Genomic DNA, 185,330 nt, shown 5'->3' with positions numbered 1-185,330 from the left:
ACCCGCCGCCAGAAGCAGAATATCGTCAATATTCCAGATCGGGCTCCTGTGGGATGACTGAATTCTACAAAATGACCCGAAATTGCCTCAAGTGTGAGAAATCCGCGTCGACCATTCTGATGGCGAATGGTGTTGCATCACTGAAAATGGCTGTGATGTGGGCGATATGCGTATGTGCTGCGCTTTCCTTCGAGCGGTCCGTGCTGACATTCTGCCTGCATCAGCCTGCCATCGTCGCCAGACTGCGTCGTCGGGTTGCGATTGTTGGAACGGGAGCCGTGGCGACGGATCTGGTGAACCGCCTGTGTTCAGATGCAGGTCAGGCTTATTCGCTCTTCGGCCAATTCGACGACACTGCGCAGTACGATGCTGATCGAAAACTCGACGGAACGCTTGATGATCTGATTCACAGAAGTCGTCGGGAGGCGTTGCATGCCATCATTCTGGCGTTTCCTGAGGCAGGTGACGCGGAGACAAGGGTTCGTAATGTAGCGGTGTCCCTGAAGCCCGTGCTTTCGGATATCTACGTTACTCCACATCTTGTCTCTGGTTTTGACCGCGTTCTCCCCTGTGAATTTCTGGGTGAAAATGCGGTCTTTGTGATTCAGAGACGACCGCTTTCCGATGTGCAGCTTCTTGAGAAGACGGTTGTCGACTTTCTTCTGGCCTTCTGTGTTTCCATCTTTCTCCTTCCGTTTCTCATCGGCGTTGCGCTTGCCATAAAGTGCGATTCGAAAGGCCCCGTTTTCTTTCGGCAGCCTCGGATCGGAAAAAACGGCCGGGAATTCATGGTTTACAAGTTTCGGTCCATGCATACCCATATGTCTGATCTCATGGCTGAGCGTCAGACAAGCCGGGACGATCCCCGTGTGACGCGTATCGGAAAGTGGTTACGACGTCTGAGCATCGATGAAGTTCCCCAACTGCTGAATGTTCTCAAGGGTGAGATGTCTCTGGTAGGTCCCAGACCTCATGCGCCTCACACACGTGCGGGAGGATTGTTGCTGGATGATGCTCTGGCCGAATATGTTTTGCGTTATCACGTCAAACCCGGCATCACCGGATGGGCACAGATCAACGGCGCCCGTGGGGAGCTTGTCACGATTGATGATCTGAAAAAAAGAGTGGCCTATGATCTGGATTATATCCGTCGCTGGTCTCTTGTTTTTGATTTCAGGATCATGATTCTGACCATCGTTCGGGAGGTCTTCAGCCGTCATGCATTCTGACATCGCGCTCAAGGAAAAATCAAAACGGTTCTGTGGGCACGATTTTCCCGTCGTGGAGGTCATGGGGCTGGATCTGATGGATATTCCCCGTGAGGATATTGTTGCGTGTCTGACGGAAACCGTTCGGCAGGGTGGGGCGGCGAGGGTCATCAATGCGAACGCCCATTGCGTAACTCTTTCCCAAAAACAACCGTGGCTGCGTGAACTTTTTGATAAGGCTGAAATCGCGTTTTGCGACGGTGCGGGTGTGCAGCTGGCGTCAATGTTTCTGACGGGAAAGAACCTGCACAGGACAACGCCGCCTGAGTGGATCGGCAATATGCTGTCTGCGCTCGGCGATACGGCAAATATTTTCTGGCTGGGTGGAGAGCAGGACGTTGCTGAAAAAGCAGCCGCTGCCTTTGCTGCGAAATATGGCTGTCGCACCGCCGGTGTTCAGCATGGTTTTTTTGATGCCACGCCCGGAAGTCCGGAATCCGAGCGTGTCATCGAAAAAATTGTAGCAGCGAAGCCGTCGGTGCTTTTGCTCAACATGGGAATGCCCCGTCAGGAACGGTGGTTGTGGGACAACTGGGACAGATTGCCCCCGGTGGTGGCCATCACGGCCGGAGCGCTTGTCGATCACGCTGCGGGACGTGTGTCACGCCCTCCGAGATGGGTTGCGAATCTGGGGCTTGAATGGCTAGTCAGACTGAGTCGGGAGCCCACAAGATTATGGCGTCGATATCTACTGGGACTACCCTGTTTTGGCGCATATGTACTATGGTGGCGATTGTGCGCCCTGCTTGGTAAAACAACGGTGTCATCCGCAAGGACTTGAGAACACTGATATAATTTTGTTGGATGTAGGATCCTTCTGGTATGCTTGATCGACCATTGGACTGTACTTTCGAGCAGCCAAGAGCTGAACCTCCTCCGGTTGCCGCAGGAGCCTATGGGCTCATGATGCGCTATTTTTCGATGGGTTGGCGGCATCGCTATCTGTTCAGTGCTGTTGCTCTGGTGATTTTTCTTCTGGGTACGCTGGCGGTTCTGTCGCTGAAGCGATCCTTTATGGCGCCTGCAACCGTGGTCGTGACAACGCATGTTGTTGACCCGATGGCGCAGTCTCCTGATGCGAACAGATCCATCGAAGATGACGAACCTGCGACACAGGCTGCATTGATTGCATCACGAGATGTGGCGGCTCTGGTTCTGAAGGAACTTCCGCCACCGCCGCCACCGGTCTCGCATAACTGGCATCATTTTCTATGTGAACATGGCGTCAAGCTGGGGTGCGTTGCCGGGACAGAGGTGCCGAGCAACAGCGTTGGTGTCATGGACCGTCAGATCGACGCTCTGCTTGCCAGCGTGACGGTTGAGCCGCAGGCAAGATCGCGCATCATTACTGTGAGCGCAAAAGCCAATACGGGCGAACGCGCAGCTGCCGTGGCAAATGCTTTTGTCACCAACTATCAGAAGCTGGCGCTGAATCAGCAACGTAGCGATCTGCAGCGTGAAGCCGAATGGCTGGATGACCGGACTGCGGCGCTTCGTCAGCGTTGGCTGGAAGCTGAGCGGGCTGCCAGCGCCTATAATGTCCAGCATGCGCTTGTAAATACGACGGGCGGCTCTCCTCTTGTCGAGCATCAGATATCTGACATGGCGGTCAGTCTGGGACAGGCCCAGACACGCTACGCTGCGGCTCAGGCACGGGTGGCTACCTTGAAAGCAGCCATCCAGAGTGGTGATCCGCAGACCCTGCTGTCTCTGGGTGAACAGCCTCTTGTGGTGGCTGCCGCCACAGCGCTTATGCAGGAAGAAAGCCAGAGAGCGCAGAAAAGCGCCTCTTTCGGCCCCAATCACCCGGACGTTATTGCCTTTGACAGACAGATTGCCAGTAGCCGGGCGAATCTGTCCGCCGCTACCCGTCGCGCTCTGCTGTCGATCAATGGAGATCTTGCTTCTGCACGGGCCGATGTGGACCAGTTGACGGCAGCCCTTGATCGCCTTCGTGTTCAGTCAGGCCAGCAGAGTGGGGCGCAGGCGGAATATCGTACCCTGGATCAGGAATCACAAAGCGCACGAGGCGTATATGAAGCCTTCCTTGATCGGGCCAAACAACTGACGGATCGCGTTGCCCTGCTTCAGCCGCCTGTCATGTTTGTTTCACATGCAGCTGTCCCGGCGACAGCCACTTTCCCCAATCGTAAGAAGCTGATGATGGGCGTCATCGTCCTTGCTCTCGTTGGTGGTGTTGGTGCGGTTGCGCTACGCATCTTCTTTTCTCCGGGGTTTGCGGATCTGGACGAATTCAGAGGCTTTGGTGGCATGCCTCTTCTGGCTGTTTTCCCGCGGATTCAGACAGGAAAAAAGAAATCACCAGTTGATCTCATGCGGGATCATCCATTCTCTCTGCCCGCCGAAGCTGTGAGACAACTGGGAGCGCAGTTGTCCATGGCCAGTGGGGCTGGGCGCGGTGGCGATACGAGGATTATCGCCATTGCCTCGGCGCTGCCCGGTGATGGAAAGATGACGCTTGCTGCTTGGCTTGCCGCCGCCGGAGAAGAAGCTGGCGAAACCGCTCTTGTTATTGATACGGATTTCAGTCGCCGTGTGGGTCTCGACCGAAGCAGGGCCGGAGGCTCTCTGGGCCTTTCGGATGTGCTGCAGGGGAAAGTGGCAGCGCGGAATGTCATTTCCCGGGATCAGTTCCGGGGGTGTGATGTCATGTCCGCCGGCACCCCGCGGGGGTATATTTTTGACCGGGCTGAGATTGCGCAACTACAGGATCTGTTTCGTGATCTTTCCCGTTCTTATCGTATGATCATTCTTGTTACGCCTCCTTTGGGTGTAACGGCTGGAGGCCTGTCGATGGCCTCGGTTGCGGATCAGACGTTGTTTGTCTGTCGCTGGGGACGCACATCTCGAGAAACAACAGCGGCATGTATTGAACGTCTGCGACTTTATGGAGCCAGACTGTCGGGTTTTGTCGTGACAGGTACTGATAGTGGATCATTCAATCTTCTTTGCGGCGCCCAGTTGACCCGGCAGGAAACCCGACTGATCGCCCATCGGCGTCAGGCGTGAAAGACGTTATCCCGTGAAAATCATTCATGTTGTGAGACAGTTCAGTCCCTCAGTCGGGGGGCTGGAAGATTCTGTTCTGAGCCTTGCTTTTGAACAGAGAGCGATGGGCATTGATGCTCAGGTCATCACACTGAATACAGTGTTTAACAGGGAGGGAGTGCTGCCTCCCCGTGAATCCATACGGGGTATTCCGGTGTCACGGGTGCCCTGGTGTGGATCTACCCGGTATCCGCTGGCTCCCAGCGTAATTGCGCATATCGGAGGAGCAGACCTCATTCATGTACATGCAATTGATTTCTTTTTTGATTTCTTTGCACTGACAAAATTTCTTGTCAGAAAGCCTCTTGTTGTTTCTACGCATGGTGGTTTTTTCCATAGTGGCGCGTATGCCGGGCTCAAGAAGTTGTGGTTTGCAACGCTGACACGAGCCAGTATCAGGGCGTATGCCAAAGTTGTCGCCTGCAGTCAGAATGATGCGGACATTTTTGCGGATGTGGCAAAAGGTCGTCTGATCACCATTGAGAATGGGATCAATCAGTCGAAATTTTCTGATGCGGCTTCAAAGACACCCGTTCGCACACTGATAAGCTTCGGACGGTTTTCGCCGCATAAACGTCTTGATCGTCTGTTTGATCTTCTGGCTGCATTGAAAAAGCAGAATCCGGAATGGAGGTTGATTGTCGCTGGAAGGCCGGCGGAGCAATCCGTTTCAGATCTGGAAAAAATTGCGGAACGCATCGGCGTGCAGAACGCTGTGAAATTTGTTGCAGAGCCGTCCGATGAAGAGTTGCGCGATGCTCTTTCTGCCGCCAGTTGGTTTGCAAGCTTTTCAGATCACGAAGGATTTGGTCTTGCGGCAGTGGAAGCCATGTCGGCTGGTCTTATTCCGGTTCTCAGCGGGATAGCTCCCTTTCGTCGTCTGGTTGGCAAGACAGGTGCGGGGCTGTTGCTGGAAGAAAATGATATGGCGGGTCTGGCTGCGAAAATTGAAACCTGCCAGCGTGATACCGAGGTAATGGCAGTTGGAAGATCTTCTGCTATTGCGGGAGCCCGAAACTACGACTGGAAAGATGTCGCTCGACGTTATGTAAATATTTACAATGAAGTTCTGCATATACCTATGATTTCATCTGAGCGTGTATCCTGAATATGATGGTTAAACGTCGATATATGAATGAAGACAACGGCAGAATAGGTTGTTTTTTTAATACACTATTTTTGTTTATGCCAGCGTGTATGATTCTGTCTGCTCCAGAAGCGCGTGCGCAACTTGCCCAGCAGTATTTTCCAACTGAACTGCCGGGCTACTCAGGGGACGCAACTGGAAATGTTTCTCTGAGAGAAATAGTTCAACATAAACACACGGGTATTCCTGTCGGAGCCTATATCCTCAAACCGACAGCTTCTCAACAGATCGGTTACAGAACAAGTATTTTGGGGGTGCCTCATACATCGAGCGCTTCTCTTATTACTTCGGCAGGATTAGGAGTAAATTCGAACTGGTCCAGGCACGCTGTTGGAGCGTCGATGTTGGTAACAAACCAAGCCTATCCTTCACTCAGTGCTGCCAATTACACAGACTGGTCTGCGGCTGCAGGTGGTATGCTTAATCTTCGCCGTGATACGTTGTCTTTAGGGTATTCTCATTCTCTTAAGCATCTCTCTGCAACTGATCTTGGTAACTTCGGAGTTGGTTATCCTGTGCCTTACAGCACAGACGATGTGCGAATGAGTTATCATAAAAACTGGACACGTTTTGCTCTTATTCCTACAGCGTCATACGATAATTTTTCTTTTGGGCAGAGTCAGGGGGCTTTGCCAGCAGCTTCGCGGAATATGAGCGCACTGAGCCATCAATTGGAAATGCAGGTATTGCAGGGACGCTTCGAGATTTCGAGAGGTAATGCACTCGTGGCGGTTCTGCGAGGATCTGAAGCACAGTTCGCCCCTCGTGCTGGGCAACTTTCCAGTGATTATGTCAGTGGCGGCGGTTTTGTGGGTGTTGATCTTCGTGCTGATCCTGTTCTGCAGTATCGTTTGTTGGCTGGTGGGGAAACACGCCGTTTTACAAGAGGAGGAGGCAGTCCGGTTACAACACCGACAGCAGAGGCGCAGGTATTATGGATGCCGGACAGGCTGAATACCTTGACGTTTTCCGGGCAGCGGGGGTTATTCGATCCGACTTCTGCGTTTTCACGTAATCAGGTGATGTCAACTGCGCAGATTCGTTGGGACCGTGAGTTAAGAAGGGATCTTTTTTTTCATGGAAGCACGGCATATGCACGCACGGACTCCCGATCATCCATTGAGGGAACCCGGTCACGGCAGCAAAATCAGATCAACTTTATGGCCGGTCTGGACTGGCAATTCACACGGGATGTTAAATTGACTCTGAACTACAGCCATACTTCCAGTTATACAAAGCACGGCGTGCCTGCCATTCTGAATAACGGTTTTTCTCATGCCACGTTTACAAATAATTCAATAACATTTGGTGTGGCGTTTGCCCGTTAAGTGACTGGAAACAGCCGGTTTGAAATCTTCTTTTTTCTCTGCAATGGAGTGCGATTACAGAATGTCGATACGTCTCATAAAGCGTTTTGTCGTGGTCGGCATATCTGGCCTGCTTCTGGCTGCATGTTCCCCAACACATGGACTGAAGCCGATCCCTCCCGTGACTGGGGCCTATCATCTTGGAGCGGGGGATCAGATCCGGATTCTGACATATAATGACCCGCAATTAAGTAATTCGTTCTCTGTCAGTGATGCGGGTACGATCGCGTTTCCGTTGTTGGGAACAGTCACGGCGGCGGGCCAGACTCCGGAGAATTTTGCGGCGTCTCTGAGCGGTCAGTTGGGAACGCGGGGTCTATTACATAAACCGAGCGTTTCAGTGGAGGTGACTCAATACAGGCCGGTGTTTGTTCTGGGAGAAGTGCAGAAACCAGGCCAGTATAATTATCTTCCTGGAATGACTATGGAAACAGTCGTCGCTCTTGCTGGAGGATACACGTATCGAGCCATAAAAAATCCGGCGAGTGTGGTTCGAACAGAAGGAACACCGGATGGTCGGCCGATGAAGGGCAAGATTTCGGAAGAGACCTATCTTGCTCCAGGGGATGTCATCACAATCTATGAAAGGTTTTTCTGAAGTCTTTTTCAGAAAAACCCTTTATGGGACTTTCATTGTGTAATGAGTGAGGCGAGGTGACTAAAGAGACGTCGAATGAATGACCCGATGTCTCGCCTTGCTAAAGACCGTGAACAAGCTGATCCAGATCGAACCTCCATGATCCTCATCGTCATGGAGGGCCTTATACTGCATAGAAACGCTTATTCATGAATTTTCGAAAGCGCTTTTAGGACTTCGCGCTGGTCTGAATTTCAGATTCCGTATTAAAGCGCATCTGCCCTCGGAAGTATGTGGGGCTAATTTTCACGAATGGAAGTGATCAGCTACAAGCCATATGACTCCCGCCCAAAATGGCATGCAGAAAGCAGCGCCGATAGCTATGCCTCTAAAGGCTGATGCGCGTGGAGGCTCTTTCAGCGGAGAGCTTGACGGCGTCCGAAACTCGACCGAAGTCTCCTGACGGGCTGTAGGTCCCCATAGTGTCAGTGGGAGTGTGTTTTTGGACGAAATCATGTCTGTGTCGCTGTGTAAAAAGTGATGTCATGTCTAAATAACGAAACATATGTTAATAACGGGTTAAATACGTAAACCGAATTTAACATCGCTCATTCATGGAGCTTCTGCTTTTCAATAGTCCTTTTTGGGAAGCTCTGTGAGCTTAAGCATGTGTGCCTAAAGCGCTCTGTATCAGCAATGTCATGCGGCGGAACCGCAATTCTACATGCCGTACGCAAAACAAGATTTTCTCTCGCTGACAAGGCGGGTAGAGGCAATGAATATAAATAATATCGAAATGAAATGGCCTGCAGGGTGTCTTAACTTTATTTGAAATCCTATGCTTAAAATTATAAATATTTCAAGCATAGGAAATTTAAAAAACACCGGAATATCTGACTGTTTTTTTTGGGTATTTGTGAAAAAAAACGGAATTACATTCCAAGGGCTCTTTTGTAGATATCAAGCAGCGTTTCCTGCTCTTCAATCTCGGAGGGCTCTTTCTTTCTCAGACGCAGGATCTGCTTGATGGTCGCGACATCGAATCCGGCAGATTTTGCTTCGCTGAAAATGTCTTTGATGTCACCAGCCAGAGCTTTGCGTTCTTCCTCCAGACGCTCAACGCGTTCGATGATGCTCCGCAGTCGATCGGCAGCAATGCCACCTACATTTGATTCCGGGTCGGCTGCCTGGCGAGCCCGGCTGGCAGCGGCGTCGTCATCAATATCAAAAGGGACGTCAGACATGATTTCCTCGAGAGTTTCAGTGGATCGAAGCGACTGAATAGCCGCAGATAGCGGCCCTTATATGGTTTGTCAGCAAGGGACGGTAGCCCGTAATTATGGCAGGGCAGGGGGTGTTTCCATATAACTAAATGTTTTAAAAAGAAAAAATAATGCAAGGATGTTCGGGGTAGTCTGAAAATCCTGTCCTGCGGCAGGACTGTGATCCCATGGGAGAGGCGTGCATGGGGTGTCCCGAGGCCTCCGACGGATTGCTTTCGTCGTGATTTGCTGGTCAATCTGGGGCCAATCAGTCCTTGTGACTGAACCTGTGAAGGGCTGGCTTGTTGTTCTCCTGAATGCACGGGAGAACACATCATGGATGGCGGAATATAATGGAGAACGGGATGGCTGAACGCGTGGATGCTACTGGCTCATCCAGCACGATTCAGGCTGAAGGAAAACAGCCTGTTCCGGGAGCTGTCGCCTTTGATTTCGTGATCGTTGGGGCGACTGGCGATCTGACCATGCGCAAGCTCCTTCCCGCTTTCTATGAGTGTTTCCGGCGTGGGCAGATCGAGAAAAGCACGAAAATTATCGGCGTTGCCCGCTCAGGACTGAGCGTCGAGGATTATCGCGCCAAGGCACATGAAGCTCTGAAAGGCTTCGTGGCGGCTGCTTCCTATGATGACGCTACGATCCAGGATTTTCTGGGGCTCGTGCAGTATGTCTCGCTCGATATGTCGGATAAGGATGCGGACTGGACCGGGCTGATCAACCTGCTACCCATTGAAAAAGGCCGCCCACGCGTCTTTTATGTGGCGACAGCGCCGAAGCTCTATGTCCCGACTGCGGACGCGATTGCTCATAACAAGCTGATTACAGAAAGCAGCCGGATCGTTCTGGAAAAGCCTATCGGAACGGATCAGGCTACGGCAGCCGAGATCAACGACGGTGTTGGCCTGTATTTCACGGAAGAGCAGATCTTTCGCATAGACCACTATCTCGGCAAGCAGACCGTGCAGAATATTCTGGCGCTCCGCTTTGCAAACCCCATCCTTGAGCGTGTGTGGAACACCGATTCCATTGCGCATGTGCAGATTACCGCTGCTGAAACGGTCGGAGTGGGGAAGCGGGGACCGTATTATGATAGCGCTGGCGCCCTGCGTGACATGGTGCAGAATCACCTGTTGCAGGTGCTGAGCCTCGTTGCGATGGAGCCGCCCACGGCTTTTTCGGCCATGGATCTCAGAGACGAAAAACTGAAGATTCTGCGGGCTCTGAAACCGATGTCGGATCATGACATCGCGACTGATACGGTGCGGGCGCAGTATGGCGAGGGTCTCGTCGATGGAAAGCAGGTCGCCGGGTATCTTGAAGATCTTGGCGCACCGACGAGCACGACGGAAACCTATCTTGCCATCAGGGCGGAAATCCGGACCGCCCGCTGGGATGGTGTGCCGTTCTACATCCGCACCGGGAAACGGATGGCCCGAAAGGAAACGATAGTCGTCATCCAGTTCCGTCCACAGCCATGGGCAATTTTTGCAGATAAACCTGAGCCCAGTCAGCTTGTGCTGCGTATCCAGCCGGACGAGGGGGTTTCCCTGTCACTGGCCAGCAAGGACCCTGCATCGGAGCAGTATCGTCTGCGGGAATCGGTGCTGGATGTGGATTATGTGAAGGCTTTCAACACCCGTTACCCGGATTCCTATGAAGACCTGCTGATGGCCGCCGTGCGTGGCGATCAGGTTCTGTTTATCCGACGGGACGAGGTTGAGGCATCCTGGCGGTGGATCGAACCGATTCTCCACGGCTGGGAAAAGAACATCCGTCCGCTTGAAACATATCCTGCCGGGACGCAGGGACCGGCCTCGTCAGATCAGTTGCTGGCGCGTGACGGCTTTGTCTGGAAAGAAAATACTTGATGGCACCTCCTGTGACACCGGATTCAGGGAAAGGCCCGCGTCGTTTCACGAGTGGTCCTTTCAAGGGGCGTTCCCTGAAGCAGCATATCCTGCGCCGTCTGATACTGGTTCTGCCGCTCAGTCTGCTAATGATTGTTCTGGCGAAATCAGGCTTCATGGATCGTCTGGTCGACCAGTATACTTTCAAACCAGCAAGCTGGTTTGATGATACGGCGCTGGTAAGGCATCTGCGCCAGACGATTACGCACAACGGCATGACGGGCGATCGTCCTGACTGTCTGCTGTTCATTGTGAATGGAAACAGCCCTCCGACGGCAACAATGATTGACGTGATGGAAAAGCATTCCGGAAATTGTCCGAACCCGGACACGTCCTTGCCGAAACTGTTCAGTCTCCGTGTGGACAGGGTGGCGGCCCGGGTGGAAACGGATCAGGGCACGCCGGGGCAGTTTCACTCTCTTCCATGATTTCCGACGGTAAGCACGGAATCATGGAAAAACAGGCCATTCGTGCCGAAATGTCGCGTTGATCCTTCGGCAGGATAGTCAGGATTTCTGTGGTCACGTGCCGTCAGAAAACGGGAAAAGCAGAGCGAGTCTGAAATGACCCGGCACATGTATATGACATGCCCCTTCCGTGCGTTTTCTGACCTGTCGGTGTGCATTTGCTGAAAGGACCGTCTGCGCTGAGCAGGGTAGACGTAGAGGGGGAGGTAAGGCACATCTCTGGGTGTGAACTGTGTCAGGTCGGGATATCTGGAGAAACCTGTTTGTTTTTTGATGTCCGGGCAAACAAGGATATACCATCATGCGCTTACGTTTTGCCGTTGTCTGCTCGGCAGTTATCTCTGGTCTCTCCTTTGGGATGTCTGTGCCGGCGCATGCAGCGCCGCAATCCGAGACCTCTGCAAAAACCGTTCATTCTGCATCGTTTTTTGCAGGAGACTGGTCCTCCATGGGCACCGTCGTGACATTTGTCGCCAATCGGGCAGCGGGGCCGGCAAGCCGTCTTGTTGTGAAACTGCCGCAGAATCTGCAGAAATCCGGTCAGCCCAGCTTCTCTCTGTCCCAGAAAAGCAATGATGAATGGAGCGGAACCCAGAATAATGTAACGGTCTCTTTCAAGCTCGTTTCAGACAATTTTGGTATCCTGTCGATGGTGGGCGACAAGCCCGACCATCATTTCGAAATGCCTCTGTCCCGGATTTGATAGAGAGGCAGATCGACAGCCCCCGTGACCATCCGATGCCTCGCACGACACCCTCCAGTCGAGGTATCCCCGGGCACCTGTTACGGTCAGTCTGACGTGGGGCTTGCCGCCGGTTGGGAGTTTTTTGCCTCTCAACTGGCTGATTACATACAGACAGCCGGTATTCGAAGACTGGTGGCGTCCCCTCTGGCGCGCTGTCGTATTCCCGCTGAATGGGTGGCGACACGCACGCATTGTGAATTGCGTCTGGATGCGCGTCTCAAAGAGATCAGTTTCGGAAACTGGGAAATGCGCGTCTGGGATAATATTCCCCGGAACGCTCTTGATGAATGGGCGGCTGACCTGCTTGGATTTGTGCCTCCACAGGGGGAGAGCGGTCAGGAGTTGATTGCTCGAGTCACGGCTTTCTGGAACGAGACTAATGCGGGATCGTCCTGTGTAGTCCTCTCGCACGGAGGCCCTCTGCGTGTTCTGGAGGCGCTTGTTTCGGGAAAAAACATCGATCTGGCTGTTGCGGCGATGCCGTTGGGATCGATAAGACCCGTTTTATAAAGGCTTTTTATAAAACGGGATCAAAGGGACGGTTTTTCTTTGTGGCGTTTGGGACTGAGCGGACACATATCATCACAAACTAAAGATTTTTGAATTTTCTATAGAATGGTCTGTGATTTTATCCATTGAGAGACGTCAGCGTGACAAGGACAGCGAGTTCCGCAAGCACGGCCTCTGCTCCAAGAATATCGCCTGTAAAGCCGCCAATTTTTTTCATGCTGAAGCGATGCATCAGAATGATCGTCAGAAGCGCTGCTGCGAAAGGCGCAATGATTTCGTTGGCCGGCAGTAGCAGCAGCGCCAGTAACAGCGGAGTAAGGAGCGCAAGCGCCAAAGAACGGGGCGGAAGAGGAAACAGGGCGCTGGCCAGTCCATCCTGTCGCGCAGGCTTTCCCCGTTTCAGTTCCAGAAGCATGGCCGCCCGCGAGAGACTGCCTGCCAGAATCAGTGATGGGAACAGACAGGATACTGGCAAGGAGGCAATACAGGCGCAGCGGAGCGCAACAGCAGTGCCTAACGCCAAGGCCCCATAGGAGCCGATGCGGCTGTCCCGCATGATTTCCAGACGGCGCTCCGGCGTTCTGCCGCCGACCAATCCGTCCGCACAGTCCGCAAGGCCGTCTTCATGCAGGCCGCCTGTGATGAGCAGTTGCACCATCACGGCGCAGATGGCCGAAACAGCAGGCGGAAGATGTGCGGCAGAGCCAAGCCACATGGCGCACGCTGTCAGGCCGCCGATCAGGCCGCCGGTAAGCGGCCAGACCCAGATTGAGCGGCGAAGATCGACCTCTCCTGCGTGTTTTGCGAGCCATTGCAGAGGCAGGCGGGTGAACAAGCCGAGAGCGGCAAGAAAATCTGCGGCGATACGTCCCGAAACTGATCTGTTGTGATTATCAGCCAATCCCGGCCTCGGCAAAGGTGTGCATGCCGGTATGGCAGGCGAGCGCAGCCCGGAGCAACGGCACAGCAAGGGTGGAGCCGGACGCTTCGCCCAGACGAAGTCCGAAATCCAGAAGAGGCTTTTGTTCCAGAAAGGCCGCCAGACGTGTGTGGCCGGGCTCGGCGGAGCAATGCGCGATCCGGCAGTGCGTCAATCCTTCAGGATGCAGAACATGGAGGGGAGCGACCGCGGCCGTGCAGACGAAACCGTCCAGAAGCACCGGAATACCGTGGACCCGCGCAGCGATGACGGCTCCCATGATGGCGGCGAGTTCATGCCCTCCCAGTCGTCGGGCAACCTGAAGCGGGTCGGTCAGAGAGGCGCGATGGAGTTCCAGCGCTCGATCGATGGCGGAAATTTTTCGCGCCATCGCCTCATCGTCATTGCCCGCGCCCCGTCCGGCCCATTCTTTTCCATCGCCACCGAAGAGCGCTGCCGAAAGTGCGGCTGCGGGTGTGGTGTTGCCGATACCCATTTCACCCAGACAGAGCAGATCGGTTTCCGGGGAAACGGCATTGAAGCCGCGCATGAGCGTGCGCAGAAAGGTTTCGTCGTTCATGGCGGCGGTCTGCGTGAAATCCTCCGTCGGCCGAAGATCTTCCAGCGTTTCTACGGTCAGAGTGGTGTCCGCATACCGGGAAAGCTGGTTGATGGCTGCACCGCCGTTATGGAAATTCTGCACCATCAGGGCGGTCACATCTGACGGCCATGCCGACACGCCCTGCGCCGCGACGCCGTGATTGCCTGCGAAGATGATTGTCTGGACGCGCTCAAGACGGGGCGTGCTTCGCCGTTGCCATGCGCCAAGCCATGACGTCAGTTCCTCCAGCCGTCCGAGACTGCCAGCCGGTTTGGTGAGTGTGGCCTCACGTTCGGCAATCTGGTTTATGGCGAGAGGATCGCTGGATACGGGTTCGCGGCACAGGGCGCGCAGACTGTCCATGTCTGTAAAAGGGGGCGTGCTCATGGACAGAGACATGCCGTTTTCGGAGGGTAAGGGCAATGATTGAACTGGTTCTGGGTGGCGTCCGGTCCGGCAAAAGTCGTTACGCCGAGAGCGTGGTGAAACAATTTCCCGCGCCATGGGTCTATCTGGCCACGGGGCGTGCCTGGGACGCCGAGATGCAGGAGCGTATCGTTCGCCATCAGGCGGATCGTGGAGAAGGCTGGCGTACGATTGAAGAGCCGCTGGAACTCGCAGACGCGCTGGCGGCTGCGGGTGATGCGCCGGTTCTGGTCGACTGTCTGACGCTCTGGCTGACAAATCTTCTGATGGAGGAGCGGGACATTTCGGTTGCGAAAGAGCAGCTTCTGGAGGTGCTTTCCCGTCGCAAGGCGCTGACAGTGCTGGTCGGTAATGAGGTTGGTTTAGGCATTGTGCCGGAGAATGCGCTGGCGCGCCGTTTCAGGGATGAGGCGGGCTGGCTGCATCAGGCAATTGCCGGGCTGGCGCAGAAAGTCGTGTTAAGTGTGGCGGGAATTCCGTGTGTTATCAAAGATATTTCTGGTGAAAAGGATGAGTGAACTTTTGCCCGGTCGTATCGTTGATGGAAGAAGTCAACCTTGGGACATGAAAAAGAATGCTGAATTCCCCTGATACCGTCCGTATTGGTTCATTTGTAGCAAATAATATATAAAAAAGTCATGTTTTTGGGGTTTTATAGCGCTCTGGCTGGAAACGTTTTTTTTACCATCTGACGGGTTGTTTTATCTGTTCCGGCCATGTTCCGTTGAGTTTTCAGCATGTCTGGCCGCTGACGGGAGCTCCGAAACCTGCGTGACACTTAAGACACAGTGCCAACACTTCTTCTCTGGGCACTACACAGATAAAAACAGGCGCTTTATGGACTCTTGCTGAGCCTCCCTACGGAAATGTTTTTGTGTGGAAATGTTTTGTCACGTTTTGTGGCGGAGCAGCTACGCCCTAACAAGGAAAAATTATGTCCCGGCAGACCGTTATGTTGAAAGTCACCCAAATACTTCATTTCGATATCCGCAAGGCTGTCGCAGGAGTGCTTGCGTGCTTTTTGGCTACCGGTTTTGTTGGGAGCGCCTCGGCGCGATCGCCGTATACGCACCAGACAAACCAGCCCCAGAAAGGCAGCGTATTTTCCGATCCTTCGCCGGATGTCTCGAATCCTCCCATGTATGGCGAGGATCAGCAGATCGTGCCGCTTTATCAGTCGATCCCGGGCTTTCTTCAGTCTCCCTACGGACCGCCTTCATTTGGTCCGCCCTATGGCACCACCCATCTTTTTGGTGACTGGGGCGGCGTGCAGCCGTGGCTCCAGAAGCACGGCGTTTACGTTGCCGTAAACGTGTATGAGAGTCTTTCAGGCAATCCCATCGGCGGCAAGAAGCAGACAGTGACGGATGCCGGACAGGTCGGCGTCACTCTGGATATCGACTGGCAGAAGATTCTGAATGCTGGTCACTGGTCTGACAATTTCTGGCTGCACATGCTGGCGGTCAACGGTCACGGAAGAAACCTGAGCGCCGAGTTTGGTGATAATGGCAACCAGGTGCAGCAGATTTACGGTGCGCGTGGTAACGTCGTGGCCCATCTGGTATGGGCTTATTTTGAAAAGTCGATGTACCACAACAAGGTTGATCTGGCGATGGGCTGGATTCCGACAGGGACGTTCTTCAACAACTCTCCCTGGGGCTGCTCATTCATGAATGTGTGGATGTGCGGTAACGTCACGCCGACAAAATACCTGAATGGTGGTCGTGACTGGCCGTCGGGAAACATCGGTACTGTGCTGCGTCTGATGCCGACGAAGCATTTCTACGTCATGGGCGGTCTTTTTGCGGTGTCTCCCCATGCCTATAACGGCGGCATTTCCGGCTGGGCATGGGCGCAGCCAGGGCTTGGAAAACTTTCGACCGAAGTTGAGCTGGGCTGGATTCCGGAGTTCGGAAAAGATCATCTGATCGGCCACTACAAGGTTGGCGCGATGTATGACAATTCAAAATACGATGACCTTTATAGAGATATCTACGGTCATGCCTGGGTGACGTCGGGACAGCCCGCGCGGCGTCAGAGTGGGCAGACCTCCATGTGGGTCATGATCGATCAGATGCTGGTGCGTCATGGTGACGGGCCAATGAATGGCTTTATCATCGGTGGGCAGTACAGCTACGCCTCGGGTCAGACCTCGGCGATGAAAAATCACCTTGTCGGCGTGATCATGGATACTGGTTACTGGTGGAACAGGCCAAAAGACATGGTCGGGTTCGCGTTCCAGTGGGCGCAGTTCAGCCGTTCGGCCATCAGGCAGCAGGAAGCGTCGCAGGCTGCGGGGCTGCCGTTCCAGGGGGCGAATTTCGGCGTGCCTTACGGCATCCAGTCTCATGAAAATATCTATGAATTTTTCTATACGATTCAGGTCGTCCCGGGCATCAGCGTGCAGCCTGATTTTCAGTATATCCAGCGCCCCGGCGGAAGCACGGTCTTCAAGAATGCTGCTGTTTTCAGTTCGGCGTTCAGCTTCACGCTCTGATCTTTTTTGCGACGAAAAGTCTGTTTCGAAAACTTGTCGCCATGAGCGGCGTTATGAAAACAGGGATAATGAGGTCTGCATCCCGATAAAGCAGACCTCGCTTTCTCGTGATCGAAAAAATCTCTGTCTGATGGAACGAATGAGTGTCGCCATTCATTGATCCCATAAGAATAGGGGAAAAAAGATGGCTGATACCTTCCAGACCCAGATCGTTGCTATCCTGCCGAAGCTCCGTGTGCAGGCTCTTGCTCTCACCAGAAATCGTGCCCAGGCGGAAGATCTGGTGCAGGATGCCGTGTGTAACGCACTTGGAGCCCGTGACAGCTTTATTCCCGGAACAAACTTCGCGGCATGGATGCATCGGATCCTGCGGAATCGCTTCATCTCGGATCTGCGCAAGCGCAGAGCAACGACGGATATCGATGATCTTCCGGGCGACATGCTGTCCACCAAGGCGGACCATGAGGATCGTCTGGCGGTAAAGGATCTGAGTTTTGCGCTTGCCCGCCTGCCTGCTGATCAGCGTGAGGCGCTGGTCATGGTTGTGCTGCAGGGTATGAGCTATCAGGAGCTTGCTGAAGCGACCGGTTGCGCGGTGGGAACGGCCAAAAGTCGCGTTTTCCGTGCACGTCGTCAGCTTGAAGCCTGGATGATGGGTGAACTGCCTGAGAGTGATCGTCTGCGTCAGCAGGCAATGGCTCTGCGTCACGAGGTTGAGGAGCGCCGCAAACATTTCGGCAGTCGCCCTGTGGTAACAAATCCTGCGGTCATGTAAGAAACTGGCAGCGCTCCAGGAAATGAAATGTTAAGAGGGGAGGGTTCTGCTGTATGAGTGGCGATAGCTTCCCGACATCATGCTTGGAATCGTCTGAATATCTGCCGGGGTGGTTGTCAATGTCAGCCAGAGACCGAAAGTCCAGTTCTTCCGCCAGGGGCGGAAAGAAAGAGGATGACGCGTTCGATATCTGGCTGAAGCGTGGCCTTCATCAGCTTTTCGATGATGTCGCTAACGAGCCTATTCCTGAAGAACTGCTGCGTCTTCTGGAAGAAGATGAGGACGACCAGTGAGAGCGCTTTGTCTGTTTACATCTCCATGCTGTGCATGGTGGATGTGAATGGACTCGGCTTTTTTACCTTTTTGCCCCGCTCTGTCCTTCGATAGCGGCATGGTCTGGTCCGTGGTTGCCTGCTGATGCAACGGCGTGGAACGTAAAATGGCGGAAGACGGTCATCAGCCCGGCTGGCGATCCTCTCGTTTTCTGATTTCTTTTCTGATTGGCATCGCCGGGCTGTTCGATTCGGTCAGAAGCCGGATGGCTGTTGTCATTATGGGGTCCGTGCTGCCAGTTGCGGCCCTTGGAAGTCTGGTCATCTGGCAGGATTATATCCGCCTGAACGAGGCAGGCGCCCAGCGCGGCAACGTGGCGTTTTCTGAACTCGGAAAATATATCGACAGCGAAACATTTCGTACCGTTGCGATGTTGCAGCAGATCGGTCAGACGGCTGATGATGATTCCCTTCGAAATCTGCTGCTGCTCGCTCAGGCGGCCAGCAAGGGACGCTACTGTCTTCTTGCTGTAGTCGATGAGAAAGGGGCTTTTCTGGATGCGCTGACCGGTTCCGGTCCTGCTGACGCCAATTGTCTGAATGTCGCCCGCAACATTCCTCCCGCCAGAGAGCCCGCCCATCTGTGGATGTATCGGGGACGTCCCTATCTGCGGGTTGTGCAGGATCTTCCGGCTACTGAAAGTGGTGAGATAAACCGGTTTCTGGTGGCGATCCAGTCAGTTGGCTGGGAGCCGGGTCTGTCTGACGATGCTTCTTCCCCCACTGATGAGGCGGAAAAAACATCTTCAAAATCTCTGTCCGCGTGGTTTGTCATGGCGGACGAATCCCTCGTGTCGGTATGTCCCCAATGTGGCTGGGGGGCTCCGACTGACCCGGAGGTCAGTCAGGAGGCGATTGAGGCGCGTCGCCATTCTGACCATAAGCGTATTGCAGAGCGCAGAAATAACCGGTCCTACATTTACGGTCCTGTCGGTCGGTCAGATTTCGCTCTCATCGAAGTCAGACGGCTTCCGGAAGAAAAGCGGGCGATTTTTCTGCTTTTCGTGTGGATCGCAATGGTCGCAATCCTGCTGATTGCGGGTCTGGCCGGGATTATGGTGGCGGGTCGGAGACTTGTTGTTGAACCCCTCAATCAGCTGACCCGTGATGTCGAAAGCTGGCTGAGAAAGGGAAAGTTCGAGAGTGTCGCCGACTCCTCCAGTATGCCGCGGGAATTTCGCAAACTTTCCGGCGCATTTGGAACGGCGACGTGGCGGCTGGCTCATCGTGAAGCTGAACTGGAAGCGGCTCTGGAACACCAGAAACGACTGGTTGCGGAAATCCATCACAGAGTGAAAAACAATCTTCAGATTGTCGGCTCCCTTTTGAGCCTGCAGGCCAACCGGGTGCCGGACAGTGATACCCGTATGGCGCTTCTGGTCGCCCGGAACCGCGTGAGAATTCTCTCGACGTTGCAGCGTCACCTGTATGTTGGCGATGAGCTTGCCGACCTGAGAATGGCTGACTTTCTTCCCATTCTGATACAGCAGATACAGCAGGCTGCGCCGGACGATATTCGCTGTCGTGTGACGATCGAGGGGGATGCGGGTGATGTCACACTCCCGCCCGATCTTGCGACTCCGGTTGTGCTGATTATCGCCGAAGCGTTGTTGAATGCGCTGAATTACGGGTTTCTGGCGGGCCGGACCGGGACTGTCCGTGTTGTCCTTTCCCAAGAGGCTGATGTTCTGACGCTGATGGTGGAAGATGACAGCGACAGCACCGCCGCGTTGCAGGCAGGGCTCGACGAAGGAGGGCTTGGTCTGCAACTGGTTCGGGGATTTGCAAGACAGATTGGCGGAACCCTCCGTATTGAGGAAGGGAACGGGTTGCGTGTTCTTGTGACGTGTCCCGTAAAACAGGGGCGACGGGCGGACGGAGAGAAGGGGCCTCCAATTCCCGGAGTGCGACGCTGACACGTCAGATGCCCTCTGTTTCCTGAGCCGAGTCTTCGGTATAGGGGCGGCATGAGTGAGAGTAAGGCAGCCATAAAGGCCTGGACCAAGACGCAGGCGCGTCTGGGACTGCGTGCGGTGCGTCCGTCCATTGTGCTGGGCATTGTTTCCAGTCTGGCGGGGGCGGCACAATTCTGGTGTGTGGCCAATATTCTGGGGCCGGCACTGACGGATTTTGTGACCCCATCAGGTCATGGCGCAGGAGCCCCTGTGCCGGTGTGGCCTCTGCCTGCTTTTGTTGTCATCGCTCTCCTCCGTATCGCGATCAACTTTCTCAGCGAAAATGCGTCCGCTACGGCGGGTCGACGCGCCCGGAGCCGCCTGCGAAACGAAGTGCTCGGCTCAATCGTCGGGACAGGCCCTGCCGTGCTGCGTCATGCACATAGCGGCGCGCTGGCGGCGCTGGCGGTTGACCGGATCGAAGCGCTGGACGGCTACTTTACCCGCTGGGCGCCGGCTTCCGTACTGTGGGTGGCCTCGCCATTCGTGCTGGCCGTGCTGACGGCGTTCGTGCAGCCACGGGCCGCTCTCATTCTGGCGCTCTGCGGCCTCTTCGTGCCGTTTGCGCAGGCGCTGTTCGGTATCGGGGCCGCGGTGGCCTCCCGCAAACAGTTCCTCGCCATGACGCGGCTTCAGGCCCGCTTTCTCGATCGCATGCGCGGTATCGCCACCATTGTTCTGGCGGGACGGGCGGATGATGAGGCGCAACGTCTTGGACAGGCCGCCGATGATCTGCGCAAACGGACGATGAAAATCCTGCGGGTGGCGTTTCTCTCATCCGCTTCCATAGACTGCGCCATGATCGTTGCGCTGATCCTGATTGCACTGATCGACGGACGGCATGTGCAGGCCGCCATCCATACGACTGACGCCGCGACGTTCCGTTCAATGGTGACGGCCAGCCTCTTTGCGCTGCTGATTGTTCCGGAGTTTTTCGCGCCTCTGCGCGGGCTGGCTCTGGCCTATCAGGATCGTGCGCTCGTGCAGGGTGCCGCCGAAGACATTCTGGCGCTCCCGGCAGAGGTGGCTTCGACGGGCGAGACGCACCAGCTTCGTGTGGCGGCGGATGAAGGTGTGGCGATCGCGTTTGAAAATGTGTCGTTTATCTGGGACGAGGCGCGTGGACGGGCGCTGGACGATGTTTCGTTCTCGGTGGCGGCCGGAGAAACCGTGATCCTTTCCGGCCCATCGGGCGCGGGCAAGTCCACGGTGATGGAACTGCTCCTGGGATTCATTAAGCCGACTGCCGGACGGATTACGTTCAATGGCGTCGATATGCAGACGATCGCCCCCACAAGCCTGATGCGCCTGATCTCGTGGATCGGGCAGCGACCGATCCTGTTTGCGGGATCACTGCGGGAAAACATTCTTTTCGCTCGGCCTGACGCCACGGAGGAGGAACTGGAGCAGGCCATTCGCGCCGCTTCAGTGGACGGTTTCCTTCTCAGTCTGCCGGACGGGATTGAAACCATGATCGGTGAGGGGGGGTTTGGTCTGTCTGGTGGACAGGCGCAGCGGATCGCCATCGCGCGCGCCTATCTGAAGAACGCTCCTGTCCTGCTGCTGGATGAACCGACTGCCTACCTTGATCCGGTGACGGAAGGCGACGTGTTCGAGAGTCTTGAGACGCTGACCCGGAACCGTACGGTGATTCTCGCCAGCCATTCGACGGCGCTGCAGGAATTTCAGGGACAGAGGATCGAGCTGTCCAACGGCCGGATTGCCGGTGCCGGAGGAGAGGCGGCATGAACTGTTCTCCAGCACGTGAAATCGGCATGAGAGGGGACCGTCCATGAGTCGACCATCTTCCCGTGATGTGGCTGCGCGTGAGCGGGCCGACCGTGACGCCCTGATCCGTATCGTCGAGGTCTGGCGTCCGCACGCGGCGCGTCTGACCATGGGGCTGGTGCTCTCGCTGCTGGCGGTTCTTGCCGGACTGGCCCTGATGAGCAGCGCCGGACTGCGTTTCGCCGGGGCGGCGCTCGGCATGGTGCTTGTCACCGCCACATCGCTCCGCGTGCTGGGACTGGGTCGCATCGTTCTGCGCTATTCCGAGCGTCTGTATGCCCATGACGCCATGTTCCGGGCGCTGGCGACATTGCGGGTGTGGTTTTTCCGTTCTCTGTCGCAGGGCGCCGCCGCTGGTCTGGGCTTCCGACGCGCGGGCGATCTGCTGTCCCGACTTGTGTCGGACATCGAGACGCTGGACGGGCTTTACCTCCGCCTTCTGCTGCCGCTGGCCGGAGCCTGCCTGACATTTCCCGTTCTGGTGCTGGTGATCTGCAATGCCAACTCGTTATTGGGTATCCTGATCGGCATCCTCTTTGCATCCTCAGCCTTCATCATGCCGCTCGCTGCGGCTCGGCTGAGTCGCAAGGAAGGGGCTGGTCTGAGCCACGCACAGGCGGCGCTTCGCGTTGGTGTGCTGGATCTTGTCAGCGGCATGCGCGAGATCCGGGCTTTTGGCGCAGGGCCGCGGATCATTGATCAGGTTAACAGCGCGAACAGCCGTCTGCTGGCGCGTCAGGCTCAGCTCTCCCGTCGCATGGCGTTTGTTGGCGCACTGTCCAGTGTCTGCACACAGACAGCCCTGCTTCTGCTGCTGGCCGCCATTGCCGGTATCGGGTTCGATCGTATTCCGGCCGTGCAGGGTGTCGGGTTGATGTTCCTGACCTTCGCCTGTTTCGAGGCTGTGTCAGGTCTTACCCGTGCGGGCATGCTGGCTGGCAACATGGGGGCTGCGGCGCATCGGGTCGTGGCGATCGCCGATGAGCATCCGCGTCCAGTGCAGGCCGTGTCGCCTGCTACAGTGATGCCGACCCACTTTGATATTGCTTTCGAGCATGTTGCGTTTCACTGGCGCGCTGACCGTCCCGACGTGTTCCGTGATTTCTCCCTGACCATCCCGGCGGGCAGCCGGGTTGCGCTGCTGGGGCCGTCGGGCGCGGGGAAATCCACGCTGGCCGCCCTGCTTCTCAAGGCGGCTTTTCCTCAGGAAGGCCAGGTTCTGATTGGTGGCGTCGACATCGCCTCTCTTCCGGACGTCTGGCTGCGCCAGCATATCGCGTGGCTTTCACAGGCGACGCATCTGTTTGATGACACGATCCGCAATAACCTGCTGCTCGGCAGACCCGATGCGGATGAGGAAGCCCTGTGGAGAGCGCTCGACGAAGCGGCTGTCGGTGATTTCGTGCGCACGCTTCCTGACACACTCGATACATGGCTTGGCGAAGGTGGCGTCAAGGTGTCGGGCGGGCAGGGGCGACGCATTGCACTGGCGCGGACGCTGCTGTCGGAAGCCCCTATCCTTGTTCTGGACGAACCGGCAACGGGCCTCGACGCCCAGACCGAGCAGGATTTCTTTCTCACCCTGAACCGTGTCGCACAGGGCAGGACCGTGATCCTGATCGCCCATCGTCTGACCGGGGTGGAGCAGCTCGATCATGTCTGGCGCATCTCCGGTGGGGAAGCGGTTCCGGTGTAAGACGCCGGGTGTTTTCGCCCGGCGGAAAGCCTGCTTCACGCTCTTTTGTTGACCTTCTGCTCTCACGCAGGCACGAGAAACGGACTCGGCCAGTCTGACGTCAGGATGGCTCCGGCCCATCAAACCGCGAGGAGTGGATCATGCGTCGCCTTCTTTCTGTTGTCAGCCTTTGTTCGCTCGCCGCCTGCGCCGATCAGGGACCAGGCCGGCAGTATGTCGTCTTTTTCAGTCAGGGCTCATCGGCGCTCGATGACACTTCGCTCTCGGTAGTGGAAAAAGTCGCTGAAAAGGCCCGACATTATTCCGGCAGGACTGTGGTTGTGGAAGGTTATGCCCGCCAGAACGGCGATCTTTCCACGGAATCACTGCTCGCTGTCCAGCGGGCCAAAGCCGTTTCCCAGCAGCTTATGGCTGATGGTGTTTCTTCCAGACGTATTCGTGAAACAACCCGGCCTCCTTCCAACGCGCAAGGTGTCGTAGGCTCCCGTCGCGTCGAGATAGAACTGCTCGCTCAGTAATTTCGTCTTATGCTGGAAAGGCCCTCCTTGTCGGAAGACGATTACAGAGACAGCGGTTTCGCCCCGGAACTGTCAGGACCCGAAGGAGGACGTGACCGGTTCGTCGGGCTGTCGCCGCGTGAGGTTCTTCACCGTGTTTTCGGCTTTCCGGCCTTTCGCGGCTTGCAGGAGCAGGCCGTCGACCGGGTCATGGCGGGGGAGGACACGCTTGTTCTCATGCCGACCGGTGGCGGAAAGAGCGTCTGTTATCAGGTGCCCGCGCTCTGCCGCCCCGGCATGGGGCTGGTGGTCTCTCCGCTGATCGCGCTGATGGACGATCAGGTGGCGGCGCTTCGTCAGCTTGGCGTCAACGCGGCGGCTCTGCATTCGGAGCTGGACGGCGACGAGGCTTCGCGTATCCGGGGCGACCTGTTTAACGGACGGGTCGATATCCTCTATGTATCGCCGGAGCGGTTGCTGTCTCCCGGCACGCTGGATCGTCTGTCCCGTCAGCAGATCTCTGTCATCGCGATTGATGAGGCCCACTGTATTTCCGCATGGGGCCATGAGTTTCGTCCGGAATATCGCGCGCTCCAGACACTCCCTGAGCATTTTCCGGGCGTGCCGCGTATCGCTCTCACGGCGACGGCGGATCCACGGACCCGTAATGATATCCTCACCGCTCTGGCTATGCCGGAGGCGGAAGTGCTGTCCGCCAGTTTCCATCGCCCGAACCTGATGATTGCCGCGCGCCCCAAAGGCGGTGAGATGCGGCAGCTTGTCGATGCGCTTCAGAAGCATCGCAATGACGCCTGCATTGTCTATTGCGGATCGCGCGCCCGTACGGAGCGGATTGCCGCTTCGCTGCGTGAAAAAGGTTATCCGGCCTGCGCCTTCCACGCGGGGCTGTCGCCGCAGGAAAAGCGCGCCGCCCTGCACCGGTTTCGGTCAGGCGAACCGATTGTCATTGTCGCCACCATCGCGTTCGGTATGGGCATTGATCGTCCCGATGTGCGGACGGTGATCCATCTCGATATGCCCGCGTCGCCGGAAGCCTATTACCAGCAGATCGGCCGTGCCGGACGGGACGGACTGCCGTCCGATGTGCTGCTGCTCTATGGCGGCGAGGATATGAGTCGCGCCCGTTACTGGCTGGACCAGTCCAACGCGCCCGACAGCGAAAAACGCATCATGCGGGGACGGCTGGAGGCGATGATCGCCTTCACGGAAAGCACATCCTGTCGGACCCGTGCGCTGCTGGCCTGTTTTGGCGAAGGCATGACCGAGCCGTGCGGGCATTGCGATAACTGCCGAACACCCGTGCCGACCTTTGACGGCACGCAGGCAGCGCGGATGCTACTGTCCGCCATCTATCGCACCGGCCAGCGTTATGGCGCGCTGCATGTGATCGCGGTTCTGCGCGGCAAGCCGTCGGATAACATTTCGCGGGCGGGTCATGATCGTCTGTCGGTCTGGGGGATTGGCAAGGATAAAACCGAGACGTTCTGGCGCAGTGTGGTGAGGCAGCTGATCGCCCGTGGTGCCCTGATGACCGGCGATGAGCACGGTGGCCTGCGTCTGAATGAAGAGGTCGCGCGCCCGATCCTGCGTGGTGAGGAAGAAGTGCGGCTGAGAGAGGATGCGGTCGAGGCGTCTGCCCGAAACAGCCGGTCCACGGGGCAGGGCGATTCGATCGCCGATCAACTGACCGAGGATGCGCGGGAACGCTTCAACGCTCTCAAGCGTTGGCGGCTGGCTGAGGCGCGGGAGCAGGAGATACCGCCCTATTACATTTTCTCAGATGCGACCCTTTGCGAGATTTCGCTTGAATGTCCCGGCACGCTGGACGAACTCAGCGATGTCAAAGGCGTCGGAAGCTCCAAGCTCACCCGCTATGGGGAGGCGGTTCTGGAAGTGCTTGAAGACCTTGATTCCGGAAGGTGAATACTGTGCCTGATGCCCGTGGAGATGTCGGTGGAGACGGTTCCCGCACGCAGGCGCGTCATCAGGCCATTATCGCTACGGTGAAGCGGCAGGGTTATGCCTCGAACGAGGAACTGGCCCGTCTGTTCGATGTGGCGGTGCAGACCATCCGGCGCGATATCCGCACACTGGACGCCGCAGGAGAGGTGTTGCGTCATCATGGCGGGGCCAGCGCACCGTCTTCGGTGGAAAATATCGCCTATCCCCAAAGACAGATTCGTAATCGCGGTGAAAAGGACGCCATCGGCGAACTGGCCGCTGCTGCGATTCCCGATGGCGCATCCCTATTTGTGAATATCGGCACCACGACGGAAGCGTTCGCCCGGGCGCTGGCGAGTCACAAAGGTCTGCAGGTCATCACGAACAACCTGCATGTCGCCACCCTGCTGGCAGGGAGCGAGGACTGCCGGGTTGTGGTCACTGGTGGGACGGTGCGTGTGCGGGATGGGGGGATTCTGGGGCCGGATTCCCTGACCATGCTCAGCCGGTATCGCGCCGATTATGGCGTAATCGGCATCAGCGGCATCGACGAGGACGGTACTCTTCTGGACTATGACGCCGAGGAGATTCGCGCATCCGAACTTATCCGCGCCAATTCCCGCAAGATCTTTCTGCTGGCGGATCACACCAAATTCGGGCGCAGGCCTCTGATGGATGCGGGCAGCATCGCCGGTGTGACGGCCTTTTTCACGGATCGGATGCCGCCTGCGCCGATCTGCGAGATGCTCGCCGCCCATGATGTTGCGCTCGTGCTTGTAGGTGAAGATGTTCGGAAACGAACAATTTAGGCGTTGAGCCGGTGAGTGATGGAATTGTGGCGACTTTTTGCAGAGTCCTGTCGAGATTTTTCCATTGCCAAAGAGGTTCATGTTCGGATACGAAAATTCCGATACATTTTTCGAACAACAGACGGGACCGATGAAGATGGCTGCAGCCGACGACTCCTCCACCGTATATGATCTGCTTATTGTAGGCGGCGGTGTTAACGGAACAGGCATCGCGCGCGATGCATCGGGTCGCGGGGCGTCCGTGCTGCTGGTCGAGCAGGATGACCTTGCCAGCTACACCTCTTCCGCCAGCACCAAACTGATCCATGGCGGCCTGCGCTATCTGGAATACTACGAATTCCGCCTTGTGCGCGAGGCTCTGATCGAGCGTGACCGGCTGCTCGCCATTGCGCCGCACATCATGTGGCCGCTGCGTTTCGTGCTCCCGCACTCCCCGGAGCAGCGTCCGGTCTGGATGATCCGTCTGGGCCTGTTCCTGTACGATCACCTTGCCCCGAAGATGAAGCTGCCCAAGTCCCGGGCGCTCAATCTGAACACGCATTCCGCCGGCCAGCCGCTTCAGGATCAGTACAAGAAGGGCTTCGTCTATTCCGACGGTTGGGTGCAGGACAGTCGCCTTGTTGTGCTGAACGCGATGGATGCCGCCAATCGTGGCGCGGACATCCGTACCCGCACGCGTCTGGTCTCCGCACGCCGGGTCAATGGCATCTGGGAAGCCGAGATCGAGGATATGCGGAAAGGCGGCACGAAGACGGTGCGCGCCAAGGGTGTTGTGAACGCAGCCGGTCCGTGGGTCGCGCGTCTGCTGTCCAACCAGCTTGATCTGCCGAATTCGAAATCCGTGCGTCTGGTCAAGGGTAGTCACATTGTCGTGCCGCAGATCTTCGACGGTCCGCAGTGCTATATCTTCCAGAACCCCGACAAGCGCATCGTGTTCGCCATTCCTTACGAGCAGCGTTTCACACTGATCGGCACGACGGACGTGACATGGAATGAAGAGCCGGGTCTGGTTCAGATTTCTCCCGAGGAAGTCAAGTATCTTTGCGAGAGCGTGAACCGCTATTTCAAGGAGGACATCAAGCCGGCCGACGTGGTGTGGAGCTATGCCGGTCTGCGTCCGCTTTATGACGACGCCGCAGCCAATGCGTCTGCCGTGACCCGTGATTACGTGCTGGATCTTGATGATACGGACGGTGCTCCGCTGCTTTCCATCTTCGGAGGCAAGATCACAACTTTCCGTAAGCTGGCCGAACACGCGCTTGAAAAGCTTGCGCCGGTTCTGCCTGCCGTGGGAGGCTATTCCTGGACAGCGGATGCGGCATTGCCCGGTGGTGATCTGGGGACGGGAGGCTTTGAAGCGGCGCTCAACCGTTTCCGTGACGCAGCGCCGTTCCTGTCCCTGCCGTTTGCATGGCGTCTGATGCGGACCTACGGCATGCGGGCTTATGATGTTGTCGGAACAGCCAGATCGCTTTCCGATATGGGCGAGGATTTCGGTCAGGGTATGACGGCCAACGAAGTCGACTACCTGATCGCAAACGAATGGGCACGTGCGCCAGAGGATGTGCTATGGCGGCGTACCAAAATCGGTCTCCATATGACCGAAGAGCAGCGTCAGCGTGTGGGCGCGTATATAAAAGAAAAAGTCGGTTAACGACTATCGGAGCACCATGACAGCCCGGAAAAAACTGATCGGCGAGCTGATCGCCGAATGTATTGCGGTTTTCATAATCATCCTGTTCGGGGATTCTGTAGCCGCAATGTACACTCTGTACGACCCCAGCCCGTACAAGACGGCGTACTGGGGCGTCTGTATTGTGTGGGGCCTCGGCGTCACGATCGCTATTTATGCGACGGGCGCTGTTTCCGGCACGCACGCCAATCCGGCGGTGACGGTGGCGCTTGCCGTGTATCGCGGATTTTCATGGGCGAAGGTCGCGCCGTATTGCGCCGCCCAGGTTCTGGGCGGTTTTCTGGGCGCGGTCGTGGTCTACACGATGTTCTCGCCTGTCATCGAGCATTTTGCCATTTCGCATGGTCTGGATCGTATTCACGACGGCGCGGCGGCGGGTGTGTTCTTCACGCATCCGGGCGAGTTCGTCACACCGCTGCATTCCTTCGTGGTTGAAACCATTCTGACCGCCATGCTGGTGTTCGGGATTTTCGCGATTACCTACGAACACAACACCGTGGCGCCGCAGGCGAATTCCGGTGCGCTGATCATCGGTCTTCTTGTGGCCGCCATCGGTGCTTCCGCCGGATATCTCGACGCATGGGCCATCAACCCGGCGCGTGATTTCGGTCCGCGTCTGTTCTGCTACTTTGCTGGCTGGGGGCCGCAGGCGTTGCCGTCTCCGGGAAATTACTGGTGGGTGCCCATTTTAGGCCCGATTTGTGGTGGCGTAATCGGCGCCGGACTTTACCGGACGCTTATCCAGCCTTTCATGCCGAGGCCTGCTGTGGCGGCGTCCTCGATCGAAACTTCTGTCTGACCGTTAAGGAGCTGCCATCATGATCAAACAGGATCGTATTCTGGCAATTGACCAGGGAACCACTTCGACCCGTAGTATTGTCTTTGACATGAACGGGCAGGAAATTTCCGTCGCACGACAGGAATTCCCCCAGTACTACCCGCAGTTGGGATGGGTTGAGCACGATCCTGAAGATATCTGGCGTGATGCAAAAACAACGGCGCAGGAAGCGGTCGAGCGTTCTGGTGGCGTCGACCGCATTGCGGCGATCGGCATTACCAACCAGCGTGAAACCATCGTCGTATGGGACCGCAAGACCGGCAAGGCGATTCACAACGCGATCGTCTGGCAGGATCGGCGGACGGCGGCCCTGTGCGCCGAACTCAAGAAGCAGGGCAAGGAAGAACTGGTTGCCAGCCGCACCGGTCTGCTGCTCGATCCGTATTTCACAGCCACGAAGCTCGCCTGGATTCTCGACAATGTAGAGGGTGCGCGGGCGCGAGCTGAAAAAGGCGAACTGGCCTGCGGCACGATCGACTGTTTCCTGCTGTGGCGTCTGACGGATGGCAAGGTCCATGCGACGGACGTGACCAATGCCTCCCGCACCCTGCTGTTCGACATCCATCGTCAGCAGTGGGATGACGAACTTCTTGCGCTCTTCAACATCCCTGCGGCTCTGCTTCCGGAAGTCAAAGACAGCAGCGGTGTTTTCGGTGAAAGCACGCCTGATCTGTTTGGCCGCGCCGTGCCGATTGCCGGTATTGCAGGCGACCAGCAGGCCGCTGTTGTCGGTCAGACCTGCTTCAAGCCGGGTATGGCCAAGGCGACCTATGGCACGGGCTGCTTCGTTCTGCTGAATACTGGCGAAAAGCCGGTCGTTTCCCAGAACCGGATGCTCACGACCATCGCCTACCGCGTGAAGGGCAAGACAGCCTACGCGCTGGAAGGCTCCATCTTCGTCGCGGGCGCGGCGATCAAGTGGCTGCGTGACGGTCTGCACCTGATCACGCACGCTTCCCAGACCGACGATATGGCGACGCGCATTCCGCACAGCCACGGCGTCTACATGGTGCCGGGCTTTGTCGGCCTTGGCGCACCGCACTGGGACCCGAATGCGCGTGGCCTGATCTGCGGTCTGACTCTTGACGCCACCGAGGCGCACATTGCCCGTGCGGCTCTGGAATCCGTGGCGTATCAGACGCTGGATCTTGTTGCCGCGATGACGCAGGACGGTGGCGGCACGGCCGACACGCTGCGTATCGATGGCGGCATGGCGGCCAATGACTGGTTCTGCCAGTTCCTGTCAGACATGTTGCAGGCGAAGGTCGAGCGTCCCAAGCAGATCGAGACGACGGCTCTGGGTGCCGCGTTCCTCGCGGGCGTCGGCGTCGGTCTGTGGAATGATCTGGAAGAAGTCGCCTCCGAATGGCAGCGCGGTGCGCTGTTCGAGCCACAGATGGAAGCCTCGACCCGCAAGGGCATGATCGACGGTTGGCACGTCGCCGTACGCCGTACGCTCAGTCAGGTCTGACGTTCTTTTACTTTGTGCTGGGGCCTTGTCCGTTTCCTTTGGGACGCGGACGGGGCTCCTGTTTTTGTTTTCCCGTTCTAACTGGTGGCAGTGCACATCAGACTCTGATTGAAAAGACAAATCCTGGGCGGGATGCTTCAGATCATAGTGTGATCAGGTGTGGAACATATAAAGAACACCCATTGCTTTCGGGGACAGATTCTGCCATCAGGGCAGAGATAAACCTCGTGCGATCCTGATCTGAAAGAATGCCTATGTCATCGCGGACCGATTTCAGCCTGCTGCGCGATCGGGCAGGCCTGACGCTGCATCAGGCGGCTGAAGAACTGGGACTGGGGGAACGGACAGTGTACCGTTATGAGAATACCCCTGGCACGGCGAGCCGGACGTCTCTCAATTTCCTGCGCCGCATTGCTGATGAACGTCTCCGGGCAAAAGAAAAAGACAGGGTCGATTTCCGTTTTATCGATCTGTTTGCCGGTATCGGTGGCCTGCGGATCGGCTTTGAGGAGATCGGCGGTCGGTGTGTCTTTACGTCCGAATGGGACAGGTTCTCACGGCAGACCTATGCCCTGAACTATCCGGACAACCACGAAATCAGTGGTGATATCCGTCCGTTTGCGGAGGATCCCTCTCTGATTCCGGAACATGATGTCCTGCTGGCAGGTTTTCCCTGTCAGCCGTTTTCGATCGCCGGAGTTTCCAAGAAAAATTCATTGGGACGACCTCATGGCTTTCTGTGTGATACGCAGGGAACCCTGTTTTTCGATACAGCCAGAATCATCGCCCACCACCGGCCGGCAGCCTTTCTTCTGGAAAATGTCAAAAACCTGGAGCGGCACGATAAGGGGCGTACTTTTGCCACCATCATGCATGTTCTCGAGGAAGAGCTTGGTTATCATGTGCAGACCCGCGTGATCAGTGCTGCATCATGGGTGCCGCAGAAACGAGAGCGTATTTTTATTGTCGGATTCAGGAAGAAAACAGATTTTGATCTGAAATCTCTGGTTGTACCACCGGTAGAAAAAGGCCCGAGACTGGACTCAATCCTTCTGCCGCATGCAGAGGTGGAACCAAAATATACCCTTACGGAACATCTGTGGAACTATCTTCAGAATTACAAGGCCAAACATGCTGCTGCGGGTAACGGTTTCGGCTTCGGACTGTTCGGGCCGGATGATGTCGCACGGACACTCTCCGCCCGTTATTTCAAGGACGGGTCCGAAATCCTGATCCGGCAGGAGGGCAAACGGCCGCGCCGTCTCACACCGCTGGAGTGCGCGCGTCTTATGGGTTTCGATCGTGGTGACAGGCGGTTCCGTATCGGTGTTTCGGACACGCAGGCCTATCGCCAGTTCGGAAATGCGGTTGTGGTGCCGGTTATCGAGTTCCTGGCGAATGCCATGAAGCCCCATATACGCTCGGCCCTGGCGCAGGAGCGCCGGGATAGCGGAGATGGGGCTTCAGGCATGAGACCTGCTCATGATCAGAGCATGGCTGTTGCCTGATATCGTTTCACCGGAACAGCGCAGCCGGATGATGTCCGGCATCCGGGGAAAAGACACAAAACCCGAGATGGTGCTGCGGCAGGGGCTGCATGCTCTTGGTTTCCGGTTCAGGCTGCATGACAGGAAACTGCCCGGAACTCCTGATCTGGTATTTCCGAAATATCATGCTGTCATTCTGGTGCATGGCTGCTTCTGGCATGGACATGACTGTCACCTTTTCCGTCTTCCCGGTAGCCGGACCGAATTCTGGCGGACGAAGATTGACCGGAACAGGGCTGTTGATGTGCGTACGCAGCTTGCTCTGCGTAATGCTGGCTGGCGCGTGGGAACCGTATGGGAATGCGCGATGCGGGGGAAAGGTCGTCTTTCCATGGAAAACATCCTTGAAGCCTGTTCAGCATGGCTGAAATCGGATGCGTCCGAACTTGAAATCAGAGGACAGTAACTGGTGAGACGGGGACAGCTTTCGGATCAGTTTGAAGGGGTCGTGGCAAAAAGACTGACCGAGGTTGAAACCCGTCCGGACAGGTCCAATCAGCACGAACTGAATGGTTCCACCCCTCTAAGAAAGCTTCTGGGGGATGATGACCGTAGGAATATTTCGGCCAGGTTCATATGGCTCGGGGAGGAAGAAGCTGCCATTTCCGTTGATGGCATGCTGAGCTGGTATGACGCCCGCCGGAAACATCCGGTCCGTACCGAATACCGGCTTTATTACCGCTCCAATGAAGTGACCGAAGTTATGGCTCCGGGCGACGTGTTCTTTCTGGCCATGAAGCAGGACGGAAGTGCGCTTCTGATTGTTGTGCCGGCAGACAGCACCGTCCAGAATCAGCTTCTCTGGCTTTTCGGGCTTGATGATCTGTCGGGAACCAGCTTTTCCTTCCAAGAGATTGAAGGGGATCACGACCCGGAACTGGACTTCGCGGCCCGTTACATTCTCGATGAACTGGGGGTGGAGCCCAAAGAACCTGAGGCGGATATTCTTGATACGCTGATTGAGCCGTTTGGCCTCAGATTTCCCACGACACGGGTTTTTTCCGAACTTGCGCGTTCGTCCCTGCCGGATGTTTCAGCACACGATGATCCAGATGGGGCACTGGTTGAATGGATGGAGCGTGAAGAACAGCTGTTCCGCAGACTGGAGCGCCGTGTCGTTGCGGAGAAGATCAATGGAGGCTTCCAGTGTGCCGAGGGAGCGGATGTCGATGGTTTTCTTGCCTTTTCGCTGAGCGTGCAGAACCGGCGTAAAGCCCGCGCAGGCTCCGCACTGGAAAATCATCTTGAGGCGGTATTCCAGGCCAACGGGCTCCGGTATGCACGTGGCGCCGAGACAGAGAACCGTAATAAACCTGATTTTCTGTTCCCCGGAAAAGCGGCTTATACTGACCCGCTTTTTCCGGCCGACAGGCTGACGATGCTGGGCTCGAAATCGACGCTCAAGGATCGCTGGCGACAGGTACTGTCAGAAGCGGTAAGGATCAGGAAAAAGCATCTTCTTACGCTGGAGCCCGGCATCTCGGAAAACCAGACTGACGAGAGGCGGGCGAAGGAATTACAGCTTGTGCTGCCGCAGAGGCTGCATGCCACCTTCAGGCCATCGCAGCAGGCATGGCTTATGAATGTTGGAGAATTTATCAGCCTTGTCAGAGGGCGGCAGGATACATAATGGTTTCATGTCTGCAGAAACCGGATTGATTTTGATGGTTGGTTGATAATCCTGAAAGGCCGGCTACTCATCGAAACAGAAAGCTTCTCAGGTATTTTTAACATTAAAGCATTTACACCGCCTCAGGCGACAATCTTCCCCGACGTGACAACAGCACCATCACAACACCAATCGCTGCCAGACCAAGGCCAAGCGCCGACACCATGAAGTAACCCAGTCCAAGAGACAGAACACTGCCGCCCAAGGCCGCTCCCAGTGCGTTTCCAAGATTGAAAGCACCGATATTCATGGAAGACGCCAGTCCCGGCGCTTCATGCGCGGCCTGCATCGTGCGCATCTGAAGGGCAGGGGTGAGCGAGAAGCAGGCGATACCCCACACGAAGACGCCGATCAGCGCACCGGCAGGCGTTTGTGCCGCGATGGGGAAGACGAGCATGATCAGGCCGAGGATCGGGAAGAAGATGAGCAGCGTTTTTGTCAGGGAGATATCGGCAGCTTTGCCGCCCACGATATTCCCGACACTGAACCCGACACCGATCAGCATCAGCGCGATGGTCACCAGTGTGGGACCGGCATGGGTGACGGTTTCAAGCATCGGAACGATATAGGTATAGAGTTCGAACATCGCGCCCGCAGCGATGACCGTAAGACCCAGCGCCATCAGCACGTTGGGACGGACCATCACCTTCAGTTCAGCGGCTGCGTTCGGGCGGGGACCGGCTTCGGCAAGAGGAAGAAACAGGGCCAGTGCGGTGGCTGCGACCAGACCGAGCAGCGAAATCGCCATGAAAGCCTGACGCCAGCCCAGCGTATCGCCCATCCATGTTGCGGCAGGCACGCCGAGGATGTTCGCAATCGTCAGGCCCATGAACATGCTGGCGACAGCGCTGGCTCGCCTGGAGCGATCGACAAGGCTCGCCGCCTCCACGGCGCCCAGTCCGAAAAACGCGCCATGAGAAAAACTGGTGAGAACACGGGCCAGTAGCAGTTCGGTATAGGTTGAACTGGCGGCTGACGTCAGATTACCCACCGTGTAGAGGATCATCAGCCCGATCAGGGCATATTTGCGCGGATAGCGGGCAAGAAAGAGGGTGATGACCGGAGCGCCCGCCATGACGCCAAAAGCGTAGGCGCTGATCAATCCGCCCGCCTGTGGCACGCTGCTGTGGACACCGTGCGCCAGAACCGGAAGCAGTCCCATGGGGGTGAATTCCGTCACGCCGATGGCGAACGCTCCGAGGGCAAGGGCGATCAGAGCCTTGTTCATTCTGTCATTCCGTTTCTGTTTGATTGCTTCAGATAGCGAATGTCGCCGCGTAACAGAACCCATTCAGAAATTTCACCAGCAGAAGGCCTTGTACCGAGTGGGTGAACAGGGCTTTTTCCGGCTGTCAGTGCGAAAAAATGAAGCATTTATGACACGCTTGAATGGAGATGGGATTCTGATCAGACTGATTTTCAGTCTTGCCGTGCGTGGACAGGAAGAGGGCGGCCCGAATGTTTCACCTCAAAAGAAGAACTTTTCTGTCGCTTGCGGGCGGTGCGGGTCTGATCAGGACGATCGGCGCAGAGGCGGCTCTTCCAGTCAGGCCCCCTCTGCGGTCTCACAAACCGTTCTCGTTCCTGTTCATCACCGATACGCATCTTCAGCCGGAACTGAATGCCGCAGGTGGGTGTCATCAGGCTTTTGCAAAAGCCCGCTCCATTCGGACGGATTTTGTCATTCAGGGCGGTGATCATGTGTTTGACGCGCTGGGTGTGAATGCAGGACGCGCCTCAATGCTGATCGATCTTTACAAAAGAACGGCGCAGGATCTCTCGCTGCCAGTCCATCATACGATCGGGAACCACGACTGCTTCGGGGTGTATACGAAAAGCGGCGTGCAGCCGACTGATCCTTTATACGGCAAGAAGTTTTTTGAAGATAATTTCGGGCAGCTTTACTATTCGTTCGATCACAAGGGCGTCCACATTGTCGTGCTGGACTCGATCGGTATTACAGAAGATCGTGGTTACGAAGGCTGGATCGACGACGCCCAGCTTGGCTGGCTGGCCCATGATCTCGCGGCGCAGCCTGTTGGAACGCCGATCATTGTTGTCACGCATATCCCATTAGTGACTGCCGCCGCCGAGTATGCCGCACCGCAGGCTGTGCCTCCGAAACATCATGTCATGAGCGTGAGAAATGCCTATGACGTGCTGCCGCTGTTCGACAGATACAATATTATCGGTGTTCTGCAGGGGCATACCCACATTCTTGAGCGGATCGAATGGCACGGTGTTCCCTATATCACAGGGGGTGCTGTGAGCGGCAACTGGTGGCATGGAACACGCTATGGAACGCCTGAAGGATTCATGGTTGTTGATGTTGAGAATGGAATCATGAAAACGCGCTATGAAACATACGGATTTCATAGTGTTGATCCCCATGATACCTGAGACTTACGCCTGTGATGCTCTAATTCAGAATCCACCTGTGCTGAAGACCGATATTTCTCATGATCGGTTTGATCGGAGTGTGTGGACTTGGACGGCAGGCGTCAAAGAACTCATCAATGATACGGTAGTGGTCATATTCGATATTGTAGGGCGGTATGCCTCCGGCAGCCATGGCCCCATTCCACCAGCGTTTATTGGCTTCTGCGGCATCAGGCGTGCTGGGTGGGTAGTTCTTTAAAGCCTGTGCGACAGTCTCACAAAATCCGTCATAAGGAAGATGTAGAGCCTCCAGATTGACAGACTGGGCAATAGCCCAGTGTGAGTCGATACAAAAACTCACAAAAAGGATCAGGGCAAGATGGGTAAGGTATGGGCGCATGTTTCAGGGTTTCCTTGCGCCCTGAATGGCACGGGCTGGTAAAGGTATCGTAACCCCTGGCCTCGGTGTACCTTAGGATGTTATCCAGCTTCATCTCCCAGAGCATTGAGCTGATCCAGAATGGACTGATCGCGGATGCGATCATCCCGTATCAACATGACGATCTTTTGCAGGATTGAATCCATCTGCGCGTCGTCGTGGAGCGGCCGATATGAGGGGAGGCTTTTGCGAAGGGATGCCATCTTCCTGTCTTCCACGACCAATTGGCGTTGTTGCGGAAGGACCATGATGTCACCGCTGCCCAGATGAATTCGATAGCGATAACATTTTCCATTTACAAGAGCATGATGTTTTTCAAGGGTAACTGCATTTTCCATACCCAGTTCCAGCAGTAGGGCCTCAAGAAACTGTCTGCGGCCCAGAGCAATATTTCCGAAATGAGGCTCTTTGGGGAGTGTGATGTCTTCAAGACCGCTCTGACGACGCCAGAGAGCGAGATCCGGTATGGAGAAAAGTGTTTCGGGATCGAACGTGATGTTGCTGGTCGTGGTGCTCACCATGAGATCAACGTCCCGCATCACTTCCGAGAAAACGATACGATCGATATCAGCCAGACGGACTGGCGTGCCTGTTTCTCGCAGTTTTTTACTGCCGTCATAGCTCCAGTTCCCCTCATCTTTCAGGATGCAGAACCTGATTCTATCCGTCATGACGTGGGTAAAAACGCCCGACCAGTCGTAATTTTTACTGTCGCCGACACCACCCGTCCGGAACTCGACATAAACGCCGTGAGCAGGCACCTGAAATGTCCAGGGTGCGCTTTCACTGGAGGGCATGTGACCGGTCAGCGTGCGAATACGCCAGCCTCTCTGTCGCCCGATCTGGATTACCTGAGCCTGATTCAGAATGCGCCGTGCGTAGCGGTAGGAAGCGGGAGACGTTTCCCGTTCTGACCGGGTTATTGTGTAAGTCTCCCGCCATGCCTGCCGGATGGGCTGTAAGATCTGCAGATGTGCGAGTGTTGTGCGCCATTGTGCGATGGTCTCTGATTCCGCTGCATGTAGCGGGTGCCACAGGCTCAGAAGTGCATCCGGCGAAAGAGGCGAGATCGTGTTGCCGTTGGGGTCCAGCAGTGTGCCATCCTGTCTGATCATGCAGGTTTGAAGCGGTTTGCCGGGCATGGCTATCAGCCATATCTGTTTCCGCGCCAGCCATCCCAGCACAGGGTGCAGAAGCCAGCGTTCTTCAAAGATCGGCCATGACCAGGTTTGTCCGGTCAGCCATGATCGTTCCAGCCTCTGACGGTGCAGTGTCATGTCGGCGGAAAGCTGCTTTGCATCTGCCCGTGTTCTGCGGAGGATCGCATCGCACCCTGTTTCTTTGCGTATGGCAGCGGGCAGTTTGCTTAAAGTAGAGCCTGTCGCATCTTCATAATGAATTACGCCCTGACCAGATCCTGCGATACTCAGGACAACCGACACTCCGTTGACAAGGTTTTCGCGACGACGGTGCTGCGTATCCAGTCCATGGTCCAGTGCAATGAACTCCTCTGCTTCGACTGTCGTCAGACCGAGAGCTGCGGACGCCTGTGCAAGTATTTTATTGAGGTGAGATAGCATGGTCGCATGGCGGGTTTTTGCGCGCAGATGGGTCAGTCCCCGCAGCGCTTGAGGTGTGCCGATAGCGCCGATGGCGGAAACGAGACGGTTGAAGAACGAAACGTCTTCTTTCTTGATGGCGTCAATACCTTGCGGCAGTAACCAGTCGACATCCGCAGGGTCACGGGCGGCTGTTATCATACAGAGACATGCTGGTCGGATATTATCAAAAATTACTTTTTTTATATTGGGTTTTCTGATGTCTGAATTTTTTGTGCGTACACTGTCCCATGCCCCAAACGCCATGATGCCAGCATCGGGCAATCTGCCATGACGGAAGCTGTAAAACCCAGGGGTTTGCAGGAATGCTTCTGCTGTTTTCCTGATTGATCCGGTCGCCGAATGCACCTGTCTAATCAGCGCTACAAATTGCGGAAGAATGGCAGCCCGATAAAGGGGGGGCAGTCCGAGAGGAGTAGAGCGGTAAGGCTGCGACAGGGAAAGTTGGTAATATCCTTGGAGAAGGTTGCGTGCGAAGTCGAGTTCGCGGTTACCATCCGGTTCTGCAAGCCTTTTGGCGAAAAGCGATAAAGTCTTCCGTGATGGTTGTGGTGTGTCCGGTATCTGGAAGAATTCCAGGCGGGCATCCATGAGATCCGGCGACGTTTTTTGGTTGCGTCGTAACAGGGATTCACGTCCCAACCAGTAGAGTGCGGGAAAGTCGCGAGAGAGGGTTTCCTGGTCCTGTACGGCCTGATCGAACCATTGTTCGTCTGGAAGGCTTGTTCCTGTGCTTTTGAATGAAGCTAAATAGCTCTGCAGACCCGGTTCCGGCACAAAAAGCGCTGCTGGAGCAGGTTTTGTTCTCTGAGCGAGAATACGACGCGCCGCGACCATTTCAGGTGCATGGCGATTTTCCAGACTGGAAAAATTTTCTAGCCACTCAGGAGGTTTCGGAAGGGGACCGATATTTGGCAGGTCAGTCGCCATGCAGGTTTTGAGTGGCGCTTCATCGTTGTTAAGGCTTTTGATGAATGATCGTGGGACTGTGCTGCCGTAATATCTGTTCAGCGTGGCGAGCCGCTGTTCTTTCCAGGCACAATGAATGTTCCAGAAAATATGCCGGTCAATCTGGTGCATTTCCGCCATCCATCTGACCAGTTGGCGTTCAAGGACGCCGACTTCAGCTAATACCATTCGTGCAAGCGCCATATCGGCGTTTAAAAGATCATGCTGCATCATAAATCTGCGCATCCTTTATCTTTATCGGCTTGCAGGCGATTGCAAAAGTCTATTCGTACAGTCTGAGAGCTGGCTGCAGAAGCTCCTCAACCCGTCGTCCGTGTAAAGAAGATGGAATAAGTAAGTTTTATTGTCCATGACCTGTGTCTTGTTACGAAACAGCTTTCTCGTGTGGCGGTTAATCGATGGTCATGGAGCGGCGCAGGTACGCTGTCATTCTGGAAATTTCGCGCTTGTTACTACGAACTGAAATAAAAAACACGCGAGAACAGAGCTCTCGCGTGTTTCTTGTTTTCCAGAAAAAGCGGTTTCTATTCCTGATCGATCGACCGCTTCGGCAACAGGGCAGGAATGAACACCAGCGTCGCCAGAAGCGTGCAGCCCAGAGAAAGCAGCAGAAGACGTCCCATGCTGGCGGTGCCGGGATGATGGGAAAGCGCCAGTGAGCCGAAGGCTGTGCCGGTCGTCAGGGCCGAGAACAGCACGGCGCGCGCGGTCGGCGAGGCGAGGGGATACTGCACGCCCGCCCGCCAGTTCATCACGAAGTAGATGTTGAACGACACCCCTACGCCCAGCAGGAGAGGGAGTGCGATGATATTGGCGAAGTTCAGGGTTTCCGGGACCACTCTGATCAGGATCACGGTCATCAGGGCGGACAACAGCAGGGGAGCCAGAACAAGCCCCATGTCCAGAACCTTGCGCAGGGCGAACAACAGGATGATCGCAATCATGATGATGGCGGAAATGGCGGCCGTCTTGAACGCTCCGACAATGGTTTTCGCGCTTTCGACAATGTCCACGGCTGATCCGGCCATTTCAGGTGAAAGCGGACGGACTGTCTTGACGAAAGTGTGGAGCGCGCCGGGCTTCGACATCAGGCCGCTGGGATGAATCTCCACCAGAGCGCGTCCATCCGGAAGTAGATAATCACGTTTGATGACATCCGGAACATCCTTGAGGGTGACCGGCTGGGCGGACAGCACATCTTTCAGCGTATCGAGCTGCATGGGCAGGAAGCGGACCAGCGCGTCATTGGTCTGCATGGCCAGCTCATCTGGAGCCGTCGCCAGTTTTGCCAGCGCGGCCTGAATACGGCGCAGCGGGTCTGTGGGAGCAAGGTCGTCCAGAATACCTGAAAGCGCTGTAGCAGCGGAGGCCGCGGAAGCCTTCACCGCGGCGGCATCCGGCGCTGCCTGCGTGTTCTGCACGGCCAGACCGGGGATAAGGATCTGTGCGGCATCCTGAATTAACGCCAGCTTCGTATCCTGATCTTCCGGAACATAGGAGCCGAGCCACATGGCGTCATGCACACCCGGCAGCTTTCCGGCCTTGTCGGCCATGGCTTTGGCGGCATCGAGATTGGGAGCGAGATATTCGGCGCTATAGGGTGATGAGACCGGATTGCTCATCAGCAGATGCAGGGTCCGCATGCCTTCGGACTTCGGGTCCTTGGTGTGCAACGGATCTCCGTCGAATTTCAGGCTTGGGATCAGGACAATACCCGCCACCGCGACGACTGCAAAAATGGCGAGCAGAGGCTTGCGCCAGTGGCGGATCATCCGATCAACCGGTTTCATGAAGACATAGCCCGTCCGGGCATGGTCGATCGACGGGCGGAAAAGGCGCAGGAGGGCGGGCAGGAGCAGAATGGTGCACACAAACGCGACCAGCATGCCAATGCCTGCGATCAGTCCCAGTTCCGCAACGCCCAGAAACGCTGTTGGCGTGAAGGCGAGGAAGCCCGCGGCTGTCGCCAGAGCCGCGACCAGAATCTGATGGCCGGTTTCCTCACCGGTCTTGAACAGCGCCTCTTCCAGACCGGCTTCACCGGTCTGTGTGGGCTGCTGTCCGCGCAAACGCACTGAGAACTGGATGGCGAAATCGACGGCGATACCGACAAACAGGATGGCGAACGCCACGGAGATCAGGTTCAACGTGCCGACAGCGACGGCTGCGAAACCTGTGGTCAGGAGCAGACCGGTGATGAGCGTGATCACGATCGGCACAATGACGCGCCAAGTATGAACGGCCAGTGTCAGCCACAGAATGACGAGCGCCAGTGAGCCCAGCAGGCCGGCGACCATGCCGTCGGCGACGGTGGCGAATTCTTCGTCACTGATCTGCACATCGCCTGTCAGATAGACATGGGCATGACCTGTTTTCACGAATTCCAGGTCTTTAGCAGCAGCGCGAATGGCATCGGATGCAGCGCCGCCCGGCTGGAAAGAACCATAATCCAGCTTCGGCTGTGTCATCACGAACTGGTAGCGGCCTGCCAGATCCGTCAGATTTCCAGCCAGAAGCTGCTGCCATGACAGAAACTCGGGATGTCCGTTCGCTGCGGCTTCGAGACTGTTGGCGAAGCCGTTCAGGGGAGCCTGAAAGCCAGCCATATTGGCCTGGCCCCGTTTGACGCCCTCCGCGATCAGCCCGAGGGAGTCAAAAAGACCACGCGCTGACGGGTCGGCTGCCAGAGCGCCAAGGAAAGGCTGGGCGGCAACGGTGTCGTCCAGAACCTTGGCGAGAGCCTTCTGGTCAAGAAACATCAGCCCGTTGCGGTTGAGATAGGCGTTGTCGTCCGGCAGGCGGATATAGTTGAAGTGGTCGTGATCTCCGGACAGTCTGTCGGCCAGAGCGCGCGCCGTGGCGCGTCCTTCTTCAGGCAGGTCGGCCTCGATGACCGCGACCAGAAGATTGTCCTTCTGTGGGAACAGCTTCCCCATCATGTCGGAGCGCTTTTTCCAGGCCAGCTTGTCGGACAGCATCTTGTCCGTGTCGGTGGTCACGCCAAGGTGATTGTAGCTCACCCAGACGGACGTCGCGGCCAGCAGCATGAACAGTGCGACGACGAGAGAAGCGCGCTTGGCGCACAGGACGATAAGTCGGCCGATGAAAAGGGAGATCATGTGAGGTCTTCAGGCCCTTGCCGTTGACAGCGCAAGATTGGCCAGTCCCGATAATCCCGTGACCAGCGCAAGTTGAAGTAAAGGGTTGGTTTGGCTGAACCGGCGACGGGACGCAAGAGGGAACCGGGAAAGTGTCTCCGTTGGCGGAAAAAGATGCCGGTGCTTTACTGCACAGCACGTAGCTTCATTCTGTCGGGAGCATAGAGCGATGTATGGCACTGGTGCGTCGGATTATCTGGAAAGGGCCAGACTTCTTATAAGATCACGTAAAAAGGAAAATCTTTTTTATGCTGCTCTGGAGTTGAGAAACACCTTTCAGAGCCGTGTCGATCTTTACAAGGAAGTGATTGAAAGTTTTGGTTCGGATTATGATTCCTATACCAGGAAAGCGTGCAAGTACGTGCAGGGTTGGAGATTGAAGGATGGAGCGAAGCACGTAAGGAAAGTTCACAGAGAAATTCATTATACAGATGATGTTGTTGGTATAAAATATGAAATAAAAGGAAATGAATTTCTAACCTATTATACTCCGATAACAGAAAGACTGATTTCACATGTAGACTTTCTGAATGCGCTTTCTCACAATGTAAGAATTCCAGATAATCAGGATGACTGGTTTAAAGAAAAATTCGATAAAATTTTCAAAATATATAAGGATATCTATCTATTTTGTAAGGGAGATAATCTGCTTCCCCCAATAGAAGATCCGAAAAATACGGTTTTTGAGATGAATATAGCAACCAATCATCAGGAATTTATGGATTTTCTGGGTGATCTGGTGAAAGATAAAGCAGCAAGTCATCCATGTAATGCGGAAATATTTTTTCCGGAAACGCCACGTGAATGGATCGAAGAAAGCAAACTGTAATCTTGGTTTGTGCGTAAGACCTGATCTGGATTGGCCTGATTACCCAAAAGGATCAGGATCGTAATCCACGCCCACCAGATACAGGCCCTCAGAAGGGGCGGTTGGCCCGCCTGCGCATCGGTCACGCGCTTCCAGCGCCGTCCGCAATCGTTCAGCGTCCCAGCGGCCACAGCCGACGAGTTGCAGCGTGCCGACCAGATTCCTCACCTGATGATGCAGGAAGGAGCGGGCTTCGACATCGAACAGAATCATCTCGCCGTCACGGGTAATATCCAGCCGGTCCAGCGTACGGACGGGACTTTTCGCCTGACAGGCAACCGCCCTGAACGTCGAGAAATCATGCTGGCCGAGCAGAATCTGCGCGGCGGAGTGCATGGCCGGCACATCAAGCGGATGGCGCACATGCCACACCCTGTTGGCTTCGATACCGGGGCGGGACGGGCGGTTCAGAAGTCTGTACCGATAACGGCGACGAACGGCGGAGAAGCGGGCGCTCCATGCTGGGTCCACAGGAGCCGCTGCCAAAATCACGATTGGATGGTCTTTGAGATGGTAGGAAAGGCCGTCTCTCACAGCCCGGGGATTGAGCGGCAGGGAGATTGGAAAATCCAGATGCGCCACCTGTCCCGTGGCATGAACGCGTGCATCCGTACGTCCGGCGGTGATGCTGGGAACCTCGCGTCCTCCCGCCAGCCGGGCGGCGGCTTCTTCCAGTAGTTGCTGAACGGATAGCCCGGTTTTCTGTCTCTGCCAGCCCACCAGACCGGTGCCGTCATACTCGATCTTGACGGCCCAGCGTTGCCGGTCGTCCGGCGCATGACTCTGACGAAAGAACGCCGGAGGAGAGCCGTCACTCATGAGCCGAGATGTGTGCCGACAGCCACAGGTTGCCCGCGCAGAAACGCCTCTGTGTCCATCATGCCGCGTCCGGGGCGCTGAATCCGACAGATACGGAGGGCCGAACCTTCGCCGCACGCCATGGTCAGACGGTCATCCAGAACCGCGCCCGGCGTGCCGAAGCGTTCTGCCTCGACCTCAACGGCGCCAATCTTCAGAGTGACGCCATCCAGCGTCGTAAACGCACCGGGCCAGGGGGTGAGGGCGCGCACCTGCCGGTCGATGGTCTCGGCAGGCTGAGTCCAGTCGATGCGGCCATCTTCCTTCGTCAGGCGGGCGGCATAAGTCACGCCGTCCTCTGGCTGGGGAATGGCGGGAGGACGCGCACGCAGGACATCCACCACCATTTTCGCGCCCAGAGCCGCCAGTTCGTCATGCAGACTGGTGGCTGTCGTCACGGCCGTGATCGGCACGCCAACCGAAGACAGCATGTCGCCCGTGTCCAGACCGACATCCATCTGCATGATCGTTACGCCGCTTTCTCTGTCTCCGGCCAGAATGGCGCTCTGGATCGGAGACGCGCCCCGCCAGCGCGGAAGCAGGCTGGCGTGGATGTTCAGGCAGCCCAGTTCGGGGGCGTCGAGCATCGCTTTCGGCAGGATCAGGCCGTAGGCCGCAACAATGGCGACATCGAACTTCTGCGCGGCGAACCAGCCCAGTTCTTCCTGATTGTTTCGCAGCTTTTCCGGACAGCGCACAGGAATGCCGAGCGTCTCCGCTGCATGATGTACAGGGGAAGGGCGCAGCGCCTTGCCGCGTCCGGCTGGTCTCGGAGGCTGGGTATAGACGACCGCAATCTCATGTCCCGCATCGCGGAGAGCATAGAGCGCCGGAACGGCGAAATCGGGCGTGCCCATAAAGGCCAGACGCATCGGTCTGTTCTCCGCAAGTCAGGTCCGGGCGGAAGGAAGCGTCCGCTCGGAGTGTGAAATCTGTGGCGGGTGGCGTTTAGTGCCTGATGAGTTTCTGCTCTTTCGCCAGACGCCGCATGATCATGTTGCGGCGCAGCGTGGAGAGGTGATCCACGAACAGCACGCCATCCAGATGATCAATCTCGTGCTGGATGCAGGTCGCCAGCAGCCCGTCCACTTCGCGCTCGCAGCGCTCGCCTTCAACGTTCGTCCAGCGAACGCGCACCGCTTCCGGACGGACAACTTCCGCATACTGGTTGGGAAGGGAGAGGCAGCCCTCCTCACGCGGCGTCATGACTTCGCTTTCCGTGAGGATCTCGGGATTGATGAGAACGATCGGCTGGCGGTCTTCGTTATCGCCCAGGTCGACGATGACATAGCGCTGGCTGATCCCGACCTGAGGGGCCGCCAGACCGATGCCGGGCGCGGCATACATGGCTGAGAACATGCCCGGCAGGGTCGCTTTCAGCGTCTCCATATCCTCCGGACGCACGATCCGGGCCTTCTGGCGCAGCACGGCCTGAGGGGCGATCAGAATCTGTGTGGGCGCAGCAGTGGCCCCGGCGAGGGAGAAATCGACGTCGTTCATAGCGCCGGTTTAGCGAGGCCGCCTGTGTTTTTCCAGTCCTCACTGTCGGGAGAATACGCCCCCTCGTTGGAACAGGCTGCTTTCACCAGTTCCGTGGACTGTAAGTGGCGGCATCCTGCGGATCGTACGTCAGCGACATGCGATCCTCGCCCGAGCCTGCATAGCGACAGACGGACAGGGTGCTTTCTACCCGACTGCCTACTGACGCCAGATAGGGAACGGGCATGCAGAGATACCACAGCCTGCCCCGGGAGCCGCCGACGTCGCTGACGGCGAAGGCTTTGGGGGCGGAAACCGGCAGCGTGTCATCGTGGCGCGGCGGATTGTAGTGCAGCGTTATCTGGCCCGTAGCGTCCGGATAATACTGGAGCCCACAGGACCGGATGAAATTGGCCAGAGTGGGCTGACGCAGAAGAGTCGTGTCAGGCTTTTCCTGCGCACAGAGCTGGCGTTTGGATTGCTCATAGTGGGCGCATCCGCTGAGGGCGACGGCGCTTACCAGACAGAGCAGTCCGGCCAGTCGGGAAGGATGAGTGCGCTCACACACGTTCATTGTCTTCCAGCGGAGGTGCGAGCTTGTCACCCACTGCGAGCAGCATGGCGGTCAGCGGGGAAGCGAGAATCAGTCCCGGCGCACCGAATATGCCGCCGAAGAATGTCTGGGAGAGAACGGTCAGACCGGGCGGCATCTGCACGGCCTTGCGCTGGATCAGTGGAGCCATCACGTTGCCTTCGAAGAACTGGACCACTGCGTAGAGCGCGGCCACCATGGCGGTCTCGCGCAGGCCGAGGGAGAGTGCCAGCAGCAGGGCGGGCACAGCACCGAGAATAGCGCCGATATAGGGGATGAAATTACAGAGCGCGGCCAGAAAGCCCAGGCTGACGGCCAGAGGCACGCCGATGATCCACAGGCCCATGCCGGAGAGGATCCCGACGACGGCCATATCCAGCGCCTGTCCGGCGACCCACGCCCACAGGGTGTCCGCTGCGACGAGCATGACTTCCTGTCCCCGTCCGCGCCAGTGACGCGGTACAAGACGGAGGATGCCGTTGGCGTAGAGAGTGGGGGAGGCGGCGAAATACAGTCCGGCGATGACTACGACGGCGAGGGTTCCCAATACGCCGAACGCCGAACCGAGAAATCCTGTCATGGAACCGGCGATCCGCGAACCGAGGGACATCAATCCGCCACTACCGCTTGCACCGCCGCCGTGGCCGCCCAGAGAGGCCGGCAGGTAATTCAGCAGGACCTGTCCCTGTGGCCATGCCGCAAGCCGGTCACGAAGGGCGTAGACCTGCGTGGTCAGGGCGTCGCGCAGCTTGGCGGCCTGCGCGACGATGTCCGAGCCACTTGACCAGCCGATACCTACTATCAGCGTCACCATCAGCACGCAGACGATGGCCAGCGCCGCCCCATAGGGCAGATTTGTCCAGCGTTTCAGACCACGGGCGAGTCCGTGCAGGATCACGGCAAACAATGCGGAAGCAAAGACCACCATGATCACGTCGCCGATCAGCCAGATCGACAGCATGACCGCGGCAAGGGTCAATGTAAGGCGAAGGATGCGGGCAATGCTGTCGAGTGGCGTTTCGCCGGGTGGTGGTGCGTGCTGTTCGTCTTCGAGGATCTGTTCGGAAGCCATGAGAGTCTGGATCACCTGAAAGCTGCGGCCGCCGTTATTGTGGCCTGATACATGGCATAACGCCGCCATCAGGCTTTCGCTCACAAGGGCGGTTAAGATTTTTCAAAAAGCAGGTTGAATGGCTGATTATAAAGGGCACGGCATGTTCATGCGGCAAGGAAACGACGCTGACACGTCTGGCTATCCGGACCTGTCAGCGGCGTCTGGTCAGGAAAGAGTGCGCCTTCCGGACAAAGCCCGTCAGCGGGGCGTGACCCAGCCGTTACCTGTGGAATCACCCAGACTGCCCGAGCCGTTCGGGCCGGAATCCTGATAGGCGGAACCGAATCTCGACAGATCAGCGCCCGTGACGGAGTCCCTTGTGACATGCTGGGCGTGTTCCGGATCGGGACCATGCAGCATGTCCATCGAAGGCGCATCCTGATATCCTGGCGGCAGCTTTCTGTGCCCCTGGACATGCAGGTTTTCATGACGGCCTGTCGGCGCGCCTGCGCTGCTGTCTTCGCGCGTCGGATCACCGGACATCATTTCGGCACCCGACAGGGCATCACTCTGCTGCGCCATCGCCTGTCCGGACAGGGATGCGCTCGTGGCCGCCAGAAGCAGCAGGAGGCCTGCCGTTGGGAAAAAGCCGGTGAGTCTGGGAAAAACACGCATAGATACAGATCTCTCAGGGCTGGGTTGCGGGCGCGTGGCCGGACAGCCCATCATCAATGTCATTTCTATCAGTCTACAATTACCTTCCCCCATCTTACAACCGCAATAGGCCACGGTCAGACGTGCTATCAGCGGTGGGGTGGCGAGTGGGGCGGGAGAAAGGCCAGTGACCGGGGATCTTTTCGACTTTCTCAAAGTGACGGAACCCGGACAGGATGAAAGCCGGGCCGAACGGATTCAACTGGATCCGGGCGCTTTTATTTTCCCCGGCATGGCGCTTTCCCGAGCGCCAGAGCTGCTGGAAGCTGCTCGCCATATCGTCCGGCAGGCGCCGCTCAGACATCTTGTCACACCGGGCGGTCATCGCATGTCCGTCGCCATGACTTCCTTTGGTGACTATGGATGGATTTCGGACCGGTCCGGTTATCGCTACACACAGGTCCGACCGGATAACGGTCAGCCATGGCCAGTCATGCCTGACCTGTTTCGCTCGCTGGTGGAAGAGGCCACCCGTGCGGCAGGCTTTCCGCATCCTCCTCTGCAATCAGGTCTGCTGAATCTGTACCGTCCCGGAACGCGTCTTTCCCTGCATCAGGACAAGGATGAAGAAGATGCGGAGACACCGATTGTTTCCGTCTCTCTGGGAGTGGCTGCGACGTTCCTGTGGGGAGGTCTCGACCGTGCTTCTCCCTTACGCCGGTTTCGGTTGTCGCACGGCGATGTCGTGGTGTGGGGCGGTCCTTCCCGGATGATGTTCCACGGCATCGCCCCGCTGGCTGTGTCGTCACATCCTCTCACGGGAGAATGTCGTCTCAACCTGACGTTCCGCCAGATTACAAGGCGTTCCTGAGAAGCGTGGGCTTGTGGGCTGGGCTTCTGTTTCAGTCGAAGCTGAAATGCGGCTTTTTTCGTGTGTTGATAAAAAGCTGCACTGTGCTGGAGGTGTCAAAGCCGGCTGGAAGAGGGCCCGCTATGCCTGCCGCAGTAATCGGCGCGGGCATGGTGCGGGCCGGGAAACCGCAGTGACTCAGTGTCGTCGCGACGCTGGAGGCAATCTGAGGGTTCTTGTTATAGATGTAATATTCCCCGATGCCTCGGGCTGAAAATATCTGCGAGCGCTGGACCTTCCTGTCGATCCCTTCCAGAGCGTCCTGTGTCTGATCAGCCATGAAAGCCGCCTCCGCATCGCCCGCGAGCGTTATGATCTCAAAGTCGTTCCTGAGGTTTACAAAATCACTCTGCAGACAGACGCGCGCCTCGTCAGAGATGTCCCGCCAGACCACGTTCGCCTTGATCTGATCTGCCTTTGCCCGCGCTTCAACGGCCTGTTTCTGTGCAGTCAGAAGGGCGATCTGGGCGTCCTTGTAAGCCAGCGCCTGACTGGAATGGGCGTGATCCAGTCTGAAAAATATGTATCCCGTGCCGAGGCCGGAACACAGGCTGGCGACAACGGCGATCAGTAGGCTCCAACCAAGGTAACTGTTCTGGCTTCCTTTCTTCGGGAAGGAAAATCTCTCTGTAATGTTTGTTGTCTGCATCGTGCGCCAGTACGTCCCGCGTAATGAAACAGGGAAGGGCTGCTGCCCCATTTGTTAATCAGGCGTTCATAAAGAAGAAGTTTTTGATCTGATAGCGGGATTTTTTTCATGGCGGAAAATTCGCCGATTTCTCCGCCGTCACAGGACGGCGAGATCGTGATAGGCTGGAAGCACTGATTCAACTGGAGTTTTCCATGAACGCCTACGATCATCTGCATCGCCTTTTTGGACGTCTTTCCGCTCTGGAAGATGCGGGAGGCCTCCTCTCATGGGATCGCGATACGATGATGCCGGAAGGGGCTGCCGGTCGCCGTGCGACGGTCATGGCGACTCTCGGCGGTTTGCAGCACGAAATGCTGACCGCGCCCGAGGTGGGGGACTGGCTGGGCACGGCCAATGCGGACGGCGATTTCTGGAAACAGGCCAATCTCAACGAGATGAAACGAATTCATACCCGTGCCATCGCCGTGCCGGGTGATCTGGTCGAAGCGCTATCGAAAGCCGGATCGGAAGCAGAAATGGTCTGGCGCAAAGCCCGTGCCGACAACGATTTTGAAAGTCTGCGGCCCTATTTGCAGACTGTGCTCGATCTGACACGCGAGAGCGCCACGGCGATCGGCGAGGCGCTGTCCCTTTCGCCCTATGACGCGCTGCTTGATGGTTTCGATCCGGGCATGACGCAGAAAGCCATCACGCCGATCTTTGAAACTCTTGCTCACGATCTGCCGCCATTGTTGCAGGAGGTGCTTGAACGGCAGGCCGCTTCGGGGGAGACTCCCTCGGTTGGTACAGCACCTTTTCCGATTGCGGATCAGGAGAAACTCGGCGTGTCCATGATGCGGCAGGTTGGTTTTGACATGACGCGTGGACGGCTGGATGTGAGCGCCCATCCGTTCTGCGGTGGTGCGACGGATGATGTGCGTATCACCACGCGTTATGAAGCAGATGATTTTCTGCCTGCGTTTCTTGGCGTGATTCATGAAACAGGTCATGCGCTTTATGAGCAGGGATTGCCAGCTGACTGGCAGGGGCAGCCGGTCGGGCGGGCGCGAGGAATGACCCTGCATGAAAGCCAATCCCTGCTGATGGAAATGCAGGTCACACGATCCCGCGCCTTTGCGACATTTGCAGCGCCGGTCATGTCTTCTGCATTTGGTGGACAGGGTTCATGGAATTCGGATGATCTCTATCGTCGTATGACACGGGTCAGCCCGGGCTTTATCCGTGTGGATGCGGACGAAGTCACCTATCCGGCGCATATCATCGTCCGGTATGAGCTTGAGGTCGCCATGATCGAAGGGCGGCTGGCGCTGAAGGATCTCCCCGAAGCGTTCAATGCCCGTATCAAGGATATGCTGGGACTGGATGTCCCGGACGATCGACGCGGATGTTTGCAGGACATTCACTGGCCGCTGGGTTTGTGGGGCTATTTCCCCTGCTACGCGCTGGGCGCGCTGACAGCGGCGCAGTTGTTCGCGGCGGCGAAGACGGCGTTGCCGGAAATCGAGAATGAAATCCAGCGTGGTGAGTTCAGTAACCTTCTGGGTTGGCTTCGTACTGCGGTGCATGAAAGCGGCAGTAGTGCTTCGACGCAGGATATCATCAGCGCTGCTACAGGAAAGCCGCTGGGTGCCGAGGGCTATCTGCGGCATGTTCGGGCTCGTTATATCGATGGAGAGCGGTAGGTTTTTATAGGAACGGACGTTTTTGATTTTCTGAGTCGAGCGGCTGTTTTTGGTGAGCGGAATGGTCGCGTGAGAGGGAAACACGCATGAATGTTTCCTTCTCATGAGCAGGAACGTCTCTCATGGCGCGCAGGGAATCTGCCATAGCGCTCGAAAAATACCCCCTGTTTACAAAGAGATGTTTTCCGTCATGCTCAGCCGCCGGTCGTGCTCTGCCAGCTCCGTGGGGAGCATCCATGCCAGCGGGTAAAAGCCCGCGTGAAGGCGCTGCCTTCGCTATAGCCCAGAAGAAATGCTGTTTGTGACACGGAATGTTCGCTATTCCGCAGGTATTTCAGCGCATGCTGGCGGCGCACGTCTTCCACCAGAAGCCGGTGCGTGAAGCCGCTCGCGGCCAGCCGACGCTGAAGGGTCCAGTAGGGACAGCCAAGCCGCTCTGCAACCTGAGTGATGGAAGGATGGCCGTGCGGCAGAAGATCAAGGATGACGCTGCGGACCTGCAACAGAAAATCCTGTTCAAGTGACTGCTTGTGCGCCTGTATCTGGAGCAGTCCATCCTTGATTGCGCTGAACAGGAGCCCGTCTGCGGCTGGCATCGGTGTGGCGAGACTGGCTGATGGAAACAGGATGGAGTTTGTTTCCTGTCCGAAAAGAACCTTACAGCCAAACACCTTTTCATGTTCATTCGTGCAGGACGGCGCCTTGTTGCGAAAATGCACGGCTACAGGTGTCCAGTTCTGGCCGCAGGCGTCCCTGATGATGTTGCACAATACGGCGAGAGTCAGCTCGGCATCCTGACGGTGGTCGTGAAGGAGCGGGTCGCCAACATCATAATCCAGACGGGCAGTCTCACCCTGTCTGGAATGAGTGACGATGCTGTTGTCCTGATGGATCGGAAAGAACGTTGCCAGATTGTCGAGCGCATCGCCCAGAATGGAAGAGGAGAGGGCGGCGTAGCCCAGCATGCCCAGACGGCGGGGCGCGAACTGATGGCCGAACCATAAACCAAAATTTGCCGTTGCCGTTTTGCTTGCCGCGTAATCCAGCGTGCGACAGTAGGCGTCCAGAGAAACCGTCTCGGACGGGGTGCTGCTGAGTCGTCCTTCAAGGCCGCACCGGCTGAACACATCCACGGGCTGCGCCCCGAGACGCGCAATGAAGGCATCCAGTCCATAAACGACGGAGGCCAGAACCGTCGTGGATGAAGCCGGTGAACCGGAACGTCCCTGAGTTGGCAGACGTGTCATTCCGCCACTATCTCCCATGATGGCAGGTCGGACTTCTCCGTCCGACCATCGGATCGCGCAAGAAAAGACAGGGTGAAAGAGCGGCGGCCCTTCTGTCAATTCATTTCTTTTTCGCAACGCATTCGTTGTCGGATGTCATGAGATTGTGCCCGTCTGTCATTATCCGTTCTCCCTTGCGTGCCTACGCTGTTTCCATGAGGCCACCATGCGGATGGCCATGTGTGAGAGTGTGGGAGAGACGTCATGGCCAATCCGTATCTGGCCGGTTTTGAGAGCAAGGCGGATATTCTCGCCGCGTCGGAAGAATTCTGGAATCCCGACAAGACCCGGTTCTGGCAGAGTGTGGATGTGCCGCTCGTAATCGGGAAGCGTGAAGGTTACGTACTGACCGACGTGGACGGGCACGAACTGATCGACGTGCATCTCAACGGCGGCACCTACAATCTCGGTCACCGCAACCCCGATCTCATTGCGGCGCTGACCGACGCCTTGCAGTATTTCGATATCGGCAATCATCATTTCCCGTCTCCTTCCCGGACGGCGCTGGCGATGAAGCTGCTCAAGCTCTCCGGAGAGCCGTTCGAGCGGGTCGCCTATGCCACCAGCGGCAGCGAGGCCATTGATCTGGCCATCAAGAGCGCCCGTTACGCCACAAAACGTCGCCGCATTATCTCCATCCGCAAGGCCTATCACGGACACACCGGCCTCGCCGTCGCGACAGGCGACGAACGGTTCAGCCAGCTTTTCCTTGCGGATCGTCCGGAAGAGTTCGTGCAGGTGCCGTTCAACGATCTGGACGCCATGCAGGCCGCGCTGAAAGCGGAACCCGCGGCGGCCGTCATTATGGAAACCATTCCGGCGACCTACGGTTTTCCCCTTCCGGCTCCGGGTTATCTCGCAGAGATCCGCCGTATGTGCGACGAGGCCGGCACGCTCTATATCGCGGATGAAGTGCAGACCGGACTGATGCGTTCCGGCGCTCTCTGGGCCGTTTCCCGTCAGGATGTGCGCCCCGACATTCTCGTCACCTCCAAGGGACTGGGTGGCGGCATCTACCCCTTCGGTGCGCTGCTGCTGACAAAGCAGGCCAGCGGCTGGCTGGAGCAGGACGGCTTTGCGCACATGTCTACTTTCTCCGGTTCGGAAGTCGGGTGTTACGTGGCGAACGCCGTTCTCGATCTGACGACAAGTCCTGAAACCGTCACCAATGTGCAGGCGATCATTGCGCAGTTTGCAGCAGGCCTTGCGGGTATCCGAAGTCGTCATGCCGACTGGTTCGTGGGTATCCGACAGGAAGGCCTGATCATCGGTCTGGAATTCGCCACGGCGGAAGGGGCGAAGCCTGTCATGCGGGAGCTGTACAAGCGCGGCGTGTGGGCCATCTTCTCCACGCTTGATCCGCGCGTGCTCCAGTTCAAGCCGGGTCTGCTGCTTCAGTCCGGGCAGGTGGATGACATCCTGCAAAGGCTGGAAGACGCCATTTCCGCCAGTTCACCTTTCTGATGGGAGAATGCGCCATGACCGCACGCGCCTGGGAACAGACCTCATGGAACTGGCAGGACAATGTCGCGCCTTTTCTGCCTCTCTATGGAATTGATCCGGAATCCAACTGGTCTCTGCTAAGTTTTTCTGAAAACGCTGTTTACAGGGTCGATACGCCGACGGGTGAGGTTTTTATCCTCAGACTGCATCGTCCTCATTATCGCAGTGTGGATGAAATCCTTTCGGAAATCACCTTCATCGAACATCTGCGAGATGATAACATCCTGAATACACCAGCGATCCTTCCAACGCAGGATGGGACCATGCTGGCTCATGCGGGTGAAGGGGAGCAGCAGCAACATGCTGTGCTATTCGCCTATCAGCCCGGTGGGATGCCGTCGGAAGACGGTCTGCCCGACAAGTTTCATGAACTGGGACGTATCTCCGCGCAGCTACATAATTATACCAGCAGGCACGCCGCGCTCAAAAACCTGAAACGTCCTGTGTGGGATGTTGAAGTGGCTGTCGGCGAGAACGCCATGTGGGGCTGTTGGCGGCATACCCGCAACATGACGGCTGAGCAGACGCAGCTGCTTGATACGGCCGATCGCAGGGTACGTGCTGAACTGGAGCGTTATGGCAGTCCGGACAACCGTTGGGGGCTGCTGCATGGCGACATGAGGCTGACCAATATCCTGCATAGTGGTGACCAGACCAGCATCATTGATTTCGATGATTGTGGTTTCGGCTGGCACATGTACGAATTTGCCTGCGCCTGCACGTTCATGGAATGCAGCAAGGATATCGACGCCATCACCACGTCCTGGCTATGCGGGTATACCCAGATACGTCCTCTGTCCGAGGCTGACATCCAGATTATTCCCGCCCTGTTGATGCTCAGACGTCTGCTGATGGTCGGATGGTTCACGACCCATCAGCATTCTGCGGAAGCTCGTGCGCTGGAACCCGGCTTTCTCGAAGACTCGCTGACCATGGCGCAGAATTATCTCGACGGCACATTCCTGTCCTGTCTGACGCGTGTCACCGAGGAAGCCTGAATCCCGATTTTCTCTGGCCTAATTTGTTTCGTTATCAAAACAGGAATCGTCACTTCCTGTCTTTCAAAGGATGATCGTGATGAAAAATGCCGCAACATCGCCGCCACCTGCCAGCCCGCCATCCAATCTGCAGGGTAATCTTGGCGTCATGTCCATTGTCATGATGGTGGTGGCCGCAGCAGCGCCTCTTACCGTCATGGCGGCCAACAGTCCGCTTATCATAGCCATGGGCAATGGCATTGCAGCGCCACTGGATGCCGCGATCGCTACACTCATCATGTATCTGTTCACGGCTGGCTTCATCTTCATGTCGCGCTACGTGACAAATGCGGGAGCGTTCTACGCTTACATCCAGAAAGGACTGGGGCGACAGGTTGGTCTTGCGTCCGCGACGATGGCGGCGGCGTCCTACAGCTTCATCGTGATCGCTCTGGAAGCCTACATTGGCTACACAGTCAGCGAACTTCTGCACAATGCACTCGGTGTTTCCATTCCGTGGTGGATACTCTCCATCATTGTGGTGATGGTCGTGGGTTTTCTGGGTTACCGACATATCGAGATGAGTTCACGTTTTCTCGGGATCGCGCTTGTTCTGGAAGTGGGCGTTGTTCTGCTGGCTGATCTTGTGATCGTGGCGACAAAGGGTGTCTCTTCCCTGTCGACAGAGCCTTTCACGGTTCACGCCGCTCTTTCCGGTTCGCCCGGTCTTGGCATCATGTTCGCCATCTACTGCTTCATCGGTTTTGAATCGACCGTGATCTTTCGGGAAGAAGCCCGCAATCCGGATGTGACCATTCCACGTGCGACCTATACGGCCGTGTTTGGGGTGGGCATTTTCTACGTCATCTCGATGTGGTGCGAGGTTGCCGGTTTCGGCGTGGATTCTGTCGTTCCCATGGCCAATGAGCACACAGGTGACATGTATCTGCTGCTCATCCGTTCCTATATGGGCAAAGTGAGCGAGGACATCGTCAATGTCCTTCTGATAACAAGCCTTTTCGCCTGCATCCTCGCGCTGCACAATGTCGTGGTGCGGTATCAGTACATCATGTCGCGCTATGGCGTGTTGCCTGCCGGAATTTCCAGCGTGCATACGGAGCACTCATCTCCACATGTTTCGTCGTTCGTGCAGTCCTGCACATCCTTTGTGGGACTTCTCATCCTGCTGATGCTCGGCCTTGATCCCGTGACGCAGATCTATGCCTGGGGCGCTACGGCCGGAACGCTGGGCTACATGGCGATCCTGTCGCTGACCTGCATATCGGTTCTGGTGTTCTTCAACGTCCGCAACAAGGGACTTGGCAGTGTTTGGCATACATTGATTGCGCCCGTCGGGGGACTTGTGGGGCTGCTGGCATGCCTGTGGATTGCAATCGCAAACCTTCCTGCGCTGATCGGCGGGGATAACGCTGGCGTCGCTGCCTGGGGTATCGGTGCTCTGGTGATCGTCACGTTCGCCTGTGGTTATGTTCTCGCAAGCCATATGAAGAGCAGGTATCCCCTGCGTTTTGAAGCGCTGAGGGAACTGGCCTGATCTCTCTGTTAATCTGAGAACGCAGTAGCATTTTGTGTGGGTCTGAAGTGTGGGGAAACCCTGTTTCAGGCCCTGTTGCTGATATGATGTCGAACGTAGCTGGAATGAGACTCTCCACTGGTGTCTTGAGGCAGCCTGTGCGCTTCGTATGACGTCATAATGCCGTGAACCTCCCTGCTGCGCCCGTTGCAGTCAGATCCCTCAAGTCCAGAAACCAGTCGTCTGGATGTGAGAAAACGCGTCGCTGAATTTGGGACCGTTACTCTCACGGGATGGAGCGTCCCTTGAACTGCTCCTTGCCCGTGCCCGACGATCTTCCACAGATGTGTCGAGAGGCATTTTTTGCACTTGGAGCCAATCTCCGGCATAAAGTTCCGCCCACGTCTTGCGTGGGGATCCCTTCAACATCAGCTTCTCTGAAACAGTCGGACCGCAACGGCCCGGCGCTTATCGACAGGAACCGACCATGAGTGTCACGCTCAGCCCTTCCGCATCGCCCCTGACAGCCGCCCCGACGACGGCTGCCAATTGGTCGCCGGAAAGCTGGCGGTCGTTTCCCATCAAGCAGGTGCCGACCTATCCGGACGAAGCTGTCCTGAAGGCGGTCGAGGGACGGATGAAGAGCTATCCGCCTCTCGTGTTCGCGGGGGAGGCGCGCCGTCTGCGTGAACATCTTGCGGACGCGGCTGCGGGCCGTGCGTTCGTGCTGCAGGGTGGAAACTGCGCAGAAAGCTTCTCCGAATTCTCGGCGGACTTCATCCGTGACACGTTCCGCGTGCTGCTGCAGATGGCTGTTGTTCTGACCTTCGGCGCGAAGGTGCCGGTGGTGAAGATCGGACGTATGGCGGGTCAGTACGCCAAGCCACGCTCATCCGATATGGAAACTGTTGGTGATGTTTCGCTGCCGTCCTACCGCGGTGACATCATCAACGGGCCAGCTTTCACGGCTGAAGACCGTATCCCTGATCCGACACGCATGGAGACAGCCTACTTCCAGTCGGCCAGCGTTCTGAACTTGCTGCGCGCCTTCTCTCGCGGTGGTTACGCCAACCTGCACCGGGTCAACCGCTGGAACCTCGGCTTTGTCGAGCGGTCGCCTCTGGCCGAGCGGTACCGTGCTCTGGCTGAGCGCATTGACGAGACGCTGGAATTCATGGCCGCCTGCGGCATCAATTCGACCTCTGCGCCGCAGATCGACGAGACCGAGTTCTACACGTCGCATGAAGCGCTGCTGCTTCAGTATGAGCAGGCCTTCACCCGCATCGATTCCACGTCCGGCGAGTGGTATGACTGCTCGGCGCACTTCCTGTGGATCGGGGATCGCACCCGTCAGCCGGAGGGGGCGCATGTCGAGTTCCTGCGTGGCGTCCGCAATCCGATCGGCATCAAGGTCGGCCCGACGACGCAGATCGAGGCGCTCGAGCAACTGCTTGAGATCCTCAATCCTGCGGATGAGGCCGGGCGTATCACCCTGATTTCCCGTATGGGCGCGACGAAGATTCAGGACCATCTCCCGGGTCTGGTGCAGGCGGTCAAAGGAACCGGTCGCACCGTGACGTGGATGTCCGATCCGATGCACGGCAACACCATTTCCACGGCCAGCAAGGTCAAGACGCGCTCCTTCGAGTCCATTCTGACCGAAGTGCAGGGCTTCTTCGACATCCTGACGGCGGAAGGTGTGGTGCCGGGCGGCGTGCATATGGAAATGACCGGCCAGGACGTCACCGAGTGTGTCGGTGGCGCCCATCAGCTCACGGAGAACGATCTCGGCGCACGTTATGAGACATTCTGCGATCCGCGTCTCAACGCCGAGCAGTCTCTCGAACTGGCGTTCCTGATTGCCGAGGAATTGAACTCGCGCGCCCGCACCTTGCGAAAGAGCGCTTAACCGGAACAAACCAGCGTTTATGGCGGGAGTTCATCTCCCGTCATGAGCTGCGCTCTGTCACTTTTCTGAGCTTTCCTGAGACCCGTGACCTTGTGGTCGGCGGAGGTCTATGCCCAGAATAATACAGTGCATCTGGTCCTGATGCCTAGGAAAGGGCAGCTCGTGGTCTTGAAATCGTCTTCCGCACATCCGAAAGAACCCCGCTCCAAGGTGTCTTCCGGAGTGAGTTCCTCGTTCTGCGTGACCGCGCTTGATGATGCGACGATCAGGGCTCGCACTGACAGTTATTTCAACCGCACCAAGGAAATAGTCTCCAGATTTGGCGACTGCGTGGTGACCTATGCCGTGTTTATCCGCCGGCCGGTCCTCTCGGCCACAGCGGTGGTTGAATGCTGGCTGAAAAATGTTGCGCGTGAGCGTGGCATCGAGATTCTGGTCGAGCCGGTTTTTACGGAAGGCGAGTGGGTGGGGGCGGGCGAGCCACTGCTCTATGTCACGGGCTTCTTTTCACACCTCGCGGATCTTGAGACACTGGTGCTCCAGAAGCTTGGCGCGTGCTGTGTTGCGGCGCATCGAGCCTATCAGATGGCGCTGTCCCTTCCCAAAGCACAGTTCCTTGCGATGGAAGCGCGTCATTGCGCTGGCTATGAGATGCAGGAACTGATGAGCTACGGCGCGTCCGTCGGTAGTCGTGCGGCCCAGAAGGAAGGCGCCGTCGGTTTTATCGGGGGCGCGAACGATGCAACAGCATCCTTTTTTGGTGAAACGCATGGCTTCGGAACCATGCCGCACGCCCTGATCGGTTATGCCGGTTCCACGCTTCGGGCTGCCGAGATGTTTCACGAGGTCTATCCGGATTCGGATCTGACCGTGCTGGTCGATTATTACGGGCGTGAGATCACGGATGGTCTGGCTGTCTGTCGCCACTTCGAGAAACTCGCGCACGCTGGCCGTGTGGGGCTGCGCCTTGATACGCATGGCGGACGCTTCCTTGAGGGGCTGGACCCTCAGGAGTCCTATGCTGTCTTGGACCGTTATGTCCCGGATGCGATCAGGCGTTACCGTTCTGAAGGCGAGTTGCGTAATCTGATCGGGACGGGTGTTTCGGCGGCCGCGATCTGGCGGATGCGTGAAGTGCTTGACGATGCGGGTTTCGAGAAGGTGAAGATTGTCGTGTCGTCAGGTTTCGGCGTGACGAAATGCGCCAGCATGGCGGATGCGAATGCCCCGATTGACGTGGTGGGAACGGGATCTTTTATTCCAAAACTGTGGAATGAAACCTATGCGACGGCGGACATCGTGACGTATGACGGTGTGGAAAGCGTCAAGACGGGCCGTGAATTTCTTCTGCCGTCATTCCGCAAGGCGGAAGAAAGACAGCGCAGGCGGTTGCATCCGGGTTGACCGCCTGTTTTTGGAATCTGCTGTTATATAATGAATTTATGTGAATCACAGGAGCTGTTTCGTTCATGACTGAAGCCGAAGAAAATGGTGAAGACGCGACGGTAGCGGCTCAGGAGACGGGACCGGTTGTGCGTCTTCTCGACCTTTCCGGAGGCGCTGAAGACAATATCATTGAGGACATCAAGGGATTTCTTGATGCGGAGCACGCCAATGCGTTTGCTCGGGCTTACGTGCGCGACAGTATAGAAATCTGCCGTGTGCCGGGCGCTTCTGCGCGAGACACGCTTGAAGCGTGGTTTTCGTTCGGTGAAAATGCGGAAGTGCTGGGAACAGACGATCCCTGGGTGTCTTCAGGTGAACTGAATGATTTCATCGACAGTCCGGCGACAGAAGAAGAACGTGACTGGCGTCTGCTTGATCCGCGCCGTTATGAAGCAGATGATGAGGAGTAATTCTCAAAAGGCCGCCTGAAAACATCCCTGCAAAAATGAGGGGTGAGTAGTAATAAAAGTTTTTGGAGTGTCGCCTTTTGCGAAAAGGCGACCTTCCCTGAAGGATACGTCCTTCCACTCAGCCTGGTGCGGAAAGCGGGTTGGGATGTTCCAGAATATCCAGAACAGCAGCACTGGTTTCTTCAATCGATCGTCTGGTGATGTCGATGATCGGCCAGCTGTGACGTGTGCAGAGGCGTTTCGCCCACAGCAGTTCATTTCTGACTTCTTCCGGATCGATATAGCTCGTTCGTGTCAGTGATGTCCCACCGGCATGCTGCTTGGTTGGCACCATGCTGTTCAGCCGGGTCCGACGGATTTCAAGCAGGGCATCCGGCGCAATCGTCAGGCCGATGACCGGCACGTCCAGCTCAAAGAGTTCCGGAGGAAGGGGGGTGTCAGGCACCAGAGGCACGTTGGCCGCCTTGATGCCCTTATTGGCGAGGTAAAAACATGTGGGCGTCTTGGAGGCGCGGGAGACGCCCACCAGTACGACATCGGCGTCCTTGAGTTCCCGGGTCTGCTGGCCGTCATCATGCTCGATGACGTAGTGCATGGCGTCGATACGGCGGAAGTAGTTCTCGTCCATGATATACTGACCGCCAGGTCCTCCATCGACGGCCTGTGTCCCGGTTGCGCCTTCCAGAAATGTCAGTGTGTTTTTCATGACATCAAGCAGCTGAACACCAGTCCGTTTGCAGCCGTCTTCCAGATCGTTCTGCAATCCTGCGTCGATAAGTGAGGAAAGAACCGGTCCCGGCTCGCTGGCGATGCCGGCAATCACGCGGCGCAGCTGGGTCCGGCTGCGGACTAGGTTCCAGTGGCGGAACTGGAGCTCCGCATCCGGAAAATGCGGTGCACAGGCCTTCGCCTGTGCGTCAAGGGTCTGCCCGGTGCCGCCGGAAACCAGATGAAGGCAGATGCTGCGTTTGGTCATGTTGAAAACCTGTATTTTCAGAAATGGATTTCCGTCTTCCTTCAGGAAAGCAGTCAGACCATTTCATGAGCCTTGATCCGGGTTTTGTGTCCGTATCGCACATAACAAAAACGGGGCGCCCTTTATGGGAGCGCCCCGTCGATGCTGATCTCAGATCAAGCCGTCATCCCTTATATCAGGATGAAGCTTTTTCCTTCTTCATCGCCAGAGCGGCCTGAGCCGCCGCCAGACGGGCCACCGGCACGCGGAACGGAGAGCAGGAGACATAATCCAGTCCGACGCTTTCGAAGAAAGCGATAGAGTCCGGATCGCCGCCATGTTCGCCGCATACGCCCAGCTTCAGGTTGGACTTGGTCTTACGACCGTTCTCCGCACCCATACGCACCAGAGCGCCTACGCCTTCACGGTCGATCGAGACGAACGGGTCTTTCGGCAGCAGGCCGTGATCGACGTAGTAAGGCAGGAACGAGCCGGCATCGTCACGGGACAGACCAAGCGTGGTCTGGGTCAGATCGTTGGTGCCAAACGAGAAGAAGTCCGCCACTTCCGCAATCTGGTCCGCCGTGATCGCTGCGCGGGGCAGCTCGATCATGGTGCCGATGAGGTAATCAAGCGTCGTGCCCTGCTCCTTGAAGACAGCAGCGACTTCGGCTTCTGCCGCCTTGCGGGTCACCTCGAGTTCCGTCTTCACGCCCACAAGCGGGATCATGATTTCAGGAACGATGGCCTGTCCGGTCTCTTTCGAGACGGCGATGGCGGCTTCGATGATGGCGCGAACCTGCATCGCATAGATCTCGGGGTAGGTGATGCCGAGACGGCAGCCACGGTGACCGAGCATCGGGTTGGCTTCCGAGAGGGCCGAGCGACGGGCGCGCAGGGACTCCACGGACTGACCGAGAGCTGTCGCCACTTCCTCAAGTTCTGTCTCGCCATGAGGCAGGAACTCGTGCAGCGGCGGATCGAGCAGACGGATTGTCACAGGCAGACCGCTCATGATGCGGAAGATCTGTGAGAAATCGTCACGCTGGAAAGGCAGCAGTGCGTCAATGGCTTTTTTACGCGTCGGCGGATCGTCCGACATGATCATCTGACGGACGAAACCGATACGGTCCGGACCGAAGAACATGTGCTCCGTGCGGCTCAGGCCAATGCCTTCCGCACCAAAGCGCCGTGCTGTCTCGGCATCTTCCGGTGTCTCGGCGTTGGCGCGAACCCGCAGGCGACGCACTTCATCCGCCCAGCCCATCAGCGTGCTGAAATCGCCTGAGAGAGTCGGGGGGATGGTCGCAACCTTGCCGACATAGACAGCGCCCGTGCCACCATCAAGAGTGATCCAGTCACCGCCCTTCAGCGTGACATTGCCGACCGTCATGGTCTGCGCCTTGTAGTCGACGGTGATCCCGCCAGCGCCGGCTACGCAGACACGACCCATGCCACGCGCCACGACGGCGGCGTGAGAGGTCATGCCACCACGGGTCGTCAGAACGCCACGGGCAGCGTGCATGCCATGCACGTCTTCCGGAGACGTTTCGATACGGACCAGAATGACATCCTCGCCCTTGGCGGCGCGGTCTTCGACTTCTTCAGCCGTGAAGACGATAGCACCGGCTGCGGCGCCCGGAGAGGCCGGGAGGCCACGCGAGAAGAGGTTTCTCTCGGCTTTCGGATCAAGCGTCGGGTGCAGAAGCTGGTCGAGCGAGCCGGGGGGAACGCGCTGGATGGCTTCTTCCTGCGTGATCAGGCCTTCTTGCGCCATGTCGATGGCGATCTTGAGGGCTGCGGCCGCCGTACGCTTACCGGACCGGGTCTGGAGCATGTAGAGCACGTTGCTCTGCACCGTGAACTCAATGTCCTGCATATCGCGGTAGTGCTTCTCAAGGATGTCACGCACACGCATGAGCTCCTTGTAGGCTTCCGGCAGAACCTTCTCCATTGGAGACTGATCGGCTGTCGCGCGTGCGGCTGACATGGGCTGCGGCGTGCGGATGCCCGCGACGACGTCTTCGCCCTGCGCGTTGACCAGATACTCGCCGTAGAAGATGTTTTCGCCTGTGGACGGATCGCGGGTGAAGCACACGCCGGTCGCACAGTCATCACCCATGTTGCCGAAGACCATCGCCTGCACGTTGACGGCGGTGCCCCAGCTTGCGGGAATGTCATGCAGCTTGCGGTAGGTGTGGGCGCGCGGGTTCATCCATGAACCGAAGACGGCGCTGATCGCGCCCCAGAGCTGCTCCTGCGGCTCGTTCGGGAACGGCTTGCCGGTCTCTTTCAGAACCACATCCTTGTAGTCCTTGACGATCTCGCGCCAGTCGGCGGCCTTGATGGCCGTGTCGTCGGTGACGCCCAGACCGTGCTTGGCCTGCTCCAGCAGGTCCTCGAAACGGTGGTGCGGCACGCCCATCACGACGGAACCATACATCTGGATGAAGCGGCGATAGCTGTCCCAGGCGAAGCGCTCGTCCTTGGAGGACGCCGCAAGACCTTCGACCGTCTCGTCATTCAGACCGAGATTGAGAACGGTGTCCATCATGCCCGGCATGGAGACGCGGGCGCCCGAGCGGACCGAGACCAGCAGCGGTGCAGTGGCGTCGCCAAAGACCAGACCAACCGATTTCTCAATGCGATGAAGGGCCGCCGCGACCTGCTCTGCAAGGTCAGCCGGGTAGGCATTACCGTTATCGTAGTATGCCGAGCACACTTCGGTCGTAATGGTAAAACCGGGAGGCACTGGCAGTCCGATGGAAGCCATCTCCGCCAGGTTGGCGCCTTTGCCACCAAGCAGATTGCGCATTCCGGCGCTGCCTTCATTAAGGCCGCCACCGAAGCTGTAAACCCATTTCGTCATGACCAACGCTCTCCGAGCGCGGTGATTCCGGCCATCTGTTCCTTCCCGGGAAAATCAGGCCTGAATACAGTCCGCGGGGAATTTATAGTTATTATTAAGTGCTCCGTTCCCGGGCGACAGCATCATGCCAGCTTGCAGCGGTTTCGGCAATTCGCTTTACAACGAATATTGCGGACGGACAGAGTCTGTTACAGAAATAAGGCAGAGTTTTTTAAACTTCCGGTAATCCGGCCAGTTCCCGCCACCCTTTTTCATCGACTGTATCAATACCCAGTTCCTGCGCTTTCCGGGCTTTGGAGCCTGCTTCCGCACCAAGCACGACAAGGTCGGTCTTTTTTGAAACGCTGTCGGTCACTTTCGCACCCAGACGTTCCGCCGTCGCTTTGGCTTCCGGACGTGTCATGGTGACAAGGGATCCCGTGAAAACAATGACTTTTCCGGATAACGCGCCGCCTGCCTCAACACTTTCTTCTTCCACGGTCACGTAGGTCAGAAGATCGTCCAGCGTCGTCTGGTTATGGGGTTCCGCAAAGAAGCTGACGATCTCGTCGGCGATGGCCGTGCCGATCCCCGTGATTTCTCCCAGTTCCTGCCGTTCCTCGGAGCCGATGAGGCGTGCGGCCTGCATCCGTTCGCGCAGATGCGTGAATGATCCGTAATGTCGGGCCAGAAGTTTGGCGTTGTTTTCTCCGACACGTCGGATGCCCAGCGCATAGATGAAACGGGGCAGGGAGATGGTCCGCCGAGTCTCGATGGCCTGACTCAGCTTGCGTGCCGAGGTCGCGCCCCAGCCTTCCCGTTTCGCAATCTCGGCCTCATGCGAGGCAAGGCGGAAAATGTCGCCGGGCGCTTTCACCATGCCGATTTCATGAAACTCGGTGATGCTTTTTTCGCCCAGACCATCAATGTCAAAGGCCATGCGCGAGACGAAGTGGATCAGACGCTCGACGACCTGAGCCGGACAGGTGAGACCGCCGGTGCAGCGGATGACAGCTTCACCCGGAACACGCTCCACACTCGCGCCACAGGCCGGACAGTGATCCGGCATGGTGAACGGCGCATGTCGCTCGTGGTTTTCCTCGGCGACAACCGCGACGATCTGGGGAATGACATCGCCCGCACGCTGGATCTGCACCAGATCGCCGACGCGGACATCCTTGCGTTCGATCTCGTCCTGATTATGCAGCGTGGCGCGTGAGACGATTACTCCACCGACATTGACGGGCTCAAGATGCGCCACGGGCGTCAGCGCACCCGTGCGTCCGACCTGCACCTCGATGGCCAGAAGCCGGGTGACGGCCTGCTCGGCGGGGAACTTCCATGCCGTCGCCCAGCGCGGCGCGCGTCCAGCGAAACCGAGACGCTCCTGAAGCGCCAGATCGTCAATCTTGTAGACCACGCCGTCGATATCATACGGCAGCGCGCTCCGTTCCTGAGCGATCCTGTCGAAAAATGGCTCCGCTTCCGCGATCCCTTCCAGTCGTGTGGAGAGCGGATTGACGGTGAAGCCCCATGCCCGAAGCTGGTCGAGATAGGCGGAATGCGTTGCCGCAACCGGATGGGATGAAAACCCCATGGCGTAAGCGAATAGGGAAAGCGGGCGACGGGCCGTCACCTTCGGGTCGAGCTGTCGCAGGGAACCCGCTGCGGCGTTGCGCGGGTTGGCGAACAGCTTGTCTCCGGCAGCGTCCTGCGCGGCATTGATGGCGAGGAATTCCTTCTTGCCCAGAAAGACTTCTCCACGGATCTCGATCAGATCGGGCGCTTCACCCTTCAGACGGAGGGGAATGGTTTTCAGTGTCTTCAGATTGGCGGTGACGTCTTCGCCTTCCGTGCCGTCGCCGCGCGTGGTGCCGCGTGCGAACCGTCCGTTTTCATAGGTCAGGCTGATGGAAACACCGTCGATCTTGGGTTCGCCGACAAAGGCGAGGGCGGCTGCCTGCGCTTCGTCAAGTCCGAGAAACCGCACGGCGCGCTTCACGAAGTCCTCGAAATCGACCCGGTCGAACACGTTGTCCAGCGACAACATCGGCGCGAGATGCCGGTGCTTCCTGAAGGCGCTGCTTGGTGCCGCTCCCACCTGAAAACGGGGGCTGTCCATGCGCATCAGTGTGGGAAAGCGAAGCTCAATCTCTTCATTGCGACGGCGCAGGGCATCGAATTCCGCATCCGGGACTTCCGGCGCATCCTTGGCGTGATAGGCCTCGTTCAGGCGGACGATCAGAACCGCCAGACGTTCCAGTTCCTGTTCCGCCTGTGCGGCGTCAAGCTGCTCGACAGGGATATGCGCCGTGTCCATCACCGCTTCTCCAGTAGGCTTTCCGCAGCGGCGCGCGCGGCATCGGTTATGACGTCACCCGCCAGCATCCGGGCGATTTCCTCGCGTCTTTCCACGTCCGGAAGAGGGGCGGCGCTGGTCTGGGTCTGTCCGTTCCGCACCAGCTTGCCAATCCGCAGGTGATGATCGGCCGCCGCCGCAACCTGCGGCGAGTGCGTGACGGTCAGGATCTGCATGTCCCGCGCCAGTCGGTGCAGCCGCTCGCCAATGGCTGCCGCCGTCGCGCCGCCAACACCCGAATCGATTTCGTCAAACACCAGTGTACCGATGGAAGACCGGCCAGCCAGCACCAGACGGATGGCCAGCATCAGCCGGGACAGTTCACCGCCGGACGCGACCTTGCCCAGTGGACCGGGCGGCTGCCCGGGATTGGCGGCGAGCAGGAAGGTCGCCTGTTCCAGTCCGTGAGCGCTCCACTGTTCTTCGGGGAGAGACGTGAGTTCCGCTACAAAACGGGCGCGCTCAAGCTTCAGAGGCTTGAGTTCGCCCATGACAGCGGTCTCGATTTTGCGCGCTGCCTTGACGCGGTGGGCGGACAGATCCTCGGCAGCGGCAATAAACGCTGCTTTTGCCGCTGCTGCTGCGGCTTCCAGTTCGACAAGGCGCGCCGTGCCCGTCTCAAGGGCGTTGAGTCGTTCCGTCAGTCGTTTCAACAGGTCTGGCAGGTCGGAGACTGACGTTTCAAACTTGCGGGCCGCCGCACGAAGAGCGAACAGGCGTTCCTCCACCTGCTCCAGCAGACGGGGATCGGCGTCCTGATCGGCGGCCAGTCGTGTCAACATGCTTTCCGCTTCGGAAAGAGCGACTTCAGCGGCGTCGAGCGCCTTGAGGGCTTCCTGCGCGCCAGCCTGCTGCTGCTCAAACTCCGCATCCGGCTCATCAGTTTCCCGACCCGGCGCGGGCAGGAGTCTGTGCAGGGCGCGGCTGGCGGCGCGGAGAGCGGCGGCTGGTCCGGAGTTGCGTCGGTCCCGAGGAGTCAGTTCCGCAAGCGCCGCTGCGACGGCTTCACTGCGGCGTTCATTACGCTGGAGCGCCTGACGCTGGGCGGCCAGTTCATTTTCTTCATCAGGTTGTGGGGCGAGGGAGGACAACTCATCAATCGTGTGTCGTAGCCACTCTTCCTCGCGTGCGGCGGTCGCGATTTCCCTCTGCGCCACTTCCAGGGTTTCCCGTGCTTCACGCCACGCTTTGTGGCTGGTGGCTACCTTGCGTCGCGTGGCGGCGGGAACGCCGAATGCATCGAGCAGATCACGGTGCGTCGTGGGATCGGCCAGTCCCATCTGTTCATGCTGGCCCTGAATTTCCACCAGCATTCCGGCCACGCGGCGCAGCAGACCGATGCCGATTGGCTGATCATTGACCCATGCCCGTGATCGACCGTCCAGGGTCAGTATACGGCGTAGAATCAGGGATTCGTCGCTCTCGGCGGGAACGCCCTGTTCCGAGAGAATGTTGCGCACGGGATGGTCCGCAGGCACTTCGAAGCTGGCTGTGACACGCGCTTCACGGGCGCCGGACCTGATGAGGCGTGCATTGGCGCGCTCTCCAAGGGCCAGTCCAAGACTGTCTAGCAGAATGGATTTTCCCGCACCGGTTTCACCTGTGAGTGCTGTAAGGCCGGGATGAAAAGACAGATCCAGCGCTTCGATGAGAACGACGTCGCGTATGGAAAGAAAGTTCAGCATAACGAAAGTCCGCTCCGACCTGTCTCCGCACGGAAGCTGGCAACGTAACGGAGTCTGAGGGAGGAAATACGTGAATGTATGCCTGCCTGCCAGTCGGTGAAGGCCCGCATTTCAATGACAGGCACTGTTCACCTCAGCATGTCTGCACGCGGGGCTCAGCGGGCTGAACCGCGTGCTCCTCTTTCGGACGCGGGAACACCCGTCCGGGCAAGGTTGCTCGTCAGTTCAGAACCGTTGCCGCCGTCGTTGAGCTGGCTTGCCGATACGGGCGCGACAGGAGCTTTGGACAGGGAAGGCGGAGCGTCTGCCCGTCCTTCGCCATGTCCGGCGGACTGGGCGGGACTCTGTGTCGGCGGAGCGGGTGCTGTGACCAGTTTGCCCGGAGCCGGGGTCTTGCTGGACAGGAGGTGATAGCTCTTCAGGTCGCTATAGGCGTACCGATACCATCTGCTGTCAGGGTAATTGTAAGCGAGCACGCCGCCTGTCCGCCGCGCCTCATCCGTCAGTCCAAGATCGAGATAAACTTCGATAAGGCGTTCAAGGGCTTCCGGCACATGGTTGGTTGTCTGGAAGTCCTGCACAACGCGCTGGTACCGTCCGAGCGCTGCCTGATAGGCGCGCTGTTCCTGATAATAGCGGCCCACAAGCATTTCCTTGCCTGCGAGATGATCGCGGCAGAGGTCGATCTTCAACTGGGCGTCACGCGCGTATTTCGTCTGCGGGAAACGGGCGATGACGTCCTGCAGGCGTGACATCGCCTCCGCAGTCATCTGCTGGTCGCGGGCAACGTCTCCGATCTGCTCATAATAGCAGAGCGCCAGAAGATAGAAGGCATAGGCGGCGTCGGAGCTGGTCGGATGCAGTTCGATAAAGCGGTCGAGCTGCTGGGCGGCTTCCGGATATTTGTTCTGGAGGTAATAGGCATAGCCCGCCATCAGCTGTGAATTGGCGGTGTAGCCGGAATAGGGGTAGTTCTGCTGGAGCGTTTCGAACTGCTTTGTTGCAGACAGATAACGCTGGGTGCGCAGGGCGTCGATGCCGTTATTATAGAGCTCATCCGCCGAGGAAATTGTGGGAGCGGGTTTCTCGGCTGGCGACGTCTTGAACATCGAGCAACCAGCCAGAAGAAAAAATGTCCCGTAGGCTGCCGCTGAAACCAGTCGCGACGTCACTCTGGGGGGGATGCGCGAGGTTGTCTGCGGCACGTATCAACTCACTGTCTGCGTGTATAATGACTGGCCGGTTATAGCACGGAATACAGCGACGGAAAGGTGTTCAGTCCGTTCTGTGCACGACATTGTTTATTCTGTTGTTTACCTGCACGGACAGGCAACTTTTCAGGCCGCCTGCAGGGCTGCTGAAGCCTGCTTTCCCGTGCCCTTGACCTCGCGCCAGGCGGTGCTGTCGGCGAACAGCGCGCACAGCAACTGATTGTTGAGATGGTGGCCGGATTTATAACCCGTGAAGCTGCCTCGGATATGCGCACCGGCCAGGAAAAGATCTCCCACGGCGTCCAGCATTTTGTGACGGACGAATTCGTCCTTCGCGCGCAGGCCGGTCGGGTTCAGGACTTTTTCCTCATCGACAACGACGGCGTTGTCCAGAGAACCGCCAAGCGCCAGTCCCGCCGCCTGAAGGGCTGCGATTTCACGGTGGTTGGTAAAGGTGCGGGAGAAGGCCAGTTCCCTGCGGAACGAGGTTTCCGTGAATTTCAGGTCAAGTGTCTGACGACCGATGGCGGATGCCGGGAAGTCGATTGTCATTGAGAGAGGCATATCCGTTGCCGATGAAGGACGCAGTTCGGTGAAGGCGTCTCCATCTTCTACACGAATGGTTTTCAGGATCTCGATTTCGCACCGCGACGCCTCAAGCGGTGTCCGTCCGGCGCAATCAATCAGAAACAGAAAGTCTGCCGAAGAACCATCCAGCACCGGCACTTCCGGGCCATTCAGAAAGATGTAAGCGTTATGGATTCCCTTGCCGGAGAGAGCCGACATCAGATGCTCGATGGTGGCGACGCGGTTCCGCTTGTCAGACAGGTCTCCGATGACCGTGCTCAGTCTTGTGTCCACAACATGGTCATAAAGAGCAGGAATGGCTGTTGCGCCGGGAATATCCGTTCGCTGGAAGATAATTCCCGTGTCAGCCGGAGCCGGTTCCATCCGAAGAGTAATTTTGCGCCCTGTATGCAGGCCAGTGCCAACACATTTTATGGGAGAACGAAGGGTATTCTGGCGCACTGCTACGACCGCTTTTGATAGTTTGGAATAAATGCTGAAAGCCTCTGTGGCTGATGAAAAAACCTCATCATCCCTCTCGAGCAGCGCGACGGGGTCGGGACTGAAGCTTTCCATTGACATATCTCTCGGTCTGACTGGGGTTCTTGGAACCTGTATTTTGAAGCTTACAATACGCGGGAGGCATAATGGTTCCAGTCAATGTTTATTGCGTCGTATTACCGGGAGAAAAAAAGATCTTCACCACGCAGGCTCGGTTCATTTCATGAGTGAAAAACAGTGTCGCAGGACAAAAGAAAACCGGGGCTTTGCTGGCCCCGGTTTCTGAACACTCAGAGTCTTGGGAAGGCTTGATCAGGAAGGACGGCGCATGAAGGCCGGAATATCCAGACCGCCATCATCGCTCTGTGAGGGGCGCACGGTTGGGCCTTCCTGCGGCTGTTCGTTGCGCTGAGCGGGCGTAACCTGTGGCGCCGGTTCCTGTTTCGTCTCACGAGGCTCCGCCGCAGGACGACGCAGCACACCGGTCATGAGGCCGAACAGGCTGCTACGTGCAGGAGCAGGCTCCGGAGCACGCGGAGCCGGGGCTGGGCGCGTATTGCTGGTGAACAGTCCGTCTCTTGGGGAAGCAGCACGCGGCGTTGCAGTGGAAGGCGCTGTCTGTCCCGGAGCAGGCTGCTGATGGAAATTGGGCGTCTGGCGCTGCGGCTGACCGGCGGCCACGCCATTCGGATGACCAGCAGGCGGAGCGTTGCGGGCTGCCTGCATACCGCCACCGAACATTGGCGGCTGGCCTCCTGCCTGCTGCGTATTCTGGGCAACGTGCGCAGCAGCGGCAGCCTGTTCTTCCTGCTGCTGTTGTGCCGCGGCCTGTTCTTCGGCTTCCTGCTGCGTCTTGGAGGACGGCATATCGATGCCTGTGGCCACGACGGAAACACGGATCTTGCCGTCCAGATCGGGGTCGATAGCGGAACCGAAGATGATGTTGGCGTCTTCGGCCACTTCCTCGCGGATGCGGTTCGCTGCCTGATCGACCTCGAACAGCGTCAGGTCATCACCACCGGTGATGTTGATCAGCAGTCCGCGTGCGCCAGCCATGGAGGTGTCTTCGAGCAGCGGGTTCGAAATCGCGGCTTCGGCAGCCAGACGGGCACGGTCTTCGCCTTCGGCCTCGCCGGTTCCCATCATGGCTTTACCCATCTCCGCCATGACAGTGCGGATATCGGCAAAGTCGAGGTTCACGAGACCCGGAGCCACCATCAGATCGGTCACGCCACGCACGCCCATATAAAGGACGTTGTCAGCCATCTTGAACGCATCCTTGTAGGTGGTGCGTTCGTTCGCCATCCGGAAAAGATTCTGGTTGGGAATGACAATCAGCGTATCAACATACTGCTGAAGCTCGGTAATGCCCTCTTCCGCCGCTTTCGCACGGCGCGGGCCTTCGAAGCTGAACGGTTTTGTCACCACACCGACTGTCAGAATGCCGCGCTCGCGCGCCATCCGCGCTACGATCGGCGCAGCGCCTGTGCCTGTGCCGCCGCCCATGCCCGCCGTCACGAAGACCATGTGCGAGCCTTCAAGGTGGCGGGAAAGCTCGTCCGCTGCTTCTTCCGCCGCTGCCCGTCCGATTTCTGGTTTTGCGCCTGCGCCCAGTCCCTGCGTCAGATGCGGGCCAAGCTGGATACGACGATCCGCGCGGCTGCTGGAGAGCTGCTGGGCATCCGTGTTGGCCACCACGAATTCCACGCCCTTCAGATCGGCGAGAATCATGTTGTCCACGGCGTTCGTACCACCACCCCCCACACCGATAACCGTGATTTTCGGCGAGAAATCTGCATGGTGCTGCGGGGGAACGGTGAGGTTCAGAGTCATTTACACTTCCTTGGACGAGACCGGCGCTGCTGAGCCGCCATACTACATCGCGCGACTCGGTGGGTGAATCGAAATTTATCCAACACTATAAACATATCGATAACAGCATGTCAGACGCGATCCCGGATGAAAGAGACCAGACGGTTTAAAAAACCTGTCGGACGTTCTTCGCTGAACTCGATATCGCCGAATGGACGCTCTGCGGACGCCGCCCATGTGAGCAGACCCACGGTGGTGGAGAAGCTTGCTGTCGTGCAGGCGTCGGGCAGACCGATGACGTTGTGCGGACGACCGAGCCGGACATGACGGTTCAGAATCCGGGCCGCGACGGACCCGACGCCATCCAGCAGGGAACCGCCGCCGGACAGGATGACGCGCCCGCCAGCAAGGTGTCCCAGACCGGCATTGTCGAGACGATCCCGGACCAGTTCGAAGGTTTCCTCGATTCTGGGACGGATGATATCACCCAGCGCTGCCCGGGGAATGGCCTCGAACATCGGCATGTCCGCGCCCTGCCGCTCGATGCGGATGGTGACGCCGTCATTATCGGCTGAAAGATCGGCATGGCCATGCATCGTCTTGAGACGCTCGGCATTATCCGTGGATGTTCCCAGACCGCGGGCGATATCGCGGGTGACGTGCTCTCCACCGATCCCGATCTGGGCGGTGTGCAGCAGCTGACCTTCCGCAAAAACTGCAAGAGACGTAGTGCCGCCACCCATCTCGATCACGGTGGTGCCAACCATGCGCTGGTCCGCGTTCGTGACCGCCAGACCGGCAGCCAGAGGAGCGGACACCAGAGCGTCGAGCTTCAGTTCCGCACGCCCCAGCAGCGCATCCAGAGTCCGTAGCGCCGTCGATGAGGCGTCGATCACATGCAGGCGGGCGCGGAGTTGCTCGCACAGATGCCCGCGTGGGTCGGTCACGCCATCCGTCTCATCAACCGCAAAGTCCAGCGGCAGCGTGTGGATGACGGCGCGCCCCTCCGACTGCGCCTTCATCCGGCCTTCCGTGACAATTCGACGAATATCGTTGTCCGTGATTTCACGACCGCCGATCGGCCAGTGAACATTGAACAGGAGGCTTTCCGGATGGCCACAGGACAGGTTGACCACAACCTTGTCGAGTGAACGCTCGGCCTCGCGCTCGGCATTGCCGACCACGTGCCGGATAATCGCTTCCGCTGCTTTCAGGTCGACAATCGCGCCGTTTTTGACGCCATTGGAGCGGAGCCAGCCATGGCCCAGCACCCGCAGCTTGCCGTTGGGTTCGCCCTTGCCGATCAGGCAGGTGATCTTGGTCGAGCCAATATCCAGAACGCCGACAAGCCCGCTGCGCCATGCCCGCTGCTCCGGCTTGCCTTCAGCGAGGTTGAGCAGGCTGCCGGACGAGTCCTGCGTATCTCCGTGGTCATGCCCACGGGTGCGCGACGCCTTGCCGGAAAGCAGGGATTTGGAGGAGTGTCCGGAAACGATCAGATCGTTCATGCTGGAAGAGCTCCCCCGTTATTGTGGGCATGTTCGTTATCATCGTGGAAGGATGAGGGGCGTCTGTCGCCCTCGTCCGTGTGTTTCGGCTTTTTCACAGGCGCGGCCCTGGGAACGGGCGTCTCATCGTGGGTGATGGGGGCCTGCGGCTGTCCATTGGGTTTCCCCATATGGTTTTGATCTTCCGGCACAGCGGCGTCGCCCGTAACCGGGGCAGGAGCCGGACGTTCGCGGATGGTCAGACGGTCTGGCAGACGAAGGTCAATGATTTCAACCGGGCGATCCAGCAGGTCAAACCGTTTCTGAAGTTCTTCAAGTCGAGTCAGCGCCTGAGGTTCCGCCGCTTCCGGCAGATAGACCGAGGTTCCGTCTTTCAGCGTCAGCGTCCAGCGCCGCATGTTGATCAGTGTAGCGGCTGTCATGTGCGCTTTCACGTCCGGCGTTTTCGCCAGAGCATCCAGAAGCTCCGCCGCCGCATGATCAGCCCCTTCTCCGACAACAAGCGGCAGTTGCATGAACGCCTGCGCGTCCCTGCTGGTCATGCCCTTGTCCGGAACCGGATTGCCGTCCCGGTCAATGGGCACGAACTGGCCCTTGTGCTGCCAGATGGCGAAAGGAGGGCGCTCCGTGAGATGCACCACGATCAGTCCGGAAAAGCGCCGTCCCACCGTCGCATTCTCGACGAAGGGAAGGTCATTCAGTCGTTCCCGTGCCGCCTTGACGTCGAAGCCCAGCATCGGATCACCGACCGAAATCCCGAGCGCTTCATGGATGGCGTTCTGACTGGTGAGATTCGCCCCCTCGACCCGGATGTTCGTCACCTTGAGCGGGATTTCCGCCTCGATCTTCGCCTTGAGCGGGCCAACAAGTCCCTGCGTGCCGTGCATGGACAGAAATGCCCACGCGCCTGCGCCCAGCACCCCCGTTATGGCCAGAAACTTCAGCTTCCCCTTGTGGCGGCGGAGAAACAGGGCGATCGCCGACGGTCGGTCCGCCTTGTTCGTGTGGCGGAAACGATCGCCGCTCCCTGCTTCGCGGCGTTCCGGAGAAGGCGAAGACGGTCGTTTCATCGGCGTGTGGCGTCCGCCCGGCGAAGGGCGTCCTGCACCAGAAGGTCACAGAGCTCCGAATAGGAAGTGCCGCAATACGCCGCCTGTTCCGGCAGCAGCGATGTCGGCGTCATGCCGGGCTGGGTGTTGACCTCCAGCAGCACGATCTTGCCGTGCCCATCGGCGGACGTGTCGTCATAACGGAAGTCCGAGCGGGACGCTCCGGAGCAGCCGAGCGCCTTGTGCGCCGCGACTGCGAGTTCGCAGGCGCGGGCGAAATCGTCCGGATGGATCTCCGCAGGCAGCGTGTGACGGCTGCCACCCGCGCCGTATTTCGCGGCATAGTCATAAAAATCATGCCCGGACCCGGCGTTGGGCGTGATGTCCGTCACGGTCAGGGCGCGAGGACCGTCCGGGCCGTCATCAAGGACACCGACCGTGATCTCACGACCGGGAATATACTGCTCTACCAGCGCTACGGGGCCATAACGCCATTCCTCGACAACCTGCGCCCGCTGGTTGGTGTTGCGCACGATGGAAACACCGACCGATGATCCTTCGTCGAGCGGCTTCACCACGTAGGGCAGGGGGAGGGGATCTTTCTCAGCCAGTTCGCTGATGGCGACCACACGCCCTTCGGCAACGGGAAGCCCTGCCGTCATGAAAATCTGCCGCGACGCTTCCTTGTCCATGGCGTTGGCCGAAGCCCGGAGACCGGAATGTGTGTAGGGCAGACCGAGCCATTCCAGCACACCCTGAATCGCGCCATCCTCACCAAAGCGGCCATGCAGCGCATTGAACACGGCAACGGGTTTCTGCTCCGTCAGACCGGCAACAACTGCCGCCAGATCACGGGTCACATCCAGCCCCTGCGCGTCGTAGCCTGCTTCTTTCAGGGCCGCGACCACACCTTTGCCGGATGACAGGCTCACCTCGCGCTCCGCTGAAGCGCCCCCCATCAGAACCGTAATCCGCCCCTTGTTCTGCTGTGGCGCGCTCATGCCGCGTCTCCCTTCGTCTCAGGGGCTTTCAGCCCGATGCGCTTGATTTCCCACTGGAGATTGACGCCGGATTTCTCCAGAACCCGCTTGCGGACTTCGTCACCCAGCGCTTCCAGATCCGCCGCCGTCGCGTCGCCGGTGTTGAGCATGAAGTTGCAGTGCTTCTCGCTGATCTGCGCACCACCGATGGTCAGGCCACGGCAACCAGCCCTGTCGACAAGCTGCCATGCCTTCTTGTCGCTGACATCCGGAGACGGATTGCGGAACGTGGAGCCGCCGGTCCGCGCCCGCACCGGTTGCGAGCCTTCTCGGGCAGCGCGTATTTCCGCGATGCGGCTGGAGACGACGCTCTGTTCCGCCGGCTCGCCGCGCAGACGCGCCCGCACCACGACAGCGCCGTCCGGCAGCGCGGAACGACGATAGCCGAACCGCAGCGCGGAGGCTTCAAGATGCAGCAGCGTGCCGTCGCGGGAGACAATCTCGGCCCAGTCAAGCACGGCCGCCATGTCAGACCCGTAAGCGCCTGCATTCATGCGGACCGCACCGCCAATGGAACCGGGGATTCCCGCGAGAAACTCCAGACCGCCAAGACCCTTGCTGGCGGACGTCTCGGCCACCGTCGCATCAAGCGCCGCACCGCCCACGATCAGACCGTTTCCGTCAACTTCGATGCCCGCAAAAGCGCCGCCCAGCCGGATCACCAGACCGGGGATGCCGCCGTCACGGATGATGACGTTTGAGCAGGCCCCAAGCGTCGTCACCGGGATTTCCGGAGAAAGGCGCTGCATGGCTGTGACAAGGTCGTCAGTGTCGGCTGGCTGGAACAGACACTCAGCCGGACCGCCAACGCGAAACCAGCTTCGTGCGCCCAGAGGCTGGTTGACGGACACACGTCCCCGCACATCGCCAAGCGAAGCCGCGATGGTGTCGCCGGCCGTCAGGGGCGAAAAAGCGGGGGTATCGGTCATGCTGCGCCTTTCTGCTTCGCCTGAAGCGCCAGAAGCTCACCCGGCAGCGCGTGCGCCCAGTTGGTGATGGTGCCCGCACCAAGGCAGACGACGTAATCGCCCGGCTTGGCCATGGCGTTGATCATTTCCGCCAGGTGCGCCGGATCGGTCAGCGGCACGACCGAGCGGTGGCCGCGCTCACGTAGACCCTCGACCAGCCTGTCACGGCTGAAGCCTTCGATCGGTTCCTCACCGGCAGCGTAAACGTCGGACACAATGACCGTGTCAGCATCGTTCATGCAGGTGCAGAAATCGTTGAACAGCATCTGCATACGGGAATAACGGTGCGGCTGCATGACGGCGATGACCTGCCGCGCACCGGCCTGCCGGGCGGCCTTCAGAACGGCGGCGATCTCGACCGGATGATGCCCGTAATCGTCGATCACGGTGATGCCGTTCGCTTCGCCGCAGCGGGTGAAGCGACGCTTCACACCACGGAAAGAGGCGAGACCTGAACGGATGGTGGCGTCGTCGATGTCCATCTCGGTGGCGACGGCGATAGCGGCCAGAGCGTTCTGCACGTTGTGGTTGCCCAGCATCGGCAGACGGAACGGACCGGCCTTGCGGGTGCGGCGACGGGTGCGATCAGTAATCTGCACTTCAAAAGTCGCACCGAGCTTGTCGGTGATGACCTTCTCGGCCCGCACGTCGGCCTGCGGCGAGAAGCCGTAGGTAACGACGCGATGATCTGAAAGACGCGGGATCATCTGCTGCACGGCCGGGTGGTCGATGCAGAGAACGGCGAAGCCGTAGAACGGGACATTGGAGACGAACTGGTCATAGCCCGCTTCCATCGCTTCCGCCGTGCCCCAGTGATCGAGATGCTCCGGGTCCATGTTGGTCACAACGGAAATCACGGAGGGCAGACGCAGGAAGGAGCCGTCACTCTCGTCGGCTTCCACCACCATCCACTCGCCCTTGCCCATGCGGGTGTTGGTGCCGTAGGCCTCGATGATGCCGCCGTTGATGACGGTCGGATCAAGCTTGGACGCTTCCAGAACGGCGGCGATCAGGCTGGTCGTGGTCGTCTTGCCGTGCGTGCCGCCGACAGCGACGGACCAGCGCAGGCGCATCAGTTCGGCGAGCATTTCCGCACGACGCACGACCGGAATCAGGCGTGAACGGGCGGCGACCACTTCCGGATTGTCGCGCTTGACGGCTGTGGAAATCACCACGACCTGCGCCTGTCCGAGATTGGCGGCGTCATGGCCGATGGTGACCGAAATGCCGAGAGCCCGGAGGCGCTGGACGTTCGCGCCATCGTTCATGTCCGAACCCTGGACGACATAGCCGAGCATGTGGAGCACTTCGGCGATGCCCGACATGCCGATGCCGCCGATACCGACGAAATGAATGGTACCGATTGTCAGCGGCAGGGCTCTCATGGCTTGGACTCCACGGTCGTGGCAGCGTGTCCCGGAGATGGATGGGAAGACGCAGGGGAAGGGGGAAGGGGCGAGGAATAGCGTCCACCTGACCCGTGATGCAAGGTCGTCTCGACCAGATCAGCCAGACGTTCCGCCGCATCCGGACGGCCCAGCTTTGCGGCGGCGGAAGCGGCGGCGGTGAGAATGCCCGTGTCGGTCAGCATCATGGTCAGCAGAGGCGTCAGGGCATCCACCGTGAAGGTGGGCTGGCGGAAAACCCAGGCGGCTCCGACGCCTTCAAGAGCCTGGGCGTTGGCGGTCTGCTCGTCACTTGCGGCGACTGGCAGTGGCACGAGAATGGAGGGACGTCCCGCCACCTCCAGTTCCGCGACCGACGAGCCACCGGCGCGACCGATCACCAGATGGGCCTGCTGCATGAGTTCGGCCACGTTCGGGAAGAAGGGAGCCAGTGTGGCGGCGATGCCAAAGGATTCGTAGGCTGTGCGTACCCGTTCGAGATCCTCGGCGCGAACCTGCTGCGTGATCTGCAACCGTTCCCGAATGGCGAGCGGAAGCGCCGCCAGAGCGCCGGGAACGATGTCGGAAAAGACGCGCGCCCCCAGCGAGCCACCCCAGATGAGCAGGCGGATGAGATCGCCGGGCGGTGTGTAGCCTTCACCTGCAAGAGCCGCGATGGCGGGGCGCACGGGCATGCCGGTCAGCGCGACATGGGCGCCGGCGGGCAGACCGTGGACCTCGTTGAAAGATGTGCCGATCCCGTCCGCGAACCGGGCGAGAAAGGCGTTGGCCTTGCCCAGAACGGCGTTACCTTCATGCAGGATGATCTTCGGACGTACCGATCCCGGAAGCAGGCGCGCACCGAGCAGGGGCGGGACGGAAGGGTAACCGCCAAACCCGACGACGGCAGCGGGGTGCAGCTTGGCCATGATGCTACGGGCTTCATTCGCACCGCGCAGGAGGGCAAGACCTCCCTTGAGCGCCCGGACCGGACCGCGTCCTGCGACTCCCGCGCCCGGCAGAATGAACTGATCTGCCGTGGCGAAGACGCCGGAGGTGCGTTTGCCTGCACGCGCATCGGTCATCAGGGCGACGCGGTAGCCGCGCCCGACCAGCACATCGGCAAGCGCCTCGGCGGGGAAGAAATGACCGCCGGTGCCGCCTGCCGCAATCACGACGGGACCGGTGGAGGAAATGTTCGCCTGCGTAGTCATGTCGCTGTTTTCCATGTGCCCCGGGTGGTTTCCGTCAGTGAGCGGCTGAGCCTGCTCTGCCCCACACGCTGCCGCGTCAGTGCGAGCACCATGCCGATGGCCAGCGAGATCGAAAGCGCGGAAGAGCCGCCATAGGAAATGAACGGCAGCGTCATGCCCTTGGTCGGAATGAGATGCAGGGTGGAAGCCATGTTGACGAAGGCCTGCAACCCGAACCCGGTGACAAGGCCCGCCGTCGCCATGATGAGAAACGGATCATCTTCCCGCAGCAGTCTCAGAAGCGCGCGGATGACGATGGTCGCGAACACGGCGATGATAAACAGGCAGATCAGCAGGCCGTATTCCTCGCCCGCCACGGCGAACACGAAGTCGGCGTGAGCGTCGGGCAGCAGATCCTTCACCCGGCCTTCACCCGGTCCACGTCCGAGCAGGCCACCATTGCCGAAGGCGCGGAGGGCGGTGTCGATCTGGTAGTGGTCGCCCACATCCGGATGCAGGAAGCGCTCCACGCGGGAATGAACGTGCGGGAACAGGAAGAAGGCCGCGATGCCGGCCGCGATCATGATGCCGACACCGCCCGCAACCAGAATCAGGTTCAGTCCGTCCACGAAAAGCTGGGCCAGAAAAACGGCTGAGACAACGGTGAGCATTCCGATATCCGGCTGGGATTTCAGCAGGATCAGAATGACCGCATAACCTGCCAGAGCCAGCAGCATCCCCGGAAAACGTCGGACTTCATGTCGTTTGGCGAGCAGCCACGCCGTCATTACGGCGAAGCACGGCTTGAGAAATTCGGATGGCTGCACGGACATCATCGGGAGAGCGATCCAGCGTCGCGCGCCCTTGATCTCGATGCCATGCACCAGCGTCATCGCCGTCGCCGCAATGGCGATCGCGCTGCCGATAAAGCCAAGCCGGATCACGCCTTTGCGGGAGAGCATCGACACCGCGATGGTCATGCATCCGGCAAGCGTGAGGAAGAAAACCTGCTTGAAGATGAACATGTTGCGCGATGCGCCGATACGCACGGCCACGGCAGGGCTGGCGGCGAGCATCAGGATATAGCCGAAACCGATCAGGATCCCCACGCAGGCCAGCGTCACATGATCGACGCTGCGCCACCAGCGCCCGAGCGCCGAGTTGTCGATGCGGGAAAACCGGGCCATCAGCCGTGATCCTTCAGCGCGTGCACCAGTTCGGCAAAGCGCAGGCCGCGCGCCTCGAACCCTGGAAACTGGTCAAAACTGGCGCAGGCCGGGGAGAGAAGCACCACCTCGGCGCCTTCCGTTTCGGCGGCCTGACGGGCGGCGGGAACGGCATGTTCCAGATCGCCCACAATCTCGTAAGGCACCTTGTGCGCGGCCAGCGTTTCCGCCAGCATCGGCGCATCCTTACCAATCAGAAAGGCTTTAGCGATCCGCGGGAAATACGGAACGAGGTCAGAGATGCCACCCGCCTTGGCCACGCCCCCCGCAATCCAGACGATCCTGCCGTAGCAGCCAAGCGCACGGGAAGCGGCGTCGGCGTTGGTCGCCTTGCTGTCATCGACATAGGCCACGCCGTTGATATCCGCGACATGCTTCTGACGGTGCGCCAGTCCGGCGAAATCTCCGATCCCGCTGGCCAGACTGTTGGATGCAACGCCCAGTCGCAGCGCCATGGCGAGCGCCGCGCAGGCGTTCTCGGCGTTGTGCGTGCCGGGCAATGTCGCGCCGGGACGGGCGATGACCATGCCGTGGCTGACGACAACTCCGTCATGCAGATGAAAATCGGCCGTCTCTTCATCCTGTCCCGAAATGGTCTCGACGGGGATGTCCCGCGCCTTCAGGCTGGCGGCGATGTCCCGGCACCATGTGTCGCCATTCCCGATGACAGCCAGATCGGAACCGGTCATCCGGTCGAAGATATGCGCCTTGGCGGCGGCATAGCCCGCCATGTCGCCGTGCCGGTCGAGATGGTCCGGCGTCAGGTTCAGCAGGCAGGCCGTATCGAAATGCAGGGTCGCCAGCCGTTCCAGCATGTAGGACGACATTTCCAGCACATACACGCCATTGTCCGGCAGGAGCGGCAGGGACAGCGATGCGGGACCAAGATTGCCTCCCTCGGCAACCGGCCATCCGGCATGATGCAGCAGGTGAGCCAGCAGGGCGGTGGTGGTGGACTTGCCGTTCGTGCCGGTTATGCCGGCGAACCGGGCCTTCGATCCACTCTTGCGAACGGCCTGAAACAGCAGATCGGCGTCGGAGAGGATTGGCACACCGGCCGCTTTCGCCATGGCCGCGACCGGATGCACGGTCGGCAGGATATGCGGGATGCCCGGCGACATGACCAGCGCATCAAATCCGTCCAGACTCTCGAACGGTGCGACGGTGAGTTCGCCGGATGAAGACTTCCATCCCTCAAGAGCCTTCCGTCCGGCCTCGCCATCATCCCATGCCTGCACGGCAGCGCCCATGTTCACCAGCGCCTTTGCGGCGGGCGTGCCATTGCGGCCCAGCCCGAGCACCGCAAAATGGTGGCTAGCGAACAGATCGGCAGGGAATGAGGTTTTGGCGGACAAGGCGTGGTCTCCTCAGCGCAGTTTCAGCGTAGCGAGGCCGAACAGCCCCAGCACGACGGAGACGATCCAGAACCGGACGACAATCTTCGGCTCCTGCCAGCCTTTTTTCTCAAAGTGATGATGCAGCGGGGCCATCAGGAACACGCGGCGTTTGGTGCGTTTGTACCAGAACACCTGAATCACCACGGAGAGCGTCTCGACCACAAACAGACCGCCGACGATGCACAGCACCAGTTCATGTTTGGTGGCGACAGCAACAGCCCCCAGTGCGCCGCCGAGCGACAGCGAGCCGGTATCGCCCATGAACACGGAGGCGGGCGGGGCGTTGAACCAGAGAAAGCCCAGTCCCGCACCAACCAGCGCCGCGCAGAAGATGGCGAGTTCACCTGTTCCCGGAACCGCGTGAAGCTGAAGATAGTCCGCAAAGACATGATTGCCGACCAGATAGGCGATCAGCGCGAACACCAGTGCGGCGATCACCACGGGAACCGTCGCCAGCCCGTCCAGCCCGTCCGTGAAATTCACGGCGTTGCCGAAACCGGCGATCGTCACCATCGCGAAGATCGGGAAGGCGATGCCAAGTGGCAGCAGGAAATCCTTCACGAAGGGAAAGGCCAGCTGGTTGGTCAGTTCGGGCGGCATCATCTGCTGCATCCACCAGCCCGCGATCAGGGAGGTGGCGAATTCGCAGGTGAGACGCGTCTTTTTCGACACGCCATCCGTGTTGCGCCGGGAAAGCTTGAGGTAATCATCCGCGAAACCGATGGCGCCGAAAGAGGCCGTGACAAACAGCACGGCCCAGACAAAGCCATTCTGAAGGTCGGCCCACAGAAGTGTGGACACAAACAGCGCAATCAGGATCAGGATACCGCCCATGGTCGGCGTCCCGGCCTTCTCCAGAATATGGCGCTCGGGACCGAGGGCGCGGATGGGCTGGCCCTCACGCTGGATGCGCTTGAGTTCGCGGATCACCGGATTGCCGAGCAGCAGGGCAATCGCCAGAGCGGTCAGACAGGCTCCGCCAGCGCGGAAGGTGAGATAGCGGAACAGGTTGAGAAACGTCGTGTGACCATGTGCGTGATGGGCGACCAGCAGATACAGCATCAGACGCTCTCCGCTTTCAGCGCATCCACGACAACCTTCATCCGGCTGCCGAAGCTTCCCTTGACCAGCACGGCGTCACCGGGTTGCAGGACAGCCCGCACAAGCGGCGCAAGCGCCGTGGAGTTCTCCTCCCAGCTTCCCCGACGGGAAGAGGGCAGGGCGTCAAACAGGTCTTTCATGTGCGGTCCACAACAGCATACAAGATCGGCCGCGGCGCTGACCGCCGGCTCAAGGGAGAGATGTTCCTCGCGAGCGAAGTCACCCAGTTCGCGGATGTCTCCCAACACGGCAATGCGGCGTTTTGCTGGCAGAAGTGCGAGCACACCAAGGGCGGCTTTGATCGACAGGACGGACGCGTTGTAGCTCTCATCCAGCAGGAGAGCTTCGCCATCGAGAATGGGGGACGCCGCGCCACGCCCCGTGCCGGGTGTGAAACTGGCGAGGGCTTCCGCCGCCCGACTGAGTTCCGAACCGCTGCCATGCAGGGCCGCGACGACCGCCAGAGTGGACAGCGCATTACGGGCGAGATGTTCGCCGGGCGCGCGAATTTCGACGGGAACCGCAGTTCCGGCCACATGGGCGACAAACCGGCTGCCTTCGCCGGAGAGTTCAGGATCGGTGAGGCGCGCTTCACTGGTCTCGGCGAAACCGGAGCGCCAGAGCGTGACACCGGCTGCCTGCGCCATGTCGGTAAAGATCGCCTGTCCTTCCGCATCGTCCGGCACGATGGCGATACCGCCACGTGGAAGGGCCGCGATAATGGAGGCTTTTTCCCGCGCAATGGCGTCGAGGCTGCCCATATGGCCCAGATGCGCCGAGCCGATCGTGGAAATGACGGCGACATCGGGCCGTACCAGTTCAGCCAGCGGGGCGATCTCACCGGGATGGTTCATGCCGATTTCACTGACGCAGAACACGGCGTCCCGTGGCAGTCGGGCAAGCGTCAGCGGCACGCCCCAGTGATTGTTGTAGGAAGCGGCGGAAGCGTGCGTCCTGCCGAGCGCGCCAAGCGCCACCCGCAGCATTTCCTTGGTCGTGGTCTTGCCGACACTTCCCGTCACGGCGATGACATCGCCCGTAAAGCGGGCACGCGCCGCCCGCGCCAGATCCCACAGTCCGACCATCGTGTCGCCGACAATCAGCAGACGCGGATCAGTGGGATCAACGTCTTCCAGTTCGTCCGTGCGATGCACGAGAACGGCTGCAGCACCCTTGTCCAGCGCCATGGCGACATGGGCATGACCGTCCGAATTCTCACCCAGCAGGGCGATGAACAGATCGCCTTTCGCAAGAGTGCGGGTGTCGATCGACACACCGGAAACCGCGATCGCATGGCCATCTTCAGAGCCGAAGCGTCCCTGTGTCGCGGCGGCCAGCTCTTCGCCTGTCCAGAGAATGCTCACAGTTCCGCCGCCAGATCTTTCACCACACTCACATCGTCAAAAGGCTGCACGACGTCGCCGATGATCTGGCCCTGCTCATGTCCCTTGCCCGCGACCAGCAGCACGTCACCCGGCTGAAGCTGGCGCAGCGCCTCCGCGATGGCCGTTCTGCGATCCGCGATCTCGATGACTTCCTTGGGCGCACCGGCCAGAATATCGCGCCGGATGTCTGCCGCGTCCTCGCTGCGGGGGTTATCGTCCGTGACGAACACCACGTCAGCCCGCTGCGTGGCTTCCTGCGCCATGAGAGGCCGCTTGCCCTTGTCACGATCGCCGCCCGCGCCGAAGAGGATCAGCAGACGACCTTTGACATGCGGACGCAGGCTGTCGAGCGCCCGGGCCAGCGCATCCGGCGTATGGGCGTAATCGACATAGACGGAAGCGCCGTTGGGAAGCATGACGGCCTGCTCCATGCGTCCGCGCACACCCCGCAGCGTCGGCAGCAGGGTCAGGGCCTGTTCCATGTCGGTTTTGTCCGGTCCCGCCAGAGCCACGGCGAGCAGGGCGTTATCCACCTGAAAACGACCCGGCAGAGGCAGGGTCACGTCCATTTCCTTCCTGCCGATTTCAAGCCGCAGAAGCTGGTGTCCGTTCGGCAGCGCCTTGTGCGCCACCAGCCGGATCGTGGTGCCCTTGCGCCCGACCAGCCGCAGGTCGAGATCACGGCGGCGCTGGATATCGCGCAGGGCGTCGAGCGTGTCTTCATCCATGTCGGCATTGGCGGCCGCAAGACCGCCGCCGGGGAGAAGTGTGTCGAACAGGCGCAGCTTGGCCGTGCGGTAGGCTTCCAGCGAACCATGATAATCGAGGTGATCGCGGGTCAGGTTGGTAAAACCGGCGGCGGCGATCTTCACCCCGTCCAGACGGCGCTGGTCCAGGCCGTGGGAAGAGGCCTCCATCGCCACATCCGTCACGCCACGTTCCCGAAGAGCGGCGAGCGCTTTCGCCAGCGTCACCGGGTCCGGCGTGGTGAGGGAGGGGATGCGGAATGGTAATTCAACGGGGGAAATCAGCCCCAGCGTCCCGAAGCTCGCGGAAGTGCGGCCCATGCCCTGCCAGATCTGGCGCAGGAAATCGACGGTGCTGGTTTTTCCGTTCGTGCCGGTGACGGCGACGATATGCTCGGGCTGCGGACCGGCGAGGGTCGCGGCCAGAATGGCGAGCGAGCGACGCGGCGTCTTTGTAAAGACGGTCGGCGCCTGCCCCTTTATGGCCTGTTCCCCATCCGGCACGAGAATGGCGGAGGCTCCCGCCGCCAGCGCGTCGGGAATATAGATGCTGCCGTCTTCCTGTGTTCCCGGAAGCGCCACAAACAGGGAGCCGGGCTGAACCTGTCGGCTGTCAGCCGTGACGGACGTGATCTCCGGGTCATTCGTCGCCAGAGCGTCTGATGTCAGGCCGGATTGGGAAAGGAGAGAGGAAAGTTTCATGATCTAGCCCTGTCCGCCTTCCTGTTGAGAACTGTTCTGTCTGTTTGCAGCATGTTTCATGATGTTCGGATCGCCTGCCTTCAGCGATTTCTTTCTCTCCGCTTCCTCAACCCGCTTCTCCTCGGCGGCGTGCCTTGGATCTCCGGGATCATTGCCGGGACCGAGGGGTCTTACACCTCTTGGCGGAGAAGGGCGCATGGGAATGGAGAGCGCCGCGTCGATCTGCGGTTCATGCGCCGTGTCGGGGAACACCTGCAACATCGGTCCAATGCGGGAGATGATCCGGGCGACGGTCGGGGCAGCGTTCCATGCGGCTGTCGTCCAGCCATGTGTCGCAGCGGTTCCTTTGGGGCTGTCCAGCATGACATAGACAGCGTAACGCGGCGCGTTCATCGGAAAAATGCTGGTAAAAGCGGCAATGTTTACATGCTTGAGGTAGCCGCCATGCGGACCGATCTTCTCGGCGGTGCCGGTTTTGCCGCCAACGTAATATCCCGGCACCTCTGCCGTCTTGCCGGTGCCGAGCTTGACGTCCAGACGCAGGATCTTGCGGAGCGTTGCGGAAATTTCGGGCGAAAAGACGCGCTGACCCTCTGGAGTGACAGGGGTGTCCGCTGTTTCGGCTCCCTCTGCGCCTGTAGTCGTGTCCGGCAGTGCGTTTTCGATGTTGGGTCCGCCTGAAATGGACGGTTCGGACGCCATGTCCGATGTGCTTCGGGCGCTGGCGTCCTCGTCCCGCGCAAGAAGGGTCGGCTTGACCAGAATGCCGCCATTCACCGTCGCCGCCGTGCCACGCACGATGGCAAGCGGCGGCTCAGCCACACCATGACCGAAGCCGACCGTCATCACGGTTGAGATGCCCCAGTTCCGGCGCGCCGGGATGATCGGATGTCCTGCTTCCGGCAGCTCGACCGGCACCGGCGCGAAGAACCCCATGCCCCTGAGCCAGTCCTGCTGTCTCTGCGCGCCGACATCCAGCGCGATATGGGCTGCGGCGGGGTTGGACGAGAACGCCATGACTTCCGGCAGTGACAGCCACGGCGAGAAGTGGTCGGTCTTCATATCGGCGATGGTGAAGCGGCCGATGTGAATGGGAATGGAGGAGAAGCGGTCCCAGATATGGGCGACGCCAAGCTGCAGCGCCATGGCTGCCGTCTGGAGCTTGAAGGTGGAGCCGGGCTCATACATGCCCGTCACGGCGCGATTGAAGCGGGCGTCGCCGGGCGCATGGGCGAAATCGTTGGCGTTGTAATCCGGCAGACTGACCATGGCGACGATTTCGCCGCTGTTGACATCCATCACAATGGCGCAGGCCCCGATCGCCTCAAACGTCTGCATCGCGGCAGCGAGTTCTTCACGCGCCACGCCCTGCACACGGACGTCCAGCGACAGTTTCAGCGGGTTCTTGTCACTGATCAGGCGCTTGTCGAAATAACGCTCGACACCGGCAATGCCGTGATCATCAATATCCACGCTGCCAAGGATCTGGGCGGCAACCTGTCCCTGCGGGTAGTGGCGGCGCTCACCGGCCTCGAAGTAAATGCCCGGAATACCGAAATTGTTGATCGCCAGCTCCTGCTGGAGCGTGATGTTGCGCGCCAGATAGACGAACTGTTTCGCCATAGAGAGACGTCTGACCGTCTCCTCCTCATCCATCTGCGGCAGAACGGATTTCAGCTTCTTCGCCACATCCTGCGGATCAATCAGTTCCCGTGGGTTGGCGTAGAGCTGGGCGACCGGCAGCGAAACAGCGAGAACCTGATTGTTGCGGTCCACGATCATGGCGCGCCTGACCTGCGGCATGGTCAGCGTGCTGGTCAGCGTGCTTTTGGGATCGATCTTCGGAATGTCCGGCACCTGCGGACGCAACTGCCGCGCTTCCGGAGCCATGGGCGAGATGATGGTGGCGAACGTGGCCTTTAGCGCCACCGTTCCGAACAGCAGACAGAATCCGGCGGCGACTCCGAGCAGTCGCACATGCATCCGCTCCAGCTGGGCCCGTTCACGCAGATCCGCACTTGTGATCCGGACATCCTGTGGTGGATGTTCGTGATCTGATGAGGGAGACTCAGGTGGCGACGACTGGCGAGGCATGAGGGGCGGCGTATCCTCGAGGGCCCGGAAACATCTGGAAACACGTGTGCCGGAATGAAGGTCTGAAAAAGAGTCCGTGCCGGTCAGACCGGCACGACACTATAGAAACCGAAAACTGTGGCCTTAGTTTGAAACCGGCATCGGTGGGGGCAGTCCACCTCCGATTGCCGAGTGTCCAAGCAGAGAGCCGCTATAGGTTGCGCGGGCTTCCACGTAGCGCGGAGCGGTGGCCGGATGCCATGCTGCGACAGTAACTGGCGAGAGCGCCGTCGTGTGGCGTGGCGTATCATTGGCCGCCACATGTGTCACCGCATGATGTGTAACGTGAGTGACATCACTCAGGTCTGCTGTCTCATGCGTGGCGACATGCCGGCTCACACTGTTATCGGCCACGACGGTGCGGGCGCTGTGGTGAACAGTCGCCGTCTCAGGCTTTTCGCCCAGCGCCAGAGCCAGCGCATCGGTCGATGCCGGGGCGGAAGCAGTCGCATGATGCTGGGGTTTGTGCGTGACAACCGGTGTCGCGTCAGACAGGGCCAGCATCTGGGGTTTCGGGCTCTCACTCGTCAGCCTGCGCGATTCACTCGCCATATGGGCTTCCGTCACGTGCGCTTCATGCATGTGGACCGGAAGAGCCGGTGTTTCAGCCCTGGCCAGAACAACAGGCGCTTTTCTGACTGAGGTTTCCGCCACAACAGAGGCTGCCGGCTTCACAACAGCATCCCGAACACGCTCATGTTCCTGAATAGTGCTGGACGCCATGACGGCGGCGGCAGCCGTGCGGGATTCCGCTGAAGCAGGTGGGGCAACAGGGGTATCGGCACGCGCAACGACGGCGTCATGAACACTCACGGCAGCCGGCAGATGCTGTTTCAGATCCGTCATGCGAACGAACTGCTTCGGCTCCATCGGTTTCAGGCTGGAATCAAACCGGGCGGCGAGGTGAGTCAGGCGGTCGGGCTGGTTGAGCAGCGCCCACTGGGTCTGCAACACGGCGGTCTGCTGACGGATGTGCTGTGTGTCGCCAACGATTCTGGAAATCTGCTGGTCCAGAACGGTAGTCTGATGCTTCTTCGTATAGAGGTACATTCCCGACGAACCGGCCAGCAACGCGCAGAAGAAAGTGAAGGGCCTGAACATCAGACTGTTCCTTTGTCGGAAGATTTTACGGAACCGGCGCCGACATTCGCCTGTGGTTCCGCGTGCACGGTCTGTGAACCCAAATCAGTCATCTGACGATCCGAGCCGGCTCAGGGCGCGAAGCTTGGCGCTCCGGGCCCGTGGATTGCGTCGACATTCCTCATCCGAAGGCTTCATCGCCTTGCGGAACAGGAGGCTGAACGACGCTGCTTTTTTCCCGCGACTCATGGAGCGGGGGTCATGGCGTGAGAGACCGGGTTCCTGACCCGCCGCCGCCGCCATGACGCGTTTGACAATGCGGTCTTCCAGAGAATGGAAAGACACAACGACCAGACGTCCGCCCGGAGAGAGAAGAGCGAGGGCCTGTTCCAGACCGCGCTCGATTTCCCCAAGCTCATCGTTCACGGCAATCCGCAGTCCCTGGAAGCTGCGTGTCGCGGCATCGATTCCCGACTTGTCGGACGGCACGACGGAGCGGATGACCTCGGCCAGCTGAAGCGTCGTCTTCAGTTCCGTGGTCTTGCGGGCTTCTACGACAGTGCGCGCCACGCGGCGTGCATGCCGTTCCTCCCCATAATAATGGAAGATGTCGGCCAGTTCGGCTTCGGAGGCCGTGTTGACGATATCCGCTGCGGAACGACCGGCTTTTCCCATCCGCATGTCCAGCGGACCATCGTGGCGGAAGGAGAAGCCGCGCTCCGCCTCGTCGATCTGAAAGGAGGACACGCCAAGATCCAGCATGACGCCATCAACATGGTCCGTGCCAGCGGCGTGCAGCATGTCCTGCATCGTTCCGAAACCGCCGTGAAGCATCCGCAGGCGTGGCGTGCCGTCCGCAGCGTCACCCCATACACGGGCGAGAGTCTCACCACGCGCAATGGCGTCAGGGTCGCGGTCTATTCCCCAGACACAGCAGTCTGCTGCCGCCAGCACGGCATTTGTATAACCGCCGCCGCCGAAGGTGCCGTCCACATAGACTTCACCGTCCCGGGGGGCGAGGCACTCAAGCACCTCATTCCGCATGACCGGAACATGACCGGGATCGTAGTCCGGGCGGGCGGCAGCAGGAGAGTTCATCGCATTCATGCTGATCCGCCCGTCTCGCCAGTGCGATTGCCCGGCAATGTTACGCGACGGGAACGGAGTCGCGCTTCGGCCCGACGCTGCTCGGCGGCTTTCGGTTCCCAGATCTGGAAGATCCGGCCGAGTCCCATGAAGGCCACGCTGTCGGAAAGGTCGGCATGTTCTCTCAGGAAATCGGGAATGATGATGCGGCCTTCACGATCCGAGTCCATCGGATAGGCGTCCGCGTACAGCGCCGCTGCGAGGTCGTCATGTTCGTCTGAAAACATGTCCAGCCTGTCGAGCGGTTGCGCCAGAGAGGCGAATGCGGCGGACGGCCATGCCTCGATGCAGGGCTGGGTGTGGGAAGGACGCAGAACCATCAGGGCCTCACCTTCCACAGTCTGATTGCGTAGGACCGTGCGAAACCCGGCTGGAATCGAAACACGCCCCTTGGCGTCGATTCGATTCTGGTGTGTGCCGAGAAACACGCTCACCGGGTGAGAAATCCTTCATGCGCAGGGTTGCGGTCCGAGGTTGTTGGGGCCGTTTGGTTGATTCTGGGATACCATGGGATTTTATGGGCCGTCAAATGAATCTGTAATAAAAATTGGCAGAAAACCGCGAAAAAAGACAAGTTTGTCGTACTTCGTTCCTAAAAGGTTTCCAGAAAGCAGGTATCCATTAACGAAGGCGGATGTTCTCGTTATGTTCTTTTAGGGATTTCTTATTCTTGTCTTAAAAATTTCTGCTGCCTCAAAGGCGGCTCTTTTGCCGATTCTTTAAAAAGAGAATCTCGTTTCTTTTATGAGTCGAAGGAGAGGAAAAAAGTGCCAGACGGTCTGTAAGCCGGGTTCTGTCCGTTCTCCGAAGAGACCGTGACGATCATTCCTCTGGGACGTGTCTTGCAACACGCCTCACGCGACCAACCCGGACGGAAGGCGGGAGAACCTTTGGCAGTCAGGCTGCCTACCGTCCCTATTCGGTCTTGCTCCCGGTGGGGTTTGCCCTGCCGCCGCCGTTACCGGAAGCGCGGTGCGCTCTTACCGCACCGTTTCACCCTTACCTCCAGCCTGCAAGCAGGCCCGGAAGGCGGTCTGTTTTCTGTGGCACTTTCCCTGAGGTCACCCTCGCCGGCCGTTAGCCGGCACCGTTCTCCCGTGGAGCCCGGACTTTCCTCCATCACCTGATACAGGCGACAGCGATCGTCCGACCGTCTGGCAGGCGCGGACCCTGCGCGTGCAGAACTGTTCCGTCAAGATACGGCTGGACATATTCTGATGTAACCCACAGCCTGTTCAGATCATGCTGAAGATTGAAATGCTCACGGAACGTCTGTCTTTCGGAAAGATCTCTGGTTTCTTCCCCAGAGATAAACCGGATCTGACCTCCCGTCTTCTGCTGCGGGGACTTCATGCCGCCAGCCAGAGACGTCGCAAACACCGGCAGACTCTCAAAGCGCCGCAGGCGGCCCCGGCCATTCCGCACACGGTATCAGCTGCGTCGCTTGCCTATATAAGGCGTCTCACAAATCGTCCGTCATTTCCCATGCGTCTGTCCGCGCTCCCCCTGAAGCAGGTCATTGACCTGCGTGTGCCGGGCGCCACGGAACTGAGGCCGGCGCGACTCTATCTACCTTATGGAAAGGTGAGGGGCGTTGTCCTGTTTCTCCATGGGGGCGGCTTTGTGCATTGCGGCCTCAATTCCCATCACGGGATATGCTGTCGTCTGGCGCGTGCGTCCGGCGCTGCTGTTCTGTCATTCGATTACAGTCTGGCGCCCGAGCATAAATTTCCGGCGGCGGTCGAGGATGTGTGGGCAGCTTTCAGCTGGCTGGCAGCGGAAGCCTGGCGATGGGGTGGTTCAATCGCCATTGCGGGAGATAGTGCAGGTGGAACATTGGCGGCCGTTCTGTGCCAGAAAGTAAGAGAGGCCCATCGGAGTGACGCAAACCCGTCACCTCCGGCTCCCGTCATGCAGGTACTCTATTATCCGGCCACGCTTGGACGTGAGGAAACGCCCTCTCGTGAGAAGTTCGCTCACGGCTATTTCCTCACGAAAGCCATGATGGAGTGGTACGGGAGTCAGTATGCCTCATCGGAAGATGATCTGCTCAACCCTGACTTTGCTCCGGCATTACAGAAAGACCTGTCCGGACTTCCGCCCGCATGGATCATGACGGCAGAGTGCGATCCGCTCAGGGATGAGGGGGCGCTTTATGCCCAGCATCTCACGCAGGCGGGGAATGTGGTCAGCTACACCTGCGTACGCGGCACGCTCCATGGATTTCTTCTGTTCTATCCCATGATGAGAAAGGCGCGTCGTGTTCTGCGTCAGAGCGGGCACGCGTTGCGGACGGCGTTCAGGGGGCGGGGATAATGGTGAAGGTCGGGGCGGTTTTGCGCGTGCAGTTCTGCGGCTCCCCTTGAAGAATTTGCAGCGAGTGCTTTGCTGCCCTTCATGTTTCAGAGGCGCTTCCTGGACTGGCGTCCACATTCCCGGTTTTGTCCGTTGAGGAGGAAAAGAGCTTTGCAATGAGCGTTTCCTCGCTATTTCCTTCGCTCATACCGGAGAGAGCCTGCGCGTCCTGAGCCGGGGTCTTGCCGGAAGCCGTGTAGAGGGTAAGCGTGGAGGAAGACGAAGTCAGATCGGTTCCAAGATCGCCGTTGACCATTATCGCTCCTTTCACTTTGGAAGCAGCTTTTCCGTCGATCTCAGTGTTTGCGCTGATAGGAACATATCGGTCACCTTCCGGTATCAGAACCGTCGGACCGTTGGATTGGTAGACAGAGGTGGACGATGTTGATGACATGTCCAGTATGGTTGCGGCACCATTTGCATCGGAGGATGTGACCGACATGTTCGACGTCGAGGCGGTCGTGGCTGTCGGTTTGATCAGGCCAAGATCGGCTGAAAGTCTGGTCGCGGCTAAATCGCCTGATAGATCAATATACATAGTTTGGCTCCCATGCATGCTCTGTTAGTAGCTGCAGAAGTGCGGGCAATTTCCTGTGTGCCAATCATTTTTTAGAGCAAAGATATAATGAGTTAAGGCGAACCCTTTCGGGTCATCATGAAACAGGGATCATCTGGAGAGAGCGAAGACCTGTTGACTGAAGGCGTTGTATCCCGATTGCAGGGATGGGGGCGGGCGATGGTTTTGCGTGATGACTTCCGCTCCGTATCCGGATCAGAACGGGAGGCGTTGCGTTCCGGATTGCGGCGTGGCGGCGCAGATCCCGCTCATGCGCCGCGGGTCAGATTCACTGTCACCGTTCAGAGATAGGTACGCATGTGATCCCGCAATTCGTTACACTGCTTGGCATAGGTGGATGCTTTTGAGGCGGTAAAGAAATTGATCAGAAATGCGCCTGCGAGCGAGAGGAATGAGAGGATGGTGAGGATTTCGCCCAGGAGTGGCATCTCGGCGCCATAATGCACGGCTGAATACCACAGCAGCCCAAGTCCGAGGATCGCGCCAAAGATTCCAAAAACACCGGTCGATTTCATCAGGGAATCTTCAATGGCTTCAAAGGCGGATGTTTCCCGCCACAGGTCGAACAGCATGCGGTCAACCTCGCCCACGGCGTCGGCGTGACTGGACTTCTCTTCCGTGGTCCGTTTATGGGGATTCCTGCGGTGGATATCGAGTTCCTGTCGTGCCTTGGCGAAAACGCGACGGCGCTCCTTGATGGCGGGAAGGCTGATATCGACAAAGCTCAGTATGGCGACATTGAGACCGGCTGAAAGCTGAATGACAGCCTGAAAATCGCCCCATGTAGCGCTCATTGATGCTCCTGATTTTCTATTTCTGCAGTCTGTAGCGCCACAGGGAATGCGGAGATAGATGTTGGAAAGCGTAACTGCTATCCCGAAATTAACGGGCGGAAATTGGAAAATATTATAAATAAAAATGTTTGTTTGATTGTTGTTTTTATTAAATATTTCTATGTTATATAAATAAAACTATCTATTTATGGAGAAATTTCTTATGAATAATTGTAAATTAACAGATATGATAATCCATTATATTTTATGTGAGTATTTCTGATGTGATTTTCCTCATGATCCAATTCATTCTTGAGAGGCGTATCTCTCTCAGGATCATCGGATAATGCCTGTCGAATTTATTGGTTATGTCAGCGCTCAGGAGCAGACGGAGGTGGTTGGTCCAAATGGGCCTGTTGTAGATCCCGAGTATATTGCCAGCAGCGCCCTTATACAGGAAAGGGGTGGTTTTGATCGTGCCCTGATCGCGTTCCACTCGACCTCTCCCGACAGTCTGCTGGTCGCACAGCATGCGGCGTCGGCAACAGAACGTCTGGGATTGCTGATAGCCCATCGTCCCGGTTTCGCAGCGCCTACTCTTGCGGCCCGTCAGTTTGCAACGCTGGACCAATTGACCGGTGGGCGGGTCGCCATGCACGTCATTACGGGTGGAAATGACAGGGAATTGCAGGCGGATGGCGATCATCTGACGAAAGCGGAGCGCTACAGCCGCGCTGCTGAGTATATCCGGGTCGTTCGTCAGGAATGGCAGGAGAGCGCTCCTTTTGACCATCATGGCGAGTATTATCAGGTCAGAGGCGCGCATTCGGATGTACGACCGGTCAGAACTGCCGGTATCCCGATTTATTTTGGTGGCGCATCTGAAGAAGCCATTGCTGTCACGGGCCAGTACGCTGACGGCTATGCCTTGTGGGGTGAGCCTCTCAAGGAAGCAAGTGAACTGGTCGGGCGGGTAAAGGATGCGGCCGCCCAACATGGCAGGCAGATCAGATTTTCCGTTTCTTTTCGTCCAATCATAGAAAAAACGGAAGAGCTGGCGTGGGAGCGGGCTGCTTCCATTCAGGCGCTTCTTGAAAGGCGGCAGGAAGAAGAGAAAGGGCCGACAGGCATCGGCCTCGACCGTGCAGGTCGGAAACCTACGTCTGAAAACCTCCCGACGAATGAAGGATCAAGGCGTCTTCAGAAAATTGCGGCCAGAAGCAACCGCCATGATGAACGGCTATGGACGGGTGTTGCTCAGGCGACTGGTGGGCGGTGGAACTCCACATCGCTGGTCGGGACTGCGGATCAGGTCGCGGAAAGCCTGCTCCATTATTACAGGATCGGCATCGAGACTTTTCTGATCCGTGGCTTTGACCCGCTTTCAGACGCCCTGATTTATGGCAGAGAGCTTATTCCCCGCGTAAGGGCGCTCGTTGAGCGTGAAGAACGATGTGGTAGATAATATAAAGTAATATTCAAAAATACAGAATGCCAATCATCGTTTTTCGGAGATAGTTTTTATGGCCCACATTGGGTTGCGTTCCTTTCTGATCGCCTCGCTATCCGGTATTTCTACAGCACATGCCGCAACACCGCATGCTTCGACTGACCATGCAGTGCGTGCGCGCAATCCGCAGGCGACAGCAGCGCCTAAATCTGTTGAAAAACATACGGTAGCTCCAAAGCATGTTACGGGAGGATCGGAAGTCATTACGGTAAGAACAGTTCGGAATGCTCCCCGTCTTGCCCGGCATGTCCCTTTGGGTGCGCTTGGAAACAGATCCGAATTTGACACGCCTTTTTCGGTCAGTTCCGTTTCAGCCGCCAAAATTGAAGCAATGCAGGCATCCGACATCAATGATGTCATGCGTTATGAACCCGGTGTTCAGGCGAATTCCAACGGAACCTCCACGGCGTCAGGCTCAAGTGTCCGCGTGCGCGGACTCAATCTGGACTGGACCAACGGTTACAAAATAGACGGGATGGCGATCCCTTACTGGTATATTGATCTGCCGGTTGCGAATTTTGACACCATTCAGGTTTTCAAGGGAGCATCCGCTTTCATGTATGGTTTTGGATCGCCGGGTGGCGTTCTGGATTACCGTCTGAAAGCTCCGGTGGAAAACAGGAAAGTCACGCTGGAAGCGGGCTACCGTTCAGATGCGGTTTTCCGGCAGATGCTGGATGTCGGCGGCTCGCTTGATTCTGCTCATCGTGTCCAGACACGCCTTACGTTCGCAAGTGAAGTCGGGAATCAGTATAACGCCAGCTTTCTAAGAAATCTTTCGACCTCTTTCACCACAAACGTACGTATAACTGATAAACTGCATTGGCGCTTCAACAGTTTTTATCTGAACACTCTCCAGAAAGGAATGGTCAACACGATCGCGTCCGCAAATGGTGTCGGCGCCATTGAGACTATTAGCGGGCGCTCCGTCTTCGGTGCGAAAGATTCCTGGAAGACGAATGATATGAAGCGGTTCAGCACGGGATTCGACTGGGAATTTGCAAAAAACTGGTCTGCGGCGCTGACATATGGTTATACGCACCTCAATGAACAGTTCCCGTCCAACCAGATTACCTTCACCAGCCCGAATGGAGATTACTACAATCAGGCTTTCGAGCAGAAACGTGTTCTGACCTACCATCAGGTGGATGCCATCACGCAGGGACATTTCATCACCGGACCTGTTCGTCAGGACGTGATCGTGGGAATCACCTGGTTGCGGCAGATGTTCGATGCGGACGCCAATTCAGGCGCTCTTGGCCCTCTTGAATACGGTAACATTCATGATGGGAGGCCGATCATCTCGAACGCGACGAATTTCAATCCCCGTATGTACCGCTACATTGATTACCAGCAGGTCGCCCCATTCTGGAGTGATACGTTCAGTTATGGGAAATGGTCTCTGATGGCGGGAGCCCGTTACACGGATTACATGGAAAACGATTATTCGAAAACGGGTAGCCGGACGGCAGCCCATCGTAATAATCCGGTCACGCCTGTCGTCTCCCTGAGCTATAAAATCACTCCGGAAATCAATGCCTATTTCAGCTGGGTGCAGGCCATGCAGGCTGGAGGCCAGGCGGGGTCGAGCAATGTGAACTACATGCAGGTGTTCGGCCCGATACGAAGCGATCAGTACGAAGCCGGCATCAAGGTGCAGCGTAAAACTTTCAGTGGCACGCTCGCTGTGTTCCGTATGGATACAGGAGCCGCCTATACGAATGCCCAGAATTATTATGTTCAGGATGGCAAGTCCCGTTATCAGGGTGTGGAGGCATCAGCCTCATGGCTCCTGACGCGGGATCTGAACGTTAATGGCAGCCTTGCTTATCTGGACGCCCGATATGTGAAAGCCGCTGTCGGCTATGCTGGTCATAAACTGGAAGCGGTTGCGCCTTTTCAGGCTGCTTTCAATGCCGATTACCGGATACGCCCGGTCAAGGGCCTCAGCGTGAACGCCGGGTTCAATTTTGTCTCACGGAACTGGCTTGATGCCGCCAATACAATCCGTCTTCCATCCTATATCGTGGGGAATGTGGGGGCGTCGTACGCCGTGAATGTCGGGGGGCATCCGATGGTGTTTCGGGCGGCGGTCGAGAATGTTGGCAATGTTCGGTACTGGCTGAGCAGGGGGAACCGGAATCTGTTTCCCGGCGCGCCACGTACTGTGACACTGAGCGCACGTTTCGATCTGTAGCAAGTAGATTGCGGGGAAGGGGAGTGTAAGGGACGGACATCCTTTATGCTCTCATTCGGTGCGAAGAAACATAAAATCTGGGCTGTTTTTATAAAACTCGGCTCCACAGGCGTCTCAAAACGGCAGAAAACCCGGATAGAATGGCTCAGGCCATTCCGTCTCCAGCCGAAATGTTCTAGGACGCTCAAAAGACCATAAGGGGAATAGCCGTTCTGTCAGGGCGCGAGAGCGCTTCATGACGTTCTGATGCTCCTCAATGGTCGCGGTGATGAGGCTCGTAGCAGCCTGATTTTGAGCAGAAAGAGGAAACGCGCCCATGGTGCCTCGCTACACACGACCCGCAATGCTGGCTATCTGGGCCCCCGAAAATCGCTATCGGATCTGGTTCGAAATCGAGGCGCTGGCATGCGAGGCGATGGCTGAACTGGGCGAGATCCCCAAGGAATCCGCCCGCACCATCCGCGAAAAGGGCGACGCCGCAATGGCCGCGTTCTCGCAGGCCGATCTCGACCGTATCGACGCTATCGAAGCCGAGACCCGTCATGATGTGATCGCCTTCCTGACATGGCTCGCGGAAAAGATCGGTCCGGACAGCCGTTTCGTGCATCTCGGCATGACGTCTTCCGACGTGCTCGATACCTGCCTCTCGGTCCAGCTTACGCAGGCGACCGACCTTCTGCTCGCAGACCTCGATACGGTTCTGGCTGCACTGAAGAAGCAGGCTTTCGACCACAAATACACGCTGACCATTGGCCGCAGCCACGGTATCCACGCCGAGCCGACCTCGTTCGGTCTCAAGATGGCCGGGCATTACGCCGAGTTCGACCGCAACAGGAAGCGTCTGGAAACGGCTCGCGCCGAGATCGCCACCTGCGCCATCTCGGGCGCCGTCGGCACGTTTGCGCATCTCGACCCGCGCGTTGAAGCCTATGTCGCCGAAAAGCTGGGTCTCAAGGCGGAACCGGTTTCCACGCAGGTCATTCCCCGTGACCGTCACGCCGCCTATTTCTGTGCGCTGGCCGTCATCGCCAGTGGCATCGAGCGTCTGGCGACGGAAGTGCGTCATCTCCAGCGTTCGGAAGTGCGCGAGGCGGAAGAGTTCTTCCACAAGGGTCAGAAGGGTTCGTCCGCGATGCCGCACAAGCGGAATCCGGTCCTGTCCGAGAACCTGACAGGTCTTGCCCGTCTGGTGCGTGCCGCCGTCATTCCGGCGCTGGAAAACGTGGCGCTGTGGCATGAGCGCGACATCAGCCACTCCTCGGTCGAGCGTAACATCTGCCCGGACGCGACCATCGGTCTCGACTTCGCGCTGGCCCGTCTGGCGGGCATGATGGACAAGTTGCTGGTCTATCCGGACCAGATGGCCGCCAACATCGAAAGTCTCGGCGGCGTCGTTCATTCCGGTGAAGTGCTGCTGGCTCTGGCCCGCGCCGGTGTGCTGCGTGAGGACGCCTACCGCATCGTGCAGCGTTGCGCGATGGAGACGTGGACCAAACTCGGCAAGCCGGGCTTCAGGACCTTCCGCGAGAATCTGGACGCTGATCCGGAAATCGCCGGTCGGATCGCGCCGGAAGTGCTGGACGCCGCCATGGACAGCCGCTCGCATCTGAAAGCCGTCGATGACCGCTACACGCTGATCTTCGGTGAGGCTGGTCCGCAGGCCTGACTGGTCCTGGAACCGTCTTTCCGGAAAGACGGTTCAGTCTTTTATAAAGCATAATGTGGACGGTCGCAGATGGATCTGATCGCGCAGCGTCGGCACATGCTGACAGGTGCCTGCTACAACGATCTGACGCCCGAACTGGTTGAAGCCCGGGCGCGGGCCGTCCATCTTTCTGACCGTTACAACGACAGTTTCGGTCGTCCGCAGGGGGAACGTGAGCAGCTCCTGCGAAGTCTCCTGCATCATGTGGGCAACGGAGCCCATTTCGAACCCCGCTTCCGGTGCGAGTTTGGCTTCAATATTTCCGTCGGTGAAAAATTCTACGCCAACTTCGACTGCATCATTCTTGATGCCGCGACGGTATCCATTGGCGACAACGTGCTGTTTGGTCCCCGGGTCGGTATTTACACGGCGAATCATGCCACTGATCCCGATGAACGCACCGCCGGGGCCTGTTATGCCCGGCCTGTGAAGATTGGAAACCGCGTCTGGATCGGGGCCGGAGTTCATATCAACCCCGGCGTCACGATCGGCGATAACAGCATTATCGGATCAGGAAGTGTTGTGACGAAGGATATTCCTTCCAGCGTCATCGCGGCGGGGGTGCCGTGCAGGGTCATACGATCCATCACTCAGGACGATCGAACGGGTTTTTCGGCTTTTTGAGCGGATTAAGTGCTTTTTTGCCGGTTTTTCGACGAAAATAACATGTATCTAATATAAATGTTTAATTCTGGAGCATGCCTTCAGTGCGGCAGTACCCGCGTGCGTTTCTCCAACCCGACAGTATCATCTCGCTTCGAAGGCTGCTAAGAGGCAGCCGCAGGAGGCCTGTGTTGGGCCGGAAAACTGCGGGTGGGTCTGTTTCAGTCTTCCCGCAAGCCGAGAGTGAGCAAGAACGACCATGGCCCGCCGCCGCCAGCTGTATGAAGGTAAAGCCAAGATCCTGTTTGAAGGGCCGGAACCCGGAACCCTCGTGCAGTATTTCAAGGACGACGCCACGGCAGGGAATGGCGCGAAACATGGCATCATCACCGGCAAGGGTGTCCTGAACAACCGCATCAGCGAATACATCATGCTGCGGTTGCAGGAGATCGGTATTCCGACGCACTTCATCCGCCGGATCAACATGCGGGAGCAGTTGATCCGTGAGGTGGAGATCATTCCACTGGAGATCGTGATCCGGAACATCGCCGCAGGCAGCATCGCCAAGCGTCTGGGTATTCCGGAAGGCACGCGTCTTCCGCGTTCGATCGTCGAGTATTATTACAAGAACGATGCTCTCGGTGATCCGATGGTGGCTGAGGAGCATATCACGGCGTTCGGCTGGGCCAGCCCGCATGATCTGGATGACATGGTCGCCATGTCGCTGCGTGTGAATGATTTCCTTATGGGGCTGTTCGCCGGCGTCGGGATTTCACTGGTCGACTTCAAGCTGGAGTTCGGACGTCTCTGGGAAGGCGAGGAGATGCGCATCATCCTTGCGGATGAGATTTCTCCCGATAACTGCCGCCTGTGGGACTCCAAGACAAACGAGAAGCTCGACAAGGACCGTTTCCGTCGGGATATGGGTCAGGTCGAGGAAGCCTATCAGGAAGTCGCCCGTCGTCTCGGCATTCTGCCCGAGGCCGGGAATGGCGATCTCAAAGGTTCTGAAACAATGCAGTGAACACGCCGTTCAGGGTGTGTTTGAAAGAGTTAAGGCCAGAAGGCCGGAGGGCGGTATGAAGGTTCGCGTGACTGTTTCTCTGAAAGAGGGTGTGCTTGACCCACAGGGGAAGGCCATTGGCCACGCCCTTCATGTTCTGGAATTTCCGGAAGTGAAGGAAGTCCGGGTCGGCAAGGTGATTGAGCTGGATGTCGATGGCTCGGACGCCGCCAAGGTCGAGGCGCGCGCCACCGAGATGGCGAAGCAGCTTCTCGCCAATGAAGTGATTGAGGACTTTGTCGTTGAGGTGGTGAAATGAGCCGCTTTTCCGTTGTTTCGTCCGCTCTTCTCCTCGCTTCCGGTCTGTTCGCCGCCGACGCCGCCATGGCGCAGCGCGTCTCGCCGATGACGGCAGGCAACTTCGGTCGCATCTGCACCCGCCCTGCCGGTGCGTCCGTGTGTGACGCCTATATTTCCGGACTCGCGGACGCCGGAACGCTCTCAAAGATCAATGATCGCAATCAGGGCGATCCGAACGCTCCCGCCGGGTTCTGCATTCCCGCCACGGAAACAAGCGCCGCCATGCGTAACAATGTCATCACCTGGCTGAAAGCGCACAAGGATGTGCTGCAGAAACCGGTGGGTGAGGGCGTGTTCATGGCCCTGCATGATTCCTATCCTTGTGCTGCTTCCTCCAAGCCAGCGGAACAGAAGAAATGAAAGCCGGTATCGTCGTTTTTCCGGGGACCAACCGGGAGCGCGACATGGCGATCGCCCTGAAGGCGGTTACCGGTCACGCTCCGAAAATCCTCTGGCACCGGGACACCGAGCTTCCCGAGCTTGATCTCGTCGTGCTGCCGGGCGGCTTCAGCTATGGCGATTACCTTCGCTGTGGCGCTATGGCCGCGCACTCTCCGATCATGCGGGAAATCCGTGCGTTCGCTGAAAAGGGTGGTCACATCCTGGGCGTCTGCAACGGCTTCCAGATCCTGACGGAAACCGGCCTGCTGCCGGGCGCGCTGCTGCGGAATGCTGGTCTGCGCTTCCTGTCGCAGGATTGCCATCTTCGCGTCGAGAACGCCGAGACGCCGTTTACCCTTCGCTGGAAGAAAGGCGATGTGTTCCGCACGCCGCTCGCCCATGGTGACGGCAACTATGTCGCGGACGCCGAGACGCTGAAGACGCTTCAGGGCGAGAACCGCGTGGCGTTCCGCTACTCTGCGCCGAACGGCACGGTGGACGCCGCTGATCGCGACAGCAACCCGAACGGCAGCCTCGAAGCCATCGCCGGAATCCTGAGCGCCAACTCCCGCATCTGCGGCATGATGCCGCATCCGGAAGACCTCGTTGATCCGCTGATGGGTGGAGAAGACGGTAAGCCCCTGTTCGAAAGTCTGGTGGAGGCGCTGGTCCGATGAGCAGCAAGCAGAAAGCGGTCAACGCCGATCTGGCCCGCGAATTCGGCCTGTCCGCCGAGGAATATGATCGCGTCCTCGCCATCATGGGGCGCACACCGAGCCTGACGGAACTGGGCGTGTTCTCGGTCATGTGGTCCGAGCACTGTTCCTACAAGTCATCCCGCAAGTGGCTGCGCACCCTGCCGACGACGGCGCCGTGGGTCATCCACGGTCCCGGCGAGAACGCCGGTGTGGTCGATATCGGACAGGGACTGGCCGCCATCTTCAAGATGGAGAGCCACAACCACCCGTCCTTCATCGAGCCCTATCAGGGCGCGGCGACGGGCGTCGGCGGCATCCTGCGCGACGTGTTCACGATGGGCGCGCGTCCGGTCGCCAATCTGAACGCCCTGCGTTTCGGTTCGCCGGAAACACCCCGCACACGTCAGATCGTGGACGGTGTGGTGCGTGGCATCGGTGGTTACGGCAACTGCGTCGGTGTTCCGACTGTCGGTGGCGAAGTGAACTTCCACCCGGCCTATGACGGCAACCCGCTGGTCAACGCCATGACGGTCGGCGTCGCCCGTCAGGACAAGATCTTCCTGTCGGCTGCGGCGGGTATCGGTAACCCGGTGGTGTATGTCGGTTCCAAGACCGGTCGCGACGGTATCCACGGTGCCACCATGTCCTCCGCCGAGTTCGACGAGAACGCGCTGGCCAAGCGTCCGACCGTGCAGGTCGGCGACCCGTTCGTCGAAAAGCTGCTGATCGAAGCGTGCCTTGAACTGATGGCGACCGATGCGATCGTGGCCATTCAGGACATGGGCGCTGCCGGTCTGACGTCTTCGTCTGTCGAGATGGCGGGCAAGGGCGGTGTCGGCATCGATCTCGACCTCGACGCTGTTCCGCAGCGCGAGCCGAACATGACGGCTTATGAGATGATGCTCTCCGAGAGTCAGGAGCGCATGCTCATCGTCATCAAGCCGGAACGCACCGAGGTCGCCCGCGCGATCTTCGAGAAGTGGGAACTGGATTTCGCGGTCATCGGTCATCTGACCGACACCGGCAACATCGTCGTGCGCCACAAGGGGCAGGTCGAAGCCGAGATTCCGCTGGACCCGTTGGCGGAGCAGGCTCCGATCTATGATCGTCCGACGGCACCGCTGCCCGCGCCGGAGCCGGTTGGTGACATCCATGATCCGCTCGGTCTGGAGCAGACGCTCATCCGTCTGGTCGGCTGTCCGGATGTCGCGTCCCGCGCATGGATCTGGAACCAGTATGACAGCACGGTCGGCGGACAGACGGTTCGTCGTCCGGGTGGCGCGGATGCGGCCATCGTCAAGGTCGAGGACACGTCCATCGGTCTGGCGCTGACCACGGACTGCACGCCGCGTTACTGCCGCGCCAACCCGAAGAAGGGGGGAGCGCAGGCTGTTGCCGAGGCATGGCGTAACATTACGGCGACAGGCGCACGTCCGCTCGCCGTGACGGACAATCTGAACTTCGGTAATCCCGAAAAGCCTGAGATCATGGCGCAGTTCGTCGGCGCTATCGAAGGTATCGGTGAAGCCTGCCGTGCGCTCGACTTTCCGATCGTGAGCGGTAACGTCTCTCTCTACAACGAGACCCGCAATCCGGACGGCACCACATCGGCCATCCTGCCGACCCCGGCCCTCGGTGGTCTGGGCGTTCTGGACGATGTCACGAAGAACGTCGGTCTCGGCATGCCTGAGAATGGCACGCTGATCCTCGTGGGCGATACGAAAGGCCACCTCGGTCAGTCGCTCTGGCTGCGGGAAATCCTTGGCCGCGAAACGGGTGATTCGCCGGATGTCGATCTGGCCGCCGAGCGTCGCAACGGCGACTTCGTGCGGGAGCAGATTGCAGCAGGTGTGGTGAAAGCCTGTCACGACGTTTCGGATGGCGGCATTCTGATCGCCGCCGCCGAGATGGTCATGGCGACCGGCAATGGCTGCACGCTTGAGCCGCCGCAATCCGGCATGCGTCCGGAGGCGTTCTGGTTCGGCGAGGATCAGGCCCGCTATCTGGTTGCGGTCGAAGGTGATGGCAAAGCGTTCCTTGCCGCGGCGGAAAAGGCTGGCGTTCCGGCACGGGTGGCGGCAGCCATCGGTGGCGACTGTCTGGTTCTTCCCAGCGGGGCAAGAGTGTCTGCGGCGCGTATGAATGTAGCGCATGAAGCGTTCTTCCCCGCCCTGATGGATCGCTAAGCGACGTTTTGGTCCGGTAAACCGGCAGCAAAGGAGAATGGTCATGGCCATGAGTGCGACAGATATCGAGGCCTACATCCTCAAGGCGTTTCCTGACGCAAAAGTGAGCATCGACGATCTGGCGGGTGACGGCGATCATTACGCCTGCACTGTCGTCAGTGAAGCCTTTCGTGGATTGCCACGGGTGAAACAGCACAAGCTGGTCTATAATGCTCTTGAAGGGCATATGGGCGGGACGCTGCACGCGCTTGCACTCAAGACGTCAGCCCCCTGATGACCCCGATTTTCTGAATGAAACCGGGCAGTTTCCGCAGTTGATGCGGGCCTGTCCGGAAACTGGAGTAAGCAGAGATGTCCACCCCTGTCGGTCAGCGCATTCAGGCGCTTGTTGAAGAAAACCCCGTCATGCTGTTCATGAAGGGCACACCGGACTTCCCGCAGTGCGGGTTCTCCGCCCGCGTCGTGCAGGTGCTGAACCACCTCGGCGTGCCGTTCAAGGCCGAGAATGTTCTGGCTGATCCTGAGATGCGCGAAGGCATCAAGATTTTCTCTGACTGGCCCACCATTCCGCAGCTCTACGTCAAGGGCGAGTTCATCGGCGGCTGCGACATCATCATGGAAATGGCCCAGTCTGGCGAGCTGCAGACGCTGCTCAAGGAAAAGGGAATCGCTTCCGCTGCTGCGTGAGGTTTTCCGCCTGCAATATCGGTTCGCCACGATATTGCAGGTTTCTGTTTTTGGTTTGTTCTTTTTGAAAAGTATATATCGTTTCCACATCCCGTGAACGATAGAAATGAAATAGTAATTTACCCCTTTTAGAGACAATCAGCGGGTTGTGAGCGTCACGCAATGACGTATACTCGCATGGAGAAACGAAATCCGGGGATGGAAATGATCAGGACGATACTGCGGAAGCTGACGATTATCACGGCAGGTGTTTCTGCGGTTGTTGCGGTCACTCACGTCAAATCGGCTCATGCCGAGCGTGTCATTTCCGATTACGAAGCCAGCAAGCTGACCCTCGAGTCCCTGACGGCTGTGCCCGTTTATCACCCGGTCGTGCACCATGCAGTAGCACATCGCGCAGCTGCTACTTCATCGCGTGGACGTACTGTTCTGGCGTCCCGTGCACAGTCAGCCCATCCCATGGTTCACCTTGTGTCGTTCCATGTCGTGAAGAAAGCGTCTCATTCTGCCCATGTGCGCAATCGCACCTGACGTTTTCTCTTCGATATGAAGTGGAAAGCCATCTGACAGCGTCGGGTGGCTTTTTGTTTATCAAGAACGACTGATTGAATTTCCCTGATAGGTCATCAGACGATTTGATGAACGGCTTTCCAGTCTGTCTGTTGATCGATCTGTTTTCCTGACAGATTCAGCTCTGCCAGAAAGCGTTCCGAATTCTTCTGGGAGCGCCGGTTTCATCCACGAGAATGACATCGAATACGACCGTGTCGTAAATCCATTCGGGATGCGTGGCGAGAAGGAATTCCGCTGCGTTCATGATCCGATGGCGCTGTCGGTCGCTGATTGCTTCGGCGGCGCGGGCATATGTGGTGCGCTTCTTGACCTCGATAAAGCTCAGCTGTCCGTTTTTGAGCGCAACAAGATCAATTTCACCCAAGGGAGTACGGGCGCGACGCAGGAGAATCCGCCATGCGTGTGAGAGGAGCGCCTGCTCGGCGACGTGCTCAGCCTGCACGCCATTCCGCCAGGCAGTGCGGCCACGTTCAGGCTGCCGAGGCATGATTGCGTGTCTTTGCATTTGCATGCTCCGAAGTCTCGCCCGGTAAGGTAAGAATTTCCTTAAACAGATATTGAAACGGAGAGAGATAATCCTGCCGACCGCTACAACACTTCTGTTCGATGGTTTCCTGGCCAGTCACTGTGCTGTGGCCATGATAGCTGCAGGGCATATCCTTCTGACAAAAAGGGATACGTCTGCGGCGATCGGATGGATAGGAACGGTGCTCGTAGTGCCGTTTTTCGGGGTTTGTCTCTATCTTTTCTTTGGCATCAACCGTGTTCACCGTCTGGCGAGAAAACTGGTGCAGGCCCGCAATCCACAGGAAAGCGGGACAGATCCGGCAGTCAGGTGGAGCAGGGGAGTCACCGGGTCTTTCAGACTGCTCTCGCGCATGGTTGGGCGGATTAGCGGCCGTCCGCTACTCGGGGGCAATCACCTTGAGATCCTGATTGACGGGGACAATGCCTACCCGGTCATGCTGGAGGCGATTCGTCAGGCTGAATCGAGCATCATGCTGTCGTCTTATATTTTCAGGTACGATCAGATTGGAAAAATATTTGTATCAGCCCTGATTGATGCTCATAGACGTGGTGTCGCCGTGCGGATCCTGCTTGACGGCGTAGGTGCGGGATATTTCGTATGTCCTGCGGCGAGAGCGCTGCGGGATGCCGGTGTGCCCTGTGAGCGTTTTCTTCATTCCGTGCTGCCATGGCGCATGCCGTTCATCAATCTCCGCAATCATCGCAAAATTCTGGTCACGGATGGAACGACCGGCTTTCTTGGCGGGCTCAACGTCGGTGATGAGAATTGCGGTAAGACCGACATCAATAAGCGTGTCGGCGATATGCATTTTCGTGTGCGTGGGCCTGTGGTCAGACAACTGGCCGAAGCTTTTGCATGGGACTGGTCGTTCACCTGTGGGGAAGAACTGGCTGGAAAGACATGGTTCCCGCCGCTTGCGGAAGCAGGGGATGAACTGCTTCGGGTGGTGACGGCCGGACCGGACACGGATCTTGAAAAGATCGAATACACGGCTTTGCAGGCCATCACTCTGGCGCGCCACAGTGTGCGGTTGATGACGCCCTATTTTCTTCCCGGCACACGCCTCCAGTCCGAACTCGCTCTGGCCGCATTGCGGGGAGTGCAGGTCGAGATCATCGTTCCCCGGCAGAGCAATCATCGCATCATGGACTGGGCGTGCCGGGCCGATATCCACCCGATGCTGGACGCCGGCTGTCGTGTCTGGCTCAGCGGTCCTCCCTTCAACCACGCCAAACTGATGGTGGTGGATAGGGAATGGGCTTTTGTCGGGAGTTCGAATTTCGACACCAGAAGTCTTCGGCTCAATTTCGAAATCAACGTGGAAAGTTATCAGACCGGTTTTGCGGAGAAGATTGACGACTTCATATGCAGCCACCGGCGCGGTCGTCTGACGCACCATGATCTTGATGAACGCATTCTGCCGGTCAAACTGCGGGATGCCGCGATGCGGCTGTTGTCGCCCTATCTATGAGGGCGCCTGTCTGCGGACACGTTGAATTGGGATTTCAAACGGCGTAGGGAAACGGTGGAACAGTCGATGGTGACCCTGCCGAAAATGGCATAGCAGCGCGATGAACAACAACAGAAGTGTGGTGCGGTGATGACTTCCACTCCCTTGCGTGTCGGGATTGCAGGCCTTTCAGGGCGGATGGGGCAGGGGCTGGTAAGAAGCGCGCTCGAAGCCGGTTGCAAGGTGGTCGGGGGCACGTGCCGTGATCCGCAGGCAAGCGCTCTGACCATGGCCGAACTGACCCGAGACGGCTCGATCACGCTCTGCGCGGATATGGCTCAGCTTGCAGAAATCTCTGATGTGGTGATCGACTTCACGCATGTCTCCACAGTGATTGATCACGCCAAGGCACTGAAGAACGCTGGCGTTGCGTGGATCCTCGGCACGACAGGTCTTTCGGAGAGTGATCAGCGCGCCGTGGATGACGCCGCACAGTCCATTGCCGTGGTGCAGGCGGCGAATTTCTCAGCCGGTGTCACGCTGATGCTCAGACTGGCTCGGGAAATGGGCATGGCGCTTTCAGCAGAACGGTTCGATGCGGAGATTGTCGAGATGCATCACCGTCAGAAAGTCGATGCGCCCTCAGGAACGGCTCTGGCCATTGGGGAAGCGGTGGCGCAGGGGCGTGGTGTGAAGCTGTCCGATGTGCGGGCTCCTGTCCGGGAAGGTCAATGTGGAGCACGCAAGACGGGTGAAATCGGCTTTGCTGCATTGCGCGGAGGGCAGATCGTGGGTGAGCACGAACTGCTGTTCACGTCCGCCACCGAGCAGATCACCCTTGGCCATCGTGCTTTCGACCGCCGGGTTTTTGCGGACGGCGCGGTGCAGGCCGCTGAGTGGGTCAGAGGGAAAATACCCGGTCTTTACAATATGGAAGACGTTCTTGGCCTCTCCTGAGGTCTCGGGACGCCTTTTTTGGATGAGGGTCGGGAGGGTCTTGCAACTTGACCCCGCCGCCTTCATCCGCCAAACGACAAACTCTCATATCGAGATCTTCGCAAAACGCGAAACTTTCACCCTATAGCGAGGCAGTCGGCACAATCATGCTCAAGCAAGGCGAGTTCCTGTTTACCTCGGAATCGGTGTCCGAAGGCCATCCCGACAAAGTGGCGGACCGGATCAGCGATACGGTTCTGGATGCTTATCTGACAGCAGACCCGGAAGCGCGCGTTGCCTGCGAAACGCTGGTGACCACCAACCGCGTCGTTCTTGCCGGTGAAGTCCGCGGTCCGTCGTCCATCACGTCGGAAGGTCTGATCGAGGCCGCTCGTGAAGCGATCCGTGACATCGGTTACGATCAGGCAGGCTTCTCCTGGAAGAATGCTGAAATCAGCAACTACCTGCACGCGCAGTCCGCCGATATTGCCGTCGGCGTCGATAGCGCAGGCGAGAAGGACGAAGGTGCGGGCGATCAGGGCATCATGTTCGGTTTCGCGACCAACGAGACCGAGACGCTGATGCCGGCGCCGCTGTACTACTCCCACAAGATCCTCAAGACGATGCGTGACCTGCGTCGCGCTGGCGATCCGCGTGCGAAAGGCCTCCAGCCGGACGCCAAGAGCCAGGTGACCCTGCGTTACCTCAACGGCAAGCCTGTCGAGGCGACGTCCGTCGTCATCTCGACGCAGCATGACGAAGGCGTGGATCAGAACGTCATCCGCAACGAGCTGCACAACATCGTCAAGGATGTGCTGCCGGAAGGCTGGATGCCCGCCGATAAGGAATTCTACGTCAACCCGACCGGTATCTTCGTGATCGGTGGCCCGGATGGCGACGCCGGTCTGACAGGCCGCAAGATCATCGTCGACACGTACGGCGGTGCCGCCCCTCACGGTGGTGGCGCATTCTCCGGCAAGGATCCGACAAAGGTTGACCGTTCCGCAGCCTATGCCGCCCGCTATCTGGCGAAGAACGTTGTCGCTGCCGGTCTCGCCGACCGCTGCACGCTTCAGCTGTCCTACGCCATCGGCGTGTCGCATCCTCTGTCGGTCTATGTCGACTTCGACGGCACAGGCAAGGATATCGACGAAGCCAAGCTGGTGAAGGTCCTGCGCGAGGTGATGAACCTTTCTCCGCGTGGCATCCGTCAGCACCTGCGTCTGAACCGTCCGATCTACACGGAAACATCCGCGTACGGTCACTTCGGCCGCACGCCGGACGAAGCCCGTGACACGTTCCCGTGGGAGCGCACGGACCTTGTCGACGCGCTGCGTAACGCTTTCAACCGCTGAAAGCAGGACAATGAGTGTGGTGGGTGAAGAGAGTGGCGCGGTTACTCCGCATGAGAGTGAGGAGAAGACCGCTTCCACTCTGAAGCCACCAGCTCAGCGTCTCTATGGGCGTCAGCGCGGCCATCCGCTGCGCGACCGCCAGCAGCGCCTGATTGATGAGGCGCTGCCCCGGATAAGGTTTCCGGAAGATAAGGCCTCCGATCCGAAATCGGCCTTCGATACCCGGCCTGAGCAGGTCTGGCTGGAAGTCGGTTTCGGTGGAGGAGAGCATGTTCTCTCCCAGATCGAAATGCACCCCTCCGTTGGCTACATCGCCTCGGAAGTGTTCGAGAACGGCCTCTGTTCGCTTCTCGCGCCGTTGTTCCCATCCCGCGAGGAGGGAACCTCGCCGGTGCCTCCGCTTCTGCGCCTGTGGAACGATGATGCGCGCCTGCTTTTGCAGAATCTGCCGGAAGCCTCGCTTGACCGGATGTTTCTGATGTTCCCGGACCCGTGGCCGAAAAAACGTCATGCCAAGCGTCGCTTCGTCCATCCCGGCAACCTGCCGTTTGTCGCGCGTGCACTGAAGTCCGGCGCGATCTGGCGTGTGGCCAGTGATGATCCGACCTATCAGGCGTGGGTCGAAGAGGTCATGGGCAATCAGGATTTCTTTGTGACGGCCCCACCGGCGCTTGAGCGTCCGGAAGGCTGGCCTCCGACGCGCTATGAGGCGAAGGCGATCCGGGCTGGACGCCAGCCGATGTACTGGACGTTTGTTCGGAAGTAGGGTCCCGGAAGAACTGCCCCGAGAGCCTTTCGACACAGTCTGGAACAGTAAAAGGCTCTGTAGGTTCCGTCTTTTTTAGGAAGACGGCGTCCTATGAAGCTTTTCGAAAAAGCTTCATCAAAAACTTCTCGTTGTTTTCAGATTTGTCCGCTGGGCAGCATTGCGGCCTGACGTCAGATGGAGACGACAGGCCGTTCTGACCGTTTGTTCCGATAGCGCCGCACTACTACCATCCCTCGTTAGGAGGGCTGTAGCAAGGTTTTGGCTGTCAGTGCGTTTCTGCCGACTTGATCAGATCATAACCCGGCGAACCCGGCGGCGGACCGGGAGGCGGCAGATCGTCCGCCGTCACGGAAAGCAGCTGCTGGGCGTCCGGCCCGATCTGGTGAGCGTTGATCGCTGTTCCATAGACACCCGTAGCGCCCGGTCCAGCTGCGTACAGCATGGCTCCCGGCTTCAGCCATGTCGCGATCTTTGAGGCGTCGCGGGTCGGTATGCGGATGACCGTATGATCCTTCAGGATGGCGCCGATCAGCACCCCCTGAATGTTGTAGAGCGGATGAGTAATTTCGCCATGCACCACAATGTCCGGTCCGGCCACCATTTCAGGAGAATGCTGCGGCATGGCGATGCCGACATCTTCCGACCGGCTGCCGCGCGGACCAGTGAGTGAAAAGGCCTGGATAATGGGAAGAGCTTTCCCTTTCAGACCGGTGCCGCTGATCTTTTCTCCCGGCTTGACGATTCTGGGCAGATCCCATGACAGATCCTGGGAAACGAGAACCTGTACGCCGTCAGAGAGAAGTACGCCGGTCACACCTCCGCCTGCCGAGGGAATATACTGTGCCACAGTGCCGCTGAAGGAGGGGAGCACGGAGAGATCGTAGACCGAAACGGGTCCGCTTCCGGCTGATGATGAAGCTGCCAGAACGGGAGAAACGCTGAATGCCGCGGCGGAAGCGGCAGCGATGACAGCAAGGCGAAACAGGTGGCGCATGACTGGTCCAATCGTTCACTGGCCGTTAGCCAAGGAGCGAACAGGCCGGAAGAGCGCGAAACATAAAGAAGCCCGGATATCGCCACGAGTGACGTATCCGGACAAGCCTTTTCGTATGCGGATCAGTGCCTGAAATGACGCATACCAGTCAGCACCATGGCGATTCCGGCTTTATCGGCGGCTGCAATGACTTCCTCATCGCGGATGGAGCCGCCCGGCTGGATCACGGCGGTAGCGCCAGCGGCCACAATGGTCTCCAGACCGTCTGCGAACGGGAAGAAAGCGTCCGATGCCGCCACGCTGCCACGGGTCAGCGGCTCGGACTGACCGAGTGCTTTCGCAGCTTCAAGGCTTTTGCTGACGGCGATACGCGCGGAATCCACCCGGCTCATCTGGCCCGCACCTACACCGACGGTCGCGCCGTCCTTGGCGTAGACGATGGCGTTCGACTTGACGTGCTTGGCCACACGGAAGGCGAAGATGAGGTCACGCATCTCTTCGGCGGTCGGCGCACGCTTCGTGACAACCTTCAGGGCGCTTTCTTCGATCCGGCCATTGTCGCGTGTCTGGGCGAGGAAGCCGCCTGCAACGGAACGGACGATCACGCCGCCTTCAGTGGGGCTGGGCAGAGCGCCGGTCAGCAGGAGGCGAAGGTTCTTCTTGCTGGCGAGGACGGCCTGCGCCGCTTCGGTCGCATCGGGAGCGACAATGACTTCCGTGAAGATGGTGGAAATCTTCTTCGCCGTCTCTTCGTCCAGCGTGCCGTTCAGAGCCACGATGCCGCCAAAGGCTGAGACCGGATCACAGCGCAGGGCGCTGTCCCATGCGGCGCTGAGGCTGGCGGCCGTCGCCACGCCACATGGATTGGCGTGCTTGACGATAACGACAGCCGGTTCCTTGAACTCGGCGACAGCTTCGAAAGCGGCGTCCGTGTCGTTGAGGTTGTTGTAGGACAGGGACTTGCCCTGCACCTGACGCGCTGTGGCTACGCCGGGGCGATTGCTGCCGTCGGTATAGAAAGCCGCTTTCTGGTGCGGGTTCTCGCCATAACGCAGGACTTCCTGACGCATGCCCGATAGGGTGAAGCGTTCCGGGAAAGTGTCATGGCGCTCCTTGGCGAACCATGCGGCGATAGCGGAATCGTAGGCGGCCGTGCGGGCGTAGGCCGCGCCAGCCAGCGCACGGCGTGCTTCCAGCGTTGTGCCGCCAGCCTGAAGCGCCTCGATGATGGCGCCATACTGGTCCGGGCTGGTCAGCACGGCGACATGACCGTGGTTCTTGGCGGCGGCGCGGATCAGGGCAGGACCGCCGATATCGATGTTCTCGATGCAGTCGTCAGCGGAAGCGCCGGAAGCGACGGTCGCCTCAAACGGATAAAGATTGACGGCGACCAGGTCGATCGGCGCGATCTTGTGTTCTTCCATCTGGGCGACATGGGCGGGAAGGTCGCGACGACCGAGGATCCCGCCATGAATCTGCGGCACCAGCGTCTTGACGCGCCCGTCGAGGATTTCGGGAAAACCGGTATGGTCGGATACTTCGACGACAGGCAGTCCGGCATCGCGCAGGGCTTTTGCGGAACCGCCGGTGGACAGGATTTCTGCTCCCTGAGCAACAAGGGCGCGACCCAATTCGATCAATCCGGTCTTGTCGGAGACGGAGAGAAGGGCGCGCTTTACAGGCAACAGGCTGGTCTGGCTCATCGAAGTCGAGTCTTTCGCGAAGGAGTCCATCAAAACGGCGGTCTGGCAAAACGTCGGTCAGGCGTCGTTGGCGGCGTGCTTAGTGAAGTGGTTGCGATGTGGCAACCGCAACGGGAAAAAGTCCGGGAATGACCCGGACGCGAAAAGATGCTGGTTTTCTGAATCTGCCTGTAGAAACAAAGGTGCAGCGTCCTGCTGTCGGACGCTGCACTCCTGGCTTTATTTTCCGCGGGCTGTGAAGTTTTCCAGCCAGTGGATCGTGTAGTCGCCCTTCTGGAACTCCGGATCCGCAAGGATACGGCGGTGCAGAGGGACGACGGTGTTCACACCTTCGACCACCAGTTCATCCAGCGCCCGGCTCATGCGGGCGATGGCGGCTTCGCGGGTCGGCGCATGGACGATCAGCTTGGCGATCATGCTGTCGTAGTAGGGCGGCACGCGGTAGCCGGCATAGACGGCGCTGTCGATGCGCACGCCGAGTCCACCCGGCGGATGATAGACCGTAATTGTGCCGGGGCTGGGGATGAACGTGTCCGGGTCTTCCGCATTGATACGGCATTCGATGGCATGACCGGAGAACGTGATGTCCTTCTGGCTGTAGCCAAGCGGCTCACCGGCAGCAATGCGGATCTGCTCACGGACGAGGTCCACGTCACAGACCATTTCCGTGACCGGATGCTCGACCTGAAGACGGGTGTTCATCTCGATGAAGCAGAACTGTCCGTCCTGATACAGGAACTCCAGCGTGCCCGCATTGCGGTAGCCCATCTTGGAGAGAGCCGCTGTCGCCGTCGCGCCAATGGCGTCACGCTCTTCCGCGGTGAGGGCAGGGGAGCCGGCCTCTTCCAGCAGTTTCTGGTGACGACGCTGAAGCGAGCAGTCACGCTCACCGAAGTGCACGACGTTACCGTGCGTATCGCCCAGAATCTGCAATTCGATATGGCGTGGCTTGTCGAGATATTTCTCGAGATAGACCGCGTCATTACCGAAGGCCGCGAGGGACTCGGTGCGGGCGACGCTCCATGCCTCGGGAAGTTCCTCGCGTGTCTGGGCGACTTTCATGCCGCGACCACCGCCACCGGCGGCGGCCTTGATCAGGACCGGATAGCCGACACGGTCAGCAACTTCGTAGGCTTCGTCGATGCTGAGCAGTTCGCCGTCCGAACCCGGAACCAGAGGAACGCCAAGGGCTTCCATCGTGGTCTTGGCGCTGATCTTGTCGCCCATGGTGCGGATGTGTTCGGCGGTCGGGCCGATGAAGGCGAGGCCATGCGCTTCGACGGTTTCGGCGAAATCGGCGTTTTCCGACAGGAAGCCGTAACCGGGATGGATGGCTTCCGCTCCTGTGATCGTCGCTGCGGAGAGAATCGCCGCTACATTCAGATAGGAGTCGCGGGCTGCGGGTGGTCCGATGCAGACGGCTTCATCAGCAAGGCGCACATGCATTGCGTCCGCATCGGCGGTTGAATGGACCGCGACCGTGCGGATGCCCATTTCCCGGCAGGCCCGCAGGACGCGCAGTGCGATTTCGCCGCGATTGGCGATGAGAATTTTGGAAAACATCATTCAATAATGACGAGCGGCTGGCCGAATTCAACGGGATCGCCGGAAGCGATGAGGATCTGCCTGATCGTGCCGGCTTTTGGCGCCTTGATCTGGTTGAAGGTCTTCATCGCCTCTATCAGCATCAGGGTCTGCCCGGCTGTCACGGTCTGGCCGTCCGTGACGAACGGCGGAGAAGACGGGTCAGGGCTGAGATAGGCGACCCCGACCATCGGGCTGTTAACGGCGCCCGGGTGTTTGGACAGGTCGGCCGGCGCGGCTGCAACCGGCGACGTGGCGACTGCGGGAGCCGAAATGACGGGGGCCTGCGCCTGAACCGGCGCCGTGGCGACCGTGGAAGCGGCGCGGACAACACGGATACGGCTGTCTTTTTCGGCGACTTCAATCTCGGTCAGTCCGGTGTCCGTCAGGATATCGGCCAGTGCCCGTATGGCATCTGCGTCTACGAGCAGTCGGCTCATTGCGTTTCCTCGTTCAAAAGAATGTCGGTCATTGCCTGAAGTGCGAGCGCGTAGCCCTGTACACCCAGACCACAGATGACGCCCACCGCAGCGCGCGACACATAGGAATGATGTCTGAATGGCTCACGGCGATGGATATTGGAGATATGGACCTCGATCACCGGCAGATCGACAGCCAGCAGCGCATCGAGCAGGGCGATGGAAGTGTGTGTGTAGCCTGCCGGATTGATGATGATGCCCTGAGCGCGTCCCCGACATTCCTGTACCCAGGAAATCAGCTCTCCTTCCCCATTGGTCTGCCGGAAGTCGATGCCGACATCCAGCTTTTCCGCATTCTGCGCGCAGAGCTGCTCGACGTCGTCAAGCGTCGTTCTGCCGTAGACCTCCGGCTGGCGGAGGCCGAGCATGTTCAGGTTGGGACCGTTGAGAACGGAGATGAGGGGACGTTCCATAATTGCGCGCCGTTAGCACGCCCCTTCCTCAACTCCAAGAGTCCGGCGGTCATTTTTTGCATGATATGTTTCGTAATGTAATCTCTTTGTGGAAAATAAATGGCGGAATACTGGTGTAGATTCATCGCTTGCGGGTTTGTCTTGTAAATTACTGTAGTAACTTGTGTGGTTTGCGTTGATTTTACAGAAGTAAAAATTTTTGCAGGAACATTTCATGCCAGTCTGTGGGCATTGTAATTATGACGGATCGATGCCCTGGTCTGTTTATCAGGGTTGAATTTCTCAGAAAAATCAGTTCTACTGTCCGCAGTATCAACAGAAATCTGGTGAATGCGTGCTGTCTTCGCGTGGAAAAAAGGGCTCCGGGCTTTTCGCTATGCTGGCGCTGTCATGGACAGTCGGTGTTGCCGAGGCCAGAGCGGCCACGCAGACGCATGATCCGGCCCTTTCCGTATCGCCCGCTTCTACAAGCTGGGCGGCGTCGGTAAAGGAAGCGCTTGCGAAACGGGCCTCTGGGGCCACGTCGCTGGCACATCATATCCAGCATGGTATGGCGAGCTGGTATGGCGGTCGTTTTGCGCACCGTGGCACAGCGAACGGTGAGCAGTTTGACCCTTCCAAAATGACAGCCGCTCATCCTTCCGCGCCGCTTGGCAGCAAGCTTCTGGTGCGCTCCGAGGAAACCGGGCGACAGATCGTCGTTACAGTCAATGATCGTGGTCCATACAAAGGTGGGCGCGTAATTGATCTGTCCCACGCAGCCGCTGCGCAACTGGGAATGTTGCGCAAGGGTGTTGCGCATGTGGCGGTCAGCCCTCTGACCGAAGAAGAGGCGCTCGAGGTTGCGCAGGCGCCCGAGTAAATCTCCGCCTCATTCTTTTGGATCTGTAGTTCTTTGATGAAAGGCCGGACACGCTCCTATACGTGTCCGGCCTTTTTGTTGAGGTTCTGACCGGGCGTTCCGGCTAGACTCTCAGAATTTCCCGCGTGGTGGATTGCGCCCGGGCTTCCAGTTCAGCGTTAAATTCGGCGCCGAGCAGAACGACCCAGGCGCTGACAAAGAACCACATCATAATGGCGATGACCGCGCCCAGAGGTCCGTAGGTCGAGCCATAGCTCGCGATGTTGGCGACGTAATAGGAAAAGCCGGAAGCCGCGAGAATCCAGATGAATGTCGCGGCGACGGCGCCCGGAATGACCCAGCGCCATTTGGCGTGATGACCGCTCGGACCGACGCGGTAGAGCAGCATGTAGGCGAGGATGATCAGAACGGCCATGATGCTGAGCCCCGCCAGCCGGACGCCCAGTTCGATGGAACCGGGAGGGGGATCAATGCGGAGGATGACCGGCAGGAGCTGAAACAGGATGGGAACGGCGACCATGATCGCCACCCCAAGGCAGATTTCCAGAATCGCGGACAGCGTCAATGCGAGGGCCAGCGCCTGAAACGCGATGAAGCTGCGTGTTTCAGTGGTTCCATAGGCGATGTTCAGGGCCGATAGAATGGATTTGATGCCTGCGGATGCGGACCAGAGCGCGATGGATGTCGAGATGGCCAGATTCATGGTCAGGGAGCTGTGAGGCACCGAGACGAGTTCGTTGACCCTGTTTTCAATGATCGAAAAAGCGGCGGGTGGCAGCAGTTGTCTGATGGAATTCAGCTGTGTGGCGACGCTCTGCACGTCAAAAGCGAGTCCATAAATGGAAATCAGGGTGCTGATGGCGGGAAACAGCGCCAGCGTGGCGTAGAATGCGCACCCTGCGGCAATCAGCGTTGTCGGTCCGGCAATGATGGATGTCACCGTCGATTTGCAGACGGCTTTCCAGTCCGCCTTGGTCAGGGCGAAAGGGGAAGACAGAAGGTGGGGCTTGTCTTTCTGTTCAGCACCGGGATCGCCTGAAGACGTCGCCGTTTCAAGCTGGGGTTCAAGCGGAACATTGGACAGGGAGGAACTCATAGGGTGTCGTCAACCTCAAACTGTGTTCGGTGAAGCCTGCAGCGATCATCGGGGTGCAGGGCGCGCCTGAGTTGAGGAGGCGCTCGGAGAGTGGGTGGACGAAAGGCCCACCAGAATCAGAAGATTCTACTGCGAAAGTTTCTGTTTCGTGAAAGACAGTTATTGAATGTCTTAAAGGAAGAGAGAAGAGGTTTTCCAGTTTTTTCGGTGTAATAAAAAAATCTGTTGCATTCGGGCATGAAACGCCCCATATGCCCCCTCACGCAGCAACGCACGTGCCACTGGCCCACTGAGGTTACGCAACGACGTCAAGCGTTCTGGCAACTGGGATCCTTCGGGATTCAGTCTTGGTCGCTGGTCCGTTAGACCGTTTCGCAACACAGCCTGCCATGGCTCCTTATCTGGCAGGCCAGCAAGGGATAGGTGCGATGACACCCAAAATCTCTAAATTTCTTGCGGAAAATATTCCCGCCACCCCTTGCCTCGTCGTCGATGTCGATGAGGTCGAAAACCGTTATCGCGCCCTTCAGGTCGCGCTCCCTCTGGCCCGCATCTATTATGCCGTGAAAGCCAATCCGGCCGAGGCGATCCTGAGCCGGCTGGTTTCCCTTGGTTCCAGCTTCGATGCTGCGTCATGGGAAGAGGTCGAGATGTGCCTGAACGCAGGCGCGGACGCTGATGACATTTCCTTCGGCAATACCGTGAAAAAGGTCAGCGCCATCAAGGCTGCCTATGCCGCTGGTGTCCGTCTCTTCGTCTTCGACTGCGAGGAAGAGCTGAACAAGCTCGCACGGCATGCGCCCGGCTCGAAGGTTTATTGCCGTCTTCTCGTGGACAATTACGGCGCTGAATGGCCGCTGTCCCGCAAATTTGGCACGACAGTCGAAAGCGCTCGTGAGCTGATGCTCAAGGCGCGTGATCTTGGTCTTGATCCGTATGGTCTGTCTTTCCATGTGGGAAGTCAGCAGGTTGAAACCGGTAGCTACGAGATGGCGATCAGCCGTGTCGCCGCTCTGGTGTCCGATCTGTCCGAAGCTGGTCTCGATCTGCGTATGGTCAATCTCGGCGGCGGATTCCCCATCCGTTATCGCGAGGATGTGCCGCACATCGACGATTTCGGCGAGGCGATCTCGACGGCAATGAAAAAGCATTTCGGCAACGCTCTGCCTGAAATGCTGATCGAGCCGGGCCGCTTTATTGTCGGTGCTGCTGGCGTGGTTTCGGCTGAAGTCGTGCTTGTCAGCCAGCGCGGACGCGAAGGTGGTCCTCGCTGGGTCTATCTCGACATCGGCCGCTTCGGTGGTCTGGCCGAGACGGAAGGCGAGGCGATCCGTTACGCGATTCGCACGCCGCGTGATGGCGGTCAGACAGGGGCGGTGGCTCTGGCTGGTCCGACCTGTGACGGCGCGGACATCATGTACGAGAAGACGTACTACGAACTGCCGCTTGCCCTCGAGTCCGGCGATCGTGTCGAGCTTCTGGGCACCGGCGCCTATGTTTCGACCTACTGCGCGACCCGTTTCAACGGCTTCGCACCACTGGCGGAACATTACATCTGATCCGGTATGGCAGGGCGGTTGTTGACGCCCTGCCGTTCTCTGAAGATATGCTGTGCGCATGACGCGCATTGATACAACAAAACCCTTTCTGCCTGTCCGGATTGCCGTGATGACGGTCTCCGATACACGCACTCTGGAAACGGACAAATCCGGCCAGATTCTTGTCGATCGCCTTCAGGCTGCCGGGCATGTGCTGGCGGCCCGATCGATTGAACCCGATGATGCTGACAGGATTGTCGCGCGTCTGGAAGAATGGATTGCTGATCCTCAGATTGATGTGGTGATTACAAGCGGTGGCACCGGCGTCACCGGTCGTGATGTCACACCCGAAGCGTTCGAGCGCGTCATGGAAAAACGCATCGAAGGCTTTGGTGAACTGTTCCGGATGCTGTCCTATCAGAAGATCGGAACCTCCACGATCCAGTCACGCGCACTGGCCGGGGTGGCGCGCGGTACATATCTGTTTGCTCTTCCCGGCTCGACGGGAGCGGCGAAAGATGGCTGGGACGACATTCTGGTGTTCCAGCTCGACAGCCGCCACATGCCCTGCAATTTTGTAGAGCTGATGCCCCGCCTTCAGGAACGATAAAGGAAACGATGATATGGCCGATGATATCAAACTTCTGATGCTTGCTGGTGATTATGTCGAAGATTACGAAATCATGGTGCCGTATCAGGCTATGACCATGGTGGGTTACACTGTCGATGTCGTGTCGCCGGGGAAGAAGAAAGGCGACAAGGTCATTACGGCCATTCATGATTTTGAAGGGGCCCAGACCTACAGCGAGAAGCCCGGTCATCACTTCGAGCTGACGGCAGACTTCGACACGATTGTTCTGGATGATTATGTCGGCCTGATCGTGCCGGGTGGGCGGATGCCGGAATATCTGCGCCTTGATCAGAGAGTTCTTGATATCGTCAGAGAATTTTCAGATCGGCCGATTGCCTGTATCTGTCATGGCATCCAGATTCTCACAGCGGCTGGAATTGTGAAAGGTCGCAAGGTCTCGGCTTATCCAGCCTGCCGCCCTGAAGTCGAGATGGCTGGTGGGACATATGTCGATATTCCGGTGACGGAGGCGGTTACGGATGGGGAACTGGTGACGGCTCCAGCGTGGCCAGCCCATCCGGCGTGGCTGTCCCAGTTTCTGAAGGTTCTGGGAGCGAATGTTTCTCCCTGATTTCTGACTGTCGAAGAACGGATTGAAAGGCGGCTCTTTATGAGGAGTCGCCTTTTCTTTATGATAAATAAGAAACTTTCTTATTCTCATCAATCTGTATGATCTTTTGCGCTTTCAGAGTTGTGATAAGTGGCGAGACCTTCTGAAGAGAGACTTCCTGTTTAAATACTGCAGTGATCATATTCCTGAGTTTTTCTTCTGTGCCGGGACGGCTTTTTTTTATCTTTTCCAAATGCTCAATTACTTTGGTTTCCAAGGTTTTATCCGTAGTCTCTTCGGGTTTGCGGCTACCGGGAAAACTGTCTGATCGCGTACACTGTATTCCTGTTGCCTTCAAATGCGCGATGAGCGGATCAAAGCCGGTGTCTTTTGAAATGATATGGAAACGGGCGGTCTTATCCACGCCAGCAAGCAGCCCGATATAATAGGCGATATGAAAGTCGAGCGCGTTGTTGCCGGTGGCATGGATTTTTATGTAGCGGGCTCTTTTCCCTATAAGCTGCAAAGAACGAGCTATATTGAAGTTGATTTTATCCTGTGTCTTTCCGACAAAAACAAGAATATTGACGTTTTCGTCTTTCAGGGAAGGAAGTGTTTTAGGTTGAATGTTTTCATAATCAATCAGAATATAAACCTTAGATAATGTAATTTCTTCTGATATCACGGCTTTTCTCCTGAAAATCGCAATATATTAAAAATATTAATTTTTTATTTTTCGCTCTCTGTTGGTGGGGGATTTTGTTGTATTTATTTGTTTTTGCATAATCGAATAAATATATATGCTTTATTTTTGCTGTTCTGACTGTTTTTGGGCGGGTGTAGGCATCAATCTGGTTTGTGTAACAAGTAGATAAAGGTTTTTTCCTGCCCGCTTCGGTAGTGGAAAAAGGTAGCCAGCGTTTGTGTGCCTGTGCGAAATCTGTGTTATTTAATGGATCTGAGTATTGATCATTACTAATGAAGGTGTGCTGTTCAGCAGCACGATTGGCCGATTTCTCCGGCACTACAGCTGCATTTGATGGTGAGTTCTGAATCTATGTATCCCCATGATTCATGTTCTTCATTGTGTAAGTTAGAACCATACCTGCAACCAGCAAACTGCCAAGAACCAGGGCAAGTCCTGCGAAACTTCCGGCGAAAGAAGGGGGCACCATGAAGATGGTATTGGCGTATCGCCAGATCATCATGACGGGATAGCCAAGCAGATAGATCGAGAGGGTGTTCCTTTTGGCAAAGGCTGCGACGGTTTCGAGCCAGGCGGGACACGGGCATGAAGCTCCCAGCCACACCAGCACAGGTACGCCGACGCCCAGTAATGGCGCGCCGATGAGGTGAATTTTCGGCAGGTGCATGCCAACGAATAGCGCGAGAACGATGACTGGATGGATTTTCGGGGTGCGTGCTCCATACTCCCCGTGCAGATGGCGCAACCACGCGCCTCCGGCGAAACTCAGAATCATACGCGGCCATCCACCCCAGTAATGCACAGACGCCCAGCCCGCATTGAGATCGCGCCACATCATGCTCAGCGTGAAGTAGATGAAAGCCGCGCCAATCCATAGGACGAACAACCGTCTGGGAGCATCATGAACCCGTAGACAGACCAGAAGGGCAAAGCCGAACAGCTCCAGCACGATAGCCCAGCTGGGTGGATTGAGCGGGAAGACCGAGCCGTAAACGAGCGTGGAGAAGAAAGGCAGCAGGGCAAGACCGGAAATGAAAGCGCCGACCCAGTTTGTGATCGTCCATCCTCCTGTATTGGCGAGTGCCTGCGGAGCGAAGGAGCAGAAGCTGACTACGAGTGCGATGGCGTAAACCGGATAGATATGAGCGAGGCGACTGCCGATAATCTGCCGCTTGCTCATACTGATAACAGCGGGCTGTGATAGAAAGCCCATTGCGAGAAAGCCTTCGATCATGAAAAAGATGTCGATGGCGATCTGTCCCTGAGGCCACAACCGTCCCACATAGGGTTCTCCCCAGTGACCGGTGAAAATACTGAGCGCGACCAGCATGCGTAGCAGTTGAAGCATCGGATAGCTTCTATCTTTTTCGTTCACTAACGAAATATCTGCAGCTATCATGGGTTGATAAACCGTATAACCCGACTGCGGCGGGCTATCAGGATTGCTTTTGCCTCATTCCTTCCAACGACGAAGGTCTGATGCTGATGACGGCATGGTTTGGTCTCGCCTGCCTTCGACAGACCGAACGCTATCATGTTGCGACACCTGCAGCAGAGAAATCGATTCTCAAATGCCTTTCAGTCTGATGGCAGGTGGCGCGACCGACGGGAATGCCAGTATCAGAAAAGGGTACATATTTACAGGTAATATACAGTCGAACGATAGCGATGTCTGTCGTCATGTCATCCCATCCTGCACTGTTTTCTTAATGTCGATTCGAACATTCCTGTTTTGGTCATCAGTCTGGCAGTGCTGAATCCTACCATCGTGATTGCTCATCCAGATAAAGACCAAGATGACAGAAGTCCTCAGAAATCCAAAGCTCGATGTTAAAACAATCCGTGAGTGAAAAGCTTTTTACGTAATACGCGCTAGTCCTTAGTGGCCAGTGCATCCACAGCGCAGGAGCCGCACAACGCTATAAACGTTGGAGCGTCGCATGACGGCAAGCGCGATCTTCAAAATACCCACAGCGAAATCCACGATACCGATCCGATAGTCACAGGAACCGCAGCCATAGGATGCGTGGCAGGGGGGCATTGCTCTTGCCTGCACGCATGTTCTTATTCTCACCATGAGAGCGATCATTATTGTCTTCAGATGAGGTGTTATTACAAAAAAGGCGAGATCAAATATAAGGCAAACACATGACAGATCGCGTCGTGCATGGCCATCATCATGATCGCCTTTCTTTCAAAGAAAGAAGAATAGCCAGTCCACGCTGCAAGAACAACAATTCCATTCAGACGTTATACCATACAGTTGCGTAGTTATATTAAAAAAGGAATGTCGATAAGGTGGTCGGGCGATCACGAAATAGAGAGTGTGATCACAAGAATCCGTGCTGAACTTCAGGTAAATTCTGTAAAAAACGGGCTTCATTATTTGTTAAAATCAATTAATTTATGGTTTTTATTCAATAAAATTAATAAGTTGCGGAGCGTTGCAGCCTGCTATGCGACGCCACTCTATAGTGTTATTCGCTACATTTTTGATGACATGCTTTCTATTTTATGTGTAATGTAGCCGCATATCCGGTTATTCTTAAAAATAAATAAAAACAGGTAAAGGTGAAGAAGACCCGGATCAGTGGTCTGAGGTGAGGAATAAACGAAAATAATATGATGGAAACTGATGTCAGTTTCTGATCGTATTAGATAGTTTGTGAGTTTTTGCGTGTCTTTCTAAAGTGATTGTATCGGGGTTATTTTTTTCTGTTTCGGTTGATTATGGTTTGGGTGGAATGGATTTCTAAAAAATAAATTTTATTCTTATTTATGTTTAATTTCAGTCTATAGAGAAAAAATAGGTATTTCTTTCAGGAATCTGTGTATCCAGAACACTGTTCTGTAAATTTTTATGTGCCGTCACAAGCATATTTTCTGCGAGTTCAATAATGCCGCTACAAGACCGTAGATCTTCTGACGTAACTGATTGAAATTTGGCTCTTTTTATACGAGTGAGAGAAGGCGAACATGCGAGTTCTGATCGTCGGAAATATGGGTTACGTGGGGCCTGCCGTCTCGGCGCAGTTAAGGCGGACACGGTCTCAAAGTGTATTACATGGTTTTGACAATGCTTACTTTGCCCATTGCCTCACAGGAGTTGCGCGTCTGCCCGAGAGAGCTCTTGATACTCAGTTTTTTGGAGATGTCAGGGATTTTTCTGATGGATTGCTTGCTGGTTACGATGCTGTCGTCCAGCTTGCCGCAATTTCGAATGATCCCATGGGGGACAGATTTCAGGATGTCACACTCGACATCAATCAAAATTCAACGGTAGCTCTGGCTCGGGCTGCATCTGCGGCCGGTGTAAAACACTTCGTCTTTGCATCCAGTTGCAGTATTTATGGAATTGCCGAGGGTGGTCCCCGCAGGGAGATGGATCCGCTCAATCCGGTCACTACTTACGCACAATCCAAGATCGGTGCGGAAAAAGCACTGGAGCAGATTGACAGCGCCATGACAGTCACCTGTCTGCGTTTCGCTACAGCCTGTGGTATGTCGGATCGCCTTCGACTGGATCTTGTGCTGAACGACTTTGTCGCTTCTGCGATGGTTACTGGAAAAATCAGCATTCTTTCGGACGGAACGCCCTGGAGACCGCTGATTGACACGCTCGATATGGCTCGGGCGGTGGACTGGGCGGTGAGCCGTTCGCCAGATAATGGCGGACGTTATCTGGTCGTGAACGTAGGTAGCGATGAGCGGAATTATCAGGTCCGTCAGATTGCTGAGGCCGTAGCCAAAGCCTTGCCGGGCACAGCGCTAAACATAAATACAAATTCAGCAGTGGATAGCCGATCGTATCAGGTTGATTTCGGCTTGTACAAGTCATTGGCGCCCAATCACCAGCCCCGGATGACTCTTGAGGATTCGATTGCTCATCTTAAATCCGGTCTGGTCGGGATGGGCTTTGAGGACAAGGAATTTCGCGATTCAAGACTGATACGACTGAAAGTTCTGGAGAGCCATATGGCTGCCGGACGACTCAATCGTTCTCTCGTCTGGCGATGCGAGGAGCAACCCCGATGTAATTACTGAATTTGAATATCCTGCCCTTGATAGTCACCAGCTGAAAACAGCTCTGTCTCCAAGGTAATCGCTTTAAAAATGTTTTGCGGCAAAAGGAAAAAATAGATGAAGGTCGCAATTCTTGCTGGTGGTTTTGGTACAAGGCTCAGTGAAGAGACAATGGTCCGCCCCAAGCCTATGGCTGAAATCGGCGGACGACCAATACTCTGGCATATCATGAAGATATATTCCCATTATGGGTTCTCTGATTTTGTCATTCTCGGCGGTTATCGTATCGATTTCATACGAGATTATTTCATGCGTTATCGCTATTCGCGCAGCGATTTCACCATAGATCTCGGTACGGGGGATGTGCGCTGGCTGGAAGCCCAGACCGACAACTGGCGCGTCACAGTCCTGGATACAGGACTGGAGTCCCTGACAGGTGGGCGCATTCTCCGTGCGCGTCGTTATCTTGAGGACAGCACGTTCTGTCTCACTTACGGCGACGGTGTAAGTGACGTGAATATAGCAGATCTTTTGGCGTTTCATCGGTCGCGTGCGGCCTGGTGCACACTGACAGCCGTAGTGCAGCCTGGTCGTTTTGGCGCGCTGGAGCTTACTGATAATGCGATGTCCGTAAGCGGCTTTGGTGAGAAGCGGGCCGGTGATGGTGGATTGATCAATGGCGGTTTCTTCGTATGCGAACCACAAGTTCTCGATCTGATCGATGATGATCTGACGACATGGGAGGCGGAACCGATGAGCCGGTTGATTGAGCGAGGCAAGCTGTCGAGCTTTGTGCATGACCGGTACTGGCAAAATATGGACACCCTGCGCGACAAGCAGGTTCTGGAAGCCACATGGGCGACGGGGGCTGCCCCGTGGAAAGTCTGGTCTGACTGAGATTGTCCTGACGAAAACGACTGTGTCCTAGAACTTCATGGTAATGAATCTGGAGCCGGAACATGATTATTGTCGATAAGGCATTGAAGCGTCGCGAAGCCGAAGGTCGGCCAGTGACTGTAGCCCTGATTGGTGCGGGGACACAGGCGAAGGCCATCGCGCGCACCATTGAAACAGCCACACCCGGGATGCGCGTAGTGGCTGTTTGCAACCGCACACGCGCCCATGGTGAAGCCCTGTTTGAAGAACTGGGACTTGAGCCGGTGTGGTGTCCGGACGCTCAGTCGCTTGAACGTGCTTTTGCGTCAGGGCAGCGGGTAGTCACCAGCGATCCGCTGCTTCTGGCTCAGGGCAGTGGAATCGATGCGATCATCGAGGCGACTGGTTCCATGGAATACGCTGCCAGAGCAGCGCTGGCAGCGATCGAAGGCGGCAAACATCTGATTCAGGTGAATGCGGAGCTTGATGGAACGGTTGGCCCTATTCTGAAAAAGAAAGCTGACCTCGCCAACGTCGTCTATACCGCTGGCGATGGTGACCAGCCGGGCGTCATGATGAATCTGGTTCGCTTCATGAAGGGGATCGGGGTGCGTCCGGTTTTGTGCGGTAGCATCAAGGGACTATACGATCCTTATCGCACTCCGGACACGCAGATATCCTTTGCGGAAAAATGGGGTCTGCAGCCTGCCATGGCGGCGTCCTTTGCTGATGGAACCAAGATCTCCTTTGAGCAGACAGTGATTGCCAATGGCACAGGTATGAAAGTAGCCCAGCGCGGCATGCTTGGCCCCGATTTTTCTGGTGGCAATCCTGATACGCCTTTGGTGCCGCTGGAAGATGTTGCAAAAGCTTTTTCTCCACTTCTGGACGCGCATCTTGCAGCGGGGGGACCTGGAGTGGTCGATTACGTGATCGGGGCACGACCGGGGCCGGGTGTTTTTGTGCTTGGGACGATGGATGACGTAAAGCAGCGTCATTTTCTGAATTATTACAAGATGGGACCGGGTCCCTATTATTGCTTCTACACCCCGTTTCATCTGTGTCATTTTGAAGTTCCAGGGTCTGTGGCGCGCGCCGTTCTGTTCGGCGACGCGACGCTTGCGCCGCAGGATGGCCCGGTTGTCGGCGTTATCGCTCTGGCCAAGAAAGACCTGGTCCCGGGTGAGACAATCGCCGAACTCGGTGGTTTCGAAGTCTATGGAATGATTGAAAATATCGAAACCATAAGAGCGGAAAAGCTTATTCCTCTCGGTCTTGCCATAGGTTCTACGGTTAATAGACACGTTCCTCGTGACCGTCCCTTGACCTTTGCAGATATTGATCTGCCGGAAGGAAGGACCATCGACCGTCTTTATGCCGAGCAGGAGAGGGAGTTTGCACCATGCGAGACGATCATGGAGGATGCCTGTGATCTTTCATGAAACCATGCTGAAAGATGCCATGATCATTGAGCCACAACTGATAGAGGATAATCGTGGATTTTTCTCCCGGATGATGTGTCGGGATGAGTTCACGCAACATGGTCTGATTTCCGATTTTGTACAACATAATATGTCATTTTCACGGAATAAAGGCACGGTTCGGGGACTTCATTTTCAACGTGGCGTTCACGCCGAAGCCAAACTCATACGATGCACCAGAGGCAGTATTGCCGACATAATCGTGGATCTTCGTGGAGATTCCGTGACTTATCTGAAGCACGAGTCTTTTGTCCTGAGTGCAGAAAATCATCATATGCTGTACGTTCCGCCCGGATTCGCTCACGGATTTCAGACACTTACTGATAATACAGAGGTTTTTTATCCTGTGAGTGCGGCCTATACGCCCAGCGCGGAAGGAGGGTTGTGCTATAACGATCCACTGCTAGGGATCGCATGGCCTCTGGAAGTCATTGATTTATCAATAAAAGACGCATCATGGCCGTTTTTGAAGAAGGGTCAGTCTCCAATTTTCTAATGTATTTCCTGTAAAGGAGACTCTTGCTCTGTGAGGAATCTGACGGGAACACGGTGATGTGAATAACCTGAATACTTCCTGTTTCTGCTATAATTTCTCGTAAGCCGCTTCGGTTTAAATATACGTTAGTTTCAGGAGATGAAGCCTCGGAATGTCTTCTGTTCCTGATGCCGGGAGTTTCTGATGAAAAACGAAGAAGGGTTCCAGTCTGGAAAAAGACGTTTTCTGGTTCTCGCACGTGTCGGAGAGGATTCATTTCATCGAGAATGGATTGGAGATGATACAACGCCACGTAACTGGGATCTTCAGCTGAATGTCTATGCAAAAGACCATTCGCTCTCTTTCGATGGCGATCTGCCTACCGTATTCGACTATGGAACGAAATGGGACAGTATAGCGCGTCATTTTAAAGCAAATCCTGAGCTGCTTGATCATTATGACTATATCATGCTGCCGGATGATGACTTGCGTATGAAGTCCGCTGATATAAGCAGGCTGTTTGATATTGCGGTGGAACACGATCTGACCATGGCGCAGCCTGCCATGACACACGATAGCTATGTCTCCCACGAGATTGTCTTGCGCGTGCCCGGCTTTCGGTTGCGATACAGTAATTTTCTCGAATCAATGGCCTGCTGCATCAAGTCGTCGTATCTGCGCACGCTCCTGCCGATGTTCGAGCGGCATTTCACGGGATGGGGAACTGATCTCATCTGGACAATGCTGATGGAGGACCCGGCCTTCCGTGCGGCAATCGTCGATGAAGTGCCTATGGTGCATGTCCGCCCGCTGTATAGCGGTCCTATCTATGCGAGTTTCGCCAAGGACGGAATCGATCCGCGTCAGGAAGTGCGTTTCCTGACGGGTTGCTTCGACAACTATCCGAAGTTCAAGCATGTCTACGGAGGCTGGTTGACCAATGGTCGGCGGGTGGGTGATTTTGAAACGCGTATTCGCAATGCGATCGCGCTTTTGCGGATTGCACCAGGTATGCAACACCCGGGGAGAACAGCCTTTAAATCGCTTTGGCTGGTAGTCTGGGCATTTACCAAAGCAGGATACCGCCCTGAGCAGCTTCGAGCCATAGCAGGTACCGAGATGGCTCTTCTTGGGCTGGGGAAAAGGGCATCGGTAGAGGCCGACAGCGTTAGCGATGCCTCGGCAACGCGCGACCCCATCATTTCCGGGCTGGAGGAGAGCGGCATGGTCACGCCGCCAACACTCCAGAGCCTGAATTTGCCTGGCTGAACAGTGAACTGTGACGCTCCATCACGGATCCGATCAACTGAAAGATTGGATGGTTTGGAGATTGCACGAGATCACGAAAGACGGTTCTGGATGCCTGCGAAAAAGAACCTGACAGTGGAGGAAAATAAACCCTCTGTGTTTATTGCGGTTTGAGGATGACTGTTGCCCGAATAGTGGCGCTGACCGTCTGGTCTTCTGAACGCATGGTCGGAGCAGCCATCGCGGCACGCGCCATAAAGGCCACGGGGCGCACTGTAAGCGGTTCTCCTACCGAGATCGACGCGATTGAGGAAACTTTCAGACCGAGGTCATCAGCAATTTCACTGGAGCGACTGCGTAGATCGTCCACCGCCTTCTTTTCTGCCTGCCGATACAGTTCTTTCTGATGCTCAGGCGAGAGAGACCAAGACACGCCTTCCAGCAGCAGTCCGCTTGCCTGAAGCTTGCCGACCAGATCCAGAAGAGCGGAGGCGTCCCTGGCTCTGATCTGAATGGTCTGTCGGGCTGTCCAGCTTGAGGGTTTATTGTCCTTGCGATTTTCCGACACATCGTAGGAATCGGTCAGGACTGTAACGCCTGAGATTTTTTCAGCTTTTGCTACTGCATTATGCGCAGCATCATTGGTTTTGGCCTGAGCGTCGACAGCCTTTGCCGCCTCATTCTGCACAAGCAGAGTCGCTGTCACCCGATCAGGAGCGGCATCGACTGATCCGGAACCGGTTACGCTCAGACGGGTTGCGCCGTCAGGCTCAGCAGGGGATGCGGCATGGGACGTTCCGCCGATGACGCTGCCAAGCAGAGCGATACTGCCAGCTGCAATATATAATGGTTTTGAATGAATCATTGACGAATATTCCTGCCCTTAAGAATGGCGAGAGCTTCTCTCAGCCGCATAACGCCGAGTCTGACATAGCCTTGAGTGCAAAGGCGCTGCCCTTCTTTTCTCAGCTCTATGACATTTTCAGGGCGTGACTGCGCATTGTATTCGTCAATCGTGCGCATCAGGCGGGAACAGTAGTCCCGGCTGTCGGATGTGACTTCCATGCCGATTTCAGTAGGCGACGCTTCACTTCGCTCTGCCGCCTGAACCATGGAGGCAACTTCCGTATCATGACGCATCTCTCCCTCGTTGACGGGCTTGTCGGCAAAAAGCGTGCGAACGGACTGATCTCCGGTCTGCGCTGCCGCTGCTCCACACAGACCGATAATCAGAATCGGCGCTGCGATTAAAAGTGCGATGCGTATCATGATTGAGACAATAACAGATCGGGCCTGTCTTGCAGATGGTAAGTCTGTGAATCCTCCGTCATATCAGTACCCTGCTTTTTGCCATCATCTTCTGGAAGCGGCAGATACATGCGGACACAGAGACCGGGGCTACGCGAATAAAACTGGAGCACGCCTCCATGGAGCTGGACGATGGCCTGAACAAGCGAAAGTCCGAGACCTGACCCCGGTGTATTTCGGGCGGCGTCGGCACGGAAGAAGCGCTCGGATGCTCTTTCCATGTCGGCTTCCGTCATGCCCTGTCCCTGGTCGCTGACGTCAATCGTGATGATGCGTCCACCGGCCCGATCACCAGGGGCGGGGTTGAAGCCAGTGGCGACCGCGACTGTGATGGTGCCATTGTGTGGTGAAAATTTGATGGCGTTATCAATAAGGTTTGAAACAGCCTGCTGGATCATCGAACGATCACCGTAGAACTGAAGATGATCCGGCGCCCGAAGCACGATCCTGCTGCCCTGCTCGTCCGCCAGCGGTTCGTAGAGCTCCACAATATCACTGAGCACCGGCATGAGGTCGAATGTGGCGAACGCTGATCGTCTTGAGCCGGCTTCAATCTGGGCAATTCTCAGAAGCGCCTCAAACACGGCCGTAATATTGTCGAGGTCACTGACGCCTTCTTCAATGGCGGCCCGCAGGGTGGTTTCATCCTTGGCATGCAGCGCTGCATATTCGAGCTGGGCGCGAGCACGCGTGATGGGCGTGCGCAGATCATGGGCGATCGCGTTCGAGACCTGCTTCACGCCGTCCATCAGACGCTTGATGCGATCAAGCATCTCGTTGATGGCTTCAGCAACTTCATCAATTTCGTCGCCTCGTCCGGAGAGGGGGACGCGGCGGTCCATATCGCCGTGTGCAATGGCTGAGGTTGTGCGCGCAATTGAGGAAATCATGCGCCTGAACATGCTTCGGACGAAAAAGGCGCCGACGAATGTCAGGATGGTAATGATGCCCCATGCCCAGAACAGGGTGTCAGTGAGCAGGTGCCGCAGCGTCGAGCGTCCGCGGACGTCTCTTCCGACAAGCAGTCGATAATTCTTGGGAAGATCGAAAGACTGGACTTCGGCGACACCCCGGATTCCGGCACGCTTGATGGTGAGTTGGTACCAGACGTTGCTCATGGCCACGGCTTCCGGCCAAGAGGGCAGATTACCCGCTATGCGCTCGCCATGCGGGTCCACCAGCAGATACAGCGCGTCATCATCGACATTGTCTTCCAGCCGGTCCTCAATGGTGAGCGCCAGCGCCGAAAGACCACCATCCGACCATCGCTCGGAAAGGGCGCGCGCATCGGCTGCAACGGAGGCTTCGACCTGTCGTTGCAGGAGGCTGGCGGTTCCCCACCAGATGACCGAGAGAAACAGTCCTGCGGACACCCAGAACAGAACGGCATAGCCAAGGGCAAAGCGCACCCCAGCCGATCTCAGGCCGCCGATATGGTAACGCAGCGCTTTGAGTGAGAGGCGAGGGAGCCTGAATCCACGACGACGTTCGGGAAGGTCCTGCTCATCAGGTTCAGTGGGGGCGGGTATCATAAGTCAGCCACCACGAACTGGCAGGAGAATGGAAAGAGACCATCGCGCACGATCAGTATCCCGACTGGCGAAAACCGATGAAAGAGGGCTGAAAAAGCCACAGTCTTTCATCGCATCACTGAAAAAGGTCAGTCAGCCCGGAGCATATAGCCTGCGTTCCGGACAGTATGGATCAGCGGTTGTTCGAACGGTTTATCCACTTTCTGTCTCAGGCGGGACACATGGACGTCAATCACGTTCGTCTGTGGGTCGAAGTGATAATCCCACACGCCTTCAAGCAGCATCGTACGGGTGACGACCTGTCCGGCATGACGCATCAGAAACTCAAGCAGACGAAACTCTCGTGGCTGGAGGTCGATCTTCTGGCCTTCGCGTTTCACCGTCCGGGAAAGCAGGTCCATTTCAAGACCGTTGATTTCCAGCTTGGTCTGGGGCGCTGACTCGTTGCGGCCCCGCCGTCCGAGCGCCTCGACACGGGCCAGAAGCTCCGAGAAGGCGAAGGGCTTGGTCAGATAATCATCACCACCGGCCTTGAGGCCGGCAACGCGATCGTCCACGTCCGCCAGCGCGGAAAGGATCAATACCGGAGTCGCGTTGGCCTGCGAGCGGAGCGTCTCAAGGATGCGAAGTCCATCAATGCCGCCGGGCAGCATGCGATCAAGGATGATCACATCGAATTTTTCGCTGACGGCAAGGAACAGGCCATCCTTGCCATTGTCGGCCTGCTCGACGAGGTGGCCTGTCTCGGTCAGTCCCTTGGCGACGAAACCACGGACTGTCGGATCATCCTCAACGAGAAGTATGCGCATAAAACCTGATCTCCGATGCTGCGACGGGTCGCATACTGAATTAAGCGAAAGATTAGAGAGAGTTGCCGCTTCTGTCACGTGAGGGGCTACGCCGCTGTTTGCCTCTCTCCCGGTTTCCTGCGGAAAAGTAGCCTTACATGAGGTGTTATTCATGTAACGGCGAGGTTGCCTTCATGCACCGACTTCAGTGGATTTCAGGCGAGGTCATGCTCGTCGAGATCACGCCAACTGCCACGGGACAGGATCTCGGCGGGGCGGAAGTTGGTCTTGTAGGCCATCTTGCGGCTCTGCGCGATCCAGTAGCCGAGATAGACGTAGGGCAGGCGTCGTCGTCTGGCGTGCTCGATCAGCCAGAGGACCGCAAAACTGCCGAGAGAACGTGCGCTGTCGGTCGTGTCGTAAAAACTGTAGACTGCGGATAGTCCGTCGGAGAGGGTATCCACCAGACTGACCGCCATGAGATGATTTTCCGGCGATCGGAACTCCACCATGAAAGTGTCGATGGGGGTATCCTCCACCATGGAGCGATAATCGGCGAAATTCATGCTGGCCATGTCGCCGGTCGCATGGCGGGCAAGCTGATACTGACGGAACAGCACGAATTGCTCGGCGGTTGCCTTTGCAGGCACCTGAAAGCCCTGCAGATCAGAACTGGCTTTAAAGACGCGTTTCTGCGTGCGGCTGGGAGTAAATCGCTGAACGGGAATACGGATCGGCACGCAGGCGTTACAGCCGTTGCAGACCGGTGCGTAGGCAATGGCGTGACTGCGACGGAAGCCGGCGCGTGACAGCCGGTCGTGCAGCGCTTCCGCATTGGGGCCGGAAAGATCGGTGACGACCTTCCGCTCCATCCTGTCGGGCAGATAGGGGCAGGGCTGGGGAGCGGTCGTATAGAAAAACTGCGGGTGGCGAGACGAAAAAGTCATCAGTCTTCTGCCTCCCGCACTGCTGTGTCATTCTCTGCCGGACGATTTCATCCGGCAGACTGCGGATAATGACGAACAGTCATGCCGTCAGTCAATTGAAGACCGGGTATGTCCTCATTCTTTTCTCAGAGTTGATAGGCTACGCCAAGACGGAGCTGGACGCCGTTGCGCCAGGCGGTTTCGTTGTTTGAGTAGGAGTAGGCACTTCCGTAGGAACTGGAGGTGGAATTGAAATAGTTTGCGTGCCCATAATTGAGGTAGGTGTAGCGTACTCCGCCCGTCAGGTGAAAACAGTCTGTCATGCGGTAATCGAGTGCAATATCACCACTCCATTCAGGACGGGATCCTTTGTCAGAGTAGTATCCATTGCTATTATAGTGGGTGCCTACCTTGAGATACTGCGCCCAGCCAGCGCGCCCGCGAATGACAAGTCTGGAAGTGATGGCGTAGTCGACGTGAAGCGCCAGTCCTACATAGCCTTTTCCGTAAGCTGTATATGTATCATAGCCTCCGGCGCTATAACCACCCTGTACGACTGGTGTGATAAGCAGTCGGTCGTTCAGAAGCAGAAAGCCTTTTCCGATCTCACCCGTCACGTTGATGCCCGATCGGTTGAAGCCCACATTGTCGCGGGCTCCATAGTGGTTGGGGGAAGATCCGCTTCTGATGGCGGTCTCATGATAATGATAGTTTTCGTTGATGTTCCCGCTGTCCAGAGTGAATGACGACGCCACATACAGATGCTTCAGAATGCTTGTATCAAACATATACTGGGCATCGGCCCGAAAGCCGGGTGTCCAGCCAGTGGCGTGGTCACGGTAGCTACTATTTGACTGATAGGTGTCAGTATAATGATAACCTTGATATGTGCTGTTGTACTGTCGATTGCCCTTGGCGATCACGTCCTGAAAATTACCCGTCACAGACAGACCGATTTCCCTGTTGACGGCGACGACTGCGGGAGGAGCCGCGCAGGCTGCGTCGATCATTGAAAATGTAAGTGTTGCGGTTGTCAGGCAGGTCAGAAGAGCGGTCTTGCGAATCATCAGGTTCAGGGCTTTCACCAGCGTTGGAACGTTGGTGAACTGCATGCCACATGTATCAGCGTAGTTACATTGTGATTAAAAGCGTCACAGAGGTTGTGTATTTTTAAGTGACTGATTTTGTTTGCATTATGTGTTTTTGGTTGTGTTTATATTTTTGGAGTGTTGCGATTTCATCACTGTAAAATGACAGTATCGGCAGACGGAATTGCGGCTGCCGATACGTTGCCCCGATTACATAAGCCCGATTACTGCGCCTTGATACGCTGCGCGGCCTCAATGGCGAAATAGGTCAGGATACCGTTCGCACCGGCCCGCTTGAAGGCCAGAAGACTTTCCATCACGGCCCGTTCATGATCCAGCCAGCCATTCTGGATGGCCGCCATCAGCATCGCGTACTCGCCCGAGACCTGATAGGCGAAGGTCGGCACGGAGAAGCTGTCACGCACACGTCGGATGATGTCGAGATAGGGCATGCCCGGCTTGACCATGACCATGTCCGCGCCTTCGAGAAGATCCGTCTCGACTTCGCGTAGAGCCTCGTCCGAATTGGCCGGGTCCATCTGATAGGTTTTCTTGTCGCCTTTCAGAAGGCCGCCAGAACCGAGAGCGTCACGGAACGGACCGTAGAATGCGCTCGCGTATTTGGCGGCATAGGACATGATGCGGGTGTTGATCAGGCCATTTTCGTCCAGATCCCGGCGGATGGCTTCGATGCGGCCGTCCATCATGTCGGAAGGGGCGATGATGTCGATCCCGGCTGCAGCCTGATTGGTCGCCTGTACCTTCAGGATATCGACAGACTTGTCGTTCACGACATAGCCGTTCTCGATAATCCCGTCGTGGCCATGATTGGTGTAAGGATCTAGCGCGACATCGCCGATCAGTCCCATGTCGGGGAATTCTTTTTTGAGCAGGCGGGCGGCCCGGCACATCAGATTGTCAGGGTTGAGCGCTTCAGTTCCGGCTTCGTCACGCACTTCGGAGGGGGTGATAGGGAACAGGGCCAGTGCGGGGATGTCCAGCCTGGCGGCTGTTTCAACATGCGCCGCCAGCCTGTCGAGCGTGACACGCTGTACGCCGGGCATCGACGCAACGTCCGTAACGGAGTTGCTGCCTTCCATCACGAAGATCGGCCAGATCAGATCATCAATGGAAAGACTGTTCTCGGCAACCAGTCTGCGGGTGAAACGGTCCTGCCTGTTGCGGCGCAGGCGTGTCAGTGGAAAACGACCGACGGTCATGACAACTCCTCTTGTCCCGTTGGATACCGCAATCAGGGCGATAGGCACGGCGTGAACACACATGATTCCCATCACGCCCGAACAGATGCTGTCGGGTTCGACAGAAACGTGGCTAAAGCAGACCGGGGCGGCGGCAGGCCGCACGGGATATGCTCCTTACAGCAGAGGGATTATGCGCCCTGCTGACGGGTTTGCAAAATTTCCCTCACGATTGTCCGACCTGTTATGATGACTGCAAATCAGGAGATTTCGGTCAGCGCAAGGTATGATTCCCAGTCGGAATATTTCGGATTGAAAATTAGGTGGTTGCGGCTGTTTCCCGGGTATTCATTTATATCTCGTTAGGGCGTGTCGTCAGTTAAGCGGGAGGATTATGCCGCTTGTACTCCTGCCTGATGTGTGATGTTTTTTCCCTGTTTCTGGAACAGGGAGAGTGTAAATGCGACGGTATGGTCTGAGCGATGGTCAGTGGGAGCGGATAAAAGATCTTCTCCCGGGTCGCGAAGGTCATGTCGGCGGGACTGCTGCGGATAACCGTCTGTTTATCGAAGCCGTGCTGTATCGTTATCGCGCAGGCATTCCCTGGCGTGACCTGCCTGTCTCCTTTGGGGACTGGAAGAACGTGCACCGGCATCTGGCCGCCGATCGCGACAATGAATACATGATGATCGACAGCACGATTGTCCGGGCTCACCAGCACAGCGCGGGTGCCCGTAAAAAAGGAGTGCGGATCAGGCTATCGGACGGTCCCGGGGCGGCCTGACCACGAAAATCCATGCCACTGTCGATGCTGCGGGAAAGGTCGTGACTCTTTCGCTGACACCAGGACAAAGCGCCGACATCACCGAAGCAGATACCCTTCTGGATGAAGTCGATCCCGAAACCTTTATCGCCGACAAGGCGTATGATGCTGATCCGCTTATCGAAAAGCTTGAAGAACGGCAGATCACACCGGTTATTCCATCAAGGAGAAACCGACGCCATCCAAGGAAAATCCTCTCCTCGCTTTATAAAAAAAGGAAAATCATCGAACGCTTCTTCGCCAGACTTAAACAGTTTGGAGGTATTGCAACATGATATGACAAGCTGAAGTCAACTTTCCTCGCAGCCGGGCAATTTGTCTCCGCCATCATTGGAATTAACTGACGACACACCCTGAAACTGTTGAGGCGCTCAATGATCCAGACGCCGTAAGCAGAAGTGGCGGAAAGCAGAATGGTGCCGGGTCTGAGGAAGATCTCGATGGAGGAGAAGGTAGTGGTTATGTTGCGCAGGTCACACTGGACAAAACGGATATTCCCATCGAGGTCGGCGTCGCTCCTTTGCGACCGGGCATGGCCGTCACCGCCGGAATTGCAATCGGAAAGCGCAGAGTGATCTTCTATCTCCTGTCGCCAATCCAGAGATATGTGCAAGATACGGGGAGAGAAAGATAATTATGAAGTGCGAACATTTATTTGTTTGGAATAAACAATGAATTATAACATAAAAAACACTAGACGAAAAATAAATAATATTTGTTTATTTTACACAACATTTTTTATTCTACAAGCGCATCCGACACATGCGGCCATTATCCGCAAGGTTGGAGCTGCTCTCGGTCCAGATTGTGAGAGAGCAACTTTTTACCACTCGACCGATCCCAAAGGTCGCATATTATCAATCTACGAAGGACCAGCACATCAGGCAGTCGCACTTATTATGGAAGGAGCTACAATCGCCCAAATGCAGGGTTTCTACATTGATCTCGAAACAGGAAAATTATTAAATAAAGGAATGACAAAGATTTTAATCAACTCAAACAAAGAAGAGCTTCATTTTTTAAATAAAAATAAACTTACTCGCTCTGAACCCATTGAGTCCATTTTTTCTCCGGTTCACACTGTAAGTTACAATGATGCGGTCATTACATTCAATAGTTCTTATTCGCGGCGGTGCGCATGGCCGTTTCAGCCAGAAGTTTTTTTTAAAGACAACAAAAATCTTGGAATCTATTTTACATTCTCAACCTGGACCCCGGGAAAGAAATTCAACGATGCTGAGTTCTCTTGTGGTATAACTTCAACAGTGTCAACATACACAAGCGACTTAACTTCAGCTGTCCCTGAATTCATAGTCGTTGGAGATAAGGTCATTGTCAAGAATAACGACCCATCAGAAATCATCGTGATGAAAAAAAATTATTTCTACTCCGGACTGTCTGGAAAGATTGACATGAAAAGCGAGTGGAGACGCTATGGAGCTCTGCTTCCAATTCCTGAAAAAGATGTGGCACTACCGTTCAAATACCTGACGAAAGGAATTTTATCTCCTCAACAAGCAATTTCGGAAGCAAATAAAAATATCCTTTCTGGAAAGGGCGAGTAATTATGGCGACGATCCTGACTCTTCGAGAAATGGTGTCAAACGCCATCGAACTCAATGAAAACACACCAGCAAACGAATTGAGTTTGGCCAATGCAGGCACAAGCGGTTATTCAGTCGGACTCACACAGTATGATTTTGGGGCACATAGCGATGCATCCGGAGCCGCTGCGGGAACTGATGCCCAAACCGTTAGAAGCGAATTTAATTCACTGCTCGAAAACACACGAAGCGAATCTGGTCTTGCAGAATCTCAAGTCAATACGATTGAACAAAACATTGGTGTAAAAGGAGGCAGCTCTGCGATTACACCAGCGATGGTGGAAGGAGTGAACAAAGCATTAACCACTTCGAGCGGCGCTTTGTTTACATCAGAGACAGATTCGCAAGACCTGGGGCGTGTCATCAGTTAGCTCCGATGACAGCGGAGACGAGTTGCACTGCTGCGATGAAGGTTGATTTCAGCTTATCGTAGCGTGTCGCTATGCCTCTGAACTGCTTCAGTGTGGCAAAGAACCGTTCAATGATGTTTCGTTTTTTATAAATTGAAAAACGGGTTTTTCGTGGAAAGATACGGTTTTTCTTTGACGGAACAACCGGTGTGATCCCGCGCTCTTCAAGCTTTTCGATGAGGGAAGCAGCGTTGTAAGCCCTGTCGGCGATGAAGGCCTCGGGATCGACTTCATCGAGCAATGGCTCTGCTTCTGTGATGTCCGCCCTTTGCCCGGGTGTCAGGGAAAGAGCCACAGCCTTTCCCGCAGCATCGACAATGGCATGGGTTTTGGTAGTCAGTCCGCCACGGGATCGGCCGATGGCCTGATCCGCCCCCCCCTTTTTTTTTAGGCGCCTGCGCTATGCTGGTGAACGCGGACAATCGTGCTGTCGACCATCATGTATTCGTTGTCATGGTCAGCAGCCAGATGCCGGAAAATCTGTTCAATCACACCGCTTTCACACCAGCGATGCAGCCGTCGGTGCATGTTCTTCCAGTCCCCAAAGCGGACAGGCAGGTCACGCCGGGGAATGCCTGCACGATAACGATACAGCACGGCTTCGATAAACAGACGGTTATCAGCAGCCGTCCCGCCGACATGACCTTCGCGACCCGGGAGAAGATCTTTTATCCGCTCCCACTGACCGTCGCTCAGACCATACCGTCGCATTTACACTCTCCCTGTTCCAGAAACAGGGAAAAAACATCACACATCAGGCAGGAGTACAAGCGGCATAATCCTCCCGCTTAACTGACGACACGCCCTAGGAAGGGCGGTTTTTCTTGGGAAATGATCATGTTGGCGTTGCTATCGGATATTTCGATATTACCTGTACAGATTAACCTATAGATGTGGCGTTTCTGTTTCTCTGGCGAAAATAATTGGAGATAACGACGATTGGTCTTGCGGAAATGCGACGGGCGAGGCATATCTGAATCATTGCGAAACCGATAGAAATGAGTCTCATGACGTTCCCGCATTCGCGTAATACGAAGAGCAGTCGCGCTGCTATTCTCCGCTCTTTACTGGGCGGGGTCGCTCTTCTTGCAGTAACAGCCTCGGCGCGGGCAGACGAACCCATTCCCCAGACGGAACAAAGCGATATTGCAACGCTTGCTCCCTGGTCGCCCCATACGCTTCTGGTTGTGGATGCGGCGTATCAGCATGGCAAGGATGGCCGCGCCTACGTGGTGGACGCCGATAAGGGACGTCTGCTGGGAATGGTGCAGGCCGCCTACAACCCCAATGTCGTTCTGTCGCCTGACGCCAGCCATTTCTTTGTTGGTGAAACAACGTGGGAACGCGGTAATCGCGGTGAGCGCAACGACCTGCTGGCTGAATATGAAAGCAGCACGCTGAAGATCGTCGCTGACGAAAAGCTTCCATCCCGTGCGCTGGTCACGCCCAAGCGCAATAACCTCGCGATCAGCGCGGACGGGTCTCATGTCTATGTTTACCAGATGAGCCCGGGCAGTGCGGTCGAAGTGGTGGATACCGCGTCCCATAAGGTCACGCAGACGGTTGATGTGCCGGGTTGCGCGTTGATTTACCCTTGGGGCAACAGCGGTTTTTCATCGCTCTGCGCTGACGGTACGCTGGCCAATGTCAGCATCGGCGCTGACGGCAAGCCGTCCATGACGCATAGCGCGGCTTTCTTCGAGCCCGATCACGACGGTATCTTTGAACAGAGCCCGTCCGTGACCAAGGACGGTATGGCCTGGTTCATCAGCTATACCGGCAAGGTTTACGAAACGAAGCTCGGTGCGGATGCTGTTGTCAGCAAGCCATGGTCCCTTCAGGAAGGTGCCGGCATGAAGGCGGCGCCGGACTCGTCGAAGCCTTTCGAGGTGACCTGGCGTCCGGGTGGCTGGCAGATGTCAGCGCTGCACAAAAGCAATCATGAACTGTATGTGCTGATGCACAAGGGACCGTTCTGGAGCCACAAGGACGGCGGTTCGGAAGTCTGGGTTTACGATACGGAAACGCACAAACGCGTTCGCCGTATGTCCCTGCCAACGCCTAGTCCGATGGTTGGTGTGACACAGGATGATCACCCGCTGATGTTCACAACTGACGAAGATACGGGCGATTTTTACATCCTTGATGCGAAAACCGGCAAACAGGTACACAAGATGAAGGCCCTGGGCGGTTCGCTGATCTTCACGGTTGCGCCCGGTGAAGGATGAATGCCGCCTCTCTCGTGATGGGTGGAGTGTCAGCTCTCTGCGCCGGAGGTGTGGGGATCATGTTTCTGGTTGCCGGGGTATCCAAGCTCCGGGAACATGACCTCTTTCTGGGGACGCTATCGTCCTACCGGCTTCTGCCTGCGTGGTCTCTTGAGGCCGTGGCATGGGGGCTCGGTGTGACGGAGGTGCTTGTCGGCCTGATGTTGCTGTCCGGTGTTGGACTGGGCGTCGGAGGTGTCGTCGCTGCAGGTCTGATGGTGGTCTTCGCTCTGGCGATGGGTATCAACGTCATGCGGGGGCGTACTGATCTGTCCTGTGGTTGCACGCCAGGTCAGAAAGGCGAGACGCTTTCCTGGTCACTGGTTTTACGAACACTGGTTTGTGGTGTGCCTGCCCTGCTGCCTGCGGTGGCTGGAGCGGCGCCTTCAGTCAGTGTCCAGCTTGAGGGCGTCGCCTGTGGCGTGGCTCTGTGGGTGCTCTGGCAGGCGCTGCGTGTGCTGCCGGATATGTCTCTCAGTGATGCGACAGGAGAACGGGCATGATGATCGCTCTTCTCATCTGGCAGGGCTTTCTGACGGTTCTGGTGCTGATCCTTGCTGTGACGCTGCTCGCGCTCGCACGCCAGATTGGTGTTCTTCATGAACGGACCGCGCCGATTGGCGATCAGGAAGCGCGTCCGGGACTGGATGTCGGACAAACTGTCCCGAGACTGGTTCTGCACACGCTGGAAGACAGGCCGGTCATGATCGGAGACGCCCTGCAACCGGGGCATTACCAGATGCTCCTGTTCGTGGCGCCCGAATGCCCCGTCTGCAAACGCGTTATTCCCATTGCGCGTGATGTGGCCGCGACCAGAGGGTTCGAGTTTTTGTTTGTAGGGGACGGTCCTGTTCCCGAACTTCAGGACATGGTGGCCAGCCGCCCTGAGATGCAGGGTGTTCCGCTTCTGACGGGAGTGGAGCTTGGGCTGGTCCTGCAAATCAACCGTCTGCCTGCTTTGGTGCTGCTTGATGAGCGCGGCGTCATCCGGGTCAAGGATATTGTGAATACACGCCGTCAGATCGAGGACCTGCTGGACACTGTTCCGGTAGCTCCGAAAGTCGAGCGGGTGGAGACAGGAGTGATTTCTCATGCTGCCGTCTGAAAAGAAACAGGGTTCAATGCTGGATCGTCTGACAGAAAGCGTTCTTCGGCGGATCGCTGGGCGTACCTCGCGCCGCGATGTGCTGACAAAGGTCGGTGGCGCTGTTGCGGCGGCTCCGGCATTCATGCTGCTGCCAGTCAGCCGTGCTGATGCGGCGACCGCGAAGCCCAGACCTCAGTCACCGTTTGCTGCGAAAGCACAGGCCAAGGATGATCTGGCCTGCGATTACTGGCGTTACTGCGCCATCGACGGCAATCTCTGCACTTCCTGCGGTGGTGGCACCCATACATGCCCGCCGGGAACCGCGCCGTCCCCTACCTCGTGGATCGGCAGCTGTTACAATCCGCAGGATGGCAATTCCTACATGATTGCCTATCGTGACTGCTGTGGTCAGGACTCCTGTAACGAGGTGACCTGCCTCAATACGGATGGCGATCAGCCGTCCTATCGCCCGATGGCCAACAACGACATCATCTGGTGTTTCGGAACGGGAACATCGGAGATGTACAACTGCTCGACCGCAGCCGTGGTCGGCAAGGCATCGTAAGACCCCAGAAGCAGATTGTAGTGATAATGAAGAAAATTCTCTTTTCCCTGAGTGCGGCAGCCCTTCTTGCCGGGGGCGTGGCCGTCTCCGGTCCGGCGCATGCCGCGGCCGACGGACAGCAGCTTTACACAGGTAATTGCAGCCTTTGCCATCAGGCCAGCGCTGCGGGTGTTGTCGGTCAGTTCCCACCGCTCAAGGGACGTATCGGCGCCATTGCTTCCACGCCGGAAGGCAAGGCTTACGTGATGCACGTGCTGCTCAATGGTCTGTCGGGTATGATCAAGGCGGGTGGTAATCCGTATATGGGTTACATGCCGGCTTTCGGCGCGCAGAGTGACGAGAATATTGCGGCCATTCTGACCTATGTTGCGTCTCTCAGCGACGTAAAGCCTGCGCCGACCTTCACCGCCGATGAGGTGAAGAAGGAACGTGCGTCTTCCCTGACGCCTGCGGCTGTTCTTGAAGAGCGAAACAAGTTGAATGCTGCGCATCCTGTTCCCTGAAAAAGCAGGGCAACGGCGTTCAGTTTTCGGAATGGCTCTCATGATGCGGGCTGTTCCGGTTCTGATGCTGATTGCAGGAAGCGGGTTCTTCCTGTCCGGTATTTCCCATGCTGCGGATTCCGTGGAGCACGCCACTGTGCTTGACCACACCAGCGTGACCTATCTGTCTCATTGTGGCGGATGTCATGGCATTGAGGGTGTGTCAGGGAACAGTTTCGTTCCAACCCTGCGCAACGCTGTCGGTGGGTTCGCCTGCACGGATGAAGGACGCGCCTACCTGATCCGCGTGCCAGGGGTGTCGATGTCGCTCATCCGTGACGATCAGACGCTCGCCGATGTCATGAATTTTGTCATGTTCCGTCTGGCGGGAACCAGTCTGCCAAAAGGATTTCGACCTTATACGGCAGCCGAGATTCATCAATGGCGGGGAGAACCTTTGTCCGTTCCGGATTTCATGGCGCAGCGTGGTCAGACCCTCGAGCGGTCTCTGGCGGCCTGTGCACAGAAGACTGCAAAGAAACTGTAAAAACAAAACGGTCGCTCATCTCTGTAATCTTCTTGATACCGGGACGTCGCTGACCAGCCAGTATGATGTCAGACAAGGAGTGTTCCGCGTATGGTTTTTCGTCCCCGTCTTTCCATTGGTGCGTATTTTGCGCTCCAGCTTGTTTCTCTGCCAGCTTTTGCACAGGAGAGACTCACACCGGAAGAGTCGGGACGTCCGCTGGTTGGTGAGGAAACAGAAGCCGAAAAAGCTGATGCAGCCAAGGTGGACGTGAATCTTCAACCGCCCGGAAGCCATAGCTGGTTTGACGATCTTGAAGGCCATATTGTTGTCGAAGCCGGTGTCAACGGTAACCCCTGGACCCACACAGGGCGTAACTGGGCGCAGTCCTATGTCGATCGCGCCAATACCGCGACCCTTAACCAGATCACTGGCACGCTGTCCCATCCGGTTTCCGATATCGGCGCCGGATACGGGCTCGGTTTCACGTTTGAAGTCCTGTATGGCTCGGACGCGCGCTTCAATCCGACCATCGGTATGGCTGACGGGGCCATCACCGGCATGTACCAGTTTGCGCCCACGCAGGCGCATGTTGATGCGCATCTTCCGTGGTTCACAAAGGATGGTGTCGATCTCCAGATCGGGCAGATGTACGGCATGCAGGGCGTGGAAGGGACAGATGCGCTGGAGCGTCCTTTCTACAGCTATAATTACTCGTCTGACTTCATCGTGCCGTTCGAAGTCATCGGTGTGACTGCCACGGTCCATCTGGCGGACCATTTCGACTGGATTCTTGGTGTGAACGCCGGTAACTCGACGTCATTCGGCGGTGCGAAAAACAACAGTCGTCCGAAAGGATATTTCGGTTTCCAGTCCAACGGCCTTCTGGATGGAAAGCTGGATATTTCCGCTCTTGCCTATGTCGGACCACAGCAGAGCGTGTACGCCATCGGCAGAGACGCCAATCATGAGATGGAATATATCGGCGACATCATCGCGTCCTACAAAATCAATGACGCGACGACATTTACTCTCAACGGCACGTATTTTCACGACGACTATCTTCAGGACGATGTTTACGGCGTCACGGCCTATTTCGCCCATGACTTCTATCCCTGGTTGACGCTCAACGTCCGAGGCGAGATCTTCCGCGACAATAATGGCGGCGTGGTCGGCAACAATACTTCGACAATGTCTTATGTGAACGAGTTGCGTGGTCGGCCCTATCCTTACGATTACGCCGCCGGAACCACCTATGGTGAACTGACGGTCGGTGTGGCCTATCGTCCGCAGTTTCTGCATCTGCCGAAAGGCAGTCTGACCATCCGTCCGGAACTGCGTCTGGATAAGTCGCTGAATGGAACAAGGCCTTTCAACCGTGTGTCTCCCACGGACGATCCGACCATCAATTATGCGAACAATGGCACCAACAACATGTTCTGGTTCAGCTGTGACGCAATCTGGGCATTCTGAAGCCTACAGACAGGAGCCCGGACGATGACAGCGCTGATCTGCGTCAATGTGCTTCTGACGGTGGTTCTGCTGGCGACGCTCTTTGTGACCTGGCGTCTGACACGTCAGGTCAGACAGCTTTTTAGGGAGATCGCACCGGCGGGGGCGCTGACGGGGTCGAAAGGCCCCCAGCCGGGCGACGTCTGTCCGTCTGGCCCGTTCCGTTTGCTGAATGGAGCGGCTTTCAGTCCGGCAGGTAGTCGAGAGACGACGCTTATGCTGTTTGTCTCCGCAACATGCCCTATTTCTCGCAAGATCATTCCGATTGCACAGGATTTCTGCCGGAAAGAGCATGTGGATCTGGTTTTCGCAGGGGATGATGCGCCCGAAGTCCAGCAGCGTTTTGTTCAGCAGTCAGGGATAAAGGCGGATCACTTTGTCAATGATCCGACCATTGGGCGCGTGCTGGAGGTCGACAAACTGCCTGCCGCGTTCCTGCTTTCTTCAGAAGGCGTCATACTGTCCCGGGGGCTGGTGAACAGCCGCGAGCATCTTGAAAGTCTGCTCAACGCCTGGGAAAGCGGTTTTACAACGGTGCAGGATTACATCACGCACCGTAAGCGCCAGAAAGTTCAGGCAGCCTGATAGCTGCTTTCAGCCAACAGTTCTTTTCAGAAACAGAAATCGGCTCTCCGGAAGAGTAACTTCCAGAGAGCCGAAAGTCTCAGTCTGGTTTCTTTGCAAACTCGCTGAAGGCGTGTTCCGAGGGTGTGGCCTCCGTAAAATGCGTCATGACAAAAGCAGCAATGTCATTCAGGTCTTTCTGGCTGTAATTGCCTCCCGAGAAAGCGGGCATGGGCTGGTTTCCCTTGTCTGTCATCAGGGTCGAGCCATTCATGATGACGTGGAGCAGGTTACGGCCATTATCGGCGCTCAGACTGCGGGCTCCGGCAATGCTGGCGAAAGCGGACTGGCGACCGCTGCCGTCAGGCAGATGACAGCCGCTACAGGCCGATGCGAACAGTTTCGCTCCGTTTGTCTGCTGGGGCAGGGAGCTATCGCCGGAGGTGGGCTGGCGCACCGGCGCTGCGCCATCGCTGGATGACTGGGGTTTTACATCACGCAGATAGACAATCATGGCGTGAATATCCTCCGGTTTCAGATGACGCAGGCTATAGCTGATGACTTCCGCCATATCACCCGACGCTGTGCCGTGACCATCGGCATGGCCGGTTGCGAGATAGTCAGAGAGCGCCTGATCGGTCCATGTGCCCAGACCGCTGTTTTTGTCTGAAGTGATGTTATAGGCGCGCTGGCCGTTGACGACATTCCCTGCAAACGCCTGACTTTTTGATAGACCAAAAGTCATTGTGCGCGGCGAATGGCAGTCAGCACAGTGTCCGGGCCCTTCGACCAAATAGCGTCCCCGGTTCCATTCGGGCGACTTCTGTGGATCGTCAGGATAGGACGAGGCCGGACCATTGAGCAGATTCCAGCCGACCATCAGAGTTCTGATGGAGAACGGAAATTTCACCTGATTGGCTGGAACACCATTGGCGGACTTCGGAACCGTAGCGAGCCATGCTCGCATATCTTTAACCTCGTCCACGCTCATACGGGAATAGGCCGGATAAGGCATGGCGGGATAGAGATGTTTCCAGCTGGGAGAGACGCCATCTCGTACGGACTTTACGAATTCATCGTCCGTCCACCGGCCAATTCCGTGTTCCGGATCCGGCGTGATGTTCGGGGAGTAGATGACCCCTATACCCGGCACGTTGAAAGCACGACCGCCAGCGAAAGGCGCGCCACCCGGCGCCGTATGACAGGCCTCGCAGTCTGCGGCGCGTGCGAGATATTCACCCCGTTCAAGTGAGGAGGCCGGGGCGGCATAGGAAGTCGAGAAGAGGCTGGTTCCGGCAAGCAGCGCAAGTGCGAAACAGGAACGCGAGACAGTGTGGTGACTCATCGTGCCGTCTCCTTTTCCTGATTCCTGCTGGAAAGCAGAGGGAGTGTCCGATAACGGTGTCCCTGCGCAGAAGCCATGGCATTGGCCAGCGCCGGAGCGGCTGCCGCTGTTCCGACCTCTCCGATACCGCCGGGATCTTCCGTGCTGGCGATCAGGTGAACATCAATGCGTCGTGGGGCTTCGTTCATGCGCATCACACGCCATGTGTTGAAATTGTTTTCCTGCACGCGGCCATGTTCCAGAGTGATCTCGTTGTAGAGCGCCGCGCTGAACCCAAAGATCAGGCCGCCTTCGATCTGGGAAATCACCTGATCCGGATTGACGACCTGGCCACAATCCACTGCAGCCGTGACGCGATGGATGATGACTGTATCCGGTGTCGGCATTTCGATTTCCGCAACAGTGGCCATGTAGGAGCCAAAGGCGAACTGAAGTGCGACGCCCCGCGCCCGCCCTTTCGGCACAGGGTCGTTCCAGCCGGAATCCTTGGCCACTCTGTCCAGAACAGCGACGGCACGGGCATTCTCTTTTGCAAGCTCCCGGCGGTAGGCAACCGGATCAACCCCGGCTTTTAAAGCAAGTTCATCAATGAAATTTTCCACGACAAACAGACCGCGCGTGCCGCCAACCCCACGCCACCACGCGGTGATGACACCCGGCGCTTCCCGTCTTGCGAATTCAAGCCTGTAGGCATCGTAAGTGTAAGGGGTGATCAATGTAGCGACGGAAAGATCCTCGTCATATCCATCTTTTGTCAGCTCCGGTGGATCCCAGCGGGCCACGACGGCAGGACCGACAATGCGATGTTTCATGGCCGTGACATGGCCTTTTTCATCAAGACCGGCTGTGACTTCATCGACATAGGCAGGCCGATAGCGGTCGCGTGTGATGTCTTCCTCACGACTCCAGACAATCTTCAGAGGATAATTGGTCTGTTTCGCAAACTGCACACACTGCGTGATGTATTCATGTTCCAGTCGTCGGCCGAAACCTCCACCGATATACTGGCTGTGAACCGCAATCTTTTCCTTGGGCAGGCCGGTGACGTCTGCCGCCGTTTCCTGCGCACGATCAGCGACCTGCGTGCCGACCCAGACATCGCAGCCGTCCGGGCGAACATGAGCCGTGCAATTGATGGGCTCCATGGTCGCATGCGCCAGCATGGGCTGCTGGTAAACAGCGCTGTAGGTGGCATGGGATTTCGCAATGACGGCGTCAGCATCCCCTTTCGGGCTGGGAATGATCGCCGGTCCTTTCAGACCGTCATGCAACTGATCATAAATCGTCTGTGTGCTGACGTGAGCATTGTCGTTTTCATTCCACACAGGACGCAGAGCCTGTAGTCCCTTGTGGGCAGCCCAGTAATGGTCACCGACAACACAGACAGCATCTCGCGGCTCATTGACCAGAACAGCCACAACGCCCCGAACGGCCATGGCGGCGTCACGATCCAGACTACGGAGAGTGCCGCCTATCACCGGGCTGGCAGACACCGTTCCGATTTTCTGATCCGGGATATTTATGTCGATGCCGAAAACTGCAGTGCCGTTCACCTTGATGGCGCTATCGACACGATGCTGGGATTTGCCGATCAGACTGTAATCGGAGGCTGCCTTGAGTGTCGGTTCCTTGGGGAGCGGGAGTTTTGCGGCATCCGTCGCCAGTTCGCCAAACGTGAAGGTCCGACCGGACGTCGTGTGTGTGACGACACCAGACGCAGCGGTGCAGCTTGCAGGCGGAACACCCCATCGCGTGGCGGCGGTCTGAATCAGAACCGTTCTTGCCGCTGCTCCGGCTTCACGCAGGGGCTTCCACTCGGTCATGATCGACATCGAACCGCCGGTGATTTCGGCGCTGCCGGGAGGTGCCGCCTCGATCTCGATCTGCGCCAGATCGACGCAGAGTTCTTCGGCGATCAGCATCACGGATGACGTGTAAATGCCCTGGCCCATTTCAATGTTGGGCAGGATCAGGGTGATGCTGTTGTCGGGCATAATGCGAATATAGGCATTGGGCGCAAAGGGAGCCGTGGCGTTTTCCACCAGCATCCCTGTGGACGCGCGTGGAGAGGCCGAAGGCCAGAGTGTCGCCAGCAGCAGTCCACCCCCGCCGAAAAGCGCGGCGCGGCGGGTAGTGAGGGGCATACGGGTCATGCTGTTTCTCCCGCTGCCAGATGGATGGCCTTGCGGATGCGCATGTAGGTGCCGCACCGACACATATTGCCGGACATGGCGCTGTCGATCTGCTCATCCGTGGGGTCCGGGACAGTTTTCAGCAGTCCGACCGCCGCCATCACCTGTCCGGGCTGGCAGTAACCGCACTGCACGACATCCAGATCTGTCCAGGCTTTCTTTACGGCGTGAACGATGGGGTCGGCACTGTCCAAACCTTCGATGGTGGTGACAGAACGCTCCCCGATCATGCCGACAGGCAGGTTACAGGCGCGAACGGGGTGACCATCCAGATGGATAGTGCAGACGCCGCACTGGGCGATGCCGCATCCGAATTTCGTGCCGTTCAGTCCCAATATGTCGCGCAATACCCACAGCAGAGGCGTGTCGGGATCGACATCGATCGAATGTGTCTGCCCATTCACGCGCACTGTCTGCATGTGAGTCCTCTTGAGTGTTGTGGCTGCACCAATCAACCATAACACCTGAAAAACGATCTGGCTTCATTATTGGAAAATTATTTGTGTTTGTCTGTATATATTGAAATATAGATAGGGGTATTCTTGGTGAGAACTGTTTTCAGCGGGATAGATACATCGCCAGATACACGTCCAGAATACGCCCTGTCCGATTTTCCCTGATCCTGTTCTCACAAGGGATTATGTGTAAGTCTGCCGCCGAATTTTGACTGTCTGGGAAATTTTCGTGCAGCCCGCTTCCGACACATTGACCACAGCCCCCAGCCGACCTGTGACCCGAGTCTTTGTCTTTACTGGCCTTATCCTCACGATGATCATGGCGGCGCTGGATCAGAGCATCGTCTCGACAGCGCTCCCAACCATCGTGAGCGATCTGGGTGGGCTGGCGCATATCTCGTGGATTGTCACGGCGTTCATGCTGACCTCCACCATCGCCACCCCCATGTACGGCAAGCTGTCGGACATGTTCGGGCGCAGGCCGCTGCTTGCCTTCAGCATCGGCGCTTTCCTGTTTGCCTCACTTCTGTGCGGCGTGGCGCAGAGCATGTGGCAACTGGTGTTCTTCCGGGGGCTTCAGGGGATCGGCGCTGGCGGACTGATGACGCTGTCTCAAACGGTCATCGGCGATATCGTGCCGCCACAGCAGAGGGGGCGGTATCAGGGTCTGTTCACCGGAGCCTTTGCCGTCAGCAGTGTCACTGGGCCGTTTCTGGGCGGTGTGCTGACAAGTTCATTTTCCTGGCGCTGGGTGTTTCTCGTCAATCTGCCCGTTGGTCTGCTCGCCTTCGCCCTGATCATGCTGGGGTTGCCTGCGGGAAAAGCAGGGAGAAAACCGCAGATTGATTATCTTGGGGCGGCTCTGCTGAGTATCGCCACGGCAGGCTTTCTGCTGCTGTTCAATTCCATCGGCACAACGCTCTCATGGACCTCTCCGCTGGCTGGCCTGCTTTTTGGTGTCAGCTTGCTCTTTCTGGTGCTGTTCATACGACAGGAGAAGCGCGCGCCTGAGCCTCTGGTCAGTCTTGATTTGCTGCGGATTCTGGATTTCTCCGTGTGTGTCGCGGCGACTGGTATCATGTCATTCGCCATGATGGGGTCAATGATTTTCCTGCCGCTGTATTATCAGCTTGTTCTTGGCGAGACGCCTGAAGTCTCCGGTCTGATGATGCTGCCACAGGTCGGCACCATGATGATCAGTTCGGTGCTGGGTGGATATATCTCCTCAAAGACGCAGCGTTATGAACTGCTGCTGGTTATTGGTGTGGGGATTGAATTTACCGGTCTCAGTCTGATCGCGTTCTGTGCGCATCATGGGGCTCCGGCCCTGTTCTTTCTGCTGAGTCTGGGCGCTTTGGGGATGGGCATGGGCATTGGCATGCCGAATGCGACGGTCCTCATCCAGAATTCCGTGCCCGGCAGCAGGCTCGGCATTGCGACGGCCATGATGTCATTCATCCGCTCGTTGGGTGGCTCACTTGGTGTGGCGCTTTCCGGCGGCGTCATGGCGCTGACCTTGCAGAAAAACCTGAGTGATCTGACCGAAAAAATCGATATTGCGGCTTTTCTGGAAAAAGGAATGGCTGCGATCAGGACTGTTTCGCCGGAAGTCCATGTGGAAGTGACGGAAGCTTACAAGGGAGCGATCAGCGCCAGTCTCAGTGTGAGTAGCAGCTTCATGTTTCTGGCGTTTCTGATGATTTTGGGGTTGGTGATCCGGCAGGCGCGGGTGGGAAGGAAGGGGTAAGGGTTTTGTGGATGTGATTTGATCGTCGCTTCTGCTGTTTTCAACTAAATACCTTAGATAATAATCTATACTTTTTCTGTATGGGTTTCATAAAAAAATATGCATCTGAAGATCCCCAATGTATCTAGGAATAAATCAAAAAAGTGCGATCTTTTATTTTGTGGTATGCTACTAAGACTTCATGAGCCTATAGATAAATCTTACGGTTAGGAATGCGATATGCAGGCCATGAAGGTTTCAGAAATAAGAAAAATTCTTGAAGATGCGCAGATACAAGAAAATTGCTTCATAGAGTCAGACAAGGGGCGCCTCGTTAGAAATCCAATATTTGATAAATTGACAAAGCTCATCATAGCCCTTCCTTACATATTTGATCAGGATCATGAATTTCCATCTAATCTGGGTATTGATATCTCGGACACAATGACAGGTAGCGAATTGATAGATGCTTGCCTTAAAAGCGCGCGAGCACTTGAAGTTAATCCGTTTAATAAACAGCCTCAATTTGCTTTGTCCGTTTTGGAAGAAAAATTCTCAGAGATCGACAAAAAACATAGAGAAGCAAAAGAAGCCAAGCAGTCGGCGGATCGTTCGGAAATATCTTAGTAAGACAAAATCCGACATGCAGAATATAATAGCCGTCGTTCTAGATAGTATTCTTATTCCATTATAAAAAGCCCCGCTATTAACGGGGCTTTTCATCAAATCTGCACAATACTCGAAAAATCGAAGCTCTCGCCTTTGGGGCTTTCCCCCAGCCGAAGCTGGGTCGGACTGACCAGCACATGCGGCGGAACCGGCAGATTGTAAGGAGCCGGAACCCCTTTACGCACCCGTCCGGCCAGATCGAACTTCGAGCCATGACACGGGCAGTTATAGCGGCCTTTGTTGTCGCCGCCCGTGGTGGCTTCGTAAACCGGCACACAGCCCAGATGCGTGCAGACACCGACATACACGCCATATTCCGGCACAAGCGAGCGATGCCAGTTTCTGGCGTAGGAAGGCTGCTGCAATACAGCAGAATCCGGGTCGCGGAGATCGGCCACCAGAGCGGCGTCCTGAAGCTGCTTCAGGTCTTCCGGCGTGCGACGCAGGATGAACACCGGCTTGCCCTGCCACACGGCGGTCATCTGCTGACCGGGCGCGAGTTTGGAAATGTCCACGTCCACAGGCAGATGCGCGGAGGCGCCGTCCTGAGGCGCAAGGCTCTGCACGAAGGGAACGGCGCAGGCGCAGGCGCCCGCCGCCACACCCGCCGTCGTCACCATGCCAAGGAAGTCCCTACGACCGGGTTCCGTGCTGTCCGTGGTATCAGAATGATCGGTCATTGATTGCACGTCCCGTTTACTGCGACTTCACGCGTTTCCATGTCTTCTTCTTCCATGCGATCGCCAGAACAAGAAGCCCGATAAGATAAAGTACCACCCACAACCCCGTCCGATGACGGGCGTTGCGATGCGGGTCGGCGGCCCAGACCAGAAAGCTGGTCACGTCGCGCGCCTGCTGTTCGACAGTCGCGGGCGTGCCGTCCGGATACTGGATCATGCCGTTCATCAGCGGAGGCGGCATGCCGATCAGGTGCCCATCCACCCAGTCATTGTAGAACTTGCCCGGCACGACCGGCGCGTCTGCTGGTGGCGGCATCCTGTAGCCGGTCAGGAAGGCGTAGAGCCAGTCCGCACCGTGCGGCTGAATGACAGCCAGACGCGACTGATCCGGTGGCGCAACGCCACCCATCATCGCGGCTGCGGCCTCGTCACTCGGGAAAGGCGAACGGAAATGATCGTCAGGACGACCGGGGCGGGACGTCGGCTGACCAGACACATCGGGTGGGCCGGCAATCATCTTGGAATGCGCCAGATCAAGGATGGCTTGCTCGCTCATCCCGATGCCGTTGAGGTCATTGTAGGTCAGCGCCTTCATGCCGTGGCATGTGGAGCAGATCCGGTCATAAACCATGAAACCGCGTTGCAACGCTTTCTGGTCAAACTGCCCGAATGGCCCGTCGAAATCCCATTTCTGGTGCGGTGGAACCAGCGGTTCCGGAACAGCCGCCAGAGCAGTCAGTGGAGCGGAAAGAAAAACAGCAGCAGCGAGCGCGAGGAAACGTGTGTTTTGCATCATGCGTCTCCCTCTGCGGCAGCAATGGATGAGGGCAGGGGGCGCGTCTTTTCCATGCGGGCGGCCAGTGGGAGCAGCACGAGGAAATAGCCGAAGTAGTAGAGACCAGCCAGACGGGCGACGATCATCCAAACACCTTCCGCATGGTGCTTGCCCGCAACGGCCAGCAGCACGAAGGCCACAACAAGACCGAGCAGACCCACACGACACATCGGACGGAACCGTGCCGAACGGATGGACGAGCGGTCCAGCCAGGGTAGGAAGAACAGCACGACAATCGATCCGGCAGCGGCGAGGAGACCGCCGAACTTGGACGGCACTGACTGAAGGAGGCCGTAGAACGGCAGGAAATACCATTCCGGTTCAATATCGGCGGGCGTGTGCATCGGGTCGGCGGGCGCATAGTTCGCCGGTTCGGCCAGTAGGTTGGGCCAGAAGAACATCAGAGCCGTGAAAATCAGCGCAAAGATGATCAGCCCGACCAGATCCTTCGTGGTGTAGTAAGGATGAAAGGTCAGCGTGTCTTTCCTGCTCTTCGGCTCGATGCCCAGCGGGTTGTTGGAGCCGCTGATATGCACGGCCGTCACATGCAGGCCGACAACAGCCACGACAAGAAACGCCATGAGAAAATGCAGCACAAAGAAGCGATGCAGGAACACGTCGCCCAGATGATCGCTGCCGGTCATGATATGTTCAAGCGCACCACCGATCACAGGGACCGCGCCGACAGCCTTGGTAATGACATCTGCGCCCCAGTAGGACATCTGGCCCCAAGGCAGCATGTAGCCTGCAAAGGCGGTAGCCATGACCATCACAAGCAGGACGAGGCCGGTCAGCCAGAGAATCTCACGTGGAGCCTTGTAGGAGCCGTAATACAGGCCGCGAAAAAGATGGATGTAGAGCGCTGCCAGAAACAGGTTTGCTCCTGTCATGTGCATGGCCCGCAGGAGCCAGCCGCCTGACAGTTGTCGGTCTATCGCCTCAACCGAAAGGAAGGCACCAGCGTCCGTCGCCGTGTAGTTCATGGCGAGGAAGATGCCGGTCGCCAGCATCAGCACCAGCACGACCGTCAGGATCGCACCGAAGTTCCACAACCAGTTGAGATTGCGGGGGAGGCGGAAATCAACATATTCGGCGCGAAAGGCTGAAATGACTGGAAGACGCTGATCGATCCAGCCTGCGAGTCCGGTAGCTGGTGGCGTATTCGCAGAATGGTCGCCCGTATTTTCGGGTATTTTCATGACGGAAATCCAGAATGCACGTTCAGGCCTATTTATGGTTGCACATTACCATCAGACTAGCATGTTGTTACGGAAAAGACATGTGTTTGAATAAAAACGCAGTTTGAGATGCTGAAAACTGGTGATCGGGCGTCAGTCATGAAGCAGATGAAGAACTGAAAACCGTTAGGACCATGAGAATGACAGCGTGATCCGCAAGACCGGGTCAGTCGGCAGGAGTGTTCGGTGTGTGCTGGTGTCATGCAGGAGAGGTGAAACTGGTCAGGTCTCACGATGCTGACGGTTGCTTCGGCTTTTGCGAAATCGCTAGGCGTTCATGAACTGATTTCCACTGGTGTGGTCCGGGATATCTGTCCTAACAGAGTGTGAGCTTTTTACTGATCTGGACTTATCATGACCGAAACCGCGCCGATCCTTTCTCACGTCGATGAAACGGGCGAACAGCCGCGTATGGTGGAAGTCAGCGACAAGGCGGTGACAAAGAGGGAAGCGCACGCTCAGGCTCGTCTTCGTTTTCCGGAAGCTGTCATTGCAACCCTGCGTGAAGCCGGATTTGTCACAAAAAAAGGGGCCGTGCTGACGGTCGCTCAGATCGCCGGGATCATGGGCGTCAAGGCGACCTCCACCCTGATCCCGATGTGTCACCCTCTTTCCATTAGCGGCTGCAAGATCGATATCACGATTGAGGATCAGGATGCCGTCATTGATTGTCGTGTCGCCTGTGTCGGGCAGACGGGCGTGGAGATGGAAGCGCTGACAGGCGCGACTGTCGCAGCCTTGACCATCTATGACATGTGCAAGGCGTTAAGCCACGACATGGTGATTCATAGCGTGGGATTGCTGGGTAAGGTCGGCGGGAAGCGGGATTTTGGCACGCTTCTGGACCGTGCTGCCGGACAGACGACTGCAGAACAACAATAATACAAGAGTAAGTCCATTCGATGAGTCGGTGATCATGATGTCATCGATGCTCTGAAAACGGCTTTTGGGTAAAATCAGTGTCCTGCCGATTTACAGAGAAGTTCTGATAACAGGCGTTGTCTGCGCCACCCGGAAGCTGCGATGTCGTTGTGGTCGGTAACGCAGATGAGGGTTAGGCGTTATCGGTCAGTGGTGACACTCAGCGGATGACGATTGATTTGTACAGTCTTGAATCCGTATAAGTTGCCCCCAGAGAAACCGGTCAGAACGGCTGTTTTCAATCGGTAGGATCTTTGATATCAAAAAAATGTTTTTGAATCAGTAGGTTCCAGGAAGAGTGTTCCCCGCCTGCGCGGGGATGAACCTTAGTGTTTCCGTCCCATTGCGCTCCGGTCTCCGTGTTCCCCGCCTGCGCGGGGATGTCCGTCTCACACTGACACGATTGCAACCACTGCTCTGATTCACTGTGATGTTGGCGGGAGCCGTGTTTGCGGACGTATTGTGTGAGCATGCCCCTCACGACAAACATGCAGCATTAACCTGTGTGAGACAGGAACTGAGTTGTTACAGGAGGTGCTCTGCACAAGAAAGTCTGAACAGGCCAAACAGCTTTTGTTCTACGACTTGGTTATTATCGATTTCGGGAAAAATGGTGCCCAAGACCGGGATCGAACCAGTGACACTGCGATTTTCAGTCGCATGCTCTACCAACTGAGCTACTTGGGCACCTGGCCAGCGGTTTAACCGGCTGGTGTGGGGGAGCATTTAACCCGCCTTGCCACGAAGATCAAGCGGGGAGGTCGTCTTCTGTGTCAGAAATTTTTCCATCCTCGGAAGCTGGTTCTGCCGGGACGCGATAATCCTCGGAAAACCAGCGGCCGAGATCAATGTCGGCGCAACGGCGTGAGCAGAACGGACGAAACTCCGGCGTCGAAGGCTTCTTGCAGATCGGGCAGGGAACGGGCTCAGCCACGGACAATACTCCATGAAAGAGGGGGAAGATTGGGGGTGCTGCGAATGGTCAGAGGATAGCCACACCATGCGGCAACATCTTCGACAGCCAGAGGATCAGCAGACAGGGCTTCCACGAGACCGACGCCCGCATCCAGAATCGGGCGAGACAATGGTTGGTCCTCACAGGAAGCCACAACATCCCGCAGGGCGGCCATGGCGCGACCGTGGGGGCTGAATGTCTGTTCATGCAGGGATGGACGAACTCTGGTCCGGACAATTTCTACCAACCCAAGCGCCGTAATGCCGAGGCACCGTGCTCTCAGCGGATCTGATTTCAGAGCCTCTTCAATGGAGTCACGAAGCGCCTGCCTCTTGCGGGTCGAAAGACCTGCCGGGTCGATCAGGATCGCTCCTGAAAGGTTTCTCAGGCAGATCTGCCGCACCAGAGCCGGAAAGGCATCCCGGTTCAGGGCGAACTGTGCGGTCTGCTTCAGTCCTGCCATCCCGGACGCTGACGCTGTATCCATGTCGATGGCGACAAGAGCCGGTGTGGGCGTAATGCTGGCCCGCATCCCGCCCGGCAGAGCAATATCGGATGCCAGCAAGTCGTCAACGGCATCGTGAATGTCATCGGTCCATGCGTGCTGGACGAGTCGAACGCGATCACGGAGGGAAGGCGGGATACGGGCGGCGAAGGTCGGATGATCGACCAGAATATCGCCCTCCCATCGCTGCGCCATGTCTTCCAGCGGCGATGGTCCCGGCTGTATCAAACCGATATCGGAAGGGGGAGACGGCAGTTCCACCCGTTTCAGACGGGGGCCTTTGCCGCCCATGCCGCAGCGGATGATCTGCACGGGGACGGCATCGCCCTCGTGCAGGGCGGGATCGTTGTCCCGCACAGGCATGAAGCCGGCTTCACTGAGGCCGAGATGGACGAAGGCTCCCCCCAGTGCGGGAGCAAGGGCTGTGACACGTCCAAGGAAGACAGAGCCAAGATGGTCTGAATGACCCGGCGTCCAGATCCCGAAGTCCTGAAGTATTCCGTTCTCGCAAACGGTGATCCGGGCCTCGCCCGGTGAGCAGGCGAGGCGTAGCGTGCCTTTCACGGCAGCCACTGGCCTTTCTGGCCTCGAAGAAGCTGGGCGGTTTCAAAAAGCGGCAGGCCGATGACGGCGGACGGGCTGCCCGAGACAAAGCGGATACAGGCCGCGGCCTGACCCTGAAGCGCGTAGCCCCCGGCCTTGCCTTCCCAGTCGCCGCCATCCAGCAGTCCCTGAATCTGCGCTTCGGTCAGACGGGAAAACACCACGCCCGTTTCCACCACACGCAGACCGGCTCGGCCGTCTCGCCATGCGGCGCTTGGCTGAATGGCGACGGCTGTGAGAACGATGTGGCGACGCCCGGAAAGCAGACGCAGGCAGGCCTCGGCGGTCTTGCGGTCTTCCGCTTTCGGCAGAATGCGACGCCCAAGTGCGACGACCGTGTCAGCCGCCAGAATCAGCGCCGGGTCAGGCGTGCGGGCGGCGACGGTCGCTGCCTTTTCCTGAGCCAGCCGCTGGGCATAGACACGCGGCAATTCATCTTTTCGGGGTGTTTCATCAATGTCGGGAGCATCGATGCGATCCGGCTTCAGACCGATCTGCCCGAGAAGAGTCAGACGGCGTGGCGAAGCCGAGGCAAGGATCAGGTGGGGCCGCTGCTGCGCGGCGTCACCCGGTCCGCCAGCCGGGTTATCAGGCAATCCCGGCACCCGGTCTTACTTGAAGCGGAATGTGATGCGACCTTTGCTCAGGTCATACGGCGTCATCTCTACGCTCACACGGTCGCCAGCCAGCACGCGGATGCGGTTCTTGCGCATCTTTCCGCTCGTATGGGCCAGAATCATGTGCTCGTTGTCGAGCTTGACGCGGAACATGGCGTTAGGCAGCAGCTCCGTTACGGTTCCGCTGAACTCGATCATGTCCTCTTTAGACATCGTGGCTTCCACTCATCATATGGTTATCGACTTTCCTGTAGTGACCCCGTCCGCTTAAAGGAACGGATCAAGGGCGGTCTTATGACCGCGCCTGAGCCTCCGGGTCAAGTTCTGGCTGATTTTTGCCGAGTCACGAATTGCCGAGACGGGCCGAAATACTCAGCGCGTGGGCTTCGAGACCTTCTGCATTGGCCAATGTGACGCCTGCGGGACCGATCTTTTCCAGTGCTTCCCTGTCGGCGGCAATATAGGTCGTCCGCTTGAGGAAATCATAGACCGACAGGCCGGAGGCGAACCGCGCCGTGCGGGATGTCGGCAGAACGTGGTTAGGCCCACCGACATAATCACCGACAGCCTCGGGACAGAAGCGTCCGAGGAACGCTGCACCGGCATGCCGCACCTTTGCGAACACTGATTTGGGATCATCCAGCATCAGTTCAAGATGCTCGGGTGCAATCCGGTCCACCAGCTTCGCCGCCTCATCCCAGTCGGCGACCGTGATGATCGCGCCGAAATCACGCCAGCTCGCGGATGCGATGGCCGAACGGGTCAACGTTTTCAGCTCGGTTTCGACGGCGGCGGCAACAGCGTCACCGAAAGCGGCGTCATTTGTGATGAGAATCGACTGCGCCAGTTCGTCATGCTCGGCCTGCGCCATCAGGTCCAGTGCGACAAGGCGCGGATTGTTCTGATTGTCCGCCACCACGACGACTTCGGAAGGGCCGGCGATACTGTCGATGCCGACGCGTCCGAACACCTGCCGCTTGGCTTCCGCAACATAGGCGTTGCCGGGGCCGACGATGCGGTCCACGGGAAGGATCGTTTCCGTGCCGAACGCCATCGCACCGACGGCCTGTGCGCCGCCGATGCGGTAAATCTCGGTCACACCGGCGCGTTTCGCGGCGGCGAGAACCAGCGGATTCAGCACGCCATCCGGCGTCGGCACGCACATGGCCAGACGCTCCACGCCAGCCACATGGGCCGGAATGGCGTTCATCAGCACGGAAGAGGGGTAGGCCGCCTTGCCGCCGGGAACATAGAGCCCCACGGCGTCGAGCGCGTTCCAGCGCTGGCCGAGAGTCACGCCATCGGCGTCGGTGAACTCCATGTCCTTCGGCAACTGGGCGCGGTGGAAGGCTTCAATGCGGGACGCCGCCACGTTCAGGGCCTCGATCTGGTCCTGCGGGACTTTCGCGGTTTCGGCGTCAATTTCTTCTGCGGTGATGCGCAGCCGTTCCGGCGTAAGGGCGAGTCTGTCGAATTTTGACGTCAGTTCGCAGACAGCGGCGTCGCCACGGGTGCGGACATCTTCCAGAATGGCGGCGACAGGTTTGTCGACACGGCCGCTTTCCGTCTCACGGTCGGCCAGCAGCGCGACAAAACCGGCTTCAAAGTCGGCGGAGCGTGTATCAAGACGTTTCATGATGCTCTCTGTCTTTCTGCCCGTTGAAATCGGGCCGGATAAAATGCGTTTACTCGCGATGAGGGGTCAGGGCGCGGCCAAAGCATCGCGGAAGCTGGCGATCAGACGGGCGATTTCCTGCGGACGTGTCTTCATCACCGTGCGGTTGACGACCAGACGGCTCGTGATGTGGGCGATGGTCTCCACTTCGCGCAGGCCGTTGGCGCGGAGGGTGGAGCCCGTATCGACCAGATCGACGATCACGCGGGACAGACCGAGCATCGGGGCCAGTTCCATGGCGCCATGCAGATGCACGATGTCGGCGTTGATGCCGCGCGCCGCGAAATGACGCCGGGTGATGGAAGGATATTTGGTGGCGACGCGGATTTCCGACAGGCGCGTTTCATCTTCCTCAAGGGAATCGGAAACAGGCTGCGCGACGGAGACGCGGCAGCCGCCGATACCGAGATCCAGCGGCGCATAAAGCTCGGGGTAATCGAACTCCATGATGACATCGGCGCCGCAGATGCCGAGATGTGCGCCGCCCTGCGCCACGAAGGTGGCCACGTCGAAGGAGCGCACACGCACGACGTCGAGGTTCGGGTTGTTTGTGGAGAAGCGCAGGCGGCGGCTGCTTTCGTCAAGGCAGTCGGAGGACGGGATAATGCCCGCCTTTTTCAGGAGAGGTCCGGCGCTTTTAAGAATGCGGCCCTTGGGGAGCGCCAGCACCAGCCTGTCGTCCGGATGATGGGTCGCGTGCGTCGTCTCGTCTCTGTTGACGGGGGCGTTCGCTGCGAAGTCCGTAGTCCGGTCGAGGTTCATGTGATGCTCCGGGTCGCCCGGCCGGATGCCGGGCTCAGGCCGCGGGGAGGCGGCTTTTGTGTAAGGTCGATGCGGCGTTTACCATAGAGTGAACACTCCGCCAAAACTGTCGGTGTCGGCAGGAATAGAGTTTTAACCACCCCGACTGTAGGCTGCCTTCATAATCATGGCCGGACGGGGTGCTGCGCGAATGGCGCGTGTGAAATGTGTGATGATGCAGCGGGATGAAACCCTGCTGCTGGAAGCGTGGTTCAGGCATTACGGATACCTGTTCGGTTTCTAAAATCTTGTTGTTCTGGATAATGGTTCTGTCGAACCTTCGGTGCTCGCCACACTCGACACCTATGAAAAGGCGGGTGTCCGGGTCTTCCGGGGGCTGGGCAAGGCCAAGGATTTCGAGGCCAAGGGGGAATATGCCCGACGCATCATTCAGTTCTGGGACGCCACGGAAGACTACGATTTTGCGATCCCGGTTGATTGCGATGAATTTCTCTCCGTCTACACGGAAGACGGTTTCAGTTGTTCCCTGGAAGCGATTCACGCCTGTCTGGACGAACTGATTGGTGAGAAACGGGCGATGCAGATCCGGTTCAGTCCGGGCAACGTGCCCGGCGTCCCCGGCTGTTTCATGCCGATGGATTTTCCCAAGAAATTCGTCGCGAGCGGCACGGTCGGCGCAGTCGATCTTGGTTACCATGCGATTACGTCGCGTGTGGAGGAAGGCTTTGTCGAGACCCGGCTGGCCTATCTGCATATGCACCACAAGCCATTCGACATGCTGGTGGAGCATGCCTCCCGCAAGCTGCGTGACCGGGTGGACGTGACGGATTCTGAAGCCCTGAGGAGCTTTTCGGGGGCCGGCATGCATCTGATCGAATATTTCTTCATGACGGAGGAGGAATATCTCGGACGCTTTGCGGATGGGGTCTATCTGCGCTTTCCCGGTGCGCTGAACCATTTCCGGGCGATCGGGGTGCGTTCGGAGTTTTTTGGAACGATGCAGCCGGCGGAACCGGCAACCCCTACCGATCTTGCAGAGCTGGTGATGGTGGAAGAGGGCCGGATCACGCAGACCCGGGCGTTCGAAGCCGGAAAATATCTGGAGCTTTATCCGGATGTCGCCGCGTCAGGCATGAAAGCCTTTTACCATTATTTCGCCTTTGGCATGGGAGAAGAGCGGCGTCTGGACTGAAATGCCAGCACAGATTCTGTTCAGGCGTCTGTATCCTGAACGGTCCTGATTTCCTGACTGCGCATATCGAAGACGGCCCGCGCATGCTCCATGGCGGCAAGGCCAACGGGATCATAAGGATCGATCGTCAGCATTGAAAACGCCTTGTGGATTGAGTTGGCCAGAACCTCGATCCAGCCATCCGGTTCCATCTTGTCAGCACTCTGGTTTTTCAAATTCCGTTCAAGAAACTGATCCACTTCCGCCGCTTCAGCCCCTGCGAGCGGGAAGGATGTGCGGAGCGCCCGGTTGATTCCGCCAACAACGTCCCGCCAATTGTTGAGAAGAGCGTCATATTGAACGAAAGCCCGTCGGGCGCTGCGTGTGTCCCGCTCTGATTCGATGTGATTGCGGATGTAATAGAGCAGCCCCTGCTCCATGGATGAGCCATCCCGCGCTGTCAGTGAAGCGGCAACCTCACGTGGCGCGCGGTCGATGAAGCAGAACAGCGGCACGACGCCCGCAGCCTGAAAGACTTCCGCCCACAGAGGGAGGAGGCGGCAGATCCGGGGTTCTTTCAGAATGCAGAGACCTGATGCGGTCTTATAGTCGTTGAGAAACATCTCCGTCAGTCTTGCCGTGTAATGGGCTGCGGCTTCGGAGTGGAACCAGTCCCGGGGAAATTCACGCCAGTCGGACCAGGTGCTTCCCGTGGAGGCGAGAATTTCGTCATGCAGTTCTGCTATGTCCTGAGGTTCGAAATATCCTTTCGGGTTGGCCCAGTTCGCCTGCATCAGGTTCTGCGGCAGACCGGCCCCAAGCAGTGACAGCGTGCCGCTGAGAGCTGAGGTGCCGCTCCGTGCGCCGAGAATCACAATCACCCGTTTTTCCTGATTGGAGCCCAGCATGAGAAATACGCCTCACTTTTAATAAGGATCATCGGTCAGAAGAACAGGATGCGATATCTCCCGCTCGTGTTACTGCTTTATGACCGGAAGCTCTCCAGCGGGCGTCATCACATGGAGGAAAGGACAGCCGCGACCTGAGACGGGCACGTAGCAATAACGGGGCGGACTCTTGACCGGACATGACAAAAGAGCAAGGTGCAGGGCATGACACTCCCACACTCTGACGGATCTTCCATGGAAATGGCTGCTACAGATATTGGCGAGGCTCTGGATGAGGTCCGCGGACAGATTGAAAAAGCCGTGCAGACTGCCGGACGGCCGTCTGATGCTGTCACGCTGGTCGCTGTGTCCAAGTTTCATCCGGCCGCAGCGGTTGAAGCGGCTCTTCGTGCAGGACAGAGGGTGTTCGGAGAAAACCGGGTGCAGGAAGCCGCCGAGAAATTCCCCCGGCTTCGTGAGCAGTATCCGCATCTTCGCCTGCATCTCATCGGTGGCCTGCAGACCAACAAGGCGCGGGAAGCCGTGCGCATTGCGGACATGATCGAAAGTCTGGACCGGCCCACTCTTTCTGATGCGCTGGCGAAAGCGGCGGATCAGGAAGGACGCATGCCGGACCTGCTGGTTGAGGTGAATACGGGTGATGAGCCGCAGAAATTCGGTGTTCCCCGTGAAAAAGCCGATGAATTTATCCGCCAGAGCCGCATGCGGTTTGGAGAACAGCTGCGCGGACTGATGTGTATTCCGCCTGCGGGCGAGGATCCTGTTCCGCATTTTCGTTTTCTGCGCTCGCTGGCGGATCAGCACGGTCTGCCCGTGCGTTCGATGGGGATGTCGGCGGACTATCCGCTGGCGATTGCTGAAGGCGCGACGCTCGTGCGTGTAGGGACAGCCATTTTCGGAGCGAGACCCGCAGGGGTTGCCGGAGACTGACCTGAGCCGGTAAGTCTGCGGCAACGATTTTTCGAGGACGCGGATTTCTCAGTGCGAAAGCCCGCGTGAGGGAGTGCAACGCGAAGAATGACCGGACACGAGACATCGTCTGACAGCAACGGTGCGCCGCCTGCGGCTGCGGACAAGGGTGCGGGGACTGCTGCCCATCAGGGTCCGAAAGTGACGGAATTCGGTGCGGATCAGCCTCAGCATGAGGCGCCGCCCGTTGGTTTCGCGGCGCTCCTCGGCGTGCTCGGGGTGGTGTACGGCGATATCGGCACCAGCCCGCTCTACGCGCTCCGCTCCACCATTGAAGTCGTCTCCGGTCACCATCCGGTGCAGGATGCGGAAGTTCTGGGCATCGAAAGCCTGATCTTCTGGACCCTCATCATCGTTGTGACCGTCAAATACGTTCTTCTCGTGATGCGGGCCGACCATAACGGGGAAGGCGGCATTCTCGCGCTGACCTCCCTTGCCCAGCGTGTCACGGCCGACACCCGGATGCGGACCATCCTCGGCCTGATCGGCATTGTCGGGGCCTGTCTGTTCTTTGGCGACGGCATCATCACGCCCGCCATTTCGGTCCTTTCCGCGATTGAAGGTGTGGAGGTGAGCTTTCCTGCGGCGCAGGACTTCATCATCCCCATGGCCATCGCGGTGATCATCGGCCTGTTCAGCGTCCAGTGGATTGGCACAGGCAAGGTGGGAGCGATCTTCGGACCCGTCATGCTGCTGTGGTTCGGGTCTCTCGGCATGATGGGGCTGTTTGAGATCCTGCATCATCCGGGCGTGCTGTTCGCCATCTCGCCGCTCTATGCGCTTCAGTTCATCATCCATCATGGCGCCCTGTCCTTCATGGCGCTCGGTTCCGTCGTGCTCTGTGTGACGGGAGCCGAGGCGCTGTACGCCGACATGGGGCACTTCGGGCGTCAGCCGATCCGTTATGCTTGGCTGTTCTTTGTCCTGCCGATGCTGGTGCTGAACTACTTCGGGCAGGGCGCGCTCGTGATGGCGGACCCCAGCGCGCTGGCCAATCCGTTCTTCATGCTGGCCCCGCACTCCATGCAGGTCCCGCTGGTGATCCTCTCGACCTTCGCCACGGTCATCGCCAGTCAGGCCGGAATTTCAGGCGGTTTCCAGGTGTGCAGACAGCTCATTCAGCTTGGCTATCTGCCGCGCATGCGCATCGTGCATACGAACGCCGAAGAGGAAGGGCAGATCTACCTTCCAGACTTCAACCGCTTCCTGATGGTGGGGGCGATCCTGCTGGTGGTGGCGTTCCGCAGTTCCGACGCGCTGGCCGCGGCATACGGTATTGCCGTCACCGGGACGTTCATCTGCACGACGGTCCTGTGCTTCATCGTGTTCCGCAAGCATTTCCACTGGTCCGCGCAGGCGGTCTACGCCACCTTCATCCCGTTCCTGTTCATTGACGTCACATTCTTTTCAGCCAATGCGCTGAAGATACCGGATGGTGGCTGGGTGCCGCTGATGCTGGGCTGTGTACTCACCCTGATGATGACGACCTGGAAGCGGGGCCGCAGCCTCATCATCGCGCGACAGGGGCAGGATAGTCTGCCGATGGGGTCGTTCATCGCCCGTCTGCCGCAGTCCCGCACTATACGCGTGCCGGGTATGGCTGTGTTTCTGACGGCCACGCCGGATTTTGTGCCGCCCTGTCTTCTGCACAACCTCAAGCATAACAAGGTTCTGCACGATCACGTGCTGTTCGTAACCATCCAGAACCTTGACCAGCCGGAAGCGGATCGCGGGCACCGTGTGATGGTGGAAGAACTGGCTCACGACATCTACCGGGTGATCCTGCGCTACGGTTTCATGGAAACCCCGAACATTCCCCGCGCGCTGGAGGAGCTTAAAACCAACGGCATCGATTTCGATCCGACGCTCGCTTCCTACTTCATCTCGCGTGAGCTGATTGCCCGTTCTTCTGTGCCGAAGATGGCGCGCTGGCGGATGGCGGTGTTCATGTTCATGGCGCGTAACGCAACGCCGGCTACAGAATTCTTCCGGATTCCGATGGATCGTGTTGTCGAACTTGGCGTGAAGGTCGCCATCTGAGAGCCGTGGCACCTTCACCCTCTCTCGCACAAGGAGGCTCGTCATTGGATGGCGGGCCTCTTGCGCTTTATATCCACTGGCCGTTCTGTCTGGCCAAATGTCCCTACTGTGACTTCAACAGTCATGTGCGGGAGCGCGTTCCGTCCGAACGCTTTATCGCAGCTTTGAGAAAAGAGCTGGCGCATGAAGCCGCTCGTCTTGGCCGTCGCTCCCTGACATCGATCTTCTTCGGGGGCGGAACGCCATCCCTCATGCCGCCGGAAGGTGTGGCGGCGCTCATCGAGGACGCCCGGACGCTGTTTGATGCGGACCCGGACATCGAGATTACTCTGGAAGCCAATCCGACCAGTGTGGAAGCCGCCCGGTTGCAGGGATTCCGTGACGCCGGTGTGAACCGGGTCTCGCTGGGTGTGCAGTCCCTGCGTGATGACGCCCTGAAGATGCTTGGTCGCGAGCATTCGGCAGGGCAGGCAGTGCGGGCGCTGGAAATGGCGCGGAAGATTTTCCCCCGCGTCACGTTCGATCTGATCTATGCGCGACCAGAGCAGTCACGTGAGGACTGGCGCGCCGAACTTGCTCAGGCGCTGGATCTCGTTGCGGATCATGTTTCGCTTTATCAGCTGACCATTGAGGACGGTACAAAGTTTGAAGGGCTGTTCCGTCAGGGAAAGCTGGTTCTGCCTGACGAGGATCTGGCGGCGGCGCTGTATGACGACACGACAGACGTGGCGGCACGGCACGGCCTGTCGGCCTATGAAGTCTCCAATTACGCGGCGCCGGGCGCGGAAAGTCGCCATAATCTGACATACTGGCGTTATGGAGATTACCTCGGCATCGGAGCTGGGGCGCATGGACGGCTGACGCTGGACGGGCAGTTGCTGGCGACGCGTCGCCATCGTGCGCCGGAGATATGGGCTGAAAAGGTCGAGCAGACCGGTTCGGGTGAAACCAGCGCTGAGCCGCTGGGCAGGCTGGATCGTTCACGGGAAATGCTGCTGATGGGTCTGCGGCTGGCGGAAGGTGTCTCCAGTGCGGCTTTTGAGGCGCGTACAGGCTGTGCCTTCGCCGATGCGCTCGATGACAGCGTGCTGCAACTCTGTCTCGAAGAAGGCTATCTGCGGCACCTTTCCGGGGGAGGGCTGGTGGCGACGCCGTCAGGTCGCGTGAGATTGGAGGCGATTTTGCCGCGACTGGTGCTGTAGTCCATCTGATCTGTATTGGAAGATGGCTTGTCTGTAGGACGCTGCTCAGTCTGATTTTTGCCAGAATGGACGCCCAGTGTCTGGAACGCTGTAGTCTGTTGTTTTCTTGGCCTCTTCATTCGTTCAGTTGATTTCTATGGAACGGAAACCTGCTCTACGATGAGATATGTTCGGCTCTATGGTCGGCGATAGAAATGGACTATGTATTGAGACGTCAGTAGTCGTCTGAAAAATGCGGCGAGGCTGTTTTCCTGTTACTGAATTGCGTGGAAAATGGTTTGTCCTGCTGTTTTGACAGAGCGTCTGTCTGATCAACGATAACCCTGGTCATGAGCGACCCTTGCGGTGCCCACGGAGGAGCAAGATCCTGTTGAATAAGGATGTGCCTGAAGATCGGGCGGAACAGCACTCTTCCGTGGAAGCTCTGTCTGCCGGGCGAAAAGATTCACCGACACCCGAGGAAATTCTGAGCGGAAATTTCGCCTTGCCCCAGATCGAGGCAAAGGTGGAAGCATGGCTTGTCGAGGCGGCCGGACGTGAAAAATGGCTCACCACGGATTATCCGGACCGCTACCTCAATCTCGGCTATACGATCACGCCTCTCGTTCAGGAAGGCGAGGTGCCGCGTGTCGCCATGCAGGCAGTCGCGGAGGTGAGGCGCGGCATGCTAGCGCGGCATGCGGCTGATCTCACCCTGTTGGCCACTATTGTCGAACGGCTGAAGGAAGTCGTGCGGGAAGGCTACGATTACGACGACGCCAAGATTCGCGGCGATCTGGTGAAATGGGGTCTGATCGAGCCTCGCAGTCGCACGGGACCGCTGATCGACACGTCGGAAGGCGCGCGCCTGACCAGCGTTCTGGAACTCCAGTGGTTTCTCAGAAAGGTTCAGTGGGAAGCTGGTTGACCGGCGCTTTCTGAAGGTTTCTTCAGAGTATTCAGTGTCGCGCTGATTCAGTTTTCCACTTCTGGAGAGCGGCGAGAGTGCGGGCGACATGCTCGTCAGGCGAGCGGTTTTCGTAACTCAGCAGAATTTTCCCATCCGGCGCGATGACATAGGACACACGTGCTGCGTGAGTGTCATGGGACTGCTTGGCGTCATAAAGTGCGGAAACGGAACCGCTCTCGTCGGCAGCGACGGCAAAGCGATTGCGACATTCGCTGACCGAGAATTTTTTCAGTGTATCGAACTGATCCATCGAAACGCCGATGACGGTTGCGTTCAGGGCCTGAAACTGATCCATCGCCTCTGCAAAGTCATGCGCTTCTATCGTGCAGCCGGGCGTGAAGGCGGCAGGGTAGAAATACAGGACGACAGGACCTTTCTTAAGAGCCTTCGTCAGCGAAAAGCTGAATTCATGCCCGGCGAGACTCGCCGGAAGCGTGAAGGCAGGAGCCTTGTTTCCCGGTTGCAGGGCGGCGTTGGCCTGTACAGAGAGCGTCAGGCCAGCCGTAAGGATCAGGCCGAAAAGCTTGCGTGTGGCCATAATGATCGTTCCTTGCCGGTGAATAGGATTGATAACGCGGTCGGTCAGGTACCTTCAGGCGAAACAACCACACAGTTGGCGGAACCGATATCAAGACGGTGACAGGCGGCTGTCGCTTCCGAATGGGAAAGACCGGTCAGGCGTGCGCGGTAGATCTGGCCTCTGGCCAGACGAACACTGGCAATCTGGGTTCTGGCCGAAGACAGGTCGTTGCTTGCCTTGGAGCGTGCACGGCTGGTAGCGGCCTGAGCGAGGGAGGGCGTGCTGAACGCGCCAACCTGAATGGCCCACGCGCGGGAACTGGTGACGGTCGCACTCTCCGCCGTTGTTGCAACCCGGCTGTTTGTCGTTGTGCGGGAGGAGAGCGGAGCGGAGGCGGCGGAAGCCGACGAGATCAGTGCGAACCGGCTGTTGCTGCGGGCAGGACGTGCCGCAGGCATGGCGCTGTCATTGATCACGACGGGCTGGGCGGCTACCGGCTCGGCCGAAGCCTGCGGCTCTTCCTGTGTTTCCGTGCTGGCGCCGCTGGCTTTCATACGCGCAGCCCAGACCGAACTGACGGCCTGTGGAGACTCGGTGTTGTTTGAAACCGGCGCCATCTGACGTGTGTAGGTCGGGGATGGGACGACGGGCGTCGTGTCCTCTCCGGAAGAGGTTGGAGCTTCTGCGACCTCTACAGGACGAGCGTTGCCGCCTGTGCGTTGCGCCCATGCATTACGGATGCTGGCGGCCGTTCCAGTCGGCAGGGCGGCTGCGGCATATTCAGCGCTCTGGCCAGAAGTATGGCTGGCGACGAGAAGATCGGCCTGCGAACGGCTGTTGGGGTAAATCCCCGCGATCTCACGGCCGATGGCGGCGACATAGTTCCGGGTTTCACGCGGCAGGGTGCGGCTGCGGGAAATGAAATCCTCGAGACGACCCGGACCTGCGTTATAGGCGGCCAGAAAACCCGGTGATCCGTAGATGTCATACATCTGGCGGATATAGGCTGTTCCGGCGAGCACATTGTCATGCGGGTCATACGGGTCGTTGCCGAGATTATACTGACTGCGCATGGCGTCGTAGGTCGGCGGCATCAGCTGCATCAGGCCCATTGCGCCGGGAGCGGAAGTCACCAATTCGCCGTTATGGAACAGTCGACCACCGGATTCACGCTGGATCACGCTGCGAATCCAGATCTCCGGAATATCGAAGCGCTGGGATGCTTCCGTGATGTAGGGGCCCCACGGGTCATCGCTTGAGCCCGGCGGCGCGTAATAGGATTTTGCATGCGCCCGGTAGCGCGCTTCTTCCTGCGCGATGGGGATCTGCATGTCGGACTGCGGACCCTGTCCGGCACAGGCAGAGAGCAGGGCCAACAGTCCAAGAACTGCCGGAGCCTGAAGCTGGCGGGCGATACGGGGAAGCTTGCGCTTTGCTTTGTGCATGGGGGGCGATGTTCTGACGTGACGCGGGGGAAACCCGGGCGCATGGTGCATCGGTCTCTCGTTCCCGGTCCGCAAAGCGTATCTCCCCTTTCCACCCTGTGTTTTCAAAGCGCAGGAATAACCCTCAATGCGGCAGGATGCACGCGATTTATCCGCCTTGCATACGAGCCTGATCCTGAGAACCTCCCCTTTGGCTCCGAATTGTGACGTTATCGTGGCGCTGGCGGAGTCGTCTTTTGCGCTGGTTTGATAATGGCGGACAGGTCGTTCACGGGAGTTGCCGCCGATGGGCCGGATGGGCTACGCGATCGGACCATGACTGCCTCGACTGGCCTGCCTTCTGCTGTGACACCGATCACCGGGGATTTCCCCACTCTCTCCGTGCAGGAGAGCATGGAGCGCGCGCCCTCGCTGCAAAGCGGGGCGACAGCCGATATGGATGCCGACGAGCAGGGAGATCCTGATAATGAACAGGATGGTCGGCGCTCCCGCGTGATGCTGGCGCTCATGGATATCGGGGAAGGACTGCGTCTCTGGCGTCTGGCCGTGTCCCTCGGCTGGCTCGATATCAAGCTACAGTTCCGGGGCTCCCGCGTCGGACCGCTCTGGCTCACGCTCGGCACGGCAGTGATGATCGGCTCGATGGGAGGCATTTACAGCCATCTCTTCCATATAGTCCTGAAGGATTATCTGCCCTATCTCGCGATCTCCATGATCCTCTGGCAGATCGGGATCGCGGGCGTGACGCAGGATGCCTGTTCCTGTTTTATCAGTGCTGCGAGTTCGATCCGGGCGACCCGCCTGCCGTTCTCGCTACAGGCTTTCCGCGTTCTGGTCCGTAATGGCGTGATGTTCGGCTATAACATTGTCGTGCCGATAGGGGTCTATCTGATCTTTGGTCTGTTGCCCGGACCGGTCGCCCTGTTCGCCTTGCCGGGCCTGTTCATCTGGGCGCTGAACGCCTTTGCGTTCTGTCTGCTTCTGGGCTCGGTCGCCGCCCGTTATCGGGATATTCCGCCCATTGTCGCCAGTATTGTGCAGGTCGCATTCTACGTGACGCCCATCATCTGGAGCGCCAGGCAGCTTGGCGCGAAGGGATGGTGGCTGATTTTCAACCCGTTCTATCCGCTGCTTGAAATCGTGCGGCAACCTCTGACGGGAGAGATGCCCACGCTGTCTGTCTGGGCTGTCGCAATCGGGTTGAGCGTTCTGCTCTGGCTCAGTAGTCTTTTTGTGTTTTCGCGCTCACGGGCGCAACTCGCCTTCTGGATCTGACGACGTGACAGGCTCCGCATCCGCTCCCGCCATGACTGCCAGGAAACCGGCACAGCGAAAGGCGTTCATCCGGCTTGAGCATCTGACGCTCGATTTCCCGATTTTTCACGGCGGCGCGCGTTCGCTCAAGAAAAGTCTGTTCGGCAAGGTTAAACGGCCCCTTCAGTTAGGCCGGGGTTCCCGCACGGGTGGCGAAGTCCGCATGAGCGACAACGCGCCCGGCGTGCTTGAGGTGCGGGCCATCAGCGACCTGTCTCTGACGATCCGCAGCGGTGAGCGTGTCGGGCTGGTCGGCCATAACGGGGCAGGGAAGTCCACGCTCCTGCGTGTGCTGGGCGGGATTTACCTTGCGCAGCCCGGAATGGTGACGGTGCGCGGTTCTGTCGAGACGCTGATCGACACCAATTCGGGCATGAATCCGGCTCTGACGGGTCGTGAGAACATCTACCTTCTCGCGCAGCACAAGGCGCTCCGGTCCGCCCAGCTCAAGCAGCTTGAGCAGGATGTGGAATCTTTCGCCGAGCTTGGTGAATTCATGGACCTGCCTCTGAGGCTTTACTCATCAGGCATGGCCATCCGTCTCGGTTTCGGACTGGCGACAGCGATTGCCCCGCAGATACTGCTGATGGATGAGTGGTTCATGGCCGGCGACGCCCGGTTTCAGGACAAAGCCCGCGCCCGTCTTGCCAATGTCGTGGACGGGGCGGAAATTCTGGTCATTACGTCCCATTCCCTGCCTGTTCTTGAAGAATGGTGCTCGCGGATTATCTGGCTTGAAGGCGGGCGTGTGAAAATGGATGGCCCGGCTCCTGACGTGCTGAAGGCTTATGCGGAAGCGATGAATGCTCATGTCTGATCATAATCTGTCCGAAACCACGCTGCCTGTCCGGGTTGTCGCGCTCTATCGTTTCACGCCCTTCGAGGACTGTGAAGCGATCCGTGGCCCTCTGGCGAAGCTATGCTGTTCGCTGGGTATCCGGGGTATTCTGCTTCTCGCGCATGAAGGCATCAACGGGACGATTGCAGGCAGTGACGACGCCATGGACAAGGTGCTGGAGCATATCCGCTCATTGCCGGGCTGTGCCGATCTGGAAATCAAGGAATCCCGCGCTGCCGAACTGCCGTTCCTGCGGATGAAGGTGCGCATCAAGAAAGAGATCGTCACGATGGGTGTGCCGGGTGTCGATCCCCGCGCCATTGTCGGAACCTATGTCGATCCCGCAGACTGGAATGGTCTGATTTCCGATCCGGACACGATCGTCATTGATACGCGCAATGACTATGAAGTCGCGGTCGGGACGTTCCGTGGCGCGATAGACCCGCAGATTACGACATTCCGTGAGTTTCCCGACTGGTTTCGCGCCCGGCGCGATGAACTGGTCGCACAGGGACGCACGCCGAAGGTGGCGATGTTCTGCACCGGAGGCATCCGTTGCGAGAAGTCCACTGCTTTCGCCAAGGCGGAGGGAGTGGAAGATGTTTTCCATCTCAAGGGCGGCATTCTGAAATATCTCGAAACCATCCCGGAGAATGAAAGTCTGTGGGAAGGCGAATGTTTCGTTTTTGATCAGCGCGTGACGGTAAAGCATGGTCTTGAGCAGGGACAGTATTCCGTCTGCCACGCCTGCCGTCGCCCGGTCAGTGACGGCGACAAGGCTTCACCCCTCTACGAAGAAGGGGTGAGTTGCCCGGCCTGTCATGACGAGCGGACGGAGGCGCAGCGTCGTCGGTACGCCGACCGCGAACAGCAGACCCGTCTGGCTGCGCAGCGTGGCACGCATCATCTGGGACCGGCGGAGTAAAGCAGCCGCTCGTAACAACTTCAGTATTTCAATGATTGAAAGTCAATTTTCTGGCCGGTGACCTGAGCTATGGCCCAGATATAGGCTGTCCACAGGAAGACAGCGGCCAGCGGAATGCCGGTGCAAAGAGCAATACCGGCCGCCATGAGGGGGGAGAGGGCAGCCATCGACAGAATGCTCCGGCCCCATCGGTCAGCAAGAGGCCAGAGCCAGACACAGGGAAACGCCAGTACGACGCAGTCATAGTCGCTGACATACGGCGTTGCTGTCAGAATGGCGAGGATGAGGACGGACGCCTTGACTGGAAAAGGTGTGTGGTTGTTACGGGTCTTGTTCCAGACCATCATGAGCAGCAGGACACTGATCAGGGTTGCCGCTGCCTGCATTAGCCACGCCGTATCAACGCTCGCACCTGCATGACGGACCAGCACGAAGATCGACATCATCCGCTGCATGACACCTGAGCCGTCCTCCAGAATAAACCGACGGAGAATGCCCAGTCTTTCATGCCATGCAAGCCAGGGCTGAATACCTGCCGCGAGGATGCTCAGAGCCAGAAGGCCCGCACTGCCTGCCGTCATTGCGAACAGCGTTTTCCATTCTCGTCCACTCAGAAGAGCAAGCGGAACGACCCAGCCAAGCTGCGGTTTTGCGACAAGTAGTGAAAGCAGAAGGCCGGCGCGTATTTTTTGGTTATTGTGAAAGGCGAGCAGTGCGTAGCCAATAATGGCTGCAATCCAGCAACCCGTTTGCCCGGACAGGGTATTTACGAAAACGGCAGGCCAGGCGAGCGCAACGAGGCCCCAGTGTTTCGGAATGATCCGCCTCAGGACAAGAGCGAAGGCAAGCCACCCACCGCCCTGCCACAGAACGCAGGCGAGAGGGTAGGGCAGCAGACTGAAAGGAAGGCTCAGCAAGGCTGTGACAGGAGGATAACTGTAATGATACAGATTGATGGAGTGATGAACGATACCGATCTGAAAATGGTGAAATGCCTCGAAACTGTAAGCAACCATCAGATGGTGATGCAGTAGCAGAAATCCTGCCGACCACAGGTTCAGAAAATCCTCGCAAAACGGATGTCCGGCGCCGTCGGTCCATCCGGCATGAAGCTGGGAGAGACCGTGGGTGATGAGGATGGTGCAGGAACAGACCATCCAGACACGGATGCAGAACCAGACCAGAAAAAACAGAAGACTGGCAGGTCGTTTTCCTGAAGGTGCAGAGGCAGTCATGACTTCCACTGTATCTGCAAAGCGTGAAGCAAATACTATAATCCGGGCGTTGCCTGACGGATGGCTACGTTATGGAAATCGGCAGACTGCGCGTTGCGCACGCCCCCGCAAAACCTGAAGCGATAATGTGCGCTGCGTGTCTGTCTCTTGCGACAATCCTCAAAGCGCTGCTTATCTCCTGGCCGGCATTCATCCGGACAGGAGACAGACACCATGAAACAACGTGAACTCGGCCGAACCGGCATCCTCGTCAGTGAAATCTGTCTCGGCACGATGACATTCGGTCAGCAGAACACGGAAGCGGAAGGGCATGCCCAACTCGATCTTGCGATCGAAAAAGGCATCAACTTCATAGACACGGCTGAACTCTATTCCATCCCGCCGCAGGCAGAGACCTACGGTGCAACGGAACGGATTGTGGGTAGCTGGCTGGCGAAGACCGGACGTCGTGATCAGATCATTCTTGCAACGAAGGTCGTCGGTCGCAGTCCGATGGAGTGGTTTCGCCCCGGCGGCGAGGAGACCCGCCTGACACCGCGCCAGATCCGCTATGCGCTGGAAGGATCGCTCAAACGGCTCGGCACGGATTATGTCGATCTCTATCAGCTTCACTGGCCGGACCGTCGGGTGAATCTGTTTGGCGCTGGTGGCACGACGTTCGAAAGGCCGCCCGTTGAGGATGAAGTGCCTCTTGAGGAAACGCTGGGTGTACTGGGCGATCTCGTGACGGAAGGGAAGATCCGGCATGTCGGCCTGTCCAACGAAACCCCATGGGGTGTTGCGAAATGTCTGGAAGCGTCCCGACAGGGTGCGCCGAGAGTGGTGTCCATCCAGAACGCCTACAATCTGATCAACCGGACATTCGAACTGGGACTGGCCGAGTTCGCACTGCGTGAACAGGTGGGGCTGCTGGCCTATTCACCCTTGGCGCAGGGGTATCTGACAGGAAAATATCTGGATGGCGCGCGGCCTGCTGGCGCACGCACAACCCTGTTCAACCGGGGACAGCGCTATGAAAAGCCGGGCGTGGATGACGCCATCCGGGCCTATCTTGCTCTGGCTCAGGAGTTTGGAATCGATCCGGTGCAGCTTGCTGTTGCGTTTGTGACGTCGCGGTCCTTTGTCACCTCCAACATCATCGGAGCGACCAGTATTGCCCAGTTGCAGACCATTCTCGGGTCTGTGGACGTTGAGATCACGCCGGAACTGGAAAGCCGTATCAACGCCATTCATCAGATCCATAACAATCCGGCTCCCTGAGGTGCTTTCTGCAGGGGGTGTGTTCCGGTGATGGCTGGCCTAACATGACAGACAGGACCGAAACTGCCTCCCGATCAGGTCGTTCTGATGGGGAAGCGGGGTTTGTCTCCGTACAGTGACGGTCATCTGAGGAGTGCATGATATGGAAAACCCACTGGAAGACTCGCCGCAGCGCGACGCCAGGATCAAGGCCAAAGCCAGGGAAATGTGGATTGCCGATGGCAAACCGACCTGTGGTCCGGAAGGCTATATGGAAGCGGCGACCGATCTGATCGGGATGGAGATCAATCCAGACGCCGGAGAAATTCCGGTCGAGTCTCCTGTGCCGCTGGCGCCCAATGGCGAGCCGATCGAGGATGCGAAGATTCAGGAGAATCTGGGCAATCTCGGCGGCAGCATGGACGAGCAGGACGACCGGCAGGAAGTGCCGTTTGGAACCCGTGAAGAGGAAGAAAAGGCGCTGAAAGACTCCTGACGGGAGGCTTCTCGCTACCTTTCAGCGGTTGCGTGGCTGAACCCTGTCGGGTGACAGGGTGTTCGTCAGGCCATCCTGTGCAAGAATGGCCTTCTGGTAGTCACTGGAAGGCCATTTGCATGTCAGAAATCCCCGCACCTCCCGTTGCCCACAAGAATCCGCGCCGTATCGAGCAGCTCGGCCGTACCCGTGTGGATGACTATGCGTGGATGAAAGACGATAACTGGCAGGCGGTCCTGCGTGATCCGGCCCTGCTGAAACCGGAAATTGCCGATCATCTCCGCAAGGAGAACACCTATTCTGACGCCGTGCTCGCTTCGACCAGAACGTTGCAGAGCGAAATCGTCGCGGAGATGAAGGGGCGTCTCAAGGAGGACGACTCTTTCCCGCCACTTCCACACGGAAACTGGCGCTACGGTGTCCGCTATGAATCGGGATCACAGTATCCCCGTTACGTGCGCCACGCGGAAGGCCATCCTGAAACGGAAGAAGTGCTGCTCGACGCAGACGTTCGTGCGAAGGGACAGCCTTATTACGCAGCGCGGGGCGCGACCCACAGTCCGGACCACCGACTGTTTGCGTGGGCGGAAGATACGCAGGGCTCAGAGATCTACACCATTCGTGTGCGTGATCTGACCACAGGCGGGATGCTGCCTGTCGAGATTGCGAACTGTTCAGGAGAGTTCACCTTTTCTCCGGATTCAAAGTATATTTTCTGGACCTGTCGGGATGATAACGGTCGTCCGGTGCAGATTTACCGCCGTGCGCTGACCGCAAGCGACGATGTGCTGGTCTATGATGAGCCGGATTCAGGTTTTTTTTGTCGGGGTGAGCGCCGCCCGTTCCGGCAAATGGATTGTCATCAGCACAAACGATCATGACACGTCGGAAAACTGGATCATCCCCGGAGTTGACCCAGAAGCGTCTCCCATGTGTGTCGCCCGGCGCGAAAAAGGGCTGATGTACGAACTGTCTCATGGGGGAGACAGGTTTGTCATTCGCACGAATGCCGATGGGGCAACGGATTTCAAACTGATGACGGTGGCCGATGAAGCCGTCGGTGATCGTTCGGCATGGCGTGAGCATGTGCCGTATCGCGCCGGGCATTACATCACCGGGGCAATCTGCTTTGCCGGCCATCTGGTCTGGACCGAGCGGGTGAATGCGAACATTGTCATCGCGATTGAAGACAAGGCTGGCGAGCGGCACCAGATTGCGACAGACGAGGACGCCTACACGCTCTCGCTCGATGGTTCCTACGAGTTCGAGACGACGGAACTCCGTTATTCCTATCAGTCGCCGACCACGCCGCGACAGTGGTTCTCCTACGACATGCAGGATCGCACGCGGCATCTGCTGAAGATGCAGGACGTGCCGTCAGGACATGATCCGGAGCATTATCGGACGAAGCGGTTGATGGCCAAGGCGCCGGACGGCGAACTGGTGCCGATTACGCTGCTGTGGCATCGGGACACGCCGGAAGGCCAGCCCGCGCCAATGCTACTCTATGGGTATGGCTCCTATGGCATCTCCATCGATCCGACCTTTTCGACCCGCAACCTGAGTCTGGTCGATCGTGGCTGGGTCTATGCCATCGCGCATATCCGGGGCGGTTCGGAAAAGGGCTGGAACTGGTTCCTCGGCGGGCGAGGGGAGCATAAGACGAACACCTTCACGGACTTCATCGCCTGCGCCGATCATCTGATCGAGCAGGGCTGGACGGATGCCGGACGGATTGTTGCGGATGGCCGGTCGGCTGGCGGCATGCTGATGGGAGCGATCACCAACATGCGCCCTGAGCTGTTCGCCGGCGTGGTCGCCGTCGTGCCGTTTGTGGATGTGCTGAACACCATGTCGGATGACAGCCTGCCGCTGACGCCGCCTGAGTGGCCGGAATGGGGCAATCCGCTGGTCGATGAAAAAGCCTATGACCGGATTGCCGGTTATTCACCCTATGATCAGATTGCCGCAAAGCCCTATCCGGCAGTGTTCGCGATCGGCGGTCTGACGGACCCTCGGGTGACCTACTGGGAACCAGCCAAATGGATTGCGAAACTGCGGGACTACTCCGTTTCGGACAATCCTCTTCTGCTGCGTATCAACATGGAAGCAGGGCATGGCGGCGCTTCGGGGCGTTTCAAGGCTCTTGATGAAGCGGCGCTGATTCATGCCTTCGCCATCTGGGCGGAAGCGCGTGACCGACAGCCGGAAGCGTGACAGGAGCGATCTCGCGTGGCATGGCGTTTATGTGGTCCACAGATTTCGCCAAGGCCAGTCCGGGGAGCAACGCTTGAGGGAAGATAGCTGAATGTCACAATCCGGTCTGACGCCGCATGATGACGATCATGTTCACCTCACGCCCTGTCCGGTCGAAGATGTCACCCTTGAGCAGAGGCAGGCAGCCCGACGCGCACAGTGGAAAGCGCGGGAAATTCTGGCGGTCGCGATTGTCGCGATCACAACCTACACCATTCATGGCTTTCTGAGCGCGCTGGCATGGGGCGTCGTTTTTGCCGTGGCGACATGGCCGCTCTATCGCAGGATTCAGTCCCGCTGGCCCCGTCTTGCACATGGAGCGCTTCTACCTGCGCTCTGCACGGCGGGAATGGCGCTGCTGTTTCTGATCCCGATGCTGTTTGTCGGGCTTGAGGCAGCCAACGAGGCCCAGAACGTGCTCGGCCTGATGAAGCATGCCCGCAACGTCGGTGTGCCGGTGCCCACGTGGGTGAGCAGATTGCCCGTCGGAGCCAGTGCCGTCATCAAGTGGTGGAACAGCCATCTGTCTGATCCCAGCGCCGCGGCGGAGTTCTTCAGTTCGTTCGATGCGCGGGGGCTGGCCGTGACAAGGACTGTCGGGTCGCAGGTCGTCCATCGTGGCACGCTGTTCTTCTTCTCCATCCTGACCCTGTTCTTTCTCTACAAGGACGGGGACACGATCATGCGCGAGTGCACGATAGCCTCGCGTCGCGCTTTCGGCCGACGGGGCGAACTGATCGGACACCAGATCATCGCCTCCATCCACGGCACCGTCGCTGGACTGGTTCTGGTCGGCGTCGGCGAGGGGATCATCATGGGCGTGATCTATTTTCTGACCGGTGTTCCTCACCCTGTTCTGCTCGGTGGAGCAACCGCCATTGCGGCTATGATTCCCTTCTGCGCGATGATCCCGGTCGGGCTTGCTTCGACCTTGCTGCTCGTGGATGGCGGCTCGATGGCGGCCGTGACTGTCTTTGCCGTAGGAGCGGTGGTGATTTTCACCGCGGATCATTTTGTCCGTCCGGGCCTCATCGGCGGTAGCACGCAGTTGCCGTTTCTGTGGGTGCTGCTCGGGATTGTGGGTGGAGCCGAGACATGGGGTCTGCTCGGGCTGTTCCTCGGTCCGGCGGCGATGGCGACGCTGCATCTGCTGTGGCGTAACTGGTCCCGTGAGCGGGGAATGAGCCTCAAGGAAGGATAGTGTCCTTTCTGGCCGGGGCTTTTCTCCGGTTTCTCTTCGACAGTTCGCCATGGAATATAAATGTTTTTGTGATAGGCGTTCGGCATTCGCGTTGCAGGCTGGTCATGCCATACTGCGCTGAGTGGCGGCGGACTCAGCATTATTAAAGTCCGATACGCAGGATCTGAATGAACGGAAGACCAGTGCCGAGTCAAAAGGCGTGTTTCGTGGTCGGCAGTATTATGCGGCACGTTCTCGTTATGGCGGGAACCGGCGCTATCGGACTGATGGCCGTGTTCGCCGTCGATATGCTGAACATGATTTACATCGCCCATCTCGGTGTGCCGGCCCTGACGGCTGCAATCGGCTTTGCTGGCGCTGTGGGCGGGATACAGATCGCCGTGTCCATCGGTCTGACCATTGGACTCGGTGCCTGCGTGGGCAGGGAGATCGGCGGGGGCAGCTTCTACCGGGCGCGACGGATTGCTTCTTCCTTCATGCTGACCAACCTTGTGCTCACGGCGATGGTGGGGATCGTGACAGCCTTTCTGGCGCGTCCCATCCTCTCGCTGCTTGGCGCATCCGGAGAGGCGCTCGATCAGGCTGCTCTCTATATCTATCTGACGTCTCCCTTTCTGCCGTTGATTTCTCTTGGCATGTCCGCCTCGGCGCTCATGCGGGCTGTCGGGGATGCAAAACGCTCCATGAATGTCACCCTTGCGGGGGCGATCCTGACCGCCATTCTGGACCCCGTGCTGATTCTCGGGTTCAGGGAGGGACTGGTGGGCGCCGCCATCAGTACGATCCTCGCTCGTGGAGCCGTGCTCGTTCTCGGATGGCGCGGCGCGAGCCTGCACGGAATGCTCGAATGGCCCAAACCTGTCGCTGTGTGGGGCGACAGCCGTAGGGTTGCGGTGATTGCCATTCCGGCCATTCTGACAAATCTGGCGACCCCGGTAGGGGGAGCCTATGTCACCGAGAATATGGCGCAGTTCGGCCTTGAGGCGGTTAGTGGTCAGACGGCGGTCGAGCGCATTGTCGTTGTGGCGTTCGCGATGGTTTTCGCTTTGACAGGGGCGGTTGGACCGATCATTTCCCAGAACCTTGGAGCGGGCAAACTGGACCGCGTGCGAGAGGTGCTGGTCGCCTCTCTCAAGATTGTGGTGGGATGTGTCGTCTGCACCTGGGGCGTACTGGCGCTTTCGCAGAATCTGCTGACGGAGGGTTTCCATCTTCAGGGCGATGGCGCCGCCCTGATCCATCTGTTCTGTTCATGGACGGTGCTCGGCTATCTGTTTGTCGGCATGCTGTTTGTCGCCAATACGGTGTTCAACAATCTCGGCCATCCGCTGTATTCGACTCTCTTCAACTGGGGGCGCGCGACATTGGGAACGATTCCCTTCGTGACCTACGGAGCGGGTTTCGGGGCGCTGGGCGTGCAGATCGGTCAGGCTGCCGGCAGTGTGCTTTTCGGAGGGATGGCGATCTTTGTCGCCTTTCGTGTTGTGCACGGATTGTCGGCCCCGGGCGCTGTTACGGCTCCGATGAAGAGAATGGATGTCCGGGCCAGCGATGTGCCCACGCAGAGTGCGGAAGCCGCCATGGCGGACCTTGATGAAATGGAAGAGGCCGATCTGTGTGCGAAAGATGGATCGCCATGACACTCTCGTGCTGGAAGCTGGCATGCGATTGTTTCGGCAGGAATGGGGCCCATATCAAAGCGATGCGCACCTTGCCTGTTTAAGGTCGGGTGTGCAGCATTCGCTCAGGTCCGGGATCGTTGGCTTAATGATCCCGGACGACCGCTTTTTTCTGGAGGATCGCCATGTCACGTCTGACGCAAGCTGAGCGCGATGCGCTTCCTGATAGCGCCTTTGCATTGCCAGGAAGACGCTATCCCATTCCCGACAAAACCCACGCCAGAGATGCTTTGGCGCGCGCCAGCGAGTTTCATCATCGGGGCGAACTGTCGGATGAAGAGTATGAAACGATCGTCCGGCGCGCCCGCGAAGTGCTTGGCGAGGACGAATAGCCATTCCGGTATTCTGTCAGAGTATCTGAGGACTGTTTCAGAAGTCTCTTGCGGGGCAGATTATAGGGAGCCGTGGCTTCTTGGGGAGAGCTTCTTCGAAAAGAGCTGGCCTCGGGAATCTGCTATCAAACTGCCCCGGAACGACGCAGGGTCTGATCCGAAGAAAAGACCCTGCGTCGTTCTATCGTCAGCTTGAAGTGGATGAAGAATCCGATGATGTGGACGATGTCGAGGTCGCGCTTGAAGTCGACGTATCGGAGAACGAGTTGACGTCCGACATGTCGATCGTGCTGTCCCCCATGTTGACGTAAATAGAGCTGCCGTTACGGGTGACACCGGTGACCGTGCCTGTGACGGTAAACGGAACGTCGGACGTATTGCCAGACGTGTCCGCAGTCTGCACGGCGATGTTGTAGGAGCCGTCGCTGAGCTGGGCTCCGCTGTCGCTGGTGCCGTTCCATGTCCATGTGTTGGTGCCGACGCTCGAGGTCAGCTCCGCCGTCTTGACGACATTGCCGTTGCTGTCAGTGACGGCAATCGCAATCGGCTCTTCTGTCGTGGTGTTGAAGGAAACGCTGCTGCTGCTGTTCTGCAGCGGCAGTTCGCTTGTGGTGGCGACGGCGGTCTTGCCGACCAGCGACATGTCGGTCGACTGCTGACCGTCCTGCGTCAGGGAAATCAGCGTCTTCAGGTTGGTGTTGGTATCGACCTGCTGTTCCACGCTCGCGAACTGAGCCAGTTCGGACGTGAAAGTATCACTGCTCATCGGGCTGCTCGGATCCTGATTCTTGAGCTGCGTGGTGAGCAGGGTGAGGAACGTATTGAAGTTGCTTGTAAGCGAGGAAAGGGCGCTTGTGCTGGTGTCGGTCGCGGCTGTGGTGGAAGCCGCAGTGTTGGCGGCGGCGTTGACCGAGGCTGCAGACTGGGACGCGCTGACCGCGGATGAAAGAAGCGAAGTTGAGGAAGATGAGGTTGCTACTGTCGTTGTCATATCCGGTTCTTTCAGGCTGTGATGTTGACTGAGCCTGTCCGCAGGGCAGTCAGGGCGTATATCTGATCGCCGGTCTCATCGGCATCTGAAGCCGCGGCTGAAGTCATGGTTGTGGATGGGGTCGCACTCCAGGCGTTCCGGGAGCCGTCCCCGTTGCTGTTGCCGGACAGTGTACCGCCAAAAGCGTTTGCAAAATCTGAAGATCCTGCTGTCGTATTCGTGCTGTTATCCTGTGGTTGCTGCTGAGACTGGCTGTTCTGTGAGAATGATAAATCGGCACTGTTATCGGTGAGACCGAATGAAATCTGTGATCCGGCGGTCGAGATGCCCGCGTTTTCCAGAGCATGCACCAGTTCATGTTTATGGGACTGCAACTCGTTCAGGGTCGTGAGACCATCCGCGCCAATGTGAATGTTCAATCCGTCAGACTTGTCGGACTTATCAATGGTGACGTGTAGCGGTGTCTGATCATCATTTTGCAGCGCTACCGCCAGATTGAGCGCAGTAGGGCTGGTGTCGGCTGACGCGGTTATGCTGCTGGAGGCAGACGAGGTCGTTTCTGACGTTTGCTGGGTGGTTGCAGCAGAAGAAGAGGTGTCATTCGTCGTACTGGCGAACAGTTGTTCAGAAAATGGAGCAGCTTCGTTGTAGGCTTGGGGCAGCGTCATGTTGGCGGCCAGAGATTGATCAGATGAAGTATGCTGATCGGAACCTTTGTTGTCGTCGCCTCTGCCTTGCTGATCCGAAAGAGTTTTCGCTGACACGGCAGGGGACGACACTTCGTCTGTCTGCGGTTTTGCGGCTATGGTTTGTGGTTGCGTAGAACTGGAAATATCCGTGCGTGATAGTGTGCGATCATCCAGTCGGGATGCGCTGCTTGCAGATGCTTTTACTGTGGGCGCGGTAGAGGTGACAGGGGCAGGATTCCAGGTCATCTGCACCTGTGCAGGCGCATCTGTTGACTGGCTGGTTACCTGTGAAGTCTGACCAGTATCAGTGTCGGCAATTTTACTGTCCTGAGTGACAGAAACCGTTTCTGTTGGACTGGACTGGGTGAGTGTGGACAGGACCGGTGGCTGGATCGGAGCATTCTGAGCGTGGGCGGTAACAGGAGCCGATGTTGCGTCAGTCTGTCCTTTTGCAGAGGGCTGGGTGTTGTTGGAAAGAGATTGTCTGTTTCCCGCAGCATTGACTGGGGTGGCGGCAATATCCTGCAGCGACTGGATCTGGCTGAAACTGGTCGCGTTCATAGGACGAACATCGTCATGAGACAGGGATGCTGAGTTGGTATTGAGGCCGGAGCTAACCTTTATATCCGCAGGCATTGTCAGTGAGGTTTTGCTGTCCGTAACCTTAACGCTCGCAGTTTGTGCATCTGCGGTCTTGCTGCTTGTAGCCTGAACGCTCGCAGTGTGTGCGTCTGTGGTTTTGCTGTCTGTGGTCTGAATACTCGGAGTTTGTGTATCCGCGGTTTTGCTGTCTGTGGTCTGAATACTCGGAGTTTGTGTATCCGCGGTTTTGCTGTTCGTAGTCTGAATGTTCGCAGTTTGTGTGTCTGCAGTCTTGATACCAGCAGTCTGGCTAAGCGTTATTTTGCTCTCTGCACTTTGAGACGAAGCGTCACTGATAGAAGTGCTCTGGATTGGACTGATCCTGTCGGAGAGTTCTGAGTCGATCAGGGAGTGAAATGGCGCAGGACCGCTCGTATCTTCCGACGTTCCCGATCCGGGCAGAGAGCCCGTGGTACCCGAAAGTTCGCTGCTGACTGTTTCTGCTGTCTGAGGTGTTTTTTGTGAGGAGACACCGGATGAAAGTGATGAAGGGGCAATGCTTTCCAGTGCGGACACAGGAGAGGAAGCTGTCTGATCATCATTGCCGGAGATTGTGGTCGTTGCCTCGGTCGGTGATGATAACGGCTGGATAGCACTCAATGCAGCCAGTTCCAGCGTTGTATCCGAAGGGGATACTGCTGAGCTGCTACTGGTACCAGCCGTATTTTCAGAGCCGGTCTGTTTTTCCGTGTGCTGATTTTTTGTGGACCGACTGTCAGATGCTTTGTGTTGACTGTCAGTCGTAGTATTGCCGCCAATGGAGGCTGAAGAATTGTTTTTGGTGGCAGCAGAAAATGGAGAAAGACTGGTTGCAATGATGGCAGTTGCGTCCGCTGTCACAGCTTTCGCTTTTGCCGAGGCTCCTTCCTGTGCGGTTTTGATAGAAGGAAGCGGTTGTGATGTGTCATTGGTTGCTGCTGTATCGCTAGGCGTTGTC

164 protein-coding genes, 1 tRNA gene, 1 other RNA gene and 2 pseudogenes (1 of these 168 cut by a window edge) are annotated in these 185,330 nt (G+C 57.6%); 90 read left to right on the top strand and 78 right to left on the bottom strand.

What is annotated here, in order from left to right; genetic code table 11:
- The 6 genes from GVI59_RS06880 to GVI59_RS06855 form a co-directional block, all read left to right on the top strand.
- Positions 1 to 1,229, top strand: a 1,229-nt coding sequence (locus GVI59_RS06880) for an exopolysaccharide biosynthesis polyprenyl glycosylphosphotransferase (RefSeq protein ID WP_242012988.1), incomplete at its 5' end; no start/stop codon positions are given.
- Positions 1,219 to 2,049, top strand: a complete 831-nt coding sequence (locus tag GVI59_RS06875) for a WecB/TagA/CpsF family glycosyltransferase (RefSeq protein WP_173573547.1) — start codon at positions 1,219 to 1,221, stop codon at positions 2,047 to 2,049. The genes GVI59_RS06880 and GVI59_RS06875, both read left to right, overlap by 11 nt.
- A 122-nt stretch (positions 2,050 to 2,171) precedes the next feature.
- On the top strand, positions 2,172 to 4,298 hold the full coding sequence (locus tag GVI59_RS06870; protein WP_242012987.1) for a GumC family protein: 2,127 nt from the start codon (positions 2,172 to 2,174) through the stop codon (positions 4,296 to 4,298).
- Between the two features lie 13 nt (positions 4,299 to 4,311).
- Entirely contained in the window at positions 4,312 to 5,445 is a 1,134-nt protein-coding gene (locus GVI59_RS06865; RefSeq protein ID WP_173573546.1) for a glycosyltransferase, read from the top strand.
- Positions 5,446 to 5,468: 23 nt separating this feature from the next.
- Positions 5,469 to 6,812 carry an outer membrane beta-barrel protein gene (locus GVI59_RS06860; RefSeq protein WP_173573545.1) on the top strand — a complete coding sequence of 448 codons (1,344 nt, stop codon included), beginning with the start codon at positions 5,469 to 5,471 and terminating at the stop codon, positions 6,810 to 6,812.
- Positions 6,813 to 6,873: 61 nt separating this feature from the next.
- Positions 6,874 to 7,449, top strand: coding sequence for a polysaccharide biosynthesis/export family protein (locus GVI59_RS06855; protein WP_173573544.1), 576 nt, complete (start codon positions 6,874 to 6,876; stop codon positions 7,447 to 7,449).
- Positions 7,450 to 8,360: 911 nt separating this feature from the next.
- On the opposite strand, the gene GVI59_RS06850 is transcribed toward GVI59_RS06855, so the two are convergent.
- Positions 8,361 to 8,672 carry a DUF2312 domain-containing protein gene (locus tag GVI59_RS06850; protein WP_018307807.1) on the bottom strand — a complete coding sequence of 104 codons (312 nt, stop codon included), beginning with the start codon at positions 8,670 to 8,672 and terminating at the stop codon, positions 8,361 to 8,363.
- A 383-nt stretch (positions 8,673 to 9,055) separates the two neighbouring features.
- On the opposite strand from GVI59_RS06850, the gene zwf reads away from it, so the two are divergent.
- The 4 genes from zwf (at position 9,056) to GVI59_RS06830 (ending at position 12,337) form a co-directional block, all read left to right on the top strand.
- The gene (zwf, locus tag GVI59_RS06845; protein WP_194299044.1) at positions 9,056 to 10,576 is read left to right on the top strand and encodes a glucose-6-phosphate dehydrogenase; all 1,521 of its coding nucleotides are present in this window, start codon (positions 9,056 to 9,058) and stop codon (positions 10,574 to 10,576) included.
- Positions 10,576 to 11,043, top strand: a complete 468-nt coding sequence (locus GVI59_RS06840; RefSeq protein WP_173573543.1) for a hypothetical protein — start codon at positions 10,576 to 10,578, stop codon at positions 11,041 to 11,043. The genes zwf and GVI59_RS06840 overlap by 1 nt, the downstream gene beginning before the upstream one ends.
- A 487-nt stretch (positions 11,044 to 11,530) precedes the next feature.
- Positions 11,531 to 11,785, top strand: coding sequence for a hypothetical protein (locus GVI59_RS18995; protein WP_242012985.1), 255 nt, complete (start codon positions 11,531 to 11,533; stop codon positions 11,783 to 11,785).
- A 24-nt stretch (positions 11,786 to 11,809) separates the two neighbouring features.
- Positions 11,810 to 12,337 (top strand): histidine phosphatase family protein, encoded by a 528-nt coding sequence (locus tag GVI59_RS06830; RefSeq protein WP_173573541.1) that lies wholly within the window; start codon positions 11,810 to 11,812, stop codon positions 12,335 to 12,337.
- A 118-nt stretch (positions 12,338 to 12,455) separates the two neighbouring features.
- On the opposite strand, the gene cobS is transcribed toward GVI59_RS06830, so the two are convergent.
- Entirely contained in the window at positions 12,456 to 13,238 is a 783-nt protein-coding gene (cobS, locus tag GVI59_RS06825) for an adenosylcobinamide-GDP ribazoletransferase (protein ID WP_173573540.1), read from the bottom strand.
- A complete protein-coding gene (cobT, locus tag GVI59_RS06820; protein WP_173573539.1) occupies positions 13,231 to 14,244 on the bottom strand; it encodes a nicotinate-nucleotide--dimethylbenzimidazole phosphoribosyltransferase in 1,014 nt (337 codons plus the stop codon). Before cobT ends, cobS begins: the two co-directional genes overlap by 8 nt.
- Before the next feature lie 35 nt (positions 14,245 to 14,279).
- Between cobT and cobU the strand changes: the two genes are divergently transcribed.
- From cobU to GVI59_RS06740, 16 genes are all read left to right on the top strand, one after another.
- Positions 14,280 to 14,801, top strand: a complete 522-nt coding sequence (cobU, locus tag GVI59_RS06815) for a bifunctional adenosylcobinamide kinase/adenosylcobinamide-phosphate guanylyltransferase (protein WP_173573538.1) — start codon at positions 14,280 to 14,282, stop codon at positions 14,799 to 14,801.
- A 416-nt stretch (positions 14,802 to 15,217) separates the two neighbouring features.
- Positions 15,218 to 16,780 (top strand): carbohydrate porin, encoded by a 1,563-nt coding sequence (locus GVI59_RS06810; protein ID WP_173573537.1) that lies wholly within the window; start codon positions 15,218 to 15,220, stop codon positions 16,778 to 16,780.
- A gap of 184 nt (positions 16,781 to 16,964) precedes the next feature.
- Positions 16,965 to 17,555 (top strand): sigma-70 family RNA polymerase sigma factor, encoded by a 591-nt coding sequence (locus tag GVI59_RS06805; protein WP_173573536.1) that lies wholly within the window; start codon positions 16,965 to 16,967, stop codon positions 17,553 to 17,555.
- A gap of 119 nt (positions 17,556 to 17,674) precedes the next feature.
- Positions 17,675 to 17,848 (top strand): NepR family anti-sigma factor, encoded by a 174-nt coding sequence (locus GVI59_RS06800; RefSeq protein WP_173573535.1) that lies wholly within the window; start codon positions 17,675 to 17,677, stop codon positions 17,846 to 17,848.
- Between the two features lie 146 nt (positions 17,849 to 17,994).
- Complete coding sequence (locus GVI59_RS06795) at positions 17,995 to 19,803, top strand: sensor histidine kinase (protein WP_173573534.1); 1,809 nt, start codon at positions 17,995 to 17,997, stop codon at positions 19,801 to 19,803.
- 51 nt (positions 19,804 to 19,854) lie between these two features.
- Entirely contained in the window at positions 19,855 to 21,591 is a 1,737-nt protein-coding gene (cydD, locus tag GVI59_RS06790; RefSeq protein ID WP_173573533.1) for a thiol reductant ABC exporter subunit CydD, read from the top strand.
- A gap of 43 nt (positions 21,592 to 21,634) precedes the next feature.
- Positions 21,635 to 23,326: a thiol reductant ABC exporter subunit CydC gene (gene cydC, locus GVI59_RS06785; RefSeq protein WP_173573532.1), complete on the top strand. Its 1,692-nt coding sequence runs from the start codon at positions 21,635 to 21,637 to the stop codon at positions 23,324 to 23,326.
- Between the two features lie 140 nt (positions 23,327 to 23,466).
- Entirely contained in the window at positions 23,467 to 23,844 is a 378-nt protein-coding gene (locus tag GVI59_RS06780) for an OmpA family protein (protein ID WP_173573531.1), read from the top strand.
- A gap of 9 nt (positions 23,845 to 23,853) precedes the next feature.
- Complete coding sequence (gene recQ, locus GVI59_RS06775) at positions 23,854 to 25,767, top strand: DNA helicase RecQ (RefSeq protein ID WP_242012984.1); 1,914 nt, start codon at positions 23,854 to 23,856, stop codon at positions 25,765 to 25,767.
- Positions 25,764 to 26,594 (top strand): DeoR family transcriptional regulator, encoded by an 831-nt coding sequence (locus GVI59_RS06770; RefSeq protein ID WP_173573530.1) that lies wholly within the window; start codon positions 25,764 to 25,766, stop codon positions 26,592 to 26,594. The genes recQ and GVI59_RS06770 overlap by 4 nt, the downstream gene beginning before the upstream one ends.
- Before the next feature lie 136 nt (positions 26,595 to 26,730).
- The gene (gene glpD, locus GVI59_RS06765) at positions 26,731 to 28,248 is read left to right on the top strand and encodes a glycerol-3-phosphate dehydrogenase (RefSeq protein WP_173573529.1); all 1,518 of its coding nucleotides are present in this window, start codon (positions 26,731 to 26,733) and stop codon (positions 28,246 to 28,248) included.
- Positions 28,249 to 28,264: 16 nt separating this feature from the next.
- Positions 28,265 to 29,086, top strand: a complete 822-nt coding sequence (locus tag GVI59_RS06760; RefSeq protein ID WP_173573528.1) for an MIP/aquaporin family protein — start codon at positions 28,265 to 28,267, stop codon at positions 29,084 to 29,086.
- 19 nt (positions 29,087 to 29,105) lie between these two features.
- Positions 29,106 to 30,596 carry a glycerol kinase GlpK gene (gene glpK / locus GVI59_RS06755; RefSeq protein ID WP_173573527.1) on the top strand — a complete coding sequence of 497 codons (1,491 nt, stop codon included), beginning with the start codon at positions 29,106 to 29,108 and terminating at the stop codon, positions 30,594 to 30,596.
- Positions 30,597 to 30,850: 254 nt separating this feature from the next.
- On the top strand, positions 30,851 to 32,104 hold the full coding sequence (dcm, locus tag GVI59_RS06750) for a DNA (cytosine-5-)-methyltransferase (protein WP_242012983.1): 1,254 nt from the start codon (positions 30,851 to 30,853) through the stop codon (positions 32,102 to 32,104).
- Positions 32,079 to 32,549: a very short patch repair endonuclease gene (locus GVI59_RS06745; protein ID WP_173573525.1), complete on the top strand. Its 471-nt coding sequence runs from the start codon at positions 32,079 to 32,081 to the stop codon at positions 32,547 to 32,549. The genes dcm and GVI59_RS06745 overlap by 26 nt, the downstream gene beginning before the upstream one ends.
- Positions 32,550 to 32,552: 3 nt before the next feature.
- Positions 32,553 to 33,773: a type II restriction endonuclease gene (locus GVI59_RS06740; protein ID WP_173573524.1), complete on the top strand. Its 1,221-nt coding sequence runs from the start codon at positions 32,553 to 32,555 to the stop codon at positions 33,771 to 33,773.
- Positions 33,774 to 33,885: 112 nt separating this feature from the next.
- Here the strand turns inward: GVI59_RS06740 and GVI59_RS06735 are convergent, their stop codons facing one another.
- Complete coding sequence (locus tag GVI59_RS06735) at positions 33,886 to 35,040, bottom strand: MFS transporter (RefSeq protein ID WP_173573523.1); 1,155 nt, start codon at positions 35,038 to 35,040, stop codon at positions 33,886 to 33,888.
- A gap of 230 nt (positions 35,041 to 35,270) precedes the next feature.
- On the opposite strand from GVI59_RS06735, the gene GVI59_RS06730 reads away from it, so the two are divergent.
- Entirely contained in the window at positions 35,271 to 36,212 is a 942-nt protein-coding gene (locus GVI59_RS06730; protein WP_173573522.1) for a metallophosphoesterase family protein, read from the top strand.
- A gap of 19 nt (positions 36,213 to 36,231) precedes the next feature.
- Here the strand turns inward: GVI59_RS06730 and GVI59_RS06725 are convergent, their stop codons facing one another.
- The 3 genes from GVI59_RS06725 to GVI59_RS06715 all read right to left on the bottom strand — a co-directional run bounded on the left by GVI59_RS06725 (position 36,232) and on the right by GVI59_RS06715 (position 42,337).
- Positions 36,232 to 36,591 carry a M15 family metallopeptidase domain-containing protein gene (locus GVI59_RS06725; protein WP_242012982.1) on the bottom strand — a complete coding sequence of 120 codons (360 nt, stop codon included), beginning with the start codon at positions 36,589 to 36,591 and terminating at the stop codon, positions 36,232 to 36,234.
- Between the two features lie 80 nt (positions 36,592 to 36,671).
- Entirely contained in the window at positions 36,672 to 38,390 is a 1,719-nt protein-coding gene (locus GVI59_RS18990; RefSeq protein ID WP_242012981.1) for a DUF4132 domain-containing protein, read from the bottom strand.
- Between the two features lie 1,352 nt (positions 38,391 to 39,742).
- On the bottom strand, positions 39,743 to 42,337 hold the full coding sequence (locus GVI59_RS06715) for an MMPL family transporter (RefSeq protein ID WP_173573520.1): 2,595 nt from the start codon (positions 42,335 to 42,337) through the stop codon (positions 39,743 to 39,745).
- Positions 42,338 to 42,545: 208 nt separating this feature from the next.
- Between GVI59_RS06715 and GVI59_RS06710 the strand changes: the two genes are divergently transcribed.
- Positions 42,546 to 43,205 carry a hypothetical protein gene (locus GVI59_RS06710; RefSeq protein WP_173573519.1) on the top strand — a complete coding sequence of 220 codons (660 nt, stop codon included), beginning with the start codon at positions 42,546 to 42,548 and terminating at the stop codon, positions 43,203 to 43,205.
- A gap of 39 nt (positions 43,206 to 43,244) precedes the next feature.
- Here the strand turns inward: GVI59_RS06710 and truA are convergent, their stop codons facing one another.
- From truA to GVI59_RS06680, 6 genes are all read right to left on the bottom strand, one after another.
- Entirely contained in the window at positions 43,245 to 44,063 is an 819-nt protein-coding gene (truA, locus tag GVI59_RS06705) for a tRNA pseudouridine(38-40) synthase TruA (protein ID WP_173573518.1), read from the bottom strand.
- Positions 44,060 to 44,974 carry a methionyl-tRNA formyltransferase gene (gene fmt / locus GVI59_RS06700; protein WP_173573517.1) on the bottom strand — a complete coding sequence of 305 codons (915 nt, stop codon included), beginning with the start codon at positions 44,972 to 44,974 and terminating at the stop codon, positions 44,060 to 44,062. The genes truA and fmt overlap by 4 nt, the downstream gene beginning before the upstream one ends.
- A gap of 76 nt (positions 44,975 to 45,050) precedes the next feature.
- Positions 45,051 to 45,602, bottom strand: coding sequence for a peptide deformylase (gene def / locus GVI59_RS06695; protein WP_173573516.1), 552 nt, complete (start codon positions 45,600 to 45,602; stop codon positions 45,051 to 45,053).
- Between the two features lie 82 nt (positions 45,603 to 45,684).
- Positions 45,685 to 46,149, bottom strand: coding sequence for a hypothetical protein (locus GVI59_RS06690; protein WP_173573515.1), 465 nt, complete (start codon positions 46,147 to 46,149; stop codon positions 45,685 to 45,687).
- Positions 46,142 to 47,245, bottom strand: coding sequence for an AI-2E family transporter (locus tag GVI59_RS06685; RefSeq protein ID WP_173573514.1), 1,104 nt, complete (start codon positions 47,243 to 47,245; stop codon positions 46,142 to 46,144). Before GVI59_RS06685 ends, GVI59_RS06690 begins: the two co-directional genes overlap by 8 nt.
- 240 nt (positions 47,246 to 47,485) lie before the next feature.
- Complete coding sequence (locus GVI59_RS06680; protein ID WP_173573513.1) at positions 47,486 to 47,902, bottom strand: hypothetical protein; 417 nt, start codon at positions 47,900 to 47,902, stop codon at positions 47,486 to 47,488.
- Between the two features lie 166 nt (positions 47,903 to 48,068).
- Between GVI59_RS06680 and alkB the strand changes: the two genes are divergently transcribed.
- A complete protein-coding gene (gene alkB / locus GVI59_RS06675) occupies positions 48,069 to 48,752 on the top strand; it encodes a DNA oxidative demethylase AlkB (RefSeq protein WP_173573512.1) in 684 nt (227 codons plus the stop codon).
- 31 nt (positions 48,753 to 48,783) lie between these two features.
- Here the strand turns inward: alkB and GVI59_RS06670 are convergent, their stop codons facing one another.
- Positions 48,784 to 49,440 (bottom strand): hypothetical protein, encoded by a 657-nt coding sequence (locus GVI59_RS06670; RefSeq protein ID WP_242012980.1) that lies wholly within the window; start codon positions 49,438 to 49,440, stop codon positions 48,784 to 48,786.
- A 194-nt stretch (positions 49,441 to 49,634) separates the two neighbouring features.
- Between GVI59_RS06670 and GVI59_RS06665 the strand changes: the two genes are divergently transcribed.
- Positions 49,635 to 51,125 (top strand): carboxypeptidase M32, encoded by a 1,491-nt coding sequence (locus GVI59_RS06665; RefSeq protein WP_173573511.1) that lies wholly within the window; start codon positions 49,635 to 49,637, stop codon positions 51,123 to 51,125.
- A 194-nt stretch (positions 51,126 to 51,319) separates the two neighbouring features.
- On the opposite strand, the gene qhpR is transcribed toward GVI59_RS06665, so the two are convergent.
- Positions 51,320 to 52,372 carry an AraC-like transcriptional regulator QhpR gene (gene qhpR, locus GVI59_RS06660; RefSeq protein WP_173573510.1) on the bottom strand — a complete coding sequence of 351 codons (1,053 nt, stop codon included), beginning with the start codon at positions 52,370 to 52,372 and terminating at the stop codon, positions 51,320 to 51,322.
- A gap of 243 nt (positions 52,373 to 52,615) precedes the next feature.
- Between qhpR and GVI59_RS06655 the strand changes: the two genes are divergently transcribed.
- The 6 genes from GVI59_RS06655 (at position 52,616) to GVI59_RS06630 (ending at position 60,190) form a co-directional block, all read left to right on the top strand.
- Complete coding sequence (locus GVI59_RS06655; RefSeq protein ID WP_173573509.1) at positions 52,616 to 53,875, top strand: class-III pyridoxal-phosphate-dependent aminotransferase; 1,260 nt, start codon at positions 52,616 to 52,618, stop codon at positions 53,873 to 53,875.
- Positions 53,876 to 53,889: 14 nt separating this feature from the next.
- Entirely contained in the window at positions 53,890 to 54,912 is a 1,023-nt protein-coding gene (locus GVI59_RS06650) for a phosphotransferase enzyme family protein (protein WP_242012979.1), read from the top strand.
- Between the two features lie 79 nt (positions 54,913 to 54,991).
- Positions 54,992 to 56,446, top strand: a complete 1,455-nt coding sequence (locus GVI59_RS06645; RefSeq protein WP_173573507.1) for an APC family permease — start codon at positions 54,992 to 54,994, stop codon at positions 56,444 to 56,446.
- Between the two features lie 466 nt (positions 56,447 to 56,912).
- Positions 56,913 to 58,334, top strand: coding sequence for a class II 3-deoxy-7-phosphoheptulonate synthase (locus GVI59_RS06640; protein ID WP_173573506.1), 1,422 nt, complete (start codon positions 56,913 to 56,915; stop codon positions 58,332 to 58,334).
- Between the two features lie 141 nt (positions 58,335 to 58,475).
- Positions 58,476 to 59,738 carry a nicotinate phosphoribosyltransferase gene (locus tag GVI59_RS06635; RefSeq protein WP_194299055.1) on the top strand — a complete coding sequence of 421 codons (1,263 nt, stop codon included), beginning with the start codon at positions 58,476 to 58,478 and terminating at the stop codon, positions 59,736 to 59,738.
- Between the two features lie 65 nt (positions 59,739 to 59,803).
- Positions 59,804 to 60,190 carry a hypothetical protein gene (locus tag GVI59_RS06630; protein WP_173573505.1) on the top strand — a complete coding sequence of 129 codons (387 nt, stop codon included), beginning with the start codon at positions 59,804 to 59,806 and terminating at the stop codon, positions 60,188 to 60,190.
- Positions 60,191 to 60,308: 118 nt separating this feature from the next.
- Here the strand turns inward: GVI59_RS06630 and GVI59_RS06625 are convergent, their stop codons facing one another.
- The 23 genes from GVI59_RS06625 to rnpB all read right to left on the bottom strand — a co-directional run bounded on the left by GVI59_RS06625 (position 60,309) and on the right by rnpB (position 91,345).
- Positions 60,309 to 61,166 (bottom strand): pyruvate, water dikinase regulatory protein, encoded by an 858-nt coding sequence (locus GVI59_RS06625; protein WP_173573504.1) that lies wholly within the window; start codon positions 61,164 to 61,166, stop codon positions 60,309 to 60,311.
- 175 nt (positions 61,167 to 61,341) lie between these two features.
- Positions 61,342 to 64,014 carry a pyruvate, phosphate dikinase gene (ppdK, locus tag GVI59_RS06620; RefSeq protein WP_173573503.1) on the bottom strand — a complete coding sequence of 891 codons (2,673 nt, stop codon included), beginning with the start codon at positions 64,012 to 64,014 and terminating at the stop codon, positions 61,342 to 61,344.
- 211 nt (positions 64,015 to 64,225) lie between these two features.
- On the bottom strand, positions 64,226 to 66,313 hold the full coding sequence (gene ligA / locus GVI59_RS06615; protein WP_173573502.1) for an NAD-dependent DNA ligase LigA: 2,088 nt from the start codon (positions 66,311 to 66,313) through the stop codon (positions 64,226 to 64,228).
- The gene (gene recN, locus GVI59_RS06610; RefSeq protein WP_173573501.1) at positions 66,313 to 68,037 is read right to left on the bottom strand and encodes a DNA repair protein RecN; all 1,725 of its coding nucleotides are present in this window, start codon (positions 68,035 to 68,037) and stop codon (positions 66,313 to 66,315) included. The genes ligA and recN overlap by 1 nt, the downstream gene beginning before the upstream one ends.
- 155 nt (positions 68,038 to 68,192) lie before the next feature.
- A complete protein-coding gene (locus GVI59_RS06605; RefSeq protein WP_408736607.1) occupies positions 68,193 to 69,242 on the bottom strand; it encodes an outer membrane protein assembly factor BamD in 1,050 nt (349 codons plus the stop codon).
- 132 nt (positions 69,243 to 69,374) lie between these two features.
- Positions 69,375 to 70,391: a UDP-3-O-acyl-N-acetylglucosamine deacetylase gene (gene lpxC, locus GVI59_RS06600; RefSeq protein ID WP_173573500.1), complete on the bottom strand. Its 1,017-nt coding sequence runs from the start codon at positions 70,389 to 70,391 to the stop codon at positions 69,375 to 69,377.
- Between the two features lie 237 nt (positions 70,392 to 70,628).
- The gene (gene ftsZ, locus GVI59_RS06595; protein WP_173573499.1) at positions 70,629 to 72,149 is read right to left on the bottom strand and encodes a cell division protein FtsZ; all 1,521 of its coding nucleotides are present in this window, start codon (positions 72,147 to 72,149) and stop codon (positions 70,629 to 70,631) included.
- A gap of 110 nt (positions 72,150 to 72,259) precedes the next feature.
- Positions 72,260 to 73,636 (bottom strand): cell division protein FtsA, encoded by a 1,377-nt coding sequence (gene ftsA, locus GVI59_RS06590; RefSeq protein ID WP_173573498.1) that lies wholly within the window; start codon positions 73,634 to 73,636, stop codon positions 72,260 to 72,262.
- On the bottom strand, positions 73,633 to 74,706 hold the full coding sequence (locus tag GVI59_RS06585) for a cell division protein FtsQ/DivIB (RefSeq protein ID WP_173573497.1): 1,074 nt from the start codon (positions 74,704 to 74,706) through the stop codon (positions 73,633 to 73,635). The genes ftsA and GVI59_RS06585 overlap by 4 nt, the downstream gene beginning before the upstream one ends.
- Complete coding sequence (locus GVI59_RS06580) at positions 74,703 to 75,686, bottom strand: D-alanine--D-alanine ligase (protein WP_173573496.1); 984 nt, start codon at positions 75,684 to 75,686, stop codon at positions 74,703 to 74,705. The genes GVI59_RS06585 and GVI59_RS06580 overlap by 4 nt, the downstream gene beginning before the upstream one ends.
- Positions 75,683 to 76,654: a UDP-N-acetylmuramate dehydrogenase gene (gene murB, locus GVI59_RS06575; protein ID WP_242012978.1), complete on the bottom strand. Its 972-nt coding sequence runs from the start codon at positions 76,652 to 76,654 to the stop codon at positions 75,683 to 75,685. The genes GVI59_RS06580 and murB overlap by 4 nt, the downstream gene beginning before the upstream one ends.
- Positions 76,651 to 78,078, bottom strand: coding sequence for a UDP-N-acetylmuramate--L-alanine ligase (gene murC / locus GVI59_RS06570; protein WP_173573495.1), 1,428 nt, complete (start codon positions 78,076 to 78,078; stop codon positions 76,651 to 76,653). Before murC ends, murB begins: the two co-directional genes overlap by 4 nt.
- A complete protein-coding gene (gene murG / locus GVI59_RS06565; RefSeq protein ID WP_173573494.1) occupies positions 78,075 to 79,307 on the bottom strand; it encodes an undecaprenyldiphospho-muramoylpentapeptide beta-N-acetylglucosaminyltransferase in 1,233 nt (410 codons plus the stop codon). The genes murC and murG overlap by 4 nt, the downstream gene beginning before the upstream one ends.
- Positions 79,289 to 80,458 (bottom strand): FtsW/RodA/SpoVE family cell cycle protein, encoded by a 1,170-nt coding sequence (locus GVI59_RS06560; RefSeq protein WP_173573493.1) that lies wholly within the window; start codon positions 80,456 to 80,458, stop codon positions 79,289 to 79,291. The genes murG and GVI59_RS06560 overlap by 19 nt, the downstream gene beginning before the upstream one ends.
- On the bottom strand, positions 80,458 to 81,852 hold the full coding sequence (gene murD / locus GVI59_RS06555) for a UDP-N-acetylmuramoyl-L-alanine--D-glutamate ligase (RefSeq protein WP_173573492.1): 1,395 nt from the start codon (positions 81,850 to 81,852) through the stop codon (positions 80,458 to 80,460). The genes GVI59_RS06560 and murD overlap by 1 nt, the downstream gene beginning before the upstream one ends.
- A gap of 12 nt (positions 81,853 to 81,864) precedes the next feature.
- Entirely contained in the window at positions 81,865 to 82,956 is a 1,092-nt protein-coding gene (mraY, locus tag GVI59_RS06550; RefSeq protein WP_173573491.1) for a phospho-N-acetylmuramoyl-pentapeptide-transferase, read from the bottom strand.
- On the bottom strand, positions 82,956 to 84,359 hold the full coding sequence (locus tag GVI59_RS06545) for a UDP-N-acetylmuramoyl-tripeptide--D-alanyl-D-alanine ligase (RefSeq protein WP_173573490.1): 1,404 nt from the start codon (positions 84,357 to 84,359) through the stop codon (positions 82,956 to 82,958). The genes mraY and GVI59_RS06545 overlap by 1 nt, the downstream gene beginning before the upstream one ends.
- The gene (locus GVI59_RS06540) at positions 84,356 to 85,828 is read right to left on the bottom strand and encodes a UDP-N-acetylmuramoyl-L-alanyl-D-glutamate--2,6-diaminopimelate ligase (RefSeq protein WP_173573489.1); all 1,473 of its coding nucleotides are present in this window, start codon (positions 85,826 to 85,828) and stop codon (positions 84,356 to 84,358) included. Before GVI59_RS06540 ends, GVI59_RS06545 begins: the two co-directional genes overlap by 4 nt.
- Before the next feature lie 3 nt (positions 85,829 to 85,831).
- A complete protein-coding gene (locus GVI59_RS06535) occupies positions 85,832 to 87,811 on the bottom strand; it encodes a peptidoglycan D,D-transpeptidase FtsI family protein (RefSeq protein WP_173573565.1) in 1,980 nt (659 codons plus the stop codon).
- 234 nt (positions 87,812 to 88,045) lie between these two features.
- Positions 88,046 to 89,062 carry a cell division protein FtsL gene (gene ftsL, locus GVI59_RS06530; protein WP_173573488.1) on the bottom strand — a complete coding sequence of 339 codons (1,017 nt, stop codon included), beginning with the start codon at positions 89,060 to 89,062 and terminating at the stop codon, positions 88,046 to 88,048.
- An 84-nt stretch (positions 89,063 to 89,146) separates the two neighbouring features.
- On the bottom strand, positions 89,147 to 90,148 hold the full coding sequence (gene rsmH, locus GVI59_RS06525; protein ID WP_173573487.1) for a 16S rRNA (cytosine(1402)-N(4))-methyltransferase RsmH: 1,002 nt from the start codon (positions 90,146 to 90,148) through the stop codon (positions 89,147 to 89,149).
- On the bottom strand, positions 90,145 to 90,621 hold the full coding sequence (gene mraZ, locus GVI59_RS06520; RefSeq protein WP_173573486.1) for a division/cell wall cluster transcriptional repressor MraZ: 477 nt from the start codon (positions 90,619 to 90,621) through the stop codon (positions 90,145 to 90,147). The genes rsmH and mraZ overlap by 4 nt, the downstream gene beginning before the upstream one ends.
- 332 nt (positions 90,622 to 90,953) lie before the next feature.
- Positions 90,954 to 91,345, bottom strand: an RNA gene (gene rnpB, locus GVI59_RS06515) — RNase P RNA component class A.
- Positions 91,346 to 91,429: 84 nt separating this feature from the next.
- Between rnpB and GVI59_RS06510 the strand changes: the two genes are divergently transcribed.
- Positions 91,430 to 92,503: an alpha/beta hydrolase gene (locus GVI59_RS06510; protein WP_173573485.1), complete on the top strand. Its 1,074-nt coding sequence runs from the start codon at positions 91,430 to 91,432 to the stop codon at positions 92,501 to 92,503.
- A 79-nt stretch (positions 92,504 to 92,582) separates the two neighbouring features.
- On the opposite strand, the gene GVI59_RS06505 is transcribed toward GVI59_RS06510, so the two are convergent.
- Positions 92,583 to 93,080 carry a hypothetical protein gene (locus tag GVI59_RS06505; RefSeq protein ID WP_173573484.1) on the bottom strand — a complete coding sequence of 166 codons (498 nt, stop codon included), beginning with the start codon at positions 93,078 to 93,080 and terminating at the stop codon, positions 92,583 to 92,585.
- A gap of 320 nt (positions 93,081 to 93,400) precedes the next feature.
- The gene (locus GVI59_RS06500) at positions 93,401 to 93,913 is read right to left on the bottom strand and encodes a hypothetical protein (protein ID WP_173573483.1); all 513 of its coding nucleotides are present in this window, start codon (positions 93,911 to 93,913) and stop codon (positions 93,401 to 93,403) included.
- Between the two features lie 325 nt (positions 93,914 to 94,238).
- Between GVI59_RS06500 and GVI59_RS06495 the strand changes: the two genes are divergently transcribed.
- The 12 genes from GVI59_RS06495 (at position 94,239) to GVI59_RS06440 (ending at position 105,753) form a co-directional block, all read left to right on the top strand.
- Positions 94,239 to 95,357: an LLM class flavin-dependent oxidoreductase gene (locus GVI59_RS06495; protein ID WP_173573482.1), complete on the top strand. Its 1,119-nt coding sequence runs from the start codon at positions 94,239 to 94,241 to the stop codon at positions 95,355 to 95,357.
- A 58-nt stretch (positions 95,358 to 95,415) separates the two neighbouring features.
- Entirely contained in the window at positions 95,416 to 97,599 is a 2,184-nt protein-coding gene (locus GVI59_RS06490; protein WP_173573481.1) for a TonB-dependent siderophore receptor, read from the top strand.
- Positions 97,600 to 97,915: 316 nt separating this feature from the next.
- Entirely contained in the window at positions 97,916 to 99,265 is a 1,350-nt protein-coding gene (gene purB / locus GVI59_RS06485; protein WP_173573480.1) for an adenylosuccinate lyase, read from the top strand.
- Positions 99,266 to 99,334: 69 nt separating this feature from the next.
- A complete protein-coding gene (locus GVI59_RS06480) occupies positions 99,335 to 99,928 on the top strand; it encodes a sugar O-acetyltransferase (RefSeq protein WP_173573479.1) in 594 nt (197 codons plus the stop codon).
- A gap of 238 nt (positions 99,929 to 100,166) precedes the next feature.
- A complete protein-coding gene (gene purC / locus GVI59_RS06475; protein WP_173573478.1) occupies positions 100,167 to 100,931 on the top strand; it encodes a phosphoribosylaminoimidazolesuccinocarboxamide synthase in 765 nt (254 codons plus the stop codon).
- 55 nt (positions 100,932 to 100,986) lie between these two features.
- Positions 100,987 to 101,229, top strand: coding sequence for a phosphoribosylformylglycinamidine synthase subunit PurS (purS, locus tag GVI59_RS06470; protein ID WP_173573477.1), 243 nt, complete (start codon positions 100,987 to 100,989; stop codon positions 101,227 to 101,229).
- Complete coding sequence (locus tag GVI59_RS06465) at positions 101,226 to 101,630, top strand: Rap1a/Tai family immunity protein (RefSeq protein ID WP_173573476.1); 405 nt, start codon at positions 101,226 to 101,228, stop codon at positions 101,628 to 101,630. The genes purS and GVI59_RS06465 overlap by 4 nt, the downstream gene beginning before the upstream one ends.
- Positions 101,627 to 102,328, top strand: coding sequence for a phosphoribosylformylglycinamidine synthase subunit PurQ (gene purQ / locus GVI59_RS06460; RefSeq protein WP_173573475.1), 702 nt, complete (start codon positions 101,627 to 101,629; stop codon positions 102,326 to 102,328). The genes GVI59_RS06465 and purQ overlap by 4 nt, the downstream gene beginning before the upstream one ends.
- Complete coding sequence (gene purL, locus GVI59_RS06455; protein ID WP_173573474.1) at positions 102,325 to 104,535, top strand: phosphoribosylformylglycinamidine synthase subunit PurL; 2,211 nt, start codon at positions 102,325 to 102,327, stop codon at positions 104,533 to 104,535. Before purQ ends, purL begins: the two co-directional genes overlap by 4 nt.
- Positions 104,536 to 104,578: 43 nt before the next feature.
- Positions 104,579 to 104,809: a BolA/IbaG family iron-sulfur metabolism protein gene (locus GVI59_RS06450; RefSeq protein ID WP_173573473.1), complete on the top strand. Its 231-nt coding sequence runs from the start codon at positions 104,579 to 104,581 to the stop codon at positions 104,807 to 104,809.
- Between the two features lie 77 nt (positions 104,810 to 104,886).
- Positions 104,887 to 105,222 (top strand): Grx4 family monothiol glutaredoxin, encoded by a 336-nt coding sequence (grxD, locus tag GVI59_RS06445; RefSeq protein WP_099348251.1) that lies wholly within the window; start codon positions 104,887 to 104,889, stop codon positions 105,220 to 105,222.
- Positions 105,223 to 105,426: 204 nt separating this feature from the next.
- The gene (locus GVI59_RS06440) at positions 105,427 to 105,753 is read left to right on the top strand and encodes a hypothetical protein (protein ID WP_242012976.1); all 327 of its coding nucleotides are present in this window, start codon (positions 105,427 to 105,429) and stop codon (positions 105,751 to 105,753) included.
- 157 nt (positions 105,754 to 105,910) lie between these two features.
- Here GVI59_RS06440 and GVI59_RS06435 read toward each other — a convergent pair whose 3' ends face one another.
- The gene (locus tag GVI59_RS06435; RefSeq protein WP_242012975.1) at positions 105,911 to 106,282 is read right to left on the bottom strand and encodes a YraN family protein; all 372 of its coding nucleotides are present in this window, start codon (positions 106,280 to 106,282) and stop codon (positions 105,911 to 105,913) included.
- Positions 106,283 to 106,433: 151 nt separating this feature from the next.
- Here GVI59_RS06435 and cls point away from each other — a divergent pair, with 151 nt between their 5' ends.
- The 4 genes from cls (at position 106,434) to trmB (ending at position 110,831) form a co-directional block, all read left to right on the top strand.
- Complete coding sequence (gene cls / locus GVI59_RS06430; protein WP_173573470.1) at positions 106,434 to 107,795, top strand: cardiolipin synthase; 1,362 nt, start codon at positions 106,434 to 106,436, stop codon at positions 107,793 to 107,795.
- Positions 107,796 to 107,924: 129 nt separating this feature from the next.
- Positions 107,925 to 108,731 (top strand): 4-hydroxy-tetrahydrodipicolinate reductase, encoded by an 807-nt coding sequence (gene dapB, locus GVI59_RS06425; RefSeq protein WP_173573469.1) that lies wholly within the window; start codon positions 107,925 to 107,927, stop codon positions 108,729 to 108,731.
- Positions 108,732 to 108,877: 146 nt separating this feature from the next.
- Positions 108,878 to 110,065, top strand: a complete 1,188-nt coding sequence (gene metK / locus GVI59_RS06420) for a methionine adenosyltransferase (RefSeq protein ID WP_173573468.1) — start codon at positions 108,878 to 108,880, stop codon at positions 110,063 to 110,065.
- A 10-nt stretch (positions 110,066 to 110,075) separates the two neighbouring features.
- Positions 110,076 to 110,831, top strand: a complete 756-nt coding sequence (trmB, locus tag GVI59_RS06415) for a tRNA (guanine(46)-N(7))-methyltransferase TrmB (protein ID WP_242012995.1) — start codon at positions 110,076 to 110,078, stop codon at positions 110,829 to 110,831.
- 268 nt (positions 110,832 to 111,099) lie between these two features.
- Here the strand turns inward: trmB and GVI59_RS06410 are convergent, their stop codons facing one another.
- The 5 genes from GVI59_RS06410 to aroQ form a co-directional block, all read right to left on the bottom strand.
- Positions 111,100 to 111,828, bottom strand: coding sequence for a hypothetical protein (locus GVI59_RS06410; RefSeq protein WP_173573467.1), 729 nt, complete (start codon positions 111,826 to 111,828; stop codon positions 111,100 to 111,102).
- Positions 111,829 to 111,950: 122 nt separating this feature from the next.
- Complete coding sequence (purH, locus tag GVI59_RS06405; RefSeq protein WP_173573466.1) at positions 111,951 to 113,531, bottom strand: bifunctional phosphoribosylaminoimidazolecarboxamide formyltransferase/IMP cyclohydrolase; 1,581 nt, start codon at positions 113,529 to 113,531, stop codon at positions 111,951 to 111,953.
- A 219-nt stretch (positions 113,532 to 113,750) separates the two neighbouring features.
- Entirely contained in the window at positions 113,751 to 115,094 is a 1,344-nt protein-coding gene (accC, locus tag GVI59_RS06400; RefSeq protein WP_173573563.1) for an acetyl-CoA carboxylase biotin carboxylase subunit, read from the bottom strand.
- Complete coding sequence (gene accB / locus GVI59_RS06395; RefSeq protein ID WP_173573465.1) at positions 115,094 to 115,555, bottom strand: acetyl-CoA carboxylase biotin carboxyl carrier protein; 462 nt, start codon at positions 115,553 to 115,555, stop codon at positions 115,094 to 115,096. The genes accC and accB overlap by 1 nt, the downstream gene beginning before the upstream one ends.
- On the bottom strand, positions 115,552 to 116,007 hold the full coding sequence (gene aroQ / locus GVI59_RS06390) for a type II 3-dehydroquinate dehydratase (RefSeq protein WP_173573464.1): 456 nt from the start codon (positions 116,005 to 116,007) through the stop codon (positions 115,552 to 115,554). The genes accB and aroQ overlap by 4 nt, the downstream gene beginning before the upstream one ends.
- A gap of 334 nt (positions 116,008 to 116,341) precedes the next feature.
- On the opposite strand from aroQ, the gene GVI59_RS06385 reads away from it, so the two are divergent.
- The gene (locus GVI59_RS06385; protein WP_173573463.1) at positions 116,342 to 116,869 is read left to right on the top strand and encodes a septal ring lytic transglycosylase RlpA family protein; all 528 of its coding nucleotides are present in this window, start codon (positions 116,342 to 116,344) and stop codon (positions 116,867 to 116,869) included.
- A gap of 103 nt (positions 116,870 to 116,972) precedes the next feature.
- Here the strand turns inward: GVI59_RS06385 and GVI59_RS06380 are convergent, their stop codons facing one another.
- Positions 116,973 to 117,965 carry a YihY/virulence factor BrkB family protein gene (locus GVI59_RS06380; RefSeq protein WP_173573462.1) on the bottom strand — a complete coding sequence of 331 codons (993 nt, stop codon included), beginning with the start codon at positions 117,963 to 117,965 and terminating at the stop codon, positions 116,973 to 116,975.
- 428 nt (positions 117,966 to 118,393) lie between these two features.
- Here GVI59_RS06380 and GVI59_RS06375 point away from each other — a divergent pair, with 428 nt between their 5' ends.
- From GVI59_RS06375 to GVI59_RS06365, 3 genes are read left to right on the top strand one after another with little or no spacing between them, the layout of a single operon-like run.
- Positions 118,394 to 119,524, top strand: a complete 1,131-nt coding sequence (locus tag GVI59_RS06375; protein ID WP_173573461.1) for a type III PLP-dependent enzyme — start codon at positions 118,394 to 118,396, stop codon at positions 119,522 to 119,524.
- Between the two features lie 58 nt (positions 119,525 to 119,582).
- Positions 119,583 to 120,113 carry a molybdenum cofactor biosynthesis protein B gene (moaB, locus tag GVI59_RS06370; RefSeq protein WP_173573460.1) on the top strand — a complete coding sequence of 177 codons (531 nt, stop codon included), beginning with the start codon at positions 119,583 to 119,585 and terminating at the stop codon, positions 120,111 to 120,113.
- 13 nt (positions 120,114 to 120,126) lie between these two features.
- Positions 120,127 to 120,705 carry a DJ-1/PfpI family protein gene (locus tag GVI59_RS06365; RefSeq protein ID WP_173573459.1) on the top strand — a complete coding sequence of 193 codons (579 nt, stop codon included), beginning with the start codon at positions 120,127 to 120,129 and terminating at the stop codon, positions 120,703 to 120,705.
- A 58-nt stretch (positions 120,706 to 120,763) separates the two neighbouring features.
- Here GVI59_RS06365 and GVI59_RS06360 read toward each other — a convergent pair whose 3' ends face one another.
- The 4 genes from GVI59_RS06360 to GVI59_RS06345 form a co-directional block, all read right to left on the bottom strand.
- Positions 120,764 to 121,369, bottom strand: coding sequence for a PIN domain-containing protein (locus GVI59_RS06360; RefSeq protein ID WP_173573458.1), 606 nt, complete (start codon positions 121,367 to 121,369; stop codon positions 120,764 to 120,766).
- On the bottom strand, positions 121,341 to 121,709 hold the full coding sequence (locus GVI59_RS06355; RefSeq protein WP_173573457.1) for a hypothetical protein: 369 nt from the start codon (positions 121,707 to 121,709) through the stop codon (positions 121,341 to 121,343). Before GVI59_RS06355 ends, GVI59_RS06360 begins: the two co-directional genes overlap by 29 nt.
- A gap of 30 nt (positions 121,710 to 121,739) precedes the next feature.
- Positions 121,740 to 122,738: an acyltransferase family protein gene (locus GVI59_RS06350; protein WP_173573456.1), complete on the bottom strand. Its 999-nt coding sequence runs from the start codon at positions 122,736 to 122,738 to the stop codon at positions 121,740 to 121,742.
- A gap of 184 nt (positions 122,739 to 122,922) precedes the next feature.
- Complete coding sequence (locus tag GVI59_RS06345) at positions 122,923 to 123,072, bottom strand: hypothetical protein (RefSeq protein ID WP_173573455.1); 150 nt, start codon at positions 123,070 to 123,072, stop codon at positions 122,923 to 122,925.
- Positions 123,073 to 124,366: 1,294 nt separating this feature from the next.
- Here GVI59_RS06345 and GVI59_RS06340 point away from each other — a divergent pair.
- From GVI59_RS06340 to GVI59_RS06320, 5 genes are all read left to right on the top strand, one after another.
- Positions 124,367 to 125,434, top strand: coding sequence for an NAD-dependent epimerase/dehydratase family protein (locus GVI59_RS06340; RefSeq protein ID WP_173573454.1), 1,068 nt, complete (start codon positions 124,367 to 124,369; stop codon positions 125,432 to 125,434).
- Positions 125,435 to 125,530: 96 nt separating this feature from the next.
- Complete coding sequence (gene rfbF / locus GVI59_RS06335; protein WP_173573453.1) at positions 125,531 to 126,310, top strand: glucose-1-phosphate cytidylyltransferase; 780 nt, start codon at positions 125,531 to 125,533, stop codon at positions 126,308 to 126,310.
- Positions 126,311 to 126,372: 62 nt separating this feature from the next.
- On the top strand, positions 126,373 to 127,731 hold the full coding sequence (locus GVI59_RS06330) for an NAD(P)H-dependent oxidoreductase (protein ID WP_173573452.1): 1,359 nt from the start codon (positions 126,373 to 126,375) through the stop codon (positions 127,729 to 127,731).
- A complete protein-coding gene (rfbC, locus tag GVI59_RS06325; RefSeq protein ID WP_173573451.1) occupies positions 127,718 to 128,266 on the top strand; it encodes a dTDP-4-dehydrorhamnose 3,5-epimerase in 549 nt (182 codons plus the stop codon). Before GVI59_RS06330 ends, rfbC begins: the two co-directional genes overlap by 14 nt.
- Before the next feature lie 183 nt (positions 128,267 to 128,449).
- Positions 128,450 to 129,514, top strand: coding sequence for a DUF707 domain-containing protein (locus GVI59_RS06320; RefSeq protein ID WP_173573450.1), 1,065 nt, complete (start codon positions 128,450 to 128,452; stop codon positions 129,512 to 129,514).
- Between the two features lie 139 nt (positions 129,515 to 129,653).
- Here GVI59_RS06320 and GVI59_RS06315 read toward each other — a convergent pair whose 3' ends face one another.
- From GVI59_RS06315 to hemB, 7 genes are all read right to left on the bottom strand, one after another.
- Positions 129,654 to 130,358, bottom strand: coding sequence for an SIMPL domain-containing protein (locus GVI59_RS06315; RefSeq protein ID WP_173573449.1), 705 nt, complete (start codon positions 130,356 to 130,358; stop codon positions 129,654 to 129,656).
- A complete protein-coding gene (locus GVI59_RS06310) occupies positions 130,355 to 130,762 on the bottom strand; it encodes a hypothetical protein (protein WP_173573448.1) in 408 nt (135 codons plus the stop codon). The genes GVI59_RS06315 and GVI59_RS06310 overlap by 4 nt, the downstream gene beginning before the upstream one ends.
- Entirely contained in the window at positions 130,759 to 132,333 is a 1,575-nt protein-coding gene (locus GVI59_RS06305; RefSeq protein ID WP_173573447.1) for a sensor histidine kinase, read from the bottom strand. The genes GVI59_RS06310 and GVI59_RS06305 overlap by 4 nt, the downstream gene beginning before the upstream one ends.
- A gap of 128 nt (positions 132,334 to 132,461) precedes the next feature.
- Positions 132,462 to 133,142, bottom strand: a complete 681-nt coding sequence (locus GVI59_RS06300; RefSeq protein ID WP_173573446.1) for a winged helix-turn-helix domain-containing protein — start codon at positions 133,140 to 133,142, stop codon at positions 132,462 to 132,464.
- Between the two features lie 194 nt (positions 133,143 to 133,336).
- Complete coding sequence (locus GVI59_RS06295; RefSeq protein WP_173573445.1) at positions 133,337 to 134,068, bottom strand: arginyltransferase; 732 nt, start codon at positions 134,066 to 134,068, stop codon at positions 133,337 to 133,339.
- Positions 134,069 to 134,193: 125 nt separating this feature from the next.
- Positions 134,194 to 135,159: a hypothetical protein gene (locus GVI59_RS06290; protein WP_173573444.1), complete on the bottom strand. Its 966-nt coding sequence runs from the start codon at positions 135,157 to 135,159 to the stop codon at positions 134,194 to 134,196.
- A gap of 200 nt (positions 135,160 to 135,359) precedes the next feature.
- Positions 135,360 to 136,355 (bottom strand): porphobilinogen synthase, encoded by a 996-nt coding sequence (hemB, locus tag GVI59_RS06285; protein ID WP_173573562.1) that lies wholly within the window; start codon positions 136,353 to 136,355, stop codon positions 135,360 to 135,362.
- A gap of 439 nt (positions 136,356 to 136,794) precedes the next feature.
- Here hemB and GVI59_RS06280 point away from each other — a divergent pair.
- From GVI59_RS06280 to GVI59_RS06270, 3 genes and pseudogenes are all read left to right on the top strand, one after another.
- Positions 136,795 to 137,429 (top strand): annotated as a pseudogene (locus GVI59_RS06280) (IS5 family transposase); the annotation flags it as partial.
- 399 nt (positions 137,430 to 137,828) lie between these two features.
- Positions 137,829 to 138,722, top strand: coding sequence for a hypothetical protein (locus GVI59_RS06275; RefSeq protein ID WP_173573443.1), 894 nt, complete (start codon positions 137,829 to 137,831; stop codon positions 138,720 to 138,722).
- Positions 138,723 to 138,724: 2 nt separating this feature from the next.
- Positions 138,725 to 139,132: a hypothetical protein gene (locus GVI59_RS06270; protein ID WP_173573442.1), complete on the top strand. Its 408-nt coding sequence runs from the start codon at positions 138,725 to 138,727 to the stop codon at positions 139,130 to 139,132.
- Here GVI59_RS06270 and GVI59_RS06265 read toward each other — a convergent pair.
- Positions 139,125 to 139,882 (bottom strand): IS5 family transposase gene (locus GVI59_RS06265; RefSeq protein WP_173573441.1). Its coding sequence is split into 2 segments (ribosomal slippage): positions 139,125 to 139,559 and positions 139,562 to 139,882, totalling 756 coding nucleotides; the frame shifts between segments, so codons are not numbered across the junction. The genes GVI59_RS06270 and GVI59_RS06265 overlap by 8 nt on opposite strands.
- A 287-nt stretch (positions 139,883 to 140,169) precedes the next feature.
- Here GVI59_RS06265 and GVI59_RS06260 point away from each other — a divergent pair.
- The 8 genes from GVI59_RS06260 to GVI59_RS06225 all read left to right on the top strand — a co-directional run bounded on the left by GVI59_RS06260 (position 140,170) and on the right by GVI59_RS06225 (position 146,195).
- Complete coding sequence (locus GVI59_RS06260; RefSeq protein WP_173573440.1) at positions 140,170 to 141,399, top strand: amine dehydrogenase large subunit; 1,230 nt, start codon at positions 140,170 to 140,172, stop codon at positions 141,397 to 141,399.
- A complete protein-coding gene (locus GVI59_RS06255; RefSeq protein WP_173573439.1) occupies positions 141,396 to 141,941 on the top strand; it encodes a MauE/DoxX family redox-associated membrane protein in 546 nt (181 codons plus the stop codon). Before GVI59_RS06260 ends, GVI59_RS06255 begins: the two co-directional genes overlap by 4 nt.
- Entirely contained in the window at positions 141,938 to 142,543 is a 606-nt protein-coding gene (locus GVI59_RS06250; RefSeq protein ID WP_173573438.1) for a thioredoxin domain-containing protein, read from the top strand. Before GVI59_RS06255 ends, GVI59_RS06250 begins: the two co-directional genes overlap by 4 nt.
- The gene (gene mauA, locus GVI59_RS06245) at positions 142,530 to 143,090 is read left to right on the top strand and encodes a methylamine dehydrogenase (amicyanin) small subunit (RefSeq protein WP_173573437.1); all 561 of its coding nucleotides are present in this window, start codon (positions 142,530 to 142,532) and stop codon (positions 143,088 to 143,090) included. Before GVI59_RS06250 ends, mauA begins: the two co-directional genes overlap by 14 nt.
- A 26-nt stretch (positions 143,091 to 143,116) precedes the next feature.
- Positions 143,117 to 143,593 carry a c-type cytochrome gene (locus GVI59_RS06240; protein WP_173573436.1) on the top strand — a complete coding sequence of 159 codons (477 nt, stop codon included), beginning with the start codon at positions 143,117 to 143,119 and terminating at the stop codon, positions 143,591 to 143,593.
- Positions 143,571 to 144,119: a c-type cytochrome gene (locus tag GVI59_RS06235; RefSeq protein WP_173573435.1), complete on the top strand. Its 549-nt coding sequence runs from the start codon at positions 143,571 to 143,573 to the stop codon at positions 144,117 to 144,119. Before GVI59_RS06240 ends, GVI59_RS06235 begins: the two co-directional genes overlap by 23 nt.
- Before the next feature lie 90 nt (positions 144,120 to 144,209).
- The gene (locus tag GVI59_RS06230) at positions 144,210 to 145,571 is read left to right on the top strand and encodes an outer membrane beta-barrel protein (RefSeq protein ID WP_173573434.1); all 1,362 of its coding nucleotides are present in this window, start codon (positions 144,210 to 144,212) and stop codon (positions 145,569 to 145,571) included.
- Between the two features lie 24 nt (positions 145,572 to 145,595).
- On the top strand, positions 145,596 to 146,195 hold the full coding sequence (locus GVI59_RS06225; RefSeq protein ID WP_173573433.1) for a thioredoxin domain-containing protein: 600 nt from the start codon (positions 145,596 to 145,598) through the stop codon (positions 146,193 to 146,195).
- Between the two features lie 79 nt (positions 146,196 to 146,274).
- On the opposite strand, the gene GVI59_RS06220 is transcribed toward GVI59_RS06225, so the two are convergent.
- From GVI59_RS06220 to GVI59_RS06210, 3 genes are read right to left on the bottom strand one after another with little or no spacing between them, the layout of a single operon-like run.
- Positions 146,275 to 147,519, bottom strand: coding sequence for a cytochrome c (locus GVI59_RS06220; protein ID WP_173573432.1), 1,245 nt, complete (start codon positions 147,517 to 147,519; stop codon positions 146,275 to 146,277).
- The gene (locus GVI59_RS06215) at positions 147,516 to 149,672 is read right to left on the bottom strand and encodes a xanthine dehydrogenase family protein molybdopterin-binding subunit (protein ID WP_173573431.1); all 2,157 of its coding nucleotides are present in this window, start codon (positions 149,670 to 149,672) and stop codon (positions 147,516 to 147,518) included. The genes GVI59_RS06220 and GVI59_RS06215 overlap by 4 nt, the downstream gene beginning before the upstream one ends.
- Positions 149,669 to 150,130 carry a (2Fe-2S)-binding protein gene (locus tag GVI59_RS06210; protein WP_173573430.1) on the bottom strand — a complete coding sequence of 154 codons (462 nt, stop codon included), beginning with the start codon at positions 150,128 to 150,130 and terminating at the stop codon, positions 149,669 to 149,671. The genes GVI59_RS06215 and GVI59_RS06210 overlap by 4 nt, the downstream gene beginning before the upstream one ends.
- Before the next feature lie 265 nt (positions 150,131 to 150,395).
- Between GVI59_RS06210 and GVI59_RS06205 the strand changes: the two genes are divergently transcribed.
- Both GVI59_RS06205 and GVI59_RS06200 read left to right on the top strand, forming a co-directional pair.
- Complete coding sequence (locus GVI59_RS06205) at positions 150,396 to 151,913, top strand: DHA2 family efflux MFS transporter permease subunit (RefSeq protein WP_173573429.1); 1,518 nt, start codon at positions 150,396 to 150,398, stop codon at positions 151,911 to 151,913.
- Between the two features lie 219 nt (positions 151,914 to 152,132).
- Complete coding sequence (locus GVI59_RS06200) at positions 152,133 to 152,519, top strand: hypothetical protein (RefSeq protein ID WP_173573428.1); 387 nt, start codon at positions 152,133 to 152,135, stop codon at positions 152,517 to 152,519.
- Positions 152,520 to 152,614: 95 nt separating this feature from the next.
- On the opposite strand, the gene petA is transcribed toward GVI59_RS06200, so the two are convergent.
- The 3 genes from petA to GVI59_RS06185 are packed head-to-tail and all read right to left on the bottom strand — an operon-like array spanning position 152,615 to position 155,275.
- Complete coding sequence (gene petA, locus GVI59_RS06195) at positions 152,615 to 153,241, bottom strand: ubiquinol-cytochrome c reductase iron-sulfur subunit (RefSeq protein WP_173573427.1); 627 nt, start codon at positions 153,239 to 153,241, stop codon at positions 152,615 to 152,617.
- Between the two features lie 16 nt (positions 153,242 to 153,257).
- A complete protein-coding gene (locus tag GVI59_RS06190; RefSeq protein ID WP_173573426.1) occupies positions 153,258 to 154,037 on the bottom strand; it encodes a cytochrome c1 in 780 nt (259 codons plus the stop codon).
- Positions 154,034 to 155,275, bottom strand: coding sequence for a cytochrome b (locus tag GVI59_RS06185; protein ID WP_173573425.1), 1,242 nt, complete (start codon positions 155,273 to 155,275; stop codon positions 154,034 to 154,036). Before GVI59_RS06185 ends, GVI59_RS06190 begins: the two co-directional genes overlap by 4 nt.
- Positions 155,276 to 155,668: 393 nt before the next feature.
- Here GVI59_RS06185 and moaC point away from each other — a divergent pair, with 393 nt between their 5' ends.
- Positions 155,669 to 156,196, top strand: coding sequence for a cyclic pyranopterin monophosphate synthase MoaC (gene moaC / locus GVI59_RS06180; RefSeq protein WP_173573424.1), 528 nt, complete (start codon positions 155,669 to 155,671; stop codon positions 156,194 to 156,196).
- A gap of 650 nt (positions 156,197 to 156,846) precedes the next feature.
- Here moaC and GVI59_RS06175 read toward each other — a convergent pair.
- The 7 genes from GVI59_RS06175 to hisG form a co-directional block, all read right to left on the bottom strand.
- Positions 156,847 to 156,922 (bottom strand) — tRNA-Phe (locus GVI59_RS06175).
- Between the two features lie 61 nt (positions 156,923 to 156,983).
- Positions 156,984 to 157,169 carry a DNA gyrase inhibitor YacG gene (locus tag GVI59_RS06170; RefSeq protein WP_173573423.1) on the bottom strand — a complete coding sequence of 62 codons (186 nt, stop codon included), beginning with the start codon at positions 157,167 to 157,169 and terminating at the stop codon, positions 156,984 to 156,986.
- Entirely contained in the window at positions 157,162 to 158,268 is a 1,107-nt protein-coding gene (locus GVI59_RS06165) for a ribonuclease E/G (protein ID WP_173573422.1), read from the bottom strand. Before GVI59_RS06165 ends, GVI59_RS06170 begins: the two co-directional genes overlap by 8 nt.
- Positions 158,256 to 158,894, bottom strand: coding sequence for a Maf family protein (locus tag GVI59_RS06160; protein ID WP_173573421.1), 639 nt, complete (start codon positions 158,892 to 158,894; stop codon positions 158,256 to 158,258). The genes GVI59_RS06165 and GVI59_RS06160 overlap by 13 nt, the downstream gene beginning before the upstream one ends.
- A gap of 15 nt (positions 158,895 to 158,909) precedes the next feature.
- Positions 158,910 to 159,128: a translation initiation factor IF-1 gene (gene infA / locus GVI59_RS06155; protein ID WP_010667149.1), complete on the bottom strand. Its 219-nt coding sequence runs from the start codon at positions 159,126 to 159,128 to the stop codon at positions 158,910 to 158,912.
- Positions 159,129 to 159,258: 130 nt separating this feature from the next.
- The gene (hisD, locus tag GVI59_RS06150; protein WP_173573420.1) at positions 159,259 to 160,551 is read right to left on the bottom strand and encodes a histidinol dehydrogenase; all 1,293 of its coding nucleotides are present in this window, start codon (positions 160,549 to 160,551) and stop codon (positions 159,259 to 159,261) included.
- A 66-nt stretch (positions 160,552 to 160,617) separates the two neighbouring features.
- Positions 160,618 to 161,352: an ATP phosphoribosyltransferase gene (gene hisG, locus GVI59_RS06145; RefSeq protein WP_173573419.1), complete on the bottom strand. Its 735-nt coding sequence runs from the start codon at positions 161,350 to 161,352 to the stop codon at positions 160,618 to 160,620.
- Between the two features lie 322 nt (positions 161,353 to 161,674).
- Here hisG and GVI59_RS06140 point away from each other — a divergent pair, with 322 nt between their 5' ends.
- Entirely contained in the window at positions 161,675 to 162,544 is an 870-nt protein-coding gene (locus GVI59_RS06140) for a hypothetical protein (protein WP_242012973.1), read from the top strand.
- Positions 162,545 to 162,564: 20 nt separating this feature from the next.
- On the opposite strand, the gene GVI59_RS06135 is transcribed toward GVI59_RS06140, so the two are convergent.
- Positions 162,565 to 163,431: a sulfotransferase family protein gene (locus tag GVI59_RS06135; protein WP_173573418.1), complete on the bottom strand. Its 867-nt coding sequence runs from the start codon at positions 163,429 to 163,431 to the stop codon at positions 162,565 to 162,567.
- A 234-nt stretch (positions 163,432 to 163,665) separates the two neighbouring features.
- On the opposite strand from GVI59_RS06135, the gene GVI59_RS06130 reads away from it, so the two are divergent.
- From GVI59_RS06130 to GVI59_RS06115, 4 genes are all read left to right on the top strand, one after another.
- Positions 163,666 to 164,361 carry a YggS family pyridoxal phosphate-dependent enzyme gene (locus GVI59_RS06130; RefSeq protein ID WP_173573561.1) on the top strand — a complete coding sequence of 232 codons (696 nt, stop codon included), beginning with the start codon at positions 163,666 to 163,668 and terminating at the stop codon, positions 164,359 to 164,361.
- Positions 164,362 to 164,448: 87 nt separating this feature from the next.
- Positions 164,449 to 166,440 carry a potassium transporter Kup gene (locus GVI59_RS06125; RefSeq protein WP_173573417.1) on the top strand — a complete coding sequence of 664 codons (1,992 nt, stop codon included), beginning with the start codon at positions 164,449 to 164,451 and terminating at the stop codon, positions 166,438 to 166,440.
- Positions 166,441 to 166,484: 44 nt separating this feature from the next.
- Positions 166,485 to 167,642: a radical SAM family heme chaperone HemW gene (hemW, locus tag GVI59_RS06120; protein WP_173573416.1), complete on the top strand. Its 1,158-nt coding sequence runs from the start codon at positions 166,485 to 166,487 to the stop codon at positions 167,640 to 167,642.
- Positions 167,643 to 168,012: 370 nt separating this feature from the next.
- Positions 168,013 to 168,549 carry a hypothetical protein gene (locus GVI59_RS06115; protein ID WP_173573415.1) on the top strand — a complete coding sequence of 179 codons (537 nt, stop codon included), beginning with the start codon at positions 168,013 to 168,015 and terminating at the stop codon, positions 168,547 to 168,549.
- Positions 168,550 to 168,580: 31 nt separating this feature from the next.
- Here GVI59_RS06115 and GVI59_RS06110 read toward each other — a convergent pair whose 3' ends face one another.
- Positions 168,581 to 169,129, bottom strand: a complete 549-nt coding sequence (locus GVI59_RS06110) for a peroxiredoxin (RefSeq protein ID WP_173573414.1) — start codon at positions 169,127 to 169,129, stop codon at positions 168,581 to 168,583.
- 44 nt (positions 169,130 to 169,173) lie between these two features.
- Entirely contained in the window at positions 169,174 to 170,556 is a 1,383-nt protein-coding gene (locus tag GVI59_RS06105) for a lytic transglycosylase domain-containing protein (protein ID WP_173573413.1), read from the bottom strand.
- A 252-nt stretch (positions 170,557 to 170,808) separates the two neighbouring features.
- On the opposite strand from GVI59_RS06105, the gene GVI59_RS06100 reads away from it, so the two are divergent.
- Genes GVI59_RS06100 through trhO form a run of 3 tightly spaced genes read left to right on the top strand, consistent with a single transcriptional unit; the run spans position 170,809 to position 173,633 of the window.
- Positions 170,809 to 171,831, top strand: coding sequence for an ABC transporter permease (locus tag GVI59_RS06100; protein ID WP_242012972.1), 1,023 nt, complete (start codon positions 170,809 to 170,811; stop codon positions 171,829 to 171,831).
- 31 nt (positions 171,832 to 171,862) lie between these two features.
- Positions 171,863 to 172,687 (top strand): ABC transporter ATP-binding protein, encoded by an 825-nt coding sequence (locus GVI59_RS06095; protein WP_173573560.1) that lies wholly within the window; start codon positions 171,863 to 171,865, stop codon positions 172,685 to 172,687.
- Positions 172,674 to 173,633 carry an oxygen-dependent tRNA uridine(34) hydroxylase TrhO gene (gene trhO, locus GVI59_RS06090; protein ID WP_173573411.1) on the top strand — a complete coding sequence of 320 codons (960 nt, stop codon included), beginning with the start codon at positions 172,674 to 172,676 and terminating at the stop codon, positions 173,631 to 173,633. The genes GVI59_RS06095 and trhO overlap by 14 nt, the downstream gene beginning before the upstream one ends.
- Positions 173,634 to 173,653: 20 nt before the next feature.
- Here the strand turns inward: trhO and GVI59_RS06085 are convergent, their stop codons facing one another.
- Positions 173,654 to 174,868 (bottom strand): glycosyltransferase family 87 protein, encoded by a 1,215-nt coding sequence (locus GVI59_RS06085; protein WP_173573410.1) that lies wholly within the window; start codon positions 174,866 to 174,868, stop codon positions 173,654 to 173,656.
- Positions 174,869 to 175,081: 213 nt separating this feature from the next.
- Here GVI59_RS06085 and GVI59_RS06080 point away from each other — a divergent pair, with 213 nt between their 5' ends.
- The 6 genes and pseudogenes from GVI59_RS06080 (at position 175,082) to GVI59_RS06055 (ending at position 182,071) form a co-directional block, all read left to right on the top strand.
- A complete protein-coding gene (locus GVI59_RS06080) occupies positions 175,082 to 176,128 on the top strand; it encodes an aldo/keto reductase (protein WP_173573409.1) in 1,047 nt (348 codons plus the stop codon).
- 142 nt (positions 176,129 to 176,270) lie between these two features.
- Entirely contained in the window at positions 176,271 to 176,603 is a 333-nt protein-coding gene (locus GVI59_RS06075) for a hypothetical protein (protein WP_173573408.1), read from the top strand.
- Between the two features lie 119 nt (positions 176,604 to 176,722).
- A pseudogene (locus GVI59_RS06070) lies at positions 176,723 to 178,820 on the top strand (S9 family peptidase).
- A gap of 91 nt (positions 178,821 to 178,911) precedes the next feature.
- Positions 178,912 to 180,060 (top strand): AI-2E family transporter, encoded by a 1,149-nt coding sequence (locus tag GVI59_RS06065; RefSeq protein ID WP_173573407.1) that lies wholly within the window; start codon positions 178,912 to 178,914, stop codon positions 180,058 to 180,060.
- Positions 180,061 to 180,227: 167 nt separating this feature from the next.
- Positions 180,228 to 181,700, top strand: coding sequence for an MATE family efflux transporter (locus tag GVI59_RS06060; RefSeq protein WP_242012971.1), 1,473 nt, complete (start codon positions 180,228 to 180,230; stop codon positions 181,698 to 181,700).
- A gap of 164 nt (positions 181,701 to 181,864) precedes the next feature.
- Positions 181,865 to 182,071, top strand: coding sequence for a hypothetical protein (locus GVI59_RS06055; protein WP_173573406.1), 207 nt, complete (start codon positions 181,865 to 181,867; stop codon positions 182,069 to 182,071).
- Between the two features lie 187 nt (positions 182,072 to 182,258).
- On the opposite strand, the gene GVI59_RS06050 is transcribed toward GVI59_RS06055, so the two are convergent.
- Positions 182,259 to 183,062: a flagellar hook assembly protein FlgD gene (locus GVI59_RS06050; protein WP_173573405.1), complete on the bottom strand. Its 804-nt coding sequence runs from the start codon at positions 183,060 to 183,062 to the stop codon at positions 182,259 to 182,261.
- Positions 183,063 to 183,073: 11 nt separating this feature from the next.
- Positions 183,074 to 185,330 carry the 3' portion of a hypothetical protein gene (locus GVI59_RS06045; protein WP_206752365.1) on the bottom strand. It continues 149 nt past the right edge of the window, so only the last 2,257 of its 2,406 coding nucleotides appear in the window; the start codon falls outside the window, past its right edge; its stop codon occupies positions 183,074 to 183,076.

Source organism: Acetobacter sicerae (assembly GCF_011516765.1).
GTDB lineage: Bacteria > Pseudomonadota > Alphaproteobacteria > Acetobacterales > Acetobacteraceae > Acetobacter > Acetobacter sicerae.
The sequence above is the reverse complement of the archived record's forward strand: the minus strand, read 5'-3'. Positions and strand labels throughout refer to the sequence as shown.

Coding starts and splice junctions, on each gene's coding strand:
- GVI59_RS06875 (WP_173573547.1), top strand. CDS start 1,219: ATGCATTCTGACATCGCGCTCAAGGAAAAATCAAAACGGTTCTGTGGG.
- GVI59_RS06870 (WP_242012987.1), top strand. CDS start 2,172: ATGATGCGCTATTTTTCGATGGGTTGGCGGCATCGCTATCTGTTCAGT.
- GVI59_RS06860 (WP_173573545.1), top strand. CDS start 5,469: ATGAATGAAGACAACGGCAGAATAGGTTGTTTTTTTAATACACTATTT.
- GVI59_RS06855 (WP_173573544.1), top strand. CDS start 6,874: ATGTCGATACGTCTCATAAAGCGTTTTGTCGTGGTCGGCATATCTGGC.
- GVI59_RS06850 (WP_018307807.1), bottom strand. CDS start 8,672: ATGTCTGACGTCCCTTTTGATATTGATGACGACGCCGCTGCCAGCCGG.
- zwf (WP_194299044.1), top strand. CDS start 9,056: ATGGCTGAACGCGTGGATGCTACTGGCTCATCCAGCACGATTCAGGCT.
- GVI59_RS06840 (WP_173573543.1), top strand. CDS start 10,576: ATGGCACCTCCTGTGACACCGGATTCAGGGAAAGGCCCGCGTCGTTTC.
- GVI59_RS18995 (WP_242012985.1), top strand. CDS start 11,531: ATGGGCACCGTCGTGACATTTGTCGCCAATCGGGCAGCGGGGCCGGCA.
- cobT (WP_173573539.1), bottom strand. CDS start 14,244: ATGAGCACGCCCCCTTTTACAGACATGGACAGTCTGCGCGCCCTGTGC.
- cobU (WP_173573538.1), top strand. CDS start 14,280: ATGATTGAACTGGTTCTGGGTGGCGTCCGGTCCGGCAAAAGTCGTTAC.
- GVI59_RS06810 (WP_173573537.1), top strand. CDS start 15,218: ATGTCCCGGCAGACCGTTATGTTGAAAGTCACCCAAATACTTCATTTC.
- GVI59_RS06805 (WP_173573536.1), top strand. CDS start 16,965: ATGGCTGATACCTTCCAGACCCAGATCGTTGCTATCCTGCCGAAGCTC.
- GVI59_RS06800 (WP_173573535.1), top strand. CDS start 17,675: ATGTCAGCCAGAGACCGAAAGTCCAGTTCTTCCGCCAGGGGCGGAAAG.
- GVI59_RS06795 (WP_173573534.1), top strand. CDS start 17,995: ATGGCGGAAGACGGTCATCAGCCCGGCTGGCGATCCTCTCGTTTTCTG.
- cydD (WP_173573533.1), top strand. CDS start 19,855: ATGAGTGAGAGTAAGGCAGCCATAAAGGCCTGGACCAAGACGCAGGCG.
- cydC (WP_173573532.1), top strand. CDS start 21,635: ATGAGTCGACCATCTTCCCGTGATGTGGCTGCGCGTGAGCGGGCCGAC.
- GVI59_RS06780 (WP_173573531.1), top strand. CDS start 23,467: ATGCGTCGCCTTCTTTCTGTTGTCAGCCTTTGTTCGCTCGCCGCCTGC.
- recQ (WP_242012984.1), top strand. CDS start 23,854: ATGCTGGAAAGGCCCTCCTTGTCGGAAGACGATTACAGAGACAGCGGT.
- glpD (WP_173573529.1), top strand. CDS start 26,731: ATGGCTGCAGCCGACGACTCCTCCACCGTATATGATCTGCTTATTGTA.
- GVI59_RS06760 (WP_173573528.1), top strand. CDS start 28,265: ATGACAGCCCGGAAAAAACTGATCGGCGAGCTGATCGCCGAATGTATT.
- glpK (WP_173573527.1), top strand. CDS start 29,106: ATGATCAAACAGGATCGTATTCTGGCAATTGACCAGGGAACCACTTCG.
- dcm (WP_242012983.1), top strand. CDS start 30,851: ATGTCATCGCGGACCGATTTCAGCCTGCTGCGCGATCGGGCAGGCCTG.
- GVI59_RS06745 (WP_173573525.1), top strand. CDS start 32,079: ATGATCAGAGCATGGCTGTTGCCTGATATCGTTTCACCGGAACAGCGC.
- GVI59_RS06735 (WP_173573523.1), bottom strand. CDS start 35,040: ATGAACAAGGCTCTGATCGCCCTTGCCCTCGGAGCGTTCGCCATCGGC.
- GVI59_RS06730 (WP_173573522.1), top strand. CDS start 35,271: ATGTTTCACCTCAAAAGAAGAACTTTTCTGTCGCTTGCGGGCGGTGCG.
- GVI59_RS06725 (WP_242012982.1), bottom strand. CDS start 36,591: ATGCGCCCATACCTTACCCATCTTGCCCTGATCCTTTTTGTGAGTTTT.
- GVI59_RS18990 (WP_242012981.1), bottom strand. CDS start 38,390: ATGATAACAGCCGCCCGTGACCCTGCGGATGTCGACTGGTTACTGCCG.
- GVI59_RS06715 (WP_173573520.1), bottom strand. CDS start 42,337: ATGATCTCCCTTTTCATCGGCCGACTTATCGTCCTGTGCGCCAAGCGC.
- GVI59_RS06710 (WP_173573519.1), top strand. CDS start 42,546: ATGTATGGCACTGGTGCGTCGGATTATCTGGAAAGGGCCAGACTTCTT.
- truA (WP_173573518.1), bottom strand. CDS start 44,063: ATGAGTGACGGCTCTCCTCCGGCGTTCTTTCGTCAGAGTCATGCGCCG.
- fmt (WP_173573517.1), bottom strand. CDS start 44,974: ATGCGTCTGGCCTTTATGGGCACGCCCGATTTCGCCGTTCCGGCGCTC.
- def (WP_173573516.1), bottom strand. CDS start 45,602: ATGAACGACGTCGATTTCTCCCTCGCCGGGGCCACTGCTGCGCCCACA.
- GVI59_RS06685 (WP_173573514.1), bottom strand. CDS start 47,245: ATGGCTTCCGAACAGATCCTCGAAGACGAACAGCACGCACCACCACCC.
- GVI59_RS06680 (WP_173573513.1), bottom strand. CDS start 47,902: ATGCGTGTTTTTCCCAGACTCACCGGCTTTTTCCCAACGGCAGGCCTC.
- GVI59_RS06670 (WP_242012980.1), bottom strand. CDS start 49,440: ATGCAGACAACAAACATTACAGAGAGATTTTCCTTCCCGAAGAAAGGA.
- GVI59_RS06665 (WP_173573511.1), top strand. CDS start 49,635: ATGAACGCCTACGATCATCTGCATCGCCTTTTTGGACGTCTTTCCGCT.
- qhpR (WP_173573510.1), bottom strand. CDS start 52,372: ATGACACGTCTGCCAACTCAGGGACGTTCCGGTTCACCGGCTTCATCC.
- GVI59_RS06655 (WP_173573509.1), top strand. CDS start 52,616: ATGGCCAATCCGTATCTGGCCGGTTTTGAGAGCAAGGCGGATATTCTC.
- GVI59_RS06650 (WP_242012979.1), top strand. CDS start 53,890: ATGACCGCACGCGCCTGGGAACAGACCTCATGGAACTGGCAGGACAAT.
- GVI59_RS06645 (WP_173573507.1), top strand. CDS start 54,992: ATGAAAAATGCCGCAACATCGCCGCCACCTGCCAGCCCGCCATCCAAT.
- GVI59_RS06640 (WP_173573506.1), top strand. CDS start 56,913: ATGAGTGTCACGCTCAGCCCTTCCGCATCGCCCCTGACAGCCGCCCCG.
- GVI59_RS06635 (WP_194299055.1), top strand. CDS start 58,476: ATGCCTAGGAAAGGGCAGCTCGTGGTCTTGAAATCGTCTTCCGCACAT.
- GVI59_RS06630 (WP_173573505.1), top strand. CDS start 59,804: ATGACTGAAGCCGAAGAAAATGGTGAAGACGCGACGGTAGCGGCTCAG.
- GVI59_RS06625 (WP_173573504.1), bottom strand. CDS start 61,166: ATGACCAAACGCAGCATCTGCCTTCATCTGGTTTCCGGCGGCACCGGG.
- ppdK (WP_173573503.1), bottom strand. CDS start 64,014: ATGACGAAATGGGTTTACAGCTTCGGTGGCGGCCTTAATGAAGGCAGC.
- ligA (WP_173573502.1), bottom strand. CDS start 66,313: ATGGACACGGCGCATATCCCTGTCGAGCAGCTTGACGCCGCACAGGCG.
- recN (WP_173573501.1), bottom strand. CDS start 68,037: ATGCTGAACTTTCTTTCCATACGCGACGTCGTTCTCATCGAAGCGCTG.
- lpxC (WP_173573500.1), bottom strand. CDS start 70,391: ATGGAAAGCTTCAGTCCCGACCCCGTCGCGCTGCTCGAGAGGGATGAT.
- ftsZ (WP_173573499.1), bottom strand. CDS start 72,149: ATGACTCTGAACCTCACCGTTCCCCCGCAGCACCATGCAGATTTCTCG.
- ftsA (WP_173573498.1), bottom strand. CDS start 73,636: ATGAACGATCTGATCGTTTCCGGACACTCCTCCAAATCCCTGCTTTCC.
- GVI59_RS06585 (WP_173573497.1), bottom strand. CDS start 74,706: ATGAAACGACCGTCTTCGCCTTCTCCGGAACGCCGCGAAGCAGGGAGC.
- GVI59_RS06580 (WP_173573496.1), bottom strand. CDS start 75,686: ATGAGCGCGCCACAGCAGAACAAGGGGCGGATTACGGTTCTGATGGGG.
- murB (WP_242012978.1), bottom strand. CDS start 76,654: ATGACCGATACCCCCGCTTTTTCGCCCCTGACGGCCGGCGACACCATC.
- murC (WP_173573495.1), bottom strand. CDS start 78,078: ATGAGAGCCCTGCCGCTGACAATCGGTACCATTCATTTCGTCGGTATC.
- murG (WP_173573494.1), bottom strand. CDS start 79,307: ATGGAAAACAGCGACATGACTACGCAGGCGAACATTTCCTCCACCGGT.
- GVI59_RS06560 (WP_173573493.1), bottom strand. CDS start 80,458: ATGGCCCGGTTTTCCCGCATCGACAACTCGGCGCTCGGGCGCTGGTGG.
- mraY (WP_173573491.1), bottom strand. CDS start 82,956: ATGCTGTATCTGCTGGTCGCCCATCACGCACATGGTCACACGACGTTT.
- GVI59_RS06540 (WP_173573489.1), bottom strand. CDS start 85,828: ATGAAACTTTCCTCTCTCCTTTCCCAATCCGGCCTGACATCAGACGCT.
- GVI59_RS06535 (WP_173573565.1), bottom strand. CDS start 87,811: ATGCATGTGCGACTGCTCGGAGTCGCCGCCGGATTCTGTCTGCTGTTC.
- ftsL (WP_173573488.1), bottom strand. CDS start 89,062: ATGTTCAGGCCCTTCACTTTCTTCTGCGCGTTGCTGGCCGGTTCGTCG.
- rsmH (WP_173573487.1), bottom strand. CDS start 90,148: ATGAATGCGATGAACTCTCCTGCTGCCGCCCGCCCGGACTACGATCCC.
- GVI59_RS06510 (WP_173573485.1), top strand. CDS start 91,430: ATGCTGAAGATTGAAATGCTCACGGAACGTCTGTCTTTCGGAAAGATC.
- GVI59_RS06505 (WP_173573484.1), bottom strand. CDS start 93,080: ATGTATATTGATCTATCAGGCGATTTAGCCGCGACCAGACTTTCAGCC.
- GVI59_RS06500 (WP_173573483.1), bottom strand. CDS start 93,913: ATGAGCGCTACATGGGGCGATTTTCAGGCTGTCATTCAGCTTTCAGCC.
- GVI59_RS06495 (WP_173573482.1), top strand. CDS start 94,239: ATGCCTGTCGAATTTATTGGTTATGTCAGCGCTCAGGAGCAGACGGAG.
- GVI59_RS06490 (WP_173573481.1), top strand. CDS start 95,416: ATGGCCCACATTGGGTTGCGTTCCTTTCTGATCGCCTCGCTATCCGGT.
- purB (WP_173573480.1), top strand. CDS start 97,916: ATGGTGCCTCGCTACACACGACCCGCAATGCTGGCTATCTGGGCCCCC.
- GVI59_RS06480 (WP_173573479.1), top strand. CDS start 99,335: ATGGATCTGATCGCGCAGCGTCGGCACATGCTGACAGGTGCCTGCTAC.
- purC (WP_173573478.1), top strand. CDS start 100,167: ATGGCCCGCCGCCGCCAGCTGTATGAAGGTAAAGCCAAGATCCTGTTT.
- purS (WP_173573477.1), top strand. CDS start 100,987: ATGAAGGTTCGCGTGACTGTTTCTCTGAAAGAGGGTGTGCTTGACCCA.
- GVI59_RS06465 (WP_173573476.1), top strand. CDS start 101,226: ATGAGCCGCTTTTCCGTTGTTTCGTCCGCTCTTCTCCTCGCTTCCGGT.
- purQ (WP_173573475.1), top strand. CDS start 101,627: ATGAAAGCCGGTATCGTCGTTTTTCCGGGGACCAACCGGGAGCGCGAC.
- purL (WP_173573474.1), top strand. CDS start 102,325: ATGAGCAGCAAGCAGAAAGCGGTCAACGCCGATCTGGCCCGCGAATTC.
- GVI59_RS06450 (WP_173573473.1), top strand. CDS start 104,579: ATGGCCATGAGTGCGACAGATATCGAGGCCTACATCCTCAAGGCGTTT.
- grxD (WP_099348251.1), top strand. CDS start 104,887: ATGTCCACCCCTGTCGGTCAGCGCATTCAGGCGCTTGTTGAAGAAAAC.
- GVI59_RS06440 (WP_242012976.1), top strand. CDS start 105,427: ATGATCAGGACGATACTGCGGAAGCTGACGATTATCACGGCAGGTGTT.
- GVI59_RS06435 (WP_242012975.1), bottom strand. CDS start 106,282: ATGCCTCGGCAGCCTGAACGTGGCCGCACTGCCTGGCGGAATGGCGTG.
- cls (WP_173573470.1), top strand. CDS start 106,434: ATGATAGCTGCAGGGCATATCCTTCTGACAAAAAGGGATACGTCTGCG.
- dapB (WP_173573469.1), top strand. CDS start 107,925: ATGACTTCCACTCCCTTGCGTGTCGGGATTGCAGGCCTTTCAGGGCGG.
- metK (WP_173573468.1), top strand. CDS start 108,878: ATGCTCAAGCAAGGCGAGTTCCTGTTTACCTCGGAATCGGTGTCCGAA.
- trmB (WP_242012995.1), top strand. CDS start 110,076: ATGAGTGTGGTGGGTGAAGAGAGTGGCGCGGTTACTCCGCATGAGAGT.
- GVI59_RS06410 (WP_173573467.1), bottom strand. CDS start 111,828: ATGCGCCACCTGTTTCGCCTTGCTGTCATCGCTGCCGCTTCCGCCGCG.
- purH (WP_173573466.1), bottom strand. CDS start 113,531: ATGAGCCAGACCAGCCTGTTGCCTGTAAAGCGCGCCCTTCTCTCCGTC.
- accC (WP_173573563.1), bottom strand. CDS start 115,094: ATGTTTTCCAAAATTCTCATCGCCAATCGCGGCGAAATCGCACTGCGC.
- accB (WP_173573465.1), bottom strand. CDS start 115,555: ATGAGCCGACTGCTCGTAGACGCAGATGCCATACGGGCACTGGCCGAT.
- aroQ (WP_173573464.1), bottom strand. CDS start 116,007: ATGGAACGTCCCCTCATCTCCGTTCTCAACGGTCCCAACCTGAACATG.
- GVI59_RS06380 (WP_173573462.1), bottom strand. CDS start 117,965: ATGAGTTCCTCCCTGTCCAATGTTCCGCTTGAACCCCAGCTTGAAACG.
- GVI59_RS06375 (WP_173573461.1), top strand. CDS start 118,394: ATGACACCCAAAATCTCTAAATTTCTTGCGGAAAATATTCCCGCCACC.
- moaB (WP_173573460.1), top strand. CDS start 119,583: ATGACGCGCATTGATACAACAAAACCCTTTCTGCCTGTCCGGATTGCC.
- GVI59_RS06365 (WP_173573459.1), top strand. CDS start 120,127: ATGGCCGATGATATCAAACTTCTGATGCTTGCTGGTGATTATGTCGAA.
- GVI59_RS06350 (WP_173573456.1), bottom strand. CDS start 122,738: ATGCTTCAACTGCTACGCATGCTGGTCGCGCTCAGTATTTTCACCGGT.
- GVI59_RS06345 (WP_173573455.1), bottom strand. CDS start 123,072: ATGACGACAGACATCGCTATCGTTCGACTGTATATTACCTGTAAATAT.
- GVI59_RS06340 (WP_173573454.1), top strand. CDS start 124,367: ATGCGAGTTCTGATCGTCGGAAATATGGGTTACGTGGGGCCTGCCGTC.
- rfbF (WP_173573453.1), top strand. CDS start 125,531: ATGAAGGTCGCAATTCTTGCTGGTGGTTTTGGTACAAGGCTCAGTGAA.
- GVI59_RS06330 (WP_173573452.1), top strand. CDS start 126,373: ATGATTATTGTCGATAAGGCATTGAAGCGTCGCGAAGCCGAAGGTCGG.
- GVI59_RS06320 (WP_173573450.1), top strand. CDS start 128,450: ATGAAAAACGAAGAAGGGTTCCAGTCTGGAAAAAGACGTTTTCTGGTT.
- GVI59_RS06315 (WP_173573449.1), bottom strand. CDS start 130,358: ATGATTCATTCAAAACCATTATATATTGCAGCTGGCAGTATCGCTCTG.
- GVI59_RS06310 (WP_173573448.1), bottom strand. CDS start 130,762: ATGATACGCATCGCACTTTTAATCGCAGCGCCGATTCTGATTATCGGT.
- GVI59_RS06305 (WP_173573447.1), bottom strand. CDS start 132,333: ATGATACCCGCCCCCACTGAACCTGATGAGCAGGACCTTCCCGAACGT.
- GVI59_RS06300 (WP_173573446.1), bottom strand. CDS start 133,142: ATGCGCATACTTCTCGTTGAGGATGATCCGACAGTCCGTGGTTTCGTC.
- GVI59_RS06295 (WP_173573445.1), bottom strand. CDS start 134,068: ATGACTTTTTCGTCTCGCCACCCGCAGTTTTTCTATACGACCGCTCCC.
- GVI59_RS06290 (WP_173573444.1), bottom strand. CDS start 135,159: ATGCAGTTCACCAACGTTCCAACGCTGGTGAAAGCCCTGAACCTGATG.
- hemB (WP_173573562.1), bottom strand. CDS start 136,355: ATGACCGTCGGTCGTTTTCCACTGACACGCCTGCGCCGCAACAGGCAG.
- GVI59_RS06275 (WP_173573443.1), top strand. CDS start 137,829: ATGAATTATAACATAAAAAACACTAGACGAAAAATAAATAATATTTGT.
- GVI59_RS06270 (WP_173573442.1), top strand. CDS start 138,725: ATGGCGACGATCCTGACTCTTCGAGAAATGGTGTCAAACGCCATCGAA.
- GVI59_RS06260 (WP_173573440.1), top strand. CDS start 140,170: ATGAGTCTCATGACGTTCCCGCATTCGCGTAATACGAAGAGCAGTCGC.
- GVI59_RS06255 (WP_173573439.1), top strand. CDS start 141,396: ATGAATGCCGCCTCTCTCGTGATGGGTGGAGTGTCAGCTCTCTGCGCC.
- GVI59_RS06250 (WP_173573438.1), top strand. CDS start 141,938: ATGATGATCGCTCTTCTCATCTGGCAGGGCTTTCTGACGGTTCTGGTG.
- mauA (WP_173573437.1), top strand. CDS start 142,530: ATGCTGCCGTCTGAAAAGAAACAGGGTTCAATGCTGGATCGTCTGACA.
- GVI59_RS06240 (WP_173573436.1), top strand. CDS start 143,117: ATGAAGAAAATTCTCTTTTCCCTGAGTGCGGCAGCCCTTCTTGCCGGG.
- GVI59_RS06235 (WP_173573435.1), top strand. CDS start 143,571: ATGCTGCGCATCCTGTTCCCTGAAAAAGCAGGGCAACGGCGTTCAGTT.
- GVI59_RS06230 (WP_173573434.1), top strand. CDS start 144,210: ATGGTTTTTCGTCCCCGTCTTTCCATTGGTGCGTATTTTGCGCTCCAG.
- GVI59_RS06225 (WP_173573433.1), top strand. CDS start 145,596: ATGACAGCGCTGATCTGCGTCAATGTGCTTCTGACGGTGGTTCTGCTG.
- GVI59_RS06220 (WP_173573432.1), bottom strand. CDS start 147,519: ATGAGTCACCACACTGTCTCGCGTTCCTGTTTCGCACTTGCGCTGCTT.
- GVI59_RS06215 (WP_173573431.1), bottom strand. CDS start 149,672: ATGACCCGTATGCCCCTCACTACCCGCCGCGCCGCGCTTTTCGGCGGG.
- GVI59_RS06210 (WP_173573430.1), bottom strand. CDS start 150,130: ATGCAGACAGTGCGCGTGAATGGGCAGACACATTCGATCGATGTCGAT.
- GVI59_RS06200 (WP_173573428.1), top strand. CDS start 152,133: ATGCAGGCCATGAAGGTTTCAGAAATAAGAAAAATTCTTGAAGATGCG.
- petA (WP_173573427.1), bottom strand. CDS start 153,241: ATGACCGATCATTCTGATACCACGGACAGCACGGAACCCGGTCGTAGG.
- GVI59_RS06190 (WP_173573426.1), bottom strand. CDS start 154,037: ATGATGCAAAACACACGTTTCCTCGCGCTCGCTGCTGCTGTTTTTCTT.
- GVI59_RS06185 (WP_173573425.1), bottom strand. CDS start 155,275: ATGAAAATACCCGAAAATACGGGCGACCATTCTGCGAATACGCCACCA.
- moaC (WP_173573424.1), top strand. CDS start 155,669: ATGACCGAAACCGCGCCGATCCTTTCTCACGTCGATGAAACGGGCGAA.
- infA (WP_010667149.1), bottom strand. CDS start 159,128: ATGTCTAAAGAGGACATGATCGAGTTCAGCGGAACCGTAACGGAGCTG.
- hisD (WP_173573420.1), bottom strand. CDS start 160,551: ATGAAACGTCTTGATACACGCTCCGCCGACTTTGAAGCCGGTTTTGTC.
- hisG (WP_173573419.1), bottom strand. CDS start 161,352: ATGAACCTCGACCGGACTACGGACTTCGCAGCGAACGCCCCCGTCAAC.
- GVI59_RS06135 (WP_173573418.1), bottom strand. CDS start 163,431: ATGCTGGGCTCCAATCAGGAAAAACGGGTGATTGTGATTCTCGGCGCA.
- GVI59_RS06130 (WP_173573561.1), top strand. CDS start 163,666: ATGGAAATGGCTGCTACAGATATTGGCGAGGCTCTGGATGAGGTCCGC.
- GVI59_RS06125 (WP_173573417.1), top strand. CDS start 164,449: ATGACCGGACACGAGACATCGTCTGACAGCAACGGTGCGCCGCCTGCG.
- GVI59_RS06110 (WP_173573414.1), bottom strand. CDS start 169,129: ATGGCCACACGCAAGCTTTTCGGCCTGATCCTTACGGCTGGCCTGACG.
- GVI59_RS06105 (WP_173573413.1), bottom strand. CDS start 170,556: ATGCACAAAGCAAAGCGCAAGCTTCCCCGTATCGCCCGCCAGCTTCAG.
- GVI59_RS06100 (WP_242012972.1), top strand. CDS start 170,809: ATGGCGGACAGGTCGTTCACGGGAGTTGCCGCCGATGGGCCGGATGGG.
- GVI59_RS06095 (WP_173573560.1), top strand. CDS start 171,863: ATGACTGCCAGGAAACCGGCACAGCGAAAGGCGTTCATCCGGCTTGAG.
- trhO (WP_173573411.1), top strand. CDS start 172,674: ATGCTCATGTCTGATCATAATCTGTCCGAAACCACGCTGCCTGTCCGG.
- GVI59_RS06085 (WP_173573410.1), bottom strand. CDS start 174,868: ATGACTGCCTCTGCACCTTCAGGAAAACGACCTGCCAGTCTTCTGTTT.
- GVI59_RS06080 (WP_173573409.1), top strand. CDS start 175,082: ATGAAACAACGTGAACTCGGCCGAACCGGCATCCTCGTCAGTGAAATC.
- GVI59_RS06075 (WP_173573408.1), top strand. CDS start 176,271: ATGGAAAACCCACTGGAAGACTCGCCGCAGCGCGACGCCAGGATCAAG.
- GVI59_RS06065 (WP_173573407.1), top strand. CDS start 178,912: ATGTCACAATCCGGTCTGACGCCGCATGATGACGATCATGTTCACCTC.
- GVI59_RS06060 (WP_242012971.1), top strand. CDS start 180,228: ATGAACGGAAGACCAGTGCCGAGTCAAAAGGCGTGTTTCGTGGTCGGC.
- GVI59_RS06055 (WP_173573406.1), top strand. CDS start 181,865: ATGTCACGTCTGACGCAAGCTGAGCGCGATGCGCTTCCTGATAGCGCC.
- GVI59_RS06050 (WP_173573405.1), bottom strand. CDS start 183,062: ATGACAACGACAGTAGCAACCTCATCTTCCTCAACTTCGCTTCTTTCA.